The following is a 230,686-nucleotide window of genomic DNA, read 5'->3' on the forward strand; positions in this document are numbered from 1 at the left end:
CGCTGAACGAGGCCCTGAACGTTTCGTCCAGCAATTATATGACGCTGCGGCCGAACGGTACCGACCCTGCCGTGACGCTTTCCTCCGGGGCGCGTGATGTGGACGGGGCGCCGATTCAAAATAATCAGTCCTACGTGGGCTTCGTCCTGGCGGTAGGCAAAGGGAACGCCGGCAGCGCGCTTTCGGGCGAATCCGGCAGAATCACGTTGGGCACCGGCGAATCCGTCGATGCGGTTACCAATGTAAGCGCGACGGATATTAGCGATTACGGGGACGGCCGCGATTTAAGCGTAAGCTTCACCCGGCCGCAAAATGACGGCAATATTTCGAATTATCGGATTTATATCGTAAAAACCAAGGACGCGGGCAATTTCAGCCTGTCGACGGCAAACGGCCTGTCCAGCCAGTCTTATACGACGGTATATAAGCCTTCGAACAGCAACAGAACGCTGAGCGGCACGCTGTCTTCCTCGACGCGGGACAGCTCCGGCGACTTGATCCGCAACGGGGTCTCCTATACCGCGTTCGTCATGTCGGTCAGCAACACGTCCTCGGTTTCGAGCAAGCTGTCCTCCGGTTCGTCGTCGTTCGTATTGGGAACGGGGACCGTGGCGGCTCCCGTTATTACGAAAGTTGAGGATGTGAACGATCACGGGGATGGCCGCGATTTGCGGGTAAGCTTCACTAAAGTTTCGGATGAGTCGAGAATCTCGGGATACCGGATCTTCGTTGTCAAGAGCAACAGCTCCTGGAACTTTGACCTTGCACGTGCCAATGCGGTTTCCAGCTCGAACTACACCTCGGTAAGCAAGACGGGCTACAACCAGAACCCTAGCTTGTCGTCTTCCGCGCGGGATGTCGACGGGGATTTGATCCGCAACGGCGTGGATTACCGCGTCTTTGTGATGGCGGTCGGCAGCGGCACCAACGCAGGCAGCAACGCCTTGTCGTCGTCATCGAACACCGTGACGTTGCTGAACAACTACAGCGTGGGCACGGTGTCCAATCTGTCCGTTAGCGACGTCAATGACAACAACGACGGACGGGACCTGTTGGTTTCCTATACCCGTGCCTCCGACGAGTCGAATATCAGCCAATACCGCATCATGGTCGTGAAGTCGTCCAAGGCCGGAAGCTTTACGCTTGACAAGGCCAATGCGGTTTCCAGCAGCAATTATACGGTGGCTTACACGGGCTCGAACTTCAATTCGGTCCTGGCCTCCGGAGCGAGAGACGTCGACGGCGACCGCATTCAGAACGGGGTGAGCTACCGCGTGTACGTGCTGTCGGTAGGCCGAGGCAATTACTCCGGCACCAACTCGCTGTCCCGCGAATCTTCGGCGATCACGCTTGGAAGCAACTACAGTGTCGGTGCCGTATCCAGTATCGGCTTGAACGATGCCAGCGATTATAACGACGCACGGGATCTTCGCATCAATTTCTTCCGTCCGAACGATGAGTCGAATATCAGTCATTACCGGGTATTTGTGGTCAAGGCGGCGAACGCTTGGCGTTTCGACCTGGCTTACGCCAACAATGTGCCGAGCAGCCGTTATACGCAGGTGAACAAAGCGGGCAGAATTCTGGATGTGAATCTGCCGGCCTGGACCACCGATGTGGACGGTGACGCCATCCGCAACGGCGTTCCTTACCGTGTCTACGTTCTCTCGGTGAGCGACGGCAGAGGCAACAACAACGCGCTGTCCACCGTCTACGGGGAGCTCACGTTGTCCGACAGCTCGAACGCTCAAGCGGTGAGCGGCCTGTCCGCCGTGGCCGAAACGGCGAACAGCACCGGAACGGCCAGCGACATCAAGGTCAGCTTCAACAAGGCGGATAATGAAAAAAATATCGCCGAATACCGGATTTTGGTCGTTCCATCGGCCCAAGCCGGCAGCTTCGACCTACGGGCGGCCAACAATGTGACGGTACCGGGCAATTATACTTCGCTAACCCCGAACGGCCGAAACGTAACGGGCTATCCGGTACAGGGAGCGAATGATGTTTACGGTACACCGATCAACGCGTCCACCACTTACCAGGTGTTCGTCCTGTCGGTTGCCAAAACCCGGGAGGCCAACGCTTTGTCGTCCGCTTCCAACCAGATTAAATTGAACGCGCCGGCGCCTGTTCCGGTTCCGCAGGTAGCCAATGCCCTGTCCGTGGTGAGAGCGGCGAGCGACGTTGCCGTCAGCTTCACCGAGCCGGGGAATACGGCGAACATCGCTTATTATGTGGTCTTTGCCGTTCCGTCCGGCGCATCGCTCAATGCGAGCACGGCGATGACATCGAGCGGAGCTCGGGTGGAGAAGGGTAACTCGCAGGCTGTTTTAAACCAGGATATCTATGGCGCCGCCCTGGATACGACGAGAAACGCTTATGATATTTATGTGCTTTCCGTTCCTGCCGATGGGGCGAAGGGAACCCCGGTCTTGTCCGGAAATCTGGGTGCAACACGAGTTACTCCGGTGGCTCCTATAGCCCCTGTAACCCCGGCACCTTGAATCGAATAGCGTGGTAAATTAGCGGTCCCGGTTGCGGGGCCGCTTTTTTGTTAGTGGCTTTAGCCAGGTGGGCTTGCGAAGCAATAAACCACCTGATGGGTTTGTTATCATAGGAGTGTTCAAGCTGCTATGTATAGCGAAAGGGAAAGGTGGCTTAATGGATAATCGAAGTGAAATGTCACCTACAAAGAGGCGCCTAGCGTGCTTCCAAGCTTTCAACTCCAAAAAGATGCAAATCTGCAGGTATTTAAGGCGATCCCCGAGGGGATTGCGAAAAAAGATGCAAATCTGCAGGTATTTCCAGCGATTTTAGAGAAACGAGCCGATCTCGTCAAAAATTCCTGCAGATTTGCAGGAATATTGAAATGTTGGGCCCCGAACAAGAAAAAACATGCACATATGCAGGAATTTATATTATCAAGGTTGTCTGAAGGGGGACTATTAATAAAACGCACCCCTTCCACCCGTTGAACGGATGGTTATGATTCAGTCCGAAATGTCTAGACGCCCGATTTTTACATTCATTTGACAATCCCTGGGATCGTTTTGTACGCTTATACAAACTAATTTAAATTCGAGGTAAATCCATGTTGAAATGGAGCGATTATGTCCTGACGGACGGAACGCTGGATGAGGGCAAAATCTGGCGGAAAGAGCCGCTTTATCAAGGGATGAACGGAAGATTTGTGGAGCGGTTTTATCCGGAGGAGACGGGACCGGGATATATTTTCAAGCCTTTGACGAACGGGGAGCATCCGGAGCGGGAAGCCTTCGTTTACCGCTATGTGCTGCATGCGTTCCCGCCGATTTTTCCCCGGTTGCTGGCCTCCTCGGAGGAGGGGGCGGGGGAAGCCGGATGGTCGATTTTTGAGGACCTCGGCCCGCTGCGGCATGAGTTCCGGCTGGCGCACGCGATGGAAGTCATAAAGCGGATGGCCTGGTGGCACGCTTTTCCCGAGACGCAGTGGCGGGAGCTCGGCAGCCAGGGGCCGAAACCCCCGATCGAACGGATTGCGGCGGACTTAGGTGCGAGAAGGCAAGAGCTAAGCCTCCTCTTGGAGGAGGCCGGTTTAAGTCTGAAGCCCGCCGCCCTGGACGAAATCATCGGCGGCTTGACGGAAGGCGCCGCTCCTTTGCAGCTTCGGGTCTTATCGCACGGGGACTTGCATTTGGGCAACTACGCCAAGGGGGCGGACGGGCGGCTGTATATTTTGGACTGGGAGCATGCTCACTTAAATACGCCGTATTGGGACTTGTACCATCTCATCGACATGTCGCACCCGATGTTCCCGAAACGGATTCGAAAATCCGAGCGCGAGAAGCTTCTCGGTTACTACGTCAAGCAGTCCGTTTACCACGGACGAAAATGGGACCTGGAAGAGTTCATCCGGGGTTACTGCCGGTATGCCGCGTTGTTCTCCCTATGGATGCTGTTGTTGGTCAACGGGGATCTGGAGCGGGGCGATAGCGTGTGGCCGAGGGACCGCCTGCTCGCGCAGCGGGAAGAGACTTTGGTGAATTTATCCGGATGCCTGGATCGGCTTTCTCTTGTCGGGATGAAGGGTCAGTCCGTCCGGATGCGGGTTGTCGGCGAGGATATTTAAACGAGAAAGGGAAGATCGTTATATGAAAAAGGTCGGTTTGGTCATGCGGAAAATCCAGTTTTCCGAAGCCCAAGGCCCGCGCGTCTTCGCGGAGCGGCTTCGGGAAATCGCCAAGGAGCTCGGCGTCGAGATCGTCTTTATTTCACCCGAGCGGCATGTCAGCGGCCATGACTGGATACCGGGCTACGAACATGAAAAGGGCGACCTCGTCAACTACGATATCGTGCTGGATCAAATTTACGCCGAGGGGATCGAGCATGTGATCTATACGGTGTCAGGTTTTACGTTCCTTAATCTGTTTCTGCCCAAAAGCGTTTTGTTTCCCCACAGCTTCCCCGACCCGGCGCTGACCGGGTACGAAATGATGAAGCCGTTCTACAGCATTGTGGACAAGGCCGTCGTGCAGACGGAGTTTTTGAAGCGGCAGTTAGGTACGGTTTTCGGGGTAGGCGAGGTCGATGTCATTCCGATCGGATTCAGCGAGGAACTGGCGGTCAAGCACTACCGGCCCGACGCGGTGGTGGAGAATCGGATTCTCTGGATCGGCAGGGACGAGGAGAACCGGCGCCCGGATCTGGTGCTGGAATACGCGCGGCAAAATCCCGACAAGGAAGTATTCATGGTGTTCGGTGGGCTGCGCTATAAGGAAAGCATGAAAAAATACGACATCCCCGCCAACGTCCGGCTGCGCTTTGCGCTGTCCCAGGACGAGGTGTTTGAGCTGATGAATTCGGCCAAAGTGTACTGGAGCTGCTCGAAGTTCGACACGTTTGCGATGCCGCTTACCGAGGCGCTGGCGATGGGAAAAATCGTCGTGAAGCCCGAGCATCCCTGCTATGATCACATCAGTTCCCGACACGCCTTTGCGGGGAATGAGAAGAACTGGTTTGAACTGGTGAATATGGCGGCGGCCTCCCCTATGAAAACGTCGATGGACAACCGGGATTACGCGTTTTCCCGTTTTTCCGCTACGGTCATGAAACAAGGGTACCGGAATTTTTTTGACCGGTGGCTGCGCTAGTCAGGAAATAGGGGAAAGGATCGCACATATGATAAGTTATGCACTTATCGGCTTTCTTTTCCCGACTAATTATGTAAGCGTTTTATTATAACGCCGGTTATGGCGGAAAGCGGAGGGACGAGACATGACACTTGAGCAAAAATTGGGCTATGCGACCGGAACGAAGCTGCTGATCGTCAATGCCGACGATTTCGGAATGTGTCAGGCGGAGAATTCGGCGATCAAGCAGCTGTTGGAGGAAGGAGCGGTCACGTCCGCTACGCTGATGGTTCCGTGCGGCTGGGCGAAGGACGCGGCGCTGTGGTGTGCGCAGCACTCGGAGTCCCCCTTCTCGATCGGGGTGCATTTGACTTTCACCAGCGAGTGGCAGGGGTATAAATGGGGACCGGTAACCCGTACTGGAGAGGTGGGCAGTCTCGTCACGGAGGAAGGGTATTTTCCGGCGGATTGTGCCGCTTTTGAACGCCAGGCCGACCCGGAGCACATCCGCCGGGAAATCGTCAGTCAGATCGAGATGGCCCGCTCTCTGGGGGTGGAGCCTACGCATCTTGACAATCATATGGGAAGCTTGTACGGCCTCGCCGGGGGGAGGCATTTTCTGGATATCGTTTTTGAAGTATGCCGGGCGTACGGGCTGCCGTTTCGGCTGCCGCGTTCACTGCCGGGGATCGGGCGCGTGCCGGCGGAGGCGGCCGAGTTGGCGGAGCAGGCTGCCGCGATGGCCGACCGGATGGGCGTCGTCATTCTGGACCAGCTGATCGGCCTGCCGTTCGGCAAACAGCCCGGGGAGACTTACGAGACCTACAAAAAGTCGATGATTGGGGCACTACGCGGACTGCGGCCGGGCGTCTCCGAAATCATCCTCCATCCGGCCTTTGCAAACGAAGAATTGCGGGCCATCCACGGGGAATGGGAGAAAAGGCAGTGGGATTTCGAGTTGTTCCGGGACCCCGAGGTCAAAGAGACGCTGAGTCAGGAAGGGATTGGGCTTATCTCATGGAGGGAGCTGCAGGGGCTGCAGCGGCAAATACAATAACCGCAGGACGGGGGGAACCGGGGTGAAAAGGGAAACGGTCACCGGCACGAATTCAGACGCAGAGCTTGAGAGACAGCCTTTGTTCAGGAAGGCGGCTTACAGCTCGGGCAATTTATCGGTCAACCTGATTGCCCAGGCTTTTGCGACCTATCTGGTCTATTATTACGTCGATACGCTTGGCGTCCGCCCGGCCTGGATCAGTCTGGCAATGATCGGTCACGGCGTTCTGGGGGCGGTGTTGAACCCCCTGATCGGACATCTGTCCGATCGAACCCGGACCCGCTTCGGCCGGCGGATTCCGTACATTGCCTTCGGGCTGCTCCCGCTCTGTGCGGTATTCGCCCTGCTTTGGATGCCGCCGTCCGATCCGGAGTGGACGTTTCTTTATTTCATCGCCATGGTGTTTCTTTACGATGTGTTGTTCGTCACGGTGGTGCTGAACTATTCCGCGCTGTTTCCGGAAATGTATCAGAGCATCCGCGACCGGGCCTATGTTTCCTCCTGGAGGCAGATGCTGGGCATCGTCGGCATGATCGTCGGTGTGGCGATCCCGCCTTTGCTCTACCCGCTGCTGGGCTGGGGGGCCATGGGCATGATCTTCGGGGCCATCGCCGCCGTATTCCTTGCGCTGTCCCTTTGGGGCAGCCGGGAAAACCCCGGCGCCGTTCATAGCGCTTTCCGATTGACCGAGGCGATCAAACATACGTTGGGCAACCGGGCTTTCGTCATGTATGTATTGGGCAGCTTCCTGGTTCAGTTTACGTTTGCGCTGCTGCCGGCGGGGATTCCGTTTTTCACCAAATACGTGCTGGTCCGGGAAGAAAGCTTCAATACGCTGCTGCTTGGCGCGATTTTTGTGACGGCGATTCCCTTTGTATTCCTCTGGGGACGGATTACCGAGAAATTTGGCCCCCGGCGGGGGGCGCTCGCAGCGGTTCTCTGCTATCTGGCCGCTTTGCTGCCGTTCGGCTTCATCCAGGGCGGCATGGCGGCGATGATCACCGCGGCCGCGGTCGGTATCGGGCTTGCCGGTTTGATGGTGCTGCTCGATGTCATGCTGTCGGAAGTGATCGACGCGGATGAGCGGAAGACTGGTTTTCGCCGCGAAGGCATGTATTTCGGCATGAACGGATTCATTGTCCGGTGGGGCGTGTCGCTGCAGGCGGCCGTGCTGGGAATGGTGTTGGAAATGACGGGGTACCGGGCGGATTCGTCCGTGCAGCCCCCTTCCGCCGTGACGGGCATCCAGTGGATGCTCGGCGGTATTCCTATCGCCGCTCTGCTGCTGGCGTTTTGTTTTTTCTACGCGTACCCGATCGGTAAAAAGAAGACATAACGCCGGCCAATCCTACTCGTACTCGATTTTACGACCTTCATAACATTGAATTCCTGCAAATCTGCATTTTTTTTCTTGTACGGAGCAAAAAATTCAAAATGCCTGCAAATCTGCAGGTATTTTCGACGAAGCCGGCTCGTTTCTCTAAAATCGTTAGAAATACCTGCAGATTTGCATCTTTTTTCGATTTCCCGTGTGGATCGAACTAAAATACCTGCAGATTTGCATCTTTTTGGCGTTGGAAGTGTTGGAAGTGCACTTTTCAATTGAATCCCTCGCAAAAAACAGGCATCCGCGCTTGAATCGCCGCGGATGCCTGTTTGAATTTCGCATATGTAGGTTGTTCCGGCTTCATGAGCCTGAACGGGTTAAGAAGCCGAACTTGAGCTTGACTTCAGCATCTCTTCAACCGCCGCTTTGTCTACGGGGCGGCTGTAGTAGAACCCCTGAATCTGGTCGCATTCATTTTGACGAAGGAAGTCGAACTGCTCCTTTGTCTCCACCCCTTCAGCCAGCACGGTTAAACCGAGCGACTTTCCGAGCTGAATGATCGATTGCAGCAGGGAGTTGTCCCTTGGCGAGGACGGTGTGTTCTCTATAAAGGTACGGTCGATTTTGAGTACCTGAAGTGGCAGCTCCTTCAAATAATAGATGGAGGAATATCCGGTGCCAAAGTCATCGATGGATAGGGAGATTCCCCGGTTTTTCAAAGAGTCCAGCCGATCCTTGATCAATACCGGGTCATTAAGCAGCGACTCGGTAACCTCCAATTCGAGATACTCCGGAGCGAGCCCCGTTTGTTCCAGCACCGTCTCCACGGTTCGGACGAATTGGGGGTGCCTGAACTGGACGGCGGATACGTTGACGGAAACCGGCAGTTTCGGATATCCCGCATCCTGCCATTTCTTGTTGGTCCAGCACGCCTCCCAGAGCACCCACTCTCCGAGTTCGACGATAAAGCCGCTATCCTCGGCGATCGGGATAAACGAAGCGGGGGAGATGCGGCCTTCCGTCGGGTCATTCCACCGGATCAGAGCCTCCAGGCCGGTGAGCGCTCCGGTGGACAGATCGATCTTCGGCTGGTAATGCAGCTCGAATTCCGACTCCGCCAAGGCTTTCGGCAGTTTTTTCTCGATTTGCACGCGCTCCAGAAGTTTATCCATCAAGTAATAATCGAAATAATGCGGATCGCTGAGCGATTCGGTTTTGGCTTCCTTCATCGCCAATTCGGCATGCTTCAGCAGCTGCGGCACGTCCTTGCCGTCATCCGGAAAAATGCTGATGCCCATGCCGAAGCCCATGCTGATTTCCTCGCCGAACATAGCGTAAGGGTTCTTGAGCCGGCCGCTTAAATCCGTCGCCATTCTATGAATCTGCAGCGGGTCGGACAGCCTGGACAGCAAAATGATAAATTCGTCGGCGAAGCTGCGGCAGATCAGCGTCCCTTCGGGAAGACAGCCGCGAATCCGGTTGGCGACGCCGATCAGAAGCTCATTGCCCGCCGCCTCTCCGTAGCTTTCGTTAATGTAACGAAACCGGTTTAAATTGATGCGTAATATGGCCGCCGTTTTCTGTTCTTTCTCATTCAACGTCAATTCCGATTTGACGAACTCTTTAAAACGGTTCATGTTCCAGAGGCCTGTCACCGGGTCGAAATTGGAGAGCTGGTGAATCTTTTGGTCGGAGGCGTTCCGCGCCTCCATTTCCTCGGTAACATCGAATTGCAGCCCGATGAAATACAACGGCTGTCCGTCATCGCCGAGAATAGGGCTGACGATAAACTGATTCCAGAAGGTGGTGCCGTCCTTCTTGTAGTTTTTGATCGTGACCGTATCGGAACGTCCCTCCCGGATCGCTTGGCGGATGACGTTCAGATGCTCTTTGTCCGTTTCCTCGCCTTGGAGAAAACGGCTGTTGCGCATAAGGACCTCCTCCCGGGAGTATCCGGTGATCTGCTCGAAGCCCCGATTCACGTACACGAGCGGGTTGTCTTCCAAGTTCGGATCCGTAATGGCCAAGCCTACGCCCATCATATCGATGGAACGCAGCAGAGCGGAAGAATTGATAATCGACTCGATTCGGGAATGATTGACATCCTTGTCCACTGTATAGACCCCCTAGAAGTGAACCGTAAGAATTAGGTTTGAAACTGATGATGTCCGGCTTACGGGAGTACATCTTACTCCCATCATACATGCGGGCCAATCAGGAAATCAATGGATACTTTTTGGACAGCCGAAAAATAAACCCCCGATACGAAATCTGAAGCCTTATCCCCGTCGCCAAATCTCCGTACAATAGATGTCAAGGCATATGTAAGTGCTTACAAATACTAGCTTTTTACCGCTTGGAGGTCTTGAGAATGGAAATGCCGCAGTCTGCCCGGCCTTCCGCCGCCGCGCCGGAGGAAGCCCCCCCTTCCGCCAGCCGCAAATGGCTGAAGAAGCTGTTCCTGCAACGACATCTGCAAATCATGGCGCTGCTCGGGGTCGCCTGGATGATCGTCTTCAACTATGTGCCGATGTACGGCATCATCATCGCATTCAAGGAGTTCAATATCGTTAAATCCATCGCTTCCGCGCCATGGGTCGGATTCGAGCATTTTAAAGCGTTCTTTGAGGACGACAATTTCGTGAACGTCATGAGAAACACGCTGGGAATCAGCCTGATCAAGCTGGTTATCGGATTTCCGCTGCCGATCCTGTTCGCTCTGTTCCTGAACGAACTCCGCTCCGTCCGGTTCAAAAAGGCGGTACAGACGATCTCTTATCTTCCGCACTTTTTGTCCTGGGTCATTCTCGGCGGGATCCTAACAACCTGGCTGGCGGACGTGGGGATAATCAACGATATCCTAATGGCCTTGCACCTGATTCAAGAACCGATCTCCTACTTGGCGGAGCCTAAGTACTTTTGGGGCATCATCATCGCCTCGGATATCTGGAAGGAGCTCGGTTGGTCGGCCATCATTTACCTGGCCGCTATCTCCAGCGTTTCTCCGGATATGTACGAGGCTGCCACGATCGACGGGGCTGGACGCTTTCAGAAGATGTGGTACATCACTTTGCCCAGCATCAAAGCGACGATCTCGATCCTGTTCATTCTGGCCGTCAGCGGCGTGCTGAACTCCAACTTCGACCAGATCCTGGTGCTGCGCAACACGCTGAACGAGAGCGCCAGCAATGTGATCGACATCTACGTGTACCAAACGGGAATGCTGTCGGGACGCTATTCGTACTCCACGGCCATCGGCTTGTTCAAGTCGGTCATCGCATTAATTTTGCTGCTGCTGGCGAACCGGGTGACGAAGAAACTGAACAATACGTCCCTGTTCTGAACGTTCGGATGTGATCACTTTAATGAAGGAGCCCTGAGAACATGTTGACTTTAAAAAGAAAAACCAAGGGAGAAGCCTTCTTCGACCTGATAAATACGATGGGGATGCTAATCATCTGTTTCATTACCCTGTACCCGATCTGGTACGTGATCGTCAATTCCCTTAATGAGGGGATGGACGGGATGCGGGGCGGGATATACTGGTGGCCGCGCGTGTTCAGTTTCGAAAATTATACGGCGGTCGTGAAAAGCCCCGGGATTATGCTCGCCATGGGCATTACCGTGGCCAAGACGCTGCTCGGCACGCTGCTGCATGTTCTTTTTACGGCGATGGTGGCGTACGCCTTTTCCCGCCGGGACCTGATCGGAGGCAAGATCTATATTCTGATCGGGACGATCACGATGTTTTTCGGCGGGGGCCTGATTCCGACCTACCTGCTGATGAAGGACCTCCATCTACTGGACAATTTTCTCATCTACATCATTCCGGCGATGTTCAGTTTTTTCGACCTTATTATATTTATGACCTTTTTCCGGGACATTCCGGACGGTCTTGAAGAGGCGGCCAAAATCGACGGCGCCAATGATTGGGCCATCTTTCTCCGGGTCGTGCTGCCCGTATCCATGCCGGTTGTGGCCACGATCGCTTTATTCCATGGGGTTTATCAATGGAACGACTATTTTACCGGCGTGATCTATCTGAACAATATGGACCTGCAGCCGATCCAGACTTATTTGTACCGGGTCGTGGCCCAGTCGAGCTCCAATCAGATGGTGGCCGCCATTCCGGGAGGCATCAGCAAGACCGTCACCTCGCAGTCGATCAAGCTGGCGACGATGGTGGTCACCACCTTGCCGATCGTATTCGTCTATCCGTTTTTGCAGCGGTATTTCGTCAAAGGCATGATGATCGGATCGATCAAGGGTTGACGTTGGCCCGATTTTCTTTAGGTAACTCCTCTTGCCGAATCCGGCCGGGGTTGCATATAATTTATTTTTACTGAAAAGGGGTAAGTGCATGAATGCGAAGAGAAAGACGAAAAACGTCCTGATGCTGTTATGCGCACTGATACTGGTTCTATCCACGGCCTGCTCTTCGGGCGGTAAGGAGGGGGCAGCAGGCGGTGCCAAGGAAGGCGCCAAGACGGCGGAGGAAACCAAGCTGACGGAGAACGACCCGGGCTGGAAGGTGGACACCTCGCCGATTACTTTTGACTGGTACATTAACTTTGCCTGGTTCCCGCATAAGTGGGGAGACGATCTGACTTCCCAATACGTCACCAAGAAAACCGGGGTCAGCGTCAATTTTATCGTCCCCGCCGGCAATGAAGCCGAGAAGATGAACGCGATGATCGCCTCCGGCAGCCTTCCCGATTTCATTACGCTGGGCTGGACTGAAGACGCTGTCAAAAAGATGATCGAAGGCGATCTGGTGCTTCCGCTTAACGAGCTCGCGAAGCAATATGATCCGTATTTCTTTAAAGTGACCGATCCGGCGAAGGTATCCTGGTATACGCAGGAGGACGGCAACATTTACGGATACCCGAACGCCTCGTCATCGCCGGAGGATTACAAAAAGTTCGGCGACAATATCAACTCCACCCAGACGTTCCTGGTCCGCAAAGACATGTACGAAGCGCTCGGCAAACCCGATATGCGGACGCCGGAAGGTTTTCTGAATGCGCTTGCGGCGGCGAAGGAGAAATTCCCGGACGTGAACGGGCAGCCGCTCATTCCGCTGGGGATGTACGATTTTCATGAAAAAGGCAATGCCTCGCTGGAAGGGTATCTGCAAAACTTCCTGGCCGTTCCTTACGATAAGGACGGCAAGCTGTATGACCGGACGACCGACCCCGAGTACGTGGGATGGTTAAAAACGATGCGTCAGGCCAATGAAAAAGGTTTGCTCGCGAAGGACATCTTTATCGACAAGCGTCCGCAGATGGAAGAAAAAATCGCGCAGGGTCGGTATTTCGCGATGCTCTATGCCCGGACCGACCTGGCGGCCCAGCAAAACGTCCTCTATGCCAACGATCCGAACTCGGTGTATATCGCCGTGGACGGACCGGCCAACAGCAATTTGGATCAACCGACCCTGTCCGGCCCTTCGATCTCCGGCTGGACCGTGACGCTGATTTCCAAGGACGTCAAAGATAAGGCGCGGGCGATCCGCTTCCTGGATTATCTGATTTCCGAGGAGGGGCAGCGCGACACGTTCCTCGGCGAAAAAGGCGTGACTTGGGATACGATCGAGGGGAAAGACCAACTGCTGCCGGAGGTCGCCAAGCTGCGGGATACGGACCGCGACGCGTTCGACAAGAAATACGGGGCTTCCCACAAATTTTGGATGTTGATGGATACGAATATAACGCCGGCCTGGGAACCGCCTGCCGTGGAGCCGTTCAAACAGATGGTCGATTGGACGATCGGCAAGGCGAAGAGCTTCTCGCAGTTCGACCAGCTTGATCCGCAGGGCAATTCCGAGGAAGGCATCATCAACACGAAAGTCCTTCAGGAGTGGGGCAAAGTGCTGCCGAAACTGGTCCTCTCCAAGTCGGATCAAGAATTCGACCAAATCTGGGGCGATTATTTGAAGAAACGGGAGGAGCTCGGGTTCGCCAAGGTTCAGGAATACCGGCAGAAGAAGTATGAGGAGAACGTGGCGAAGCTGGCCGAATTCATAAAATAACGAAACAAGAGTTCCATCAATTCAGGACGAATACGGGGTTCCTTGCGCGGCTTGCCGGGCGGGGGGGCCCGTTTGTCCGTATCCGGGGGACATCGGGATGAAGCAAAGAATCAGATCGGGCCTGGCGCCCCTGCTGTATTGGCTTGGAAAAAGATCGATGCAGAGCCGTCTCGTCGCGGCTTATATCGCGGTTTTTCTCATTCCCAGCATCGGGGTGTCCAATATACTGTTCAATCAGATTCACGAGAATTACATCGAGGACGCGCTGCGCAAGAGCCAGTTTACCATCGAATTGGAAAAGACGCAGATTCAAAAGCAGATCGACGCGATGGAGCTGGCCGCGCAGGTCTCCATTTCCAATCCCAAGGTGATGGAATATCTGAATCTGGATCATGAGCCGGGCACGGGCGAATTGATCGCTTGGGACCGCGAAGTATTCGCGGGCTTCAGCCTGATTCAAATCAATACGCCGCAAATCGTTCACTGGCGGCTGTTTACCGACAACCCGCTCATTCACGAAATCTGGCCGACCGTGTTCCGTGAGAGCCGTATTCAGAACGAACACTGGTACAACACCGTAAACGGGTTGGATGGGGGGCTGTTGTGGGTCTTCCAGAAGACCGACAAGGATATTATGAAGAGGTTTACCTCGGAGCCGACAGAGAATGAGCCGAAAATCTCACTTTTCCGGGAAATCCGCGAGGAGAATCATATCGGCATCGTTGGGGTGGAGATGCTGCTGAAGGATTTTGCCCCCAGAGTGTACACGGACATTTCAAATTATGAATCCCAGATGCTGCTCGTGGACGGGAACGGAGAATTGTATCTGGACCCCGGTCAATATTTGGCCGGAAGCGATAAGCTGCTTCAGCAAAAAATCCGCGAGCTCCTTCAGGGAGAACTGGGCACCCGCGAGGGAGAGATCCGGTTCCAGTTGGACGGCAAATCGTATCTGATCACGGTATCCCCCGTGGAGCGAATCGATGCGAGCCTCGTGAACGTGGTTTCTCTGGAAGGGGCCCTGGACGGCATTTCCAAGTCCAAAAGACAGATTATCGCCGCGAATATAGGCCTGATCGCCCTGTTGTCGGTCATTACTTATTTTTTGAACTCCTTTATTCTCAAAAATTTGCGGCGCTTGACCGAGGCGATGAAGCGGGTGCGCAGAGGCGAATTTCATACCCCGATCCCGCAGATCAAAGGCAGCGGGGAGGTCGGCGAATTGGCGCATCATTTCAACAAGTTGATCCAGACGATCAACGAGCTGATCGCCCAGGGAATCCGCAAGCAGGCGCTCACCAAGGAAGCCGAGCTTCGGACGCTTCACAACCAGATCGATTCGCACTTTTTGTACAATACGCTGGAGAACATTAAAATGTTGGCCGAGATGGAGGGCCAGCGGGCGATATCGGACGCCTTGACCTCCCTCGGGGGGATGATGCGCTATAACTTTAAATGGTCGGGGGAGTATGTGAAGCTTCGGGATGAGCTTCGGCACATTGAAAACTATACCGAAGTCATGAACATTCGTTTTGATGAGCCGATCGTTTTGAAGGTGGAGGTGCCCGAATCGCTGCTGGAGCTTGAGGTGCTGAAAATGTCCCTGCAGCCGATCGTCGAAAACGCGGTCAAACACGCGTGGACGGGCGAGGAGCAGGAGGAGCGGGAGATCTCGATCCGGGCGACCGACTGGGGGGACGGGGATGTGCGGATTTGTGTGACCGATAACGGGCAGGGCCTGGAGCCCGAGGCTTTGGATAGGCTCAATGCGGTGCTGGGGCTGGCCGGCGTCCGGGCGAAGGTGCCCGGCAGCTTCGGTCCCGAACCGAAGGACAGGGGCATCGGACTCCGCAACGTCCAGGAACGGGTCCGGATGTTTTTCGGCCCCCGCTATGGACTGGAAGTGTTTAGCGAACGCGGCGTGAATACGAACGTAGTCATGATCATACCGAAGGTGCTTCTGACGGGAGGGGAAGGCAAACATGGCCAAATTGTTGATCGTCGATGATGAGAAGAATATCCGCTTCGGGCTGAAAGCGATGATCGAACGGGATTTTCCCGGCAAGCATCTCGTAATGACAGCCCGGCATGGGGCGGAGGCGTTTGAACTGTTTCGCGCCGAAGGGGCGGATATCGTCATTACGGATATCCGCATGCCCGTGATGGACGGCATCGCCCTGATCGAAAAGCTGGCGGCGGAAACGCCGCAGGGTCAGCCGGGCAGGCGTCCGATCGTCATCATCCTCAGCGGATACGAGGACTTCGAATACGCCAAAGCGGCCATCCGGTATCAGGTGATGGATTATCTGCTGAAGCCGATTCGCCGGGACGAGTTGTTCGCCGCGCTGCGTAAGAGCGAGGAGGAGCTGGGGAAAAGGGCCGAACTGGCGGAGCAGATCGCCGTTACCGAGGCGTACCGGGTGCAGCTGCAGTCCAAACGCCTGCAGGATTTGCTCCTCCTTGAAGAGACTCCGCCGGACACCGAAGCGCGGAAGCTCGGCGAGGAGATCGGCTTTGAGCGCTACGCCATTCCGTTTGCCGTATCGATCATCAATTATAAGTACGAGGATGGCCGGCAAATGAAACGCGAGGAGCTGCAGCGGTTGGCCGAGCACATGCTGAGCAGCGTAAACGGGCAGCTCAACGCTTCCTTTCAAGACCACGAGGGCCGGGTCGTGCTTATAGGAGGACCGCAGCGGAAATTTGCGGAGATGGCGAAGCTGGCCGAGGAGAAGGAACTGGACGGACTGCTGATGGGCATCAGCGAAGAGGGCAGCCGGCCGGAGGAGATTTGGACCTGCTACCGTGAAGCGCGGAAGTCTTTGGAGTACACGTTTATCTATCCCAAAACGCGGTTGATCTGGTACAGTGAGCTTTCGGAAGCCCGGCTAAGTTATCCCGTTCCGGAGGAGGAAATCCGGAAGCTTGGCAATATGCTGGGAACGAACCGGGAAAAAGAGATCGGGGAGCTGCTGCACAACATCTTCAAGCTGGACCGGTTGCCGGGCATCGATATCGCTTATCTGGAGGCCGTCGGCAAGCGCATCAACGAGCAGGTGCTGGATGAGGTGTTCCGGATTTACGGCGAGGCTTCCGTCGAAGTGCTGAAGCTGTACCGCAAAGTGGGCAATATGGCCAGTTTCCGCCATTTCCACGACTATTTCCGCTCCCTGAAGCAGCTCCTGCTGGACCTGGATAAGTATATCCAAGGGATTCGCTCCGCGCATGGCGGACACGAGGAAATGAGGGCCGCGGTCGCCTATATCGAGGACAATTACCATCGGGCTTTGAACATGGCGATGGTTAGCAACTATGTTTCCCTGAACTATACTTATTTCAGCGAGGCCTTTAAGGCGTACACCGGAGAGAGCTTCGTGGTTTATCTGAAAAAAGTCCGGATCCGTAAAGCCAAGGAGATGATCGGAACCGGTACGCTTAAACTGTCGGAGATCGGGGCCGCCGTAGGCTTTGAGAATACGAAGCAGTTCTCCAAGGTATTCAAGGAACTCGAGGGCATTTCCCCGTATGAGTACAGGGGGAAATTGTTCGCCGGTCAGGAAAAGCTGACCGGCTCGCCGGACGCGCGCGGTTAGGAAATTCACTGACAACCGCGCCGTATAGACGGGCCGACCCAAGTTGAGAGAAGCGGCTGGGTTGGCCTTTTTCGTCCGCAATCGCGGTTGGCGACCACGGTCCGTTACCGCGGTCCGTCACCGGGATCGGCGACCGTCGGGGACAGCGGATGCATCGCAGGCCGGGAGATGGAGTGATTTTCTTCATTCTGCGGGAAGGAGTTCGATGCTACCATAGTTATAATTAACGAGCTCGGTGAGTTTTTATACCCATTGATTTTACCGCTTTATAGCAGTGAAGAAAAATTTGCCGATAGTCCGCGGAAAGAGGAGGAGTAATGGAATGGGAAAGGCCACGGGGTTTTTGGAGTATGAGCGCGAAGTTCCGGGCGAGGTGCAGCCGCTGTCACGGATTCAAACCTGGGGTGAATTTACGGTTCCGCTTACGGAAGAGCGGATGAGAATGCAAGGGGCGCGGTGCATGGATTGCGGAACCCCTTTTTGCCATGCCGGACGGATGCTTTCGGGGATGACGTCGGGTTGTCCCGTCCACAACCTGATTCCGGAGTGGAATGACCTCATCTTTCGCGGCAATTGGAAAGAAGCGCTGAGACGTCTGCACAAGGCGAACAACTTCCCGGAATTCACCGGGCGGGTCTGTCCGGCGCCTTGTGAAGGGGCCTGCACCGCAGGGAAGCATGGCTCGCCCGTCACGGTCAAAGCCATCGAGCGGGCGATCGTCGACAGGGGCTTCGCCGAAGGCTGGATCCGGCCGGAGCCCCCGGCGGTCCGCAGCGGCAAGAAGGTGGCGGTCGTCGGCTCCGGCCCGGCGGGGCTCGCCTGCGCGGACCAGTTGAACCGGGCGGGTCACACGGTGACGGTGTTCGAGCGGGCCGATCGGATCGGCGGCCTGCTGATGTACGGGATCCCGAACATGAAGCTGGACAAGACGCTCGTGGAGCGGCGTGTAGACCTGCTGGCCGCGGAGGGGATCTCCTTCGTCACCGGATGCGAGGTCGGCACATCGGTGACCCGCGAAGAACTGACCGCGGCGTTCGACGCGGTCGTCCTGTGCTGCGGAGCTGCGCGGGCAAGGGACCTGGCGCTGGAGGGAAGAGCGCTGAACGGGATTCACCAGGCGATGGACTTCCTGACCTTGAATACGCGGAGCCTGCTGGACTCCGGCCTGAAGGACGGCCGGTACATCTCCGCCAAAGGGAAGGATGTCGTCGTCATCGGCGGAGGGGATACGGGGACGGATTGCGTGGCGACCGCGATCCGCCATGGCTGCCGTAGCGTCGTTCAGCTTGAGATTATGCCCCAGCCGCCTCTGCGCCGCCAGCCGGGGAATCCGTGGCCCGAGTGGCCGAAGGTGCTGAAGACCGATTACGCTCAACAGGAGGCAGCGGCCCTCTTCGGCGGCGATCCCCGGCGCTACCTCACTTCAACCCGGCGGTTTATCGGCGACGGCCAAGGCCGCGTCGCCGGCGTCTGCGCGGTTGAAGTCGAGTGGCAGCCGGCCGGGGACGGACGGCAGGTTCCCGTCGAAATCGCGGGAACCGAGCGGGTCCTGCCGGCCGATCTGGTGCTGCTCGCGCTCGGCTTCACCGGCCCCGAGGATGGCCTCCTCGGAGCCTGGGGCATTGAGCGCGACGCCCGCACCAACGTCAAAACCGCGGACGGCCGCTACAGCACCAACGTCCCCGGGATCTTCGCGGCCGGCGACATGCGGCGCGGCCAGAGCCTGGTCGTCTGGGCCATCCGGGAGGGACGCGAGGCCGCCCAGGAAGTATGCCGCTTTTTGCAGGGGTAACCGGCTGCTTGCGGCCCATTGCCCCGCTGTCACCGACCTGCCTGCTGCAAATCGGAGAGCGCTCTCCATGACCGGTCGGTGTCCGCAAATCGTAGCGTGCTATCCCCGGCCCGCAAAGTGAGTCCGTAGAAATTAACGGGAAAACCTCCCGTTAATTTCAGCCTCCAAGCCGGCGGCGAGCAAATAGCTGGAAAAAGTCCAGCTAATCTTGCCTCGGAAGGCTCTCCCGGCCCATTTATACCGAATTAGCGGTAGAAAATCCCGCTAATTCTCTCCGTGTGGGCGATTTGAGCCGAATTGACGGGAAAAAATCCCGTTAATTCCCGGCCATAGCGTTCGAGCTATAGCGTTCCAGCTATAGCGTTCCGTCCTCAATGTCCCGGCCTCAGCATCCGGGCCTCAACCCTGGCCCCAGCATCTCGGCCTGCCTAGATCCCACGAACAAGATGCATTGGCACGGATGATAAAGACTAGTTAGTTGGAGTAACATGATAAGTTTGAGTACTAGCGTCTGAAGGCGTACGAGTTACGTGAAGTATATGTGGGCGGAGGGAGGTGGAAAATTAACGGGAAAACCTCCCGTTAATTACAGCCTCCCGGCCGGCGGCGAGCAAATAGCTGGAAAAAGTCCAGCTAATCTTGCCTCGGAAGGCTCTCCCGGCCCATTTATACCGAATTAGCGGTAGAAAATCCCGCTAATTCTCTCCGTGTGGGCGATTTGAGTCGAATTAACGGGAAGAAATCCCGTTAATTCTCGACTACAGCGTCCCGGCCATAGCGTTCGAGCTATACCGTCCCTGCTATAGCGTCCCAGCCTCAGCGTCCCAGCCTTAGCCTCCCGGCCTCAGCTCTCGGCCTCAGCCTCCCAGCTCGGCATTCCGCTCCTTCTCACTCCCTGCGATCCCCCGCTCCGAGGCATAAAAAAACATCCGTAAACCGGGCGCTTTTATGCCCAGATATCGGATGCTCTCTAACGGAATATGAAATTTCATTCCTCTGGTTTCCATCTATTTTGGCTGCAGGTCGGCCTGCAGGTAGTTCAGCTTGCGGAGGATTTCCTTCTGCCATTTCACATCGCCCAAAGACGCTGCCAGGTTCAGCAGATCCAAGTAATCGTCGATTTGCAGCGAGGATTTGCGGGTAGTTATGTTCATGGGCTTCATGCTCCTTTAGGTGAAAGTAATCTGGATGAACTTTTATTAATAATGAGAATCATTATCACATTCTATATATTATTATGCACAAAAATGGGCAAAAAGTAAATATCCTTGTTTCGACCAGCCGAGGGCGGGTTGACAGACGGTCGGATATATGGAGAATGGGGAGAAATACCACATAGGGAGGCATTATGGAAACAGAATCGCTATTAAAAGTGGAGGAGCTTGCGCTTAAAAAGTACAAAATCTTCAAGCAGAGCCATCTCCGTTATATTGCCAGAGCGATGCTGGCAAGCATGTTCATCGGATTCGGGGTGATCGTCGCCTTCAAAACCGGAAACTTTTTCTACCTCGAGCACTCGCCGCTGACCTATCCGATGGCGGCCGTTACGTTCGGGGCGGCCATTATTTTGATCGCCTACGGGGGAGGGGATCTTTTCACCGGGAACACCTTCTATTACACCTACGCGGCTCTTCGCAAGAAACTGAAGTGGCTGCAGGTGGTGAAGCTTTGGGTGCTTAGTTACGCGGGAAATATCCTGGGGGCGTGCACCTTTGCGCTGCTCATTTATCTTACGGGTTTGTTTGCCGATACGTCGGTCAACAGTTTCTTGTTAAACGTGGTGGAGCACAAGATGAGCACCTCGACGGTCGAACTGTTCTTCCGCGCCATTTTGTGTAACTGGCTGGTGTGTCTGGCGTTCTTTATCCCGATGTCCCTGCAGGGGGACGGTGCGAAAATGTTTGCGATGATGCTGTTCGTATTCTGTTTCTTCATTTCGGGGTATGAACACAGCATCGCCAACATGTGTACTTTTGCCATCGCGTTGGTCCTGAATCATCCGGGAACGATCTCCTTCGAGGGGGTTTTGCACAATCTGGTTCCGGTGACCTTCGGCAATCTGATCGGCGGGGTGCTGCTGATGGGATTTATGTACTACTTTGTGAACAAGCCGTTTTTGGAAGCCCAGGAATCCTCGGAACCTGGAAAAAAGTAAGCGAAAATTCATGCCGTCCGTCAGCGAATAAGCGATGGGCGGTTTTTCTATGCGTGTCTTTAGACTGATGAGCCGGACGTTTATAAGTTTTAGGGATTAGGTAAAATATCCTATTTGTATATCCTTGAATATGTTAAAATTAAATGAAATAGGCGGATTATCCTGAAAAAATGCTTCCAGTTCCTGTTTTTTCGGCTTGCAATCTCCGCTCCCTGTTCATTTTGTTCGGCGGCCGGCTGCAAGATCTCTAATATAAAGGGTGCATAATGATGAAGCGGATTGTATGGATGCTTGTTTTTGCGGTCATAATCAGCTCTTCCCTTTCTCTTCCGGCCAAAGGTTCGGTAAGCCGACATAACGTTACCTATTACTCCGAGTTGGACTATCCTCCGTTTAAGTTTAATCAGCACGGCTACCCGTCGGGGTTTGATTTGGAGTTGACCCGCCTGATTTTTGAAGATGAGAAGTATTCGCTGTACTATACGTTCAGCGCTTGGAATTCGGCTTACGCCAAGCTTGTGAACGGGGAAGTCGATACCGTCGGGCTTATGGCCGTAACCGAGGAGCGGGAGCGGGACATCCTTTTTTCCAATCCCGTTATGCGTACATACACGGGCATTTACGCCAAACCATCCTTGGAACGGAACGAGCCTGTGACGCCGGAAGCACTATCCAACTTCAAAGTCGGAGTCGCGGCCGGGCAATACACCGAGCGGCAATTAAAGGAAGAGGCCGGGCTGAGCGAATTCCTTACGTTTCCGACCGTGGAGGAAGGAATCAAGGCTTTGCGCGCGGGTACGATCGATCTGCTGTTTGAGAATCAGCATGTCGTCAACTATTTGATTGTCAAAGAAGGTCTGACCGAGGAAATCCGGCAGGTTGCTCACGATCTCTACCCCGTGGATATCGCTTATGGCGTCAGCAAAGGGAATCCCGAACTGGTCGACTACTTGAATCGCAGAATCGGGGAATTGCGGGGAGAGAGCGGGTATGAGGCGTTGTATCAGCGCTATTTTTTTGTGAACTCGGAATTTTATGCCGACCGAATCCGCAATAACTATATGGCCCTGGCTATCCTTGCCGTACTATTGGTCGCGATCAGTTATATCCTGCTCAAGCTGTACATCAATCGCTTGCGGAGGACGATTCGCGGAGAACGGGAATTTTCGAGGGATGTGCTCGACCATGCGAATTTGTTTGTCTGGGCGGTGCAAGGGGATAAAACGACGGTTCGCATCAATGCCTACGCCGAGCAGTTAACCGGGATTCGGGAACAGGACGCGGTCGGCGTGAAATACGATGAACTGCCCGAGATCCGGGCAAGGTACGGAGATCTGGCGGTGTTGCTGGATGAGGCGCTATCGATGAAATTCGTCGAGAATCGGGAGATGACCCTGATCGGCCGGAACGGGGCGTTTCCGAGGGCTTTCTTGTTTCGAACCTCGGTGATCCACGGCTTGAGCGGAGTTGAGGACGTTTTTATCGTGGCCGGGATGGATATCCAAGAGCGTAAAATCTTCGAAAACAAATTGCAGAACAGCTACGAAGAGCTGGAGGCGATCTACGAGCAATTGGCGGCGGCCCAGGAAGAGCTTCGCTACAGCTATGAGCAGCTCTTGGATAATCAGGACAGGCTCCGTCGCAATGAAGAGCGTTACCGTCTGGTTACCGAAGCCTCCAACGGAGGGATTTGGGAGATCGATTTGGTCCGCAAGCGGCATTATTATTCCCCGCGTTGGTTCGAACTGCTGGGATATACGCGCGAGGATGAAGTGACCAGCGAGATGCTGGAGAATATCGTCCACCCCGATGATATTCATACCTATGAGCTGGAAATGACGAAAGCGAAAGGGAACGAGCGGTCCTTGTTTGAGTGCGAGTATCGGCTGCGGATGAAGAACGGCGAATACCGCTGGTTTCTGGCCAGGGGGAAAATCGTTTATAATGAAGCCGGGGAACCTTACCGTTTGACGGGTTCCATCTCGGACATTCATGAACTCAAGCTGTCCCAGGAGCGCTTGCTGCATTTGGCTTATCATGACGAGCTGAGCGATTTGCCGAACCGGTTGTATCTGCTCCAGGAATTGGAGTCTTTTTTTGCCGGGCCGCGGAGGAAGGCGGCGCTCTTTTTCGTGGACACGGACAATTTCAAATACATAAACGACACGCTGGGACATAAATTCGGGGACCGGGTGCTCCGGGAGGCAAGCTCCCGTCTGGCTTCGCTTATCGCAGCGGAAGAGGCCATGCTGTTCCGTTTGGGCGGCGATGAATTCGTTATTTTACAAAAAGACATCGACACGACGGGACGAGCCATCCTGCTGGCCGAACGCTTGCTGGAAGGGTTCAAGACCCCCTTCCACATCGACGGGAGCGATCTCTACATTTCGATCAGCATCGGCATCTCCTTTTATCCGCAGCATGGAACCACGCCCGAGGAGATCTTAAAGAACGCCGACGTCGCCATGTATGCCGCCAAGGAGGCGGGAAAAGGGAAATATATGATCTTTGACCCAGCTTTCCTGCAGGCGTTTAACGACCGGGTGCTGCTGGAGAAACATTTGCGGCAGGGGCTGAGCAATGAGGAATTCCTGCTGTATTATCAACCTCAAGTCAGTTTGAAGACCGGCAAGGTGATCGGTTTTGAAGCGCTGATTCGCTGGAACAGTCCGGAGCTCGGTTTCGTTTCGCCGCTGACCTTCATTAAAGTCGCCGAAGACAGCAGGCTGATCGTGTCCATCGGGGAGTGGGTCATTCTTCAGGCTTGCCGGTTCGCGAAGCGTTTGCAAAATGAGGGGCTGGGACATTATAAAATCGCCGTCAATATTTCGGTGGTTCAGCTCCAGCAGGAGGATTTTGTGGATAAAGTGATGGAGGCCTTGTCGACTACGGGGCTTGCGCCGCAGTATTTGGAGCTGGAGATCACGGAGTCCACCATTATCGAATCCTTCGACCGGCTGATTCCGAATTTGACCTACCTGCGCGCGCAGGGGATTCAAATCGCCCTGGATGATTTCGGTACCGGCTATTCCTCTTTGGGCTACTTGAAGCAGATGCCGATCACGACGCTGAAAATCGACAAAACCTTCATCGAACAAGTTCCGGCCGAGGATGACAAGCGGTCGTTGGCCCGGGCTATCGTGCTGATCGGACGAAAAATGGGGCTTCAGGTCATCGCCGAGGGAGTGGAGACCGACCGCCAGATTCGTCACGTGAAGCGTTCCAAATGCGATGTGATTCAGGGTTATTACATAAGCAAGCCGTTGCCGGAGGAAGAGGCGGTGGCGTTAATACGGAGCGATCCGGCCTATGATATAGGCGATAGCGTCTGACCTGCTTAAGCGGGCCCGCGGGCGGCCGGGTTGCGGTCCAAGGCCGCAGCCTTTATGATGACCGTAAAGGGTTTCTATCATCCGCAGGGAGGATCAGGGAATGAGTTCAGAGATTGTAGTCATCGGAAGTTTAAATATGGATATGGTGGTTCAGGTCACCCGCAGACCGGAGCGCGGGGAAACCCTCATGGGCAGCGGATTTTTTACGAGCCCCGGGGGGAAAGGGGCCAACCAGGCCTACGCCGCCGGAAAGCTGGGGGCTTCCGTGGCGATGATCGGCAGAGTAGGGAATGACGTATTTGCCGATCAACTGATCCAAAATTTGCGGCAGGCCGGCGTCGACACCTCCTGTATAGGGCGAGTGGAGGGCGAATCGACGGGCGTCGCCTTGATTAACGTCGATCAGGAAGGGGACAACAGCATCGTCGTCGCGCCGGGCGCGAATTACCGGGTCACGCCGGATTATGTCAGACAGCACGAAGCTGCCATTGCCGGAGCCAAGCTGGTTATGGTTCAATTGGAGATCCCGCAAGAATCGATTGTGGAGGCTGTCGCCATCGCCGGGGAGCATGGCGTTCCCGTCATGCTGGATCCGGCGCCGGCCAGACCGCTTCCGGACGACTTGCTCGCGAAGGTGCGGTATATCGTTCCGAATGAAAGCGAGATCGCGATGCTCACCGGCGTGGAGGTCTCCGACGAGCCGAGTGCGAGACGGGCCAGCGCGGTGCTTCGGGACAAAGGCATCGGAACCGTATTTTCCAAGCTGGGCGGCAAAGGGGTTGTGGTGACGGACGCGGACCAATCCTTCACGCTGCCGGGCTACAAGGTGGAAGCAGTGGATACGACGGCCGCCGGCGACGCTTTCGCCGGGGCTCTGGCTACGGCGCTGGTTGCGGGCAAGGACCTGCGGGAGGCGACGGCGTTTGCCAATGCGGTCGGGGCCTTGACCGTGACCCGGGCAGGGGCGCAATCGTCCATGCCCGACCTTGCGGAAGCCGAGGCGTTTATGAAAGTGGCCGAACATCATTAAGATCATCAGACAAACTGCATCATAGGAGGACTTGCATTGAAAAAAGTAATTTTGGACGTAGATACGGGCGTGGACGACGCGATGGCCATCGCTTACGCGGCGCATTCGCCGGAGCTGGAATTGATCGGCTTGACGACTTGCTTCGGCAATATTACCGCGCCCGAAGCGACGCGGAACACGCTGGCGGTCGTGGAGTCTCTGGGCAAAGATATCCCGGTGATCGAGGGGGCCAAAGAGACGCTCCGCCGGGGGGAGAAGAAGCAATACTCGCGGCATGTCCACGGGGAAGACGGGCTGGGGAACGCTTTGAAGGCGGAACCGGCCGGGCGGCCGCAACCGGGACACGCCGTGGATTTTATCATTGAGCAGGTGAAACGGTATCCGAATGAAGTGACGATTATTTCGGTCGGTCCGCTCACGAACTTGGCGCTGGCTCTGGAAAAGGCACCGGAACTGGTATCGTTGATTCCCGAGGTCATCGTCATGGGCGGAGCCGTGACGGTGCCGGGAAACGTAACGCCGTATGGGGAAGCCAATATTGTGGCCGATCCGGAGGCGGCTGCGGTCGTGTTTGGCTCAGGCTTGCCCCTGACTCTCGTCGGTCTCGATGTGACGATGCAGACCTTGCTGCCGCGTACGCTTCTGGACGATTGGCGCGCTTCCGGCCGGCGGGACGCGTTGTTCCTGGCGGAAATGACGGAGTTTTACATGGAGTTTTACGAATCCTGCTACCCGGGCATCGGCGGCTGCGGGCTGCATGATCCGCTGGCGGTCGGGGTAGCGATCGATCCGTCGCTGGTCAAGATCGAACCGATGCGGGTGACGGTCGTTACCGAAGGAGAAGAGGCCGGGCGCACGGTCGGCTCTCCCGAAGGCGCCCCGAAGATCGGCGTATGTACCGGCGTGGATGCCGAGCGGTTTCTCCGGCATTTTGCGGGGAGAATAGTGGGATAAAGTGTAAAAAGGGTAAAAAGGGTTGCCTCGTCGGAACGGGGTAACCCTTTTTTTCATGACAAGTTCCGCGAGTCAGGACAGCTCCCGAACACTGACATCCGGATCGGTCAGAAAAGCCGTAATCGGCATCGATGCGGCGCCTAGCGCGGTCGAACGTATGCCGAGCTTGGCAAAATCGACATGCGTCTTTTTGCGGTGATAGGATAAGCTGCGGTTTTTGATCGTCTGCAGCATCGCCTCTTCAAATAGCTCCCCGGCCAGCGAAAGACGGTTCCCGATGACGATGAGTTCGGGATTCAGAATGTTCACCAGGTTGGCCAGTCCGACCCCAAGCTGGGAGCCGATTTCGTTCAGCAGGTCCAGCGCCTGCTTGTCCCCTCGTTTGCCGGCGTCCAGAATCTGCTCCAGCCCGGGCGTATGGTCGCGCCATATGCCGGCGGCCCGATCGAGCAGCGCCTTCTCCGAGGCGAGCGTCTCCCAGCAGCCGCGATTGCCGCAACGGCAGAGCGGACCGTCCTCCGCGACGGTCATATGGCCGACCTCGCCGGAGAAGTTGGAGGTGCCGCGATACAGCGCACCCCCGACGATAATGCCCGAGCCGATCCCGACGCCGATGCTCAAATAGATCAGATTCTGCGAGTCCCGGCCGGCGCCGTACAGTTTTTCGCCGATGGCGCCGGCATTGGCCTCGTTATCGATATGCAGATTGCCGCCGAACTCCGCCGCGAGCGCTCCGGCCAGATCGACGTTGTCCCAGCCCAGGTTGGGCGCGGAAACGACGCGGCTGGTTTCGTCGACCAGTCCGGGAACCCCGATGCCGATGCCCACGATACCGTAGGGGGAGTCGGGAAGCCTGCGGCTGAGCAGCCGGATCGTTTTGCCGATTTGGTCCACCACGTTCTCCGGCGTGAAATCCGTAAGGGGAACGCTTTTTTCCCGGATGACGCTGCCTTCCAGATCGACCAGAACGGCCAACAGATCGCTGACCCGGATATCCACCCCGATGGCAAACCCAGCTTGTTTATTGAAAAGCAGGAGCGTCGGCTTGCGCCCGCCGCTGGATTCCCCCGGCCCGATTTCGGTGACGAGGCGGCTGTCGATCAGCTCGGATACGAGCGAGGAGACGGTGGCCTTGTTGAGGCCGATCCCGGCGGAAATATCCGCGCGCGACAAGGGCTGGCGCTGACGGATCGTGTCCAGCACGATGCTCTTGTTCATTTTTTTTATCAACTGCTGGTCGCCGGTAATTTTCATGAAAATCCTCCGTAATATAAGGCTGATATGTGCCATCATAACACAAAAAAGAAATGCTTACTGAATAACTTAGTTAGTTCGCTAGACAAACTAAGTATAACGTGATACGATCTAGTTGAAAAGGGCATGATCCCCGGGCAGCCGGGTATTCTACCTTTGACCAACATGAGGAAATTATTTTATAAGCAAGACATTGTAAGGGCTTACTAAAATTAAATTTTATGCAGGGAGGACTCTAAGGTGAGTTATTTCAAGAACATCGGCAAGATCCAGTATGAAGGTGCAGGCTCCAACAACCCTCTAGCATTCAAACACTATAACGAGAACGAAGTGGTACTCGGCAAATCGATGAAGGAGCATCTCCGTTTTGCGGTGGCCTACTGGCACACGCTGACGATGAACGGCAGCGATCCGTTCGGCCAAGGCAATATGATCCGTCCTTGGGAAACGGTATCCGGTCTGGATCTGGCCAAAGCCCGCGTGGAAGTGAACTTCGAGTTCCTGGAGAAACTGGGCGCGCCGTACTACTGCTTCCATGACGTTGACGTGGCACCGGAAGGCGCAACGCTGCGCGAATCCAATCAAAACCTCGACGTGATCGTCGCCAAACTGAAGGAAGGCATGCAATCGACCGGCATCAAGCTGTTGTGGAACACGGCGAACATGTTCTCCAACCCGCGTTATGTCCATGGTGCGGCTACAACGTCGAACGCCGACGTATTTGCTTATGCTGCGGCACAAGTCAAGAAAGGTCTGGAAACCGCGGTTGAACTCGGCGCGGAGAACTATGTATTCTGGGGCGGCCGCGAAGGTTACGAGTCCTTGCTGAACACCGACATGGGTCTGGAGCTCGACAACCTGGCGAGATTTTTCCAAATGGCGATCGACTACGCGAAGGAAATCGGCTTCAAAGGCCAATTCCTGATCGAGCCGAAACCGAAAGAGCCGACCAAGCACCAATATGATTTTGATGCGGCGACCACGATCGCGTTCCTGCAAAAATACGGCTTGCAAGATCACTTCAAACTCAACCTGGAAGCGAACCATGCCACATTGGCGGGTCATACGTTCGAGCACGAACTGCGCGTAGCCCGCATCAACAACATGCTCGGTTCCATCGACGCGAACCAAGGCGACATGCTGCTCGGCTGGGATACCGACGAGTTCCCGACCGATCTGTACGCGGTTACGCTTGCGATGTATGAAATCCTTGAAAACGGCGGCCTGGGTTCCGGCGGCGTAAACTTCGACGCGAAGGTAAGACGTTCTTCCTTCGAACCGGAAGATTTGTTCTACGCTCATATCGCCGGTATGGATACGTTTGCGAAAGGTTTGAAAGTAGCGGCCAAGCTGAAAGAAGACAAATTCATCGACGGCTTGATCGAAGAGCGCTACGCCAGCTTCAAATCCGGCATCGGCGCGGACATCGTGTCCGGCAAAGCCAACTTCAAGACGTTGGAAGCCTATGCCCTGGAGCACAGCGATATCCGCAACAAGTCCAATCACCTGGAGCTGGTGAAGGCTCGCCTGAACGAATACATTTTCGGAACAAAATAAAAAACCCCCGGGTGAATGGCCCGCTGGAAACGTAGATGACAAAAAGGGACGCCTGCCGTCCCTTTTTGTCGATATTAGAGGAAGAGGACCGAATAGAACGAAGGGAGAGCGGATTGCGATATGAAATATGTCATCGGGATCGACTTGGGCACAAGCTCGGTAAAAACGCTGCTGGTTAACAAGGAGGGGGAAATCAAAGGAGAAGCGACCGCTTCCTACCCGTTGATTCATGAGCGGCCGGGTTACAGCGAGCAGAACCCGGAGGAATGGGTGAACGGAACCGTGGCCTGCCTGAAGCAATTGCTTCAGGAGAGCGGCGTCGCGGCGGAGGAGATCGAGGGGATCTCCTTCTCCGGTCAAATGCACGGCCTGGTGCTGCTGGACGAACAGAACCAGGTGTTGCGTAACGCCATGCTCTGGAACGATACCCGCACGACGCAGGAGTGCCGGGAGATCGAGGCGAAGCTTGGCAATCAGCTGCTCGACATCACGCGCAACGCGGCGTTGGAAGGATTTACGCTGCCCAAGATCCTTTGGGTGCAGAAGCACGAGCCCGAGCTGTTCGCCAAGGCGGCGCGCTTTGTGCTGCCTAAAGATTACCTGCGCTACCGCATGACCGGGCGCGTGCAGATGGAAATCTCCGATGCCGCAGGCACACTGCTGCTGAACGTTCCGGAAGGGGCCTGGAGCGATGAGATCGTCCGGGCGTTCGGCCTTCCGGAAGGGTTCTGCCCGCCGCTGCTCGGCAGCACGGAGGAGGCCGGCACGCTGCTGCCGGAATTCGCGCAGCGGTGCGGGTTGTCGCCGAACACCCGGGTGTTCGGCGGCGGCGCGGACAATGCCTGCGGCGCGGTTGGCGCCGGCATTGTCCGCCAGGGCGATGCGCTGTGCAGCATCGGCACCTCGGGCGTTGTCCTCACGTATGAAGAGGACAAGAGCAAAGACTTCGGCGGCAAGGTGCATTTCTTCAACCACGCTCATTCGGGAGCCTTTTACGCCATGGGGGTCACCCTGGCGGCGGGCTATTCCCTGAGCTGGTTTAAGGATTCCCTTGCCCCCGGGCTCAGCTTCGATGAGCTGCTGGCGCCGGTCGGCTCGCTTCCTCCGGGAGCGGAAGGCCTGCTCTTCACGCCGTACCTGGTCGGCGAGCGCACGCCGCATGCGGACAGCGTGATCCGCGGCAGCTTCATCGGCCTGTCGGGCACGCACCGCCGCGAGCATCTCGCCCGTGCGGTGATGGAAGGCATCACCTTCTCGCTGGCCGAGTCCGTCGAGCTGTTCCGCGAGGCCGGCATTTCCGTCGAGCGCGTCATCTCGATCGGCGGCGGCGCGAAGAATCCGGTCTGGCTGCAAATGCAGGCCGACATTTTCGGCACGCCGGTCGTTTCGCTGAAGAACGAGCAAGGGCCCGCCATGGGCGCGGCCATGATGGCGGCCGTCGGCAGCGGCTGGTTCGGCAGCCTGAAGGACTGCGCCGACCGGTTTATCGGCTACGGGAAAACGTATGAGCCGATCCCGGCCAACGCAGCGGCCTATGCCCGCCTGTTCAAGGTGTACCAGCAAGTTTATGCGGCCACCCGTTCGCTGAACGAAGGGCTGCAGGAATTCCGCGGCTAGCCTCATCAGACATCGTAGTAGGAGAAGGGGCCGCGGCGATCAAGGTGCCTAGCGCACCTCCAAGCATCTCCAGGCATCTCCAAGCACCCTCCAACTCCAAAAAGATGCAAATCTGCAGGTATTTAGGCCGATTCCCGAGCGGATGCGAAAAAAGATGCAAATCTGCAGGCATTTCCAGCGATTTTGGAGAAACGAGCCGATTTCGTCGAAAATTCCTGCAGAATTGCAGGTATTTTGAAATTCTTGTTCCGCACAGGAAAAAAACATGCATTTATGCAGGAATTCTATGTCATTAAGGTTTCTGTCGGGGCATTTAGTTGCAATTGCATAAACAATAAGACGCGTACCCTTGGCTCGAACCGATGCCGGGAGTACGCTTTTTTTGAGGCCAGTTCATTAACGGGAAACCCCCCCGTTAATATTGCGCATTTCGTCCATATGGGTACAATTAGGCGGAATTTCTCCAGCTAATTCTGCTAAAGTGGCGCCGAGAGAAGGCCACAGTTCCAAATTACCTGGAGATTCTCCAGGTAAATGTGAATCGCGTGCCTCCCGGCTCGAATTAACGTGAGGATTCCCCGTTAAATCTCTACGCCCGCCCCGGAGGGGGCGGGACAAAGCTAACGACGGATGGTTCGGTCGGGTGGATAATAAGGACACACTCCGTCGCGCTGCGTTAGCTTAGTTGTCAATATTTCTCTTGCTATGAAAACGCAATCTATCCCTGCCAGGCGTGTTATAATGCTCATGAATCAGACCGGCGGAAAGGGGGCGACATGATCGTGGGCGGCATTTACCGTAAATATTTCAAAAACAATCTGTTCATGAAAATCATCCTGTTCTTTTCCATGATCATGATCCTGACGATTATAACCTTCTCCTATCTGATGTATCAGGTGATGTCGGAGGCGGCCGTCGAGCGGCAGATGGACGTTCAGAAAAGCGCAATAGAGAGCGTTTCCAATTATGTCGCCGGGAAGTACGAGTCGGTTCACCGTATGCTGCGGGACATGTTCCGCGACCGGGAGCTGGCTTACAATACGGCCTATTTTCTGGAGCACCCCTATCAGGATTACATCAGGTATCGATTGGACCGTTTTTTCAGCGACACGGGGACGGGCTCCACAACGGATACGGTCCAGTATTTCCGGAACCGGGTCGAGGACGACCATGATATCATGAGCCTTATGCTGTACAGCGCGGATTTGCAGCAGCTTTACGTCTACAACAGCTTCAAGCAATTCAAAATCGTACCCACGAACGCTTCCCGCTCCTATGTACCCGAAGTCATGTACCTGGATGAGGACGCCAAAGTCTCGCTGCCGAATGTTTGGATCCGCAAAACGATCGGCATGCCGGAAACGCCGATGTATTCGGTAAGGGTTCCCGTCAACAACAATCAGTCCCTGCGGAATATGGGGCAGCTGGTCGTCTATTTCGACACGGCCCGCGTGCAGGAGAGCCTGGCGCGATATAAGGATAACTTAAAGGGTCAGATTTTGGTCCTTTCGGGCAAAGGCGAGGTGCTGTTCGACAGCTCGGGGATGTATTACGGCCAGAAGTATCCGTATTTCGAGCAGGTGAATTCCGTTTACGACAACGGGACGATAGGGAACGGGCTGATCGTGACGAAGCTAACGCAAAGTCAGGGCGGGTTTACCGTCCTCAGCACGGTGCCGGAGGAAGAACTGGCCAAGACGTACCGGGGGCTACGGAACACGATCGTAACGATCAGCGCGATTTGCATTATGGTGGCAATCATCCTGCCGTCTCTGTTTATCAGTAATTTTGCCAAACGGACTTACGGCATCGTCCGCTTCACCCGGCAGGTGAGAAACGGTGATCTGACCGTCCGGATCAAGGATGACCGCGATGACGAACTCGGCCTGATCTCCAAAAGCTTTAACAGCGTGCTGGATAATCTCAACATCTACATTAACCGGGTGTACAAAGCGGAAATCAAGCAAAAGCAGGCGGAATTGAAAGCGCTCGAATCCCGGGTGAACCCCCACTTTCTGTACAATACGCTGGAAGTGATCCGCATGCGAGCCGTGTCCCAAGGGGCCAAGGATGTCGGCGAGATGATTTACAGCCTGTCCATGCTGTTCAAAAACTATGTGCAGCAAAAGCGCAACTACACGCTGAAGGATGAATTGGAGGCGTGCCGGCTTTATCTCGAGCTGTTCCGGATTCGTTATAAGGACAGGCTGTCCTATGAAGTTTATTGTGACAAAGAGCTGGAGACGAAGCCCGTATTAAAAATGTCCCTGCAGCCGATCATCGAGAATTACATCATTCACGGGCTGAGGACCGACCGGGCGGACAACGCCGTCTCGATTTCCGTCCTTCCTTCGGAAGGGAGAATGATTCGCGCGGAGGTGAAGGATAACGGGCGGGGCATTCCACCGGACAGGCTGGAGGAAATCCGTCTCGGGCTGCACAAGCCCGATGAGTACGCGGAGTCCTTCGGGCTGCGTAGCATCCATGAACGGTTGAAGCTGCTGTACGGGGAGACCTGCGGGGTGGAAGTAAGCAGCGTAGAGGGCGAAGGTACGACGGTGGTCGTGACTTTTCCCGAACTGGAGGAGGGTGACCTGAATGTATAAGGTATTTTTGGTGGACGACGAACCTTTTATCATCGAAGGCTTATACGATATCGTCGATTGGTCCCGGCTGGGGATGGAGATCGTAGGACACGCCGAGAATGGCAGCGACGCGCTACAAGCGCTCCATGAGAAGCCGGCCGACATTCTCATTACCGATATTTCGATGCCGCAGATGACCGGTCTGGATTTGATTCGCGCGTCGCGTGAATTCAAGCCGGATCTGAAAGTCATCGTGCTCAGCGGGTATGACGAATTCGCCTATCTGAAAGAAGGCATGGCGCTGGGCATCGAGAACTACTTGCTGAAGCCGATTAATCTGGAGGAATTCACGGCTACCCTGACCACGGTTCGGAACAAGCTGGACCTGACCCGGACCCATGAGGCCTTCAATGAATACAGCACCCGTATCCTGCGGGATAATGTGATGAACCGGTGGATGTATAACCAGATCGGTGTTCAGGAGTTCCGGGAAAGAGCCGATCTGTTGGGGCTTAACCTGGACAAGCCTTGGGTGCTCGTGTCCCTGCTCCGTGTCCGGGAGGCCCCTGCCGCCGACATCTATAGCCGGGTCGAACGGGAGCTGAAGGGCATACCGGAGGTCATTCCGTTCCGGGACAACGACGGGGATTTGGTGCTGCTTCACAATTTTGAGGAGCCCGGCCGGGGCGGGCGGGAAGCGAAAGAACTCATCAGCCTGCTGGCCGCAAAGCTGTCTCCCCATCGCCTGCAAATTTCGCTCGGCAGCGTGGAAGAGAAGGAGGAACGGGCTTTTATCAGCTATGAGAATGCGAAGAAAGCCCAGGAGTACTTCATGATTTCTCCCGAGCTTGGAGTGATCAGTCATGAAGAATTAAAGGACCGGACCGAGAGGGCCCGGGCGTCTTCGATCGACTGGAGCGAAAGCACGAGGCTGCTGCTTGCCCGGGACCAAGAGGGGCTGGACGCCCTGATCGGCCGGGAGCTTTCGAGGCTGGGGGAACAGGGCGCAGTAACGCCGGCCTACCTGCAGGAAATCGCCCTGGAATGGATGCTCCGGTTCAAGATGGAGCTGCAGGAGGTCCGCCACACGGAGGACCCGGGGCTATTTACGGGCGGAATTGAAAGGATAAGGTCGGCGGATACGTTGGAGGAACTGGCCGAGATTGTCAAAAGAACCGCCGCATCGGCCATCGAGGCTTTAAACCGGGACGTCAAGAGCCCGGTCGTTCAGCAAGTGCTGAACACCATTCATGAGGGGTACCATCAGGACCTTTCGCTCAAAACGCTGGGCAATACGTACAAAATCCATCCGGTGTACTTGGGGCAGCTTTTTCATAAGGAAGTCGGGGAGTCCTTTACCGAATACGTCAACCGTTATCGCATCGAGAAGGCGAAGGAAATGCTGAAGACGACGCACCAGAAAGTCCATGAAATCGCTCGTCAGGTCGGCTACTGGGAGACCGGATATTTCTATAAGCAATTTAAGAGATATGTGGGGATATCTCCAACGGAATTCAAAGGGCTTGGCTAGCGAACGTTTCGCTGGCAGGCTCTTTTCTTTATTTTGAACACGATTTATTTATTTTATCTTCTATTTGAAAATGCTTTCATGTCATAAAGTGAAACTAGATTAAGTGGTTCCACATCAAAAGGGAGGTTTACTAAGATGAGCAAAAAAAGAAAAAGCTTCTCCATGCTGCTGGCTTCGTTGGTTGCGCTTACGTTAATTGTTAGCGCTTGCGGGGGCGGAAGCAAATCGGAGGGCGACAAAACCGGCAATGCGGCGGGTTCGGGCAATTCGGCCAAAGCCGAGAAGCCGGTCGAACTGATCTGGTACACGATCGGTGCTCCTCAAAAAGATTTGGATCGCGTCGTGGAGGAAGTCAACAAGTACACCTTGGAAAAAATCAACGCAACCATCGATATGAAAATGATCGACTTCGGTGACTATACGCAAAAAATGCAGGTTATGGCCGCTTCCGGCGAGCCGATGGATATCATGTTTACCAGCTCGTGGGCTTTTGATTATGTGCAAAATGCCCGCAAAGGCGCTTTTATGGAACTGGATGAACTGCTTGAAAAGCATGGCCAGGGCATCAAAGAAGCGCTTGACCCGGCGTTCCTCGAAGGCTCCAAGGTCGACGGACACAACTATGCGATTCCGGCCAACAAGGAACTGCCCGCTCAGGAGGTTTGGCGCTTTAACAAAGAACTGCTCGATAAGTACAATTTGGATCTAAGCCAGGCCACTACGATGGAAAGTCTGGAGCCGATGCTCAAAACGATTAAGGAGAAAGAACCGGGCATTACCCCTTACGCGATGGTGAAAGACTTCATGCCGGTCATGCCTTTCGACTATGTCATCGAAAAGATGCCGATGGCCGTGTATCTCGATACGAAGGACTACAAAGTCGTCAACATGCTGGAAACGCCGGAAGCCAAATCGGCGCTTGAAACCGTTCGCAAATACTACAAGGCCGGTTACATTTCTCCGGAAGTAGCAACCACGACCTCGGTGGAAGATTTGTATAAATCCGGGAAGTGGTTTATGGACCGCGCGTCTACCCAGCCGCTCGCCGATAACCTCTGGTCCGCAAGTTACGGTTACCCTGTCGTTTCCACGCCGGCCGGTAAGCCTTACATCTTTAACTGGTCCGTAATGGGATCCATGCAGGCCATTTCCGCGAACTCCGAGCATCCGGAGAAAGCGATGGAATTCCTGAATCTGCTGAACACCGACCCTTACTTGCGTAATTTGATCGATTCCGGGATTGAAGGCGTTCACTATGAAAAAGTGAACGATACAATGATCAAAAATTTGCCGGAAGGCAAGAACTACGACATGCCGACGTTCTCGTTGGGAAACATCATGATCACTTATCTGAACGAAGGCGACTCGGACAACAAATGGGAAGAGTTCAAAAAATTCAACGCGTCCGGCATCAACGCTCCGCTGCTGGGCTTCAACTTTGATACTTCCGCAGTGACGAATGAAATCGCCGCCGTACAGAACGCGAAAGAAGAATTTTGGTCTTCCCTGATGACAGGAACGGTCGATCCGGACGAGTATCTGCCGAAAGCAAACGAAAAACTGAAAGCGGCCGGTCTCGACAAAATTATCGCCGAAGCGCAAAAACAAATCGACGAGTGGAGAGCCGCAAACAACAAGTAATCGGCATCAGGCACTTGGAGGCATAGAGAAGATCGGGCGGGTGATGAGCCTTACGCCCGGTCTTTTTCACACTCCGTGCGATAAAATTTTAGCGATCAGGAGGGATTCGCGTGAAAAGGGTAGGCGGTTTTTTTCGGGATATCAATACAAATAAAGTCATGCTGTTCATGGTTCTTCCGGGAGCGTTATGGTTCCTCTTCTTTTCGTATCTGCCGATGTTCGGCACGATTATCGCCTTCAAGCAATACCGCTTCAGCCGGGACGGATTCTGGGCCAGCATCGTCAACAGCAAATGGGTCGGTTGGGACAACTTCAAATTTTTGTTCAGCACGAACGATGCGTTCGTCATTACGAGAAACACGCTGCTTTACAACATTGCGTTCATTTTTCTGGGCCTGTTCCTTTCCGTGCTGATGGCCGTGGTATTGAGCGAAATCGCCAACAAGCGGCTGGCCAAGATTTATCAGACCGGGATGTTCCTACCTTACTTTCTGTCCTGGGTTATCGTCGGCTATTTCGCTTTCAGCTTCCTCAGCGCCGACCGCGGGCTGCTGAACCAAGTTTTTAAATCCTTCGGCGCCGAGTCGATGCAGTGGTATTCCGACCCTAAAGTATGGCCCTATATTCTGATTCTGGTCTATTTGTGGAAGGCTGTCGGCTACAACAGCGTCGTTTATCTGGCGGCGATCATGGGGATCGACAAATCGCTGTATGAAGCGGCGATGATCGACGGGGCCAGCAAATTTCAGCAAATCCGCAATATTACGATTCCACTGCTGAAGCCGATCATTACGATCATGACCTTACTGGCAATCGGAAAAATCTTCTACGCGGATTTCGGATTGTTCTTCCAGGTACCGCGAGACTCCGGCGCACTCTATTCGGTAACGAACGTAATCGATACTTACGTTTACCGCGGGCTGAAAACGACCGGGGAGATCGGCATGAGCACCGCCGCGGGTCTGTACCAGTCGGTCGTCGGCTTTGTGCTGGTGATGACGTCCAACTATATCGTGCGCAAATACGACAAGGATAGCGCCTTGTTCTAATACATCGAAAGGAGTGGGTAACGTGTCTGCGAGAACTGTCAAAGTACGCGATTTTCATCAGTTATCGACGCCATGGAATGTGGTGTTCAACCTTTTTGCCGGTATTTTCGCCTTTCTCTGCGTGTTTCCGTTTTTGTTCGTCGTCATTATTTCCTTCACCGACGAGGGCGTGCTGGCGCGCGACGGCTATAAGCTGATTCCGTCCCAATGGAGTCTGGAAGCTTACCGTTATGTGTTTCAAACGGGGGACACCCTGCTTCGTTCCTACGGCGTGACGATCTTCGTCACGGTAGTGGGGACGATGATCAGCTTGCTGTTCATCGCTTTTTACGCTTACGCGATCTCGCGCAAAAGCTTTAAATTCCGCAATTTCTTTGCTTTTTTCGCGTTCTTCACCATGTTGTTCAACGGCGGCCTGGTGCCGACGTACATCATCGTGACCCAATTGCTCCACCTGAAGGATACGATTTGGGCTTTGATTTTACCGTTGGCGGTGAACGCGTTTTACATCATGATCCTTCGTACGTTTTACAGTACCAGCGTACCCGACGCCATCATCGAATCGGGCAAAATCGACGGGGCCGGGGAATTCCGGATTTTTCTCAAGCTGGTCCTGCCGCTGTCCCTTCCGGGTCTCGCCACCATCGGTTTGTTCAGCACATTGGGCTACTGGAACGATTGGTTCAACGCCTTGCTTTATATCGATAATCCGAATCTGGTGCCGCTGCAATCCATGCTCATGCGGATCGAAACCAGTATGCAGTTCATTTTGCAAAATTCGCAAAACAGTTCGCTCAGCCTGGAGGCGCTGCGTTCGCTGCCTCAGGATACGTCGCGCATGGCGATGGTGGTGCTTGCGACGGGGCCGATTATTTTCGCATATCCGTTCTTCCAGCGTTACTTCATTCAGGGTCTGACGGTAGGTGCCGTTAAAGAATAAGATCATCCGGAGGAGAGAGTGGAAACCATGATCTACAAAGACAAAACCAAACCGATTGGGGAGCGGGTAGAGCACCTGCTCGGGCTGATGACTTTGGAAGAAAAGGTCGGTCAGCTGATCCAGCCGTTCGGCTGGCAGACCTATGAGCATATAGACGGAAAAATAAAGCTGGCCGAGTCGTTCAAACGGCAGGTCGAGAACGGCGGCGTGGGCTCGCTGTACGGCGTGCTGCGGGCCGACCCGTGGACGGGCGTCACGCTGGAAAGCGGGCTGTCGCCGCGCCTCGGCGCGGAGGCGGTCAACGAAATTCAGCGCTACGCGATCGAACACTCGCGCCTCGGGATTCCGATTCTGATCGGGGAGGAGTGCTCACACGGCCATATGGCCATCGGGGCGACGGTTTTCCCCGTCCCGCTGTCGCTCGGCAGCACCTGGAACGTCGATCTGTACCGGGAGATGTGCCGGGCAGTCGCCCGGGAAACCCGCAGCCAGGGCGGCGCGGTGACGTATTCCCCGGTGCTGGATGTCGTCCGGGACCCGCGCTGGGGGCGGACGGAAGAATGCTTCGGGGAGGACGCCTATCTGATCGGCCAAATGGCCGCGGCCTCGGTGGAAGGGCTGCAGGGAGAGCGGCTGGACAGCGAAGACAGCGTCGCCGCGACCCTGAAGCACTTCGTTGGCTACGGCAGCTCCGAAGGCGGCCGAAACGCGGGACCGGTGCATATGGGGCGGCGGGAGCTGCTTGAGGTCGACCTGCTGCCGTTCCGCAAAGCCGTGGAGGCCGGCGCGGCCTCGATCATGCCGGCTTACAACGAGATCGACGGCGTGCCCTGCACGACCAACAAGGAATTGTTGGACGGCGTGCTCCGCGGCGAGTGGGGCTTTGACGGCATGGTCATAACGGATTGCGGCGCGATCGATATGCTGGCGTCCGGCCACGATGTGGCCGGGGACGGAGAGGAGGCCGCAATTCAAGCGATTGAGGCGGGCATCGATATGGAGATGTCCGGCGAAATGTTCGGCAAGCACCTGGCGGAAGCGGTTCGTGCCGGCCGATTGGATACCGCGGTGGTGGACCAGGCGGTCCGCCGCGTGCTGGAGCTGAAGTTCCGGCTCGGCCTGTTCGAGGCGCCATATGCCGACCCGGCGCGGGCCGAGGCGATGATCGGAAGCCGCGAACATGTGGAGCTGGCCCGGAAAATCGCGGGCGAGGGCATTGTGCTGCTGAAAAACGAAGGCGGCGTGCTGCCGCTGTCGGCGGCGGCCGGCAAGATCGCTGTCATCGGCCCGAACGCCGACGCCCATTACAACCAGCTCGGCGACTACACCTCTCCGCAGCCGAGGTCGAAGGTCACGACCGTGCTGGGCGGAATCCGCGGCAAGCTGGCGGACACGCCGGAACGGGTGCTGTATGCGCCGGGCTGCCGGATTAAAGGCGACTCCCGCGAAGGTTTTGAGTTCGCCCTGTCCTGCGCGGAGCGGGCGGACACGGTCGTGATGGTCGTCGGGGGCTCCAGTGCCCGCGATTTCGGCGAAGGCAGCATCGATCTGAGAACCGGGGCTTCCAAGGTCACCGGTAACGCCGAGAGCGACATGGACTGCGGCGAGGGCATCGACCGGATGTCGCTGCGGCTGTCCGGGGTGCAGCTGGAATTGATCCAAGAAGTCCACAAACTGGGCAAGCCGCTGATCGTCGTATATATTAACGGCCGGCCGATCGCCGAGCCCTGGATCGACGAGCATGCCGATGCGATTCTGGAAGCCTGGTACCCCGGCCAGGAGGGCGGACACGCCGTCGCCGACGTGCTGTTCGGCGATGTCAATCCGTCCGGCCGGCTGACGGTCTCGATTCCGAAGCATGTCGGCCAGCTTCCGGTGTATTACAACGGCAAGCGTTCGCGCGGCAAAAGATACCTGGAAGACGATGCGCAGCCGCGCTACCCGTTTGGTTACGGGCTGAGCTATACGGAGTTCGGCTATGCGAATCTGACCGTACAGCCTGCCTCGATCCCGCCGGACGGAACGGCGAAGGTCGCGGTGGACGTGACGAATACGGGAAGCCGGGCCGGAGCGGAGGTTGTGCAGCTTTACGTGACCGATGTGGCCAGCGCCGTGACAAGGCCGGCCATGGAACTGAAGGGCTTCCGCAAAGTTTACCTGGGGCCCGGTGAGACCCGGCGGGTGGAATTTACCGTCGGTGTGGAGGAATTGCAGTATATCGGCCGCGATTACAAGCCGGTCGTGGAACCGGGGGAATTCCGGATTCATGTCGGCAGGCATGTGAACGAAACTTGGAGCGCCAAGCTCATCGTGCGGGAGGGTTAAGGGATGGAACGGATCAAACGGTTTATTCGGGAACTGGCGGACGTGCAGTGGTTGGAGGAGATCGCGCTGCAAGATTGGAGCATCACCACCTCTATCTACGAAGTTCCCGGCAGATACACCGCGGAAGCGGCGTATCCGGAAGGCGGGAATTTCGCAAGATTTCCGAGTACGCAGGGAACGACGTATTTCTTTCGGACCCGGCTGTCGGTTCCCGACGAATGGCGGGGCAGCCACACGGGTCTGGTCTTCGCCTCCGGTGGCGAAGGACTGCTGCGGATCAACGGCAAGTCGTTTCAGGGGCTGGACCGGAATCATACGTTCGTAACACTGCCGCAAACCGAAGCGGGGGAAGCGCTGGAGCTGGAGATCGAGCTGTTTGATCCGATTCCGGAGCCGGTCGATCCGCTCAACCGTCAGGCGGTCATCCATCCCCCGATCTCGGCGATCGACAGCCGGCTTGTGCGGGTGAACCGGCCGGTACAGAGCCTTATGTATACCGCGACCGTGGTACGCGATTCGGCCGTGCTGCTGCCCGAGCAGGATTTCCGGCGCACCCGGCTGTTCGAGGCGCTCCATACGGCCATGGACGAGTTTACCGGGCTGGATGAAGCGGCGATTCGCGAAGGCCGCGCCATCGCGGAAGTGGAAGAGCGGCTTGCGGCACGCGTCAAAGCGATCGGCGGTAACGCCGAGGGGCTGATCCATATGGTCGGGCAATCCCATATCGATATCGCCTGGTTGTGGCCGGCCCGGGAAACGGTGCGCAAAGCGAGCCGGACCTTCTCGACGGTCGACGCCTTAATGCGCGAATATCCGCAGTACCGGTACGCCCAAAGCCAGCCGCAGCTGTTCGCCTACTTGAAGGACAATGATCCCGATCTTTACGCGCGGGTGAAGGAGCGGATCCAGGAAGGGCGGATCGAACTGGTCGGCGGCATGTGGGTCGAACCGGACCTGAACCTGCCCAGCGGGGAATCGCTGATGCGCCAAATGCTGTACGGGCAGCGGTTTTATCTGGAGGAGTTCGGCCGGACCTCGGATATCGAGTGGCTGCCGGACACATTCGGTTACTGCGCCTCGCTACCGCAAATTTTACGTCACGGCGGCGTCCGCTATTTTATGACGACCAAGCTCGGATGGAACGACACGAACGTGTTCCCGTACGATTTGTTCCACTGGGTCGGCATCGACGGGACGCCGATGCTCTCCTATTTGAATCACGGCGTCAACGAGAACACGCTGCCCAAAGATGTTCATGATCATTGGCAGTCTTACCGGGAAAAAGCCGTTCATCCCGAGCAAATGCTGCTTTACGGGCATGGCGACGGCGGGGGCGGCGTGACCCGCGAGATGTTGGAATATATCGACCGCGCCGAGCTGATGGTCGGCCAGCCGTCCAGCGCGTACAGCACGGCCGCGGCGTTCTTTGCCGGGATGGAGGCGGTACGGCCGCAGCTACCGTCCTGGCACGGCGATCTGTATTTGGAGCTGCATCGGGGTACGTACACGACCCATGGCCGCAACAAACGGAATAACCGGAAGGCGGAAATCCTCTATCGCGAAGCGGAGGTCTGGAACACGCTGGCGGCTCCGGCGATGCCGGAGGAGCGGCGGCGCGAGGCGCGGTCCTTGCTGCAGGATGGATGGAAGCTCATCCTGTTGAACCAGTTTCATGATATCATCCCCGGATCGGCGATTACGGAAGCGTATGAGACGTCCGAGAAGGAGTATACGGAGATTTTCGAAAAAGGCCGCGCCGGATTGGCGCACGGGCTGAAGGTCTTGGCCGGACAGGTGGCCACGGCAGGCGAGGGTAAGCCCTATATCATATTTAACAGCCTCGGTTGGCCGCGCGAGGCGGTGGTCGAGATCCGCGATCATGGGTTTGTTGGAGACGTTGCCGCCTTCGACGAAAACGGGGGCCGGCTTGACCTGGAGTTGGACCGGTTGTCCGGAACGGTTGGCGAAGAAGGAGCCGCCTGGGTTCGCGTGCCGGAAATTCCGGCTTTCGGCTACAGGACGATCTGGCTGCGAAGCGGAGCGGCGCCGGCGGGAGCCGTAGATTCGGCCGCCGCGTCCCGGGAGCCGGGGGCAGGAGCGGAGGCTGAGATCGGGACGGAGGCTGAGACCGAATTTGAGAACCGGACGCAGACGCAGACTCAGACCGAGATCGAGACCGAGACCGGAGAGCATTCCTTCTCCGGTGCTTGGGAAACGATGCATTACCGGCTCAAGTTCAATGAACGCGGGGAAATCGTCAGCTTGTGGGACAAAGCGGCGGACCGGGAGATCGTGAAGCCGGGCGAAGCGGCCAACCGGTTTCATTTCTTCCATGACCGTCCGACCCTCTGGGACGCCTGGGATATCGACAGCCGTTACGAACAGCAGCCCGCCGGACGGGCGGAACTGCTGGAGAGCAGGCTGGTCTCCAGCGGACCGATCCGCGATGTGCTGCGCTTCCGCTGGAGCATCGGCCAATCGGAGATGACGCAGGACCTGATCCTGTATCATCACCATCGGCGGATCGACTTCCGCACCAAAGTCCGTTGGAACGAAGCCCATAAGCTGCTGAAGGTCGGTTTTCCGATCGATGTCGTGACCGATAAAGCGACCTACGAAATTCCGTTCGGCGCGCTGGAGCGGCCCACGCACCGCAATACGAGTTGGGAGCAGGCGCAGTATGAAGTGTGCGGCCACCGGTTCGCGGACGTTTCCGAGCGGGGATATGGAGTCAGCCTGCTGAACGATTGCAAATACGGCTACGACGTACAGGGGAGCACGATTCGCCTCTCCCTGCTGCGGGCGCCGAAATGGCCGGACGTGACCGCCGATTTGGGCGAGCACGAGTTCACTTACTCGCTGTATCCGCATGCCGGCGATTGGCAGACGGCGCACACGGTGCGCGCCGCGGCCGAACTGAACCACGAGCCGGCAGTAGCCGCCTGCGAAGCCCGGGCGGAAGGGGAAGGATCGCTGCCGCCGGTACAGTCGCTAATCGGCTTTACGGGCCGGCACGCGGTGCTCGATACGGTCAAGCTGGCCGAAGACGGCAGCGGCGTCGTGCTGCGCTTCTATGAATCCGCCGGCGGACGCGAGCGTGCGGAACTAACCTGGAACCTGCCGCACGGGCAAGTTTTCCGGTCCGACGCGCTGGAGCGGGAGCTGGAGCCGGTGGAGGAGAGCGAAGGGCGGATTTTGCTGGAGTTTGCTCCTTACGAAATCAAGACCCTGAAGATAAAAAGCTAGCCCGAAGGGGCAGGGAGAGGATAACGGCTTTAAGAGGCGCTATTTTGTCGAAATTGGCTCTTTGGTGTGAAATAGCGGTCATTTGGGGCCTTATTTTAGAGAAAGTCGGGCAAAAACCGGATTTTTGGGCTCGCACCAGAGAAATAGGGCCCTTTTTAGCCGCTATTCTTTCCGAAAAAGCAAATCTGGGCGAAATAGCGGTCAAAAACGCCGCTAATATCGGCGAGTGACAAGAGAAATTTACGGGTGGGTGTCAGATCCAATGTGTCAGGTTGGATTAACGGGATTTTCTCTCGATAATTACTAGCCTTTGTGGCTGCAGGGATGAATTAGGTGGAAAAGCTCCAGTTAATTTCCCGAAATAGGGGGATTTTGCGTCTGGGAGCGTGGAATAAATGGAGGTTTTCCCGTTAAACCCGAGCCAAAGGCCCATCGTATCTGAAATAACGGGAGGAATTCCCGTTAAAGAGATCATTTCAATTTTAATTTCATTTTTAATTTCATTAAAAGGAGCGGAACTGCCCCATGGAACAATTCAGACTCCCCAAAATATCGATGCCGCCGCTTACGCTTCCCGCCGCCGTGCAGGACGTTTTGCGCGAAGCGGAGGAGAAGCTGGCCCATCGGCCCAAGCTGTTGCAGCTATTCAAAAATTGTTTTCCGAATACGCTGGAAACGACGACCAAGCTGCTGGACGACGGCACGACCTTCGTCATTACCGGGGACATCCCGGCCTGCTGGCTCCGCGATTCCGTGGAACAGGTCATTCACTACGTGCCGCTGGCGAAGGAGGATCCCGATTTACAGCGGATCATCGCGGGGCTGATCAAAAGGCATATCCAATACATTCACATTGATCCGTACGCTAACGCCTTTAACGAATCGGCCAACGATTGGCATTGGAATACGACCGATGAGACCGAGTTGTCGCCGTGGGTCTGGGAACGCAAATTCGAGATCGATTCGTTATGCTTTGTCGTCCGCCTGGCTTACACGTATTGGAAAGAGACGGGGCGCGCGGACATTTTCGACGCCGGGTTCAAAGCGGCCATGCGGCGGATTTACGAGCTGTTCAAAACCGAGCAGCGCCATTTCGAACAGTCCCCGTACCGGTTCACCCGGAACAACGGGATTCCCGAGGACTCGCTGCGCAACGGCGGCTTGGGCATGCCGGTCAATTACACCGGGATGATCTGGTCGGGCTTCCGATCCAGCGACGATGCCTGCGATTTCCATTACAACATTCCGGGCAATATGTTCGCGGTCGTCGCCCTGCGCCAAATGCAGGAGTTTGCCGAGTGGGTGTTCCGCGATTTGGCTTTCCTGGCCGAATTGAAAGAACTGGAATTCGAAGTGGACCACGGCATTAAGCTTTACGGCATTTACCGTCATCCGGAATTCGGACCGATCTATGCTTACGAAACCGACGGGTTCGGCAATTATTGTCTGATGGACGACGCGGGCACGCCGGGGTTAATGTCCATTCCGTACCTCGGTTATGTGGACGCGGACGATCCGGTTTATCAGAATACGAGACGCTTTGCGCTGAGCAAGGAGAATCCGTTCTATTTTGAGGGCAAGGCGGCCCGGGGCATCGGAAGCCCGCACACGCCGAAGGATTATATCTGGCATATGGCTTTGTCCATGCAGGGCATTACAGCGCAGACGAAGGAAGAGAAGCTGGAGATGATCGCGATGCTGGAAGCGACCGACGCGGACACCGGGTACATGCACGAAGGCTTCCACGCCGACGATCCCCATAAGTTTACGCGCAAATGGTTCGCCTGGTCGAACAGCCTGTTCTCGCAGCTGGTGTACCGGGCGATGAAGGAAGGCATTTTGTAAGAATTGCAATATCTAGGTTATCTACAATATCTACAATTAACAATATTCCGGAAAAAGGAGACTTGATCATGAGCAAAATTATCGGCGAATCCTTGAAAAACATCCCTTGGCAGGATAAACCCGAGGGCCTGAACGCCCCGGTTTGGCGCTACTCGCAAAACCCGATTATCGAGCGGCACGCGATCCCGAACTCGAACAGCGTGTTCAACTCGGCCGTCGTTCCTTTCGGTGACGGATTTGCCGGGGTGTTCCGCTGCGATTCCAGATCGGTGAGCATGGACATTTTTGCCGGCTTCAGCGACGATGGCGTAAATTGGACCATCAACCACGACCCGATCGTTTTTGAAGGGGACGAGGAAGTGATCAAGCGGGAGTACCGCTACGACCCGCGGGTCTGCAAAATCGGCGACCGCTACTATATCACCTGGTGCAACGGTTATCACGGCCCGACGATCGGCATCGCTTATACGACCGATTTCAAAACGTTCCACCAACTGGAAAACGCCTTTTTGCCGTATAACCGCAACGGGGTGCTGTTCCCGCGGAAAATCGGGGAGCGCTACGCCATGCTGAGCCGTCCGAGCGATACGGGCCACACGCCGTTCGGGGATATTTTTTACAGCGAGAGTCCCGACCTGACCTTCTGGGGCAAGCATCGCTATGTGATGGGTACGGTAGGCGGGGATGCTTCCGCCTGGCAGTCCAAAAAAATCGGCCCCGGACCGGTTCCGATCGAAACCGACCAAGGGTGGCTCCTGATCTACCACGGCGTCATCAATACCTGCAACGGGTTCGTGTACCGCATGGGCTGCGCGCTGCTGGACCTCGACAAGCCGTGGATCGTCAAAGCCCGGTCGCGCAATTACATCCTCGGTCCGGAAACGCTGTACGAATGCGTCGGGGACGTGCCGAACGTAACTTTCCCATGCGCCGCCTTGACGGACGCCGACACCGGCCGGATCGCCATTTACTATGGCTGCGCCGATACCGTGACGGGATTGGCCTTCACGACCGTGGATGAGCTGCTGAGCTACATGGAGCAATATCCGCTGGAAGAAGCGTAATTCTTAGTCCGCGGCAATAAGATGCAAAAGTGCAGCAATTGAGCCATACACAAACAACACAAACCAATTCGCGAGAAAGCGAGGGGACTCCATCGACATGGACAAAAAAAGAACGGCCCATCTTATTTCCCACACCCACTGGGACCGGGAATGGTACCTGCCTTACGAGAAGCACCATGTGCGGCTGGTCGCGTTGGTCGATGCTCTTTTGGACAAATTGGATCAAAGCGAGGCTTTCAGGAGCTTCTATCTGGACGGGCAGACGATCATACTGGAGGATTATCTCCAGGTGCGGCCTGAAAACAGGGAACGGCTGGAGAAGCATATTCGGGACGGCCGGATTCTAATCGGGCCGTGGTATATTTTGCAGGATGCGTTTTTGACGAGCGGCGAGGCCAACGTGCGCAACATGCAGATCGGCCACCGGGACGCCAAAGCGTACGGGGAACCGGCCAAAATCGGTTATTTCCCCGATACGTTCGGCCTGGTCGGGCAGACGCCGCAGCTGATGAAGCAGTCGGGCATCGACAACGTCTTTTTCGGACGGGGCGTGAAGCCGACGGGCTTCAACAACACGGTTTCGGACGGAGGTTACGAATCCTCTTTCTCCGAGCTGCTCTGGGAAGGTCCGGACGGTTCGAAGGTGCTCGGCATCCTGTTTGCAAACTGGTACTCCAACGGCAACGAGGTGCCCGTGGATGAGGCGGAAGCCAAACTGTACTGGGAGCGCAAGCTGGCGGACGCGGAGAAATACGCCTCCACGAACGAGCTGCTGTTTATGAACGGCTGCGACCACCAGCCGGTTCAGCTCGACCTGCCGGAGGCGCTGGAAACGGCGGCACGGCTTTATCCGGACACCGAGTTCGTGCACTCCAGCCTGCCGCAGTATTTGCAGTCGCTGAAAGGCGCGATGGACCGGGAGCTGTCCACGGTCAAGGGCGAGCTGCGCAGCCAGCGGACGGACGGCTGGGGTACGCTGGTCAACACGGCCTCGGCGCGGGTGTATCTGAAGCAGATGAACCAGGAAGGGCAGGCGCTGCTGGAAAAAGTGGCCGAGCCGCTGGCTTCCTTCGCGCATCTGCTGGGTAAGGATTATCCGCACCATCTGTTTACGTATGCGTGGAAAACGTTGATGCAAAACCACCCTCACGACAGCATTTGCGGCTGCAGTGTGGACGAAGTGCATCGCGAGATGGTCACGCGCTTTGCCAAGAGCCGCCATGTGGCGGAGGCGATTATCGACGACAGCAAGATGGCGGTCGCCGAGGCGGTCGAAACGACGGGATTCGCCGCCTATGGCGAAGACCCGCTTCCGCTGATCGCCATGAACACGACCGGTTGGACCCGGTCGGGCGTGATCGCGGTGGAGATCGATGCCGCCCGCCTGTACCTGCGGGACGGGCATGGCCTGGAGGAAACCGCCCGCCGGATGAGGGCGGTGGATTTGTCCGGCCGCGTTCTGGTGGACGACCGCGGCCGGGAGGTCGCCTGCACCGTGGAGGACCTGGGCCTGCTGTTTGGCTATGACCTGCCGGATGACCGGTTCCGCCAGCCGTACATGTGCCGCAAGGTGCGGATCACGTTCCGCGCCGAGGCGGTTCCGGCGCTCGGGCTCCGCGCGTATGCCTGGGTGCGGCGGGCGCAGCGGCATGAGGCGGCTCAGGCCAAGGCCAAGTCGCTGCTGACGGGCCACCGCGTCATGGAGAACGAGGCCTTGCGGATCGAGATTGCCGAGGACGGTTCGTTCTCCCTGAACGATAAGCTATCGGGGCGCGTCTACCGGGATCTGGGCATTTACGAGAACACGGGAGACATCGGCAATGAGTATATGTACCGGCAGCCTGAAGGCGAAAAGCCGCTGACCACCCAAGGGATCGCCGCGCAAATTCGCGTACTGGAAGACAAGCCGTATCGCGCCGCTCTGGAAATCGTGCATGCCTGGGAAATTCCGGCTTCCGCCAACGAGCTGCTGGACCAGGAACAGCGGGAGCTGGTGTATTACCCTGAGCGTAAAGCCCAGCGCGCCAAGCGTCTCGTACCGCTGGAGATCCGCACCGTGCTCTCCCTGGAGGCCGGCAGCAAAGGGGTACGGATCGAGACGAAGCTGAACAATCAGGCGAAGGACCATCGGCTCAGAATGCTGTTCCCGACCGATTTGTCCGCGGCCAAACACCGGGCCGACTCGATGTTTGAAATAGCCGAGCGCGATAACGAGCCGGCTCCCGAGTGGGAAAACCCCAGCAATACCCAGCATCAGCAGGCTTTCGTAGAGCTGGGCGACGGTGAAGCGGGATTGGTCGTAGCCAATCTCGGCCTGAATGAATACGAGGTGCTGCGGGACGGCCGCAATACGATCGCCGTAACGCTGCTGCGAGCCGTCGGCGAATTGGGCGACTGGGGCCTGTTCCCGACGCCGGAGGCGCAGTGCCTCGGCGAGCATACCTTCCATTTGGAACTGATTCCTTATGGCGGCGGGGAGCAAGGGGCGTTCGCCGCTTACGCCGAAGCCTATCAGTTCCAGGTTCCATGGACGGCGGCCCAGACGGGAATTCATGCCGGAAGCATCGCGCCGTTGGCGGCGCCGCTGCGCTGGGAGAGCGCGGAGCTGGCCTTCTCCTCGCTTAAAATCAACGAGGAGACGGGGGACATGATGCTTCGCTGGTTCAACATGAGCCGCCGCGGCTCCGAACTCACGTTCAGCCCGGAGATTCCGGTCAAGCAGCTATACAAAACGACCATTTTGGAGGAGGCGCATTTCCCGTTGACCGGCAATCCGGCAGGCGGCCTTTCCCTCCCGGTCGGGCCATGCGAGATCGTCACGATCGGCGTAAGGGGATAAGTGTAGAAGCCGAAATTGAAAAGCACGGGATGTCGGAGGAGAAAGCCTTCGGCAGCCCGCGCTTTTTTGGTGTTTTGATGCAGGGTTTGACAAATAAGAACGGGCAAGGTAGGATGGAAAACGAAGAAACACTAATGTTTTCCGTGTTTTTCGAGGAGGGAGAAATGATGCGAAGGAGTTTATCCTGGCTGATGCTATTTACCGACATCGGCTTTCTTGCTTATTGGGCGGCCACTTTTTTACAGTGGATTCCCAAGTCTTATGTGTATCAGGACTACAGCAATCCGCTGCTGGTGGCCTGGAACTTGTCTTTTTTGCCGCTGGATTTGTTCATATCGGGGACGGGGCTGGCGTCGGTGGCGCTTTGGCGCAAACAGCGGTCCGCTTGGCAGCCTCTGGCCTTGATCTCCATGGTGCTGACCTTTTGCTCGGGATTGCAAGCGATCGCCTTTTGGAGCTTCCGGGCTGACTTTGATCCCGTTTGGTGGATTCCCAACTTGTTTTTACTGCTGTATCCTTGGTTTTACATTCCGGGTCTGATTCGCTCTGAACAGGCTCTCGAGCCGACGAAAGGGAGAGGGGCGGCGTAATCCGATGAGGGAACGAATTTTGAGCGCGGCCAGGGAAGAGCTGGCGTACCGGGGGCTGAAATTCTCCATCCGCGAGCTCATTGCCCGGCTTGGCATCAGCTCCAAGACGCTGTATCAGTATTTTGCTTCGAAGGAAGAATTGGTCACGGCCCTCACTTTGGCGGAAATCGAAGAAATGAAGCGAAGGGAGCTGGCGATCCGGGAGGACCCTTCCTTGTCGGTTGCGGAAAAACTGCGCGAGGCCTTGCTTGTGCTTCCCGGCAGCCTGGCGGCGAAAGACTTCCGTCTGCTGGATGATCTGCGGCGCAGCTATCCGGAAGCCTGGGGACATGCCGAACGGTATCTCATCGAGGGCTGGAGGGGCGTTGAGCAGCTTGTCGAGGAAGGTGTGAGAGAAGGGACGATTCGCCGTTTTGATCTGGATTTGCTGATTCAGATGTACGTGGGGTCGATGTACCGGCTGCTGGAGACGCGGTCCGAACACATGACCTCCGGCGAAGCGCTAAGAAACATGGTCGATATTCTGCTGGACGGGATCCGCTTGAAGAACTAAGCCCGGCTCCCAACCGGGAGGAAAAGAACGGGGAACCCCCGTCACCCGTCCGTTAGGGGCAACATTTATATAGAGGTGAAGGAACTCATGGCTTATATGTGGTTAGCTTTGGCTATTTTATTCGAGGTTTGCGGGACGACGTTTATGAAGCTGTCCGAAGGGTACACCCGGCTTGGACCGACCATCGCGGTCGCCGTCTTCTATATTCTGTCTTTCGGGTCGCTGGGCATTTCGCTGAAAAATCTGCAGGTAAGTATCGCCTATGCCATCTGGTCGGGGGTGGGCATGGTCCTGATCGCGGTCATCGGAATCCTCTTCTTTAAGGAGGACTTGAATTGGATGAAGGCCGTGTGCTTGATGCTGATCATCGCCGGCGTCATGGGGCTCCAGTTCTCGGGAAATACGCACGGGTAAGCCATAACCGACCGACGCCCCGACTCCCGATTTCATACGGGACCGAGGCGGGACCGTGCACTGGAGGGTTGCGCCGAAGCTAACCGGTGCCACGGGACTCGCAGATATCATTTAAAAAGGTACAGTCCCTTGTATGCCAAGGAGACTGTACCTTTTTTCTATGCTTTCAAATCGATTTCGAAGGTTTTGATTTCATACGGGTTAAGCACGAATGAAACGGCTTCGGACGAAATCCATTCCTGATCGGCCCGTTCCATCAGGTCGCACTCTCTCCAGGCCGCGATCGTCAGATCGCTTTCCAGACAAAGCGGCTTGCGGCTGCCGGAGTAGTCGTGCACGCGAACGATCACGGTGTCCCGGTCCTCGGCCTTCTTAATCGCCGAGATCATGGCCGTATCGCCGGACAACCGGAACATGGAGCGTGCCGGGGCCGGGGCGTTCCCGGGAGATATGCGCGGCGGATTGTTCAGCATCCAGGCCTCCCGGGCCGTATCACCCTGCAGCCAGTCGCCGCGGTGCGGGAACAGGGAGTAAGTGAAGCGGTGGTACCCTTGATCCGCTTCGATATCCGGATGCGTCGCGCATTTGATCAGCGAGAGCCGCAGGACATTGTCCTTGATGTCATAGCCGTATTTGCAATCGTTCAGCAGGCTGACGCCGTACCCCTTGTCGGACAGATCGGCCCATTGATGGCCGACGGTTTCGAAGCGGGCCGCATCCCAGCTCGTATTCCAATGGGTCGGCCGCTTCACGTTGCCGAACTGCACGTCGTACGTGGCTTCCGTAGCCCGGACGTCGACGGGGAAGGCGACCTTCAGCAGCTGCTGGCGTTCATGCCAGTCCGCTTCGGTCACGAAATCGATGCGGCGGCTGCCGGCATACAGGATCATATCCTGTTCAAGCCTGGATTCGCCATAAGTCCAAACGAAATGAACCACGGTGCGGATCGGGCCGGACTCCGTCACCTCCCATGCTTGAAGGTCGCCGATTTCCCGCGATTTTTGCTGGTAAAAAATATCGATATCCCAAGCTTCATGGGCGAGAGGCTTGTCTTCAAACAGCTGAAACAGGTTGCCTCTTTGGCCGTTGGCAAGAATTTCCCTTTGCTCCTCGCGGTCGTAAAGCCGGGTCAACTGGCCCTGTTCGTTCCACTCCAGTTCAAAGAACGGCGTGGTCAGCCCGCGCTCCCGGTGAATGAACGGGGACGCCTGCTCCGCAGCCGCCTGCGCGGCGGGCTCGAACCGGATGACGGCGCAGCCGAGCGAAGGCACGTCGGGAACCTCCACGGTCCAGATGGTATCGCCCCGTTGGACGGCCAGGCGGTTGCCGGACGCGTCGGTCCAAACGCCGTTTTCCAATCCGGCCTCCATCGGAATCTCGGCCAGCCGGGTTTCCGTCCACGGGGATGAATTCCAAACCGTGAAGAAAAATCCCCCGGCTTGCTCTACGGTCCCCACCGCTTGAGCCGCGTTGTCCCAAGCCTGAAGCCCAAGCCGCTCGGCCTCTTCGTACTCGATCCTGCTGTCCTCGTAAACCTCACGGATCGAAGATCCCGGGATGATGTCGTGAAATTGGTTGCGCAGTATGATTTTCCAGCCTTCGTCAAGCGCCGAGGACGGGTACGTCGACCAATCGCTTTCCAGCACGCTCCGGAAGGCGCTCAGCCATTCCGCTTCCCGGTACAGCAGCTCCAGCTTGCGGTTCATCCGCTTGTTGTGGGCCTGGCTCGTATACGTGCCCCGGTGATATTCGAGATATAACTCCCCGTCCCAGGTATGCACGTAGCTGTCGCTGTTGTTGACGGTGTCGCCAAGCTTGCGGAAATAATCTCCGGCTTGGCCGGTTCCGAGATTCGGAAGCCCCGGCAGCTTGTCGAGCCTGCGGCGCATCTCCAGCATATCGCGGTTGACGCCGCCGCCGCCGTCCCCGTAGCCGTAGGAAAGCAGAAGCTCCTGGTTCAGCTCCTTGTCGCGGTAAGCGTCCCAACTGCCTTTCACCGTCTTGGGAACGATCTGCCCGTTATACGTATAGAACCAGGACCCCGGCTGGGACCACGGTTCCGTGGTGGTGATGAAATGCGTCAAAATCTCGGTCCCGTCGATGCCGCGCCATTTGAACGTATCGTGGGGCATCCGGTTGTATTGGTTCCAGCTGATTTTCGTGGTCATGAACGTATGAATCCCGGATTTTTTCAAAATCTGCGGGAGGGACCAGCTGTAGCCGAAGACGTCCGGCAGCCATAAATAATCGCAGTCCGCGCCGAACTCCCGCTTGAAGAACTGGGTCCCGACCAGCAATTGGCGGACGAGCGACTCGCCGGAGGTCAGATTGCAGTCGGCTTCCAGCCACATCCCGCCGCCGGCTTCCCAGCGGCCTTCCGCGACCCGGTCTTTGATGGCCGCATACAATTCCGGATAATCTTCTTTCACGTAATCGTAAAGCTGAGGCTGGGTTTGCAAAAACGTATACTCCGGATACATCTCCATCAGTCTCATGACGGTGGAGAAGGAGCGGGCGCATTTTTCCCGGGTATGCTTCAGTCTCCAAAGCCAGGCCACATCGATATGGGTGTGCCCGATGCAAGTGATGTTGACCAGGGACGACTTGTCCATGCCGTCGATGCGGTCGTTCAGGAACTCTCTCGCCTCATGAACGGACCGGTAGAAACCCTCCGATCCGGGCGCCCGCCAATCGATCAAGCTCAGGGATTGGTCGGCAAATTGCAGCAGTTTCGCCCGCTCGGGCAAGTTTTCGTCCAGGACGGCGACCGTCTCCGAGATCGCCAAGGCGGTGTAATAATAATCGTCGACGGCTTCATCCAGCCAGCACAGCTCGGCAAGCTTGATGCCGTGAGTCTGGTTTCTCGGCTGGCCGCCGCCTTCGAGACCGGACCAAAGCCGGAACAGGAGCCGCTGCGTCGTGCCGGCCGCCTCCTCCGGAAGAAATACCTCTTTATGATTCGAATCCACGCCTTGATAAGGTTTCCCCTGCCAATAAAACAGGGACTCAAAGCCGGAGTTGTTGCCTGCCCCGGTTTCGCCGAAATCGAAGCGTCCCAGTATTTTTTTTCCGGACCACTCCTTCGGGATAGGGACCTCGGATGACAGCCATAAATACAGATCGCGCCCGCTCCAAGTATCGCCCGTTCGCATCGTGTCCCAGGAGTCCGAAACCTCGGGAAGCGGCGGGTTAATTTCAGGGCGTTTATCCTCCAGACTGTAAAAGAAAGGGATTTGTTTCCGGTCACGGTACCGGTAAGACGACAATTCGTGAATACGCGCTTGCAGCTTCTGCTGAGTGAGAAACATCAGGAAAGAACCCCCTTTGGAATCTAAGGGGCAAACGTGGGGAACCTCGGAAGGCGAAGCCTGAGAATAGGCCTCGGTAATAGGTGCTTTCATACGATCTTAGGGGATCATGGTCTATTATAATCAGGCCCGGATCGGAATTCAATGTTTAAAATTCGGACGGCTTGTTCTTAGAAAAAACGGATTGCACGGGGAAGCGGGACGGTGATACACTGGAACGCGTACCCAAAAATGAGAGGACAGGACGTGTCCGGCATGAACAAACTTCGCCGTTTTTATCTTAATCATTTGAAACGGAAAATGTTTAACAAGATCATTTTGATCTACTCCGCGGTGATGATGGTTTTGTTCCTGATCGCAGCCGTCATGGTATATCAGTATCAGGTGCAGCGGATTATCCGGGAGGAATCGGACGCCAATTTGAAAACCGCGCAAGTGCTGAGCATTTATTTAAACCGGCAGTATGAAAATATTCAAACCCTGGTCCAGCAAATTTACGGCGACGCCGCGCTGAGCGACGATTTGATTTATTTTCTGAACCACCGGTACGAAGATTATTTGGGCCACCGCCTCCATTTGTTCAGCAGGCCCGGAGAGCAGAGGGTCCAGTCGTTCAGCTCCGTGCTGAAATCGTATCTGGAACAGAATCCGGGGGCCTCGGGAGTCACGATTTTTAGTTATCCGAAGGATTTCTACATGCAAATCCGGCCGCAAAGCCAGCAGCTTAAATATGAAAACGGTTCCAAGCCGGATTGGGAGTCCTGGTTTAGCGAGCGGAAACATTACGGGTGGGATACGATGAACCGGTATGGTCCTTTTTTGGATGCGGCGGTTAACGCTTCATCGGGGACGTACTCGTATTTCCGGGAGCTTCAGGACCCGTGGACGCTCGAAAAGGTCGGCATGATGATGGCTGAATTCGATGCGGGGCAGTTGTCCGCCTGGCTGAAAACGAGGGCTCCCGATGTCCGGGGCCGCATTCTGGTCATGAGCTCCAGGGGCACCGTCATTTACGATTCCGAAGAGACGGGCGGCTATGCCGGCCAGACCTATCCGTACCTGCATCAGCTGGACAACACGGAAAAATGGATTCCGCTCGACGAAATGTCCAAGGTAAATGTGCTGAGCGTCGGGAATGCGGAGCTTTCGGTGGTCGGGATCGTATCCAAATCCTCGATTCACGACAGCACGGTACGGTTGAGGAATACGCTGATCGTCGTTACGCTGCTGTTCGTGACGGCGAGCTTTCTCGTTACGTTTACGGTTATGAGGAAGCATTCGAAGAAGATTCAACGGATCATCCGCTCCATGAGCCGGATCGGCGAGGGGGACCTATCGGTCCGGATTCAAATGCCCGGGGAAGACGAGCTCCAGCAAATTTCCGTGCGCGTCAACGATATGTGCGAGCGGCTGGAGCTGTATATCGACAAAATGTATACGTCCGAGATCCGCCAGAAGCATGCCGAATTGGTCGCCCTGCAGTCGCAAATTCAGCCTCACTTTTTATATAACACGCTGGAGTCTATCCGCATGAGAGCGCATACCTCCGGGGCCAAGGAAGTGGGGCAAATGATTTACAACTTGTCCGTCATGTTCAGGAGCATGGTGAAAAAAGATACGATCGTGACGGTTCAGGAAGAAATCGAGCTGTGTTCCATCTATCTGGATTTATTCCGGATCCGCTACGAGGGAAGGCTGGCGGTCGGGATCGAGTTGGACCGGGAGATCGGGGGCTGCCGGATTACCAAGCTGCTGATCCAGCCGATCGTGGAAAATTATATCGTTCACGGCTTCCGCTCCCTGGAGAGCGATAATGAAATATCGCTTTCCGCCGTAAGGGAAGAAGAGCGGATCGTGATTACGGTGGCGGATAACGGGAAGGGAATTCCGGCGGGGCGTCTGGAGGAAATCCGCCGCATGCTGTCGGCCCCTTCCCAGCCGTCCGGGGTCGGCGGTTCGTCGATCGGATTGATCAATGTCCATGAGAGAATACGAATGAACTATGGGGAAGATTACGGAGTCACCGTATGCAGCGAAGAAGGAAAAGGCACGGTGGTCCGGGTACGGATACCGATTCTCAGGGAGGGGTTTATGTGATGACGAAAAAAGTGTTGTTTGTGGATGACGAGCCTTTCATCGCCCAGGGACTGAGTTCGATTTTGGACTGGAACCGCTACGGCATCGAGATCGCCGGAACGGCCAACGACGGTTCGAGCGCCCTCGATATCATCCGGGACAATCCCGTGGATTTGCTGGTCACCGATATTATGATGCCTCGCATGGACGGGCTTGAATTAATCCGCAAAGTCAAAGAGTCCGGCTCGCGAACCAAATTCGTCGTGCTTAGCGGCTATGAGGAATTTAACTATGTGAAAACCGGAATTCGGCTGGGCATCGAAAATTATATTTTGAAGCCGATCAACCTGGAGGAATTGGAGTCGACCATCCGGCATATCCGCGGGGATTGGGACCGGGAAGAGATGGAGCAGGTCCAGCTTCAGGAAGATTGGGAAATTCTGCGGAACAACGTTCTGCAGCGCTGGGTGGGCGGTGAGATCGAGAGCCAAGAATTCAAGCAGCGCGCCCAGTTGCTGGGTCTGCCGTTAAACTGCGAGGCGTACCGGCTGTTTGCGGTGAGACTGGTACCGGACGAATCGCAAGGGGACGATGATTTTGGCGCGAATAAGGCGACTTTGAAGTACCGGGAGCTGGCCGAGGCACTGGAACGGTTTAAGCCGAAGGAGGCCGAGGTCATCAGCTTTTTGGATTCGGACGGCGATTTGGTGGTCCTGTACGCTCTCCGGGCGCAAGCGGATGATTCCGCAGCCGGGCGGCAGCTTCGAGCGGCGGCGCAGGACGCGGCAAACGGGCTGGAAGGCGTCATTTGGATCGCGGACGGCGGGTCCGGAGGCGATTTTGGAGGCGTGCAAAGCAGCTACGGGAAAGCTAAGGCGGTGTTCCGCCGGTATTTGGTATCCGGGGAAGGGGGCTCGAAGCTTACGGTTTGCGTGGAACCCGCAGCCGTCGTGATCGGCGAAAGCGCCTCGATCGAATGGGACGAGGAGAGTTATGCCGAATTGTTGATTCAGGGCCGGAACGAAGAGGTCGGGCGGTTTGTTGAAAAGGTGTTTGCAAGCTCCTCCCGGGGAGATCTGATCCCGCGCCAAGCCTGCGTCAATACGGCCCTCCGGCTTATGCTGGCCGCAAAGGAGCAGGAGGAGAGCCCCGACTACAGCGAAGTGTTCGCTTCTTTGGGGCGGGTCAATTCCTTGCCCGGACTCGTGCGGCATGTCGCTGGGGTCGTGCAGCGAAGCCTTGAAAAGCAAGAGAACGTCCGCGAGGAGTACACTCCCCATGTCGCCTTTTTGATCGAGCAGGTGCATCGCCATTATCACGAAGAGCTATCCTTGAAGACGTTAAGCCAGAAGGCCGGACTGCATCCGAATTACTTGGGACAATTGTTTCAACAGGAGGTCGGAAACAGCTTCTCCGATTACGTGAACCAATACCGGATCGAAAAGGCGACCCGGCTGCTGATGCATACGGACCGCAAGACGACGGAAATCGCCCTGAGCGTCGGCTACCTGGACACCTCTTACTTTTATCGCCAATTTAAAAAATACGCCGGAGTTTCGCCGACGGAGCTTCGCCAAATGTACATGAAATGAACGTCGCATGAAGCCGGAAAAACGGCGTTGAACAGGTCCGCCCTTGGAGGGTGGGCCTGTTGTTTTTTCGCGTTCTTTGATTTATCCATGGAATTCTAAGGTTTTTCAACTTGTTGAAGATAGCGCTTACTTGGCACAATGAAAGTAGTCAAGGGCAAGCGTGTAAAGGGCGGTTACCCGCCGGTGCTTTGGTGGATCTTAGGGGATCTTTGGCATGGCAAGCTTTCTTGACCACAGGCATAGGAGGAATGATCATGGCAGCATTTTTGAAAAAAATCGTCAGAAACCGGGCGCTGCTGTTGTTTGTTTTGCCCGGGACCCTCTGGTTCCTCATTTTTGCCTACTTGCCGATGTTCGGTACAATTCTTGCGTTCAAAGATTTCCGAATCAGCCGCGACGGATTTTTCGCCAGCGTGTTCAACAGCAAGTGGGTGGGATTCAAAAATTTCGAATATTTGTTCACGACGAACGATGCGTTCGTCATCACGAGAAACACGATTCTGTACAATCTGGCCCTCATTTTTCTCGGACTGGTCATTTCCGTCGGGTTTGCGATTATGCTGAGCGAACTGGTCAACAAGAGGATGGCGAAGGTGTATCAAACCGGCATGTTTCTCCCGCACTTCCTGTCTTGGGTCATTATCAGTTATTTTGCGTTCACGTTTCTGAGCATGGATAAAGGGACGCTGAACCAAATCATCGCTTTCTTCGGCGGGGAACGGATCAACTGGTATTCGGAACCGAAATATTGGCCGTTTATCATCGTGTTCGTCGGAATATGGAAGAGCGTGGGGTACAACAGCGTCATCTACCTGGCCGCCATTACCGGCATCGACAAATCTTACTACGAGGCGGCCGTCATCGACGGAGCCACCAAGTGGAAGCAGATCCGTTTCATTACGATCCCGCTGCTCAAGCCGCTCATGATTATTTTGACGATCCTCGCCATCGGCGGTATCTTCCGTTCCGACTTCGGACTGTTCTACCAACTGCCGAAAGACTCGGGCGCGCTGTACCCTGTAACCAACGTCATCGATACTTTCGTGTATCGCGGCCTGATCAACATGGGGGATATCGGGATGAGTACCGCTGCGGGGCTGTATCAATCGCTGGTCGGTCTGGTGCTGATTCTGGCTGCCAATGCAATCGTCAGAAAAATAGAAAAAGATCATGCGATCTTTTGAAGCGCGGAGGTCTAAACGATGACAACAACTCAACCTGTCCAGTCCGGAACGCCGATCAAGCCGGGGCGGAAGAAACCGCGGGATTTCAATGCATTAACACCGGCTTGGAACGTGTTTTTCAATATCATCATCGGCCTGTTTTCCTTTTCTTGCGTATTCCCGTTTCTGTTCGTGATCATGATTTCCTTAACCGACGAGCAGACGCTGGTGCTTGAAGGCTTCAGCCTCTGGCCCGGCAAGTTCAGCACCGCGGCGTACAGCTATATTTTCGAAACCGGCCACGAGCTGCTTCTTTCATTCGGCGTCACGCTGCTCGTTACGGTAACGGGCACGTTGTTTACCTTGATTCTGGTCACAACCTACGCTTATGCGGTATCGAGAAAAAGCTTTGGATTTCGCGGATTTTTTAGCTTCCTGGCGTTCTTCACGATGCTGTTTTCCGGAGGCATGGTGCCCGGATACATTGTGATGACCCAGTTCCTGCATTTGCAGAACACGATTTGGTCCTTGATTCTTCCGCTGTCGCTCAGCGCGTTTTCCATCATTGTCATGCGGACGTTTTTCCAGACCACGGTTCCCGACGAAATTATCGAGTCCGCCAAAATCGACGGAGCGGGGGAATTCCTCACCTTTGCGAGAATCGTGCTCCCCGTGTCGCTGCCGGGCATCGCCACCATCGGGCTGTTCAGCTGCCTGGCGTATTGGAACGACTGGTTTAACGCCCTGCTTTATTTCAACAAGCCGGAGCTGACGCCGCCGCTGCAATTTTTGCTGATGAGGATCGAGAAAAATATGGACTTTCTGACCCAGAACGCCCAGAATCTCGGGTCCTTCAACGCCGCGGCAGGCCTGCCCACGGAAACGGTTCGCATGGCGATGGTCGTGCTGGCCACCCTTCCGATCGTACTCGCGTATCCGTTCTTTCAGCGATATTTTGTCCAGGGCTTGACGGTCGGTTCGGTGAAGGGGTAACCTCCACGGGCCGGTGACACCTGATTTCGGTTGTTTCCGCAAAAGCTTTGCCGGAGATTTAAAGTAGCTAGGCGGCAGGGAATGAATGCGGTTTCAAATATACAAATTTTCTTTATCCATCTTATGCGTAGGGGGAAAGAACATGAAAAAGAAGAAGTCCTTTGGTTTCGTGCTGGCTTTGGTTCTTGCGCTATCCACGGTTCTTGCGGGATGCGGCGGAAACGGGAAAAGCAGCAACGGACCATCCAAAGAACAAAATGCGGTTCAAAGCGACGGGACGGTCGACGTGTCAAAACTGGACCCGGTCACTTTGAAGCTATACCTGATAGGCCCGAACCAAAAGGACCTGCCCAAGGTTCAGGAAGAAATCAATAAATACGTGACCGAAAAAATCAACGCCACGGTGGATATCACGATGATCGACTGGGGCGATTACAGCCAGCGCATGCAGGTCATCACCAGCTCCGGTGAAGATTACGATATCGCCTTCACCAGCTCCTGGGCGTTCGACTATCTTCCGAATGCCGCCAAAGGCGCGTTTATGCCGCTGAACGATTTGCTGGACCAATACGGCCAAGGGATCAAGGAAGTGCTGGATCCGCGGTTTTTGGAGGGCACGAAAGTCAACGGCGTCAATTACGGAATTCCCGCCAACAAAGAACTGGCCCAGCAATTCGTATGGCGCTTCAACAAAAAGTATCTCGATAAATACAATCTCGACATTTCCAACGTAACGACGCTTGAAGACCTGGAGCCGCTGCTTAAGACGATCAAAGACAACGAACCGGCGGACATCACGCCGCTGGCGGTTCCTAAAAACTTTAAGCCGTACCTGCCGTTCGACTTCGTCCTGGGCGATGAAATCCCGATCGGCATGTACATCGACACCAAGGATCACAAATACGTGAATATTCTGGAATCTCCGGAGCTGAAAGCAGCCCTGCAAACGATGCGGAAGTATTACAAGGCGGGTTATGTCCGCGAGGATATCGCGACCTTGGAAGGCATCGACAACATGAAGACCGGAAAATGGCTCGTAGACCGCGAAATCACGCAGCCTTACGCTGAGCTTGGATGGTCGAGAAGCGCGGGGTACGATATCGTTACGAAACCGATGCATCAGCCGATCATCTATACCAGCTCGGCCGCAGGCTCCATGCTCGCCATTTCTTCCTACTCCAAAAACCCGGAGCGGGCGATGATGTTCCTGAACCTGCTGAATACGGACGTTTATCTGCGCAATCTGATCCAATACGGCATCGAAGACGTCCACTACAAGAAAATGGAAGAGCCGTACATCGAGGACCTTCCGGCCATGCAGGAAAGCTACGCGATGCCGGGCTTCGCGCTGGGCAACATGTTCCTGACCTACCTGCATGAAGGAGAGCCGAAAGACAAATGGAATGCTTTCGAGGAGTTCAACTCGTCGGCCATCGTGGCGCCTACCTTTGGATTTAACTTCGACACGGCTCCGGTGAAAACGGAAGTCGCGGCGGTAACGAACGTGGCCAAAGAATTTATCCCGGCGCTGTATACGGGATCGGTGGATCCGGACGAATACTTGCCGAGGGCGCTTCAGAAATTCAAGGACGCGGGGATCGACAAAGTGATTGCGGAAGCTCAAAAGCAGTTTGACGCCTGGAAAGCCGAGCAAAAATAGAAATTCGGAGAAACGGGCGGCGCGTACGGCCGTTTCTCGCTTTTTCATATTCCGAAAACGGGAGGTTGGATGGATGAAAAGACGGAAGCCGGACTATTTTACGAAAACGAAATGGAGCAAAGGGGCGGCAAAGGCCGCCGGCATCGCGATGCTCGCCGGAATTCTTCTCGGAACGCCGGGAAATGCGGAAGCGGCGCAGCCTCATTCTTCTTATTGGTACCCGGATACGCTGCTGGAATGGTCACCTGCGACCGATAAGGACGCGGCGTTTAACCGGGGAACGGTGAAGCTGCGGCAGGGCCGGTTTCTCGGAGAAACGGTGAACCCGAACGCCAAAGCGGAGGCTAACGTGATTGCGCTATCCGCGATGTACCCGAGCACCAGCGGAGCGCCGTCCCAAGGCAGCGAGAAGTTTCACACCTACGCATTCAGCTTCTGGCAGTATATCGACAAGCTCGTCATGTGGGGGGGATCGGCCGGCGAAGGCTTGATCGTGCCGCCGAGCGCGGATGTGATCGATGCGGCGCATAAAAACGGCGTACCGGTTTTTGGAACCGTTTTCTTTCCGCAAACGGAGCATGGCGGCAAACTGGAGTGGCTGCGGGATTTCCTGCAGCAGCGCGAGGACGGCACGTTTCCGGTTGCGGATAAGCTGATCGAGGCCGCGCGCTATTACGGGTTCGACGGCTGGTTCATCAATCAGGAAACCCAGGGCGCGACCAAAGATGACGCGGATAAGATGCGGCTCTTCCTGAAGTACATGCAGCAAATCAAAGATCCGGGCATGGACATTATTTGGTACGACTCCATGATCGATGAAGGCAAGATTCAATGGCAGGGCGCGTTGACCGATAAGAACAAGGCGTTTTTCCAGGACGGACCGGATCGGGTTTCCGACGCGATGTTTCTCGACTTCCGCTGGCAGTATAAAGATGAAGTCAACGGAAAATACGATTACGTGACCCCCTACCTGAAGTCGCCGGAAATCGCGAAAGGGCTTGGACGCAGTCCTTACGAGCTGTTCGCGGGGATCGATGTCGAAGCGAACGGCTACAACGGAGAGTACAATTGGCCCGTGTTGTTCCCGGAAGGAAAAACGGCCACGACCTCGCTCGGCATCTACCGCCCGGATTGGGCGTTCAACAGTTCGGAGACGCAGGAGGAATATTTGGAGAAGGAGCAGGTCTTTTGGGTTGGAGCGGATCACGATCCGTCGAAATCGGAAGAGACCGCCCCTTATTCTTGGCGCGGCATCTCCCATGATATCGCCGATAAAAGCGTCGTGACCGGACCTGAATTCATTACGCACTTCAACACCGGCAACGGGCGTCTGTTTGCGGTCGACGGAAAGGTGATGCGGGAGAAGGATTGGAGCAACCGGAGTCTGCAGGATATTTTGCCGACCTGGCGGTGGATTGCCGAATCGGGCGGACCGGGAAAGGCCCTGACGCCGAGCTTCGATTTCTCCCGACCCTATTACGGCGGCAGCTCGCTCAAGGTGGCGGGGGACTTGTCTTCAGACAATCCGACCCATTTGAAGCTGTACAAGACGAACATCCCGGTGTCGGCGACGACGGAGCTGTCGCTCATTTATCGGGATAATGGCGCCGCGGGAACCGTACAAATCGGAGTCGCGTTCTCGGACGCGCCGGAGGAGTATATTTTCGTCGAACCTAAAAAATGGACCTCCGCCGGGGAAGGCGGGGCATGGAGAGAGGGCAGCGTTCAGCTGAACAAGTATAAAGGCCGTACGATCAGCGGTCTATCGTTGAAATTTGTTTCGTCCGCGCCTGTTGAGGGATATGAAGCGTATATCGGTGAACTCGCGGTTACACAAAAACAGAATAAGGCCAAGCCGCCGAAAGCGGTAACCGGGCTGAAAGTGCTGGAGAACGACTTCCGGGACGGCATTTACGGCGATGCACGCTTGGCGTGGGAAGCTCCGAAGGACGGCGAAGACGTGCCGTATTATCAAATTTACCGCGTCAAGCCGGATGGAGCTTACGAATTGGCGGGCATGACCGGAAACACGGTTTATTACGTGCCTGAAATGAAGCGGCTGGACAAGGAAGCCGCAACGAAATTGGTCGTTATTCCCGTGAATCGGCAGTATGAGCCGGGGAAACCGGCTTCCGTCACCTTCGAATGGCCGGCCTATCCGAAGCCGATGGCCGGTTTTGAAGCGAACCGTACGCTAATCGCCCCCGGCGAAAGCGTGCAATTTACCGACAAATCGTCGGAGGTTACGGAAGGCTGGGAGTGGATCTTCCCGGGCGGCCAGCCGTCAAGCAGCACGGAGCGGAACCCGAAGGTGACCTATCTTCAGGAGGGGACGTTCGAAGTGACATTGAAGGCGACCAACCAGGTCGGCGAGGATGTCGTGAAGCGGCAAATGATCACCGTGACCAAGGAGGCGGCCGGCGGCGTGTCCGACCTGGCCCTGGGTAAGCAGGCGACGGCGTCCAGCTATGTGAACGAGAAAGAAGCTCCGCCGTTTGCCCTGGACGGTGACGACAAAACGAAGTGGTGCGCGGTAGGCGATGGGCCGCATACACTGACGGTCGATCTTGGGGCCGAGCATAAAATCAGCGAGTTCGTCGTCAAGCATGCCGAAGCCGGCGGGGAGGCCGCGGCCTTCAACACAAGGGGCTTCCGGATTCAGCTTAGCTCGGACGGCGAGAACTGGACCGATGCCGTACAGGTCGGCGACAACACCAAGGGGATCAGCAAGCATGCCATCGCCTTGACATCGGCACGTTATGCGCGGCTTGTCGTCGAGAAGCCGACGCAAGGCGGAGACACGGCGGCCCGGATTTATGGTTTTGAGGTTTTCGGATTGAATCGAGATTGATGCAATAAAAGGAAAAGGAGGTCCAAGCCGTTGGCTTGACCTCCTTTTTCGGTGTCGCCCAGCAGCCCGGCATAGGCGTCATTTTTACTTTAGGGTGAGAGCCCCGAACGGGGGCTGGCTGCTTCGATGAGAATAAGCTGCTTTTTAGACTTCATCCCAAATTCGCCGCACATTATCGAAGGCGATTTTTGTACCGGTCAGACAATCTTCCATGCCTTCATATTCAATCGACAGGAACCCGTCGTAACCGGAGCTTTTGATGGTGCGAAGAATCTCCCACAAGTCGAGGTCGCCGTGTCCGGCGATCGCGCCGCGGAGGTAATTGCCCCCGGCGCTGCGGAACCAGCCCTCTCCCGGGTTACGGTAGGAAGGACGAATGTAAAAATCCTTAATATGCACCATGGAGGCATAGGGCAAGTTGCGCTTCACCGCGGTGACCGGATTCTCGTCCACGCAAGCGAAGTTGCCGACATCCAGCGTCGTTTTGAAGTTCGGACGGTCTACCGCATGGATCAGCGCCTGGACTCTGTCGCTGGCTTGAACGTAATAGCCGTGGTTCTCCACGCTGGTGGTGATGCCATACCCGGCCGCGTGGTCGGCGATGATCCGGCAGGCCGCGGCGGCCTTCTCCAGGTCCTCGTTAAAGCGGACGATGGAGGTGTCTTCACGGGAAGCGACGTCATGCCGCATCAGCTTGATGCCGAGCCGGTTGGCGCGGTCAACCTCGGCGAGGACCTTGGCGATTTCCGCCTCGTATTCCGCCTCCGGCTTCATGACGAAATTGGCCCCGATGCAGTAGCCTGACATCTCCAGGCCCAAGGCACGGGTTTTCTCCTTCAACTGCTCTTCCAGTTCCGGCGTACTGTCGAAATCAAAACCGAGATTAGGCACAATTTCAATGTGCTCCGCGCCGATTTCGGCGATCCATTCGGCGGCTTCCAGAATGTTCATCCGACCCTGGTGCATGGCTTGATATAAGCTGTACGAACTGATGCCCAGCTTCATAACGGGTTCATCTCCCTGTTCTTAAGGATATTAGGATAGCGGTTGAGAATTCCTGCAAATCTGCAGGCTTTTTCGTACGTATGGAGTCGTAAAATCAAAATTCCTGCAAATCTGCATCCTTTTTTGATGAAAAGGTCCCTTGCCGCAGAAATGGCCGAAAATCCCTGCACATTTGCATCTTTTTCGCCTGGTGGTCCATGGTTCGGCGGAAATTCCTGCAGATTTGCATCTTTTTCGCTTGCCGGGGGAGGCCGTGTCCCCCGCCTAGCGGAACGAGCGGATAAAAGATACCGCCTTGGCGATATCTTCCGCCGGGTTGTCGCCGACCTCGCGCTCGATCGTCAGGTAGCCGGTATAGCCGATTTCCTGCAACGCCGCGAAATAGGCCGGGAAGTCGACTTTGCCCGCGCCGAGCGGCACCTCTTCGAAGGCGGCCCCGGAGGCGGCCATCTCGGCGATTTTCTCGTGGCTCATCGCGTCGTAGCCGAGGAAGCCGTACACGTCCCGCGGATCAACCGGGCGGCGGCGGATGCCGTCTTTGACATGCGTATGGACGATATAATCGCGCAGCGTTTTGACGCCTTGAACCGGATCGTCCCCCGTGACCATGACCATGTTGGCGGGGTCAAAGTTGACGGAGACGCCGTTGGTGGTGAGCGTGTCCAGGAAGCTTTTGAGATGGGCGGCGGGTTCAGGTCCGGTTTCGATGGCAAAATAAGCGTTCATGCTTTTGGCATACACGCCGAGTTCCTCGCAGGCCCGCTGCATCGCCTCGTATATGCGGCTGTTCGGGTCTTCCGGAACGATGCCGATATGTGTGGTAACGATGTTGGTGCCCAGCTCGACCGCCAGGTCGAGAATCCGCTTGGACTTTTCCACCTTGACCGGATTGGCCTCCGCGTCCTGAAAGCCGTGGCCGGCGAGATCGCCGCACAGGGCGGAAATCTCCAGTCCCAGGCTGGCGATATAATCGCGCAGTTCCTTGCGTTTGCCGGCGGTCAGCGCCGCGGGGTCCATTTCGCCGGAGACGGCATAAATCTGCACCCCTTCCGCGCCGACCGCTTTGGCCTGCTTCAATCCTTCTCTAACGCCAACGCCGAAGCTGTCCACAATTACGCCGATTTTATTTGGCAATTTCATTTTCGGATCGCCTCCTTACCCGTCTTTAAAATTGAATTTCCCGGCCCGTTGCCGCGGATTCGTAAATAGCGTTCAAAATTTTGATCATCTCTACGCCGTCCTCCACTGGACAATTTGTCTCGTGCAGGCCGAGGCAGCTGTCGACGAAATGGTTGATCTCCCTGTCGAAGCTCCCCTGGAACTCGAAGCCCGGACTGCTGATCTGCGGGTCGATATTAATGATGGTATTGTGCCGCTCGGTCACGATCGCTAACGCCGGCTCGATTTCGGCGCCCCCCTTGTCGCCGTAGATGTTGATCTGCGCCGAGTTCTGTCGGGCATGGAGGGAAAAGCTGACGTCCACCAGGAGCGATGCGCCGTTCTCGAAGCGGATCAACGCGTTGGCCATATCCTCCACCGTATTGAAGGAAGCGTCATAATCGGCCGCTTTATAGAAATCATAATTTTCGATATGAGAGCGGTTGCCGAGCTTGTTGTACGTATTGCCGCTAACGGATTTCACCTTCGGCTTGCCCATCAGATACCAGCACAAATCGATCACGTGCACGCCGATATCGATCAGCGGACCGCCGCCGGACCGTTCCTTGTCCGCAAACCAGCCGCCGGGGTTGCCCAGCCGCCGGACGAGGCTCGCCTTGGCAAAGTAAATCTCCCCGAGATCCCCGGCATCGATAAACTTCTTCAGCACGGCGATGTTGGAGGCGTGGCGGCGCACATAGCCGACCTGGAGCAGCTTTCCCGTTTCGCGGACGGCTTGCTCGATCCGGAGGGCTTCCTCCACCGTCTTGCACAACGGTTTTTCGCAAAGCACGTCCTTACCAGCCTGGAGCGCCGCAATGCTGATTTCCGCGTGCGAATTGTTCCAGGTGCAGATGCTTACGGCCTGGACTTCCGGGTTGGCGAGCAGTTCCCGGTAATCGGTGTATACATGCGGGATGTTGTATTTAGCGGCGGTTTCCCGCGCCCGGTCCTCCTTCAGGTCGCAGACGGCGACAAGCTCCGCCTTGGGGTTGGACAAATAAGCTTGCAGATGGGATTCCGAAATCGATCCGTTGCCGATCAGGCCTACTTTCAGTTCGCTCATTGCGATCGCTTACATCCTTTCTTTACTTATGCAAGTCTGCTACAATGATACCGGCTGGCTTGCATAAATTTGTTTTATTTGTTCAATTAATCATAATCTATCACAGTCATATCAAAGGGAGAATGTGCAGGATGACAAAATATATGGATTATATGATCAGTCCTCATCCGATACGCGTCTTCGATCCGGCCGTCGATCCGAAGCGTTTGAAGCTCCAATCGCTGTCGATCGTCTCCGCCGGGCATTTGCCGGGAAGAACGTCGCAGCGCAGGGATTCCGACTTCCGGCACTGGGCGTTCGTCGTCATCACCGCGGGGAGCGGGTATTACCAGATTGACGGCGGTGAAATAAAACGGGTGGAGGCCGGCTCCTGGTTCTGTCTCTACCCTGGGGCGATATTCAATTACGGGCCGGATACCGGAGGCTTTTGGGATGAGTACTATTTCACGGTCAAAGGGGATAGGGTGGACGAGTGGCTCCGGGACTGGCTGTTTGAGGTCGATGCGGTCAAAAGCGTCTCCGTCGACGAAACGCTGCTGCACAAAATGGAGATGATGTTTATGCTGATCGACAGCGGCATGCCGAGCAACCTGGACCGGGCGGCCCTGCTTCTGGAGTCGCTGCTGTACGAACTCGTCTCCCAGGGAGACCGGGCGGAAGCGGGGAATCGGGGCAGGTTCGCCCTGAAAATCATCGAGGACCTGGGCCGCTCCCTATATGAGACCCCGAGCGCCTCCGAGCTTGCCGCCAGGCATCATATTTCCGTGTCCACGCTCCGCCGGGTCGTTCACGAATACACCGGTTACCCTTTGAATGAGTTTATCCATCGGCTGAAAACCGCCGAAGCGAGGAATATTCTGCTCAACACGGACATGAGCGTGAAGGAGATCGGCGAGGCGCTGGGGTATAAGGATATGTTTTATTTTTCCCGCGTATTCAAGCGGATCACCGGCGTATCGCCCCGCAGCTACCGCAGCCGGGTCGGAACGTGACCGCCCGGGCTAGCGGTATTTGGCCGTTAACTCGGCCAGCTTCCGCTTGATTTCCTCTATCAGCTCAGGCGGTTCAAGGACGGTGGCTTCACGGCCCAATCCGATAAAAAAACTCGCCAAAAAAGGCACCTCCCCGAGCGGTATCGAGCCTTGCAGGCAGCCGGAACCGTCTTCCCGGAGATGTAGCGGGATGTGACGGCTCAGCTCGGCCTCGCACAGCTCCGCTCCCGTAGGGCTTAGTTCCACGCGGATGTTGGTGTTGTGGACTTTGGAACGTTTTCGGGCTTCCCAATTGTCGAGGTGAACTTCGCTTAAATCCAGGGGCGGGATTTCCGATGAAGGGGCGGCGGACAGAATCCTGTCGCAGCGGAAAAGCCGAAAATCTCCGCGTTGATAGCAGTATGCCGGGCAGTACCACAGGCCGTTTTTGGCATAGATGCCGACGGGTTGAATATCCCGGCATTCCGGCTGGCCGTCGCCCGCCGGGGCGTACTCCATCCGGATCACCTGTCCGCGGACGGCGCTATCCAGCAGCAGCGGGAGGTAAGGGAAGCGGGAATTTCTCTCCGGCGTGACGAAATCGACGCGGTTCTTCATCTCATCGATCCGGTCGCGAACGTCGCCCGGCATGAAATGATAAAACTTGCCGAGCGCGGAGGCCGCCTCCGTCTCAAAGGGAAGGTAATGATAGTGGCGCAGCGCGTGGCTGGCGAAAAAAATCGCGACGGCTTCTCCTTCAGTAAAGGCGATCGGCGGCAGCACGCGCTCGTTTAACACTCGGTAGCCGCCGTGCGGTCCCACTTCGGAGTAGAGGGGGACGCCAAGCTCGCTCAGCTCCTGCAAATCCCGCAAAATGGTGCGGGAGGAGACGCCGAACTCCTCGGCCAGCTCCCGGACCGTGAACTTGCGCTTCCGGTTTACGGTCATCATCAGTTCCATCAATCGTTTCGATTTGGGCATGTCGGTTCTCCTCCGCTATAGTTGGAGTATTGTTAATGTGCATTGGGGCGGCGTGTGAAATTATTCCTCCAGCCAACTCCCAAAAGATGCAGATCTGCAGGAATTTAATCTTCAATGCTATGATCAGCAAGGTTTTGATGGGGTATGGGCACCCAATGGGGCAACAACTGCTTTTTTAATCCAACCTGATTGGTTTTGTTTTACGGCGACAATCTTTGCCGTTATTATGGCGGTTATCGGATCGTTTTGTAAAGGGAGGAGGGAAGAGCGTGAACATTCCGGAAAAGTCGGAAAACGAACTGCTGGCTCAACTCCGGCAGGAAGGGAGAAACGATCCCGAAGCGATATATTTCCATACACCCCTTTGCGGGACGTGCGCGTTGGCGGAGCGGATGCTCGGAATCGTTCTGGAGACGGGGACGGCGATGCCGGTCACCAAAGTCAACATCAACTTTGCCCCCGTATTGCGGGAAACATGGCGGATTTCCAGCGTACCCTGCCTGGTGATTCTCGAAAACGGCCGCCCGGCCCGCATCGAGTACGCACTCCATTCCGTGGTCGACCTGCACCGTTGGCTTAAGCGCTGACCCGGCCCGGCCAAAGCGCCGGGCTTCCCCCGCAAGAGCTTATCCGTGAAAAACGGTGCGAGCTGGGCGAACACACAGGGCCGCTATCTCGCATAGGGTGTAAGGTATGAAACACCAGGTTGAGAGAGGAGTTGGGTTCCGAATGACAAAGCGGGAACTTCATTATTTTGCGCGGGGGAATACGGCGGCCGGTCTGCATAGTCTGGTCGAGTCGGCGTTTCAGGGACTTTCGGCGATTTATGTATTGAAAGGCGTTCCGGGGGCGGCGGCCGGCCTGCTGGAGCATCTGGCTTCAACCGGCGAAGGGCGGGGATGGGGGCTGCAGCTCATTCATCAGCCGCTCGACGGGGATCTGCTCGAGGGTCTTATCATCGAGGAGTTGTCCGCGGGCTTTGTGGACGGCGAAGCTTGGCCCCAAGACTTCGAGCCGGCAGGAACGAAGCTGACCTTTATCGACCTTCGGACGGCGTATCGGGAAGAGAAGCTCGCATCCGCCCGCCAGGAACTGCAGCGTCTGGAGGAAGAAATCGCGGCCCTCTACGAGGAGGCGTATGCGGCCTTTTTGCAGACGCTACGCATTCATGATGAATGGGAGAAGTACTATATCGACGAACTGGATCGGGAGAAGATGGACGGCTTGGCTTCCGAACTTGCCGACAAGCATTTGCCCGTCCTCGAGAATGCCGGCCCGGCGCGAATAACGCATCGTTTCCTCGGCGCGGCAACCTGGCGGGGAGCGGTCGATTTCGTGCCGAATTTGACGGATCGGCTGCGTATGCGGATCTATGTTAAAGGCCGGCCGGGTTCGGGAAAATCGACGCTGTTCCGGAAACTCGCCGCCCTGGCCGAAGAGCGGGGGATCGACACGGAGGTGTACCATTGCGGCTTTGACCCGAACAGCCTGGATATGCTCGTCTTTCCGGAGCTGAGTCTGGCGATCTTCGACAGTACCGCGCCGCACGAGCATTTCCCGGTCCGCGAAGGCGACGGTATTCTCGATGTTTACGAGCTGGCCATTACGCCGGGAACGGACGAGAAATTCGCAGAGCCCCTGCGTTCGATCAAGGCGCGTTATTCCGCGTCCATGAAGCGGTCGATCTCTTTGCTGGCCGAGGTCAAGGCCCGCCGGGAGCGGCTTGAGCAAATTTACGGTGAAGCCGCGGACGAGGAGCGGGTTGCCGGCTTGCGGGAGGAGCTGAACCGCGTTTTGAACGCTCTCACCGAGACTGTCCCCAATCCGGCGGGCAAGTAAAGCTCGAAACCCTACTTATGACAACGCAGCCGCGCAGCCGTTGAGCGTATGAAGAGCCCGCTATAAACCAGGCGGGCTTTTTGCTATAGTTAAGGGGTAAACAGGCATAATCATTTGCGTACATAATAACTAACTTCATAACTTGATGAATAAGGGCGGTGGTTTTATCCATGAATATGCAAGATGCGATGAACGCGGCTGACCGGCTGCGGCAAAATATCGGCAAGGTCGTGGTAGGGAAGGAAGAGGTTGTCGAGCTGCTGCTCGCCGGTCTTTTCGGCAACGGGCATGTGCTGCTGGAAGACGTGCCGGGGACCGGAAAAACGCTGCTTGCGAAAGCGCTTTCCGTCTCGCTTGGCGGTGAATTCCGCCGGGTGCAGTTTACCCCGGACCTTTTGCCTTCGGACCTCTCCGGGATCAACTTTTACAACCAGAAGACCGGCGAATTCGAGTTCCGCGCCGGCCCGCTGTTCACGCATGTGCTGCTGGCCGACGAGATTAACCGGGCGACGCCGCGGACACAGTCCAGCCTTCTGGAGTGCATGGAGGAGCGGCAGGTTACGATCGACGGCGTGACGCGGAAGCTGGAGTCGCCTTTCTTCGTCATGGCGACCCAGAATCCCGTCGACAACCAGGGGACTTTTCCGCTGCCGGAAGCCCAACTTGACCGCTTCCTCATGAGGATCTCCATGGGATATCCCTCCCTGGAGGAGGGGGTGGACATCCTGCTGCGGTTCCGTGAACGCAACCCGTTGGAGGAACTGGCCCCGGTGGTGACCGCCGCGGAAATCGCGGAGGCCCAGCGCCTCACCGCCGAGATCCACGTCTCCCGGGATCTGCTCGCCTATATCGTCCGGCTGGCCGAAGCGACCCGGCGGAATCCCGGCGTGCGGCTCGGCGCCAGCCCGCGGGCCGCCATGGCTTTGCTCCGGGCCGCTCAAGGATTGGCGCTCCTGAGCGGGAGGGATTTTGTCACGCCGGACGATATCAAGCTGGTGGCTATCCCGGTCCTGGCACACCGGTTGTTGCTGCACCATGCGCTTCATGTTGGCGTTGGAGAAGCTCCGGAGTCCGCCGTGATCCGGCAGGTGCTCGGCGAGGTGGAGGTACCGGCGGAAGAGACGGGGGCTGGGACAGGAAAGCGGGGCGGTTGACCGATGCTGCCTTGGGCGGTTGTCTGCGCGTTGGGAATCGCGCTCCTTTTGGCCGTGGTGTACGGAAGATGGGCCTTAAAAGGGGTGAGTTATACCCGCTTCTTTTCGAAGGAAGCCGTTTTTGAAGGACAGTCTCTCGAAATGGTGGAGGTCATCTCCAACGAAAAGCCGCTGCCCCTGCCGTGGCTTAGGCTGGAATCCAGTATCGCGGCGGGAATAAACTTCGGCCGACAGGCCAACCTCGATGTCTATAAAGGCGACCTCTACCAAAACCATATCAGCCTGTTTTTTCTTCGTCCGTATCGGCAAATCACCCGGCGCCACGAGGTCACTTGTTCTAGGCGCGGCCTGTACCGCCTGGAATCGGCGACGCTGACCACCGGCGATCCGCTCGGTATGGTGACGAAGGTCAAAAAATTTGATCTGAACCTGGAGCTGCTTGTGTATCCGCGGATCCGCACTGTACCGGAGCTGCCGCTTCCGAACCATAGCTGGCTTGGCGAGCTGGCGGTCCGCCGCTGGATCGTGGAGGATCCCTTTTTGACCGCGGGGACGCGGGAATACCGGCCGGGGGACCCGCTGCGCAGCGTCAACTGGAAGGCGACGGCACGAACCGGCACGGTGCAGGTGCACCGGCGCGATTATACGGCGGATCATCGCCTTCTGCTCTGTTTGAATGTGGAGAGCAGCGAGACGATGTGGAGGAATATCCTGGACGCGGACCGGATCGAACTCGGGATATCCTTCGCCGCTTCGGTGGCGGCCTACGCGCTGAAGAACGGACTGGAAACCGGGCTGATCTGTAACGGAAGGCTGGCCGACGGCCCGAGGGAGCCGGTGAGGATTGAACCTTCCGGCGAGGCCGGCCAGCTGGAATGGTTGCTGAACCATCTGGCCCGGATCGTGCTCGACCGTACGGTCACCATGTCCAGACTGCTTGAGGAAGCCGTGGAGACCGGAGTCAGGGATACCGATTTCCTGATCATTTCCTGCCACCGGGGCGACAAGCTGGAAACGCTCGCCCAGCAGCTTCGCCGGAACGGAAACGGAGTCGAGTGGATGGATATCCCGGAGGAAGAGAAGAAGACCAAAGACTGACCGTGAGGAGGAGCAAGCGTGGAAGAGATTCGATACTGCCGAGGTACGGAGTGCGAAATACCGGTTTTGTTCGGCGCGTTTCAGGCGGGATTTTCCGATTATATGATCCGGTTTCAATTGACGATGGAGCAGTTTGCGGACCGTTTCTTCGGTCCGGAAGGGAACGCGAGGGAGCACTCCTTCGTCGCGCTTCGGGGCAATGAGCCGGTCGGCCTTATCCTTGGGGGAATCCGGGAATACGAAGGGGTCCCCACCATGCGATGCGGCGCGCTGGCCGTGATTCCGGAAGAACGGGGCCGAGGGGTCAGCCGGCGTCTGATGGAACTGCATGATCAGGAAGCGGTAAGCCGGGGTTGCCGCCAACTGTATCTGGAGGTCATCGCGGGGAATGAGCGGGCGATATCTTTTTACGATAAACTCGGTTACCGAAAGGTTTACGAGCTTTCCTACTTTCATTTAAAGGATACGGGCCATTTGCGGCCGGTCGCCGGTAAGGAGATGGCGGTGCGGAGGACGGAATGGGCTTCTTTTGAAGCCTGGGTGGCGCAGAGGCGTTATTTTCACCTTAATTGGCAGAATGACCTGAACTCGATCCGGGAAAGTTCCGCTTTTTCTTTCTTCCGTGCTGCGATAAATGATGAGACCGTAGGGATGCTGGCGATAACCGGGGACGGCCGGATTTCGGTGCTTCTGGTGGACCGGCGTTTCCGCGGGCGCGGAGCGGCCACCATGCTGCTCGGCACGGCCGCCCGCGAACTGAATTTGTCCAGGATGAGCGTTTCTTTGGCCAATAACGCCGAGATGGAGGGCTTTTTGCTGGGGCGGGGTTTTCAGCGGGACTCCCTTTTCCAGTATGAGATGTACTTGTCGCTGCCGCGGGCGAACAGCGCGGAAATGCTTTAAATTTGAGGAATATGCCCATTGTCCCTTGGCTTCCCGCATTATTAAATAAGGATAGAGGATGTACAAAAAAATCGTTCTCAAGGGGGCCAGCAAGCCACATCCATGATGTTGGGGGGGAAGGGCCATGATTGATGTAACGATGCTGGGAGCCCGGGGCGATGGCCGAACCGACGATTCGGCCGCCATCCAAAAAGCGCTGGATCAGGCGATGCGGAGCGGCGACACCGTATATTTTCCCAGCGGGGTCTATATGATCCGTCCGGGCAAGGCGCTTCGGGTCTGCGGAAGGACAACGGTTCAGGGAGACGGACCCACCTCTGTTCTAAGGGCTTCCGGCGGCGGGTTCGGCTGGGAACTGATGCGGGCGGCGGGCGACCAAATGGAGATCCGCGATATCGTGCTCGACGGGAATAACCGGGTAAATCGCGTGCTGGTGATCGGCGGGGGAAGCCATGATGTGACGGTGGAAAACGTTCAGGTAACCCGCGCTACGCACAGCACCGATCCCGGCAGCGAGTTCTTCACCGGAATTGTCGCCGGCATTGTGATTTACGGCAACTCGGAAGCCATTCGAATTTCCGGGTGCGAGATATCCCATGTCCAAGCCGTAAATCTTACGAGCGGCAGTCTGATCGCCAGGGGCATTTACGTAACGACCGCTTGGGGGAGTGCGGAGCGGGTCGCGAGGGATGTGACGATCAGCAACAGCCATATCCATCATATCGGACCCGCCGACGACGGCGACGGCATCTATTATGAGGATCCCGCACTGGACGGCGGACAGGGGAGCGAAGTGGGCAGCGTCATTTCGGGCAATCAGTTCGATCACTGCGCCAAGCGTGCGATAAAGATCTATGCCGACGGAATCACCACCCGGGACAACCGGATTACGAACTCGTATTTGAACAACAATTACTACATGGGTACGAACAAAGGCAAACTTGCGCCGGACATGTACTCGGCCATCAGCTTATACGGCAACCATCAACTTGTCGAAAGAAATTCGATCAACGGCAGCGGCAGCTTTTATGCGGCGATCGAGGTCGCCTCGGGCCAGGAAGTCCATGACATTACGATTCAGAACAATCAAATCGGCATGGGAGAGCGAAGCTCGATATCCGGAACAACGGGAATCCGCCTCGGAAATATCCGGGATTTTAAAATTTTGAACAACACGGTCAACAACGGGGAGCGGGGAATCTGGACCTGGCAGAACGCGAGTGGAGGAGAGATCCGGGGCAATATTCTCGTCCAAAAAAGAGGCGGAGGCATCGACCTCAGCACCTATCTTCGGGGTTATGTTCAGAGAAACATCATCTGTGCGAACAACCGGATCCGGGCCGCCAAATTTACCGTTTTGACCTCTCCCACGAACCAGAACGTGGTTGTCAGACAATAGAAAATAATGCCTAATCCTGCTGGGGCGCATCCCGGGGATTAGGCTTTTTTGCGTTTCCTTACGTCCGTTTTTCCCCGTTATACCATTCCGATTTGTGCCCCTCGTCCGTCCACTGTCCGGCTTCATGTTTTCCCGTTCTTGTTTTCCCTACCGTGCCGTATAGATAGAAAGAAAGCACCGATCGGGTAAATGGAGGGGAAAAGATTGATCAAGTCAATGCGCACCAAAGGGCCGGGGGCGGGCCTTATTTTTCTGGACGGCCTATGGATTTACGCAAGCTGGGCGGCGGCATTTCGGCTGGCTCCCGGGGGGGAGGCAGCTTCCAGGGAGGAAGTCCTGCTGCTGATATCTTGGACAGGGCTGGTTACGCTGCTGGTCTTCTACCTGTTCAACTTGTACGACGCAACGGGCCGGCAGAAACCCGCGCATGTGCTGTGGAATCTGTTTCTGTCCCATATCGCGGTAGCCGCCGGAGCGGTACTGCTTCATGGAATGCTGCGGCCGGAGGCGGTTTTGCACCCGGTGATCACGGTGTCCTTGAGCCTGCAGCTGCTTCTTTCATTCGGGTTCCGGATGTCCCGGTTCTTGTTGGGCTGGAGAAGATCGCGCGGTAAAAAGACAGCCCTCCTCACGGGAATCCGCGAAGAGGATCTGGAATGCGCCCGGAAGCTTGTGCGGAGCGGGCGGCCCTGGCTGGAGATCCGCAGCGTCATGCGGACAGGCGGGGAAGGGGGGGCCGGCGGACGCCCGCCATCGCTGAACCGCCGCCTGGAAGCCCTGCTGCTCGACGGCATCGAGGTGCTCCTGATCGGTCCGGGCGTTCCCCCGGCCCTGCGCCAGGAAGCGGTGCGATTGGCGGGCGTCCTGGGCGTGGAGGTGCTGATGGTGCCGGAGTTTTTGGATTTGTCCGTCCGAGGGGCGGAACTGCAGCAATTGGATGACCAATTGCTGTATTCGCTGCGGCCGCCCGGGCTGACCCGGACGGAGCGTTTCATCAAGCGGGGCGCGGACCTGGGGCTTGCCGCGCTCCTGCTTATCGCGGCTTCCCCGCTCATGCTGCTGCTGTTCGCTGCCGTGCCGCTGACCTCCAAAGGGCGGGCGCTGTATGTGCAGGAACGGCTGGGCCTTCGGGGCAGGCCGTTTCCGCTGTTAAAATTCCGCAGCATGGTGGACCGTGCGGAGGCGAGTACCGGGCCGGTCCTCGCCGGCGACGGCGACGAGCGCATAACCCGGCTGGGCCGCCTGTTGCGGGCGACCCGGCTGGACGAACTGCCGCAGTTGATCAACGTGCTGCTCGGCCATATGAGCCTCGTCGGTCCGAGGCCCGAGCGGGAGCATTTCGTCTCCCGGTTCAGCGCCGAACTGCCGCATTATAACGACCGTATGGCCGTGAAGCCCGGGTTGACGGGTTACGCTCAGGTGATGGCTTGTTACGCGACTACGGCGGCCGATAAACTGCGGTACGACCTCGCCTATATCCATAATTACTCGCTGCTGCTGGACCTGAAAATCCTCGCCCAGACGATCCGCGTCGTCTTGCAGCGGGAACAGGCCAAGGGAGTGAGCGGGGCTTCGCCGGTCTCCCCGGCCGCCGCGGCCTACGATCCCGCGGGCGTTTCCGCCGAAATCGGCGCGGCGGCTTTCAGGGATTCCCGCGGGACCGTGCGGATTCCGCCGGATAACGTATATCCGTTTCCGCACCGGTAACCGCGTTGTCGCGGAATTGTCCCGCCCTGCCGGCGAGATCGCTAGGGAGGAATAAACCCGTAGGCACGCCGCTAATCCGGTTTCCCGTCACGCTTGCGCCGTTGGTGGGGCCGAGGCGGATACCGATGCCGTCGGCGGGAGTTTTGGAAGAGGCGTCCGGATGGCTCATCCGGATGTCGTTATTTTCGATGATGATCCGGCTAAGGCTTCTTGTCCCGGCATCCGCTTCGATGGCCGCGTAGAATGTACCGACTCCGTCGATGATATTATCCGAGACGGTCACATCGCTGGCATACACGGAGATGGCCGCATACATATCCTGAGGGATCCGGTCGGATGCCGGGAACCGGTAGCGATTATTTCCGCTATACGGGTTCGTGATCCGGTTATGGCGGACCAGTACGCCGGGGGCGGCAATTTTGATGCCGCGTTTGGCGCTGTACGAAATCCGGTTGTGCTCGACGATGGAGTCCGATAGCGGAGCCCCTGGGGCCGTTTGGTCAAAATGAATGGCGTCCGCGTCCTCGCGGGGGGTAATGTCAAAAATGCGGTTGCCCGCGATCCGTACCTGTTTTGCCGGAGGGGCTCCCGGATTGTTCCACACCATGATGCCTCGCGCCACGGGTGAAGGATGAATGGCCTGGATCCGGGAGATGACCGAGTTCTCCACCGTGACTTCCCGCGTGCCGCCATAGATCATGACTCCGCTGACCACGGCGGAATATAAAGGGTTCCCGGGATCATCGGGCTGGCTCATTTGCCGGATGACGGTGTTCCGTATCCGGATCTCCCGCGATCCGGTATGCACGCCTATGCCGCGTATTAGACGGTAATTGCCGTCAATGGTGATGCCCTCGATACTTATCCGCCGGCCCATGACCGAGAGAGCTTCGTAGCCGGATCGGTCGGTTCCGGGTAAGCCGAAGCGAAGAACCGGTCCTCCTTGACCGGCCATGCGGACATCACTGCGAAGGGGCAGGGGATGCTCGGGATCGAGAAGGTAAGTACCGGCCGGTATCAAAATGTCCGCCCCGTATTTGTGATTGGCGGCTTTTTGCAGAACGAGGCGGAAGGCGGCGGTATCGTCCGTCACCCCATCCCCACGGGCTCCCTCATCCTTCACATTCAGAACCAGCGGAGCCTGAAGGTGCCTGATGACCGCCGGAACCGCCAAGGCCAACACCGCCAACACCGCCAGCAGCGCCAAGCGGATCAGAGCGGGCCGCCTCTTTGAAATCGGGCTTCGGTTCATATACTCTACCTCCCTCTTTGTACTATCCCTATGAACCCAACGCATAAATTAGCCCTTCGGCACATAAAGTAGGAAGCGGAAATACGTCAAAGGGGGCTTGTAGGCCACCTATTTTAGAATGGAGAGTAGAACATGATGAAGGTGCTTGTTACGGGAGGGGCAGGTTTTATCGGCAGCCATACGGTAAAACTATTACGCGAGCAAGGCTATCAAGTGGTTGTTGTCGACCGGTTGGCGGAGGCGGCCATGCCGGGAAGGGACGAGTCCGTATCCTTCTATCAATTGGACCTCGTATCCGAGCAACTGGAGGGAGTCTTTGAGACGGAGCGGCCGGACTGCGTGATTCATCTGGCCGCCCAGATCAGCGTTCAACGATCCTTGAAGGATCCTTGTCAGGACGCCGAAAACAATATCATGGGGACGATCCATTTGCTGATGCAGTGCGTTCGTTTCGGCGTGAAAAAGCTGGTGTTCGCTTCCTCGGCCGCCGTATACGGGACGCCGGAATCCATCCCGATTCAAGAGACGGACAACACGGATCCCCAGTCCTTCTACGGCGTGTCGAAGCTGGTGGCCGAAAGGTATATTCACTCGTTCGCCGTCCAATATGGACTGGATTACGTCATTTTAAGGTACGCGAATGTCTATGGATTCAAAACAACCCGCTCCGGGGAAGACGGCGTTATAACGGCGTTCGTGGAACGGATTTTAAGCGGACAGCCGCTGGAGATCTTCGGCAGCGGGGAGCAGACGCGCGATTTCGTTCACGTGCAGGATGTGGCCCACGCCAACGTTCTGGCCATTCGAAACGGGAGCCGGGACATCATCAACATCAGCGGCGGAGGAGGAATTTCCCTGTTGGAAATCGTCGGGCTGCTGCGGGAGTTGTCCGGAGTGGAACCGGCTCTGCATTTCCTTCCGCCGCAATCGGGGGATATCGATCACAGCGTGATGTGCAACCGAAAAGCGGCGGAGCAGCTGAACTGGATGCCTTATTATACCCTGCGCGACGGGTTGCATACGCTGCTCCGGCATGAGGCCCAATACAAAACGGGTCTGCACTTGCAGCCTCCCGGCACCTGCCAGCCAAAGCTAACGGGAATTTCGAGCATGTAAGCCCTTGGAGCCGTCCGGTTTTCCGGACGGTTCCGCTATGTTATGATGGGAGAAAAGGCGCGGAAGCGGGTGGTGAATTGAAAACGGTTACCAGGGGGTGGATCGCGAAATCGTTTCGACTGTGGGGGCTGGGGCTCGTTGAGGCCATTTTCCTTCTTCCTGCATATATTCTGGTTCTGGCCTATCTCGCACCTGAACTCGTACAGCCCTCCATATCCTCATGGGGAGTGCTTTTGCTCGGCGGGGCGATGCTGTTTGCCGGGGCCCTGCTTCGCGGGCTTGTTCCGCTGTTTTGGAAACGGATTGCGGCTTCGGTGTTGCTGGGCGCGGTTTATGGGATAGCGGTGCTCGCCGCAACCGGCTCGGAGCAGGCCGGGCTCTTGTTCGGGCTGCCTGCAGGAGCGGTATTGACGTGGGAGGGGATGACCGTGGCGGGGCGGAGCAGACCTCAGAAATTGTATTGGTGGGGAATCGCACTTTATACATTGTCGGGGGTGGCGTTTGCACGGATCCCCAACCTTGCCGCGTACATGCCGCTGATTACGGCTGCGGGGGTGTTCTGCCTGGCGTGGACCCTGTTTCACGTGAACCGAACCTATCTGCGGTACAGCACGTTCTCCCAAGAAAAAGCGGCCGGTTCCCGAACGCTGCCTCGCGGGCTGGAACGGTATAACGTAACCTGGATCGGCCTGATCGTTGCGGCGGCCGTTCTGTTGGCGGCCGGGGCGGGACGTTGGCTCGGGGAGGGGCTGCTGCAACTTCTGCGGGTAGTAGTCGGCTGGCTGAACCGGCCTTCCCCGGCGGAAAGTCCGCCGCAGACCGAAGGCGGGCCCGCCCCTACGCCGTTTATGCCGGCCGCCGAAGAGGCGGCGGAGCCCGGGTGGCTTTCACAGGTTCTCGACATCGCCTTTTACGTACTCGGTACAGGTGTTTTGCTGCTCCTGCTGGCCCTGGGGGTGTATTGGTTGTCCAGGCATGCCGGAGACTTTTGGCGGCGGGTGGTGAGGCGTCTGGCCGCCTTGCTCGGACGGCGCGGTCTACCGGAGCGGCAGACAGGTTACGTGGATGAGGAAATCCGCCTGAACGCCTCCAAGCGGGCCGGGGGCAAGCTCAGAGAAAGGCGGGGCGCTTCGTTCCTGGGCTTGCGTTTCGGCAGGGGAGAGCGCTGGGAAGAGCTCCGCGATAATCGGGAGCGCGTCCGTTACCTTTACCGCCGTTGGCTTCGTCATGCGCAGTCCTCCGGGTATAAGCCAAGGGCTCATCTTACGCCCATGGAGCAGGCGGCGGAGGCACGGCATCTTTTCGGCCGGAAGGCGGCCTCGGGACGGTTCGGACCGGAGGCTGGGAAACGCGATCCCGAGCCCGATCGTGAGAGCCGGCAAGCCGCGACGGCCAAGCTTCTCGCCCTGTACTATCGGGCTCGCTACGGAGAAGCGGAGCCTTCCGACGAGGAAGTTTCCAGCGCCAAGCTGGAGCTGGATTTGTTGAGAGGCTCAGGCAAAAGATAGGGCACAAGCGGTGACGGCCGGCTGAGGCTGGCTGCCTTGCCCCGGATTGCCTGACAGCCGGGCCGATGGTCCACGGACCCTGGCGCGGTCTCGCGGGCAAGTGATAAGGGCTTTAATCGGCGCTATTTTGTCGAATTCGTCCCTTCGATGAGAAATAGCGGTCTTTTTGGGCCTTATTTTTGGGAAAAGCGGGCAAAAACCTGATTTTGGGACCCGCATCAGAAAAATAAGGCCCCTTTTGACCGCTATTCTTCCCGTGAACCTGAATCGAGGCCGAAATAACGGCCCAAAACGCCGCTAAGACCGACGTCAGCCAGGAAGTATGGTCCGTTCCAGCGATCCCTTGCGTCACGCCGCTTCTTATGTTGCTTATAAGTCGACGATTAGTACCATGTCAACCAAGAGGGAAAATTAGCAGTTTTTTTCCCGTTATTGCGGGCGACCAAATGGGCTGAGGCTTCTCCACTTGCCAACAGTTCTTTAAACCTCTTAATAACTAATTACTCCAAGTAACTAATTTATCTCATACGAGTCTATCTCAAACGAACGGGCAGCAATCAGCAATGTTGATGCGAGACCAAGAGTCCATAACATAACGGGATTTTCTCCCGTTAATTCAGTCCGTTTCGTCCTCCGGCACCGAAATAGCTGGAAATTCTCCAGCTAATTCCTCGAAAGGGGGAGAATTAGCGAGGAAAGCCGACGATTAGCTGTAATATTTCCAGTTAATCTTCTTCAACGACCGCGAAGAGCCGAAATAACGGGAGTTTTTCCCGTTATTTCGGCGCTCCCTCTCGCACCAAAAAAAGTTGCCCCGCAGCAGCTTGACGCCGCTGACGGGGCAACCTTTATTTATTTTATGATTCCTCAAGTTGTGGTTCGAGCTTGATAATCTCCAGCTTCCGGAATCGGTGCGGTTCTTTCTCAAGCAGTTTAAAGCGCAGGCTTTGGTGCTCCAACGTTTCTCCGATTTTCATTTCGGGGTGTCTGCCGTACAGCCAGCCGCCGATCGTGTCGACATCCTCCGTGTCCAGGTTGGCCAACAGCAGGTCATTGATCTGATTGATCGTAACCTTCCCATCGACTACCAGATGGGTTTCGCTGAGCTGAACCAGCGGCTGTTCCTCTTCTTTGTCGAATTCGTCGCGGATTTCGCCGACGATTTCTTCCAGGATGTCCTCGATGGTGACGAGACCGGCGGTGCCGCCATACTCATCAATGAGGATGGCGATATGCGTGCCTTCCCGCTGCATCCGCTGCAGCAATTCGTTGACCGGCGTCACTTCCGAAACGGCCATGACCGGCTGCAAGATCGAAGCGACTTCTAGGTTGGGATTATCCTCGTAAGCCAGGAAGAATTGTTTAGTGTTGATAATGCCGATGACATTGTCCTTGCTTTGTTCCACGACGGGGAATCTGGTATATTGCTGTTCTTTGATGATTTCCAGGTTCTCTTCCCGCGTTTTATCTGTATACAAGCACACCATGTCGGTGCGCGGAACCATAATTTCCTTGGCGAGCAGATTGTCAAACGCGAAGATCCGGTTGACGTAGCCATATTCGCTTTGATTGATTTTACCGCTCTCGAAGCTTTCGTTAATAATAATTTGCAGTTCCTCTTCCGAATGAGCTTCTTCATGCTCGGAAGCGGGTTTAATGCCGATCATCCTCACCAGTTGATTGGCCGAGCCGTTCAAGGTCCAGATGAAGGGGCGCATCACTTTGGTAAACAAAATGAGCGGCTTTGCGGTAAACATGGCCACGGCTTCCGCTTTGCGGATCGCCACGGTCTTCGGCGCCAATTCACCGACCACCACGTGAAGATAAGTAATCACCACAAATGCGATGATGAAGGAAAGCACACCGCCTAATGCTTCAGGTATGTGAAGGCTGTGAAACAACGGTTCAAGGATTCGCTCCACCGTCGGTTCGCCCAGCCAACCGAGTCCAAGCGCCGTGATCGTAATCCCCAACTGGCAGGCGGATAAATATCCGTCAAGATTGGAGGTGACCTGCTTAACGGCCAACGCCTTCTTGTGCCCTTCGGCAATCAACTGATCCACGCGGCTGCCCCGTACCCGGACGATCGCAAATTCCACCGCAACGAAAAATGCCGTCATTGCTATGAGAATAACGACCAAAACCAAATTCAATACCAAAAGCCTGTCACTGTCCATTCGCTACATCTACTCCTTTTTAATTAAAAGTATGAATAAAAGCATAATTATATTATAAAGCATGTGAATTGTTAATGCGAATGAGTAAGTATAGAATCATAACATAATTTATGGATTAATGTTCGTGTTTTAATTGATAATATGGTTGTTTTGTTTAAAATAACTCTTTCTATTTTGCTAATATACGAATAATGACTAATTTATCTATTGACTTATTCGGTAATTTAAAGCTATTATTAGTACCGTAACAAACGAAATCATAGATGGGCTTTAAACGATTCGTATATCCTCAAAAATACGGTTTGAGGGTCTCTACAAGGAACCACAAATTCCTGGCTACGAACGGGTGCTTGCGCATACCTATTCGAAGTCGGGGATTTTTTTGCGTTTTCTGCAGACCATAACTAACCTCAGGAGGAATTTGAACTGATGAATAAATACGATGTAATCGTTGTCGGGGCCGGACCGGCGGGGATTTTTGCCTGCTATGAGCTGACGCGGAAAGCGCCGCATTGGAAAGTGCTGCTGGTGGATAAAGGACATGATATATACCGTCGCCGTTGTCCGATTTTGGAGGAGAAGATTACGCTTTGTCCTCCCGCTGCCGGGAAAAAGGAGTTTGCCGGCTGCCTTCCCGCCTGCTCCATTACGGCGGGGTTTGGAGGAGCCGGAGCTTACAGTGACGGAAAGTTTAACATCACGACCGAGTTCGGCGGCTGGTTGACGGATTACATCGCTCCGTCCAAAGTGCTGGAGCTGATCCGCTATGTGGACGCAATCAACCTTGAGCACGGCGCTACGCCGGTCATTACCGATCCGCTGACGGACGCGGTCAAGGGGATCGAGCAGCGCGGCTACGCCGCGGGTTTGAAGCTGCTTCGGGCTCAAGTCCGCCATCTCGGCACGGAACAAAATCTGGAGATCCTGAAATCGATCTATGAATATTTGAAAACCCGAATCGATATGATTTACAAGGCGGAGGTGGAGGACCTCATTACGGTCAAGGAAGATGGAGGGCATCGGGTTCAAGGCATCCTATTGAAAAACGGGGATACGTACGAGGCGAACAAGGTAATGGTAGCTCCGGGACGGGACGGTTCGGCCTGGCTGACCGAAATTTTGAAGAAGCGCCGCCTGAAAATGTCGAACAATCAGGTCGATGTCGGCGTTCGCGTGGAAACGTCCGATGTGGTAATGAGGGAGATCAACGAGCATTTGTATGAAGGAAAGTTTATTTTCAACACCTCGGTCGGAACCAGAGTCCGGACGTTTTGCAGCAATCCGTCGGGGCATGTTGTCGTCGAGAACCACAGCGGTGTGATGGCCGCCAACGGGCACTCTTACAAAGATCCCGCCCTCGGCTCGCAGAATACCAATTTCGCGCTGCTCGTATCGCATAAATTCACGGAGCCGTTCGACAAGCCGAACGAATATGCCAGAGAGATTTGCGAGCGGGCGAATGATCTTTCGAACGGCGGCGTGATCATCCAGAAGTATGGCGATATTTTACGCGGGCGGCGCTCGACGGCGGCCCGGATCGCCGAGGGATTTTTGGAGCCGACCTTGAAGGAGGCGGTACCGGGGGATCTTGGACTGGTTCTGCCTTACAATACGATGAAGAGTTTGATCGAAATGGTCGAAGCGCTCGATAAGGTTACCCCGGGAATCGCTTCCGAGCACACGCTGTTCTACGGAGTCGAGGCCAAATTCTATTCGGCCCGTCCGAAACTGACGGAATCGCTGGAGACGGAAATCGCCGGCCTATATTGCGGCGGGGACGGGGCCGGTATTACCCGCGGCTTGGCCCAAGCCGGAGCGGCCGGAGTTTGGATCGCCAGGGGAATGATGGAGAAGACAGGGGGATAGCGCACGACAAGATCATCGGATAATGGGAGTTAAAGCGGAGGCGAGTAAGCGGCCTTCGTTTTTTTTTGTTTCTTTGGGGCTTTAGTCAGGTGAGCTCGCGAAGTGTGCAAAACAAAAAACACCTGCTATGTGGGTGGTGTAGTGATGCTTATAGCAAAAAGCTATCTGATGTTGGGGTCGTTATCATAGGAGTGTTCAAGCTACGATGTATAACGAAAGGAAAAGGTTACTTGATGGCTAATCGAAGTGAACTGTCACATACAAAGAGGCGCCTAGTGTGCTTCCAAACTTTCAACTCCAAAAAGATGCAAATCTGCAGGTATTTTAGGACGATCTCCGAGGGGATGCGAAAAAAGATGCAAATCTGTAGGAATTTCCAGCGATTTTAGAGAAACGAGCCGGTTTCGTCGAAAATTCCTGCAGATTTGCAGGAATTTTGAAATTTTGGGCCCCAACCAAAAAAAACATGCACATATGCAGGAATTCTATGTTATCAAGGTTATCTGAGGGGGGACCAGTAATAATCACCCCCCTTCAGGGGGAGGCAAAAGCGGCAACGGCCTAGTAGCTTGAACGTAGTAAAAGCTAGCGCCTTTAGACGCGAGCCGATAATAAAGGCTTATAGCCTTAGAGTAACCACCCGTTGGACGGGTGGTGGTTATTTAACATGATTTTTACAAGTAGGAAATAGTGGGCAATTGTTAGAATTTTATGATTGTAAGGGAATTTATCCAACAATTGTTAAGGGAGGAATCGATCACGTATGAAGCGCGCAAGGAAAAGAAGGCGGTTAAACTGGTTGCTGGTCATCGCCATGCTCGTCACCAGTCTGGCCGGCGCACTGCCGGCCGCTGCTGAGGAAGCGGGCCAGGGAGGCGCGATACCGGCGGCCGCGGCCTCGGATACGCTGTCTCAGACAGCGCCGGTGCCGGAGCAAGGCGGCACGGATTTGGCCGAGCCCGCCGGGTCGAGCGGCGCTTCCATCAGTGTGGGGGCGGCGATTGCCAAAGGTAACTGCGGGGAGCAGACCGTCGTTACCGGGTACACCGTGGGACATGCCACAGGATCGCTGACAGCGAATTTCAACGCGCCGTTCGGCAATGATTATAATTTTTTGTTGGCGGATACCCCGGATGAACGGGATCTCGGCAAGCTTGTTAACGTTCAAGTCCCCTCCGGCCTGCGGGGCGACTTCGGATTGCAGGGCCATCCCGAGCTGATCGGCCGTCAAGTGACCGTCTCCGGCTCCCTGAATGCCTATAATAACTTCCCCGGATTGAAATCGGTGAACAAAATTGAGCTGGCCGGAGGGGAGCAGCCAGGTGGAGAGCAGCCTGGTGGAGAACAACCGGGGGGCGAGCAGCCTGGGGGAGAACAACCAGGGGACGAACAGCCAGGTGGAGAGCAGCCCGAAACGCCCGCGCTACCGGACGGAACGGGCAAAAAGGTTCTGTTCGACCATGCGCACGCCCAAACCGCGGGCGCAGCGGATTGGGTCATCGACGGCGCCTTCTCCGATTTCGCCGACGGTCTCCGGGCAGCCGGATTCCAGGTGGACGCTCTGGACCGCCCCGTTCCATTTACGTTCGGGGAAGCGGCCATCATTTATGATACCCTGAAGAACTATGATGTTTTTATTTTGCCGGAAGCGAACATTCCGTTCAAAGCATCCGAGCAGGCGGCGATCGTTCAATATGTGGAAAACGGCGGGGCCGTATTTTTCATCTCGGACCATTACAATGCCGACCGCAACAAAAACCGTTGGGACGCTTCGGAGGTGTTTAACGGCTACCGCCGCGGCGCTTACGAAAACCCGGCCAAAGGGATGAGCGCGGAGGAAGCGAACTCGCCCGCCATGCAGGATGTCATCAGCTCCGACTGGCTGGCCGATCACTTTGGGGTGCGCTTCCGATATAACGCCATTGGGGATGTTAACGCCAATGATATCGTGAATCCGTCCCAATCGTTCGGCATCACGTCAGGCGTGGAAGAGGTTGCCATGCATGCCGGCTCGACGGTGGCGATTCTGGACCCCGAAAAAGCGAAGGGCGTCGTTTATGTGCCGACGGGTGTCCCGGCCTGGGGCAACGCGGTAGACAGCGGCGTTTACAACGGAGGAGGCCGCGCCGAGGGGCCTTATGCCGCGATCGGCAAGCTGGGCCTCGGTAAAGCCGCGTTTATCGGAGATTCGTCTCCGGTAGAGGACGCCACGCCGAAATATGTAAGAGAAGAAAACGGGCAAAAGAAGAAAACGTATGACGGGTTCAAAGAAGTCGACGACGGAATCTTCCTGGTGAATACGGTCAGATGGTTGGCCCATGACGAGAATTACACCTCTTTTGCCGAAGTCCCGGGTATCGAACTGGACCAACCTACCGTGCTCGGACCGGAAGAGGAGCCGGCGGCGTCCGTGGAGCCGAAACCGGAGCCTTGGTCGGCACCGGCGGCGGGGTATAAATGGTACGACCCGACCACTTTCAAGCCGGGGTCCTACGGATCCAGCGAGACTCCGCAGCCGCAGCCGGTCTTTGGCTTTGTTCATCAGTCCCGGCTGCCGGCCAACGAGGAATTTCAAATCCGGGTAACGGCGGACAATCTTTTGCCAGGACTAACGATAAACGATCTGAAAGTGGGAATTTATCTGGCCGGTGGTGCGCAAATCGCCCGTTTCAAACATGCGGACGGTACGTGGTCGGATTACAACTATAGCCCGGCGTTTTCGCTGACGGGTGATGCGCTGGGCCACGCGGCCAAAGAGCTGACCGTGCAGTTAAAGCCGGGCCAGGCGGGAAGCGCCAATCTGCGCCTGAAACAAGGAAGCGACAATGCGCTGACGAAGGCCGTCACGATCGCCGATGTGAGCGCGGAGCCGCTGCCGGACGACAAGCCGCCGGTGCCGGAGCTGGCTTCCATTGCGGAGGTCCGCCAGAAACCGGACGGAACGAAGGTTACCGTCGAGGGCGTGATTACCTCCGAACCGGGCGTGTTTGGCGGACAGGGATTCTACGTGCAGGATGAAACCGCCGGCATTTACGTGTTCCAAACGGCTTCCGGGTACCATGCGGGCGACCGGGTCCGCATCAGTGCCGAAAAAACGGTATACAACGGCGAGGTGGAACTGGAAAACCCGATTTTGATCGAGAAAAAGGGAATGGCTCCTCTGCCGAATCCGATCATCCAAAGCGGCGTGGACGAGACGAACCAGGGACGTCTGATTACTTTGGAGAACGTCGCAATCCAAAACCTGGTGTCGGCTTCACCGGCGGGATCCTTTGAGTTCGATGCCGTCAAAGCGGACGGTTCCAGCGCCAAGGTGCGGATCGACGGGAGAACGGGGATTAGCCAGTCGGCGTTCAGCGAAGCTTACCCGACGGGAACCCGCGTCAATGTTACCGGGATCGCCGCGATTTTTAAAGGGGTATATCAACTCAAGCCGCTCAGCCTGGATCATGTGGTCCATTTTGACAACGCGGCACCGGTTACCCGTGCGGAGCATAACGGAAAAGCCGGACAAAACGTCTACAATAAAGCCCAGGTAACCGTAGAGTGGGTCGCCGAGGACGAAGGCGGAAGCGGCCTGGATTACACGGAGTACCGGATGAACGAGGGAGCATGGGAGCGGGTCGCCGCTCCCCTCCAGCTTAAAAATGACGGCAAGTATGTCATCGAGTATCGCTCGGTGGACAAGGCCGGAAACGTAGAAGAGAGTAAGACGCTTTATATCAATGTGGACCGCCTGGGCCCTAAAGTAAGTCTGAACGGAGAGAAAATCGTGATGCAGACGGCGGACAACGTACCTTTTACGGTGACGGTTGAGGATCGCGCGAGCGGTGTCAAGAAGTCCACTTATTATTTGGACGGCAAAAAGATCGCGGATCCGAATCGGTTCCAGCCGTATTACCTCTCGGCAGGGAAGCATACGCTAAGCGTGACGGCCGCGGATGAACTGGGCCATAAGTCTTTTGTAAAGTTCACTTTTGAAGTGACGATGGATATCGACCATCTCGATGAACTGATTGACCTCGGGATGGAGCAGAAACGGATCAAAAAGAAGGAAGTGGCCAGTCTGCTTCAGGCTAAAGTAGCCGCGCTCCAGAAGGCGAAGACCAAGAAAGAACAACAAATCCGCTTAAATGAATTAAAGCTGATCGTTCTGGCCCAATCCGGCAGAGGCATGAAATCCGAATTCGCGCTTCTGGTTTACGAGGATTTGAGGTACATCGGCAAACAAGCGAGTTAATCATCGACTTTTTTAAGCAAAAAGACCGCAGCCCGGCTCCACCGTGCTGTGGTCTTTTTTTGGCTAAGCAGGCCTAATCGCTCCGTCGGTAGTCTCCAAAGACCTTCTCAAACTGGTCTCCTGCTCCATAATCCGGATTTCTTGGTTGATCTCTTTATAAATATGGGCCGTATAAAGGAGGAAGCTGACGATTCCGATCAGAATCGGGAGAACGGCGAGGGCGATAGGGATGTAGAGGCTGGTTTCGCCGGCGCTTTCGATTTTCTCCTTCCGCAGATCCGGATACCTGTCAAAGCGAACGTTCAGTGAACGGATTTTTCGCTGCGCATGATGGAAATAAATCTGATTGGCGAAGGCGGCGAACACAACCTGCAGCACGAAATGAGCCGCGATGACCGTCCAGACCACCCCATTCGATAAATAGTAGGCGGGAAAGGTCAGGTAACGGATCACATTCACGAGTAAGGATAAACAGATCAAGTAAAGCAAAAAGTACAAATACATTCCTCGGTACAACAGCCAGTATCCCCCGAACAGAAAAGCGGGCCAGTTCCAGTGGCGATCTTCTTTCCAGAGGAGCAAGTACTCCTCGGCGCGTTTTCCGATAAAAAGGCTATAGTCCTCTTCGAAGGGCTCCGCCGTATTCCTTCGGGCTTGTTCTGGGTGAGGGTTGGGGGCCGCCGAGTTCAGAAAAGGAGCCAAGCCGTCGCTCTCCCTTTCAAGTTCGCGCGTTTTTACCGGAGCACCGCAATTTACGCAAAATTTATCGTCTTCATATAAGCCCTTGCCGCAATTTGAACAGTACATGGCATCCTCCGTCGGTCTAGATGTAGTGAACGATATAGTCCTAAAGTACTATTAATTGTTATCGGAGATAGGGAAGAAAAAATGAAGATTCCGGATAAAAAATTTGGTTAATGATCATTGTGCAAACGATTGACCCAAAGGAAATAGCAATGGTATAATGCACCACATACAAGTTGAAGTAAACGTTTTAGTAATCATTTGGGCGGAGGCGGATGAAAGGGACCCTTAAGTGGCTTGTTGCCATATGATGCAGTAGGTAGGGGACGCGGGTGTTTTAAGCGGCAACCGTTTTCATAGTTTGATGAGTCGATATCGTCCATTACCGGGAATACCTCCGCTAATTACATTAATCGGATTTCTTTTACATGAAATGAGTCGTTTCGTGCGACAATTTATACGATTGGAGTGAATCCCATGTCCGTACAGAAGGAAATTGACATTGCGATCGATTACGGCGATCCGGAAGTGACCGGAGGCGTTTCCGTGTTCGACCCCGCGTTTGATGAAAAATATAATTACGACGGTGACGACTTGGGGGCTGCCTATACCCCGGAAATGACGGTTTTCCGCCTCTGGGCACCGACGGCCTCGGAAGCCTTGGTGGTGCTTTACGCCTCCTGGAACAGCGAGCCGGAGCAAGAGGTGAAGATGACCCGCGGCCGGAAAGGTACATGGGTAGCGGAGAAACCGGGGGACCTTCATGGCGTTTACTACACGTTCAAGGTAAGGATCGGGTCGGATGTTAACGAGGCCGTCGATCCCTATGCCAAGGCCGTCGGCGTAAACGGGGACCGGGGCGTTGTGGTCGACCTCCGCCGGACCGATCCCGAGCATTGGACCGCTGCGAAGCCGGCGTTTACTTCTCCGGTGGATGCGGTGATCTATGAAGTGCATATCCGGGACCTGTCCATCCACCCGGAAAGCGGGATCCGGCATAAGGGACTATATTTGGGACTGGCCGAGGCCGGCACGAAAGGTCCCGATGGGATTCCGACCGGGCTGGATCACATCGCCGGGCTCGGTGTGACCCATGTGCAGCTTTTGCCGGTGTTTGACTATTCCACCGAGAGCGTGGATGAGACCCGGCTCGATCAGCCCCACTACAATTGGGGGTATGATCCGAAGAACTATAACGCCCCTGAGGGATCGTACGCCACGGACCCGTACTCGCCGACAGCCCGGATTACGGAGCTGAAGCAGTGCATCCAGGCGCTGCATGACAAGGGGCTGCGGGTGATCATGGACGTTGTCTACAACCATGTATACGACGGGTATCTGGTCAACTTCACCAAGCTGGTGCCGGGTTACTATCTCCGCTACAAACCGGACGGCAAGTTTTCGAACGGTTCCTTCTGCGGAAATGAATGCGCGAGCGAGCGGCCGATGATGCGCAAATTTATCATCGACTCGCTCCTGCACTGGATTCGGGAGTACCGCATCGACGGGTTCCGGTTCGACCTGATGGGGCTCCTTGATGTCGATACGATGAAGGAGATCCGCCGCCGCATGGATGAGATCGATCCGTCGATTCTGCTGATTGGCGAAGGGTGGAACATGGAGGGGAGCGTACTCCCGAACGAGCGCCGCGCCCATCAGGGGAACGCGTGGCGGTTTCCCGGAGTCGGGCACTTCAACGACGGGATTCGCGATGCGGTCAAGGGCAGCAACTTTGAGGAGAAGTCGAGAGGATTTGTCAGTCAGGGGAGCGGGCTGGAGGACGGCATCAAGCGCGGAATCGTCGGGGGTATCCGCTACGGCGAAGGCATCGAGCAGTTCGCGCGGGAACCGGTGCAAAGCGTCAACTATGTGGAATGCCATGACAATCATACGCTTTGGGATAAGCTTGCCCTGTCGGCGGAAGGGGCGTCCGCGGAGCAGCGCCGGCATATGCACAGGCTGGCCTCCGCCATTGTGCTGACGAGCCAGGGGATCCCGTTTATTCACGCCGGTCAGGAATTTATGCGTACCAAGAACGGAGTGGAGAACAGCTACAAATCGCCGGTGGAAATCAACCGGCTGGATTGGGCGCGTTGTGCGGAGCGCCAAAACGATGTGCTCTATGTGGCGAGTCTGATCCGCCTGCGCAAATCCCATCCGGCCTTCCGGCTGCGTACGGCCGAAGAGATCCGGAAACACCTGCGTTTCGAACCGGCACCGCCGCTGGCGGTCGCCTACACCTTGCGGGATCACGCCGGCGGCGATCCGGATCGGCATCTGTATGTATTGTACAATGCCAATCCGGAACCGGTGACCTTGGAATTGCCGGACCTCGGCGCATGGGAGGTTCACTATGGCGGCGAGTTCGTCCAGGGATTGGCGCAGCGCAGCCTGAACGTTCGCGGCGTCGGCATGGTCGTGCTGCATGTGACCGATTGAACCGAAAAGGCCTTCCCCGGATTTCAGGGGGGAGCCTTTTCACTGCTTTTTACGTAAACGTTTAAGTCATAAGGAATTGGGGAGGAGAAGTTTGTGGGGATGGAAAGGGCTTATGTATTGGGCAGACATGCCTGGCGCACGATCGAGGAAGGCAACGAACGGGAATGGTTGATCGGAAACGGGATCGGGGGCTATGCCAGCCACTCCGTTCCGGGCGGCGGTTTCCGGATGTCCCACGGTTATCTGGTGGCGTCGGCCAAAGCGCCGGTAAACCGGATGCTCGTATTTACGAGAACCCAGGAGCAGGTGACGATCGGCGGCAAGACCTATGATTTAACCTCGCAGCAGTATGTGAACTGGCAAAAAGACGGGCAGCATTATTTAAGACGCTTCGTCCTTAACACCGTACCGGAATACGATTATCAGGTGGAAGACATCTCGATCCGAAAGACGATCGCTATGGAATACGGGCGCAATACGGCGGTCGTATGTTATGAAATTACCGGTGGACGGGAGTCCGCGCTGCTGAACATCGTTCCGCTGTTCAATTTTCGTTCTCCCGGGGAGGTTTCGGAGAAAGGGAGTCTTTCGTTTGAAACGGAGCTGGCGAATCAGACGTTGAAGCTGATCCCCTCCAGGCAGCCGGAAACGACGATCTCTTTTATGGCATCCGAAGGGGATTATGTGGACAGATCGACATACCCGGTGACGATGGCAACTCCACCTTATTTGTATGAAGAGGCTCACTATTACAAGTTCGAGAACCGGAACGGATTCATGGGGGTGGACAACCACTACACTCCCTATGAAATTCATGTTTCACTGAAACCCTATGAACGCAAAGCCATTTACTTGAAGTGTTCCATAGATCCGCTCGATGACAAGGACGGATTCGAGATCGTCCGTGAATACAGGCAGAGGATGGACGGTTTGGTGGAGCGGGCCGGATACGGAAACCGGTTTGCCGACCGCTTGGTGGAGGCTGCGGATCATTTTATAGTGCAGCGGGAGTCGACGGGCCTTAAAACGGTGCTGGCTGGCTACCCTTGGTTTACCGACTGGGGACGGGACACGATGATCGCATTGCAGGGATTGACCCTGTCCACCAAACGGTTCGAGGACGCGAGAGAAATTCTGGAATCCTTCTCACGCTACCTCCGGAACGGTTTAATTCCCAACATGTTCCCCGATGACGGCCAGGAACCGCTTTACAATACGGCCGATGCCTCGCTCTGGTATTTCCACGCCGTTCACGAGTATTTGCGGTATACCGGAGGACCGGAGGATTACGCCTTTATCGAGAAGAAGATTTACCCGACGCTTAAGGAAATCCTGGCTGCCCATAAAGCGGGAACCGACTTTTCGATCGGCATGGATGACGATGGCCTGATCCATGCGGGCAGCGGCTTGGATCAAGTGACCTGGATGGATGTGAGGGTCGGCGATTGGGTCGTCACGCCGCGTCACGGGAAACCGGTGGAAATCAACGCCTTATGGTACAACGCCCTCCGGGTTATGGCGCAGTTGGCGGAGCGTTTTGGCGACACGGAGCCCTACGATATACTTGCGCAACAGGTACAAGACTCCTTCAGCCGCCGATTCTGGAATGAACAGGCAGGGTGTCTGTATGATGTTATCGATGTGAACGGGAACGAGAATGACGGCAAAATCAGGCCGAACCAAATTTGGGCGGTCTCGCTTCCCTATTCGGCGCTTCCTCCCGAGAAGCAAAAGGCGGTCGTGGACACCGTTTATAAACATTTGTATACGCCTTACGGCTTACGGTCGCTCTCTTTTGAAGACGAGGAATACAAGCCTCGATATATCGGCAAGCTCATTGACCGGGATGGGGCTTATCACATGGGAACCGTATGGGCTTTCCCGCTTGGCGCATTTATATCCGCCTACTGCAAGGTGAACGGGCACAGCCGGGAAGCCGTGCTTACGGCCAAAGGGATGTGCGAGGTGTTCGAGGACCATCTTCAGGACGGAGCCATCGGGGGAATTGCGGAAATTTTCGACGGAGAGTTTGCCTGCACGGGCCGGGGATGCTGCACTCAAGCCTGGAGTGTAGGAGAGATTTTGCGGGCATACACCGAAGATATTCTGCCCTATTTACCCGAAATAAACAGCAAGTAATTACCATACTATAGTCATGCCGCAAAATAAGCTCTTTGTGAGGAGTGAAAGTTTTGCGGCTTTTTTATCATTGTAAACAAAATAAAAACGTTTTCTGATAATTTCTGAAAAACGCCCGCAAAATTCGACACCTTTCACCTTACTTTTACAGAAATTAGTGATAATATGTGGTCGTAACAAATTGTGCAAACGTTTGAACTAATCTCCTAACAAAGTAGAGGTGATTTCAATTGCAGGCATTGATATGGACGGAACGTGGACGATTGGAACTCATCGAACAGGAGTCCCCATCGTGCCGTACTTCCGGGGAGGTGAAAGTAAAAATCGAACTGGCGGGAATTTGCGGTACGGATCTCGCCGTCATCGCCGGGAAGGAGCCGGGGGTGCCCGGCATCATCCGCGGCCATGAAGCCGTAGGAACCGTCGTGGAGACCGGTGCGGACGTAAGCCGGGTTCGGGTGGGAGACCGCGTCGTTATCGACCCGAACCAGAGCTGCGGGGAATGCCGGTTTTGCCGAAAAGGGCAGCTGCACCTGTGCATAGGTCGCTCCGGACAAGGGATGCCGATCGCCGGGTTAAACCTTCCGGGTACGTTCGCTCCCTATTTTGTTACGGATGAGAGCTTTGTGCATAGGCTCCCCGACGGGATGAGCTGGGAGGCGGCCGTTTTGGTGGAACCGCTCGCTTGTGTTCTGCACAATTTCAAGGTGGCGGGAGTTACCCGGGAAGATCGCGTGCTGGTTCTTGGCTCGGGCCCGATGGGCTTGCTGTGCCAAATCGTCGGCGGAGCGCTCGGCTGCTTTACGGTCGGGACGGAGGTTAACCCGTATCGCCTGTCAGTGGCCCGCCGGTTCTCGGAGCGGGTTGTCCTGCCGGAGGAATTGGGCGGGAAGACCGATCCCCCTGCTCCGGAATCCGGAAAGTATGATGTGGTTATCGATACTGTAGGGACGCAAATGGCCCTGGCCGAGCAATGGGTGGAGCGGGGCGGAAGAATCGTTCCCTTCGGGATTAACGGCGGCTATCAATATATTTTGACTCCCACCCATTATGTGCAGCATGCCGTGAAAATCATCGGGGCCGGCGAATACCTGGGTACTTTTGAGCCGGCGCTGAAGTTTGCGGCAGATCACCCCGAACTCGCGTCGCTGGTTACAAGACGCTATCCGCTGACCGAATACGAGCCGGCGATTCAGGAGCTTTTGGGGTACGACTTCTCAACCGGTGCGCGTTTGCCGGCGGAAACGATGAAAACGGTATTTGTGTTCTAGCCGCCATTTTTGAAAGAACGCTGAAAGGGGATGGGGGGTTATGGCCCGCCAAGAACGCTTGAAATATATTTACCGATTTCTGGCCTCACACCGACCCAAAGAAATCGGGCCGATCTGGATACCCGAAATATGGAACGAATGCGGGTATACCGATATTCTCGACACGAAGCATCGGGAAATAAAAGTGGATCCGGTGCCGTTTCTGCTGCATCATCTTAACTTTTTGTTTCAACTGTCCGAATCGTACGCTTTTGAAGAGCAAAGTCTCGACCGGAGTATCATCTACTCGTCGCTGGTCCGATACACCGCGGCATGGGACTATAACCATGACGGCCGCATTCAATCCGGAACTTTTCTTAGATTGATGATCCTGCTTCCGCTGTTGAAGAAAATGGGCGTCAATATACTGTATTTGCTGCCGGTTACAAGATACAGCCAAATGCACTGGAAAGGGGACATCGGCTCGCCTTACGCGGTTCATAGTTTGTTCGAGCTGGACCCCGATCTGCACGATCCCTTATTGGACGGCATCTCGGAGTTTACGCTCCACGACGAAATGGCCGCGCTCGTCGAAGCCTGTCATCTGGTGGGCGTAAAAGTCGTGGTGGATTTTATCCCCAGGGTAACGGCGAGAGACAGTGAAGTTATTGAAGATCATCCCGATTGGGTGTACTGGATCGGCAAGGAACATTTGGAAGGCTTTCGTCCTCCTTATATTCCAGAGCTGGGCTTCTTCGAAGAATGCAGCCCGGACAAGCTCGAAACCATTTATCGCAGCAAGGAAACGGCGGCTTTTTTATCCAAATTTTCGCCGCCGCCGAACGAATTGAATCCTTTGCTGTGGCAGTGTCTGAAGCAGCGCGCCCGGCAATCCGGCGAGCCGCTGTTGTCGCTCGTCGAGGAAAACATGGGGATTACGACGGCGCCGGCTCACTCCGACTGGGTTAACGATGTCCAACCGATCTGGACGGATATTACGTTTTACAGGCTGTTCAAGGATCATGCGCCGCAAGTCCGGGATTTTGTCCCTCCGAATCAACCGCCGTATGTGTTGTTCGACACGATCAAATGCAACATGTACCCCGGAACGGAACCGAACCGGGAATTGTGGGACATGCTGGTGGAGGCCGTTAAGTTCAACTTGCATGCTTATGGCGTCGACGGGTTCCGGATCGATATCGGCCATGTCCTGCCGGTGCCTTTGCTGGAGGAGATGTTCCGGACGATCAAGGAGATCCGGCCCCACGCCATCCTCATCAGCGAGGACTTGTTCAATCGCAACCATCTCAAGGCCGCGAGCACCGGGTATAATGTCATGCTCGGCAGCGGGTGGAAGATTATGACGGATATTTCGGTGGAAACGCTGCAGGCGTACCTCCAGGAGCTCCCCGAGTTGGCCATACATGTATTCGCCTGTTCCGAAACGGCGGACACCCCCCGAATTGCCAGTCGTGGAGGGATTCGTCTGGCGCGGATGATGAGCGTATTCAACAGCTTTTTGCCGAACGCCATTCCTTTTTTGACTACGGGAATCGAGATGAACGAAGAACAGCCTTTGAACTGCGGACTTGCCGATAATACGGGCGGCGCGGAGATTCCGCGGGCTTTTTTCAACCGTCTGGTCATTAACTGGACACACCCGCAGCCCATGATTCCTTTACTGAGCCGTTTGCATGCCGGAAAGAGGCAATTGGAGCATCTGGTCCGGCCCCAGAACTTTTTTGTACCTGACGCCCAGGGAGAGGTATTGATGTACGCCTATCTGAAAGGGAGTGAGATGCTGGTGTGCTGCTTCAATTTAAGCGCCGACGCTCCGCAGGAAATTCGTCTGAATGCGATCTATCCCGTATCGGACGGTTGGACGGTGTGGATCGATAGTCTGGCCGACCCGGAATTCGCTCTGGTCTCTGCGGCCCAAGGCGGCCGGGATTGGCGAATGCTTCAGCCCCACCAGGGAATCGTCTTCTATCATCCTCAAATCAAACCGTAAAGGCAAAGGAGAACTCAAAAATATGGGCTCGTATCTGAAAGAAATGGTCATTTGGCATGAATTTGACGGTCCGGGAGACACCTCCATTGAATTGTTGGAAGGTTTATGTCATGAATATTCCCGCAAAACCGGCGTTCGGGTCATCCCCGAAGTGATGAATATCGTAGAGTTGTCGGCACGGTTGAACCGGATCGGCGAGGGGGGACCAGCGCCGCAGATGGCTATGGTTCCGGCAGATATGGCCGGATTCGGAGCGAATGCGAACTATTCCCCGGTGCCGGAGGAGTTGCTTGCGCTGGCAGCATCCGACGGTTCGGACTTATCGGATTCCATGCGTTCCGAAGGAATCGCCTACGGCCTGCCGGTGCTGACGGGGAATCATCTGGTGCTGTATTACAACCGGGACATCTATCCCGCTCCCCCGGGCTCGTGGGAAGAGATCGAAGCCGGGGGAAACGGCTTGATAGATCAAGGGCTGATCCCTATTGCCGCCGATCTCCTGGAACCGTATTCGTTTATTCCGTTTTTGACGGCATTTGGGGGTTGGCCGATGCGGGGGAACACGCCCTGTTTTCCAAAGAACGAAATGAGACGGGCGCTGCATTTTGTCCGCGCGCAGGGGGAGCGTGGAGTTCTGGCCAGCATGAACGGTTCGACGGAACTGTTGGACAGGTTCATAGGCGGCCAAATCGGCGCGATCATCTGCGGCGAGTGGATCTATAACTATTTGGATCGGCAGATGCAGCACAAGCTGGGCGTTGCTCCGCTCCCTTCCGTGTTGGGGATACCCTCGCTCTCCATGTCCTCGTCGATCGGACTCGTATTCCCGGGGCATTCGCTGGAATCGGAACTCCGGGAGGAAATCCTCTCGTTTGCCGCCTTCATGCTCAGTGAAGAGAACCAGACGAGATGGGGCACCGAGGTGCAGCGGATTCCCGTTCGCAAGGGGGCTCGGGAGAAGGTGATACGTCAAGCCGGCGCCGATCGGGCGACTCTGATCCAGTTGCTGGAGAAGAGCCGTCCCATGCCGATCGAACCGGCCATGGCTTCCGTTTGGGAAGCGATTCGCCCGGGTTTGCGGTGCTTGATGAATGAAGGGGCGGACTCCGCCTATACCGTGGTCGACCGTTATTTTCGGCATATCGCCGATGTCGCTCAGCCCAATAACTATTAAATCAAAGTGAGGGAAAATCCATGAAGACGAGTGTATTTAGCCAAGTTTCGATCGATGGCAAACTGACGTTGGGGCCGGGCCAGTCCAGTAAGCCTTTGTTCAGTCTGTTTGATGGCGGGGATATGGAGTACATTCATAAATTTCGCGGAATCGTGGACGGGATTATGGTCGGGAAGAACACGATCACAACGGACAACCCCTTTTTGACGAACCGGTATGAAGAGAATAAGAATCCGGTGCGTATCGTTCCCACAAGAACGATGGACATTCCGCTGGACAGCCACGTGTTGGCGGACGAGGGACAAACCATTCTCGTGACCACAGAGCTGGGGAAGGATGAACGCAAGATCGAGCTGCTGCGGGAGCGGGGAAAAGAATGCCTGATTTGCGGAGAAGACAAGGTCGATTTCGCCAAGTTGTTTTCCATACTGGAACAAAACTACGGCATTCACCGCCTGATGGTGGAGGGAGGCGGGTTTCTGAATTGGCACGTGTTCAACGAGGATCTCGTCGACGAGATCATTCTGATGCAGCTTCCGATTATTATCGGCGGGGCGTCGAATATTACACTGGTGGATGGCGAGGGCTACACGCGGCTGGATTTTACCAAAAAATTTAAGGTGGTCGAAGTACAGCCGAAGGATCATTACACCTTGCTGCGTTATATGAAGGCGGTATAAAACGGGAGGACAGGCCAGATGAGCGATGAGCTAAAAAAGGATTTTTATAAAAACGTATATAAAATTGCTCTTCCAGTAACTTTACAAAGCTTGATCATGTCTTTGCTCACGCTCACGGACCAGTTGATGGTCGGACAGCTGGGCGATGTGGCTATCGCTTCCGTCGGAATGGCCACGAAAATTTACGGAGTGATCTCCGTCGTACTGGCCGGTCTTGCGGCGGGCGTTTCGATCTACGCGGCCCAGTTCTGGGGAAAACAGGACCGCAAGAGTATCTCCCAATTGCTCGGGATCGGATTGATAGCCGGGTTTGCGCTGTCGTTCCTGTTTACGCTGCTCGTGTTCTTTGAGCCCCAGCTTTGCCTGGGATTATTCACAACGGATGAGCGGATCTTGGGGGAGGGGTACATTTTTCTGCAAATTATCTCGCTTAGTTATGTACCGACGATGTTTACGATGATGTACTCCGCCATTCTCAGAAGCACCACCCATGTCAAACTGCCGATGTTTGTCAGTTTGTTTACGGTAATGCTTAACATTGTATTGAATTATATGCTGATTTTCGGGAACTGGGGGTTTCCGGAACTGGGATTAAAGGGAGCGGCTATCGCGACGCTAACCGCCAGAATCGTGGAGTGTGCGTTGATCATTGGGGCCGTCTACAAGTTCAGGCTTCCCGGTTCGGTCGATTTCGGCAGCCTGTTCGAGGTCCCCAAGCCGCTCCTGCAAAAGTTCATTCGCACGACCTATCCGATCATCTTGACCGAGTTTATCTGGGTGATGGGCGAGACGGCTTATGCCATGATCTACAGCCGGATGGGAACGTCGGAAATGACGGCCATGACGATCACTTTCCCGCTGCAGGGAATCTGTATCGGATTGCTGTCGGGCCTGGCCAGCGCGGGCGGGGTGATGGTCGGCAACAAGCTGGGTGCCGGGGAGGAAGAGCCCGCCTTGCAGTATGCCAAACGTTTTATCGCGTTGGGGATTTCCGTTTCCCTTGCCGTTGGCCTGGTAATTGCCGCAGCTTCCCCTTGGTATGTTTCCTTCTTTAATATTTCGGGAGAGGTCCACCGCCTGGGGATTTATCTGGTTTGGGTGTTTGCTGCTTTCCTATGGGTAAAAGTGGGGAATATGATCATGGCCGGAGGGATTTTAAACAGCGGCGGGGACAGCAAGTTCGTATTCGCCATGGAATCGGCGGCGACATGGCTGATCGGAGTTCCGTCGGGACTGTTGCTGTCGTTTGTCTTTAAACAACCGGTCTATCTGGTCTATCTGGTGCTTTCCTTGGAAGAGGTGGTCCGTTTCGGGATCGGCATGTGGCGTATCCACTCCCGCAAATGGATCAAGAATTTGGTAAACGATATTGCCGCGTAAGTAACCGTTGGTTTGCTCTACCGAATGGGTGATATCGAACAGCCGCAGGATGAACGTAGGCAAGGCCTACATCCTGCGGCTTTTGGCGTGGGGAAGGATGTGAAATGGTTTCGGAGATACCGGAGATACGTTACGTTGCCGACGTCCACAATTGTAGATATATCGGAGTTTACATCATTAAGGGGAAAATCTCCCGTTAATGTACCGCTTTTGGCTCTTCCATCGGATTTAGCTGGAAAAACTCCATCTATTTCGCGGCCCAATTGCCTGTATACACCATTTCAGGCGAATTAGCGGGAGATTCTCCAGCTAATTCGCCTATGCAGCCGCATATTCACCAAATTAACGGGAAGAATTCCATTTAATTTAAATGAGCCGCAGGTGAAGAGTGTGAAAAGAACCCGCTACACCGCCGCCTATTGTCTAAAAAAGGACAGATCCCGAATCAAACGGGAATCTGTCCTTATTTTGCTTATACCGTAACCGTCGCTCTTTGCGCCCGGATTTCGCCATGGGCCCCGACGGTGTAGCTGTTGTCATATATTCGGATCGCGGCCGGTACATCGGTTTCGTTCGTCACGATAATGCTCTCTTCGGTCACGTTGACATTCAGCGTGGCGCCGCGGAACATAACGTTGAACGAGAACGACTTCCAATGCGAAGGAATGAACGGCTTGAGTACCAGTTCGTCGTTTCGCACGCGCAGGCCGGCAAAGCCTTGGATGACGGACATCCACGTCCCGGCCATGCTGGTCGTATGGCAGCCGTCTTCGGTGTCGTTGTTGTAGTTATCCAGGTCCAGACGGGCGGTGCGCAAATACATTTCGTAAGCCTTCTCCTGGTAGCCGAGCTCGCAGGCGATAATCGCATGCAGGCAAGGGGAGAGGGAGGACTCGTGGACGGTGAGCGGTTCGTAGAAATCGAAATTGCGCTTTTTCGTCTCCAGATCGTACCGGTCGCCCAGGAAGTACAATCCTTGCAGTACGTCGGCCTGCTTGATGTAACAGGAGCGCAGAATCCGGTCCCACGACCAGTTCTGATTCAGCGGTAGGTTCTCCGGCGGCAGATCCTTGACCGGTACGATCTCCTTGTCGAGGAAGCCGTCCTGCTGAAGGAAAACGCCGCGCTCTTCATCCACAGGGTAGTACATATTGTCGATAATATGGCGCCACTTGGCCGTTTCCTCATCCGTCAGCTTGAGCTTGTCGACCAGCTCCAGGTAGCGGGCGTTTTCGTTGGCCTTGAGGTAATCCAGCACCTCCAAAGTATATTCCAGCGTCCAGACCGCAATCCGGTTCGTGTACCAGTTGTTGTTGACGTTGTTTTCATACTCGTTCGGCCCGGTCACCCCAAGGATGACATATTTGCCTTTCAGGTTGGAGAAGTTCACGCGCTCTTCCCAGAAGCGGGAAATTTCCGCGAGCACCTCCAGGCCGTATTGGCTTAAATAAGATTTATCCCCTGTATAATTCACATAGTTATAAATAGCATAGGCGATCGCCCCGTTGCGGTGAATCTCCTCAAAAGTAATCTCCCATTCGTTGTGGCATTCTTCCCCGTTCATCGTCACCATCGGATAGAGCGCGCCTTTGGTGAAGCCGAGCTTGCGGGCGTTTTCCTTGGCTTTTTCGAGATGCTTGTAGCGGTAGATCAACAGGTTGCGGGCAATGGTGGAATCCGCGGTGCTGAGATAGAACGGGACGCAGTAAGCCTCGGTGTCCCAGTAAGTACTGCCGCCGTATTTTTCCCCGGTAAAGCCTTTCGGCCCGATGTTCAGACGGTCGTCTTCCCCGGTATAGGTTTGATTCAATTGGAAAATATTAAACCGGATGCCCTGCTGCGCCGATGCATCGCCTTCAATGATGATGTCGCTGCCCTTCCATTTTTCGGCCCAGGCCTCCGCCTGTTCGCGAAGGAGGGTATCGAATCCGGCGGCATGCGCCTCGAGCAGCGCTTTTTTTCCGGCGTCGACGAGCTGCCCCAGCCCATGGTTGCGGGAGGTGACGTTCGCGACGTATTTGTAGAGCGTAAGGGTTTCGCCTTGTTCGATGTCAAAAACGGCTTCCGCGGACACGAATTTCTCGCGTTCGGACAAGGACGGGACAAATTCGAGCTTCTGCCCATTTTTGAACACATCGAAAGCCATGACCGACGTAACATGAAAATCGAGTTTTTTGGTCTTCAGCGTCAAGTAGGAGAGGTCGGCCGCGGCCGCTTTTTCCACCTCGAGCCAAAACTTCTCGTCATAGTTGGAATCCTTGTTCTGCACATCCCCGTCCAGATAAGGCACAAAGCGGATACTGCCGGAGAAGTTCAGCGGAGTCACCGCATAGCGGATCGCCCCGATTTCCTGACGCTTCATGCTGACGAAGCGGACGGCTTCGATCTGAACTTCTTTGCCGCCTTCCATGACGGCCACAAAGCGCCGGGAGAGGTAGCCCTCCTTCATATTCAGTTGACGGACGAAGTCCTTTACCTCGCATTGGGCAAGGTCGAGCGGCGTGCCGTTGATCAGAACGTCGATGCCGATCCAGTTCGTGCTGTTGAGCACCTTGGCGAAATACTCGGGATAGCCGTTCTTCCACCAGCCGACCCGGGTTTTGTCGGGATAGTACACACCGGCCATGTAGCTTCCTTGCAGGGAAGGTCCGCTGTAGCGCTCCTCAAAATTCGCCCGTTGTCCCATATAACCGTTGCCGATGCTGAAAATGCTCTCGGAAATTTCATGCAGGGCGGGATCAAACGATTCTTCAATAATCGACCATTCATCCAGTTTAAGATATTGTTTCATGCGTACCGGCTCCTTTTTTATTCATCTAAGTAATTAAGATATGAAAAAAGCGGGCATTTCTTGCCGCAGACGGGTCACCGTCATCCCTTCCAGCGAAGGGATCACAAGATCGGCCTCGCCCAGCGTGGCCGGCGAGCCGATGCCGACGCTGCGCATGCCGGCTCTCCGGGCCGCTTCAATCCCGGCTTCGGCATCTTCGAAGACGACGCAGTGCTCCGGCTCCACCTCCAGCCCGGAAGCCCCGAGCAAGAACACTTCGGGATCCGGCTTGGCGCTGGATGTCTTGGTCCCGTCGATGATGACGTCGAAGTAAGGGGTGAGCCCCGTGTTGTTCAAAATGGTCATCGCGTTTTTGCTGGCGGAGCCGAGGGCCACTTTTAAACCGCTTTCCCGGCAATCCTTAAGAAAAGAAAGGGCTCCCGGCAAAATCTCCTCCGGGCCCATTTTCGAGATGGCCTCCACATACCAACGGTTTTTGCGCGCCGCCAATTCTTGTTTCTCTGCTTCACTTTTGTGCAATTGGCCTACCGAAAGCAAAATATCGAGCGAGGCCATCCGGCTGACGCCTTTTAGTCTCTCATTGTCGGTCTGCGTAAATTCAAAGCCCAGGTCTGCCGCCAGACGCTTCCAGGCTTCGTAATGGTATCTGGCGGTATCGACAAGAACGCCGTCCAGATCAAAAAGACAAGCCTTAATTGTACTCATTAGCTCTTTCCTTTCGTCAAAATATAGCGCAAACGTTTGAACAAGCTGCAAAAAATAAAAGAAGCAAGTCTGCTTCAATTATTTTTTCAAAGTGATGATGCCTGTCATTTCTGCTTTGGCATATTGTACATGGACGATTCCCTGATCATTAGGCGATGGGGAATGATATGCCGCTTGCGGTAGCTGCTGTCATCGCTGTTCTTGATCGCCTGAATCAAAACCTGCGAGGCTGTATACCCCAAGTTGTATATGCCGATGTCTATGCTGCTGAGCGGCGGTGTCGACAGCTCCGATAACGGGATATTGTTAAAGCTGACCAGACACAAATCATTCGGTACACTGTAACCCAATTCATGCAGACCGCGCAGGACGCCAAACGATACCACGTCGTCGATCAATACGATCGCCGTCGGACGGTCCGGCAGGTTCATGAAGAAAGACATCGCCCGATAACCGCTGTCCTGCAAGAAGTCTCCTTCAACAATCCACTCCGCCCGAGATTCCAGTCCCGAGTCATGGAGGGCATCCAGATAGCCCTTCAGCCGATCTTGGGAAACGATAAGCTCAGGGGGGCCGCTGACGAATCCGATTCGCTCATGCCCTAAGGAGATCAAGTGTTTGGTGGCATCGTAAGAAGCCTGTACGTTATCGTTATCTACGGATAAAATATCGGGATACTGTTCGCTGCGGCCGATCAATACAAAGGGGTGGCCGCCCTCATACAGAAAGTCGATAACGGGGTCGTCTTTTCTCGAATAGAGAAGAATCACTCCGTCTACACGGCGTCCATTCAGCAGCCTGGATACACCCTCGACCTCTTCCTTTTCGTTCGCTCCGGAACTGATCAGGACATCATAACCGAGACGGCTCGCCTGGGTCACGATCCCCCGGATCAATTCCATAAAAAAGAAGTTGGAGAACAATTCTTCAGCCGACTTCGGAAGCATGATGCATATGCTGTTAGTCGTTTTGGATACGAGGCTTTTCGCCATAATGTTCGGATGGTATCCAAGCTGATCCATGATGCTTTTTACTTTTCGCGAAGTTTCAGCACTGATTCTCGGATGATTGGACAGCACGCGGGACACTGTGGAGGGCGATACTCCGGCCTTTTTGGCAACGTCTTTTATAGTTACAGCCATAAAGAACCTCCTTGTGGAACCGTTTGCCTTACATTGTAATATTAATCGATACCTTGCGGAAAGTAAATAGACCCGGGGCAGCAAGGCCGATAGAAAGAAGGCCTGACCCCACCCGGAACAGGGAAGAGACAGGCCGTGTTCATTATGGTGCGCTATTTCGCTTCGGTTAATACGGCATACCCGTAAGCCGGAAGCCGGACGCTCAGTTTGCCGTTAACCGCCTCCCGGGTTTTCCCGCTTAACGCATCCCGCCATATCGGCGTATCCGTGGTCAGTTCCAGGGTTTGGCCGGCATCATAATTATTCAGCAGCACCAGAACGCGCTCATCGTCCAATCTGCGTTCATAGGCCAGCCGGGACCCGTTTTTCTCCGCGAGGAGAAAATGGATGGAGCCTGTCCGAAGAGGAGCGAGTTCTTTGCGCATGGCGATCAGATTTTGATAGAACGCAAACAAATCACGGTCCTGCTTCTGCGGGTCCCACTCCATGCATTTACGGCAATCGGGATCGGGTCCTCCGTCCAGCCCTACTTCGTCGCCGTAGTAAATGCAAGGCGTGCCGTTGTAGGTGAACAGGAAGGTGGCGGCCAGCTTCATTTTATTCTTGTTGCCTTCGCACAGCGTCAAAAGGCGGGGAGTATCGTGGCTGTCCAGCAGGTTGAACGCCACCTCGCTCGCTTGAAGCGGATAACGGGAAATTTGCTGGCCGATGGCATTGGCGAATCCCAAGGCATCCAATTTGCCGCGAACTACAAAATCGAGAACGGCCTCCGTAAACGGATAGTTCATGACCGCATCAAACTTGTCGCCTTGCAGCCAAGGGGAGGATTCGTGCCAGATTTCACCCAGGATATAGGCTTCCGGATTGGCGTTTTTGACGACTTTGCGGAAATCCCGCCAGAAATCATGATCCACCTCGTTGGCCACATCGAGTCTCCAGCCGTCGATTCCCACTTCCTTGATCCAGAACTCCGCTACCTTGATCAAATATTCCTTTACTTCCGGGTTTCTCGTATTCAGCTTCGGCATAAGCGGCTCAAAACCAAAGGTGTCGTAGCTTGGGATTCCGTCTTTCACCTCGAGCGGGAACTCGCGGATATGGAACCAGTCCTTATAACGGGACTGCTCCCCTTTTTCCAACGCATCGACAAAGGGGGCGAAGGTTTTGCCGGAATGATTGAACACGGCGTCGAACAGAACGCGAATGCCTTTTTCATGGCAGGCTTTGACCAACTTTTTGATCGTTTCGATGTCGCCGAAATGCGGATCGATGCGCATATAGTCGGCCGTATCGTATTTATGGTTCGTCGTCGCTTCGAATAGCGGCGTGAAGTAGATGGCCGTAATTCCAAGCTCGCTTAGATGGTCGAGGTGATCGATAACCCCTTGCAAGTCGCCGCCAAAAAAGTTATCGCGTTCCGGTTTGCCGCCCCAGGGCAACACGCCTTCCGGATCATTGCTCGGGTCCCCGTTGGCGAAACGCTCAGGGAAGATTTGATAAAAGACCGCATCCTTGACCCAATCCGGCACGGTGAACACATCCCCCGGGTTAATGTACGGTAATTCAAACAACCGATCCGGAATGACGGGGCGTTCCTTAGTAAATTCGCTTTCCGTCATCCAAATTTGGTCTTCGCCGGATTTCAGCAAAAAGCCGTACTTCAAGCGGCGAAACGGGGGCTTAACCTCACAAGTCCAGTAATCGAACAACGCGTCGGAAATGAATTTTGTCATCGGGACAAGTTCTTTGGTGGAATCCCAGGCATATTTATCCCCGGCAAACGCATATACCTCGCTGAGATCGTTCTTTTTGGCCCGCAGGCGGAGATGAACCGTTTCATGGTCGTACGCGTAACACCAGTTCAATTGGGGACGATGGTAAACCGCTTCCAGAAGCATAGATAATTCCTCCTCATTCTCAGTTCATGAAATTTGTTCGGCAACCCGAATACACTGTTACGAAGCTTGGCCTTTATCCCGTTTTTACCGTTAGAATGTACGAACCTCGATTATTATATAAAGGGATTAAACGAAACCGAGCACCGCGAATAAGAAAAGGCACATCCGGGCTATTAATGCGGAGCCGAGGATGTACCTTAGGGATAACAGTGCCTTCAAGTTTGGATTCGGTCAAGATTATAGCATTGTTCAAACCATTGCACAAGCTTGGAAACGAGGCTGTAATCAAAGCGAAATTGCGATACAGGGAGCAAACGGGAGCATTATCAAGCTATGTAAGCAAAAGATATTAAAAATGATCTGTGCAAACGTTTTTACAAACTTCGCGTTATGTTGTATGATAGGTGTAGTTGTAAAGCGCTTTCTAGTCGAGGGAATCGATAAATCCCGCGAAATTACGTCAAAAACTGCATTTTTTCTCGACATTATGTGAAATCGTTTGCGCTTTTTTGAAAAGAAAAGATTCTATACAAAACAGGAAGGGGTTCGCTTTATGAAAATGAAGAAAATGTTAGCGCTCATCGCATCTTTGTCCATGGTCGTATCTTTTACAGCGGCTTGCGGCTCGGGCGGTAAAGGCAACAACAGTGAGGGTGCGCCGGCTCCCGCTAATCAGACGTCTGAGAATGCGGGAAACGACGCGAAAGCCGCCGGCGGCGAAATCGTGCCGGAAGAGGGCGCGGAACTGCTCATTTGGGAGAGCCGGGAGGAACGGGTATTCGCGGACGAATTGATCAAGCAATTTGAAGCCAAGTATGGCGTCAAGGTGAAGATCGAAGAAGTGGCGCCGACCGACCAGATCGGCCGACTGACGCAGGACGGATCGGCAGGACTTGCCGCCGACGTGTTGATCGTACCGCATGACCATATCGGGAACGCAGCGACTTCCGGGCTGTTGCTGGCCAACGATGTCTTTGAAGAAGAAACCAAGAAGAACAATACGGAGCTCTCCGTTTTGGGCTCGACTTTTGACGGTGTCCTGTACGGATATCCCAGAGCCGCCGAAACGCCAGCTTTGTACTATAATAAGTCGCTTGTGAAGGAAGCGCCTAAGTCTTTTGAAGATGTAATCGCCTTCAGCAAAACATTTAACGACGTTAAAAAGAAAAAGTACGGGATTATGTGGGAAACGGGCAATATGTACTTCAACTATCCGTTTATCGCTTCCGGCGGAGGTTACCTGTATGGGGACAACGGAACCAACAAGGATGATATCGGGGTGAATAATGCGGGAGCCCTGGAAAGTTTGAAAGTATACCAAAGCTTGAGAGAAATTCTCCCCGTCAACAGCGGTGACATTAATCCGGACGTAAAGCGCGGGTTGTTTACCGCAGGAGATATCGCCATGGATATCAACGGACCGTGGGAACTTGCCGGGTATAAAGCGGCTCTCGGCGATAATTTGGGGGTAGCCCCTGTTCCGACCGTAGCCGGCAAGAAAGCTGTGACGTTCTCGGGCATCAAAATTTACGTGGTTAACTCGTTTACGAAGTATCCGAACGCGGCCAAACTGTTTGCCCATTTCGCCTCTACCAAGGAGGCACAGCTCCTGTTGAACGAGAAGGTCGGTTCCGTTCCGACAAATCTTGAAGCGCTTGAAACCGATCAAGTCAAAAATGACCCAACCGTCTCCGCTTTTGCGGAACAGATCGCATCTTCCCAGCCAATGCCGAGCATTCCGGAAATGTCCAATGCATGGGCACCGTTAAACGCCGCATTCCCTGAAATTTGGGACAGCGGAAAAGACCCTAAAGAAGCAATGGATAAAGCCGCTACACAAATCAAGGATCTGAATAACGGGGTTTCCGCTGAATAACGGCAGATGTTGCTCCGCGAGAAATGCAGATTACCCGCCGCGGTTTAGCGGCGGGTAATTTCCTCGGTTTCCCAAGGAGAGGAGAAGGTGAGAGACTATGAACAAACATCGTAATAACGCTACTATTTTATCGATATTGGCTATGGGATTGGGGCAGCTTTATAACCGGCAGTTTATTAAAGGTATCATTTTTTTACTATTTGAAGCCGTCAGCGGTTACTATTTCATCAATAATTTGGGCAGAACGTTCTGGGGAATCTTCACATTGGGCGAAGTCCCCAGACGATTGATTAAAGGGAAATGGGTCGACGGGGACGACTCTATCGTTATTTTGGTGACAAGTTTGATCACCTTGATTTTTCTGGCTATTTTTATCATCGCTTATGTCATGAACGTGAAGGATGCCAGAAACGTGGGAGCAGACAGGGATCAGGGCAAAAAGGTGAAGAACTTCAGGGAATCGGTTCGCTATGTCCTGGATTACAAGTTTGCCCAAGCGTTTTTGACGATTCCGGCTATCGGGATATTGTTCTTTACCGTTATGCCGATCATCTTCATGGTGATGCTGGCGTTCACGAACTATTCCGCGCCCAAACACATTCCTCCGGCGATGCTGGTTGACTGGGTAGGTTTTGATACTTTCAAGAATCTGGTCGCCCTAAAAACCTGGAGTCATACGTTTTACGGGGTTTTGACCTGGACGATCATTTGGGCCGTATTGTCTACGGTCACAACTTATTTCGGCGGGATGCTTGTCGCCTTGCTGATCAATCAAAAAGGGATCAAGTTCAAAGGCCTTTGGAGAACGATTTTGATTTTGCCGTATGCGATCCCGCAAATGATCTCGCTGCTTGTCATGAGAAATATGTTTAACGGCCAATTCGGGCCGATCAACCAGTATCTTGAATACTTCGGACTGGACGGGTTGCCGTGGTTAACTGATCCGTTCTGGGCAAAAGTGACGGTCATCGTTGTAAATATGTGGGTGGGGATACCGGTATCCATGCTGCTGATCATGGGGGTATTGACCACGATTCCCAAAGACTTGTACGAGGCGGCCGAGGTGGACGGGGCTACCGGATTCCAGAAATTCAGAATCATCACCCTGCCGATGATCCTGTTTACCACGGCGCCGATTTTGATCACGCAGTTCGCCGGCAACATCAACAACTTTAATGCGATTTTCCTGCTGACCAACGGGAACCCGGTAAACGGGGACTATCAGTATGCCGGTTCCACCGACTTGCTTGTGACCTGGCTCTATAAGTTGACGCTGGATCAAAGGAAATACAATATGGCGTCCGCCGTGGGCATCATTATCTTTTTGATCATCGCCTCCCTCTCGATCTATAGCTATCGCCGAACGAAATCATTCAAAGAGGAGGACATGATCCAATGAGCGCACGGAAAATAGGGAATGCCGTACGGTTGACGTCGAGCTATATTGTTTTGGTTATTTTAGCGATATGCGCACTATATCCGGCCCTTTGGGTTATCCTGGGTTCGCTGCGGCCGGGGAGGGCGCTGTACAGCAAATCACTGTTCCCCGAAGCTCTTACATTCGAGCATTACAGGGAATTGTTCACATCGCATACGATTCTGTTCGGGCAATGGTATATGAACACGCTGAAGGTGTCTATTTTTTCCACGATCCTGGGCGTATTCCTTACCTTGCTCACGAGTTACGCTTTCTCGCGTTTCCGGTTTCGCGGACGGAAGAACGGGCTGTCCGTTCTGCTGGTACTGGGCATGTTTCCGGGATTTATGAGTATGGTTGCCATCTTCTTATTGTTGCTTTCGATGAACATGCTGGACTCTCACTGGGCTCTGGTTATCGTTTACGCGGCCGGAGCGCCGATTGGAGGCACATTCATTGCCAAGGGCTTTCTGGATACGATCCCGAGGTCGCTGGATGAAGCCGCCAGAATCGACGGCGCCAGCAACTTTACCGTATTCTGGAAGATTATTTTACCATTGTCCAAACCGATGCTAACCTACATTGGATTGACCCAGTTCGTCGGCCCTTGGGTTGATTTTATCTTTGCCCGCCTGGTGCTGCGTTCCAAGGAAAACTGGACGGTCGCCGTCGGGATGTGGGACTTGGTCAATACGAATACAAACTCGAACTTTACGCTGTTTGCCGCGGGGGCGGTGCTGATCGCCGTACCGATCACCATCCTGTTTATGTTCCTGCAGCGGCTGCTCGTGGATGGTTTGACTTCCGGGGCAAGTAAAGGATAATCGAAAATTAATATCTCCGTACAAATCAGTCATGAGGATATAGCTTCAGCCAAGCTGAGCAGCTATATCCTTTCTTTACATAAGAGTGCTATTCAAAAGGGGGCAGGGACATATGAAGTTTGGCCAAGCCGTACAATTTAGGTCGGTCGGAATGAAGCTGTTTGTCATGGTGTTTGGAGTCATTGTCGTCTTATCAGCCATACTCGGATTAAGTTCGTATGTCAAATCGAAGGAGATTATCCGGGCCGAGGTAGGGACGGCGGCTTCCCAGGCGATCGAACAAGCTGCGGACAAGTTGGACTTTCTGTTTTCCGGCTACGAATCCATATCCAGACAGATGGCGGTAGATCAAATCCTGAAGGAGGATCTGGAGACGGTCACGCGGCCGGATGTCGATATTGTCCGGAAAACGGAGGCGGAAACGAGAATAAAAAACAAGCTCAACGCCATGAAAGGTTCGGATGAGCGCTTAATCGGCATCCGGTTGGTCAACAAGGACTTCTCCAACAATTACGCGACCTCCGGGGCTAGCGGTACGCAGAGAAACGACGGGGTGAAGAGCAGGCTCGACACGATTGCCCAGGCTTCCGGAAAGCCGGTCTGGATTCCGGGTCTCAGGAAAGGTTTTTTTGGAACTGCGAATGAACCGACCGTTACGATGGGAAGGGTTTTGAAGAACCTGAACCATCCGGAAGCGGAGTTTACCCTGCTGATTGAGATCAAGAGTGCGGCATTGACAGAGACCCTGGCCAATTTGAAGCTCGGGGATTCGGGTCAGATCAACGTCCTTACGCCCGATAATACGATTGTACATGCGGCCCGTCCGGAATTGATCGAGACCCCGTCCGCCCTCGGGTTAACGGAAACGCAATTCTCCGGAACCCCAACTTCGCTCGCCGCAACAGACGAGCAGGGGATTAGACAGCTGGTGGTATACAAACCGTTGCGGACCGCCCCCTGGCGGCTGATCGGATACGCTCCGGAGAGCGATTTTCTGAGTGCGGCCGACAAGCTTGTGCATGTGACCGTAATTGTGATGGGCGTAGCCATCGCGGTTGCTTTGGGAATCGGGTACTACTTGTTCCGGAACGTCGGAAAACCGCTGCAGAAACTGTCCCGCTTAATGGAGGAAGGAGAGCGGGGCAATCTGAAAGTGCGCGCGAGTTTTAAAGGCCGCGACGAGATCGGGCGGCTGGGACAAAGTTTTAATAAAATGATGGAACAAATCGCAGGGTTAGTGGACGGGATACAGCGGTCGACGCAGGAGCTGTGGCAGACCGCGGACACCCTGGCCCAAGCTTCGAGGGAGACGGCGACGACGGCGGGAGAGATTGCGGCCGCCACCGAAGAAATCGCCCAGGGGTCCTCCAGCTTGGCGGAGGAGGCGGAGAAAGGAAACGCCCTGACGGACGAGATCAGCACGCGAATGGATCGGGTCATCCATTTAACCAAAGCGATGGACACGTCTGCCGGGCGGATCGTGGAAGTGAGTGAACAAGGGCAGAGGCACATGGAACGATTGGTGGAAAAGACGGAGGACGTGTCGAGGATGACCGGGATGATTGAGGAGAACTCCGGCCAATTAAGTCAAAGCACCCTTTCGATCCGAAGTATTTTGCAGCCGATGATTGAAATGACCCGTCGGACGAATATTTTGTCGCTGAATGCCACCATTGAAGCGTCGCGTGCCGGAGCGGCGGGTAAAGGCTTCGCGGTTATCGCGGAGGAAATCCGCAAGCTGTCGGCGCAATCGAACGATTCGATCCGGAACGTCTCCGCCATGACCGAAGAAATTCAGGCCGCCATCGAAAATACGGTAAACGTTCTTCAGGAAATAACGCCGAAATTTCGGGAACAGCTGGAATCCGTCACATCGGCTTCTTCCATCTTTCGGAGCGTGGGGCGGGAAATGGATGGTTTTGCCGGAGAACTGCAAAGCGCCTCCGCTTCCGTCAGCGAGTTGATGAGCGCCCAGTTGGCTTTACGGGATTTCGTCTCGAACGTCGGCTCCGTCGTACAGCAGAGCGGGGCTTCCACCGAAGAGGTGGCTTCCATGGCTTCGGGGCAATACCGTGTCAGTGAGGACCTGGTCGGCCTGTCCCGCCGTTTGAAAGAGCTGTCGGAATCGCTTAAGCAATCCTTAAGCGTGTTTGAATTGCACACAGCCGAGCAAGTTGACTAATGGACGACCGATTAGGGATGAATGAGTTGAATAATGGATTTTGTACAAACGTTTTATCAAAAGCGTCTTGATCATAGAATGGATTTAGATTGCATTTTGGGGGAAAGTCGCGGGTGAAGATCATTTGGAGAAACAACAGGGGAACAAGAAGCTAACGTTATTTGCTTTGACCTGGCCGATTTTTGTTGAAATGTTGCTCGGCATGCTGATGGGGAATATCGATACTTTGATGCTCAGCCACTTTTCGGAAGAAGCGATGGCCGCCGTCGGCGTAGCGAATCAAATTTTGTTCTTTGTGAATTTGATGTTCAATGTGGTATCCGCGGGTACGAGCGTGCTGATTTCCCAAAACCTCGGCGCCGGGCGGAACAAGTCGGCATTGGAGGTCGCTTCGGTGGCCATCGTGCTCAATTTGCTGTTCGGTCTGTTGACCAGTCTACTGCTGCTGGGTGCGGGACGCACCATCTTTGGGTGGATGAATCTTCCGCAGGAGCTGGCTCCCTCCGCCTGGACTTACTTAATGATCACGGGTGGATTTGTGTTTGCCGAAGCGGTCAGGCTGACGCTGGCAACCATTATGCGAAGCTATGGATTTACCCGCGTTACCATGTATGTCGCTTTTGGAATAAACGCTTTGCACCTCTTGGGGAATTATATCGCCCTGTACGGCTCCTTGAGTGCCCCTTTTTCGGGGGTTTCGGGCGTTGCCATCTCCACCGTGCTGTCGCGGTTGGTCGGCTTGGCGTTTTTGTTCGTCCTGATCAAACTCAAGACGGACTTCAGGTTTCGGATGCGGGGAATCCATGCGAAAGACCTGCGGGAACATGCAAGGGGATTGTTCCAGATCGGCATACCGACGGCGGGAGAGAGCTTTTTTTCCACCATGGCGCAGATTTGCATTACCTCTTTTATCGCGCTACTGGGGACCCAGGCGCTCTCGGCCAAAATATACGCCCAAAATCTCGGAATGTTCAACAACCTGTTTACCTTGTCCTTGGCTCTGGCCACGGAGATCATGATCGGCAGGTACATTGGAGCCAAGCTATTTGACGAGACCTATAAGCGGGGAAAAAATTACGCCTGGTTCGCATCGTTGATCTCCGCGGGCTCCGCTTTGTTGATCGCTTCGTGTTCGGGTTTACTGGTCGGGTTGTTCACCAACGATCCGGACACGATCCGGCAAACCGTTCATTTATTGTGGCTTGCCGTTCTGCTGGAGGCCGGGCGCGCGGGGAACCTCATCCTCATCAACGCGCTGCGTGCGGCGGGCGACGTCAAAGTTCCGGTGTATATCAGCGTCTCATCGGTTTGGATCATTAGCGTCTCCCTTTCCTACGTTCTAGGGGTGCATTTAGGCTGGGGCATGATTGGCGTGTATATCGCGTTTATCGCGGATGAGTGGGTGAAGACCTGTTTGTTCCGGCTCAGATGGAAATCGCGCCGCTGGGAGAGCATGAGCCTCATCGAACGGGAGAAAACTGCGGGGTACTCGCCTTTTTAGAGTCCAGTGGCCATACAACAGCGGCGGACCAAGACTTGAAATAGAGTCTTAGACCGCCGCTGTTTTCTAATTCAAAATCCAATCGTTGAACCTGCCAACTCCAAAAAGATGCAAATCTGCAGGGATTTAAGCCGATCCCCGAGGGAATGCGAAAATAGATGCAAATCTGCAGGTATTTCTAGCCATTTTTGAGAAACGAGCCTACTTCGACGTGAATTCCTGCAGAATTGCAGGAATTTTCAAATTTTTGGCTCCAAACAGGAAAAAAACATGCAGATTTGCAGGAATTCTATATTATCAAGGTTGTCTGATGGGGCACTAGCTTTGCGTTCATGGCTCCTGCGTACGTAAATAACTGGAAAATCCCCAGCATTCCGCGGTCTAACCGCCGATCCACGCGTTTTCAGCCGAATCTTAGCGGGAGCTTTTCCCGCTAATTCCCTTTTGCAGCCGTAAAGGTTTTAGTTAACGGGAAGAATTCCCGGTAAGTGGCCGCCTCGCCTCTCGCCCCCTCACCCCCTCAGGGAATGGGGTGCCCGCTTTCTGCACCCAAACATGCCACTCTTTTATACTCGTTGGGCGTTAATCCGACCTCCTGTTTGAACAGCTTGGAGAAATACGAGTCATTGGCATAGCCCACCCGGTTGGCAATGGTGTATACGGACAGCTCGGTGGTCTCCAGCAGCCCCTTGGCTACTTGGATGCGGACCTGGATAACATAGCTTCCCAAGGAAACGCCGGTTTCCCGCTTGAACACTCTGGCCAGGTAGTCGGGATGGAGATAGACGATTTCCGCCAAATCGTTCCTCGACAGATCCTCGCCGTAATGGGCATGAATGTATTGCTTGATTTCCTCGACAACAGACTTGGGCTGGGCGGCAAAATCCCGGTAATCGAGCGCCGTATGCACCAAATACTTCAGGTACTCCTCAAAATCCTCGATAGACGATAGCGAGTGCATGAGCAGCGAATCGTTCGTTTTCCCGGTGTACAGCTTGTGGGCTTGAATTCCTTTTAATTTAAGGAAGGAATAGACCAACTGGACGATATCCAGCCGGAACAGGCTCAGTTCCGAAATGTTCAGCACGCGCCGCCCGCCCAGCCGTAACCTTAGCTCTTTCTCAACTTCCCCGAGGAAAGCGACCGGATCGTTCCGGTGCAGCAGGTCCTCCAGCAGAGTCAAGTCGGGGGGGCGGTACTCCCGGGGTACGGCAGGAGGGGGATAATCCTCCATCAGATAAGTCTCGTTCCGAACCGGAGTCATTTCTCCGTGAATAGAGAGCAGTCGGTGCAGAAGCTGGCCAATGCTTTCGAGAGGAGCGGAAAAGCCGATGCTGCAGCAGGCGTCGCATTTTAAGTACGACCGGCCCCGTTCGATGAACAAGGAACAGAGCTCCCGAAGGAGCGGAACCTCTACCGGGTGGTGCCATTTGAGAATAACGATCCAGTTGCAGTCCCGGTACTCCAAAATCGTTTCCACGGAAAAGCAAGGGCTTTGGATCAGCTCATAAAGCACATTCAGCAGCGCGAAATCGAACAGATTCTTCTCCTCTTTGCCCATGCTGCCGTTATAGGGAAACAGCTGAATCAGCAAAGGCTGAATCCGGTCGGACATGCCGTAGGCAAGATGCTGCTCCTGTACCGAACGGGCGACATCGGACGGCTTGACCGGAACGGAAACACTGTCCACGACCAGCCGCCGCCAAAAATACTCGATGATTTTCGCCTGATTTTTTTGCCAAAACCGCCCATCCTGGATGGCCTTTTCGTTCTTTTGCTGCTCTTTGGACCTCGCCACGGCTTTTTGAATAATCAGCATCAGCTTGTCGAACTCGATCGGCTTGAGAAAATATTCAAAGCTCTGCAGTTCGATGGCTTTCTGCGCGTAGTTAAAATCGGCGTAGTTGGTCAGAAAAATCGTTTGGACCTCGTATTTCTCTTCCCGAATCCAGGCCAGAAGCTCAAGACCGCTTCCCTGCGGCATTTCGATATCCGATATAAGAATCTGTACCGGCCGGGTCTTCAGGATTTCCCGGGCTTGAGCGACATTGTGGGCCGTATAGACGGCATCGACCTGCAAGGAAGCCCAGTCGATTTTTTTCTCCAGCGCGGTTACGACGAAGTAATCGTCATCCACCAGCAATACATGCATCGTTCTATCCCCCCGTCTTCTCCGGCACGACAACCGGAAGGTATAAGGTGACGCAGGCTCCTCCATGCTCGCGGTTGGCGAACAGGACCTTCGCCTCGTTCCGATAGAGGAATTCCAGCCGCCGTAGCGTGTTCATGATCCCGATATGGGTTCCGCCGGATTGATCCAGCGGCCGCCCCTGCTGCAGCGCCTCGAGAATTTCCGACGGATATCCGGGACCGGTATCGGCGATGCGGAAAACGAGCCGTTCCGCGTCCCCGTCCGCTTCGCGGCGGACCGCCAGCTCGATGACCGCCTCGGAGGTCCGGGACACCGCGTATTTCACCGCGTTTTCCACGAACGTCTGAAGGACGAGCGGAGGGATCCGTGCGTTTCGGGTGTCCTCCCCCTCCCGTTGAATGGAGTACGACAGCGCATCCCGATACCGGTGCTTCTGAATGTCCAGATAAGTCCGGACATGATCCAGCTCCTCCTCCAAACCTACAAAGTTCTCACCGCTTTGGAAAATATAACGGAAGTATTTGGAGGTGGACAACGCCATACTCTCGATTTCTTGATGCATCTGCATCTGCGCCATACTGTAGATGCTGGTCAGGCAATTCAGGAAGAAATGCGGCTTAATTTGCAGCTTCATATAATCCAGCTGAATCCGCTGTTTTTCCAGTTCACGTTCATAAAGATCGATTTTGAATTTCCGGATTTGCCCGACGAGATGCATAAACTGCTTGCTGGCCTTTTCCAACTCAATAATCTTGCTGCTGCCGATGTCGAGCGGATCTCCGTCTTCCGTCCAAAAAGCGAGGTTGTAGGAGAAGCTCTTGATCGGCTTAAGCACTTTATTCTTAAAATACAGCATAATGAAGCAGACATTGCAGGTAATAATGACGGCCAGCAGGATGATGAGCAGTTGGGCCACCATAATCCGCTCGAATGCTCCAAACTGAATGACGAGCTTGACGTAAAAGGAAGCGTTGTTGAACTCGCCGTGAACGGTCGTCCGGGTCCGGAACAGATCCGGCAGCAGCGTTCTCCCGGATTCCGCAGCAATCCGCTCTCCGTTGTTGGAGACCGGACTGGTCAGTCCGCGGCCTTCACCGCTAACCAGAGAGACATACCCGTTCTCCCCCAGATTGATCCCGCGTAAGGGGCGGATCAGATCGTCGGCCGATACCAGGCTGATCATGTAGCTGTCGTGGTAGGGCACGATATTCGTAACGTAATGCTTGCCGCCCACCTCGATCGGCGTCCACTGGGAGTAGAACCTTTCGTAAATGTTCTTTTCCTCGACATAAGACATCACCTGCTTCTTCAGAGCCTGGTAATCCGAATAGCCGATGTTGAGCGGCGCACAGTTGAGGAAGAAGCCGGGCTTCTTTAAATACACGAAAAATTGATATTCCTTTCCGTAATTTTTCTGGAGTTCGCTGTATTGTTTATGCAAATTTTCGTTTGCTTTGATAAAGGCATAGCTGTTCACGGGGTTCGCGTTCATGGTTTCGAGGCTCTCATCGTTAGCGAGCGTCCAACCCATATAATGGGTCATGTAAGCGAAATCGTGATTGATCCGGTGAATATAAAGATCCGCCGTATCCTGCAGGGAACGGGTGGATTGCTGCTTCACGATCGAGATGGCGGCAAGGCTGATGACGAAATCCAGGACAAGCGCCAGAAATGAAACGAGGAACATGATTTTTACATAATGCCTGATCGGGTACGCTTTGTCTTTCGTTGGTTTGAACATGGCTCCCAAGCACCGCGTCCTTTCGTTCGCGCTCTGTGATGAATGCGCTTCAATGAAGTATGAACACATTATAAAACCTCCGCCCGGCAAAAAGATACGGCGCCCGCTCCGAAATCGGCGGAAAGTCCGGAAACCGCAAAGAAAAGTCCGAATCGCGTCATTGCTATGGTAATAAAAAAGCTGGAGGGGGTTAAGCGGAAACCGCAGTCCCGAGGGATAGGTCCGGATTACGCTTGCACAGGTCCGGTAAAAGCGCCGGCAAAGCCGTTATACTGAAGGTGCTCAGGCGGTGGACGGCCCGGAAGAGCGGAAGGCCCGAATCCAATCAAGTTACAACGGCTGCCCCACATGCGAGATCAATTAGGTCAACTTATATAAAGGAGGGGGATATCTTGAGATCCGGTCAGACTTACGCGGCGCGAAAGCTCGGACAGATCCGAAGGAACGGCGGGTTATACCTGCTGCTGCTTCCCGCCGCGGTGCTTACGCTTTTGTTCGCCTACAAACCGATGTACGGCGTCTTGATCGCCTTTAAGGATTACAGTCCGGCGCTCGGCATTACGGACAGCCCTTGGGCGGGGTTCAAATATTTCGAAAAGTTTTTTCATTCCTATCAGTTTTCGGCCACGATCAAGAACACGGTGGTTCTCAGTCTTTACAGCCTGGTTACCTTCCCGATTCCAATCCTGCTGGCGTTGATGGTCAATCAGATGCGGCCCAACCGGTTCAAGCGGTTTTTCCAGACGGTTTCGTACATGCCGCATTTCATTTCGACGGTCGTCATGGTTGGTCTGATGCTCATCCTGTTGTCCCCCAGCACCGGGCTGGTCGGGCATCTGTACCGGCTGTTCGGCGCGGAGGCTCCCGATCTCATCGGATCGGCCAGCCTGTTCAGCAGCTTGTACGTCTGGTCCGACGTGTGGCAGCATGTCGGCTGGGACAGCATCATTTATATCGCCGCGCTCTCCACGATCGACCCGAGCCTCTATGAAGCCGCCACAGTGGACGGGGCCAGCCGGTGGCACAAAATCCGCTATATCGATATCCCGATGCTGATGCCGACGGCGATCACGCTGCTGATTCTACGGGTAGGGGGGCTGCTCGGCGTCGGGTTTGAGAAAGTATATCTGATGCAGAACGATCTGAACATTACGTCAAGCGAGATCCTTTCCACTTACGTGTATAAAATCGGGCTGCTCAGCAGCCAGTACAGTTTTTCCTCGGCGATCAACCTGTTTAATACCGTCATTAATTTCATCCTGCTGATTCTCGTCAACCAGCTCTCCAAGAAGTACAGCGAGAACAGCCTTTGGTAAAGGAGGGGGAAGAAAGATGGAGGCGATGAATACCGCGGCGGGCCCGGCGCCAAAGCCGGTTAACAACCGGTCTTCCGACGTCCTGTTGGAAGTGGCCCTGTATGTGTTTGCGGTTTTGTTTTTGATCGTTCTGATGTACCCGCTGTATTTTATTGTCATCGCTTCGTTCAGCGATCCGTCGGCGGTGGCGAACGGACGGGTCTGGTTGTATCCGCAGGGCTTCACCCTGGACGGGTACAAGGAGCTGTTCAAGCACGACAATATATGGACCGGCTACGGAAATACGATTTTGTACACGGTGGTGGGCACGGCCATCGGTTTGATCGTCAATATATCGGCGGCCTACGCCTTGTCGAGGAAGGACCTGGTCGGCAGGAAATTTCTGTCCTTGTTCTTTATTTTTACGATGTTCTTCAGCGGGGGGCTGATCCCGACATTCCTGACCATCCGCGATTTTCACCTGTACGATACGTTCTTGGTCATGGTGCTCCCCTTCTCGGTCGTGGTGTACGATATCATCGTCGCGCGAACCTTCTTCCAATCGAGTATTCCGGGAGATTTATGGGAGGCGGCGCAGATCGACGGCTGCGGCAATATCCGCTATTTCATCAGCGTCGTGCTGCCGCTGTCCAAAGCGATCATTTCGGTGCTCGGTTTATGGATTGCCGTCGGATACTGGAATTCGTACTTCAATGCTTTGATTTATCTGAAAAATCCGGACCTTCATCCGCTCCAACTGATCCTGCGCAATATCCTGATCACGAATCAGATGCAGACCGCCTTGGGGAGCGGGGAAGCCGCCCAAATCGCCATGCGCCTGGCCAATATGATGAGGTACTCCGTCATTATCATCGCTACGGTTCCGATTATGTGCGTGTACCCGTTCGTTCAGAAGTACTTTAATCAGGGGGTGATGATCGGCGCCGTGAAGGAGTAAAGCAGCTTTGATCAAAGAGAATGGGGGATAAATCAAATGACGAGAAAAACGGGGAAGACCACCCTTGCGACAGCGAAAGGATGGATTGCCGCCCTTTTGGCGGCGGCGCTCGTGTTCGGCCTTGCCGGATGCGGGGGAGGAAAAGCGGAAACGGCGTCGCAAACCCCAACCGGTGAGTTTAACAAAGAGGGTCTGCCGATCGTAAACGAGCCCGTCACACTCAAGGTGCTGACCATGCGTTGGGGAAATATGGGCGACACCTTTACTCAAAATCAGTGGCTTCAAGACTTGGAGAAGAACACGAATGTCAAAATCGAGTGGGAGGTCGTCTCCTCGAACGACTGGAGCGAGCAGAAATCGATCATGCTGGCCAGCGGAACGCTCCCGGACATTATTTTGGGCAATCAGACTTTTTCCGATTCCGATATCGTCAATAACCTGAGCTATTTCCGTCCGTTGGATGAGCTGATTGAACAATATATGCCGAATCTGAAAGCCGCGATGGAGGAGACCCCGGAACTGAGGCAGATCAGCACGTTTCCCGACGGCAAAATTTACTCTCTGCCCGCCCGCCTACCGGCCAGACCAAAGAGCAAAAACCAGCCTGTGATCAACAAGGCTTGGCTCGACAAGCTGGGGCTGCAAGCTCCCCAAAACCTCGACGAGCTCCGTAATGTACTGAAAGCTTTTAAGGAGCAGGATCCGAACGGCAACGGGAAAAAGGACGAGATCCCCTATACGGAGAACGGACTCGGTGCCCTCCTGGATCCCTTCGGGATTACGGACCCGAACGGCAACAGCATGACGGTCAAGGACGGCAAACCCGTGTTCATCCCGGTGTCGGAGGAATACAAAGCGGGGCTGCAATGGGCTCATGAATTGTATGCGGAGGGCTTGATCGATCAGGAGCTGTACACCCAGGATGCGACGATGACGTCGGCCAAGCAGCAGAATGCGGACGCTCCGATTGTCGGCTTCACGTATCAATGGACGCCGGATGCGGTGTTCGGCAAATGGAGCGGCGAGTACGAGGCGATTGCGCCGATTGCCGGCCCCGACGGGAAGAAGTATCAGGCCGGCGATCCCAGCGGTTTGAGCTTTAACCGCAATGAAATGCTGATTACCACTTCCTGCAAATACCCGGAGATTGCCGCCCGCTGGGCCGACCAGTTCTACACGAATGAGGCCAGCATTCAGAATTTCTGGGGAGCGATCGATACGGTCATCAAGAAGAACGAAGACGGCACGTATACCTTGATGGACCCGCCGAGCGGCACCAGCGCGGACGCCTGGTACTGGGAGCAGTCGCTTCGGGATTTCGGGCCGAAGTACGTGAGCCCTGCCTTCGAGAAAAATATTGTGCTGAACCCGAAGACCGGCGACGGTTTGAAGCTGGAAATCGATAAAATGGGCAGCGAATACGTTACCGTTCCTTTTCCGAATGTCATGTACACCGCGGAGGAATTCCAGGAGCTTCCGACCCTGACCACCGACATCGACAGTTATGTGTCGGCCATGCGGGCGCAGTGGGTGACCAAAGGCGGTATCGACGAAGAATGGGACGCCTATGTGAAAAAGCTGCAGGACATGGGGCTTGATAAGCTGATGAAAATCAGAACGGATGCGTACAACCGCTATATGAGCGTGAAATAACCAGTCAATGCAAAGCCATGCCGCTTGTGGCGCACCTCGCCGCGAAGCGGCATGATCTTTAAGGAATCGGGTCAAAATGGAGAGAAAGGTGCTGAGGTTATGAAGGAAACCTTGCAAATCGGGCAGGAGATGCCGGAACGTTTCAGAATTCCCGCCGAGCCGCGGGCCCGTCCGGCAGCGGTGATCCAGGGGGAAAACTACCGGTTTACGATCTTGACCGCGGCGTTGATTCGCATGGAATACAGCGAGGGTGGCCGCTTTGAGGACCGGGCAAGCCAGATCGTGTTGAACCGGGCATTTCCGGTACCGGATTTTCGCGTAAACGAGCGGGAGGATCGGCTGGAAATCGTCACGGAGCGGCTACGCTTGATCTATGACAAGCGGCCGTTTTCGCGATACGGCCTCAGGGTTCAGGTGAGAAACGGGGTGGGTCATCTTCTGGGGACCTGGCATTTCGGGGATCGCCCCGAACAGCTGGGCGGTACCGCAAGAACTTTGGACAATGCCGATGGAGCGATTCCGCTTGAAGAGGGGCTTCTTTCCCGCGCCGGTTATACCGTCGTCGACGACAGCCGTTCCCTACTGTTGGAGGAGAATGGCCGGGTGGAGCCGCGTACGGAAGAAGGCACGGATTTGTACTTCTTCGGGTATGGCCGCGACTATCTGAAATGCCTGCGGGATTTCTACCGGCTGGCCGGAGCGACGCCGCTGCTTCCCCGGTACGCCCTCGGAAACTGGTGGAGCCGGTATTACAAATATACGGAAGCGGAGTACAAGGCGCTGATGGAAAGGTTCCAAGCGGAGCAAATCCCGTTCTCCGTGGCTGTACTGGACATGGATTGGCATTTGGTCGAGATCGACCCGAAATACGGCAGCGGCTGGACCGGATATACCTGGAACCGGGAGCTGTTTCCCGACCCTCCGGGGTTCTTGGCTTGGCTGCATCGGAAGGGGCTGCGCGTGACGCTTAACGTCCATCCGGCCGACGGCGTGCGGGCGTTTGAGGCCTCCTATCCGGCGATGGCCGAGGAGTTGGGCTTAAACGTCGCCGAGGAAGAGGCGGTGGAATTCGACCCGACCGATCCGGCATTTTTGCGGGCCTATTTCAAAGATCTGCACCATCCCCTGGAAGACGAGGGGGTGGACTTTTGGTGGATCGACTGGCAGCAGGAGGGCGTGACCCGGGTTCCGGGGCTCGATCCGCTTTGGATGCTGAATCATTATCACTACCTGGACAGCGGGCGCCGCGGGAAACGGCGGCTCACCTTCTCCAGGTATGCCGGCCTGGGAAGCCACCGTTATCCCGTCGGTTTCTCCGGGGACACGATCGTCACCTGGGCCTCGCTCGATTTCCAGCCGTATTTTACGGCCACCGCTTCCAATGCGGGAAACGGCTGGTGGAGCCATGATATCGGCGGGCATATGAACGGCTATCTGGATGACGAACTGGCGACGCGGTGGGTGCAGTTCGGCGTGTTCTCGCCGATCCTCAGGCTGCACAGCTCGGCGAGCCCCTTCAACAGCAAGGAGCCTTGGCGGTTTAACGAAACGGCGGCGGGAATCATGAAGGATTATTTGCGGCTGCGCCATCGGCTGGTTCCGTATTTGTATACGATGAACCGCAATGCCAGCCGGAACGGGCTGCCGCTCGTCCGCCCGCTGTATTACCACGAGCCCGAGCAGCCTGAAGCCTACGAAGCGCCGAACCAGTATTACTTCGGAACGGAGCTGCTGGTTTGTCCGATCACCGGGCCCGTTCACCGGCAGACCGGCGTTGCGGGTTTCAAGGCATGGCTGCCCGCGGGCGTCTGGCTGGACTTTTTCAGCGGGAGAAGGTATGACGGCGGCCGGAGGCTCACCCTGTACCGGGACTTGAAGCAAATCCCCGTGTTGGCCAAAGCCGGAGCGATCGTCCCAATGGCCGATCTAACGGCGTATACATCCTCCACGGATAATCCGCACTGCCTGGAAATCAAAGTGTTCGCGGGAGCTGACGGCCGCTTTGTCCTCTGGGAGGACGAGGGGGACAGCGCCGAAGACCGTGACGAAAACTGGTGCGGTACGGAGATGCTTTTTCAATGGGGAGAGGAAATCAGCTTTACGATCCGCCCGGTCGCAGGCAACACGGCTGTTGTTCCGAAGATCCGGCGCTGGAAGTTGTCCTTTGTCGGCTTTGCCGAAACGACGGTGCGGGCCAGCGCTTCGGGCGAGGAAGTGGCGGTCGAGACCGACTACGACCGGGAGAGCGGCGCGATCGTCGTGACCTTGCCGGGGACGCCGGTCAGTGAAGAGATCCGCATTACATTTGCAGCTGCCGGCGTCGCGGGGAATGAGGTGGAGAGAGAGGCCTTCGTCCTCCTGGATCGGGCGCAAATCGCTTTTCAACTGAAAGAACGCATTTTCCGGGTTGTGAAGGAAGCCTCTGCGCCAGCGGCCGCATTGGCCTCGCTAGCCTCGATGGAACTGGACGAGTCCTTATACGGAGCTCTTTGCGAACTACTGACGGCGAGGCTGTAAACTTGGAAGGAAATGGGAGGTCAGACAGCGGCATGGAGAAAGCTAAACGAGGAGTGGAACCAAAACCGGAACAAGGCGGTCAAGTCTGGTGGAAGGAGGCGGTGGCCTACCAGATCTATCCCCGCAGCTTCAAAGACAGCGACGGAGACGGCATCGGAGATTTGCGCGGGGTGATTTCCAGGCTGGACTATTTGGCCGACCTCGGCATCGATGTAATCTGGATCTGTCCGGTCTACAAATCCCCCAATGACGATAACGGCTACGATGTATCGGATTACCAGGACATCCTGCCCGAATTCGGGACAATGGCGGATTTCGACGAATTGCTGGCCGAGGTTCACCGCCGGGGGATGAAGCTCATTATGGACCTGGTCATCAACCATACCTCGGACGAACATCCCTGGTTTATCGAATCCCGCGCCTCGCTGGACAATCCGAAACGGGATTATTATATTTGGGCCGATCCCAAGAACGGAAGGAGCCCAACAATTGGGCCAGCCTGTTCGGCGGTTCGATTTGGGAATATGACGAGCGGACCGGGCAGTACTATATGCATGTTTTTTCGAAAAAGCAGCCCGACCTCAACTGGGAAAATCCCCGGATGCGCCGGGACATCTACGCCATGATTCGCTGGTGGCTGGATAAAGGGATAGACGGGTTCCGCGTCGACGCGATCTCCCATATCAAGAAAACCGCGGGCTTTCAGGATATGCCGAACCCGGACGGTCTGCGGTATGTGCCGTCACAGGCGGGGCATATGAATCGGGAGGGAATTCACGACCTGCTCTCGGAGCTTAAGCGGGAGACGTTCGAGCGTTACGATATCGTGACCGTCGGCGAAGCCAGCGGGGTCAGCGCCCGGGAGGCGGATCTCTGGGTTGGCGAAGAGAACGGGAAGTTCGATATGGTGTTTCAGTTCGAGCATATGGGTTTATGGCAAAAAAGCCTGGATCACGGGTTGGACCTGCTTCAGTTGAAAAAGGTGATGACGGATTGGCAAAAAGGCTTGGAAGGCCGGGGGTGGAACGCGCTTTTCCTGGAAAATCACGATCAGCCCCGCTCCGTTTCCACATGGGGCGACGATGGGAAGTACCGCGAACTCTCGGCTAAAGCGCTGGCGACGCTGTATTTTTTGATGCAGGGAACGCCGTTTATTTATCAAGGACAGGAAATCGGCATGACCAATGTACGGTTTTCTTCAATCGAGGAGTACAACGATATTTCCATGATTAACTGGTATAACCAGGAGAGGGCCAAGGGAAGGAGCCACGAGGAAGTGATGCCCGTCGTCTGGAGAAACGGTCGGGACAACTCCAGAACGCCGATGCAGTGGGACGGCTCGCAGCACGGCGGGTTCACGACGGGAACGCCTTGGCTGCAGGTCAATCCGAACTACCGCTCCATAAACGTTGAGGCGGCCGTGCGAAATCCGGACTCCATTTATCATTATTACAGGCGGCTGATTGCGCTGCGCAAAAGTTATTCCGTTGCCGTGTACGGAAGCTACGATCTGATTATGCCGGAGCATCCCCGAATCTACGCTTACACCCGGACACTGGAGGAGGAACGGCTCTTGGTTATCGCCCATCTGTTCGGGGGAGAGTCGCGCTTTGAGCTTCCGGATTATCTCCGAAATAAGGAGTTTTCCGTGGATCTGCTGCTTGCCGACGAGGAGGCCCCTCCCGTTAAAGGAGTGGAGGATATAACGGACATTTTGCTCCAGCCGTATGAAAGCCGGGTTTACCTTATGAGAGGATAACCCAAATCCGAGGCTGGCGGATGCTTCTTTTATGGAGAAGCATCCGCCAGCCTCGGTTGCGTTAAAGGATTATTCCAATGCGGCTGCGGCTGAGGTATATCCCGGAATAACAAGCTTGCCATTGTCGCATTTCGTTATAAGAAGGACTATTTTTCTTCCGTCCTTTGGGTAATAATAGATAAGTATTCTAGCCCCAAAGGTCGGAAAAACGGCGTCCCATCAAGGGGTTAGCAGTATACTAAAATTAATCCTATAAATTTACTTGCTTATGTGTTATGATACGTTCTGTAATCCGGGCGAACGCCCGGGAAACCCTTTTATAGACTTATGGGAGGAATCGAACGATGGAAACTTTGCAAATCATTATCAACGTCGCAGTCATGCTCGTATTGCTCGGCGTTCTCATTTGGATGCAGAAGAAGCATATCTCTTTTACGAAACGGGTATTTACCGGCCTCGGCCTGGGGCTCGTATTCGGCGTCATCCTTCAATTGCTTTACCCGGGCGACTCCGAAGTGCTCGCTAAATCGACGGACTGGTTCAATCTGGTCGGACGCGGGTATGTCGGCTTGCTGCAAATGGTGGTCGTTCCGCTGATCATGGTCTCGATCATTTCGGCGATTACCAAGCTGAAAGGCAAGCAGAATCTCGGGAAGATGAGCGCGCTGATCATCGCCGTCCTGCTGATTACGACCGCGATTGCGGCGACGGTCAGCATTGTCACCAGCCTTAGCTTCGACCTGAAGGCGATCGAAATTCAAGCGGGCGAAGCGGAACAAGCGCGGGGGGCGAAACTGGAGGAGCGCGTTGGCGAGGTGGCCGACAAGACGATTCCTCAACAGGTGCTCGATTTCATCCCTACGAATCCGTTTGCCGACATGACGGGCGCGCGCAGCACGTCTACGCTGGCCGTCGTTATTTTCTCCGCTTTTATCGGAGTAGCCGTTCTTGGCTTGGATAAAAAGAAACCGGAACAAGCGGATATGTTCCGCAAAATGGTCGAAGCCGTCTATGCGGTCGTCATGCGCATCGTCACGCTGGTCTTGCGCCTAACCCCGTACGGCATCCTGGCGCTGATCACGAATACGGTCGCGACGACGAATCCCGAGGAAATTCTCAAGCTGATCAAATTCGTAGGGGCCTCCTACGTGGCTTTGATCGTTATGTTTATCATTCACCTGATTTTGCTGGCCCTGTTCGGCTACAATCCGGTGCAATATGTTAGAAAAGTGCTGCCTACGCTCGTATTTGCGTTTACTTCCCGTTCCAGTGCGGCTACGATTCCGCTGAACGTGGAGACACAAACCAAACGCTTGGGCGTGCCTGAAGGCATCGCCAACCTGTCGGCCTCGTTCGGGGCGACGATCGGCCAGAACGGCTGCGCCGGCATTTATCCGGCCATGCTGGCCGTGATGATCGCGCCGACGGTCGGGATCAACCCGCTCAGCTGGGATTTCATCCTCACGCTGATCCTGGTTGTCACCGTCAGCTCCTTCGGCGTAGCCGGGGTTGGCGGCGGTGCGACTTTCGCCTCGCTGATCGTCCTGTCCACGATGAACCTGCCGGTAGCACTCGCCGGCCTGCTGATTTCCGTGGAGCCGTTGATCGACATGGGCCGTACCGCCCTGAACGTCAACGACTCGATTACGGCCGGCGTCATCACGGGCAAGGTGCTGGGCGAGAACGACACCGAAGTGTTCAAGCGCAATGTCGATCTGGACGTGGTTCAAGCGTAAGTTTGAGCCTGCCATAAAGCTTTAAATAGGAGAACCTCCCGGGTAACCGGGGGGTTCTTTTCTGTATAGTGCCGCGCTGGGGGCGCTCGCCCCACCTTCTAATGGCCCTTACTCGCCCGGTGTTAGCGGCCGTTTGAGGCGCTATTTCGGTCCGAACGGGCTCCGCCGGAAAAATAGCGGTCAAAAAAGCACTGACGTTGCATTAAACCTCTGCAATCTTCCTTGCCGCCCGTCATAATAGCGGCGTTTTGGGCCGTTATTTCGGCCCGATTCGCTTTCGCGGGTAAAATAGCGGTCAAAAACGGCCTTATTTTTCTGGCGTGAGCTCAAAAATCCGGTTTTTGCCCGACTTTCTCTAAAATAAGGCCCCAAATGACCTCTATTTCACACCGAAAAGCCAAATTCGACAAAATAGCGCCTCAAATGACCGTTATTTACCCGTCCGGCTCAAAGGGAGGCTGTTACAGCCGCTAGTCCTCTCAGGTTAATGCAACGCTAGCGGTCAAAAAGGGCCTTATTCTCCGCCCCGGGCCGCGAAATCGGGTTTTGGTCCACTTTGGCTCAAATAAGACCCCAAAAGTCCGCGATTCCATGCCAGCGAGCCCAATTCGACAAATAACGCCGCAAAAGACCCTTATTCATCTTCCTGACTTCAAAAGACACCCCATTTACTTTTTTAACGGCAATTTGTCCGAATTAGGTTATAATTGAATTTAATACATAAATGAAATCGAGATGAAAGTGATAAATCGCCATGATGCTACTGACATCTATTATCGTAATGCTCGCCGGGTATGCGCTTGGCGCATGCTGGAGAGCGGTCGGCCTTCGTCCGCCCCGGGCCGCGGAGCCGCCCGTACAGCCCCTCGCTCGCCCTTCTTCGGATTCGCCCCAAGGCGATTCACCGGATCGCAAGCGCCGGCAGGACGGGCCGCGAAAAATCCGGTTTTTCCGCGGCTTCCCCGCAGTTGAACTGGCGACGGCGCTGTTGTTCCTGTGGGCGTATGTCCGGTTCGGGCTGACGGGCGAAGCGCTGATCGGGGCGGCGCTGGTCAGCCTCAGCGTCATCGTGACGGTGAGCGACCTGCGGTTCAGACGGATACCGAACAAGGTATTGCTGGCCTTTTTGCCGGTGCTGGTTGTGCTTCGACTGATGTTTCCGCTGGGGCCGATCTGGAACCATCTGCTCGGTGCCTTCCTCGGCCTCGGCGCGCTTATGACGATCGCCTGGCTGACGCGGGGGATCGGGATGGGGGATGTCAAGCTGTTCGCCCTGTTGGGTTGGACTGTAGGTTTACCATACGTTATAGCGGCCTTTGTGCTGGCTTTTGTTATGGGAAGCCTGGCTGGCGGCATACTATGGGCGACAGGCCGGCTGTCCGCTCAACCATCGATCCCTTTTGCGCCATGCCTGGCGGCCGGAACGCTTGCGGCTTTCGGATACGGAGCGCCGATCATCCAGGGCGCCTTGACGCTTTTCCACTAAATGGGCTCGCGCATCGGGGACGATTTTGATACTTTTTTCGACCAGTCCCGTATATATAACTATAATGCGGAAAGGTGGTGCATCTGACGGTATGGATGCATGGGTACTTTGGTTGATAGCCGCAGGCATTTTATTGGTTTTGGAAATGGTTACGCTGACATTTTATCTGCTCTGGCTTTGTGTGGGTACAGTTGTTGCCGCAGCGGTTTCCTGGTTCGCCCCGGAAGCGTACCTGGCGCAGGTCGTCGCGGGGTGTCTGGTGGCTTTGGTGCTTACGGTTTTTACGAAGCCGATTTCGCGAAAGTTTCGGGCCGCCAAAGGGTATGAGGATACCGGCATCGAACTGGTAGGTAGAGAGGGGATTGTGGTCGAACCGATCGAACAAGGACAGTATGGAATCGTCAAAGTGGGAGGAGACACCTGGAGCGCCACCTCGACCCAAACCTTGGGGAGAGACGAGCGGGTCCGAGTGCTCAGACGAAGCAGTACCATTATCGAAGTAGAACGATGGGAGGAATTTATTTAATGCAATGGGCCATTATTGCCGTTATTGTCGTAGTCGTAGTCGTATTTATTTCGTTGACCGTCAAAATCGTGCCGCAGCAGCGGGTGGGAGTCGTTGAGCGGCTCGGGAAGTTCAACCGGCTGTTGACGCCGGGGCTTAACATCTTGATCCCGGTCATCGACCAGGTCCGCTTGTACCATGATTTGCGGATCCAGCAGGCGAACGTTCCGCCGCAAACCGTAATCACCAAGGATAATGTGCAGGTGCAGATCGATACGATTATCTTCTATCAAGTGGTCGGACCGGAGCAAGCCACTTACGGTATTTCCGATTACGTGTACGGGGTCCGCAATATCACGACGGCGACCCTGCGTCAAATTATCGGTAAGATGGAGCTGGACGAAACCTTGTCCGGACGCGAGAAAATTTCGACCGATATCCGGATTGCCCTGGACGAAGCCACCGAAAAATGGGGCGTGCGGATCGAACGCGTCGAAGTCATCGACATCAAGCCGCCGCTGGATATTCAGGAAGCGATGGATAAACAAATGAAAGCCGAACGGAACAAGCGGGCGATGATCCTGGAGGCCGAGGCGGCCAAGCAGGATATGATTTTGCGGGCCGAAGGGGATAAGCAGAGTAAAATCCTGAAGGCCGAAGGGGACAAGGAAGCGCGCATCCGCGAGGCGGAAGGTTTGCGCCAGGCGCAGGAGCTGGAAGCGCTCGGTGAAGCCAAAGCGATTCAGGCCGTGGCCGAAGCCGAGCAGGCGCGGATCGAGATGCTGCGTAACGCGGCGCTCAATGAGCAGGTCCTGGCGTACCAATCCTTTGAAGCATTGAAGGAAGTAGCCAAAGGTCCGGCGAACAAAGTGTTCCTTCCTTCCAATGCGATCGAAACGCTGGGCAGCATCGGGGCGATCGGCGAACTTTTCAAAGGCAAGGACGGAAAATAAGGTGTTGTTTGTCCCCCCTCCAACCACTCTATAGGTGGTTGGAGGGGGGATTTTTAGACATCCTAGTAGGAGAAAAAAGAGAAGACACTTCGTCAAATCGCCTAGCGCATCTCCAATATTTCCAACTTTCGAACACTTCCAACCTTCCGGCTCCAAAAAGGTGCAAATCTGCAGGCATTTCGGCCGATTATCGAGGGGATGCGAAAAAAGATGCAAATCTGCAGGTATTTCTAGCGATTTTAGAGAAATGAGCCAGTTTCATCTAAAACTCCTGCAGAATTGCAGGAATTTTCATTTTTTTGCTCCGAACAAGAAAAAAACATGCACATTTGCAGGAATTCTTAACAAGGTTGTCTGATGGGCTTCATCATAGATCTTAACCTTGAAAAAAGCCAGAAACTAACAAAGCCCTTTCGACTTCCTCATGAGAAGCGAAAGGGCTTTGTTGGTTTTGCTATATGCGGTACCGGTCAGGAAGGGGGGGAGTTAGAGTCCCGGCCTCGCTTCCTATTCGCTCTTGCGGGAATCCAGTTGCTCCTTCATCCGCCGCAGTTCCTCGTTCACGGCTGCATCTTCGGACGATCCCACCGCTTGCGGGGACTTTCCGGCAGGAAAGGTGCGGCCGGAGAGCTGTGAGCCGGCTTCCCACTCGAGGATTTTCTCCTCCATCCGCTCGAAGCCCCGGGCCGCCGCGCCGTAATCCAGGCCGTGGCTGATATTCGGACGGGCTATTTGCTCCCGTTCCTCGACTTTACGGGCCCGTGCGGCCAACTCGTTGCGTTTCTCTTTCAGCCGGGCATATTCCTCTTTGCCTTCTTGCAGACGGAACTCCAGCTCGGTCACTCGCTCTCTGGCGTCCGCGGCTTCGGCGGCGTATTGCTGCGCTTGCTCTTCATAGCGGATTTTAGCCGCCGTCGCCGCTCTTGCCGCGGCTTCGTCCCCGGCTTCCAGCGCGGACAAGGCCCGCACCTCGCTTTGCTTGGCATTTGCCGCAGCATCCTCGCTTTGGCGCTCGCGGACGCTTGCGTTCATCCGCTGCTCTCTCAGCATATTTTCCGCGATGTGGAGGTCTTCCTCCAGGTTCCGCAAATACTGGCCGGTCATCAACACCGGATCCTCAAGTTTATTTAGTGCTTCATGCAGGGACGCTTTTGTAATATTGGCGATACGGTTGAACAGACTCATTTGGGATTCTCTCCTTTGAATTTGGAATGGAAAATGCAAGTTTTATGCTTAGTAATGGGTAAACGGTTCGTCGTAACCGAATCCGCCGATCGGCTCTTTCGGAACGATCAAGCTGGCGACCAGATACAAGGCAATGGTGGTACCTAAACTGCACAGGGCTACTACGACCGCAATCAGCCGGACGATGGTCGGGTCGGTCCCGAAGAACCGCGCAATCCCTCCGCACAGGCCGCTGATCTGCTTATCGGTGACTGAACGATACAATTTTCTCATGATTTAAAAACTCCCTTTCTTTGTATGTGATGGTGAATTTGTTTTCATATCCGTCGTTGATGTCTTTATTGTAGCTGGATTCCGGGTGCGGGATAACGGGCCTGAGGCGGTTTGTGAACTGGACCTTGGTCGGGTCCCCGTCTCGGTCAGGGGGCTGGGAGGTCATATTTCAGGGAGGTTTTCGCGTAGTATAACCATAAGTTAAAATCCTTTGCTGCTGCGAGGTATTCACGAAAGGAAGTGCGGGGAATGAGCATTTTGGTATTGCAAGGAAGCACGCGGGAAAACGGAAACACGGAGCAATTGGTCCGCCTGGCGCTGGAGGGGATTTCTTACCGGGAAATTGCGCTTCGGGACAAGTGGATCTTGCCCATTCGGGATCAGAGGCACGAGGAAGGCGGATTTGACGCCGTGGATGACGATTACGACGATGTGATTTTGGAGGTCCTTCGGCATGAAACGCTCGTCTTTGCCACCCCGGTTTATTGGTACGGCGTTTCGGGCGTGATGAAAAACTTCATCGACCGATGGTCGCAAAGCTTGCGTGATCCCCGTTTCGATTTTAAGCAGGTGATGTCCCAGAAGAAGGCTTATGTCATCGTTACCGGCGGGGATAACCCCCGGATTAAGGCGCTGCCGCTCATTCAACAGCTGAAGTATACGTTCGACTTTGTCGGTATGCCGTTGGAAGGGTATTTGATCGGCAAGGCGAGCAAGCCGGCGGAGATTCTGAAGGATACCAGGGCGGTCCGTGAGGCCGGCTGGTTGAACGCCAGTTTGCAGTCCCAGGTAATCCCCAGTTAAATGCATTCCTGAAAGTATCTTGCCCTACGTCATCAGAAATTCATGGGGGACGATCCGTGCGGTTTGGGCGGGTGTCTCCCGTATTTTTTTAGCGAATATACGTCAGGGACGTTTTTCTTATATTGCTTTAACATAGGAGGATTATAGTTAAGGGATGGATAATATCTAGGGGAGCAAAAAATAACCTACTAAGGGGAGAACAATCCATTGCCTAAACTCATTAATTTTGCGCACCGCGGAGCCGCGGGGCATCGGCCGGAAAACACGATGGCTTCCTTTACTTACGCCCTGGAGCTTGGAGCTACCGGGATCGAGACGGATGTACAGATGACGAAGGACGGGCACCTGGTCCTGATTCACGATGAAACCTTGAAGCGGACGGCAGGTACGCCGGAGTGGGTCAAGGATTTGACGCTGGACGAAATTCGCACCCGAGACGCGGGAGCTTGGTATCATGAGGATTTTAAAGGGGAGAAAATTCCTACGCTCGAAGAGCTGCTGGAGCTAACCCAAGGGACCGATACGGTGGTCAACCTGGAATTGAAGAACGGGGCGGTGCTCTATCCCGAGATCGAGCGGAAACTCATCGAGACCGTAAGAAAATACAAGATGTCGGAACAGGTCGTCATCTCCAGTTTCAATCACTATTCCTTGTTCGAGTGCAAAAAGATCGCTCCGGAAATTCGCACGGGAATTCTGTACGGGGAAGGCTTGTACGAGCCCTGGGCTTACGCCAAGACCGTAAAGGCCGACGCGCTTCACGCTTTCCATATGGCCGTCCGCCCGGAATTCGTCTCCGCGGCGGCGGCGGCGGGCATCGTTTATCATCCGTTCACGGTCAACGACAAAGAGCTGATGTCCAAGATGATCGAAGCGGGCGTAGCCGGGATTATCACGGACTATCCGGACCGGTTAAACGAACTGTTGAACGCCGAAAGGAAGTGAACGGATGAGGAAAACATGGCTGCTGGGACTTGGCTTTTTCAGCATCAGCCTGACTTGGGCGCTTTACAACGCCTTCGTGCCGCTCTTTCTCGATCACTATTTGACAAGCGCGGCCCTGATTGGGTTTATGATGACGATCGACAATTACTTTGCGATGTTTCTGCAGCCATGGATTGGGCACCGGAGCGACAAAACCCGGACGCGGTTCGGCCGTCGGATGCCGTATCTTCTGATCGGGATGCCGCTCGGCGCCGTCTTCGCGGCACTGATTCCTTTACACACCGGATTCGTGACCCTGGTGCTGTTTATGATGCTTATGAACCTGTCCATGAGCCTGTTCCGGGCCCCGACGGTGGCGCTTATGCCGGACATCACGCCGGAGAAGAACCGGACGCGGGCGAACGGCATCATTAACTTTATGGGCGGCATCGGTTCGGTTCTGGCCTTTGGCGTAGGTTCGAAGCTGTACGGGATCGGCTCGTACGTACCGTTCCTGTTCGCGGGGATCACCATGCTGGTGTGTATGCTCGTCCTGAAAGCCGTGATCAAGGAGCCGGTGCTGCTGGAGTCTCCCGAGGCTTCCGCCAAATCGGCTCCAACGGTGCGGATCAAGGATCAGTTGGATAAGACGACGCTGTTTATCCTGGGCGCGATATTTTTCTGGTTTGTGGCGTACCAAGGCGTCGAGGCGCTGTTTACGCTATACGGAACCAAGCATGCCGGAATGAGCGACAGCGAGGCTTCCTTCTCGCTGACCTTTTTCTCCTTGGCCTTCCTGCTGTTTGCGTTGCCCAGCGGCTGGCTGGGGGCCAGATTCGGCAAGAAAAAAATCATCATGATCGGCGTCGGCGGGCTTTTTCTCGTTTTCGGTTCGGTCGTCTTCGTGGAATCGGTGCTGCTGCTTAGAGTGCTGCTGATCATAGGCGGTATATTCTGGGCATGCATCAATATCAACTCGTACCCGTGGGTCATTTCGACCGGGAAGGAAGAGAGCATCGGAACGCGTACGGGGATTTATTATTTAGTCTCTTCCCTGGCGGCCATCACGTCGCCGCCGCTGCTCGGCTGGGTGATCGATGCGTTCGGCTATCCCGCGCTGTTCGTCAGCGCTTCGGCCGGGCTGCTGCTGGCGTTTCTCTGCCTGCTCGGGGCGGGCGCCGGCGAGAGAGTGGGCGGTCATGATCCGTTGGACCAGGCGTCCGTCACAGCGGGAAAATAGAAAAAATAGCTGGAGCCTGTCCAGCTATTTTTTGTTTTGTTTGAGTTTTGGTTAAGATACTTTTTTGCGCGAGCGAAGCGCCGCAACCAAGGCGGCCAGAGAAAGGATCAGCGCTGCAATCGACAGGATCAGCGTGACGACTTCGGTGGAGGAGGAACCGGCATTTTGGCCGTCTCGGCCATCGGCCGTTGGAGCGGACTCGGTCCCGTCACCTGTACCAGCGCCGGTATTTCCGGCTTCTGCGCCGGTTGCTCCGGCCTCGTGGTCATGCCCATGGGCGGCCGCGTTTTCTTCGGCCGCTCCGGTCGCGTCCGCCGTCACCTTGGTGATCGAGTGCGGATTGTCGGAGCCTTCCTCCCCGTTCCATTCCACGATGCTGCCGTCGCTGTAGTACTGGAACGCGTCCCAGGCCAGGGCTGCATCGTTGTCCGGGTTTTTGCCGACGAATTCAAACTGCTGGAATTCGCCCGGCCCAATTCCTTCTCCTTCGGCCGTCCAAGTCACCACGGTGACCCGGCCGTCCTCGCCTTTCGTCAGTTCCACCTTCCATTCCGGAACGGGCCGATACTGTTTGAAATCGAGATCCTCGGGGATTTTCAGGGCCACTTTGACGGTGGGGATGTCTTTTTCCACCGGCACTTTGATGCTGTAGGTTTCCCAGGCGCCCGGGGCCGAGGTTCCGGGTTTTACGGTGACGTGCGCGCTGGCCCACCCGGCAAACAATACACAGCCGAACAACATGACTGCAAAACTGAATGAAAAACGGGATATAAATGTTTTCATGGAAACGAACTCCTTCTGTTTATGATGAAAAGTCAATGTATCCGAAGTCTATATTGAATCCACATTAAGCGTAAACTCATGGTCAATCGTGTCCAGGTTTTTGAGCAGAATATGAACACGCACGTTCCAGCTTCCGCCCATCGTAATTAATCCCTGACCCTCCGGCTGAGCTCCGGGAAGGACGACCTCGATGGTCCCCATGTCCATTTCGTTGGAGGTGAGCCGCAAAGTGATCTGCTCGATTTCCTCCACGGGGTGACCTTGAAGGTTCTTTAAGCTCACTTTGAATTGATTTTTGCCGACGGCAGCGGGGGCGACATCAAGGGCAATCCGGTAGCCGGACACGCTGGCTTCCAAACGCCCCGGCTGCTGAATCTCCGCCGAGGAGGCGGGCGGCTGGCTTGTCAGCAGGGCGGCCAGCAGCAGAACGACGGCCCCGAGACCCAACTCGGCCCATAGGGCAGCCTTCGGCCGGCGTGTCCGCCGGCGGCTCCGGAGAAGTCCGGAGAGAGCGAGGAGGAGCATCGGCAGAAGCAGACCGATTTTGGCCAGCAAGGTCAGCCCGTAGCTTGTGCTCCACAGCGCATGGAACTCCGGAATATGGAGGAAGGCGCCGTAGAGGCCGGAGGCGAGCAGGACGGCGACGCAAACCGCGGCCGCGGTGGAGAAGCGTTGGAGCGTCTCCCAGTAAAGCGCGGCCGGTTGTCCGGTGCCCGTAGCCGACGCATCTTCTTTTGCCGCCAAGGGAAGCAGCAAGGCGATCGCGAGCAGCCCCCCGAGCCAGAGGGAGGAGGCGGACAAGTGCAGGTAGTCGGCAAAAATCGCCAGCCCTTTGTTCCCCGCAACCGCCGCGTGACCAAGAAACGCTTTGGACAAAAGAAGCGCTTGGCTGACAACGGTCGCTGTCACCACGAAGAACCGGTACCCTCCTTTTGAGCCGGAGTTTTGCTTGTTCCAACTCCTTATGCCGATCCAGGTTATTGCCGCAAGTACGAGAAATAGCAAAATCTGAACTTTCCAGACGGTGCCAAAGGCGGTTTGATTCAGCGTTTGCCGGAGCGCTCCGCCATACAGCAATCCCTGCAAATCGCCTTTATAAGAAGAGGCCTGGAGCGGTAAAGTCATAACAAGGCCGACACCGGCTGCCGCCAGGCCGGCAATCAGCAAGGTTCGGCTTCGCCGAACGAGCCCCGACCCGAAATTTCCCGGCGAACCGGGGGAAAGCAGCACCGAGTGGAACAGCAGCGTGCCCGTATAAAGCGTCATCCCTGCATACCAAATCCAACGCACCAATAGGGACACCGTTCCCGGCGCGTCTTTGGATACATCCGAATTGGACGGCGTTTGGACGGCAGCGCCCGATTCGTCCCCGACTTGAAACGGAATCGTTCCTTCCACAGGGTGCCCGTCGCTGGATACGACCCGCCACTTTAGGGTATAGGCACCCTCGGGCAGTCCCGGTTTCAGAACGGCCGCCAGCTTGTCCGGCTGCGCTTGGTCGTGAGCGGCCCCGGGGCTGCCTTGAACGGCCTGCTCTCCATTCGGTCCCAGCACTTCCAGGGACGAAAAGACGGGTTCGATCGGCTCGTTAAACCGGACATAGACGGAATCGGGAGGGGTTTTCAGGATCGATCCGGAGACCGGATACGATTCCACGACGGAGGCGTGGGCCGCCGCGGAAAGCGGGAAGGCGCTAACCCCAAGTCCGCAGATCCAAATCACCATGAGCGTATATTTCCAAAGTTTTGAGAAGTTCAAACGTTCACCGCCTAACATTGTCAGTGATTTATATCACACCGAACTATTTTACTTTTGATTCCCGATGTTTTATATGGCTCTAGTTTACGTAAATTAACCGGAAATCTTCGCTGATATGTCTAATTTGTGACACTTTATCCCGCCTAAGCCGCCCGGATTCATGTTTATTTCTTTACTTTGCATGTTAGTTATTTTAAATTTCACTGGAGTGCGTTAAAATGGTAAACATATTTGAATTTGGAGGAGGAAACGTTTAGTGGCAGCGAACATCAAGGTGGGTATCGTAGGATACGGTAATTTGGGTCGCGGAGTAGAGAAAGCGATCAAGCAAAACCCGGACATCGAATTGAAAGCGATCTTTTCCAGAAGACAACCGGATGAAGTGGCGGCGGCAAACGGCGCTGTACACATCTCCGAGATTGAGAAATACAAGGGCGATATCGACGTTATGATTCTTTGCGGAGGCTCGGCTACGGACTTGCCGGAACAAGGACCGGAATTGGCGGCGTTGTTCAACACGGTGGACAGCTTTGATACGCATGCCAAAATTCCGGAGTATTTTGAAAAAGTGAACGCGGCGGCCGTCAAAGGCGGCAATGTCAGCGTAATTTCTACAGGCTGGGATCCGGGGTTGTTCTCGCTGAACCGTCTTCTGGCGGAAGCGGTGCTTCCTGAAGGCAAAGAATACACCTTCTGGGGCAAAGGGGTCAGCCAAGGTCATTCCGATGCGATCCGGCGGGTTAAGGGCGTGAAGAACGGCGTCCAGTACACGATTCCTGTCGAGTCGGCCGTAGAGCGTGTCCGCAACGGGGAAAATCCCGAGTTGAGCACGAGAGAGAAGCATTTGCGCGATTGCTACGTGGTGGCGGAAGAAGGCGCCGATCTGGCGGCCATCGAACGCGAAATCAAAGAAATGCCTAACTATTTCGCCGATTATGATACTACGGTTCATTTTATCAGCGAAGATGAACTTAAGAAGAACCACTCGACGATGCCGCATGGGGGAACGGTGCTGCGCAGCGGCCTGACGGGCGAAAACAGCAAGCAAATCATTGAATTCGGCCTCAAGCTCGACAGCAACCCCGAATTTACGGCAAGCGTACTGGTGGCTTACGCCCGTGCCGTGTACAAGCTGTCCCAGGCGGGACAAGCCGGTGCTAAAACGGTGTTCGACATTCCGTTCGGGCTGCTGTCTCCGAAATCGCCGGAACAACTGCGCAAAGAACTGCTGTAATCGAAAGCGGCATAGGCAGTTGGAATCTCCATATTTTGTATTTAGCCAGCCGGTCAAACCGGTTGGCTTTTTTTGTCTTTTTACGTAAAAGCGACCTATATAAGTTGAATTAAAGAATTAGCAATAGGCAAGAGTGTGAAATGATTCTGGAGAAGCGTAGCGCTCGCCTTTGTGACCGGATTTCTACCTTAATAAATTTAAATAAAGAAATCTGGGAGCAACAGCGATCGGAAGAACATTTCACACGGCTGCCTTACATGCAAATCAATAGTTCAACTTATATAGCAACCATAAATAAGAAAATTAAGTAAGTGATTATTCTCACAAACTATTGATTTTGTATGACAATTTTGCGAACTATGACTTGTTTCGTTAGCATTGTGAACAATTATCAAAATCGCCGATTTTGCCGGAATTTGAACTTAAATCGTCCTAAATCGGGATTGTAACACCAAAACACAAGCATTGGACCAGTCTTAACTGTAAAAATATTGAAAATATGTATAACTCTATGAATTGTTTAACTTTCCGGACTTTCCTAACATGATTCTTAAAGGTTACTTTACAAAAATCATCCCGCCTGCTCGTGATGAGCTTTACCAATTAGAAAGGGGTATCGGTATTCTATGAAAAGGAAAGGATTGCTGCTTGCTGTTTTTACAGCTCTTCTTGTCCTCTTGACCGGGTGTAATTCTCTGACTGTGTTGGACCCGAAAGGTCCGGTGGCCAAGACACAATCTAATGTCATTATCTTTTCCATGCTCGTCATGGCCCTGGTCTTGCTGGTTGTTTATGTGCTCTACATCTATATGCTTACCAAATACCGCGCTTCCAAAGCGGCTCCGGATTACGAACCGCCTCACGTCGAGGGAAGCAAATGGCTGGAGATCACCTGGATCGCCATTCCGGTCATCATTGTTACGGTCTTGTCCGTAGTTACGGTGAGGAGCACGGCCGCGGTCGAGACGGTGCCGGAAGGCTATGAAGATCAAAAACCGCTTGTGATCTATGCGGCATCTTCAAACTGGAAATGGCATTTCAGTTACCCGGAAGAGGGGATTGAGACCGTAAACTATGTCAACATCCCGACGCATCGTCCGGTCGAATTTAGATTGTATTCTTATGGCCCGATCACAAGTTTCTGGGTTCCGCAACTCGGCGGACAGAAGTATGCGATGAGCGATATGGTCAATAAGCTGAATCTGGTTGCCGAGCACCCGGGTTCCTATATGGGTAAAAACTCAAACTTCTCGGGCGAAGGCTTCGCCCATATGGAGTTCGAAGCGCTGGCCATGTCCCAGGGCGAATACGACAAATGGGTGAAGGAAGTCAAAGAGACGGCTCCGAAGCTGACGGAACAGGAATTTGATTCGCTCCTTAAAGAAAGCCATGTCGGAAGAAAGACTTACACCTCCACGCATTTGGAATTCAGACCGGCTCCCGAGGGCGAAAATGCCGGCCATAACCATGGCGGCAGCGAAGAGGCGGACCATTCCGGACACTCGGAAACGGATCATTCCGAAATGAACATGGATCATTCTGAAATGAACATGGATCACTCCGAAATGAATATGGACCATACGGAAACAGAAGACGCCGGGCATGAAACGCACGGCAACTAACTAACGGAAGGGAGCTAGCTACAGATGAAATGGGACGAATTTTTCGTCACTGGAGAACCGATGATCTACGGGGCCATGGTCAGTATCGTTGTTGCCACGTTAGCGATCATCATCGGACTCACCTATTTTAAAAAATGGGGCTACTTGTGGCGCGAGTGGTTGACGACCGTCGACCATAAGCGTATCGGCATAATGTACATTATCTCCGCATTACTGATGCTGTTCCGCGGCGGTGTCGACGGGCTCCTGATGCGGGCTCAACTGGCGGTTCCGGAAAACGGGCTTCTGGACGGACAGCACTACAATGAGATTTTCACGACCCACGGGGTCATTATGATTCTGTTTATGGCGATGCCTTTCGTCATCGGGCTTATGAACGTCGTCGTACCGCTCCAAATCGGAGCTCGCGACGTGGCGTTCCCGCGGTTGAACGCGGTCAGCTTCTGGCTCTTCTTCGCCGGAGCGATGCTGTTTAACATTTCCTTCGTTATCGGGGGCTCCCCGGACGCGGGCTGGACGGCATACTTCCCGCTGGCGAGCATCGAATTTAGCCCGACCGTCGGCAACAACTACTATTCCATCGCGCTTCAGATCGCGGGGATCGGTACGCTGATGACCGGCGTCAACTTTATCGCTACGATTCTCAAAATGCGTGCGCCGGGCATGACCTTGATGCGCATGCCGATGTTCACCTGGTCGGTGCTCATCACCTGCGTCATCATCCTGTTCGCCTTCCCGGTTCTGACCGTGGCGCTGGCGCTCATGATGTTCGACCGCATGTTCGGCTCGCAGTTCTTTACGATGGCGAACGGCGGGATGGATATGCTCTGGGCCAACCTGTTCTGGGTTTGGGGACACCCTGAGGTTTATATTGTTATCCTCCCAGCGTTCGGGATATACAGTGAGATTATCTCCACTTTCTCGCGCAAAAATCTGTACGGCTACAAGTCCATGGTTTGGAGTATGATCGTTATTTCCCTGCTGTCCTTCGTCGTATGGGCGCATCACTTTTATACGATGGGTCACGGGGTCATGGTCAACGGGATCTTCTCGATCACGACGATGGCGATCGCCATACCGACAGGGGTCAAAATATTCAACTGGCTGTTTACGCTGCATAAGGGCCGAATCGAGTTTACGACACCGATGCTGTACTCGCTCGCCTTTATTCCGATCTTTACCATCGGCGGCGTTACCGGCGTAATGCTCGCGATGGCGAGCGCCGATTATCAATACCACAACACGATGTTCCTGGTGGCCCATTTCCACTACGTGCTGATTCCAGGTACGGTGTTTGCGGTAATCGCCGGTTTCTATTACTGGTTCCCGAAACTGTTCGGATTCCGGCTTAACGAGCGTCAAGGCAAGCTGGCCTTCTGGACCATTGCCATCAGCTTTAACGTGACCTTCCTGCCGCTGTTCTTCCTCGGTCTCAAGGGGATGACGCGCCGGATGTACACGTACTCGGAAAGCACGGGCTTCGGTCCGCTGAACCTGATCGCCTCGATCGGCTCGGTAGGTCTGGCCATCGGTTTCATTCTGTTGGTCTACAATATTTACTGGAGCTTCCGTTACGCGCCAAGAGATACGACGGGCGATCCGTGGAATGCCCGGACCTTGGAATGGAGTACGCACAGCCCGGTACCGGAGTACAACTTTGCGGTAGTACCGAAGGTAAATGGACTGGATCCGTTCTGGGAAGCCAAAAAAGGCGGCCCTGCGCTCTACGAAGACAAAATTGAAGAGATTCATATGCCGAATAACAGCGGTCAGCCGGTTATTCTGGGGATTATATTCTTCTTCTTCGGATTTTTCATGGTATTCAGCTGGTGGGTACCGGCCATCGTCGCCGGCATCGGCGTTCTGGTCATGCTGGCGGTACGTTCGTTTGAACGCGACCACGGCCGCCATATCCCGGTGAAGGAAATTCTGGAGACGGAGTCTAGATTGCGGGGTGAACAGGTATGAAATTAGATAATACGCTGCCGTTGGAGTACCGTTCGGAAGAGAACAGCAACCGTATTTTCGGCTTCTGGCTGTTCCTCGGCGCGGAAATCGTATTGTTCTCGACGCTGTTTGCCGTGTACCTTACGCTCTGGAACCGTACCGGCAACGGCCCGTCGGGGCACGAAATTTTTGAAATCGGACCGGTGCTGATCGAAACGTTCCTGCTGCTCACAAGCAGCTTCACCATCGGTCTGGCGATCAACAGCATGCGGCAGGGCTTCAAAAAGGCCACCTTGGTGTTCTTCCTGATTACTTTGCTGCTCGGCCTCGGGTTCCTCGGGGTGGAAATCATGGAGTTTGTAACCTACGTGCATGAAGGTGCAACCCTCCAGACGAGCGCATTTTTGTCCAGCTTGTTCGTCTTGCTCGGGACGCACGGGGCCCACGTTACGCTGGGTCTCTTGTGGGGCGGCGGATTGATGCTGCAAATTAAGCGCGAAGGGTTCACGCTCGATACGGCGAACAAATCGTTTATTTTCTCGCTGTATTGGCACTTCCTCGACGTGGTCTGGATTTTCATCTTCAGCTTTGTCTACTTGAAAGGACTGATGTGACATGAAAAAACTGTTCCCGCTTCACCACGTCATGGGATATCTGTTCTCGCTGGTCCTGTCCGTGGTCGCGCTGTCCGTCGTTTTCTGGGATATGTCCCCCGCGGTAGGCATGACCATCCTGCTGGTTTCCGCCACGATTCAAATGGGCGTGCAGCTCTTCCTGTTCATGCACATTAACGAGGGCGGATCCAAGAAGGCGTTGTATACGAATATCGCTTATGCCTTGTTCGTAGGCCTGGTAACGGTTTTCGGCACCCTGCTTACGATGATTTGGGGATACAAATAAGAAACAAGTTCATAGCCGAGCCTTAAATGATATGAAACGCCGCACCTCATGGCCGAAGAGGGTGCGGTTTTTTTTTGCGAATCCGTCGAGCGGGCAACTAACCGGAATTCCTCCTGTTAAAATAGCAGCCGGCAGGTGTCCCTTTTCCGGGAGTAGAAGTGTTACATAACCGTATAGGAAAAAAGCGGGGAGGTCTCGAAAGCTTGGATTCCATCGAGGAACATATCAGGGGCGTGCAGGCCGGGGAAGCGGATCGCTTCGAGCCGATTGTCGAGGCGTATCAGAGGCAGATTTACATTTACGCCTGCCGAATGCTCGGCTGCAAACAAGATGCCCAGGACGCGGTTCAGGACATATTCATCAAAGCGTTTACGAAGATCGGGTCGTTCGAGGCAAAGTCGGCTTTCTCATCCTGGTTGTATAAAATAGCCTATCATCACTGCCTCAATATGCTGCGCAAAAGAACCGTCCGTCTGCGGGTGGGACGCTTGATCCGCGGGGCGGGCGTCGCCGATAGTCCGGAGCAGACCTTGGAACGGGGCTGGTTCAGCGAACCGTTGGAATACGCCGTAAGCAAGCTGTCGGGCGAAGAACGGAATCTGCTGGTCTTAAGGGTGTTTGAGGAGAAGCCTTTTGCCGAAATCGCGGAGATTTTGGACAAAAGCGAGGGAGCGGTCAAGAAAAAATACATGCGGATGAGGGGTAAACTCGTAAGGCTTATGGAGGAAAAGGGGGGTGCTGAGGGATGCGGGACGACGAACAATTCAACGAAGATCGAATGTTAAGAAGCATGGAAATTCAAACGGTATATGAAAATGAAGGGAACGCGGCCCCCGCCGTTATGGACAAAGTCCGCCAACTCCGGCGGAGAAGGAAAGGATCGATCAGACATAGCCCCCGCAGGACCGCCTTGATTGCGATGGCTGCGGCCGTTCTGATCCTCACATCCATTACGGCATACGCGGGCGGCTACTTTGTGCATATCAAAAACAAAGAGGGGGAAATTATTCTGTCCGTTATGGAGCCGCAGAATTACCCGGTTTCCGCCTATGAGCAAAAACGAAGGGAAGAGGCTGAAGCGGAGCTGAAAAAAATACTAAAACCGGGTCAGCAAGCGGTTTATTATATCAAGGATAAGCGACTGCCGACGAGCGCGGATAGCCGCGTCTTATATTATTATTACGAGCCGATCCGACACCGGAGTTATGCCGATTTGGCTAAGGATATAGAAGCGACGGGGGCGCCGCTTTTGCCTGAACCATCCTACGTTCCCGAAGGGTATGTTTTGGACCATGGGCTTATCCAGATCCAGAACACGCCTCTGCCGAATACCCCGGAGTACGAGAAATTGTGGGGCGAACTTAAGGAGAGATCCTTAAAATCGGACGAGGAGGCGGGATTGTTTTACAAAATTGTTCCCTGGTCCGAACCCGCTTCAACGGTTCTCGAATACCGCAAAGGGGAGCGTCTTCTGAGGATGATCGCTTTTGCCCGGACCAAGGGATCCGCGGTTCAGGTTCCCTCCAAACAGGCGGTAAAGCTGACCGTGAAGGGGAAAGAGATGATCTTGTCATCGACCTCCGCCGAAGATAGCCGTAAATTGTCGTGGCTGAGCGAAAGCGAGACGGTATTTTATATGATAAGCGATGATCCGCAGGACCCGCTGTCCGAAGAGGAATTTATCCAGATCGCCGAAGGGATGATCCGGGAAGAAGTAAAATGAAGGCCCCCTGAAAAATAAACGGGGTGGAATGCGGATATCCCGGCACCACAGGCACCTGTGGTGCTTTTTTGCGCTATTTTTGCAGGAATAGAAACGATCGTGAAGGGGAGAATGAAAGGCGGAAGCAAAAAAACCTTTACATACCCCTGTGGGGTATATTATAATAGGTCCAGGAAGAGAGAGTGTTAAAGCGATTAAGTTATGGCGGAAGGGAGAGGATCGAATGGCTGCTGAAATGATGCCCGAGGAAAGCAAACACGAAGCGACTGAGGAGGCTTCCTGCAGTCATGAAGGGACGGCACGGCAAAGTCATCATTCGGCTGCTATGAAGAACAATCTGACGAGCCGGCTCAACCGGATTGAGGGCCAGATTCGCGGAATCAAAGGCATGATCGAGAAGGATACCTATTGTGATGATGTGCTGAACCAGATTGCGGCCGTGCAATCCGCATTGAACAGTGTCGGAAAGCTGCTGCTGGAAGGGCATATGAAGAGCTGCATCATCGAGCGCATTCAGGCCGGTGAGACGGAAGTGGTGGATGAACTGTTAATTACGGTCAACAAATTGATGAAATAAATAAATCAAATCATGATGAGGAGGAAGTTAAAATGACGAACATTACTCTGCAAGTTGAAGGCATGTCTTGCAACCACTGCGTAAATTCCATCGAAGGAGCCGTGAAAGGGCTTGGGGCATCGGCCAAAGTGGACCTTTCGGCGAAGAGCGTGACCGTTTCTTACGACGAGAGCAAAATCAGCTTGGAAGCCATTAAAGAAACGATCGAAGACCAAGGGTACGACGTGGTCTAAGAGTAACTTTGTTCTTTTTGTCTTAAATATACCCCTATCAGGTATTGCTGGCGAGACATAAGCAAGGCGCCCTTGAATCCATTCGATTCAAGGGCGCTTTTTTCATTCGCTGCACTACGCTTTCTCCCGGACAAATCCGTGTTCATGCAACGCGTCGATAAAATGCACGGCCACTTTGACACCTGCTTCGAGAAAGCCCAAATCGGGCTTCTTGCTGCGCGCGGATATGGTCAAGACCCCCCGGTTCCCCTTGAGCCCCAGCTTTACGTAAGCACCGGGAAGAAGCTCCAAAGCTTCGTAGAGCCCTTCCTGTTTCAGAATCAGGCGAAGCAATCCCGGATGGGTGGCCTTCGCATGGTACGCCTTGTTCATCGCGGAGTGGGGCAGCGATGCGGGGCGCAGTTCCGGATGAAAAGGGAGGGCCAGCGGGTGCCGGGAACGCTTCAGATAAAATTCCAGTTTCCGCCGTGGCACAAAACTGAATTTTACGGCGGCCGACCATTGTTTCGAGGAATCGGAACCCGAATCGACCAAAGTCACATGAAGGGCCCCGATTCCCTGGTTCAACTCTTTGCGGACATACTGACCGGAGTATTTCCAGCCTTTGAACGAGGCGGGGACATAGATGCCGCCGTGCGTCTCCGCATATTGCTGCAGCAAAGCCTTGGATTTCGACACCCACCAAGGTTTGCGTAGTCTTTTGACCGTATGCATCGCTTAATCCTCCTTACGGGAAGCCCCCTTTGGAGAAGGAAGACGTCCCTCTTTCCGCAATGCCTCCCGGAGCAAATATTCGATATGACCGTTCACGCTTCGGAATTCGTCTGCCGCCCAGCGCTCCAAAGCTTCATAAAGAGTCGGGTCCAGGCGCAGCGGAAAGCTTTTTTTAGCTGCCATTCGTGAATCGCACCGGCATTAATACAATGTGCTCGTGTTGATGACCGGCTGGGCGGAACGGTCGGATACGACGGCAACGAGAAGATTGTTGATCATAGCGGCTTTCCGTTCGTCGTCCAGGTCGACGACATTGTCCTTTTGCAGCCGCTCGATCGCCATTTGGACCATCGTAACGGCGCCGTCGACGATTTTCTCGCGGGCGGCGATGATGGCTTCGGCTTGCTGACGCTGCAGCATCGCGCTGGCGATCTCCGTCGAGTAGGCCAGGTGGGTGAGGCGCGACTCAATGACCTTTACCCCGGCGATAGACAATCTGTTCTGGAGTTCAGCCGTAAGCTCGACGGCAATCTCCTCCGTATTGGCGCGCAGGGAAAACCCGGTACCGTCGGGCTGATCGTAAGGATATTTGCTGGCGACGTGGCGCAGCGCGGTTTCACTTTGAATTTCCACGAAGGTTTCGTACTCATCCACTTCAAAGAGCGCCTTGGCGGAATCGACCACCGAGAACACGACGACCGCGGCGATCTCGATCGGATTCCCGTTCACGTCATTCACTTTCAGCTTGGCGCTGTTAAAATTGCGAACGCGCAGGGAGACCCTTTTGCGGGTGGAGAAAGGCACGGCCAGATAAAACCCGCTCTTCCGGATGACGCCAAGATAGCGTCCGAAAAAAGTGACGACATTCGCCTGGTTCGGCTGGACAATCGTTAGCCCGGTCAGCAGCGCGAAGCCGATCACGCAGGCCAGAATGCCGGCAATCATGGGCAGGGCGAGCTCCAGCGAGATCAGGTAAGCGCCCGAGCCCAGCAGGGCGAGGATGACTAACACGGCGAAGAACCCGTTCACGCATGATAATTCCTTTTCCTTCATAAAAAACACTCCTCTACGACACATATTATTTTGATATTTATATGATATCACTTTTAGAATATATTGTAAATTGGTAAATCAAAAAACGGGCACCCCGCCTATTCCGGCAGGGTACCCGTTTATGGAGCGGCATCCGTTCAGCTGATCCACGTCATTTCGGATTTGGCAACGCTCCAAGCCTCGTCTTTAAGCTCCAGCGTAATTTTTGCCCCGATGGCTCCCGTACCCGACCGGTACTTGGAGCCTTCGATCACGGCGTAATCCTCGCCGAGCTCCACTTTTTCAATCTTCAGCAGAACGCCTTGCAGCACCATCGTCTCTTTGAATTCGGGCTCTTCTTTTTTCAGTTCCTCCATCGTGGTATCGCGGACTTCAACCTCCCGAAAAGCAAAGGATTCGAGGATATGCCGCCGATCCGCATCGGTTAATTGCTGAAGGTCGCTGAGATCGAGGGCGATGTACTTGATGTCCGAATTGAGCGCTTCATCCATGGGAAACATCGCTTCAAAAGCAAGCCGATACAGTTCGCCGGCCGATCCGCGCATTTCCTGTTTACCGTCAGAAGGAGTCGTCTCCGCGTCCTCACCGGCGGCTTCTTCCGTATTCGGCTGCGGCGGACTCTCCGATTGACCGGGGGGCGCCGCCGCCTCGGCTGCGGGTTCGGCGGTCTTTCCGGCTCCGCAGCCGGCGATGACAAGCCCTAACCCCAACAGGCAGACCACCGCTTGAACACGCTTTAGGGTCACTGTCAGATCCCTCCTTTTTAGGATAGACGCTCGGGGAGTGTGTAAAGTTGCTTTTGGCTGCGGCCGCCGGGCCTACAAGCCGGCCACGATGCCGGCAAGACGGGCGATCCCGTCCTCCAGCTCTTCCAGAGAAGCGTACGAGTAAGACAGTCTGAGGCAGTTGCCGGCTTCCCGGTCATACAAATGTCCGGGGTTAATGAGAATGCCCTGCTTCAAGGCGGTATCGAACAGCTTGCGCGGGGCCGCCGCCCGCCTTAAGCGTAGCCATACGTAGAAGCCTCCGGCGGGCACGTTCCAGTCGGCCAGCCCGGTAAAATGCCGCTCCAGCGCATCGAGCGCGATGCGTCTGCGATGCCGCAAAGCGCCGCGCAGGCGGTCGAGATGTTCGTCGTAGAGGCCGCTGGACAGCCACTCCGCCGCCAGCCACTGCGAAATGGCGCTGGAGCCGTAGTCGCTCTGCATTTTGATGTCGGCGAGGCGCTCAATGACCGGCTGGGGGCCGGTGATCCAGCCGATGCGCAGACCGGGGCTGAGCGTTTTGGACAGGCTGCCGAGGTAGAGGACGCTGCCGCCGGAATCCCCGGCTTTCAGCGGAGCCGGGGGCGGCTCGTCCAGCCACAGATCGCGGTAGACGTCGTCCTCCAGCACCGGCAGGCCCGCCGCCTGGCAGGCTTCCAGCAGCCGGGCGCGGCGGGGCTCGCTCATCACGGTCCCCGTCGGGTTATGGAACGTGGGGATCGTATACAGCAGCGAGCCGCCGTACTGCCGGGCGTAAGGAGCGACCAGTTCGGGGCGTAGCCCCTGGTCGTCCATCGGCACGCCCTGCAGCCGCATTCCGGCCGATTGGAACACGGGCACGGAGTACAAATAGGACGGCCGTTCGAGCAGGATCACGGATCCGCGCCGCAGCAGGCCGACCGAAATCAGCTGCAGGGCCTGGAGCGCGCCGGAAACGATCAGGATCGATTCCGGGGAGACGGCCAGGCCCTGGCTCTTTAAGCGGGCTGCGACAATCCGGCGCAGCCCGGGGTCGCCCTTCGGCTCGCCGTAGCCGAGCTCGGGGACGCGGTCCGCCATCCGCTCCAGGAGGCGGCCCATCTCCGGCCTCGGCAGCAGCTCGGGCGACAGCTCGCCGGTGCCGAGGCGGAGGATGCCGGGGCGGAACTCCGCCCGGTTGATCTCCTGCACGGCCGGCAGGTTGGGACGGTGAATTCCGGCGTTGACGTAGGAATTCCAGTCCGGCGGCGGGGCGGAGGTAAGCACGCCCCACGTCCGGTTCGCGACGCGCGTCCCGCCGCCGCGTCCCGTCTCGATCATGCCGGCGGCGGCGAGCTCGTCCATCGCGGTCACCACGGTGCTGCGGTTGACGCCGAAGCTCTCGGCCAGTGCGCGCTGGGACGGAATCCGCGTCCCGACCGGCCATTCGCCGCCGGCGATTTTATCGCGGAGATATTCGACGATTTGCGTGTGCAACGGAACCCCGGAACGGCGGTTCGGCTGCCATGGGGCAGGTTCCACGAAGATCAGCTCCTTTTTTGATAAAGAGGGTGAAAATGGGGGCAGGGGCACAACGGCAGAATGAAGTTCCTTACATTATACAGTTTGGTTGGTTTAATATCCATCCAAATGGATGGAGCCAGATCGCCGCCAAGCGGTTACAATAGCTAGGGGTCCATGATCCCGGGAGGATACCCAAGAAAGAGTTAGGGGGAGTACAGAGATGTCGACGGCGTTTATTCACGGTTTTGTCCTTGCCTTTGGCCTGATTTTGCCGCTGGGAGTTCAAAACGTCTTCATATTTAACCAGGGGGCATCGGGGAAAAGATGGACGCGGGCCCTTCCCGCGGTCATCACCGCTTCCGTGTGCGATACCCTGCTGATTCTGTTGGCCGTCCTGGGGGTATCCCTGATTGTGCTCACGCTGGAATGGCTAAAAGTGATCCTTTTTATCGGCGGGGCCTGCTTTATGGTTTACATGGGCTGGTCAATCTGGAAAAGCGCCCCTTCGGGCCGGACCGAAGAGAGTTCGGGCCTGCCCGCCAAAAAGCAGGTGCTGTTCGCCCTGTCGGTGTCCCTGCTTAATCCGCACGCGATTCTGGATACGGTCGGCGTGATCGGAACCAGCTCTTTGAGCTATGAAGGAGGAGGGAAGGCCGTTTTTGCCTTGGCGGCTATTCTTGTTTCCTGGCTTTGGTTCGCCGGTCTGGCACTGGCGGGACGGCTCGTCGGCGGATTGAACGGAAACGGTACGCTGCTTAAGCGGATCAACCGGATTTCGGCCTTGGTGGTGTGGGGCATGGCGGCATACTTACTGTTCGGGCTCCTTGGGACTAGTACGTTTTAAAAGGAATAGAGGGCCTGGGCCTGTCTCCATGCGGGGGCAGGTTTCTTATTCTTGCTGGGATGGCAAATAGCTTCATTGACATACATCAGGGGGAATAATAATATAAGACCAGATGTATTATACCCCCTTGGGGTATTATATAACTTTTGGGGAGGTCATGAACATGAGAATATTGCTGATTGGTGCCAGCGGGACGATCGGAAGCGCCGTTTGCGAGGAGCTCGGGGCGCGTCACGAGGTAATTACAGCGGGGAGGAACGGGGCTGATGTCATCGTTGACATCACATCGCCGGATAGCATAACCGCTATGTACCAAGAGGTTGGGAAGGTGGACGCAGTGGTCAGCACGGCGGGAAGTACTTATTTCGGGCCGCTGACCGAACTTACGCCGGAGAATAATGAGCTTTCCATTGAGAGCAAGTTAAAGGGACAAGTCAATTTGGTACTGCTCGGTCATCCTTATGTCAACGATCGCGGCAGTTTTACTTTGACAACGGGGATTATTATGGACGATCCGATCGTTGGCGGCGTGTCCTCGGCCATGGCGGGGGGAGCGATCAAAGCATTCGTTACGGCCGCGGCGATTGAGATGCCGAGAGGAATCCGGATTAACAACGTAAGCCCTAATGTGGTTGCTGAATCCATCGGGACCTATGGCCCGTACTTTCCCGGCTTTGATCCCGTTCCCGCAAGCAAGGTCGCTTTGGCTTTCCGAAAAAGTGTCGAGGGCGGACAAACGGGGCAAACTTACACGGTTTACTAGTGGCGATTTAGTCCGAATTTGCTCCTTTATGGAGGAATAGCGGCTTGGCTCAGAGCCTCATTCTTGCGTAAAACCGGCCAAAACTTGATTATTGGGCAGTCCGGCGGCGCTATGACCCCCTTGGTGCCGAAATCGGGCCGAAAAGCGGCCCCAGAGGCAGCCTTAAGCCGCTATCTCAACAAGCGGCTAGTGCCCCAACTATCAGACAACCTGGGTAACATCGAAATTCCTGCAAATCTACATGTTTTTTTGTAGTTGGGAACAGAAATTTCAAAATTCCTGCAAATCTGCAGGAATTTTCGACGAAACCGGCTCGTTTCTCGAAAAACACTAAAAATGCCTGCAGATTTGCATCTTTTTTCGCATCTCCTCGTGAATTGGCTTAAAATACCTGCAGATTTGCATCTTTTTGAGTCGGAAGGGTTGAAGGTTGAGAGATTGTAAGGGCGGAAGGTGGGAGTTTGGGCTGAAGTGCAGGTAATGCGGGATAGTTTTTGGATATTTCTAGTAGTTCTGGTAGTGCAGATAGTGCCGGAAGTGCCGGAAGTGCTGGTAGTGCTGGTAGTGCTGGTAGTGCTGGTAGTGCCCATAGTGCCGATAGTTCTAGTGGTTCTGGAAGTACTCAAAGTACTGAAAGTGCTGAAAGTGCTGAAAGTGCTGAAAGTGCTGAAAGTGCTGAAAGTGCTGAAAGTGCTGAAAGTGCTGAAAGTGCTGAAAGTGCTCTAGGCACCTGGATCGCCGTGGGCTAACAAAAACAATGCGGATGTCCGTGGCGAGAGACTGCGTACTTATCGAGAACCTAATTGTGGGCAACCGATTTAGCCTGCTCAACCGGGGCGAAAGTCATCATGACAAATGGCCACAAGGGAATTTATACGCTTAGTCCTAATCGTTTCCCTCCTTGCTTACTTTAATCATGATGGTCGTGATTCTTCCTGCGGGATTGACCGGGTCTTAACGAAACTCTTTACATACCCAGGGGGAGTATGGTATATTGATGATATCGAAATAAATTAATGATCGTAATCCGTTCTTTAAAGCATAATAGCACAAATATGTTTTCTATTTACCCCCTGGGGGTATATGAGGAAGGGGAGTTTGATAATGGGTAACGGCGAGGGTTTAAAACAACAACAAACCACCTTACAGATTACAGGAATGACATGCGCGGCGTGCGCCAATCGGATCGAAAAGGGGTTAAGCAAGCTGGAGGGAGTTTCTCAAGCCACCGTGAATTTTGCGCTCGAACAGGCCGCGGTGACGTTTGATCCGACGAAGACCGATCCGTCGCAAATGGAACAGAAGATACAGGCGTTAGGCTACGGCACGGTTGGAGAGTCCGCGGATTTTCAAATCATGGGCATGACTTGTGCCGCCTGCGCAGCGCGAATTGAAAAGGGCTTGAACAAAATGCCGGGGGTTTCGAAGGCGACCGTGAATCTGGCTTTGGAGACGGCGCATGTCGAATATAATCCGGCAGAGGTTACCCCGGCCGATATGATTCAGAAGGTTGAAAAAATCGGCTACAAGGCGGCGCTTAAAGGCGAGAAAAAAGAATCCGGGGATCATCGGCAACAAGAGATCAAACGCCAGAAACTTAAACTGCTGGTTTCGGCGCTGCTGTCTTTTCCGCTGCTCTGGGCGATGGTCAGTCACTTTTCATTCACTTCGTTCATTTGGCTTCCCGACCTGTTTATGAATCCGTGGTTCCAATTCGCGCTTGCCACGCCGGTCCAGTTTATTATCGGCCGACAATTCTATATCGGGGCCTACAAGGCGCTCCGGAACGGCAGCGCAAATATGGATGTCCTGGTTGCGCTCGGCACTTCGGCCGCCTATTTCTATAGTCTCTATCAAACGATAGAAACGATAAATGCCCATGGGCATCATCAAGTCGACCTTTATTATGAAACCAGCGCCGTATTGATTACCTTGATTTTGCTGGGCAAGCTTTTTGAAGCACTTGCCAAGGGCAGATCTTCGGAAGCCATCAAGACTCTGATGGGCTTGCAAGCCAAAACCGCCACCGTGATCAGAGCGGGGCAAGAGATGACCGTGCCGGTCGAACAGGTTTTGGTTGGTGACGTTGTTGTCGTGAAGCCGGGGGAGAAGATTCCCGTGGACGGCGAGGTCGTAAGCGGTACTTCCTCCGTGGATGAGTCGATGTTGACCGGGGAGAGCATTCCGGTGGAGAAACGCGCGGGGGATAAGGTGATCGGTGCAACGATCAATAAAAACGGGATGCTGCAGATTAAGGCGACCAAAGTGGGCAGAGAAACAGCGCTTGCGCAAATCATCAAAGTGGTTGAAGAGGCGCAAGGCTCGAAAGCTCCGATCCAGCGGGTGGCCGACGTCATTTCGGGGATATTCGTCCCGATCGTCGTAGGCATCGCCGTCGTGACTTTTTTAGTATGGTATATTGCGGTGGAACCGGGAAGCTTCGCGAGTGCGCTTGAGAAGGCTATCGCCGTCCTGGTTATCGCCTGCCCGTGCGCCCTTGGTCTGGCAACCCCAACCTCGATCATGGCCGGTTCGGGCCGTGCCGCCGAACTCGGGATTCTCTTCAAAGGCGGCGAGCATTTGGAGGCCACGCATCGGATCGATGCGATCGTCCTGGATAAAACAGGAACCGTGACCAAAGGAAAACCGGAACTGACCGATGTCATCATTGAAAACGGAATGGAGGAACTGACATTTTTAAGGCTCGTCGGTGCGGCGGAGAAAAACTCCGAGCATCCGTTAGCTGAAGCCATTGTCGCGGGTATTCAGGAAAAAGGGGTCGAGCTGCCGCAAACGGAGCAATTCGAGGCGATTCCCGGTTATGGAATCCGCGCGATTATCGGCGGGCTTGAGCTGCACATCGGCACCAGAAAGCTGATGCGGAAGTTTGGTATCCAGGCCGAGAGCGCATTTGATAAGATGAATCGATTGGAGGAGTCGGGAAAAACGGCCATGCTCGTCGCCGTAGAGGGTCGGTACGCCGGCATGGTAGCCGTAGCGGATACGATCAAAGAGACGTCCAAAGAAGCGGTGAAACGCCTGAAAAATCTCGGCATCGAAGTCATTATGATTACCGGCGACAACGAACGGACCGCGAAGGCCATTGCGGCACAGGCGGGAATCGGCAAGGTATTGGCGGAGGTTCTGCCTGAGGGCAAGGCCGCCGAGGTCAAGAAGCTTCAGGAATCCGGGAAGAAAGTGGCGATGGTCGGAGACGGCATAAATGATGCCCCCGCTCTAGCTACGGCCGACATCGGCATGGCGATCGGAACCGGTACGGATGTGGCGATGGAGGCGGCGGACGTCACGCTCATGAGAGGGGACTTGAACAGTATTCCGGACGCTATTTTTATGAGTAAAAAGACGATGTCGAACATTAAACAGAACCTGTTCTGGGCCTTGGCCTATAACGTCATCGGAATCCCCGTCGCGGCGCTTGGATTCCTGGCCCCATGGTTAGCCGGGGCAGCCATGGCACTGAGTTCGGTATCCGTCGTGCTAAATGCCTTAAGGCTGCAAAGAGTGAAGTTGTGAGCGAGGGGCGGGAAAAGCGGCACTATCAGGAACAGTAGGTAAAGCAGGAACAGCAGGAAAAGCGGCCTTTTGGGGCCGTTTTTCCTGCTTTTTTGGCCCGATTCGGCTCTATGGCAATAATAGCGGTCAAAAAACGCCATGGTCTTATTTCCTGTGGCGGGTTCCAATAATCAGGTTTTGAATCCGAACTGGGCGCGATTTTTGCCGGAGTTCCCTGTGAAATAAGTTTGTTTGATGGAGCGATAGATGGGCGAAAGCGGAGGTGCTTTCATCTACAGCATCATAAATTTTAAATATAAAAAATAAGATTGACATTCATCCAGGAACTCTTTATGATTTAAACAAACGTTTTAAACGATTGTTTAAGGAGCTGGAAGAGAAAATGAAAAAAAGTCTTCAGGCGTATCTCAAAGCGCCGCAAACCAAAATCGGAATCATCACGGCGTTGATGTTTCAAGTTATTTTCAGTTTAATCTGGATGACCGCTTACGACGGGGTCAACGAACGGGTGAGTTCGTTTCAAATCGCCGTGGTCAACGAGGATGGGGCGTTTGGCGAAAAGCTGGTCGGCGGGCTGCGGCAATCCGTCCCGTTTGCCTGGGAGACGGGCTTGACGGCTGACGAGGCGAAGCGAGCCTTGGAGGACCGGGAAGTCCAGATGATCATGACGATCCCCGAAAAATTCGGTCAAACGCTGCAAACCCCGGGGCAAGCGGGTACGCTCCAATATACGATCAACGGTTCCAACGCCTCCATGGTCAAGTCCGTGATGGAGAACGCGGCGGCAAGAATCACGGAGTCGTTGAACCGGCTCGTATCCACTCAAGCGATCCAGACGGCGTTTCAGGAGATGGCCTTACCGGAGGCTCAGGCCGGGCAGCTCGCACAAGGCTTGTCGACCAAAGTGGCCTCGCAAGTTGACGTCGTTCATCCCATCGACGGTATGAACAACCAAATGGTCCCGATGATGTTGGTATTGGCTTCTTTTGTCGGCTCGATGATTATGGGCATGAACCTGCAGCAGGCGGCGGCCGGAATGAATCCGGGCATCTCGGGCGGAAGCCGGTTTGCGGCGCGTGTCGTCCTCAACGTGGGTGCGTCCTTGCTTGTTTCGCTGGTGGGGACATCGCTGGTCTTCGCTTTGGGCGGGCAAGCGGAGCAGGGATTCTTTGTATTTTGGATGTTCCAATCGCTGCTGGTGCTGACGTTTCTGTTCTTTACGCAGATGTTCCTGCTGCTGTTCGGTATGGCCGGGATGCTGTTCAATATCGCGGGGCTGTCGCTTCAACTGGTCTCCTCCGGCGCCATGGTGCCGCGTCAGCTTCTGAGCGGTTTCTATCAAGCCGTAGGGGATTACCTTCCGGCTACCTACGCCGTTGAAGGGTTGATGAATGTGCAATTTACCGGGGCCGGCGGAGCGGTCGCTTCAGACATGCTTCGTCTGGCCGTCATCATGGGGGTCAGCCTGGCCATCGGGTTGACGGCGGAGATGGTAAAAGGGCGCAAACGCGGCCCGGCGAAGGAATCGCAGGTTCTCGTCAAGCCTGGAACGGTTGTTCAAGACTAGCCAACTATAACTTGCCGCGCGCCCGTCCTTGCGAACCGGTGATGAAAGTTCCATAATGGGTCTAGAATAGTTAAGGGGTCGAGGGTATGGAACAGGCTGAAACAGACGTGAAAATCCGAATTTTGAAGTCGGCCAAGCGCTTGTTCGCCAAGCAGGGATTTGAAGGGACGAGCGTCCGGCAAATTTGCGAGGAAGCCGGAGCGAATGTGGCGCTGGTATCTTATCATTTCGGAGGCAAGGAGAAGGTGTTCCGGGCGATCTTCGAGCACTTTTTTCCCGGCACTCCGGAAGCTTTCAAAGAGAATGAGGCCGTCCTGGCCGATCCCGTCGAAGGGCTGCGGCTCATCGCCTGGGAAATCGTAAAATTCACGATGCAGGAAAAGGAGCTGAGCGACATCGTGCAGCAGGAACTGACGCTCCAGTCTCCGCGGCTCGGCGTCGTGTTCTCGTTCCTGAATCCGGTCTGGTTGACGGTGAAGGATCTGTTGGTCCGCGGCAAGGCGCGGGGAGATTTTCGGTATGAATCACTGACCTCCGCGCTGCTGATGGTGTTTGGCGTGGCTTTATCGCATAAAAGATTTGGCAATCTGGAACATCTGGCCGATCTCCGTGAGGAGGATTTCGCGGAGAACTACCCGGAGCAGGCCGTCCGGTTTATTATGTTGGGATTGGGAGTGAAAGCGAATGAATGAGGTCATGTCTCTGCTGAAAAATCATCGTTCGATCCGAAAATACAGCGACCGCCCGGTTGGCCGGGAACAAGTGGAGGAAATCGTCGCAGCCGCCCAGATGGCGTCCAGCTCCAGCAATGTTCAGGCCTACAGCGTTATCGCCGTCACCGAACAAGCCGGGAAGGACAAGCTGGCGGAATTATGCGGGAATCAGGGTTATATTTCGGAATGCCCGGTATTTTTGGTTTGGTGCGCGGATCTGTCCCGGCTGAAAGCGGCGGCGGAACGCCATCTGCCGGCGGGAGCCGAAACCTATGAGTCCTCGGTGGAGAATTTTATCGTAGCGACGGTCGATGCGGCCTTGGCGGCCCAGAACGGCGCGGTCGCCGCGGAATCGATGGGGCTCGGCATCGTGTATATCGGCGGCATCCGCAACCGGAGCCAGGAGGTGGCCGAGCTGTTAAGCTTACCGCAGCTGGTCTACCCCGTCTTCGGCATGTGCGTCGGCTATCCGGACCAGGAGCCCGGGCTGCGGCCCCGTTTGCCTTTGGAGGCGGTTTTACATTGGGAAGGCTATGACGCAGAACGTTCGGAATCAGGTGTAAAAGCCTACGATGAAACGATGGTGAAGTATTTGCGGGAACGGACCGGCGGCATGAAGGACACCCCTTGGTCCGTTTTGATGGCGGAGAAGCTCGCGCAGCCGGCCCGGCTTCATATGCGGGAATTTTTGCAGCGGCGCGGATTCGGACTGAAGTGAGCGGGAAACCTCCTGTGATTTCAACCTGCTTCAAGGCATACTTGCCTTTGAGTCTCGCGGTTGAAAGACACGGGAGGTTTTTTCGTAATTAGCGGGAGCGCATCCCGCAATCTGAAGCTTATTACTCCCCGGCCTATCCCGATATGTCGCCGGAGACGGGGGCTGCGCGGAGCGTACGGGAGGCGCAATAAAGGATGGCAAATACGGCTCCGCTGAGCGTAAGCAGCCCCCCTCCAATCAGACCCAGCATCCGGGGGGACAGGACTTCCAGCAGTAGCCCGCCGAGAAACATCGCCGCCCCCATAATCGTATTTTGCAGCGCAGCCAGCGTACCCATAAATCTGCCCCGAATTTTTTCGGGGACGATCATCATCAGGATCGTCTGGTTGCAGGCGTTCCCGATGCCCGAACATATCGCCGTTCCCGCCAGCAGGAGCACCAGCAGACCAAACGATCCGCTTTGGCTGATCAGAATATGGCATATCCCCTCCAGCAGTAAGGTCAGCACCGCGGCGGCCTTGATTTGCCGGGCGAACCGCCCCGTCAGCGCGGAACCGGCGACGAGCCCGGCGCCAAGCGCTCCATACAGCAGCCCGATCCCGAGATCGCCCATGTGAAACACTTCCACCGCATAGACGCTGAGCAATATATTGAAGATGCCGTCCCCGATCGGCCAGACCGCAAAAATGAGCAGCATGAGCCGGAGGAAGGGGGAGCGGGCGAGAAGCCGGAAGGCGGCTGCGGCCGGCGTGCCGGCGGGGGCCGAAGCCTGTGCGCCGGCGGGGGCCGAAGCCTGCAGGGCGGCGCCGTCAGCGCTCTCGGCCGGGGCGGCCTGACCCGGGCCGTGGGCGCTGGTACCGTCGGGCGCAGCGCCGCGGAGCTGCGGCAGCCGGGCGAGCAGCAGGGCGGTGGCCAGAAAGGACAAGGCGTTGAGGAGGAATGAGACCTCGACGCCCAACAAGGCGGCCACGAACCCGCCGCTGATCGAACCCCCGATCAGCACGAGCCCGGTCATGACCTCCTCAAGGCTGTTGACTTGAAGCAGATGCTCTTTTCGGACCAGGCGGGGGATCGCCGACATGCGGGCGGGGGCATAGATGGCTTCTCCCGCGGACAGCAGAAAGGAGCTTACATAGATCAGCCATATGTCCGCAGGCTCGCGGACCAGCAGCGGAGTCAGGGCGAAAACGGCCCGGATCAAGTCCGTGGCGATCATTACCCGTTTTTTGGACAACCGGTCGGCGAGCATGCCGCCGAGCGGCCCAAAAATCAGGTAAGGAATGAGCCGGATGGCAAAGGTGATCCCGACCGCAAGGCCGGAACCGGTCAGCGACAGCACGAGGCCAAGCACGGCGACTTGGCTGAATCGGTCCCCCATGCCGTTCACGATCCCGGCCGCAAACAGTCTCGCGTAGTCTTTTTCTTTTCGCAGAACGGCCCAGGGGTTCATCATGATAGTTATCCTCCATAATCCAATGATTTTATTAATGTCTAATTTTATAAATATCTAATTAGTTGATGAAAAAAGAGACCAGGCAGGCTCCTGGCCGCATTATCCCGCATGATCTATATCTATCCTCGCGCCGGATGGCACGGCTCAAGGCTTCTCCCACAGTTCCGGCGGATTCAGCTCATAAATGCCGTCTTCCCGGTACATATACTGGTGCATAATAAATTCCCGGCGTATCGTGGCAAAATCCTCGTGGAATTTGAGAATGTATTCGTTGATCTCCTTCTCGGCGTATTTTCGGTGCGGCTCCAAGCCCTGAATCAAATGCTCCAGCACGATACGCTTCTTCTTTTGCTGAGCGGGCAAGTGCTTTAACCGGCCGTCTTTGGTAAAAAAGTTACGGAGTACCGCCATGCGGTCCAATGTTTTCTCACCCCCCGGATCCCCGCTTGCGTCGGCGCCTCCGTCTCCGACGGTTAAGATGGCCCGAGCCTGCAAAGCGAGGCTTTTTTCGTTGAGATAAAAATAAATCGTGTTCTTATCCCGGCGTTCGTAGATCAGGTCGGCTTCCCGCAATTTGGTCATATGGTGGGTTACCGTGGGCGGCGAGACCCCCAACTTGCCCGCCAAAGCTTGCCCGTGAAGCGGGCCGTTCTTAAGAAGCGCGATGATCCGGATTCGCGTCACGTCGCCTACCGTTTTATGAAATTGAACGATGCGGTCGAGCTGCATTCGTTGGCCTCCTTTTTTGATATTCAACTAATTAGATATATGTCGAATTATTTCACGCGGAGCAGCGATTGTCAATAGACATCGCATGCTCAAGTTTTACTTCTATATCCGGTAAAAAGCCCGGGTGTTCTCCGTCAACCTGTCCGCGGCTTCTCCATAGGAGAGACCATGCAGCCGGCCCCAGGCCTGCGCTACCTCGCGGATCATGTCCGGCCGTGTAGGCTGTCCGGCAAAAGGCCCTTCAAAAGGCCAGGGGCCGTCGGTTTCCGCCATCACGAGGTCCTGCGGATAGTAGCGGGCCAGCGCGGAGATTTCGGTTTCATACAACAGATCGGGGGTAAAAGATATGAGGTATCCCCGCTCGGCCATCCGGCGAATCGTGGGCTTGGCGCCCTTGAACCAGTGGAAATGCGCCTTCGCGATGCCGTGCCGTTCCAGAAGATCGCAGGCCAATTCGGCGTCCTCGTAAACGGCGTGGAGCACGACCGGCTTATCGAGGCGCTTCGCGAGATCCAGCATACGGTCGAGGAAGGAGAGATACGACTCCAGGGGAAAAGCCTCCTTGGGCTCCCCGCGCTTTTTCATTTCCTGCCGGATGTAATAAGGCAACCCGATTTCACCTACCGCGACCATTCGGGAGGCATGGGCTTCCATCCATTGGAACAGCTTCCTTTCGGCTTCGGGCGAAGGAAGGGGCTGCTCCGGATGAAAGCCGAAGGCCGGGTGGATGAGTCCGGGGTACTGGTCCGCCAGAGCCAGGTTGCTCCGGCAGGAATCCAGGTGCATGGAGACGCCGATCAATCCTTCGATCCCTCGTTGTTGCGCTTCCCGCAGCAGATGGGTTCGTTCGGGCTCCTCATATAAATCCAGGTGGATATGGGCGTCAATCATCACGAATTTCTCCTTATCTGCGAAAAAGGATTTAAAAACTTCATTTTTAAGGGTATTATCACTTTATTCCTAGTCAGTTCGCAACTTTTGACCTATAATGTTAATGATGCATGACAGGACTTCCAAGTTTTAGGAGGCGTAAGCCGGTGAACGATTCCGACCTACATATTGAACGCTTAAATCTAAACCAAGACCCGGATGCCGCGATGTGGCTGCGCATACTGCTTCATAAGCACCCCGAAGTCTATTATCATTCTTCGCGGGTCGCCATGCTGGCCGAGAAAATCGCGGAGCCTCTTGAACTGAGTGATGAAGAAACGAGACAGCTGGTGAGAGGCTGTTTTTTACACGATATCGGAAAGTCGGTCATTCCCCGGGAGACTTTGACGCAAAGGGAGCCCTTCACCAGCAGCCAGTGGGATTTGATTAAGCAGCATCCGATCGTCGGTGCCAGGATGGCGGAGAGCAATCCGGGATTCTCCAAGGAAATCGTGCAGATCATTCGGCATCACCACGAAAGATGGGATGGCAGAGGATATCCGGACGGATTAAGCGGCGAGGAAATCCCTTTGGGCGCCCGCATCTGCGCGGTGATTGACGCGTTTGATTCCATGACCTCCAATAAGGTGTACCGTCGGAGCATTCAGGTGAGCGAAGCCAGGCTGGAGTTAATCCGATACGCCAATGTTCAGTTTGATCCGGACGTCGTGCATGCCATGGTCAAGCTGCCGATCGAGACATTAAGCATATTTTCACTCTGAATCCATTTATACATAATAGCTTAAAGGCCAAACGGACCGGGGAAACCGCGGTCAGTTTGGCCTCTTACGTTGTTCTTCTCTCATTTGCATGCCGATCTCTTTCTTGAGCCTCAAAAAAGCGGAATCCTCCGTCAGTTCCTCCCGGCGGGGCCGCGGAAAAGGGACCTCGATCCGGTGAATCACCCGGGTCGGTCGGTTGGAGAGCAAATAAATCGTATCCGACATCATCAGCGCCTCCTCGATGCTGTGCGTGATCAAGATGACCGAGCGGCGCCGGGCCTCCCATAAATCCAGCAGCCAGTGCTGCATCTCCGTACGGGTCAGTTCGTCCAGCGAGCTGAAGGGCTCGTCCAGGCACATTACTTCCTGGGGGGCCAGCAGCCCGCGGAGAAAAGCGGCCCGCTGCTGCATGCCGCCCGACAGCATGTGGGGATAGGCTTTCTCAAAGCCGCCGAGTCCCGCCTTGACCAGCCATTCCTTGGCTTCGGCGAGAGCTTCCTTGCCTGCGCCGCCCGAAATTTCCCGGGCCAGCAGCACGTTGTCGAGCGTAGTCCGCCAAGGGAAGAGGGCCGGCTTTTGCGGCACATAGCTGATTAGGCCCCGCTGCCCGGTGACTTCGGCTCCGCCCGCTATTACGCTTCCCGCATCGGGTTTCAACAGGCCGCCGATGACATGAAACAGCGTGCTTTTGCCGCAGCCCGACGGACCGATGATCGAAACGAATTCCCCCTTGGCCACGGCGAGGGAGACGCCGTCAAGGACGGGGAGGGTATTCCGCCGCTCGCGAAAAGAGAGGCGAAGCTCCCTGACCTCAAGAGCCGGCGACTGGGCCGGCGGCGGTTGGGTGAGCGGGGATTGGACTATATGCATCATTGCTTGGCACCTCCTTCTAGTTGTCGTCATTAGCCGGTTTATAGCGGACCAGCCATTTTTCCAGCAGAGCGATAATGGCGAACATAGCCAGGCTGACGGCCACGATGATGGCGATGGCCACGAAAATCCGGTCGGTGCGGAAGGAAGCCTTCTGCAGCATCATATAGTAGCCTATGCCTTTCTCGGCGCCGACCCATTCGGCGATGACCGCGCCCATGACGCTGTAGGTGGCGGCTATTTTGACGCCGGACAGCATGGAAGGGATCGCATGGGGGATCTCCAGCTTGCGGAAAATCTCGCTCCGGCTAGCCCCCGTCATCCGCATATAGTCGAGCATCACGCGGTCGGTTCGGGTCAATCCGTCCATCGCCGCCACGGCGACCGGGAAGAAGCAGACCAGCGTAATGACGATAATTTTGGGCAGTATGCCGAAACCGAACCAGATCATGAGCAACGGAGCCAGCGCGATGGTAGGCACATTCTGGCTGAGAATGATCAGAGGGTACAGCGATGATTTCAAAAACGGGACATAATGGAGCAAACAGGCCACAAGCAGGCCGAATCCCGTTCCGATCGCAAAACCGAGGATCATGAGTTCCAAGGTGGCCTGTGTATGCTCCCACAGTCCGGACGGGTTGGCGGCGGCTTCCCTGGCGATATCAGACGGGCTTGGGAGAATCCACTTTTCAATGTGAAACAGGGAGGTCGCCGTTTGCCACAGGAATAAAAACAGGATGACCGCCACTAAGGGCGGCCATGCATGGTTCCAGAGCCGGCGGAGCTTCATGGACGGTATTTCTCGGTCAGCTTGTCCATGCTGACGCCTTTCGGATTGAAAGAGATTTTAATCTGGGAAATAACGCCCGTACTCCCGAAATCGACAACGGCTTCATTCATTTGTTTCACGATAGAGAGCAGTTCGTCCAAATCGCCTTCCATGGTCGTTTCGAGCGGGTTGACCTGATATTTGACGCCGGAGGCCTGAATGACTTCGATGGCGCGGTCCACGTACGGAATGACATCTTCTCCGTTCGGGGTTTTGGGAATGATTTGAATGCTGAGCAGTGCGTTTGGCATACGGTTTCATCCTCTCCATGATCCAAATTGGTGGTTATGGGTTTCTTACTGATTATGATTCCGGCAAAAATTCGTTCGTAAACGCTTTGTCCGTGTCGAGCGGTTTTTCCAGCAATCCGCGTTCATGCATCCAGTCGGAGTAATTCTGCCAAACCTCACGCTTTTGTTCCCCCCAGCGGGCGGCATCCTCCTGGTACTTCGGGCTCAACCATTTTTGGCTGGCCACAACGAGATCTTTGTCCAGGTCAGGAACGGCTTTCAGCAGCATTTCCGCGGATTCCTCCGGATGCTCGATCGCATAGCGGTAACCTTTGGAGGTGGCGCGCATGAAGGCTTTGACCAGCTCGGGATCGTCCGCGATCGTCTTCTCGTTCGTCACGATGACCGGGGTGTAGTAATCCAGTTGTTTCGAATAGTCCTTCACATACTGCATATCCAGCGGTTCGCCGCGCAGTTCGGCTTCAATGCCGGTCCAGGCGTAGAAGATCCAGGCGAAATCGATGTCCCGTTTGACCGCGGTAAAATAATCGGCCTCTCCGATATTGACGAATTTAACTTTGCCGACGTCGGCCCCGCTTTGGTCCATAATCGATTTCATGACGGCTTCCTCGACCGGGGAGCCCCAGCCGCCGTAGGTTTTGCCTTCAAAGTCCTTCGGGGTCTTGATCCCCTTGTCGGCAGGCGCGGCAAAGCCCGAGGTGTTATGCTGGATGACCGCGGCGATGGAGACCAGCGGAACGCCCTGAATGCGCCCTTGAGTGACGTTCTCCTGCACGCTCACCCCGAAAGGCACCTCCCCCGACGCGACCATGGCGTCAGCGCCTCCGGCCCCTGGCAGAACGATATCCACGTTCAGCCCTTCTTCTTCGTAGTAGCCTTGTTCTTTGGCTACGTAAAGGCCTGTATGGTTGGTGTTCGGGCTCCAATCGAGCACGATTTTGACATCGCGCGGCTTTTCGGCCGTTTTCGCGCCGGATGCGGCTGAGCCGGTCTCCGCGGTTTTGCCGGCGTTCTGCCCGCAAGCCGTTAAAGTGAGCAGCAGGGCGCACAAGGCGAGCAGCGGCCAGGTTTTTTGCTTCACAGAAATTCTCTCCTTTGATATGGAATATGAATTTCCGCAGTCACGTTCATGTGAAGTTCCGAATAATCTGATATGGTGGCGTCCCCGTTCTTCTCCTGTCGGCACAAAAAAAGCGCCCCGGATCGGGACGCGTAGGTTCATGGAAAATGACAATAAGCCCATGCTAAAGCTTTCTTCCTACGCTGGCATTACCCAGATCAGGTTTAAGGGTCAGTATCTTGCGGGATACAATCTCAGCCGGCCTTTTCCAGCTCCCCTGAACTATAAACTGCGGATTACAATAGTCATTATAGACGCGGCCCCGGTTTATGTCCAGTTTTGGTAAAGGCTTTCTTTGGGATTTGCATTTTGGTTCGGAGGGGAGTATAATGAGATCAACTGAAGAATTAAGAAGTGATATTCACGTATTGAAAAGAGTGTCAATTTCTAAAATGAACTTTTTTCAATGTGTGAATTTTTTTATGTAAAAAAGGAGCATGTTAATCTTTAAACAGGAGGTAATTCACTATGGAAACTGGAACAGTAAAATGGTTCAACGCAGAAAAAGGCTTCGGCTTTATCGAAGTTGAAGGCGGAAACGATGTTTTCGTTCATTTCAGCGCGATCACAGGCGAAGGCTTCAAAACGCTTGACGAAGGCCAACGTGTACAATTTAACGTTGTTCAAGGCAACCGCGGACCGCAAGCCGAGAACGTCGTAAAACTGTAATGCAGGCATGGGCTGCTCTTAACGCGTGCGTTAAGAGCAGTTTTTATTTTTACCCAAACGGCATATAGTTTAAAGGTTGGGGATCTCGCCAAAGCCAAACTATAATCTAGGAGGTAACCATGAACTACCGTAAAAAAACGATTGAAGAAATTCCTGAGGAGAACACGCCGGTATGGTCTTGCATGAGTGAGGATTGCAACGGATGGATGAGGGATAACTTTGCGTTTAATTATGTTCCGGTATGTCCGTTGTGCTCCTCGGAAATGGCGAAAGGGATGAAGATGCTCCCGCAGCTGGTTAACACCAATGCCGTCAAAGTGGACCGGTAATTACGCTCCAACCTGATATAGCATGCGATCTAAAAGCCGCCTCCCGTGTAAATTCGGGGGGCGGCTTTTATGTTTTGGGGCGCGGGAGCTGGACGCAGCCTTGACCGGGGCGGCCAGCCTCCCTTTGGAGGCCGGGCAGGTGGATCAGGAAGGGCCTGTTTGGCCCGGCCGAAAAATTCTAACGGAAGCCATAGCGGCTATTTCGTCCTTTTAGGGCGCTTTCAGATTTTAACGGACGCAGTAGCCGCTATTTCGGAGAAACCGAGTCATTTCGGTGGGAAGTGGGGCAAATAGGCGCTATTATTTCCGTTAGAATTCCGAAAGTGCGGATTATTGCGAAATAGCGCCTATTATGTCCGTTAGATACCGTGACCGTTAGCGCCGCCGAGTGACGTACACGTTCATGCTTCGTCCGGCCCTAGGCCAAGAACCGGGAGGGTCGGGGAAGATCCGGAAAGGGTCCAGTCGGGCAGGTGAATCAGGTCAGGCAGGTGAATAAGGCCGGGCAGGTGAGTGAGGCTGGGCAGGTGAATAAGCGGGCAGGTGAATAAGGTCAGGCAGGTGAGTGAGGCCGGACAGGTGAATAGGCAGGGCAGGTGAATTAGCCAGGCAGGTGAATAAGACCGGACCCTCTTGGGCCCGGCCGAAAAAATCTAACGGAAGCCATAGCGGCTATTTCGTCCAAATGGGCCGTTTTCAGATTCTAACGGACGCAGTAGCCGCTATTTCGGAAAAAGTGAGTCATTTCGATGGGAAGTGGGGCAAATAGGCGCTATTATTTCCGTTAGAATTCCGAAAGTGCGGATTATTGCGAAATAGCGCCTATTATGTCCGTTAGAGACTGTGACAGTTAGCGCCGCCGAGTGACGTGCGTTCATGCTTGCGGTCGGCCCAAGGCCAAGAACCGGGAGGGTCCGGGAAGATCCGAAAAGGGTTCGGTCGGGTAGGTGAATTAGGCCAGGCAGGTGAGTGAGGCCGGACAGGTGAATAAGCGGGCAGGTGAATAAGGTCAGGCAGGTGAGTTAGGCCGGACAGGTGAATAATCGGGCAGGTGAATTAGGCCAGGCAGGTGAGTGAGGCCGGACAGGTGAATAAGCGGGCAGGTGAATAAGGTCAGGCAGGTGAGTGAGGCCGGACAGGTGAATAATCGGGCAGGTGAATAAGGTCAGGCAGGTGAGTGAGGCCGGACAGGTGAATAAGCGGGCAGGTGAATAAGGCCAGGCAGGTGAATAAGGCCGGACAGGTGAATCAGGCCGGGCAGGTGACCTGCGTTCATGCTTCGCGGCCGGCCGGGGAAGCGCGCGCCCGCCCAATCCAGCACGCTAAGCCCCGCTTCGCCCCTTCCAGTACAGGATCGCGAGTTGCGTGCGATCCCGGACTTCGAGCTTGCCGAGAATGTCGGTCACATAATTTTTGACCGTTCCCTCGCTCAAAAACAGCTGGGCGGCGATCTCCCTGTTGGACAAACCGTCGGCGATCAGGCGGAGCACATTGTGCTCGGTCGCCGTCAAGCCGGCGCGTTGGAGCCAGTCGTCGGCGGGAGGGGCGGGAGCGGGGCGCAGCAGACCGGTCAGCTTCCGCGCGATATCCGGGTGAATCAACATGTTCCCGCCGTGAACGGTTTTGATGCCCTGAATGATCCGGTCGGGCGGAATGTTTTTGAGCAGATAGCCGCTCGCCCCGTTGCGAAGCGCCTCCAGGATGAATTCATCGTCGTCGAAGGTCGTCAGCATGAGCACCGCGACGTCCGGAAAGAGCGACTTGATTCTTTTTGTTCCTTCTACTCCATTGCATTCCGGCATGCGGATATCCATAAGGACTACATCCGGCACCGTTCCGCCGGTCTGTAACCGCTCGGCGGCTTCGGCTCCGTTCCCCGCCGAACCGATCACTTCGATGTCCGGATCCATGCCGATGAGCAGGGTTAAGCTCTCCCGGATAAAAGGATCGTCATCCACAATAAATAAAGTTAAATTTGGCATATCGGGTCCTCCCCTATCGATGTCTTTTCTCTGATGATCCTGATCTATGTACCTTACCTGTATTCAACTCTGTTATCCTACTCCGGAACTTAAATGATCTCCGAGCGCTGCGTCACCGGTAGTTTTGTAATTACGGTAAACATCGGTTCAAGCACGACATCCAGGCTTCCGCCGGCCAAGGCGCAGCGCTCTTTCATCCCCTGCATGCCCATGCCGCCGGTTTGCGATGGTGGCACCTGGCCGGGAAGGGCGCCGTCGTTGCTTACGGCCATGGTGATTTCCCGGGTATCGTAGGCGATCACAATGTCGACCGTTTCGGGCCGGCCGTGTTTCAGCGCATTGGTGATGGCCTCCCGGGCATTTTTGTACAGAATCAGTTCCTGGCTCGGATACAGGGAACAGGGATCGCCTTCAAGCGTCAGCCGGGTGCGGACCCCGGTCTCCCTGCCGACCTCCTCCAGCATTTGTCGCAAAGAAAGGAGGCCTGCCGCTTCGCCGGCCGGTCTGATCCGACGAACGGCCGCCCGCATTTCATCGAGTCCGGAGGACAGCTGGTCACGGATTTGCAGCAGCAGGCCCATGCCTTTGTCCGGATCGCCGGGAATGACCTGCAGGGCGGCTTCCATCATCATTTTGGCCCGGATCAGACGGTGGCCGACCTCGTCATGCAGCTCCCGGGAAATCCGGTTGCGTTCCTCGGCCTGTGCGGCGCCTTCGACCTGTTTGGTGAAGACCAGCAGGCGGTTTCTCGCTTCGTCCAGTTCATAGTGTTTTTTACGCAAGGCATCGAATTGATGATCCGCATGCATTCTGGTCAAGGCGGACTCCCGCAGGAGGGACAGAAGGACGGCGAAGGCAAGCATCATCAAATTGCCCGTGACGATCCATTCCAAGGGTTGGTCCCGCACGGCGTAGTTGAAGGCCAGCAGGTGAAAGCCGGCCAGCGTAAATCGCAGCCCTGGACGCGGGAGTTGGAAGTACAGCAGCACCGGACTCGCGGCGACAATGTTGATCATACCGCCATAGACATGGGCGAGCCATGACGCGTACAAGATTAATACGGCGGAGAACCCCGTCAGCGGTGCTTCCCTGGAGACGAACCGGGATGCCGCAAAAAGGTTAAGCAAGATCAGAACCTGCAACAGGTACCTACCGTAGCCCTCCTTATCGGGCAGTACATAAATATGAAAGAAGCATGGAATCAAGGTAAAGCCGAGGATGAAGATGAACAGGGTTTTTTTGGGCATATCATTCCAGTCCTTATATTCGGGATTCCTTCGGATTTCGCTGGCTCAATTATAGCACGAACCTGCTTGGGGGATAGGCGGGCCGGCGCGAATTTGGATAGGAGGTGACTTTTGTCACCCTCAGGTCATGACGATCCGTACCTTCACCGGGAAGACGGGGCTGATACAATTAAAGTCAAGAAAAGGCAACGACACAGGAAGGTAGGGAGACGCATGGCATTGGTTGAAGTGAAGGACGCGATAAAGCGTTATGGAGATAAGGTGTCTGTTGATCACCTAAGCTTAACGATTGAAGAGGGGGAAATTTTCGGGCTTCTCGGTCCCAACGGCGCGGGAAAAAGCACGACGATCAATATGATGGTCGGTTTGCTGCGGATGGAACAGGGAGATATCCGTATCGACGGCCTTTCGGTCAAGGAAAGACCGCTTGAGGTCAAACGGAGAATCGGGCTGGTGCCGCAGGATCTGGCGCTTTACGAGTCGATGCCCGCCGCCGACAATGTGGCTTTCTTCGGCAGATTGTACGGGCTGCGCGGGCGGGAATTAAAAGCGCGGGTAGCGGAGGCGCTGGCCTTCGTCGGTCTGGAGGACCGGGCCAAGGAACTGCCGAAGACTTTTTCCGGCGGTATGAAGCGGCGGCTAAACATCGCATGCGCGATTATGCATCACCCCAAACTGATTATCATGGATGAGCCGACGGTAGGGATCGACCCGCAGTCGCGTAATCATATTTTGGAATCGGTCAGAGAGTTGAACCGGATGGGCTCCACCGTCATTTACACGAGTCATTACATGGAGGAAGTCTCGGCGATATGCGACCGGGTAGCCATTGTGGATCAGGGGCATGTCATTGCTTGCGGAACGCAGGAGGAGCTGCGTGAACGGGTTTCCGGCGAGGAGAAGATCAAGATGAGAGCGACGGGAATCCGGGAAGAGGTTCTCGCGGAGCTGCGGATGCATCCCAGAATCACACGAGTGCTTCATCAGGAGCAGGAACTTGAGCTGTATACCCCTTCTTCGCAGAACGATCTCCAGGATATTTTGTACATCTGTGCCAAGCATGACGCCGTCATCCATTCCGTGGTTTGCGAACAACCGACGCTGGAGACGCTGTTCCTGAACCTGACCGGGCGCAAGCTGCGGGACTAGGGGGGATTAGCATGAGATTAACGACGATCATCGCGTTTGAAGTTCGAAAACTGATTCGGGCAAGGGTTGTGCTGTTCAACTTGTTTCTTCTTCCCTTGCTGCTGATCTTCATCTTGGGAAACGCCCTGTCGCCGATGTTCAATTCGGGCGGGGATCAGACTCTGGAGCAAGTCAGCGTCCATCTGGTGAAATCCACGGCGGAAGGGGGGCCGGATCTGGGGCTGGAAGCCTTTCTGAGCAATCCCGAAATCAAGGAGACGCTGCGTGTCGACCCAGCGGCGAACCGAGCCGAGGCCGAGGCGTCGCTTCGTTCGGGCAAAAGCGATTTTGCCGTTGTGATTCCGGAGGATTTCGAAGCAAGGGTAACCCGGGGGGAAACTGCCGAATGGGAGTATATTTTGGGCAAGGATCAGACCAAAAATCACGTGGCGGAAATGATTTTCGACGCCTATCTGGATGAAGTGAACCGGATGCAGGCCTCAGCGATCGTACTCGGACCGGATGCCGTTACCGCGGCGATGAAACAGGTCCAGCAGGCGGAGAACTCCGGGTTTGTGGAGATGGCGCCGCTCAGTGAACACGGGGCATCCTTTTCCGCTTTTCAATACTACGCCGTCTCGATGCTGATCATGTTTCTTCTCTACTCCGGGCTCATGGTCAACGAGAGCCTGCGGAGCGAAATCAACAACCGGACTTTGTACCGTTTGGGGTCCATGCCGATCGGCGGGCTGTCGATTTTCGCGGGGAAAATCATAGGGAACGGGCTGGTCACATCGCTGCAGGCGGCCGTGATTATATTCGGCACCTCCTGGCTCTACGGTGTGGAATGGGGAAATCATCCGTTCTATCTGGCGGCGATTTGCGGATTGGTTATTCTCTGCTCCATGATGATCGCCGTGATCGCTTCCCTTTGGTGCAAGTCGGGGGCGACCGCCGGAACGCTGGTCCAAATCATCGCGGTGATCATGACCTTTTTAAGCGGAGGTTTTCAGCCGATTCCGGTGGATCTGATTCAGCGGCTCGGAGACTTTACGATCAACCATTGGGCGATGCAGGGGTTGCTCCGCATCATGCTGGGGGCCGACCCGGCGTTGATAGGCCATCATATTCTGATACTCGGCATATTCGGCGGCGTCCTGATGCTGATCGGCATAATTACGTACCGGAAGGTGGGCTACCATGAATAGTTTGACCATAGCCTGGAATATGATCAGGCAGACCGTCGGGACCAAAAAGGGAATTATCATGCATATCCTTCTGCCCTGCATCGTGATTTCCCTGGCCGTTTCCTTGTTCGGACAAGAGCGGACCTTCGGCGTTCAAATTGTGTATGTCAATGAAGACAACGGTAAGGCCGGCGCCTATTTGCTGGAGGAGCTGGCCGCGAAACCGGATTATTCGCTGAAGGAAGCGGAGAGCGAAGAAGCATTGCGGGAAGAGGTTACCGAGAATCGGGCGGCGGCCGGCTTTATTATCCCCTCCGGCTTTACGGACTCCCTTTTGGCCGGGCAAAAACCGAAGCTGTCCATGTTTGAATTAAAGGTGAGCGAGGGCACGTACACGCTTAAGCTGACTTTGGAAGAGCTGGTGCGGGGAGCGGCGTCCACGGCAGGACTGGTGTCATCGGCACAGGCTCAAGACATTCGGGAAGCTTTCGGCGCGGTTCTGAACCAGACGAAGAAACACGCCGTCAGCCCCTCCAAGACCGACCTTCAGCTGTATCCGAAGCCGGGGTTGAATGTAGTGACCGGCTTTACCCTGATGTTTCTGATGAATCTGGTAGGGAGCACCGTCAGCAAAATCTTGGAGGAGCGCCGTCGCCGGACGATGGCCAGGATGTTCAGCGCGCCGGTTAGAGCCTGGGAAATTACGCTGGGCCATTTTCTGGGCAGCTTTACCGTCGGGAGTTCCCAAATTGCCCTTGTGCTGATCTTCAGCGGCTATGTACTGAAATACGACTATGATGTACCGCCGCTGCTTCATTTTATCGTGCTTGCCGCCTTTATGCTCGTAGCGATGGGCATCGCCAGCGCGGTGGCGGGAATCATGCGGAATCCGCAAAATGTCGGGATGCTGAACAGTCTGATCATCACGCCGACCTGCATGCTCGGGGGCTGCTTTTGGCCGATCACCTATATGCCCGATTTCATGCAAAAGGCCGCGAATTTCGTGCCGCAAAAATGGGCGATTGAAGCTATCGAGAAACTGTCGGTGGGAGGGGGGCTTCACTCCATTACCTTACCGCTCCTGATTTTGGGTTTGATGGCTTTAATCCTGCTGGCCATCGGCTCTTCGGTTCTTCGGCCCGCCGAGACGAATGCCGCCGGTTAATCCGCCGCTTACGCAAGGCTGTTCGCGCGTTGTAATTTCGCGCGGACAGCCTGTTTTTGGGTTTTACCGCTCCAATTGCGGCGATTTAAAGAAAAAAGATTGCAAGTGTTCACAAAATCTACTATCTTGGAACTATTATGGGCAACAAAGAACTTGCATCCAAGAGGAGGGAGTCTTCCCATGCATAGCGATTTTAAAGTGGGATCCCAAATCACGGACATTCCCTCTAACCGGAACCAACGGAGGCTCGCGGTGCTGCTGGCCTTGTTTATTTCCGCGCTGTCTGTGGCAGCGCTTCCGTTCGGTACGAAGATCCTTCCCTCTTTCGAGCCTTTTTTGCCGATCCTGATTTCCTGGTTTATCTTTGGAGATTTGTTGACCGCTTTTATTCTATTCAGTCAATTTCGGGCCTCCGGCGTACCGTCCCTTCTCGTTATTTCATGCACCTATCTATATATCGGAATCATTACCGCACTACATATTCTGACCTTCCCCGGCGTGTTTTCCGAGGAGGGGATGCTTGGCGCGAATAACCAATCGGCCGGGTGGCTATGGATATTTTGGCATGGGGGCTTTCCGGCCGGAATTTTGATATATTTATATGTAGGGATTCGATATCCTCAGCCGCTGGAGTCGAAAAAGGATATTTCCTTTTATACGGCGATAGGGCTGTTTTTGACGTTTCTGTCGGCCTTCCTATCGTTCGAATTCGCCACCGATGGGGCCGATCATATGCCCCGAATTATCGATGTCGGGAGTTACAGAAGTATTTTGGACTTAGGGATCGGTCCCGTATTAGGAGGGCTGAATCTGCTGGTTATGGCGCTGGTGCTTCTGCGTTTTCGAACGAGAAGCGTACTGCATCTCTGGATTGCCATAGCCTTGCTGGCGTTGTTCCTCGATACGCTCCTCACCGTATTTGCCGGAACCCGTTACTCCTTGGGGTGGTACCTGGCCCGGGTCAATTCGGTAATTTCGGCGACGGTTGTGCTTTGCTCGGCTGTAAGCGAGGTCAATCGGTTGTTCATTCGCCTTTCCGATCAGCATAAACAGCTGCTTGAGTCGGGGAGAAAGCTGGAAAAGGCGAATGAGGAACTGCTCCGGCTGTCGAGTCTTGACGGTTTAACGGAGATTCCCAACCGCCGGAGACTGGACGAAATCATTTCATGGGAGCTGGTGTTTCCCGAAGAGCGGCAGACCCCGCTTTCACTGCTCATTCTTGATGTGGACTGCTTCAAGGCTTATAACGATCATTACGGACATTTGGGCGGGGATCACGTGCTCAAGAAGATCGCCCGGACGATTTCGGCGGAGGTAAAACCTTATTTCGGGTTTGCCGCGAGGTACGGCGGCGAGGAATTTGCGGTGCTGCTGTCCGGCCTCGATGTCCAGGGGACATTTGCAGTGGCGGAGCGGATCAGGACGGCTGTGGAACGATTGGAGATCATGCATGCCGGATCCGCTTCCGGCGGGAAGGTGACCATCAGTATCGGCGGCCACTGTCTTGCCCCGTTTCAAGGCGTCGATCAGGACGAACTGATTTATTTAGCCGACCAGTGCCTCTATGAAGCGAAGGACGCAGGGCGTAACTGCTGCATCATCAAAGGGTGGTCCCGGGAAAGCGGCGGCATGCGAAGCGTGGGAAGCTAAGTTTGCCGGGGAACGCCGGTGATTTCCCGATATTTCTTCAGCATGAACCAACGCCAACGCAGAATCATTCCGTAAGCGAGAATGAAGAAGACGGAGCCGGTCTGCAGGACCGAGATATACTGCTCGACCACTTCGTGCAGGGCGAGCCGCAGCACCAGCAGGCCGATGAGGATATACGCGAACCCCGGGGAGCGCTGGGCATAAACCTCGCCGTCGATAACTTCGAACCGGGTCGTCCGGTTCAGCGGATAGGAGAACACAAACCATCCCACGGCGAAGGCGATAATCGCCCACGAAAGAGGGATGCGCATCTCCGGGGCGACGAACATGGCGAACCCCGTGGTCATGCCGAGCGGCGGGATAATGATCTTTTTGACGGTTACGGGTTTTCGGCTGGCTTTTAGGCGAATGATCAGGACGGAGACCGCCATAAGGACGGCGCCGAACGTTACGACCAGATGCATATAAGCAGGGCTGAGAAGGTTCATCATATGAAATTCCTTTCCGTTCTAGTTAAGCTAGAACATTATACCATACTCCCGCCGTGCAACAAATCCGCAGCCCCTTACTCACCAGTCGTGTTTCAAATTTGCCTAAGGAGGGGGAAAAAGAATGAACAGCGAATTTACCATCGCCGTCCACTGCCTTCTGTTTCTTTACACCAAGGAAGACAAGATGGCCAACAGTGAACAGATTGCCTGCAGTGTATCCACCCATCCCGCAAGGGTTCGGAAAGTGTTGAGCTTGCTGCGCAAGCAAGGCCTCGTAGCTACCAAAGAGGGGGCTCGCGGCGGCTACCAGCTGAACAGGGCGCTGGAGGAGATTACGCTTGGCGATTTATACCGGCTGTTTGCGCGCGGTTCGCTGCAGCCCGGCTGGTGTTCGGGCAATGAGCAGTCGCCTTGCCGGATCTCCTCCAACATTCATTCCGCAATGGAGCTTATTTTTAACCGCGGGGAAGATCGGTTGGAAGCCTATTTTAACGAGATCGCGTTGTCCGAGGTGCATCGGCTCTTGAACCGGTGTGGCGCGGAGGACGTTGACGATGGAATCGAGAGAGGAGCGAATGGGGAACATGGATGTTATGAGCTCAAAGAAAGCTAAGCTGCTTTTTTACGTGGGGTCTTACGCCGCGGAATCCAAGCCGGGGATTCATCTTATCGAATTGAACGCGGAGACGGAAGAGCTGCGCTTGCTCGAGGGGGCCTCGACCTCGGGGATTCAAAACCCGTCCTTTCTCGTATTGAATCCGGAAGGGACGCGGCTGTACGCGGTAAGCGAGCAGGCGCAAGGAGCCGTGGTCAGCTATGCCGTCCGGCCGGACGGCGCACTGGAACGTTTGAGTTCCGTCCCGACGCAGGGAGCGGACCCGTGCCATCTGTCTTTGACGGCGGACGGCGGGCTGCTGGCGGCCAACTATTCCAGCGGGCATGTGAACCGTTTCGCGCTGGATGAACATGGGGCCGCGGGAGAGTTGACCGCGCTCGTGCAGCATGTGGGCCAGGGATTCCGTCAGGACCGGCAGGAAGCGGCGCATGCGCATAGCGCGGTCCCCAGCGCGGCAGGCGACTATGTTTATGTTTCCGATCTCGGCCTCGATCAGGTGGTGTACTACCGTGTGGATAACGGTAAGCTGTCCACCGAAGGGGAGATCAAGCTGCCGCCGGGTTCCGGACCGCGCCACTTTACGTTCCATCCGAACGGAGTACACGCGTACGGCATTAATGAATTGAACAATACGCTCACGGTGTATGCGTATAATCCGGTCCAGGGGCACCTCCAAATTTTACAGCATGTCTCCACAATTCCCGAAGGGTATGGCGGTGAGAATTATCCCGCCGATGTGCACCTCTCCCCGGACGGCCGCTATTTGTACGGCTCCAACCGCGGCCATAACAGCGTCGTCAAATTTGCGGTTCATCCGGACACGGGGATGCTGGAGGCGCCGGAATGGACGGGGACCTGGGGCAAGTGGCCGCGTAATTTTGCCGTTCTGGAAAACTATGCGCTGGTGGCTAATCAACACTCGGACAACGTGGTCCTGTTTCGCAGAAATCCCGATACCGGAAGCCTTGAGGCGGCGGGACGGGAATTGGAAATCAAGCAGCCGTCTTGCATCGAGCCGGTTCGCTCGTAAGGGGCGGTACCGCGGGAAAGAATCGGCGTAAGGACGAAATTGGATAAACAGACACAAAAACCTGGGGCATTGCCCCAGGTTTTTCGCATTTGGACAGGGACAGAATTTTCTCTTGTGAGTACATTATGGTATGGGCGATCTTCAAAAAAAGGTTTGACAACCAAACCTCCGGGCATTTAAAATAGCACCATAACATACTAAACAGGTAGGAATAATTAAAAATGGTTCTCGCCGTACGGACGGAGGAACGCTCTACTTGCCAAGGCAGACACGGGTAGCGGCTCGGTCGGACCAAAACGGGCGGGAGCGTTTCTCCGCTTTTTTTGCCGACAAAAGGGGTTTGCCCGTCAGACGAAAGATGGAAATGAAGGGGAGGAGTGATCCGATGAGTAAGGCGAAGACAAAGGGGATTTTGTTGAGTTTGGTTTTGGCGATGTCGGTAGTTCTAGGGGCCTGCGGTTCGGATTCCGGGGAGAAAACGAGCGGTGGAGCGGGGGAAACGTTGGAACTTTTGAACGTGTCCTACGACCCTACGCGGGAGCTGTATGAGAGCTATAATAAAGCTTTTGCCGCCTACTGGGAGAAAGAGAAAGGACAGAAGGTCGAAATCAAGCAATCCCACGGCGGGTCAGGCAAGCAAAGCCGCGCGGTCATCGACGGGCTGGAGGCCGATGTGGTCACTTTGGCCCTCGGGTACGATATCGACGCCATTCAGAAGAGCGGCTTAATCGATGAAGGCTGGCAGCAGGAGTACGAGAAGAACAGCGCGCCTTATACGTCCACGATCGTGTTCCTCGTCCGCAAAGGCAACCCGAAGGGGATTCAGGATTGGAACGACTTGATCAAGGAAGGCGTGGAGGTCGTTACTCCCAACCCGCAGACTTCCGGCGGGGCAAGGTGGAATTATCTGGCAGCCTGGGGCTATGCGCTGCACCAGAACAACAACGACGAGGCGAAAGCCCAGGATTTCGTGAAACAGCTGTATGAACATGTAAAAGTATTGGATAGCGGTGCACGCGGTTCAACGACGACCTTCGTCGAACGTGGGCTCGGCGACGTTCTGCTGGCCTGGGAGAATGAGGCCTGGTTATCCGTAAAAGAACTCGGCCCCGACAAATTCGATATCGTTTATCCTTCCGAGAGCATTTTGGCGGAGCCGCCGGTGGCGGTCGTGGACAAAAACGTCGACAAGCGCGGAAAGCGCGAGGTGGCCGAAGCTTACTTGAAGTATCTGTATTCGGAGGAAGGACAGACGATTGCGGCGGAGAACTATTACCGCCCTACCCTGGACAGCGTAAAGGCGAAATATGCCGACCAGTTCCCGGATATCAAGTTGTTCACGATCGACGAAGTTTTCGGAGGCTGGGCGCAAGCGCAAGAGAAGCACTTCAGTGACGGGGGAATATTCTCCCAAATCTACTTAGCCAAATAACCGACCGTTGATGACGGAGGTGCGTTCCGGAAGGGAACGGGCGACCCGAGAACGCGAGAAGAAAGGATGAACATTCATGCAAACTGGCGCCACCAAGCGCGGCGTGCTGCCCGGCTTCGGACTTACGATGGGCTACAGCGTGCTCTACCTGAGTCTTGTGGTCCTGATTCCGTTGTCGGCACTGCTGTTGAACTCTACGGGACTGACCTGGGGGAAATTTTGGGAGGTGGCCACGGATCCGCGCGTGTTGGCATCTTACAAGGTCAGTTTGTTGACCGCCGCGGCGGCCGGACTGATCGATACTGTATTGGGATTGCTGCTAGCCTGGGTTTTGGTCAGATACGATTTTCCCGGAAAAAAGATTTTCGACGCGATGATCGATCTGCCGTTTGCGCTCCCCACCGCGGTAGCGGGGGTTTCGCTTACGGCGATCTATTCGCAGAACGGCTGGATCGGCTCGCTGTTTGAACCGCTGGGGATCCGGCTGGCCTTTTCGCCGATCGGCATTACGCTCGCTTTGATGTTTATCGGCATCCCGTTCGTCGTGCGCACCGTTCAACCGGTGCTGCAGGATCTCGATGCCGAGGTGGAGGAAGCGGCGGCCACGCTGGGCGCCAGCCGGCTGCGCACCTTCCGCTCCGTCGTCCTGCCGGAGCTGCTGCCGCCGCTGCTGACCGGATTCGCGCTTGCTTTTTCACGAGGCATCGGGGAGTACGGTTCCGTTGTTTTTATATCCGGTAACATGCCGATGAAGACGGAGATAGCGCCGCTCCTGATCATGTCCAAGCTGGAGCAGTTCGATTACGCGGGGGCTACGGCCGTCGCCCTGCTGTTGCTGCTCATCTCGTTTGTACTGATGCTGCTCATCAATACCCTCCAGCGCAGAGTGCGCAAAACCGTCCGCTAGGACTGAAGCCGGTGGACGGATGGGGAGAAAATAGCGGTCAAAAAAGGTCTTATTTCCTGCCGAGGGGTCCAATAACCAGGTGTTGGCCTATATAGAGCGCATTTAAGATTAAAACCTAACTAATAAGCGATCAATGGTTTCCATCGGATGCTTATTGACTCGCTTCATAAACTGGCTGACATGAAGCTTAATCTTATAGAACTTCTCAAAAAAGACGTTATTGACCACATCTGATTTGAGCCACAGCCAAAGTCCTTCGACTGGATTCAGGTTTGGACTATACGGCGGAAGAAAGACCAAATGCAAGCGCGGATGTTCCTTCAGAAAAGGCTGCAACTCGGTGGCATGATGAATCCGGCTGTTATCTAAAATCATAGCAATTTTCCCGTTCGGGTACGCCAACAGAAGGTCTTCGAGAAACCGAATAAAGGCGGCCACATCGGCCTTTTCTTCTTCACGATGATGCACCTGTTCCGGTTTCATAATTGATTGCGCCGAACAGCTTCGCCCCTTCGTGCTTCCCATATGTCGGGACTTTACGTTGCTTGCCTCGCGGAAACCAGTTGTATTGCAGTGCTTGATAGGAACGAATCATCGATTCGTCTTCAAACAGCAGATGATCGATTTCTTCAGCTTCCACCTGTTTTTTAAGCTGGGCAAAGGTATGCTTGCGGAAAAACGCCTGGGCCTCCTCATCGGCGTTGGCCAGCGTATAGGTTGCTTTGGTGAAGCTGAAGTTCATGCGTCTGAGCATGGCGCTGATTCCGCGCACACTCATCGTGACCCCATACTCTCGCTTGATCCATTCCGCGATGAGCGGTAGGGTCCAGGTGTAGCGAGCTTCAAACCCTACATCGACTGGCTGTTTCTGCTCCAGCATAGCGGCTAATTGGATGCGCTGCTCTTCCGTGAGCTTAGGCGGTTGTCCAGGGGAGTGGCCCATTTCTAGTCCGGAAAGACCTTGGTTTTGATAACTTTGCCAATAGTTACTGATGGTTTGACGAAGGCGACCGAGTAAATTACCGATCTCTGCAAACGAATGTCCCTCTAATCGCAGTCGTACGGCCAGGTACCTTTCATAAAGCCGTTTATCTGATGTTTCTTTCATGGCTAAGTTCAAGCGCTCGATTTCTTTGTTTTTCATTTTTATCGCCACCTTGGGTTGATCTTACTGTAATTACCCGATTTGGTGGTTGAAGTATAAAAGTTCATTTTTTAATTGCGTTCTATATAGAATTGCAGATATGCAGAAATTTTATGCAAAACAAGGTTTTGTGATGGGGCACTAGTTCATCTTTTTCAACTGTTTTCATTACAAAGGAGGTTAACCGCATGGCCGGTTCCGTACCGCTGGCAAAAACAAAGACGTCTGCCGGGAGAAGCCCGGTGACTCGATCGTCCGGACCTATGAAATGGGTTCTGATCGGCTTGGCTGTCCTTGTTCTGCTCTGGCTGATCGTGCTTCCCCTGGCCGTGGTGTTGATTGAATCCTTGAAAAAGGGCTTCGGGGTTTACATGGAGGCCATCACCGATCCGGCCGCTCTTTCGGCCCTACGGCTGACTCTGTTGGTGGCGGTTATCACCGTTCCTTTGAACACGATCTTCGGCGTAGCCGCGGCTTGGGCGATCACCAAATTTCATTTTCGCGGGAAACAGCTGCTGGTGACGCTGATCGATTTGCCCTTTGCCGTGTCCCCGGTCATCGGGGGACTCATCTATGTCCTCGTTTACGGGACTCACGGCTGGTTCGGCCCTTGGCTGCAGGAGCATGATCTGAAGGTGATCTTTGCTCTGCCGGGAATTATTCTGGCCACGTTGTTCGTGACGTTTCCGTTTGTGGCCCGGGAATTGATTCCGCTGATGGAGGACCAGGGCCTTCAGGAAGAGGAAGCCGCCGTTACGCTGGGGGCCCGGGGCTTTCGCATCTTCTGGAAGGTCACGCTTCCGAATATCAAATGGGGGCTCTTGTACGGGATTATATTGTGCAACGCCCGGGCGATGGGGGAGTTCGGCGCGGTTTCGGTCGTTTCGGGCCATATCCGCGGCGAGACCAACACGCTGCCCCTCCATGTGGAGATTTTGTACAACGAATATCAGTTTTCCGCGTCCTTTGCCGTAGCGTCCCTGCTGCTTTTACTGGCGCTCGTTACGCTGCTGCTCAAGAGCTGGTTTACGCGAAAAAGCCGGCACGAAAGTTAAATCCATTTATGCACGTACACGTTTAGGACTTTAATCGGGAATAGGAGGGCTGCATCATGGCAAAGCCGTTAAAAGTAGATCAGATTTGGCTGGAACGCATCGCGGGACTGCTCAATGAAATGGAATTCGGATCGCTGAATATCGTAGTTCATGAGGGGCAGATCGTCCAAGTCGAGCGGACCGAACGCAAACGGTATGAGCTGGGGAATGGGGGACAGGGCAAATCCGCCCCGGTGCCCCGTCATGCAGCCAAGTCTTTGCGCAAATCCTGATTCGGACCCGAATGAAAAAAGCCTCTTCCCGCGTTTTTCGTGGGAGGAGGCTTTTGCTTTTGGGACTATTTGGATTATTCCTCCTTGGCACTGCCCTCCGGGTTCGCCTCGGAGAGACTCTTGACCGCCGTCCCCGATTCCGTTTCGGTAGTCGACGGCGGCAGCGGCTGCCCTTCCGGAACCGCCCGGTAATGCCCGGCAAACGGACGTGATTTGCGTGGCTTGGTGCCCGTCAGGCGAAAACCCGCGAGAAACAGCAGCAGTTGGAGGATCAGGATGAACGGAGCGAACGACGGATCCAAAAGATGAAGCAGAAACAGCGCCGCGATCAAAACCGACCAGATCCGGAGCAGAACCGCCCCCGCGCCCGGCCGATAGCCTCCCATGATCGCGGGGTACAGCAGCGCCAGGGAGAACAGGGCGGATACGAACAGCGACCATGCGGCCGCCATTTCCTCCAACCCGTTCCCTAAAACGATTTCTCCGTTCAGCGTGCGCAGCAGCCAACTGAGCAGGTAGAGCAGCGCCGCCGCGAACAAAAAAGGGATGCCCGGGCGAAGCTGTCTCCAAAACGCCTGTCCCCACCCCGGGCTTTCGGTACGTCTCAACAGCTTGTCCCGCTCCGCGCACATCCGGTCGTTCTCTCGTTCCAGCGTCTTGAGCAGCAGAGGAAGGCGGGCTCTGTCCCGTTCCCCGGCATAAGCGGAGATTTGCGACAGCGCATCCTCCGAAAGGTAGGGCGCGGCGCGACAGGCGAGAAGCCGGTCCAGCAGCAGCTGTTCCTCCGCCCGCGAAAGCTCCGTTCGAGCGTGCAGGTGGAGCAGGGCGCTTTCCGCGGCGGCATAGAGCGTTAGGCTCGCCTCAAGCCGGCGCAACCGGGCCTGCTCTTTACGCCTTAAGCGGAGTGCGGAGCCCCCGTACAGGCCAAGAAAGAGCGCGAGCGCCAAAAATGCGGTTAATGCGGCGGGCTGTGGGGCCAGCAGCCAGGTTAACCAGTCCGACAGTGACAAAAGATATCACCCTTTCGATATTCCTATCCTCCACTATTGCATAGGATCGGGACGAATTTCAAGCGTCACGGGGGAAAACGGAGTCCCTTTTTTACCCGCCCGGGAAAATGGGTAAATAGATGGCATTACGGGGCAGGGGGGATCACGGATGGAACTGGGTCAAATCGCTTTGAAATTGGTCGTCGGGTTTATCGGATTATGGCTGCTGACACGTCTCTTGGGCAAGAAGGAAATTTCCCAGCTCACCCCGTTCGACTTCGTTTCTTCATTGATGTTAAGCGAACTGGTGGGTAATACGGTCTACCAGGAAGACGTGAAGTTTGTGCATCTGTTGTTCGCCTTGTTTTTATGGGGAACCTTGTCCTACTTATTCGAGAAACTCACCCAGCATGCCAAGCGGGCGCGCGGCCATTTGGACGGCAAGCCCTCGATTCTGATCCGCGACGGGGAAGTGGATTTAAAGGAGCTGCGCAAAAACAGCCTGGATTTCGACCAACTCCGGATGCTGCTGAGGCAGCACGGCGTATTCTTCATCGGCGAGGTCGCTTATGCTATATTTGAACCAAACGGAACGCTTAGCGTAATGAAAAAGCCGGAAGAAGAAACGGTGAAACGGAGGGACCTCGGTTTGGAAGCGGAGCAGCCCCGCCTTTCATATGCTCTGGTCGAAGAGGGTGAGATCGACCGGGATACCTTGCGGCTGATCGGCAAGACGGAGGAGTGGCTCTACGAGCAGCTCCGGCGTCAAGGCGCAAGCGATGCGAAGCAGGTGGCCTACGCCGAGTGGAAGGATGGCGAAGGCTTGTATATTTTGCGGCATAAACAGAGCTCGTTTCGGAATCCGGTCAAAGAGTAGGAGAGGACAATAAGAATGGAACACGAAAAAAAACTGCAAATCGTTCATGAGGCCCCTTCCCTGGAGGATTATTTGGCATTAAGGCGGCAGGCCGGACTAAGCGAAAGAAGCCGGGAAGGAGCCGCGATCGGTCTCCGCAATTCCTTTTTCGCCGTTTCGGTGTACCGGGAAGCGGAGCTGGTCGGCATGGGCCGGGTCATCGGGGACGGAGGATGCTTCATGCAGGTCGTCGATATTGCCGTAAGGCCGGATTTCCAGGGTCAAGGGTTGGGGAAATGGGTCATGGGCGAAATTATGGAATATCTCGAAAGGGAAGCGCCGCCTAAAACGTACGTGAGCCTTATCGCCGACGTTCCTGCCGACCGATTGTACTCGCAATTCGGCTTCCAATATACCCAGCCCCGTTCGCAAGGCATGTATTTATGGTTGAAGTCTTGAGGGTTCGGAGCATACTATTGGAGAATTTTTCATCAAAAAGAGAATAGGATGGTGATCACCATGAAAATAGCCATTTTCGGAAGCACGGGAACGATCGGGAAGGCGATATTGGAAGAAGCGCTGCGGCGCGGGCATGAGGTTACCGCGGTGGTGCGAGATCCGGGCAAGCTTACGGCTGGCCGGGAAGGACTGCAGGTACGGACGGGGGACATTCTGATGCCCGATTCCATTTCGGCGGCGGTGAAGGACTGCGATGTGGTAATCAGCGCCTACGGGCCGCGTTTCGGCGAGGAAAGCCAGCTGTCGGAGGCGACGCGCTCCCTGATTGAAGGCGTCCGAAACGGCGGGGTCCGCCGGCTTATCGCCGTCGGCGGCGCCGGCGGCTTGGAGGCCGCTCCGGGCATGAAGCTGATGGAAACGCCGGAATTTCCGGAGGAGATCCTTCCGCTTGCCCGCGCTCACGAGGACGCCTACCACATTTATCGGGACTCCGACATCGTCTGGACGGTGCTCAGCCCCGCCGCCATCATCGAGCCGGGGAAACGGACGGGTCAGTTCCGGATCGGCATGAACCAGCTCGTCGTGGACGAACGCGACCAAAGCCGGATCTCGGTCGAGGATTACGCGGTGGCAATGCTGGACGAAGCCGAGGACCCGCAGTTTGTCCAGGCCCGGTTTACGGTCGCTTATTAGCCGCTCAGACTCTGGCTCAGACTCTGGCTTTGGTGCAGAAGGGCTAAAAGGCAAAAAGATGAAAATCGGAAGGGATTTATGGCCTGGCCGGAGGTTGGAGGGGCGGAAAGATGCTAATCTGCGGGAAGGACCGAAAGCCGAAGAAAAATCGGAAGGGATTTTGGCCTGGCCGGAGGCTGGAGGGGCGGAAAGATGCTAATCTGTGGGAAGGACCGAAAGCCGAAGAAAAATCGGAAGGGATTTATGGCCCGACCAGAGGTTCGAGGATTAAAAAGATGCAAATCTGCAGGAATTTTGATCTGGTCGGAGGCCCGAGGCTCGAAAAGATGCAAATCTGCAGGAATTTTTGGCGGATGGGGAGTTTTAAGCGCGCTTTGAGTTAAAAACCTGCAGATACGCAGGAATTTGCGAAAAGTTGGCCGAAATCGGAAAAATAGTTGCAGTTTTGCAGGAATTTCGTTGCGGAGTCCATCAGAGTGAGCGATGCAGCGACCGTAATATAGGGAAGAGGGGAATCGAGGATGAAATTCGTCACATCCGGGCAAATGAGGGAAGCGGACCGGTACGCGATTGAAGTGCTGGGCCTTCCGGCTATGGTGCTCATGGAAAATGCCGGACGAGCCATCGCGGAGGAGGTGCTGCGATTTTGCGCGGAGCGCAGCGGTGCTTTCCGCGGGACCGGCGGCGAGGCTCATAACCGGGAAGCATTGCACTTCCGGGAAGCCGCCGAGTCCATACGGGAGGAAGATCCCGGAACGGGCCTGGATTTGTCCCGGGAGCACTGGCTGATCCTCGTCGGAAAAGGCAATAACGGCGGGGACGGGCTCGTCTGCGCGCGGCATTTGGCGGACGCCGGGATGGCGGTCAGCCTTCTGTATGCCGAGCCGCCCGAGCGGCTGCGTGGGGAAGCCGCGGCCCAATACCGCATCGTCCGGGCTTTGGGACTGCCCGGCACGGTGTATGATCCGGAGCGCGGCGGAGCGGAGCTGCAGGGGTGGAAGCAAGGCGGGAGTGGCCAAGGCAAGAGTGCCCAAAGCGGGAGCGTCCAGGGCGAGGGCGTCCAAGGCGGGAGTGGCCAAGGCGGGAGCGTCCAGGGCGGGAGTGGCCAGGTCGGGAGTGGCCAAGGCGAGAGTGACCAGGGCGGGAGCGTCCAGGGTGGGAACGTCCAAGGCGGGAGCATCCAGGGCGGGAGCGTCCAGGGTGGGAACGTCCAAGGCGGGAGTGGCCAAGGCGGGAGCGTCCAGGGCGAAAGCGTCCAGGGCGGGAGCGCCCAAGGCGAGGGCAGCCAAGGCCGGCAAATGCCGGTCACCGGCCTCGTGGACGCCCTGCTCGGCACCGGCACGACGGGAGCGCCGCGCGGGGTTTACGCTTCCCTGATCCGGGAAGCGAACGCCAGCGGTCTGCCGATCGTCGCGGCAGACCTGCCGAGCGGGCTGGACGCCGATACGGGCGCGGTCCACGATCCGTGCATCCGGGCCCGGGTCACGGTCAGCCTCGCCTTTTTGAAGGCGGGGCTGACGCAGTATCCGGGGGCCCGGGCTGCCGGGGACGTGGTGGTCCGCTATATCGGCATCCCCCGCACCCTGCCGCCGGGGATGAAACCGGCGGGCACGGTTTTGACGGAGGCGGCGCTGAGCGAGCTCGGCGCCGATCCGGGCCGCCGGCGCGAGCCCGACGGCCACAAGGGCACCTACGGGCACGTGCTGCTGGCCGCGGGCAGCCTGCCGATGAGCGGCGCCGGCCTGCTGGCCGCCAAGGCCGCGCTGCGCGCCGGGTGCGGCCTCGCCACGTGGGCGCTGCCGGCGGCGCTGCTGCCGCCGCTGCTCGGGGCCGTGCCCGAGCTGATGCTGGCGCCGGTCGCCGACGGTGGCTCCGGCGCCTGGAACCCGGCCGCAGCGAACGAAGTGCTGCGGCTGCTGGAGGCGCGCGATGTGCTCGCCGTCGGCCCGGGGCTCGGCCGCTTCCCGGGCGAAGGCGCCTATTTGCGCGCCTTGTGGGAGGGCGCGGCGCGTCCCCTGGTCGTGGACGCGGACGCCCTGAACATCCTCGCCGCTTCCGGCTTCGCGGCGTGGCCCCGCCGGGAAGCGGCGACGGTGCTTACGCCGCATCCCGGCGAGATGGCCCGCTTGACCGGCCTGACGACGGCCGAGGTCCAGCGGGACCGGCTCGGCGTCGCCCGCGGGTTCGCCGCCGAGCATGGCGTGACGCTCGTCCTGAAGGGCGCGCGTACGATCGTCGCGGCTCCGGACGGCCGCGTGTTCGTCAACGTCACCGGCCACCCCGGGATGGCGACGGGCGGAACCGGCGATTGCCTGACCGGCATCATCGCCGGCCTGCTGGCCCAAGGGCTGGACGCGGTCCAGGCCGCCGCGCTCGGCGTGTATCTGCACGGCCGGGCCGGCGAGCGGGCCGCCGCCCTGCGTGCCAACCCCGCCTCTATGCTGACGGGAGATATTTTGGACGCGCTGTAGGCGTGTTGACGGCGAGCGAACCGGGGCCGCCGCCGCTCTCCCTACGCCGTCACCATCGCTCCGCCGTTGACGTGCAGCGTTTCGCCGATGGTAAAGGACGAATCGTCGCTCGCCAGGTAAACATACGCGGGGGCCAGTTCGAACGGCTGGGCCGCGCGTTTGATCGGAGCATCGGTGCCGAACACGGACACCTCGCGGGCCGAGAAAGAAGCCGGAATCAGCGGCGTCCAAACGGATCCCGGGGCCACGGCATTGACGCGGATGCCGCAATCGATCAGAGAGAGGGCGAGGGAACGCGTGAAGGTGACGATGGCCCCCTTGGTGGCGGAATAGTCGATCAACTCTTTATGGCCCTGATAGGCCGTAATCGACGCCGTATTGATGATCGTGCTTCCCGGCTTCAGATGGGGCAGCGCCGCCTGGACCATGAAAAAGAACGGAAAAATATTGGTTTGGAACGTCTGGTACAACTGGGCTTCGGAAATAGCGGCGATGCTTTTTTGCGGATACTGGACCGCATGGTTGTTCACAAGGACGTCAAGCCGTCCGAAACAGCGCAGGGTTTCGCGGACAACGGCTTCACAATTCTGTTTCAGGCGGAGATCGATTTGCAGGGGCAGACAGCGCTGCCCGAGTTCTTCGATTCTCCGCTTGGTCTCGAGTGCGTCCGAGGTCTCCCAGAGGTACGGAATGACGAGGTCGGCCCCTTCCTTGGCGAAGGCGATCGCTACGGCGCGGCCGATCCCGCTGTCTCCGCCGGTCACGATGGCCACCTTGCCTTGCAGCTTGCCGCTGCCGCGATACTCGGGGTTTTCGGATATCGGTCTGGGGCGCATCAGACTTTCCAATCCCGGCTGAACGGGCTGGTGCTGGGGCGGGAAAGCGATCGGCTGCGGAGTACACATCGTTTCTTGGCCGACATAAGGATATACGGGGATCATCTTTTTTCAGGCTCCTCCCTGGATAGGCGTTGGAAATTAAGTTACACTTATGCTTATCAGTATGCGTTAGCCCAGAAAAGGGTGTGCCGCCGAAAGTATGCCGGCCGGGGTGGTGCTTCTTTTTGAAACGGTGCAGGACCCGGTTTGATTGACTTTTGGCTAAAATATTGATAGCATTTTTTAAAATTATAGTAAATTTATCGGAATTAAAATTAACGGAACCTTGGCGATTAGAGAAGGAGGGTATTTACATGGCTAAAATCACGGTGATTAACGGAACGCCTACGCCGGGCTCGAGATTGACGGCGATCGTTTCTCTGGCGGAGGAACTGCTGGTAAAGGAAGGCTTTGAGGTGGAGCATGTGAACGTATCGGAGCTGCCGCCCGAGGATCTAATACATACCAAATTCGAGAGCGAGGCGATCGTGAAGGCGAACGCGCTCGTGGCCGGAGCGGATGCCGTCATCGTGGCCAGCCCCGTTTATAAGGCCTCCTATACGGGCGTGTTGAAGACGTTCCTGGATTTGATTCCGCAAAAAGGACTGGCCGGGAAAATCATTCTCCCGCTCTTTATCGGAGGTAGTCTGGCTCATTTGCTGTCGATCGATTATTCCCTGAAGCCGGTGCTGTCGGCGCTTGGAGCCCGGCATATTTTGGGCGGGGTGTACACGGTTGATTCCCAGGTGGCTCGGACGGAGCAAGGCGGGTTTGAAATCGCGGAAGAATTGAAGGAACGGCTGGAGGACAATATCAAGGAATTGGTGGAAGAGACCCGTCGGCGAATCGCGTCGGCCGATCTTAAATAGTGTCCATGTCTAAGGTGGGCAACACGGTACAGGGGGATATCGAGGAGATGCAAAATTCAAAGCAAAAACTGGTGTTTTTTGTGGGCGTGGCCGGAACGGGCAAAACGACGGTGGCGAGAAAGCTGGCGGAACGGATGCAGGCGGCCTTTCTGGATCGGGATACGGTTGGAGGGCGCTTTGTCGAAAAAATCCTGGAGATGAACGGCCTGGACGTCAACGACCGGGACTCCGATTTTTACAAGAAGCATCTGCGCGATCTGGAATATGATACGACCAAGGACATTTGTATTGAAAATCTCGCCGCGGGCCAGAGCGTGTTTATGATTTCGCCTTTTACGGCGGAATTGAAAAACCGGGCCTGGATCGATGAGGTGTTGGCCGCCGCGGGGAAATCGCGGGAAACCGTGGACGTCAAAGTGATCGTCGTGGCTTTGAAGGATATGGAGACGCAAAAAGAACGGATCATCGAGCGCCAAACCGAGCGGGACACCTGGAAACTGGATCATTGGGACGACTTTAAGCACCGCGTGCAGTTCGTGCCGGAAATCAACTGGGATATCCCGGCCTCGTCGATTCTCGTATTCGACAACAGCGGGGATTTGACCGAAGAAAAAGTGGACAGCGTATACCGCTTCGTCGCCGGGGAGTAGTCCGCGGAAGAGGCTGTCCTAAAAGTACACTTTAGAAACCAAGGAGCTAAGCGGGGAATTTGCTATAGCTCCTTGGTTTTTTGGCGTTTACGGACCCGGCCGAAGTCCGGTGTCTGGAGTCCGGTATCCTTTTTCCAGTCGGGCAGGTATTAAGGGCCTTTTGAGGCGCTATTTTGTCGAATTTGGCCCGGCAGTGTGAAATAGCGGCTTTTTGGGAGCTTATTTTGGGAAAAAGCGGGCCAAATCCTGATTTCGGTGCCCACTAGAGGAAAATAAGGCCTTTCTTGACCGTTATTATGCTCATGAAGCCGAATTGGGCCGAAATAGCGGCCCGAAATGCCACTATTGCTGCGGACGGCCAGGGAATTCGCGGAGCGTCGCACTTACACATTCGCGTTTATATGATCTATAATAGAACACATATTTAGAAATCGGTTTCAGTCAAGAGTGCTTTTCGGGCTGGTGCAGCAGGGAGGGACGTTCATGACATCTGTATTTGCCTACATAAAGAAGTACCGCGTGGCCGCGATTTCGGCGATTTGCATGATGTTGATCGAACTGGCGGTGGAATTGATCCAGCCGATGATCATTTCCAAAATTATCGATGACGGGATTCGTCAAAGCGACCTTTCCGTCGCCTGGACTTGGGGCGGCATCCTTCTCGGGAGCGCCGTGCTCGCTTTTGCGGCCGGGATATCCAGCTCGTTTTTTGCTTCCCATGCCAGCCAGGGCTTCGGCTACGATCTTCGGGACAGGCTGTACGAGAAAGTGCAGCGTTTATCCTATCCGGTCTTCGGCAAGTTTGCCGCTTCCTCGCTCATTACCCGGTTAACCGGGGATATTACTCAACTGCAGGAAATGGTCTTTATGAGCTTGAGGTTTGCGACCCGGGTACCGTTGGTGGTGCTCGGGAGCATGATCATGGCCCTGGTCGTTCACGCCCGGCTCGGGTTGTTTCTGACGGTGCTGGTGCCTTTGGCGCTGGGGTTTGTCATCTGGATGATCCGGCGAACCTCGGTTCTGTTCCGGATCGTGCAGAAGCGGATGGATGCCCTGAACGGCGTCATCCAGGAGAATATGACGGGGATGCGGCTCATCCGGGTTTTCGTGCGGCGGGATCAGGAGACGGACCGCTTTCGCCGGCGCAGCTCCGAGCTGATGGAAGGGACGGTTTCGGCGCTGCGCCTGGCCGAAACGACCATGCCGTTCCTGCTGTTCTTCATGAACGCGGGAATTCTGGCCGTGCTGTGGTTCGGCAAGATCGATATCGCCGCCGGCAGCGCGACGGTCGGCGAGGTGGTCGCCGTCGCGAACTATTCGCTGCGCACGATCGGTGCGTTATCCGCGCTGTCGTGGATCATGACGGTGTATTCGCGGGCTTCGGCATCGGCCCAGCGGACCGAGGAGGTGTTGAACACGGCGGATCCGGAGGCGGAAGTGAAGGTGGAAGCCCGTCGCCCGTTCGGCAACGGTGATAACCGGCCGGACTCCGCTCCAGCGCCGCTGCGGGGCGAGCTGGAATTTGAGCGCGTCGGCTTCCGGTACCCGGACGGCGATCTCCAGGTGCTGGAGGGGATTTCTTTTCGCCTGCGGCCGGGACAGCGCGCCGCGATTCTTGGCGCGACCGGTTCCGGCAAATCGTCGCTGGTCCAGTTGATCCCGCGGCTGTATGAACCGGATGAAGGCGTCATCCGGATCGACGGGGAAGACATCCGCCGGATCGGCGGTTCCCGCCTGCGCGGCGGCATCGGGTATGTGCCGCAGGAAGTGATTTTGTTCTCCGGCACGGTGCGGGAGAACATCGCCTGGGGCCGCGAGGACGCCACGCCGGAGCAAATCCGGGAAGCCGCGCGGCAGGCGCAGATTCACGAAACGATCGAGTCGCTGCCGCACGGCTACGACACGATGCTGGGACAGCGGGGCGTCAATTTGTCCGGGGGCCAGAAGCAGCGCCTTTCGATCGCCCGGGCGCTGGTCCGCCGGCCGTCCATTCTGATTCTGGACGACAGCACCAGCGCGCTCGATACGCGGACGGAGGCGGCCCTGCTGCAGGAATTGGAGCGCTTGTCGTGCACGACGCTTCTAATCACCCAGAAGGTCAGCACCACGGCGTCGGCCGATCTGATCCTGCTGTTGGACGAAGGCCGGCTGATCGCCAGCGGCACGCACGCGGAGCTGCTGGAGAAGTCCCCTTTATACCGTCGTATCGTGGAATCTCAGCGCGGAAGGGGGGATGCGCATGTTCAAGGCATTTCTTGAGCCGTTTCGCCACCCTTATCCCAAAGAGATAATCCAGCGGGGAGGTGAAGGGCAACCGCGCGGAAAACCGAAAGCCAAAGCCAAGGACTGGTCGGGCACGCTGGGCCGGATCTGGCGGTATCTTGCCCGGCGCAAAGGCAAGCTCTCGCTGGTTTTGCTGATGGTCGTCTTCAGCTCCGGTCTCGCGCTGCTCGGTCCTTACCTGCTCGGCGTAGCCGTCGACCATTACCTCGAAGGGAGCGGCGGGCGGCCCTGGATTATTTTTCTGACCGGCCTTGCGCTGGTGTATGCGGGTTCGTCCCTGACCAGCTGGCTGCAAAATATCTGGATGATCGAGATCGCCCAAGAGACGGTCTATCGTTTGCGGACCGATCTGTTCGCGAAGCTGCATCGGCTGCCGATTCCTTATTACGGCAAAAGACAGCAAGGCGAAATCATGAGCCGGGTTACCAACGATATCGATAATGTCAGCTCCACGTTGAACAGCTCGGCGATCCAGATCTTTTCCAGTGTGCTGACCCTGGTGGGGACGATTACGGTGATGCTGCTGCTAAGCCCGATCCTAACGCTGCTCACGTTCCTGGTCGTGCCGCTGATGGCGCTCGGCATGCGCTGGATCACTCGGAGGACGGGGCCGCTGTACAAACAGCGTCAGCGGGATCTCGGCAATCTGAACGGCTATATCGAGGAGACGTTGTCCGGACAGCGGATCATCAAGGCGTTCTCCCAGGAGGAGCGCGTGATTCGGGATTTCCGGGAACGCAACGACTCGATCCGGCGCTCGGGATTTTGGGCTCAGACGATCTCCGGCTTCATTCCGAAGCTGATGAACGGGCTCAACAATCTGAGCTTCGCCCTGGTGGCCGGCATCGGCGGCGTGCTGGCGATCCGCGGGGCGGTGACCGTCGGCGTGATCATCGTGTTCGTCGAGTATGCCCGGCAGTTTACCCGGCCGCTGAACGATCTGGCGAATCAGTGGAACACGCTGCTGTCGGCGATTGCCGGAGCAGAGCGGGTGTTCGAGGTGCTGGACGAAGAGGAGGAGTCCCGGGATGAGGGGCAGACGGCCGAGCTCGAAGAGGTGAAGGGAGCCGTTGTCTTCAAGAACGTAACGTTTTCCTATGAAAAGGAAGGGGCAGCCGCGACTTTGAAGGATATCAGCTTCACGGCCGAGCCGGGCGAAACGGTTGCGCTCGTCGGGCCGACCGGGGCCGGCAAAACAACGCTTATTCAACTGCTCTCCCGCTTCTACGACCCCGATTCGGGAACGATTACGCTCGACGGGCGCGATTTGACCTCGGTGACCCGCGACAGCCTGCGCCGCCGCATGGCTTTTGTATTGCAGGATTCATTCCTGTTTCAAGGGACGATTCGGGAAAATATCCGCTTCGGCCGGCTTAACGCGACCGACGCCGAAGTCGAAGAAGCCGCGAAGCTGGCGAACGCGCACTCTTTTATTACCCGCCTGGCCGACGGCTATGACAAGGTGCTCGGCATCGGCGGGGAAGGGATCAGCCAGGGGCAGAAGCAACTGCTGGCCATCGCCCGTGCGTTATTGGCGGATCCGTCGATCCTGGTGCTTGACGAGGCGACGAGCAGCATCGACACGGTGACGGAGATCAAAATCCAGGAGGGGCTGCAGCGCCTGATGCGGGGGCGCACGAGTTTCGTGATCGCCCACCGGCTGAATACGATCCGACAGGCCGATAAAATCCTGGTGCTTCAGGGCGGCAGGCTGATCGAGCAGGGGGACCACGAAACGCTGATGGCCGAAGGCGGATTTTACAGCCGATTGGTTCAGGCCTATTTGGAAGACCGGACGAGGGATACGGAGGAACCGACGGGAGGGAAGCCGAGTGGACATTTTTGAAGCGCAGGCTTATTTGAGAAGCATGGTGCTGCTGAGGGAGGAGGTCCCTTCCTTTGCGCGGTATCCGTTTGAGTTGCCTGCGGTCGCTTCGCTGGAGAAGCTCGATTTTCACCCGAAGGTCACATATATCGTCGGAGAGAACGGGATGGGCAAATCCACGCTGCTGGAGGCGGTCGCGGTGGCGCTCGGGTTCAACCCGGAAGGGGGGACGCTGAACTTTACGTTCTCCACGGCGCCCACCCATTCGGAGCTTTACCGCTATCTCCGCCCGATCCGGGGGGCCCGCAAGCCACGGGACGGCTTCTTTTTCCGGGCGGAGAGCTATTACAATCTCGCGACGGCCATCGATGAGCTGGACCGTGAGCCGGCATTCGGACGGCCCATTATCCACGCTTACGGCGGGAAATCGCTGCACATGATGTCGCATGGGGAGTCGTTCTTCGCCGCCTTTCTGAACCGGTTCGGCGGGAACGGTCTGTATATTATGGACGAGCCGGAGGCCGCGTTGTCCCCGTTCCGCCAGATGGCCATGCTGGCGCGGATCCATGAGCTTGTCGGCAAGCGTTCCCAGTTTATTATCTCGACCCATTCGCCGATTCTGATGGCCTACCCCGACAGTTTGATTTATCAACTGACCGGGGAGGGAATCCGCCGGGTGGAGTTGGAGGAGACCGATCACTATGTGATCATGAAGGAATTTTTGAACAACCGGGAAAAAATGCTGCGCGAACTCTTGGAGGGGGAATGAAGGAGGCGTTAAGTTTGGAAAAACTAAAGTCCTCCTGGAGGTTGGAGGAGGAAAAAGGGGTTGAAGGCTGGGATTTCTCGGGGCTCGACGGACGGATGGTGGAGGAGCCGCTGCCTTGGGATTACAAGCAGGCGGTGCTCGCGTTGATCCAGGAAGAAACCGTGATGCTTGACATGGGTACGGGCGGAGGCGAGTTTCTCCTGTCGCTGAACCCTCTGCAAGGCCGGACGTATGTCACGGAAGCTTATCTTCCCAACTTTGAACTTTGCCGCAAAAAACTGCCGCAATACGGCATCGATGTGCGCCTGGTTCACGACGATAACGATCTGCCGTTTGAGGACGGCATGTTTGATCTGATTATCAACCGGCATGAGTCGTTCAGCGCCGGGGAGGTGCTCCGCCTTTTGAAGCCGGGCGGCGTGTTCGTCACCCAGCAGGTCGGTGGCCAAAATAACCGGGAGTTGTCCCGCTTTCTATTGGGGGACGATCGGATGGTCACCGACGCGGCGTTCGATTTGCAACGGACGGCGGAGCTGCTGGAGGATGCCGGGTTTATTGTAACGGAACGGCGGGAGTATTACCCGGAGCTCCGCTTTCACGATATCGGCGCACTGGTGCGTTTCGCCAAGATTATCGAGTGGGAGTTTCCGGATTTCTCGGTGGACTGCTGTTTCGAGCCGCTTTGCCGGCTGCAGGAACAATTGGCGGAACAGGGATATGTCGCCAGCCGGGAGCATCGTTTTTTTATCTCAGCGCATAAAGGCGTATAAATAAGGAGGACTCATTTTGGCTTACTTTACGATTTTTGCTTCCCGCAATCATAACCATGACCTGGACGGCCTTATTCAGGAGGTTTTCCGGGACAAATTTAAAATTTCCGGTTCCGCGGAAGGAACCCGTCAGGTGGAGATTCAGCCCAAAGGATGGTTTAACCGGGGCCGGATTACGATCCGGATCGCCGACGAGGATTCGGATCCCGCCTATTTCGAGAACAACATTCCGGGGATGATGGGATTTTATCAAGCGATTCCGTTTGAGGACGGTGATTTGCAGCACCGCGTGATGATGCAGATTTCCGTCATTAACACGATGCTGGCGATTGAAACGGAAAAAGAACTCCGCGAGGAGGAACAACGGTTGTTCGTCCAATTGGCAGGGAAAGTGGATGGCATCTGTTTCCTGCCCGACGGGACGCTGCTCGACCGGGACGGCCGGGCCATCGTCACGCCGGACGGCAAGTCGGGACCGGCGGAATTCCGCCCTCGCGCCTGCACCAAAAAGGTCAGAGGGGAAGATCGTTCAACGCCGGAGGGCTTGGCGAGAAAGCAAAGATCGCTAGCCTATATTAAGGAAAAGGGGATTCCGCTTCTTGAGACGCTGCCGGAGCTTCCGCCTTTGGAGGAACTGCGTGTCAAATCCCGGGAAGAGATCGCGCGCAGAGCCGTCGCCCTGCTTATCGTCATCCAATACGCCTGCGATATCGCCCAGGACGGCGATTTGCGGGAGTCGAGGGAATTCGTCGAGGAGATGCTGGACAAATTCGGCGTCAAGGACGAACTGACCGCGGCCGAGCGGGATTTGCTGGAGCAGGCGGAGCCCGCCTCGCGGGATGCGATTAACATCACCTGGCAGTACGAAGCCTATTGGGCCTTGCTCTGGGCGCTGGGCGTACTGGATGAGCTGGGGCTTCCCGTCGAGACCTGCGACTGCGATTTTGCCATCAACGTAGTGGCGAGCTGTGAATCGTTTGACGAGTTTCTGGAGAAAACGGCGCTGCGCCGTCCTGAGGAAATTGCGGACGAGGCGGATAAAATGTACCGCCTGCATTGGGCCTGCGTGAACGAGCGCATTAAAGGACAGCCGGCTCCGGCTGGCATGAACGAGAGCATCGTTGTGGAACGCCGCCGCGCGCTGTTCTGGATGATCGGCTACCGCGACGAGGCGTGGGATGATATCAGCATGGATACATAACAGCATGAGAAAGGACCTGCCCTCCCGGGCAGGTCCCTTTTTGGTGTAGGCCTAGTATGGCCATGATCTTTAGGGTGAGGGTTTCTTAAAAACTAAAAAAGGTGTGAACCATGAACTATAAAAAACCGACTTTTGTAATTGCCCTGTTTCTTATCATCACTTTTTTATTTCTCTTTTTCAGTGCTATACTTACAAAAATGAATGTATACTTGTCATTCTCTATATGTCTATTGATTGGAGTAATTTGTCTCTTTCTGGGCGTTTATTCATTAGCTAAAAGACAATCAACACCGATCTCTATTTTTATTGTATCCATGTCAATCATCATCTTGCTTTTCACCTTATTTGCTTATTTACTTCCTGAAGCGGGCTATCCCCCTCTTATCGAACTTTAGTAAATGAACGGGCTCGCAGCATCGCGTTTAGATCGCTCAAACAGGTTGTAAGTGAGAAGGATGAATTTTGTTTTTTACGGAGGGATAATCGGATGATGATCATTAAATCTCCTGGGGGTTCAATTTTTCCGTATTACTACAAGGGCGGAGAAATACACTGTTTAAAATATGGCAGCTTCCATGCAAATAGCGAATCTTTATTCAGCTTGATGAAAGCGGAGGAAACTTTTATTCTCGGACAGCCGAGGAGATTGGCCATATGGGTGGATTTTTATGAAACAGAGCTTACGAGGGAAGTAATGCTTGAATTTGCAGGGAATCTGGCCAGGTTGCAGTCGCATATCAGAAAGCTGGCAATTGTCGGAGGTTATGGCAGCATATATCGGCTCCGTAGGTATTTGCGTAAGCAGGCTCCTCAATTTACGATTCCTATTCAATATTATGGCGACCCGGAGGATGCCAAGACGTGGCTGGTTATGGGGTGATCTGATCATAAATATCATTACAATTATTAATTATATAGATTGAACTATTGATGTCCATATTAGACAGCGGTGTAAAGGGTTCTTCTCACATCCTTGACCCTACAACAAATGGTTCGGTACGAGTTAAAGGGAATTCTTCCCGTTAATCAAACATGGCCTAGCGGCCACCGCCAGTAATGAAAATGGTACGGTCATTCACCTACTTTTCTGTTACATTTAAAGTGTGAGTCATAGGTCGGCCAAAGATTGGGGATCTACCCCGTCCGTTAATCGGACCAACTGCAGCCACGAGGATCGCCGAGTGTTGCCTTGAGCACGTGTATAAATTTTCTCCTCAAAAGGTTGCATGATTCACACCCATACTGCAACTGGAGGGATAATATGGACGCCATACGCGAGTGTTGTGCTGGACTGGATGTCCACCAGGAAACTGTAGTAGCTTGCCTGCTGAGCGGGCCGCTTCATAAGAAGCCCAAGTCTGTTATTGAAACATTCGGTACCACTACACGAGAGCTCTTGCGGTTACAAGACTGGCTCGTAAAGCACGAATGCACAGAGGTTGCCATGGAAAGCACAGGAGTTTATTGGAAGCCGGTGTGGAACATACTTGAGGGCACCTGTACTTTAACCTTGGCTAATCCGCAACATATCAAAAACGTCCCTGGCAAGAAGACGGATGTAAACGATGCGGAGTGGATTGCGGGATTACACCGTTGTGGACTCATCGATGGTAGCTTCGTCCCGGATGAATCCATACGAGATTTGCGGGATCTTACTCGCTACCGTCGAAAGCTCATTCAAAACCTCACTCAGGAGAAAAATCGAATCCACAAAATTCTTCAGGATGCAAATATCAAACTAACCACGTTCATCTCGGACCTGTTCGGTGTTTCTGGACGTGCCTTACTGGGATCCATCGTCAACGGGGAAGTCCTTGACGTACATGAGGTACGCAAAATGGTACACACCCGGCTGAAGATGAAGGTCCCGTTGCTGGTTGAAGCACTGAATGGTCGCCTGCGCTTGCATCACCGAAACATGATCAAGCGGCACTTGGAACATATACATTATTTAGAAAAGCAGATTCAGGAACTCGAGGCTGAGATTGAATCGGCAGTAGAGCCTCACATGAGGGAAATACAGTTGCTCGATACGATTCCGGGAATTGACTTCGATGCTGCGGCGAGCATCGTAGCGGAAATAGGTACCGATATGGCGCATTTCCCAAGTGAAGCTCACTTAGCCTCTTGGGCAGGTGTTTGTCCAGCCAACCATGAGAGTGCCGGTAAAAAAAAAGAAAAAAGAACAACCGCGGAAACAAGCATATAAAGTCCGTGTTATGCCAAGCGGCATGGGCAGCGATAAAAAAGAAGGATAGCCGGTTTACAGCAGTGTACTCCCGAATTGCAAAGAGGGCAGGCACACAGAAGGCTAACATGGCGATCGCCCATTTGATGATACGAATCATTTATGTAATGCTTCGTGATAAAGTGCCTTATGAAGAATTAGGGCGCGAGTATTTAGGTTCCGACAAAAAAGTAGCAGAGTCCCTTGTGAAGAAGCTACAAAAGCTAGGTTACCACGTCGAACTAACCGAGATTGCTTAAATATTAGTTTTTAAAAAAAGACAAAAATCATTTAAGGGATGCTTTAAAGTCAATTTTAATTTCGCGCTGTGAAGCAACAAATTCATTTTCGTATAAATTTGGTGTGTAAGCGGCTGCAGAGGCGAATTAGCTGGAAAACCTCCCGCTAATTCGCCTGAAATGGTGTATACCGGCAATAGAAGCGTGAAATAGATGGAGCTTTTCCAGCTAAATCCGCTCGAAGAGCCAAGAGCGGTACATTAACAGGATATTTTCCCGTTAATGATGTAGACTCCGACGGTGGGGATCTCCGAAATCCTATCACATCCTTGAACGCCAATTTTTTAGTTCACCTATATAACTCCACTAACTTAATGTTGGTGGAGTTTTTCCTAGTACGCCAACATGGGCGTCATCTCTAGGGTGAAAGCCCCGAACGGGGCTGATTATGTGCTGAAGGAGCAGGCAAGGTAAATTAGGGCCTTTTGCGCCGCTATTTTGTCGAATTCGGCTCATTTGTGTGAAATAGCGGTCTTTAGAGGCCTTATTTTTGGGAAAAACGGTTTAAATCGTGATTTCGGAGCCTGTTCAACAACAATAAGGCCTTTTTTGACCGTTATTTTTCCCGTGGATCCGATTTCAGCCGTAATAGCGGCTCAAAACGCCGTTATTTTCGCTCGGCACAAAGAAGTGAAGATGCCGCGAACCCGAAAGCCGATCGAATCCAATCCCGTGCTTCCTCCTCCCCCATCCGAAATTTTTCACCCCTTATGCCGCGAATCGTCACCTTACCTGTTGACAGCGCTGCCATTACAATGGGGTTAACCATAAATCGAGGGGGGACCAAGGGGATATGAGAAATAAAAATAAAATGGCTCAAAAATGGATCGCTTTGCTTTGCAGTGCGGCTATGCTCGCGCTCTTGCTCGCCGGATGCGGCGGTGGAAGCAACGCTGCAGGCGGCGCCGGGGAATCGGGGGACAAGGTCAGCATCACGATCTGGCATAACTGGACCGGACAGGACGCCAAAGCCGTGGCGATGCGGAAGATCATCGAGGATTTCCGGGCGGAACATCCGGACATCGACGTGATCGACGAAGGTCTGCCGACGGACGGCCTGCGGACCCGCCTGCGCACGGTTGCGGCGGCGAACGAGATGCCGGACTTGTTCGTGATGTGGCCCGATGCGATGACCAAGGAGTTCGTTAAAGGGGATCTGCTCCAACCGATCGATGAGGAGTTGAACGCCAATCCCGAGTGGAAGGACAATTTTATCCCCAATGCGCTGGACGGTTACACGGTAGACGGCAAAATCTACTCCGTCCCCATGAATCTGGCGCCAAGTTCATTCATTTATTATAACGAAGCGATATTTAAGGAGCACGGAGTGAAAGTGCCGGAAACTTGGAGCGAGCTGGAGACCGCGATCAAGACGTTCAATGAAAAAGGCGTCATTCCGATCGTGCTCGGCAACAAAACCAACTGGGTGGCGCAATCCACATTGTTCAGTACTTTGGCCGATCGCATAACGGGAACGGACTGGTTCCTGAAGGCGGTGTCTCAGGACGGAGCGAAGTTCACGGACCCGGAATTCGTGCAAGCCTTGTCGACACTTCAGGATCTCGGCAAACAGGGCGCGTTCCAGGAAGGCTTCAACAGCATCGATGAAACGCAGATGATGCAGCTTTATTTCCAAGGGAAAGCGGCGATGGTGATCAACGGCGGCTGGGCCCTGGCCAACCTGGTCAACAACGCGCCGCCGGAAGTGCTGGACAACACTCACATTACGATCCTGCCGGCGATCGAAGGCGGGAAGGGAGATCCGCAGACGACGGCTGGCGTTGTGGGAACGGGTCTCGGGGTCAGCAAGAAGCTGACCGGCAGCAAGAAAGAGGCGGCGATGAAGCTGTTCTACGAACTGGCGGGGCCCGACGGCCAGAAGGCGACGCTGAACAGCAGCACGCTGGTAAGCTACAAGATCGAGCTGGACAAGAGCCAGGCTCACCCGCTGTTCGTAGAGCTTTACGAGCTGATGCAAAAAGTGAAGATCACGCCGGTTTACGATTCCAAGCTGGGATCGGCCGCCGTCGAAGTCGTGAACAACGGGCTGCAGGAGCTGCTTTCGGGCGGAAATCCGCAGGATATCGCCCAAAAAATCCAGGACGCGCAGGCTGCGGCCGCGGCTAACTGAAGTTCGTCCCCTTCCCCTTGAGGGGGAGGGGGTTATTTTTTCGGAGAGGAAGTGAGCGTTGATGCATGCTTTGCGCAGCCGTCGTTTTATATGGATGGGCCTCGGCCCCACCCTTATCCTTTATGCGTTGTTTGTTTTTGTGCCGGTCATCTGGTCCGCTTACTACGGTTTCTTCAACTGGTCGGGCATCGGGGAAGCGAAGTTTATCGGGTTGGACAATTACGCGGAAATTTTACGCGATCCCGTCTTTTGGCGGGCGCTTAAAAACAACGTCATTTTCGTGCTGGCCTCGGTGTTCGGTCAGGTTCCGCTGGCGCTGATGCTGGCGGTGCTGCTTCATAAGAGCAACCTGCTGCAGCGCTTTTTGCGGTCGGCCGTTTTTCTCCCGATGGTGCTTTCGACCGTCGTTATCGGCATGATCTGGCAGTACATTTACCACCCGCAGATCGGGATTCTCAATTTTCTGCTGGATGCGCTCGGCCTGGAGAACTGGAAGCTCGAATGGCTGTCGGACCGGAACATCGCCATCTATTCGTTGATTCCGCCGCTGATTTGGAGCTATGTGGGGCTGTATCTCATTATTTTCATGTCGGCGCTCCAGAACATTCCGGGCGAGATTCACGATGCGGCCAAAATCGACGGGGTATCGGGGGCCAGAAAACTGGTCACCATCACCCTGCCGATGATCAAAAATACGGTACAGGTCGCGGTCATCCTCTGCATTTCGGGCAGCCTGAAGTCGTTCGACCTGGTGTATATCATGACCAAGGGCGGACCCGCACACGCCAGCGAATTGCTCGCGACATACATGTACAACTCCACGTTTACGACTTATCGTTACGGATTCGGAAGCGCCATTTCAACGACGATTATGGTGATCAGCTTGCTGCTGATCGGCACGAGTCAGTGGCTGACTTCACGCAAAAAAGGCCGTGCCTGACAACGCGGCAGGGTAAAAAGGAGGAGACGCGCACATGAATACCCCAACACCGGCCATTGGGCGAACGGCGGACCCAAGCCCCCGGATTTCGCTAAGAAAGGCGGGGACCGCTATTTTTTGGACGGTTCTTGCGCTCTATGGTATTTTAACGTTATACCCGTTTTTGTGGCTGTTGATCAGCGCTTTCAAAACGAATACGGATTTCTATAACCGGCCGTTCGGACTGCCCGAAAGTTGGCAGTGGGACAATTTCTCCCGGGCTTGGGAGAGCTCGCGGCTGGGCTCGGCGTTCGGCAATTCACTGATCGTGACGATCGGTTCGCTGGTCCTGACGCTGTTTGTGGCCGCGTTGTCTTCGTTTATTCTCGCCCGGTTTCAATTCAAGGGGAAGGGCGGGGTGCTGGCCTTCTTCGTGGTCGGCATGCTGATCCCGATTCACAGCACGCTCGTTCCGCTCTTCATTCTGATGAAGCAGATGTCGCTGCTGAATACGTACTGGGCTTTGGTTTTGCCCTATACGGCCTTTGCGCTGCCCACGGCGATTTTCGTGCTGACCGCCTATCTCACCAGCATCCCCCGGGAACTGGAGGAGGCCTCTTTTATCGACGGTACGGGGCTGTGGGGGCTGTTCTTCCGGATCATGCTGCCGATCTCGCTGCCGGCGCTGTCCACGGTGACGATTCTCAGCTTTTTGCACGCCTGGAACGACTTTTCGTTCGCTTTGGTGTTTATTAACAAGACCGCTTTGAAAACGCTGCCGCTGGCGATCGCCAATTTTGCCGACGGGTATCAAACGGACTATGGGCTCACGCTGGCGGCCATGACGTTGTCCGTCATTCCGACGATCGTGCTGTATTTGCTGTTTCAGGAGCAGATGATGAAGGGAATGACGGCCGGCGCGGTGAAAGGCTAGGAACCAAGGAGGGGGAGTTGTGGTGTACGGATGGCGGGGCTGGTTGGCAACTTCCCTTCAGCGTAAATTGTCCGTCGTTATCGCCGGTTCGATGATCGTGCCCTTGTTGGCTTTGGGGCTGTTTGCCTTTCTGATCTCCTCGCGGGTGACCGAAGAGAAGACGAAGCTGACCGGGAGCGATATGCTCGAGCAGATGGACGCGAATCTGCGCTTTATGCTGGAGGACGCCGAGACGCTGTCCGTCTTTCTGATCGGGGAGCGCGATATCCAGAATTATCTGGCCCGGCAGGAGGATGACGAGGCCGTGCGGTCGGAAATCGTCGGCCGGATGACGAACCTGGCCGCTTCCAAGTCGTATATCGCCAACATTGCGATTTATCCGGATCGCTTCGGCCCCGCGCTGTCGACGGCGGCCTGGCGGGACGAAGAGGTGTCGGCGGCGGTGCAAGCGGCCTCGGGCACGGAGAAAGCCTGGTCCGGCGTCTACCGGGTGCAGAATTACGACGGGATGCAGAACGTCATCACGCTGATTCGGCCGATCCGCAGCGTATACAACTTCCGGCACCTGGGCTGGCTGGCGATCAGCCTGGACGAGGAGGCGATGTCCCGGAATTGGCGGCATCCCGATTTCGGACAAGGCTCGGGGAAGGTGGAGCTTATCGGAGCCCAAGGCATGATCCTCTCCTCGCCTGACAAATCGCGGCTGGGCCAATCGCTGGAGCCGCATGCACCGGGGCTGTTCGCCCGCATTCCCGACGGCTTGGCGGGCAGCATCCTCTACGGCGAGGGGGACAGGAAGGTGACCGTCCTGTACCGCCGGGAGCCGTTGACGAATTGGATGCTGGTCGGCACGGTGCCGTACGAACGGTACCGGGATCAGAACCGGTACATTCTGACCCTCACGGCCGCGGCCGTCGCGTTGTCCGTGGCGGTCAGCGCGTCTTTGGTCTGGTTTATGGTACGCCGTGTCACCCGGCCGCTCGCGGTGCTCACCCGGCATTTGTCGCGCATCGATCCCGAACGGCCGCTGCCCCGTTTCCCGGTTGTCCGCGACGACGAGATCGGCAGGCTCGGCCAAAGCTACAACTTGCTCGGGGCCCATATCGAGCGGCTCAAGCAGGAGGTGATCCGGGGCGAAGCGCGGAAAAAGGAAGCCGATCTTCGCGCGCTTCAAGCGCAGATCAACCCCCATTTCCTGTATAACACGCTCTCGTCGATTCACTGGATCGCCCTGATGGCCGAAGAGAAGCGGATCGCCGATATGGTGGAGGGGCTTAGCGATTTTTTGCGCATCAGTTTGAACCAGGGGAAGGATTACTGCCCCGTCGCGCAGGAATTGGAGCATATCCGGAACTACGTGCGGGTGCAGTCGATCCGGTTCCCCGAGGAATTTACCGTGGATTACATCGTCGACCCGGCAGTGGAGGATAAATTTATGCTGAAGCTGCTGCTGCAGCCGCTGGTGGAAAATGCGTTGATCCACGGTATCCAGCCCAACGGCAGCCCCGGCACGATTACGATTCTTATCCAATCCGGGCGGGAGGATATCAAATTCACCGTCCTGGACGACGGCGCCGGGATGCCCGGGCGGCGGCTGGACGAGATTCGCCGCGCTCTGGCCGCGGTCCGTGGCGGAAGTAAGGGCGCCGATGTCGGCGGGGATGTGACCATCAAGCAAGACGATGGGTTAGGAAAGCGATCCCCGAGTATAGCTTCGGAGGCTTCCGGTTATGGGCTGTGCAATGTCCATGAGCGGCTGCTGCTTCACTACGGGCCGGATTCGGGGCTGGACATCGACAGCCGTGAAGGCGGCGGAACCCGGGTTGCCTTTTCTATTCCGCGATGGGAGGAAGCGCCATGAAAATCATGATTGTGGACGATGAAGTGATCATCCGGACGGGGCTGGCCAGCGTGATCGCCTGGAAAGAGCTGGGCCTGACGCTGCTGCCGCCGGCCGCCTCCGCGGAGGAGGCGCTGGCCCGGATTCCGGAGGAGAAGCCGCAGATTCTGATGACGGATATCCGCATGAAAGGGAAAAGCGGGTTGCAGTTGGCGGAGGAAGCCAGGGAACTGGCTCCCGGTCTGGAAGTGATCATTCTGTCGGGCTATGGGGATTTCTCTTATGCCCAGCAGGCGCTGCGGCAGGGAGTTTGCGATTACCTGCTGAAGACGAGTAAGCCCGAAGACATTATCCGGACGGTGATGCAGGCGAAGCGCCGGCTGCTGGAGCGCTGGGCGGAGGAGTCCCGGGCCGGGCAGCGGCTGCGGGAAGAACAGAAGCAGCGCTTCCACCAATGGGTTATCGAAGGGAACGCGCCTTTTGAAACGATTCCCGATTTTTTGCGGGCGAGGCCCTTGCGGAACGGGGAATACGGCGAATACGGCGAATACGGCGAACACGGCGAAGTTTGGCAGGCGATGATCCTTACGGCGGAAGGCTGGGGCGGCGCCGAATCTTCTTTGTCTCTGCTGCTGTTCGCGGTGCAGAATATGCTGGAGGACCTGGTGCCGGGGGCGGGTTTTTACGCCCAGCGCGGGCGGATGGTCTGCGTGGCTCCGATGAGCGCGAACCGCGGGCGGCGGATGAAGCAGCTGGCCGGCTGGACCGATTGGGTGGAGCGGCAGTTGAAGTGCACGCTGCGCCTGGCCACGGGGGAGCCGGCCGACCTGCCGGAGCGGGTGCACCACAGTTATGCAACCGCCTCCATCGCCTTCCGGTATCATACGCTGATCCCGGAGCGGATCTGGGATTATGGGGACATCGTGCATCGCCGGGGCGGGAAAACGGTTTTAACCCCGGAAGAAGAAACCGAACTGGGCGCCCTGCTGCTCGATCAGGATGCCGTCGGCCTGAAGGCCTGGACGCATTGTGTCGTCGAAGAGCTTATCCGCGATCCCGATTGCACGCTGGAATCGCTGCGGGCCTGCGTGCAATCCGCAGCGCTGGCGGCTCACCGCTGGCTTGCGCGCACGCTCCGGGCCATCGGCCGGGAGGACGAATTCCGGCCGGATCCCTGGACCCCGGGCGAGGAGACCGGGCCTTGGACCGGGATTCGGGATGAGCTGTTCCGGCATCTCCACGGAGTGATGCAGGGCTACCATGGCCGGGCGGGCGAAGGCCAGCGGTCTCACGTGGAGCGGGCGAAGGCATTTATCGAGTCCTGCCCGGCCCAAGAGATCAGCCTGCAGCAAGTGGCGAATCATGTGCACCTGCACCCGGGCCACTTAAGCGAGCTGTTCAAAAAGGAGACCGGCAGCACGTTCAGCGATTTCGTCACCGCCGTGCGGATCCGGAAAGCGGAGCAACTGCTGGCCGTGACCCCTGCCAAAGTCAGCGAGGTCGCCTGGATGATCGGGTACGAGGACGTGAAGTATTTTAGCCGTCTTTTTAAGAAATACACGGGAAAAACGCCAAGCGAATATCGCGAATGGGGCGATTCCCAATATGCGCAAGCGGAACGGCGCATTTAGAGCCGGAAATCCGGAACGGGTGCTGCCGTCGTCCGGCATGGGAAGGTCGTGTTGATTTGAAGGAAGGGGAGATGGGAATGGAACGGGAATGGAGTATAGAACTGGGCGGTCCATGGAAGATCCAGCATTTCGAACCGGGAGAGAAACCGGCGCTGGAGCTGGCCGCCCCGGGATTGGACGATCGCTACTGGATCGGCGCCGACGTCCCTGGGGACGTCCACTCGGCATTGATCAGGCGGGGCGTTATCGATTCGCCCTACTACGGGCATAACGACGCGAAATGCCGGTGGATCGAACGCAAGGAATGGTGGTACAGAACTACGTTTACGTTGGATGCTGGACCGGACCCCGCCGCTGGGGAACGCGCCGAGCTGGTCTTCGAAGGCTTGGATACCTTCGCGACCGTGTACGTCAACGGCCACGAAGTCGGGAAGACCGCCAACATGCTGATGTCCCATACGTTTGATGTGACGCGCCTCGTGCGCGGCGGATGGAATTCGCTGGCCGTCAAGTTCGATCCGCTGCACCTCCATCACCGGGACAAAGAGCAGTTCGAATGGTCCTCCTATACCAAAGAACGGCCCTGGCTGCGCAAGGCGGCGATGAACTTCGGCTGGGATTGGGGACCGCGGCTGGTCACGGCGGGCGTCTGGGGCAAGGTTCGCCTGAACCTGCGGCAGCTGGCCAAGCTGGAAGGCTTCTACGCTTATACCGCTTCACTGGCGGAGGATCGCAGCGAGGCGGTTCTCGTCGTCGAAGCGGAGACGAGGGCCTTGGCGAGCGGCGTCCGCGCGGAAGTCGAGCTGAGGCTGCTCGACGCGGAAGGACACGCGGTCGCCGAGGCCGTACGGCCGGTAGAGGAGAGCCGGAAATCGCTCTACACGGGCAGGCGGGCCAAAACGGCCGCGGAGCTCCGGGTTCCCGCTCCGCGCCTGTGGTGGACGCATGACCTCGGCGAACCGTATCTCTACCGCCTTGAGGTTGTACTCCGGGCGGAAGGCCGCGAGGTGGACCGGTACGTTCAGCCCTTCGGCATCCGGACGGTCGAGCTGGCTCTACGCGATGAAGCGGACAACCGCTCGTTCACTTTTGTGCTGAACGGCGTCAAAATATACGCCAAAGGGGCCAATTGGATTCCGGCGGATCATATGATCGGCGCGATTCCGGAGGAGAGATACCGCGAATTGGTGGAGCTGTCCGTGCTGGGGCATATGAATATGCTGCGTGTCTGGGCGGGGGGCATTTACGAGAAGGATGTTTTTTACGAGGAATGCGACCGTCAGGGCGTGCTGGTGTGGCAGGATTTTGCCTTCGCCAACGCGCTTTTCCCGGATTTTAACCGGGATTTCATGGAGAATGTCCGGCAGGAGGTAGCCGACAATGTACGCCGTTTGCGGAACCGGGCTTCCCTGGCGCTCTGGTGCGGGAACAATGAGATCGACTGGTTGGTTGACATGAAATCGGCCGCCGGAGATATTACCGGTCCGTTTTACGGCGAGAGCATTTACCATGAACTGATCCCCGAGCTGTTGGAGGAGCTGGACCCGGCGCGGCCGTATTGGCCTTCCTCGCCCTATGGGGCGGAGGACGGTTTTGACGCCAACGACCCGGGGACGGGGGACCGCCACAATTGGCAGGTCTGGCACGGCTCCGTTTACCCCCGGATGTACGGGGAGCCACCGCGGCTCGACTACAGCATGAAGGGCGTGACGTTCAAAAATTACAAGCGGGACCTCGCGCTGTTCAGCAGCGAATTCGGGATGCATGCCTCGGCCAACCGTTATACTCTGGAGCGGAACATTCCGGCGGGCGAATTTTATTGGGGCAGTCCGGAGATGGCTTACCGGAACAAAGACACGAACCACCAGAAGGGGATCCTGCTGATGGAAAGCTTCACGGGCATTCCCCGCGACATCGAGGAGTACATGAACTTCTCGATGCTCACGCAGGCCGAGGGGCTGAAATACGGCATCGAGCATTACCGCCGCCTGAAGCCGCGCAACAGCGGGGCGCTGGTTTGGCAGCTGAACGACAGCTGGCCGGGAACCAGTTGGTCCATGATCGACTACGAGCTGCTGCCGAAGGCTTCTTATTATTATGGCCGGACCTTTTTTCATCCGCTGCTGCTGTCGCTGGAGCATGAGCCGGGCGAGCCGCTGAAAGTGTGGGTGGTCAACGATACGGCGGATTCGTTGAAAGGGACGGTATCCCTTAAGATTTACCGTCTGGATGACGGCAGCCTCGTGTCCGAGAAGCGGTTTGACTTCGAGGCTGCGGGATTCGCCCCGGCCCAGCGGGTGGGCGAGCTGTCCGAACCGGAGGCGCTGGCGGGCGCCGCGTCCGCGGAGGAAGTGATGGTCGAGCTCACCGCCCAAGGGTTCGGCGCTCCGGCGAACCGCTATTACCTGCGGGACCCGAAGGATCTCCGGTTGCCGCAGGCTTCGCTTGCGGCGGAGATCGACCGGGAGGCCGGCACGGTAACGGTGACGGCGGCGGCCGGCCGGGGCGCGGCCCGGCTGGTGAAGCTGGAGCTGCCGCTGGGGCGGGTCCGCTACAGCGACAACTACTTCGATCTGCTGCCGGGCGAGAGCCGGATCGTGGAGGTGCGGCATCCGGAGGGTCTGCCGCTGCCTTGGGACCGGCTGCGGGTGAGCGCGCTGAACGAATAAAAAAGGTTGACCGAATGCGGGGCGTAATGCCCCGTCGGTCAACCTTTTTTTGAGCTTGAGGGATTAACGGGAGAACCTCCCGTTAATTCAGAACATTTCGCCCTCCGGTAGGGAATTAGCGGGAATTCCTCCCGCTAATCCGCCCAGAAAGGGCCAAAAGTTCAGCAGAGCTCCCGATTAGCGGGAGTTTGTCCCGCTAATCGTTCCGTGTGAGCTTCCAGGCCGGAATTAACGGGAGTTTCTCCCGCTAATTCTTCGCAGGGCCCCGCGAAGTTCCAGCGCCGGCGCACCGGGCCCGGCAGCCCCGGCACCCGGCAGCCCGGGCACCCGGCAGCCCGGGCGCTCTCTTTTACCGGCCCAGGCCCAAGTCCAGTCCGCTTCGCATTACCCTTGGCTGGACGCACCAACGAACCATCTTGGCCGTCCGGGGTACTCCCGCTTACAGGTCGTCAAACCCGTTGTCGTCGCCGACCTTCCCGTAGTTGCGGGACTTGGCTTCGAAGAAGTCCGTCTTGGTCGCGTTCAGCGCTTCATCCGAGAACGGCTTGATCCAAGGCATGCAGTTGACGTCGACGCCTTGGTAGCCTTTTTCCAGGCCCATCAGGGTGAGGCGCTTGTTGGCGATGTATTTGATGTAGTCGGACAGCTCGTTCAGGTCGATGCCGCGCACTTCCTTCAGGGTATAATGCGCCCAGTTGGTTTCGAGCTGTACGGCACGGTCGATCGTGCGGTATACGTAATCCATGTTTTCCTTGGTGTTCAGCTCCGGATAGTCGATCAGCAGTTGCTTGAACACTTCGGCGAAGAAATAGCAGTGCTGGTTCTCGTCGCGCTGAATGTACGAGATCATTTGGCTTGTGCCCATCATCTTCTGGTCGCGGGCCAGATTGTAGAAGAAGGCGAAGGTGCTGTAGAAGAAAATGCCCTCGAGAATCAGGTCCGCCACCAGCGCTTCAAAGAACGACTGCGGCGTCGGTTCGTCGCGGAAGTTTTGATAGATGTCGGAAATGAACTTGTTCCGCTCCAGCAGAACCGGGTCGTGCTTCCAGTATTCGAAGATTTCCTTCTGCTCCTGCTCGGACACGATGGAGGAGAGCACGTAGGAGTACGACTGGTTGTGAACGACTTCCTGCTGACCGATAATCGCCGAGATCGCCTCCAGCGAGGAGTCGGTAAAATACCGTTTCACATCGCCGACGAACATCGTCTGCATCGAATCCAGCACGGCGAGCAGCGAAATGTTGATTTTAAACGTGCGCTGCTCTTCCGGATCAAGCCCCACGAATTGCTGGGCGTCCTTGTTCATCGGAATTTCGTCCGCGATCCAGTGGTTCAGGAGCAGGACTTTGTACAGCTTATACATATGCGGCATGCGGATATCGTTCCAGTTGAGTATTCCCGAGCATTCCCCGCCGATGATGCGCGTGGATTTGTTCGGCGCCTCCGTGTTAAAAATCGTTTGCAGTTGCATGGATTTTCATCTCCTTGATTATATTGAAAGCCTTCGGGCCGGGTTCACCTCCCGCGCTTCTTATGAAGCGCAGGATTCGCATTCCTCGATCGTCAGGGCGCGGCTGCGCACATAGTACGTCGATTTCAGGCCGGCCTTCCAGGCGTGCAGATGCAGGTCCAGGAATTCGCTCGCCTTGATGTCCGGGCGAACGTAGAAGTTGAAGCTCTGCCCTTGGTCCACGTGACGTTGACGGGCGGCGGCCATGTTGATCGACGCGTGCTGGTCGACCATGAACGCCGTCTTGTAGTACCAGATCGTTTTTTCGGACAGATCCGGCGCCGGGTTGGCGATTTTGTACGTCGTTTTCTCTTCGTACGAGAGCAGCTCATACAGCGGATCGATGCTGGCCGTGGAACCGGCGATGATCGACGTCGAACCGTTCGGCGCGATCGCGAACATCCAGGCGTTGCGGACGCCGTTTTCGCGGACCAGCTCGGCCAGTTCTTTCCATTGCTCGGTCGTTACGAACTTGCCCTCACGGGAGCCGTCCGTGTAACCGCGGTATGAGAAGTACTTGCCGTTTTCCCAGTCGGAGCCGGCGAATTTCGGATAGCGTCCTTTTTCTTTGGCGAGCTCCATGCTGGATTTAATCAGCAGGTAGTTGATTTTTTCGTAAAGCGCATCGTTGTAAGCTACGGCTTCGTCGGACTCCCAGCGGATGCCTTCGAGGGCCAGCAGGTGGTGAAGCCCGAACGTACCGAGGCCGATCGCGCGGTATTGGCTGTTGGTGTACTGCGCCTGCAGCACCTCGATGTTGTTGATGTCGATGACGTTGTCGAGCATCCGCGTCTGGATCGGCACGAGGCGGTCCAGAACGCCAGCCGGTACGGCACGGGCCAGGTGGATCGAATTCAAGTTACATACGACGAAATCGCCCGGGATTTTGGAGACGATGATCCGCGTTTGTCCGTCTTTCGTGATCAGTTCTTCTTTTTCCACCACGGTCGGGGTCTGATTCTGCATAATCTCCGTGCACAGGTTGGACGAATAGATCATGCCGTGCGCCCGGTTCGGGTTGGCGCGGTTGACGGTGTCGCGATAGAACATATACGGTGTACCCGTCTCGAGCTGGGACTTCATAATGCGCTTCATGATGTCGATCGCCGGCATCGTGATCCGCGGAAGCGTCGGATGGTTGACGGCCTCTTCGTATTTTTCACGGAAGGAGCCTTTGCCGAACTCCTCATCGTAGAAATCCTCGAGGCCGAGCGGACGGCCGTTCTCGTCTTTCCAGCCCATCGTTTTCTTCACTTCATGCGGACAGAACAGATTCCATTCGCCGCGCTCTTCGACCTTCTCCATAAACAGGTCGGGCAGGCAGACGCCGTGGAACACGTCATGGGCGCGCATCCGCTCGTCCCCGTTGTTCAGCTTAAGATCGAGGAAGGCGAGAATATCTTTATGGAATACGTCGAGGTAAACGGCGATCGCGCCCTTGCGCGTACCGAGCTGATCGACGCTGACAGCGGTGTTGTTCAGCTGGCGAATCCAAGGGATGACGCCGGAGCTGGTGTTTTTGTGACCGCGGATGTCGGAGCCGCGGGCCCGCACCTTGCCCAGGTAGACGCCGATACCGCCGCCCATTTTGCTGAGCCGGGCCACGTCGGTGTTGGAATCGAAGATGCCTTCCAGGGAATCGTCCACCGTGTCGATAAAGCAGCTGGACAGCTGGCCGGCCACTTTTTTGCCCGCATTGGACATCGTCGGCGTCGCCGCCGTCATATAAATGTTGCTCATGGCCCAGTAAGCTTCCTTAACGAGTTCCATGCGCTTCTCCGCGGGCTCTTGGTGCATCAGGTACATGGCGATGACCATATAACGCTCTTGTGGGAGCTCCATGGTGCGGCCTTCGAAATCGGTAGCCAGGTAACGCTCGGCCAGCGTCAGAAGTCCGATATAGTCGAACAGCAGGTCGCGGGACGGGTCGATCGTTTCGCCCAATTCTTCAATTTGCTCTTTGGTGTAGCATTCCAGCAGTTCCTCGCGGTAGATGCCGGCTTTGCACAATTCTACGATCAGATGGTGGAACGATCCGTAAGGTTCTTCCGGGTATGCTTTATAGCGGCGGTTGACGGCCGCTTTTTTGTAGAGCGAGGTCAGCAGCGCGCGTGCGGCCGCGAATTTCCATTCCGGTTCTTCCTTCGTCACCAGCTCAAGCGCCGACATGGTGAACGCATTGCTGATTTCCTCCCCCGTGACTTCGTCGCGTCTCAGCTTCGCGTTGACGCCGCGCAAAAGACGTTCCTTGTCCAAGGTATGTAGTCCGTCCAGAATGCGATCGGCATAGACGCCAAGACGTTCGCTGTCAAACGCGAGCTGGCGGTTGTTGGGTTTATTTACGAGCAGTGGCATGAGTAAATTCCTCGCTTTCTGAGCATGGGGTGATGCCTGGATCGAATCTCTCCGTCAGGCTTAAATCTACAAATCTTAATTCTCAAATTGAGAATATTCAGGGAAAAAGGGGCGTCCGCTGAGGACGCCGTCGGTACTATTTTCGAGCAAGTCTATAAAAAGCATCACAGACCATAAATTATACTAGAAACTTCATAAGCTAGAAAGAGAAAGTTGGCTCCCAAAGCACCGCTTCTCCGGAAGAGAGGCTCTTCGGAATGTCGATCAGCCTCTGGTTGGAGCTGCCCCGGTAGAGCAGGGAGGGGTCGCGCAGTTCCTCGACAAAGCGCCCGTCTACCAACACTTGGCACCGTTCGAGCAGGCGGTATTCGGGCGACCCGGTCTCCGCGTGCTCCGGCGCGGTCAATTCTTCATAGGTATAGCCGCTGTAAATCCAAATCGGCACGGTTCCGGCCGCGGCGCGGAGCCGGTCGATAAACGCCCCGACTTCCGCCGCGGAGAAGAACGGATCGCCGCCCAGCAGGCTTACTCCGCTCAGCAGCGGGTTGTTCGCAATATCGGCGATGATCTCCGCCTCCCGTTCGGGCGTCAGCGGCTCGCCGTAATTGAAATTCCAGGTGGCCGCGCTGAAGCAGCCTTTGCAGTAATGGCGGCACCCGCTGATAAAGATGGCGGCGCGCAGGCCTTCGCCCTCATTGATGGATTCCGGGTAGTAGCCGCAAATATTCATGCGTCGTGCTTGACCCGGTCCCGGACCTCCGCCTGTTTGGCCGCGTTGAAGCGGGTTTGAAAATCGCCGGTCAGATATCCTGTGACGCGGCGCAGGCGGCGGATGTGGACATCGTTCTCGTGACTGCCGCAGGAAGGGCAGTTCGCGCCGATAATCCCCTCGAACCCGCAAGCCGAGCAGCGGTCGATCGGATGGTTGATGCTGAAGTAGCTGACCTGCTGCGAGAGCGCGTATTGCACGATCTTCAGGAACGCCGCCGGATTGCTGCGGGCGTTGCCGTTCAATTCGATATAAGAGATCGCCCCGGCGTTGCAGAGGCCGTGGAACGGCGCTTCGAGCTCTATTTTTTTGGCGGCGCTCAGTTTGTAGTACACCGGAATGTGGAACGAGTTCGTATAGTATTCGCGCTCCACGACGCCCGGTACGGTGCCGTAAAAAGCGCGGTCGCGCTTCGTGAACTTCCCGGACAGCCCCTCCGCCGGCGTGGCGAACAGGGTGATGTTCAAGTTGTGGACTTCGCTCATCCGGTCGCAGTAGTCGCGCATATAGGCGATCAAATCGTAAGCTTTTTTGTAGACCGCTTCATCCTCGCCATGGTGCTTGCCGTACATCGCCTTCATGCATTCCGCAAGTCCGATGAAACCGATGGAAAGGCTGCCGTGCTTCAGCAGGTCGCCGACCGCGTCATCCGGGCCGAGCTGTTCGCCGCCTTCCCATACGCCTTCGCGCATCATGAAATCCGAGGCTTTGGCCTTCTGGGCCGACTGGATTTGGAAGCGGTGCAGCAGGCCCTCGAGGGCGATATCCATATAGTGGTCCAGTTCCCGGTAGAACCCGCGCTCATCGGCTTCCTTCCGCCGGCCCAGCGCGATGCCGTGCTCCAGTCCGAGCTTGACGAGATTGAGCGTATTAAAGGAAAGATTGCCTTTGCCGGACAGGCGGTTCCGGCCGAACCGGTCGCTCAGCACGCGCGTGCGGCAGCCCATGGTGGCGAATTCGGTATCCGGATTCTGCGGATCGTAATGTACCAGGTTCAGCGGCGCGTCCAGATTGGCGAAGTTCGGATAGAGCCGCTTGGCCGAGCATTCGGCCGCCATCAGGAACAGCTCGTAATTCGGTTCGCCCGGATTCTGGTTGACACCCTGTTTGCACTTGAAGATTTGAATCGGAAAAATCGGAGTCTCCCCGCTGCCGAGTCCCCGCATCGTCGCGGTCAGCAGCGAGCGGATAACGAGTTGGCCTTCCGGCGATGTGCAGGTCCCGTAGTTGATGCTGGTGAACGGGATTTGTCCGCCCGCGCGGCTCGACATCGTGTTGAGATTGTGAATCAGGCTTTCCGCGCCCTGGAGCGTTTCGCTTTCGGTTTCTTTTAAGGCGTATTTGAAAGCTCTCGGAAACCGCTCCCGGAGATCGTCGCGGCTCATGGTCACTTCACCGCCGAGATCGGCGGCCGGATCGCCTTCCTCCATATATTCCAGCCCTTTGCGGAAGTATTTGGCGAAGGACTTGGCCACGTAAGGGGCCAGGTCAAAGTCGAGCATGTTGGCGGAGACGCCGCCGTATTGGCTGTTTTGCTGCGACTGGAAAATAATCGCGACGAGCGCCATCGCGGTCATGATCGAGTTCGGCGGTCTGACGCTGCCGTTGCCGGTATTGAAGCCTTCACGGAGCAGTTTGGCGAACGGGATAAAAATGCAGTTCGTCGTTCCGATGGCGTATTGGTCGAGGTCATGCACATAGACCACATTATCTTGAATCGCTTGAACGAGCCGCGGAGGCATAACGAAGTGGTTGGCGTACCATTTGGCGTACTCGCTGCCGAATTTGCTCATTTTGCCCGAGAAGCTTTCCCCGTTCAAATTGGCGTTTTCGCGCAGGACTTCCAAATTGGAGCTGGCCACGATTTCTTCGCCCAGCTTGATGACTTCCTCGAGCATGCCTTCCTTGGCGTTATCGGTATTTGTAGTGAAATGGTTGAGCAGTGCCATGATATGATCTCCTTCCGATTCACAACTGGAAATAAAAAAGCATTCCCAACCCCAGGAGGTCGAAAATGCCCGGATGCGCTCTGAAAACAGCACGTCGCCTATGCGGCGCGCCGGAATGACTTCTATGTATGGCGGCAAGCGGACACCTTGGCCTGTACCTCGCAGGGTTATCGGGTGCCATCCAGACGGGCAGGTCTCCTGGCTTCCGGACCTTCCGGCGCCTTCCCGCGGACGATAGCGTTCGCAGTGGCCTAATGCCGGAGGTTGCTGGCTTATGGGGAGCGAGATCCGGTGGGATCTCACTCTATAAAAGCTTCCGGTTACAGTGGCGGGACCGCAGCGGATTTGCACCGCACTTCCCTATTAAGCCCCGGCATCGTTCTTGTGCCGGTTCACCCGTCTGTACACTATATTTGGTTGTTGTTGTAACATCATAACCCAATATATTGTGTTTGTAAACGGGCGGATAACTAGATTCAAGGTTGAAAAACAGCTGAAAAACAGTCGAAAGCAAACAGGATGCGGGGACTCGGCGACGAAAAAAATATAGTAGATTTTGAGGCAAGATTGTGGCGGACTAGAGGTAAGCGTTTGCTAGGTTGAGAGGGGAAACTGAGCGTAACGTGCGTAACGGAAATAATAGCCGCTATTTTGCATAATATCGCTCGCTCAGAGATTTAACGGAAATGATAGCTGCTATTTTCGAAAATATAGCCTCGGAGGCCCCGGATTTAACGAAATAGCTGCTATTGCGTCCGTTAAAAATATAAATGGGCTGTTTTGGCCGAAATAGCCGCTATAGTTTCCGTTAGAATCCGTTGACGTTCTATGAGCCGGCCAAACTGCTCATTTACGCCCGGCAAACGTAACCTTTTGTCCTTGGCGGATTGAATTCCACGCCCCGAACTTGCTACAATGAATGAAAATCCGGTTAGCGGAAAAACAGGAGGAGATCACATGGCGATCGCGGAAGTGACGGTTATTCCGATCGGTACAGGTTCCACCAGTCTGAGTTCTTATGTTGCCGAACTGCAACAGGTTCTAGCGAAGCAGGAAGGAATCCAATACACCCTGACTTCGATGAGCACGATCATCGAGGGGCCGCTGGATCGAATTTTTGCGGCGATTCGCGCAATCCATGAGGCTCCGTTTCAATCCGGAGCACAGCGCGTCTCCACCTCGGTCAAAATCGACGACCGCCGGGACAAAGAGAGCTCCTCCGAGCAGAAGCTCCGGTCCGTGCAGGATAAACTCGGCCCATCCTGACCCGCGGCGACCGGGCTGCAATTGGAGGCGCGTATTTGCCGAAAATTGACCCTTGCAATATTTTGAAAACCGAGTATAATAATTTTTGTTTCACTTCATAAAAGTGATTCCGCTGGTGTAGCTCAGGGGTAGAGCAACGCACTCGTAATGCGTAGGTCGGGGGTTCAATTCCCTTCACCAGCATCTTTCATAACACAAACACAGCGCGTCTTCCGAGGTTTTCGGGGGGCGCGTTTTTTTGCGCGGGAAATTATTTTGATGCCTTCCGTCGGAGTTCGTCCTCCTTGAGGGTAATGCCGGTATCCAGTATAGTGTTCTCGAAATTGGACAACATACCTTCTACGCGGGTATAGCCTGGGAAGCGGGAAATAACCGCAGGTACAACCCCAATTATTAGTACTTGGCGACGAACAGTGGAATTATAGTGGGGATCGTTAAACCAAATATGTACTTATTCACATTAGGGACTAGGCTCCACGCTTGTCAGCATAACTTAATTTGAAAAGTAATAAGAATGAGGTATGACGTTTTTATTCCGGGGGGAACATGGAAAAGCCTCATTTATTGATGCAATCTGCAATAAGAGCTGGCGCGATGGCTTTCGTAAAATTACTCGGTTTAGTCGGACGAGTCATTTTAGCCAGGATGGTTGGTGCGGAAGGAATCGGCCTGTATCAAATGGCCTACTCGTTTTATGGGTTTGTAATTATGCTTTTTGGGGGAGTGCCTACCGCTCTGGCGATCATTACCGCAAAAAAGCCGGGCCAGGGGTGGCAGCTCCTAAAAATTTTATTATTTGGTTTTATCGTTCTAGGCAGTGTGGTCAGTCTGATTGTTTTTATGGAATCGACATGGCTCGCCAAGCTGCTTGGGAATTCGGATTTAAGCGGTTTATTGAAAAGCATGGCTTTGGCCATTGTGATCGCACCATTGCTGGGGTTGCTGCGGGGATATCTGCAGGGACTCGAACAGTTTGGCATTATAGCCGCCTCGGAAGTCATTGAGCAGGCTGTTCGAATTTTTTTCATGCTGCTGATTGTGTATTATTGTCTGCCATCCGGAATAGGGAATGCCCTGGGAAAGGGTTTGTACGCTACTTTTTTGAGCATGATTTTCTCCTTACTAGTTGTAACGATTTATATCGCTCAAAATAACTTGAACTCTTCAAGCGAGCACCCAAAAAAAGATTCTTTTCCTGTAAAGTGGTTAGTTCAGACATCGTTCTTGATATCCATTACCCGGTTGTTAATCCCTGCCTCTGAATTTTTGGATGCAATCATCATCCCTAACAGATTAATGGCTTCGGGATACAGTTCTGCAGAAGCTACATCCATTTTTGGCATTATCACGGGCATGGCCCTCACCATCGTATACACCCCAACGCTTATTACCGAAGCGCTTAGCTATACATTAACCATGAGAATCGCTTCCGTGTGGCAGCGAAAGGAAGGTAACAAATTTAAAGAACTGCTGCGTATAACCATGAAATTAAGCTGGCTATGGGGTTTAATTTCAACTTCGTTTTTATTCGTTTATGCCGAAGAATTATCCGTGTACATATTTGATACAGATAAACCTAGTGAATTAATCAAATATTTATCCGTTGTTCCTATTATTGTCGGTTTTCGAGAAGTATCCACCAGTATACTTTGGGCTCAGGATATTAAAAAGACTCCATTTACTGGACTGGCCATAGGCATATCCATTTCAACAATTATTCATTATTTTGTCATTGCCATACCGGGGTATGCCTACATTGGAGCGGCTGCGGGCGTATTGACTATGGAAGTGGTTTCGTTGCTTTGGAACTTAGCGGTGTTTAGAAACAAAATGAATATCATCAAGACGATCCCTTCGGCGTTTCTGGATCTCCTGGTCATTGGCGGAATCGGTACTTTTTTGGCTGAAACGAAGTCCAGTACATTATCCAGTTTAATGGATTTTGTTATGAATGGTATTTTCTTCTTCTCTTTAACCGGGATTTATTTTGTTTTGCGGTGTAAGGAAGTGAGTAAAATGAGCTACATGTTCTAAACAGAAAAAATCTAGAAGGTGACCCTATGAAAAATCGTTTAATCTTGTTGTTCTTCAGTGCCTCTTTGTTTATTGGTTCAGGGGCGGTTTCCAGTGAGCCGATCAAGAAAAATCGTCAATATTATGAGGAGAGAAAGGATATTATATGGGAAGTCAAGACGGATCAAAAATTGATCGCTTTAACTTTTGATGATGGACCCGACCCTGAAGAGACCATTGAAATTTTGGATGAGTTAAAAAAATATAATGCAAAATGCACATTTTTTGTGATTGGAAAAAGGGTGGTCGAGTATCCCGACGTTGCCAAAAGGGTTGTGGCTGAAGGTCATGAATTGGCAAATCATACGTATAACCATGTTTACTTTAAAAAATCAAGCTTATTAAGCGAGGTAATACAAGAGCTTCATCAAACTGAAACTGAAATCATGAAAATAACCGGATTTAAAAGCACTTTGTTTCGGCCACCCGGAGGAATTTACAATGATAATGTCATTTTAGCGGCCAAAAAATTAGGATTAATGCCTGTATTATGGTCATGGCATCAAGATACGCGTGATTGGAGCAAACCGGGCGTAAATGCAATTGCCAACAAAGTACTAAAGAATGCAAGAAACGGCGATATTGTGTTAATGCATGATCAAGTTCACGGACATTCGCATACGGTTCAAGCATTAAAAAAGATTTTACCCGAATTAACCAAAAGGGGTTTCAGAGTAGTTACCGTAACAGAACTGATTAATTCGGATGGAGCACGGCAGGTTGGCAAATAAGTTCGTACGAGGCAGGAGATGAGCGCTTTGCTCATCTCTTTTTCTTTGATGGGATTTCTAAGGTGTTTTAACTTATAAAACAGAGTATGACAGTGGGATTGAAAGGAAATTATCCATTGACATATCCCTACTAAACCTATAAGATATGAAACGAACTGACTGACCAGTCAATCTGGAGGGGATGATTTCCATCGCTAACTTAAACCAGTCTAGACTACGGGACGCGAGAAAATCTCAATTGATGGAAATCGCAGTTGAGAGATTTGCAAAATACGGTTATCAGAATACGAAAATTTCTGACATCGTCAATGACGCGGGCGTTGCGCAGGGCACATTTTACTGGTATTTCAAGAGCAAAGAAGCTATAGCTCTCGAAATTATTGAGTCCGGCAGAGAAGCTTTACTTACCGTCATCCAGAGAGGTTATCGTACGGAAGCCGGCTCTGTGCAGGAAATGGTTCAGGGGTCCGGGCGCTTGCTGGCCGATATTTTTAGATTCGCTCAGGAGCACCGGTATTTCATGGAACTACTGCTCACGGGCAATGGAGAAGAGGAAGCCATCCGAAATGCGTTTCGAGAAACCCGCATTGAAATGGAGAAGTCCTTCAGGCGAAATATTGAACGCGCCGTTGAACTGGGGATGCTGCCGAAGTCAACGGATATACATATACGGGCGGCGCTGCTGATGAGCCTGATTGAGGGCATTATTGCGAGATGGCTGTTTGGTCCTAGTCCCGCAGAATCCAATCTGGCTGAACTTACCGTGGATGAATTGGCGGCGGAAGCCGTTCATTTCGAATTTTTCGGATTGCTTGGGATATGACAGGTTCAGACAGCATGAGAAGGAGGATGATGTGAGTTGCTGAAATACGCGCTTAGACGTATAGCCATGATGATTCCAAGTATTGCGGGAATCGTCATGATCACGTTCATCTTGACAAGAATTTTACCGGGGGATCCGGCCCTGATGATTACAGGGGAACAAGCGCTGCCGGAGTTTGTGGACAAAGTTAGGGAAGAGTATGGCTTCAATCAACCGCTGTATATCCAGCTGTGGGATTATATCAAGCAGTTGCTCCGGGGAGATTTGGGGTTTGCCTGGCATACCGGACACTCGGTTGCATCCGATTTTGTCTCACGGTTTCCGGCCACCTTGGAGCTTACCCTGGCGAGCATGTTTGTAGCTTTGATCGTAGCGATTCCTCTCGGCATTGCGGCGGCTTCCCGGCAAAATTCGATTTTTGATCATATAGCCCGGGTGCTTTCCTTTATCGGCTCATCGGTTCCTATTTTTTGGCTGGGATTGCTGCTTATTACGCTATTCTACTCCAAACTTGGATGGCTGCCCGCCCCGATGGGACGTATTAGCGGCGGGATTAATCCGCCGACCCATATCACGGGCTTGTATGTGCTGGATAGCCTACTAAGCTGGGACATGATCGCACTCAAAAGTTCGCTGCATCATTTAATTCTGCCCGCGATCTGCTTGAGCATGGGGACGATGGCGATCGTTACAAAAATGGTGCGGGCGAGCATGCTGGAGGTCATACGGCAGGATTTCATGAGGACGGCCAAAGCAAAGGGATTATCCCATGGAGCGGTTATCTATAAACATGGGCTGATAAATTCGCTAATCCCTTCGCTGACGGTAATCGGATTGCAATTTGGCGCACTGCTTGGCGGAGCCGTAATTACGGAGACGATCTTTGTATGGCCGGGGATCGGGAACTATGTGACGGAGTCGATTCTTTCGGCCGACTATGCCCCCATTCAGGCGATGACACTGATCAGCGCCATATTGTACGGATTCATTAATCTTATTGTCGAATTGCTATATGGGGTGCTTGATCCCCGGGTGAGATATGAATAGATCAACAAAATCAACAAGACCATCATGGGCAAGTTTCATGGGGAGAATCGCGGCAAAAAAACTGTTATTAGTCGGTTTAATCCTGGTTCTCGCATGGGTGATATTGGCGATATTAGCTCCGTGGATTGCGCCGTTTGGCCCCGACGAAATACGGACGGAGGACAAACTGCAAACCCCGAATATGGTGCATTGGTTCGGGACGGATAATTTCGGCAGAGATATTTTCAGCCGGATTTTGTACGGAGCGAGAGTCACGCTTTGGACAGGGATGGTAGCGATCGGAATCGCTTGTATCGTCGGGATTCCGCTTGGTGCGATCGCAGGTTATTTTGGTGGAAAAATCGGAAATTTCATCATGAGGTTGATGGATATTCTGCTCGCTTTTCCATCGCTGATATTGGCTATGGCGCTCGCGGCGTCGATCGGTCCCGGTTTGTTCGGCGCGCTGCTGGCGGTGGGGATCGTGGCGATCCCGGAATTCGCCCGCTTGATGTACGGCCAGACTGTAGTGATTAAAGAGAAGGAATTTATTGAAGCCAGCCGGGCGCTCGGCGTTCGACATTCCTCGATTATTTTTCAGCATATTTTACCGAACGCATTGGCTCCGGTTGTTGTGCAGATTACGCTGGGCTTGGGATCGGCCGTTTTGATCACCTCAAGCCTCAGCTTTCTCGGTCTGGGGGTGAAGCCTCCGACGGCAGAATGGGGGGCTATGATCTCCTATGGCCGCGATTATATTATTTCGGGCGAGTGGTGGATGACGGTGTTCCCGGGCGCTGCTATTGCTACAACCATTTTCGGATTCATATTGCTTGGAGATGGATTGCGTGACGTTCTTGATCCGCATGGCCAGTCCTCTAAACAAAATTCATAACTATAGACCAGGGGTGGAAGACATGAAAAAAAGCAACTTGTTTATCCTTATTTCGGCTTTGCTGGTATTGGCGCTCGCATCGGGCTGCGCGCAAAGCTCCAATCCCAAGGGAGCTGCGGGGAATAATACGGCGACAAAGGCCGAGAACTCCACGGGGGCTGATTCCGCGGCCGGGAAAACCATTACGATCGCTTATTCGCAAGGAGCCGGTCAAACGATGGACCCGCATGAAGCGGCCGACTTGACTTCAGCTTCCTATGCCTTCGCTCTGTATGACACGCTTGTGACCAGCGCAACGGAAGAAGTCGATGGCAAAACCGTGGGACGGACCGATAAAGTCGTTCCTTCGCTGGCTGAATCCTGGAAAGTTTCCGATGATTTGACGACGTATACGTTCACCCTCCGGGACGGTGCCAAGTTCCAAAGCGGCAACCCCGTCAATGCCGATGCCGTCGTGTACTCGTTTGAGCGGGTAAAAACCAAAGGTGAAGGCGGAAGCCTTTATAAGCTGTCGAATATTCAGTCGGTTACGAAAATCGACGACAAAACTGTAGAATTCAAGCTGGGCGCTCCCAACCATTTGTTCCTGAAGTATCTGGCAACCTTTACGTTCTCCATCGTCGATCCATCCGTGGCCAAAGACCAGCCGGAGGATTACTTAACGCAGCATTCCGCGGGTTCCGGAGCTTTTAAACTTGAAAAATGGGATCCCGCCACAGAAGCCGTATTTGTAGCCAACAAAGACTACTGGAATGGTGCCCCTAAGGTTGACAAAGTTATCGTTAAATATGTAGCGGAAGCATCGAACCGCGAAATGTTCCTTGAAAAAGGAGAGGTCGATGTGGCGCTCGATATCCCGGCAAAAGACGTAGAGAGCCTGTCGAAGAAAGACAACATCACGATCAGCTCGGAATCGTCCAACCGGATCGTGTATCTTGGCATGAACGCGAATTTCAAGCCGTTCGATCAGTTGAAGGTGAGACAAGCCATCAACTATGTTATCGATCAAAACAAGTTGATCCAGGATGTTGCCTTCGGGCAAGCATCTCCACTGAAAAGCTCGATTTCCAGCAAATCTCCGGATTTTACCGCCGAGGGAAATGAATATGAATACAACCCGGAAAAAGCTAAAGCGTTGATGAAAGAAGCGGGCTATGAGAACGGATTTACCTTTGATCTGACGGTAAACTCCTCCACCCAGGATTATGAAGATATCGCGGTCTTGCTTAAAGCCGAGCTTGAGAAAATCGGAGTAACCCTGAACATTAACAAAGTAGCTCCGGCGCAATACCGCGAACTGATCAACAATAAAAAAGCGGCGGCTTTTCTCGGCAAATATACTTCACTGGTAAATGACCCATCCTATCATTATGGATTCCTGCTGGATAGTAAAGGTGCTTCCAACTACACGGGTTACAATAGCAAAATCGTTGATGACCTGTTGGCGCAGGCGAATGTCGAGCCGGATGATGCGAAGCGGTCGGAGCTGTACAAACAAGTACAGAAACAGGTGACGGCGGATTCCCCTTGGGCTTATCTCTATGAAAGCAATCTGATTGTCGGAATCAGCAAGGGCGTAAACGGGTACATCTTCTACCCGGATGAAATTATCCGTTTCAGCTCATTGTACAAATAAGAAGAAGGGACCCCCGAGCCGAAGGGCAGGGGGTCTTACCTACTTTAATTCATCGGGGGAGGCCGCTATGACAAAGCTCTTGGAAATAGATCAGCTGTCTATCGATTTCGCCAATGGTTCGTGCCCGATTCGGGTAGTGGGCGGTGTTAGCCTGGAGCTTGAGGCCGGGGAAACGCTTGGCATTGTCGGAGAGTCCGGCAGCGGAAAGAGCGTGACCTCGTTATCCATTATGCGACTTCTTCCCGAGGGTTTGGCCAAGGTAGCCGAGGGAGATATTCGTTACCGTGGAAAGAGTCTGCTGAACATGTCGGAGTCCGAAATGCAAAAGGTGCGCGGCAATCACATCTCCACGATCTTTCAAGAGCCGATGACGGCCTTGAACCCGGTCTTTAAGATCGGCCGTCAAGTTCGAGAATCGATCCGACAGCACTCGAAGAAGAGTAAAAGAGAGGCGCATCGGGAAGCGATCGCTCTGCTCGGCGAAGTCGGCATTTCCGCGCCGGAGCAAATTATGGAGGCCTATCCGCACCAGCTATCGGGAGGGATGCGGCAGCGCGTACTGATTGCGATGGCGATGGCGTCCAACCCGGATATTCTGATTGCGGATGAACCTACGACGGCCTTGGACGTGACGATTCAGGCGCAAATTCTCGAGCTGATGAAGAAGCTGCAGAAGGAGCGGGGAACCGCGATTATTTTTATTACCCATGACCTGGGAGTCGTGGCTGAAATGTGTGACCGGGTGGCGGTGATGTATGCCGGTCAAATCGTGGAACAGGGGGACGTGCGGACGATATTTAAGGAGCCCAAGCATCCTTATACGGTCGGCCTCTTGAATTCAATGCCGCAATTTTCGGGAGAAAAAACACGCCTGGAAGCGATAGCCGGACAGGTTCCTCATCCTTCGGAATTTTTGCCGGGGTGCCGGTTTGCCCAGCGCTGCCCTTCCAGAATGGATTTGTGCGAGAGCGTGGAGCCGGCTCTGTACGATTTTGGCGGCAAGCATAAATGCAAGTGCCATCTCTATAGGAGGGATACGGATGCTGCCCATTCTTGAAATCAAAGAGTTAAAGAAGCATTATCCCGTAAAAACGGGGCTGTTCGGCCGGGTCACCGGCGTTGCCAAATCCCTCGACGGCGTCTCGTTTTCGGTTAAGAAAGGGGAAACATTCGCGGTCGTGGGGGAATCGGGTTCGGGGAAAACCACCTTGGGCAAAACCGTACTTCGATTAATCGAACCTACTTCCGGGAGCATCCTGTTCGACGGGACGGACATTACGGAACTGGGAACGGAGCCGATGAGAAAGCTAAAGACCGACATGCAAATGGTATTTCAGGACCCGTTCGGTTCCCTTGATCCGAAGTGGACCGTTCGCCGGATTTTGGAAGAGCCGCTGCGTACCCATTACAAACTGCCGCAAGAAGAACTTCTAAAGAAAGTGAATGATATTCTCGAAGTGGTAGGGCTGACGGCAAAACATGCCTCGCGATATCCGCATGAACTGTCGGGCGGGCAGCGGCAAAGAGTAGGGATCGCCCGGGCGCTGATTCTCGAGCCTAAATTTATCGTGTTTGATGAGCCGGTGTCGGCGTTGGATGTGTCTATCCAAGCTCAGGTTCTGACCCTGCTGGAGGATCTGCAAAGCCGCCTGTCCCTTACCTATCTGTTCATTTCCCATGACTTGTCGGTTGTGCGCTATATTAGCGATCAAGTCGGGGTTATGTATTTGGGGAAAATGATGGAGATTGGCCCCTCGGAGGAACTGTTCACGAACCCGCTCCATCCCTATACGAAGGCGCTCATTTCGGCTATTCCGGAGCCGGATATGGACAAGCGAAGAGAGCGGATCGTTCTGTCCGGGGAGGTGCCGAGTCCGCGTAAACCGCCTTCAGGCTGCGTATTCCATACCCGTTGTCCCCATGCCATGCCGGAGTGCGGGAGCGTTCAGCCGGAATGGCTGGAAGTATCGGCCAATCGGTATACGGCTTGTCATTTATATCATAAATAAAACAAAGAAAGTGGGCTAAAAACATGCAAGTAACGACAACATGGCAAGGTAAGAAGTTTTTTCAAGCAGCGGGTCCTTCCGGCTACGTAGTAAACATGGATGCAACTCCGCAATGGGGAGGAGAAGGCAACGGCGCTTCGCCCGTGGAGGTGTTATTGGCAAGCTTGGCGGGTTGTATCGGTATGGACGTAACCATGATTCTGGAGAACTTTTTGTCCTCGATCAATAAAATAGAGATTGTAACGAACGGAGTGCGCAAGGAAGAGCCGCCCAAAGGATTTACCGCGATCGAGCTCATTTTTAAAGTGGATGGCGATATTCCCGATTACCGAATTTGGAAGGCCATCGAACTTGGGACGGCGAAATATTGTTCCGTATCGGATTCACTGAGTGCGACCATCACGCATAGACTCATTCTGAACGGCGTGGAAGTGTTTAAATAACGATATGCCGCTGTCGCACCGGCGGCCGCAAACACATTACGCTCGGGCAGGACAAAGCACAGCGCGGTTTCCGAAATTAGGAAATCGCGCTTTTTTGCTGCGTTCCGTCAGGCTCTCCGGCCCATATATTTGTCATACAACATGATGGTTAGAATCAACCAGCAACCGCTGACGAAATAACCGCCGATGACGTCACTCGGGTAATGCACTCCCAAATAAATGCGGCTGGTTCCGATAGCGAATATAAACAGCGAACTTAGTATTATGACCGACGAACGGCCTAATAAAGAGGGGATATGGCTCCAAATCAGATAAGCAAGGGCTCCGTAGAAACTGAATGCGGCCATGGAATGCCCGCTCGGAAAACTGTAGCCCGCAACTTCGATCAACCGGTGAATGTCGGGCCGCACACGGTGGAACAGCGTTTTGAGGCCCCAATTGATCAGGGTTGAACCGAGCATCACAACGGCCAGAAAAATCAGCTCCTTCCGGTGCCCCAAGAACGTATGCAAAATGACCATGACCGTGATCATCAAGAGAATCAGCGGCAGCCCTCCGCCGATGGTTGTAAATAGCTTCATAACGATGGTCAATGACGGCGTTTCCCATCCCTGAACCGAAGCGGTTATGATTCTATCAAAATCGCGAATTTGATCCCCTCGGATATTTAGGGCTGTCCAACCAAAGCCGAGAATGCAGACGATGAGTACAGCTATGGGGAAGAAAGGTTTTATTTTGAGCATATGATGGCCGGTCCTTATGGTTTCTGTTTATCGTCGATGTAATTCCAGTTAGCCTTAGATACGGTATCCATGCCTAAGGATTCCATGTTGGCGATGGCTTCAGTAAGCTTCTCGCTATATTTACCCTCTTTGAGATCGGTACTTGCCTCGATCACGGTTCGATCTTTATTTTTATAAGCCAGATCCAAATAAGTAATATTTCCGTCTTCGTTGTTCAATTCCATCCTTAAGTTTTCTTTCCCGTTGTTCACGATCTTATAACTAAATGTGGTCTCGACCCCATTAAAGACTTGCGTGAAGGAATCCCCAGTAAGGTAGATATCATAGCTAGTGTTCATCTTCGTGTCCGTTACTTTCCAATGTCCTGAAAGATCGTCCTTAGAAGTCCCGCAACCGGAAAAAATAACAAATAAAGAGATACAAATAAGGAAAGTCAGGCTGTGCTTACACTTGTTTTGTGACATGCCGGTTAGCCCCCAAAAATAAAATTAATGATTTTAATAGTTTAGCACAATCGTCAGCGGGATGCAGGGGAAGGCACTGGCGCTGGTCGGATTAAGTTTCTTAACTGGAAAATTATATAATTCAGGAGAAAGTAAGTTTGATATAATGAAATGACTGAAGAACTATTTTATGGGGGAAGAATATGGCCTATTGTCCTAACTGTGGAACCCGAAATAATGCGGGAGCAAGATTTTGTACCAACTGTGGAAACTCCTTAGGTGTTAGCTCACATAATGAACAATTCGAGAAAGTGACTCACACCCCGGTAAGCACCGATTCTCAGCCGAGAAGAGACAATCTATTCAAACCCGGTCCTATATTGTTTTCGGGACTGCTCTTCTCGCCCCTTTTGCCGGCGATATTCACAAGCATAAACCTTAAAAGGCGGGGCTTGACGAAAGTATGGGGTTGGACGTTATTGTCCGGTATTATAGGCTTAGTTGCTTTGATCTGTGCATACGGAATATTTGAAATCCCGTTCAAAGTATGCATCGTAGTCAACTTCGTTATTTCATATTTATTTTATTCTTTTGAGAAGCGCCTTATTGCGAATGAGAAATCAAATGAGAATGTCCTTAATAAAGGAGAGTACTATCGGAAAGTATCGA

The 230,686-nt window shown here is 55.1% G+C and carries 178 protein-coding genes, 1 tRNA gene, 4 pseudogenes and 3 riboswitches (2 of these 186 only partly in view); of the genes and pseudogenes, 136 read left to right on the forward strand and 47 right to left on the reverse strand.

What is annotated here, in order from left to right:
* From FRY98_RS19980 to FRY98_RS19995, 4 genes are all read left to right on the forward strand, one after another.
* Positions 1-2,504, forward strand: partial view of a copper amine oxidase N-terminal domain-containing protein gene (locus tag FRY98_RS19980; protein ID WP_148455251.1) — the 3' portion only. Its footprint begins 607 nt before the window's first position; the window shows 2,504 of its 3,111 coding nt (coding positions 608-3,111); the start codon falls outside the window, past its left edge; the stop codon is at positions 2,502-2,504.
* Between the two features lie 201 nt (positions 2,505-2,705).
* Complete coding sequence (locus FRY98_RS19985) at positions 2,706-2,975, forward strand: hypothetical protein (protein ID WP_148455253.1); 270 nt, start codon at positions 2,706-2,708, stop codon at positions 2,973-2,975.
* A 116-nt stretch (positions 2,976-3,091) separates the two neighbouring features.
* Positions 3,092-4,108 carry a phosphotransferase gene (locus FRY98_RS19990; protein WP_148455255.1) on the forward strand — a complete coding sequence of 339 codons (1,017 nt, stop codon included), beginning with the start codon at positions 3,092-3,094 and terminating at the stop codon, positions 4,106-4,108.
* Positions 4,109-4,130: 22 nt separating this feature from the next.
* Entirely contained in the window at positions 4,131-5,129 is a 999-nt protein-coding gene (locus FRY98_RS19995; RefSeq protein WP_148455257.1) for a glycosyltransferase, read from the forward strand.
* A gap of 65 nt (positions 5,130-5,194) precedes the next feature.
* Here the strand turns inward: FRY98_RS19995 and FRY98_RS29500 are convergent, their stop codons facing one another.
* Positions 5,195-5,272 (reverse strand): hypothetical protein, encoded by a 78-nt coding sequence (locus tag FRY98_RS29500; protein ID WP_148455908.1) that lies wholly within the window; start codon positions 5,270-5,272, stop codon positions 5,195-5,197.
* Here FRY98_RS29500 and FRY98_RS20005 point away from each other — a divergent pair.
* Together FRY98_RS20005 and FRY98_RS20010 are read left to right on the forward strand one after the other, a co-directional pair.
* Positions 5,254-6,165 (forward strand): polysaccharide deacetylase family protein, encoded by a 912-nt coding sequence (locus FRY98_RS20005; RefSeq protein WP_148455259.1) that lies wholly within the window; start codon positions 5,254-5,256, stop codon positions 6,163-6,165. The two genes, FRY98_RS29500 and FRY98_RS20005, sit on opposite strands and share 19 nt — an antisense overlap.
* A gap of 22 nt (positions 6,166-6,187) precedes the next feature.
* Positions 6,188-7,501, forward strand: coding sequence for an MFS transporter (locus tag FRY98_RS20010; protein ID WP_249043475.1), 1,314 nt, complete (start codon positions 6,188-6,190; stop codon positions 7,499-7,501).
* A gap of 368 nt (positions 7,502-7,869) precedes the next feature.
* On the opposite strand, the gene FRY98_RS20015 is transcribed toward FRY98_RS20010, so the two are convergent.
* Positions 7,870-9,606 (reverse strand): putative bifunctional diguanylate cyclase/phosphodiesterase, encoded by a 1,737-nt coding sequence (locus tag FRY98_RS20015; protein ID WP_249043476.1) that lies wholly within the window; start codon positions 9,604-9,606, stop codon positions 7,870-7,872.
* A gap of 263 nt (positions 9,607-9,869) precedes the next feature.
* On the opposite strand from FRY98_RS20015, the gene FRY98_RS20020 reads away from it, so the two are divergent.
* The 6 genes from FRY98_RS20020 (at position 9,870) to FRY98_RS20045 (ending at position 18,908) form a co-directional block, all read left to right on the forward strand.
* Positions 9,870-10,835 carry an ABC transporter permease gene (locus tag FRY98_RS20020; RefSeq protein ID WP_225039766.1) on the forward strand — a complete coding sequence of 322 codons (966 nt, stop codon included), beginning with the start codon at positions 9,870-9,872 and terminating at the stop codon, positions 10,833-10,835.
* A 41-nt stretch (positions 10,836-10,876) separates the two neighbouring features.
* Positions 10,877-11,764 carry a carbohydrate ABC transporter permease gene (locus FRY98_RS20025; RefSeq protein WP_148455263.1) on the forward strand — a complete coding sequence of 296 codons (888 nt, stop codon included), beginning with the start codon at positions 10,877-10,879 and terminating at the stop codon, positions 11,762-11,764.
* Between the two features lie 121 nt (positions 11,765-11,885).
* Positions 11,886-13,523, forward strand: coding sequence for a type 2 periplasmic-binding domain-containing protein (locus FRY98_RS20030; protein ID WP_412067009.1), 1,638 nt, complete (start codon positions 11,886-11,888; stop codon positions 13,521-13,523).
* 97 nt (positions 13,524-13,620) lie between these two features.
* Positions 13,621-15,531, forward strand: a complete 1,911-nt coding sequence (locus FRY98_RS20035) for a sensor histidine kinase (RefSeq protein ID WP_148455267.1) — start codon at positions 13,621-13,623, stop codon at positions 15,529-15,531.
* On the forward strand, positions 15,506-17,116 hold the full coding sequence (locus FRY98_RS20040; RefSeq protein ID WP_148455269.1) for a response regulator: 1,611 nt from the start codon (positions 15,506-15,508) through the stop codon (positions 17,114-17,116). Before FRY98_RS20035 ends, FRY98_RS20040 begins: the two co-directional genes overlap by 26 nt.
* Positions 17,117-17,438: 322 nt before the next feature.
* Positions 17,439-18,908, forward strand: coding sequence for a glutamate synthase subunit beta (locus FRY98_RS20045; RefSeq protein ID WP_148455271.1), 1,470 nt, complete (start codon positions 17,439-17,441; stop codon positions 18,906-18,908).
* Between the two features lie 1,007 nt (positions 18,909-19,915).
* Here FRY98_RS20045 and FRY98_RS28505 read toward each other — a convergent pair.
* Complete coding sequence (locus tag FRY98_RS28505) at positions 19,916-20,062, reverse strand: hypothetical protein (protein WP_170287143.1); 147 nt, start codon at positions 20,060-20,062, stop codon at positions 19,916-19,918.
* A gap of 194 nt (positions 20,063-20,256) precedes the next feature.
* Here FRY98_RS28505 and FRY98_RS20050 point away from each other — a divergent pair, with 194 nt between their 5' ends.
* The 4 genes from FRY98_RS20050 (at position 20,257) to FRY98_RS20065 (ending at position 26,379) form a co-directional block, all read left to right on the forward strand.
* A complete protein-coding gene (locus FRY98_RS20050; protein WP_148455273.1) occupies positions 20,257-21,063 on the forward strand; it encodes a formate/nitrite transporter family protein in 807 nt (268 codons plus the stop codon).
* A 269-nt stretch (positions 21,064-21,332) separates the two neighbouring features.
* Entirely contained in the window at positions 21,333-24,395 is a 3,063-nt protein-coding gene (locus tag FRY98_RS20055; RefSeq protein ID WP_170287144.1) for an EAL domain-containing protein, read from the forward strand.
* A gap of 100 nt (positions 24,396-24,495) precedes the next feature.
* Positions 24,496-25,425, forward strand: a complete 930-nt coding sequence (gene rbsK, locus FRY98_RS20060) for a ribokinase (protein WP_148455277.1) — start codon at positions 24,496-24,498, stop codon at positions 25,423-25,425.
* 36 nt (positions 25,426-25,461) lie between these two features.
* Positions 25,462-26,379 (forward strand): nucleoside hydrolase, encoded by a 918-nt coding sequence (locus FRY98_RS20065; RefSeq protein WP_148455279.1) that lies wholly within the window; start codon positions 25,462-25,464, stop codon positions 26,377-26,379.
* Between the two features lie 72 nt (positions 26,380-26,451).
* Here FRY98_RS20065 and FRY98_RS20070 read toward each other — a convergent pair whose 3' ends face one another.
* Positions 26,452-27,633, reverse strand: a complete 1,182-nt coding sequence (locus tag FRY98_RS20070) for an ROK family transcriptional regulator (RefSeq protein WP_148455281.1) — start codon at positions 27,631-27,633, stop codon at positions 26,452-26,454.
* 240 nt (positions 27,634-27,873) lie between these two features.
* On the opposite strand from FRY98_RS20070, the gene xylA reads away from it, so the two are divergent.
* The 16 genes from xylA (at position 27,874) to FRY98_RS20150 (ending at position 51,429) form a co-directional block, all read left to right on the forward strand.
* A complete protein-coding gene (gene xylA, locus FRY98_RS20075; RefSeq protein WP_148455283.1) occupies positions 27,874-29,190 on the forward strand; it encodes a xylose isomerase in 1,317 nt (438 codons plus the stop codon).
* 120 nt (positions 29,191-29,310) lie between these two features.
* Positions 29,311-30,807, forward strand: coding sequence for a xylulokinase (gene xylB, locus FRY98_RS20080; RefSeq protein ID WP_148455285.1), 1,497 nt, complete (start codon positions 29,311-29,313; stop codon positions 30,805-30,807).
* A 776-nt stretch (positions 30,808-31,583) separates the two neighbouring features.
* The gene (locus FRY98_RS20085; RefSeq protein WP_148455287.1) at positions 31,584-33,413 is read left to right on the forward strand and encodes a sensor histidine kinase; all 1,830 of its coding nucleotides are present in this window, start codon (positions 31,584-31,586) and stop codon (positions 33,411-33,413) included.
* On the forward strand, positions 33,406-34,923 hold the full coding sequence (locus tag FRY98_RS20090) for a response regulator transcription factor (protein ID WP_148455289.1): 1,518 nt from the start codon (positions 33,406-33,408) through the stop codon (positions 34,921-34,923). The genes FRY98_RS20085 and FRY98_RS20090 overlap by 8 nt, the downstream gene beginning before the upstream one ends.
* A gap of 135 nt (positions 34,924-35,058) precedes the next feature.
* Positions 35,059-36,564 (forward strand): ABC transporter substrate-binding protein, encoded by a 1,506-nt coding sequence (locus FRY98_RS20095; protein ID WP_148455291.1) that lies wholly within the window; start codon positions 35,059-35,061, stop codon positions 36,562-36,564.
* Positions 36,565-36,722: 158 nt separating this feature from the next.
* A complete protein-coding gene (locus tag FRY98_RS20100; protein WP_211373340.1) occupies positions 36,723-37,613 on the forward strand; it encodes an ABC transporter permease in 891 nt (296 codons plus the stop codon).
* 22 nt (positions 37,614-37,635) lie between these two features.
* Positions 37,636-38,553, forward strand: a complete 918-nt coding sequence (locus FRY98_RS20105; protein ID WP_148455295.1) for a carbohydrate ABC transporter permease — start codon at positions 37,636-37,638, stop codon at positions 38,551-38,553.
* Between the two features lie 27 nt (positions 38,554-38,580).
* Positions 38,581-40,878, forward strand: a complete 2,298-nt coding sequence (locus FRY98_RS20110; protein WP_148455297.1) for a glycoside hydrolase family 3 N-terminal domain-containing protein — start codon at positions 38,581-38,583, stop codon at positions 40,876-40,878.
* Between the two features lie 3 nt (positions 40,879-40,881).
* Positions 40,882-44,124: an alpha-mannosidase gene (locus tag FRY98_RS20115; protein WP_148455299.1), complete on the forward strand. Its 3,243-nt coding sequence runs from the start codon at positions 40,882-40,884 to the stop codon at positions 44,122-44,124.
* A gap of 44 nt (positions 44,125-44,168) precedes the next feature.
* The gene (locus FRY98_RS20120) at positions 44,169-44,354 is read left to right on the forward strand and encodes a hypothetical protein (protein ID WP_148455301.1); all 186 of its coding nucleotides are present in this window, start codon (positions 44,169-44,171) and stop codon (positions 44,352-44,354) included.
* Between the two features lie 295 nt (positions 44,355-44,649).
* Positions 44,650-45,969 carry a glycoside hydrolase family 125 protein gene (locus FRY98_RS20125; protein WP_148455303.1) on the forward strand — a complete coding sequence of 440 codons (1,320 nt, stop codon included), beginning with the start codon at positions 44,650-44,652 and terminating at the stop codon, positions 45,967-45,969.
* 68 nt (positions 45,970-46,037) lie between these two features.
* Positions 46,038-47,033, forward strand: coding sequence for a glycoside hydrolase family 130 protein (locus tag FRY98_RS20130; RefSeq protein ID WP_148455305.1), 996 nt, complete (start codon positions 46,038-46,040; stop codon positions 47,031-47,033).
* Positions 47,034-47,130: 97 nt separating this feature from the next.
* Positions 47,131-49,872, forward strand: a complete 2,742-nt coding sequence (locus tag FRY98_RS20135) for an alpha-mannosidase (protein WP_148455307.1) — start codon at positions 47,131-47,133, stop codon at positions 49,870-49,872.
* Positions 49,873-50,039: 167 nt separating this feature from the next.
* The gene (locus FRY98_RS20140; protein WP_211373341.1) at positions 50,040-50,462 is read left to right on the forward strand and encodes a DUF5360 family protein; all 423 of its coding nucleotides are present in this window, start codon (positions 50,040-50,042) and stop codon (positions 50,460-50,462) included.
* Between the two features lie 4 nt (positions 50,463-50,466).
* Complete coding sequence (locus tag FRY98_RS20145; RefSeq protein ID WP_148455311.1) at positions 50,467-51,015, forward strand: TetR/AcrR family transcriptional regulator; 549 nt, start codon at positions 50,467-50,469, stop codon at positions 51,013-51,015.
* An 87-nt stretch (positions 51,016-51,102) separates the two neighbouring features.
* Positions 51,103-51,429: a DMT family transporter gene (locus FRY98_RS20150; protein ID WP_148455313.1), complete on the forward strand. Its 327-nt coding sequence runs from the start codon at positions 51,103-51,105 to the stop codon at positions 51,427-51,429.
* Between the two features lie 158 nt (positions 51,430-51,587).
* Here FRY98_RS20150 and FRY98_RS20155 read toward each other — a convergent pair whose 3' ends face one another.
* The gene (locus FRY98_RS20155) at positions 51,588-54,737 is read right to left on the reverse strand and encodes an alpha-mannosidase (protein ID WP_148455315.1); all 3,150 of its coding nucleotides are present in this window, start codon (positions 54,735-54,737) and stop codon (positions 51,588-51,590) included.
* A gap of 255 nt (positions 54,738-54,992) precedes the next feature.
* Between FRY98_RS20155 and FRY98_RS20160 the strand changes: the two genes are divergently transcribed.
* The 6 genes from FRY98_RS20160 (at position 54,993) to FRY98_RS20185 (ending at position 65,072) form a co-directional block, all read left to right on the forward strand.
* A complete protein-coding gene (locus FRY98_RS20160; RefSeq protein WP_148455317.1) occupies positions 54,993-56,834 on the forward strand; it encodes a cache domain-containing sensor histidine kinase in 1,842 nt (613 codons plus the stop codon).
* The gene (locus FRY98_RS20165) at positions 56,834-58,405 is read left to right on the forward strand and encodes a response regulator transcription factor (protein WP_148455319.1); all 1,572 of its coding nucleotides are present in this window, start codon (positions 56,834-56,836) and stop codon (positions 58,403-58,405) included. Before FRY98_RS20160 ends, FRY98_RS20165 begins: the two co-directional genes overlap by 1 nt.
* A 254-nt stretch (positions 58,406-58,659) precedes the next feature.
* Entirely contained in the window at positions 58,660-59,589 is a 930-nt protein-coding gene (locus FRY98_RS20170; protein ID WP_148455321.1) for an ABC transporter permease, read from the forward strand.
* An 18-nt stretch (positions 59,590-59,607) separates the two neighbouring features.
* Complete coding sequence (locus FRY98_RS20175; RefSeq protein WP_148455323.1) at positions 59,608-60,561, forward strand: carbohydrate ABC transporter permease; 954 nt, start codon at positions 59,608-59,610, stop codon at positions 60,559-60,561.
* 142 nt (positions 60,562-60,703) lie between these two features.
* Positions 60,704-62,221, forward strand: a complete 1,518-nt coding sequence (locus tag FRY98_RS20180; RefSeq protein ID WP_148455325.1) for an ABC transporter substrate-binding protein — start codon at positions 60,704-60,706, stop codon at positions 62,219-62,221.
* Positions 62,222-62,294: 73 nt separating this feature from the next.
* The gene (locus FRY98_RS20185) at positions 62,295-65,072 is read left to right on the forward strand and encodes an endo-beta-N-acetylglucosaminidase (protein ID WP_148455327.1); all 2,778 of its coding nucleotides are present in this window, start codon (positions 62,295-62,297) and stop codon (positions 65,070-65,072) included.
* Positions 65,073-65,216: 144 nt separating this feature from the next.
* On the opposite strand, the gene FRY98_RS20190 is transcribed toward FRY98_RS20185, so the two are convergent.
* The 3 genes from FRY98_RS20190 to FRY98_RS20200 form a co-directional block, all read right to left on the reverse strand.
* Positions 65,217-66,077: a sugar phosphate isomerase/epimerase family protein gene (locus FRY98_RS20190; RefSeq protein WP_148455329.1), complete on the reverse strand. Its 861-nt coding sequence runs from the start codon at positions 66,075-66,077 to the stop codon at positions 65,217-65,219.
* Positions 66,078-66,341: 264 nt separating this feature from the next.
* Positions 66,342-67,217 (reverse strand): sugar phosphate isomerase/epimerase family protein, encoded by an 876-nt coding sequence (locus FRY98_RS20195; protein WP_148455331.1) that lies wholly within the window; start codon positions 67,215-67,217, stop codon positions 66,342-66,344.
* Between the two features lie 25 nt (positions 67,218-67,242).
* Positions 67,243-68,301, reverse strand: a complete 1,059-nt coding sequence (locus FRY98_RS20200; protein WP_148455333.1) for a Gfo/Idh/MocA family protein — start codon at positions 68,299-68,301, stop codon at positions 67,243-67,245.
* Between the two features lie 131 nt (positions 68,302-68,432).
* On the opposite strand from FRY98_RS20200, the gene FRY98_RS20205 reads away from it, so the two are divergent.
* On the forward strand, positions 68,433-69,293 hold the full coding sequence (locus FRY98_RS20205; RefSeq protein ID WP_148455335.1) for a helix-turn-helix domain-containing protein: 861 nt from the start codon (positions 68,433-68,435) through the stop codon (positions 69,291-69,293).
* Between the two features lie 9 nt (positions 69,294-69,302).
* On the opposite strand, the gene FRY98_RS20210 is transcribed toward FRY98_RS20205, so the two are convergent.
* Positions 69,303-70,253, reverse strand: a complete 951-nt coding sequence (locus FRY98_RS20210; RefSeq protein ID WP_148455337.1) for a helix-turn-helix transcriptional regulator — start codon at positions 70,251-70,253, stop codon at positions 69,303-69,305.
* Positions 70,254-70,522: 269 nt separating this feature from the next.
* Here FRY98_RS20210 and FRY98_RS20215 point away from each other — a divergent pair, with 269 nt between their 5' ends.
* The 7 genes from FRY98_RS20215 to FRY98_RS20245 all read left to right on the forward strand — a co-directional run bounded on the left by FRY98_RS20215 (position 70,523) and on the right by FRY98_RS20245 (position 78,353).
* Positions 70,523-70,840 carry a thioredoxin family protein gene (locus FRY98_RS20215; RefSeq protein WP_148455339.1) on the forward strand — a complete coding sequence of 106 codons (318 nt, stop codon included), beginning with the start codon at positions 70,523-70,525 and terminating at the stop codon, positions 70,838-70,840.
* A gap of 142 nt (positions 70,841-70,982) precedes the next feature.
* Positions 70,983-72,092 (forward strand): hypothetical protein, encoded by a 1,110-nt coding sequence (locus FRY98_RS20220; RefSeq protein ID WP_148455341.1) that lies wholly within the window; start codon positions 70,983-70,985, stop codon positions 72,090-72,092.
* 170 nt (positions 72,093-72,262) lie between these two features.
* Positions 72,263-73,246, forward strand: a complete 984-nt coding sequence (locus tag FRY98_RS20225; protein WP_148455344.1) for an AAA family ATPase — start codon at positions 72,263-72,265, stop codon at positions 73,244-73,246.
* Between the two features lie 3 nt (positions 73,247-73,249).
* Positions 73,250-74,344: a DUF58 domain-containing protein gene (locus tag FRY98_RS20230; RefSeq protein ID WP_148455346.1), complete on the forward strand. Its 1,095-nt coding sequence runs from the start codon at positions 73,250-73,252 to the stop codon at positions 74,342-74,344.
* Positions 74,345-74,362: 18 nt separating this feature from the next.
* Positions 74,363-75,247, forward strand: a complete 885-nt coding sequence (locus tag FRY98_RS20235; protein ID WP_249043477.1) for a GNAT family N-acetyltransferase — start codon at positions 74,363-74,365, stop codon at positions 75,245-75,247.
* A gap of 124 nt (positions 75,248-75,371) precedes the next feature.
* Positions 75,372-76,646, forward strand: a complete 1,275-nt coding sequence (locus tag FRY98_RS20240) for a glycosyl hydrolase family 28-related protein (RefSeq protein ID WP_148455348.1) — start codon at positions 75,372-75,374, stop codon at positions 76,644-76,646.
* A 204-nt stretch (positions 76,647-76,850) separates the two neighbouring features.
* Positions 76,851-78,353, forward strand: a complete 1,503-nt coding sequence (locus tag FRY98_RS20245; RefSeq protein WP_170287145.1) for a sugar transferase — start codon at positions 76,851-76,853, stop codon at positions 78,351-78,353.
* Here the strand turns inward: FRY98_RS20245 and FRY98_RS20250 are convergent.
* Positions 78,289-79,605 carry a glycosyl hydrolase family 28-related protein gene (locus tag FRY98_RS20250; RefSeq protein WP_170287146.1) on the reverse strand — a complete coding sequence of 439 codons (1,317 nt, stop codon included), beginning with the start codon at positions 79,603-79,605 and terminating at the stop codon, positions 78,289-78,291. The two genes, FRY98_RS20245 and FRY98_RS20250, sit on opposite strands and share 65 nt — an antisense overlap.
* Before the next feature lie 132 nt (positions 79,606-79,737).
* On the opposite strand from FRY98_RS20250, the gene FRY98_RS20255 reads away from it, so the two are divergent.
* Together FRY98_RS20255 and FRY98_RS20260 are read left to right on the forward strand one after the other, a co-directional pair.
* Positions 79,738-80,721, forward strand: a complete 984-nt coding sequence (locus FRY98_RS20255) for an NAD-dependent epimerase/dehydratase family protein (RefSeq protein ID WP_148455354.1) — start codon at positions 79,738-79,740, stop codon at positions 80,719-80,721.
* A gap of 77 nt (positions 80,722-80,798) precedes the next feature.
* Positions 80,799-82,229 carry a DUF4129 domain-containing protein gene (locus tag FRY98_RS20260; protein ID WP_148455356.1) on the forward strand — a complete coding sequence of 477 codons (1,431 nt, stop codon included), beginning with the start codon at positions 80,799-80,801 and terminating at the stop codon, positions 82,227-82,229.
* A gap of 857 nt (positions 82,230-83,086) precedes the next feature.
* On the opposite strand, the gene FRY98_RS20265 is transcribed toward FRY98_RS20260, so the two are convergent.
* Positions 83,087-84,406, reverse strand: a complete 1,320-nt coding sequence (locus tag FRY98_RS20265; protein ID WP_148455358.1) for a hemolysin family protein — start codon at positions 84,404-84,406, stop codon at positions 83,087-83,089.
* 259 nt (positions 84,407-84,665) lie between these two features.
* Positions 84,666-84,765: riboswitch (purine riboswitch) on the forward strand.
* A 70-nt stretch (positions 84,766-84,835) separates the two neighbouring features.
* Here FRY98_RS20265 and FRY98_RS20270 point away from each other — a divergent pair.
* Together FRY98_RS20270 and FRY98_RS20275 are read left to right on the forward strand one after the other, a co-directional pair.
* Positions 84,836-86,272 (forward strand): NAD(P)/FAD-dependent oxidoreductase, encoded by a 1,437-nt coding sequence (locus FRY98_RS20270; RefSeq protein WP_148455362.1) that lies wholly within the window; start codon positions 84,836-84,838, stop codon positions 86,270-86,272.
* Positions 86,273-87,035: 763 nt separating this feature from the next.
* On the forward strand, positions 87,036-90,512 hold the full coding sequence (locus tag FRY98_RS20275; protein WP_148455364.1) for a DUF6359 domain-containing protein: 3,477 nt from the start codon (positions 87,036-87,038) through the stop codon (positions 90,510-90,512).
* A 63-nt stretch (positions 90,513-90,575) separates the two neighbouring features.
* Here the strand turns inward: FRY98_RS20275 and FRY98_RS20280 are convergent, their stop codons facing one another.
* Together FRY98_RS20280 and FRY98_RS29505 are read right to left on the reverse strand one after the other, a co-directional pair.
* Entirely contained in the window at positions 90,576-91,214 is a 639-nt protein-coding gene (locus FRY98_RS20280; protein ID WP_170287121.1) for a DUF2628 domain-containing protein, read from the reverse strand.
* 39 nt (positions 91,215-91,253) lie between these two features.
* Positions 91,254-91,319 (reverse strand): annotated as a pseudogene (locus FRY98_RS29505) (zinc-ribbon domain-containing protein); the annotation flags it as partial.
* A 414-nt stretch (positions 91,320-91,733) separates the two neighbouring features.
* Between FRY98_RS29505 and pulA the strand changes: the two are divergent.
* From pulA to FRY98_RS20315, 7 genes are all read left to right on the forward strand, one after another.
* The gene (gene pulA, locus FRY98_RS20285) at positions 91,734-93,695 is read left to right on the forward strand and encodes a type I pullulanase (protein ID WP_148455368.1); all 1,962 of its coding nucleotides are present in this window, start codon (positions 91,734-91,736) and stop codon (positions 93,693-93,695) included.
* Between the two features lie 99 nt (positions 93,696-93,794).
* Entirely contained in the window at positions 93,795-95,834 is a 2,040-nt protein-coding gene (locus FRY98_RS20290) for an amylo-alpha-1,6-glucosidase (RefSeq protein ID WP_148455915.1), read from the forward strand.
* 230 nt (positions 95,835-96,064) lie between these two features.
* Positions 96,065-97,105, forward strand: coding sequence for a zinc-dependent alcohol dehydrogenase (locus tag FRY98_RS20295; protein ID WP_148455370.1), 1,041 nt, complete (start codon positions 96,065-96,067; stop codon positions 97,103-97,105).
* A gap of 40 nt (positions 97,106-97,145) precedes the next feature.
* On the forward strand, positions 97,146-99,095 hold the full coding sequence (locus FRY98_RS20300; protein ID WP_148455372.1) for an alpha-amylase family protein: 1,950 nt from the start codon (positions 97,146-97,148) through the stop codon (positions 99,093-99,095).
* A gap of 22 nt (positions 99,096-99,117) precedes the next feature.
* A complete protein-coding gene (locus FRY98_RS20305) occupies positions 99,118-100,269 on the forward strand; it encodes a sugar ABC transporter substrate-binding protein (RefSeq protein ID WP_148455374.1) in 1,152 nt (383 codons plus the stop codon).
* Positions 100,270-100,289: 20 nt separating this feature from the next.
* A complete protein-coding gene (locus FRY98_RS20310) occupies positions 100,290-100,949 on the forward strand; it encodes a dihydrofolate reductase family protein (protein ID WP_148455377.1) in 660 nt (219 codons plus the stop codon).
* Positions 100,950-100,967: 18 nt separating this feature from the next.
* The gene (locus FRY98_RS20315) at positions 100,968-102,329 is read left to right on the forward strand and encodes an MATE family efflux transporter (RefSeq protein WP_148455379.1); all 1,362 of its coding nucleotides are present in this window, start codon (positions 100,968-100,970) and stop codon (positions 102,327-102,329) included.
* A gap of 472 nt (positions 102,330-102,801) precedes the next feature.
* Here FRY98_RS20315 and FRY98_RS20320 read toward each other — a convergent pair whose 3' ends face one another.
* The 4 genes from FRY98_RS20320 to FRY98_RS20335 all read right to left on the reverse strand — a co-directional run bounded on the left by FRY98_RS20320 (position 102,802) and on the right by FRY98_RS20335 (position 108,865).
* On the reverse strand, positions 102,802-105,120 hold the full coding sequence (locus FRY98_RS20320; protein WP_148455381.1) for a glycoside hydrolase family 65 protein: 2,319 nt from the start codon (positions 105,118-105,120) through the stop codon (positions 102,802-102,804).
* A 33-nt stretch (positions 105,121-105,153) separates the two neighbouring features.
* Positions 105,154-105,825: a beta-phosphoglucomutase gene (gene pgmB / locus FRY98_RS20325; RefSeq protein ID WP_148455383.1), complete on the reverse strand. Its 672-nt coding sequence runs from the start codon at positions 105,823-105,825 to the stop codon at positions 105,154-105,156.
* 104 nt (positions 105,826-105,929) lie between these two features.
* Positions 105,930-106,967 carry a LacI family DNA-binding transcriptional regulator gene (locus tag FRY98_RS20330; protein ID WP_148455385.1) on the reverse strand — a complete coding sequence of 346 codons (1,038 nt, stop codon included), beginning with the start codon at positions 106,965-106,967 and terminating at the stop codon, positions 105,930-105,932.
* Positions 106,968-107,119: 152 nt separating this feature from the next.
* Positions 107,120-108,865: an alpha-glycosidase gene (locus FRY98_RS20335; RefSeq protein ID WP_148455387.1), complete on the reverse strand. Its 1,746-nt coding sequence runs from the start codon at positions 108,863-108,865 to the stop codon at positions 107,120-107,122.
* A gap of 553 nt (positions 108,866-109,418) precedes the next feature.
* On the opposite strand from FRY98_RS20335, the gene FRY98_RS20340 reads away from it, so the two are divergent.
* The 5 genes from FRY98_RS20340 (at position 109,419) to FRY98_RS20360 (ending at position 116,665) form a co-directional block, all read left to right on the forward strand.
* A complete protein-coding gene (locus FRY98_RS20340) occupies positions 109,419-110,741 on the forward strand; it encodes a sugar ABC transporter substrate-binding protein (RefSeq protein ID WP_148455389.1) in 1,323 nt (440 codons plus the stop codon).
* A gap of 97 nt (positions 110,742-110,838) precedes the next feature.
* On the forward strand, positions 110,839-112,140 hold the full coding sequence (locus FRY98_RS20345) for a carbohydrate ABC transporter permease (protein WP_148455392.1): 1,302 nt from the start codon (positions 110,839-110,841) through the stop codon (positions 112,138-112,140).
* Positions 112,137-112,982, forward strand: a complete 846-nt coding sequence (locus tag FRY98_RS20350) for a sugar ABC transporter permease (RefSeq protein ID WP_148455394.1) — start codon at positions 112,137-112,139, stop codon at positions 112,980-112,982. The genes FRY98_RS20345 and FRY98_RS20350 overlap by 4 nt, the downstream gene beginning before the upstream one ends.
* Positions 112,983-113,094: 112 nt before the next feature.
* Positions 113,095-115,164, forward strand: coding sequence for a methyl-accepting chemotaxis protein (locus tag FRY98_RS20355; protein WP_148455396.1), 2,070 nt, complete (start codon positions 113,095-113,097; stop codon positions 115,162-115,164).
* A gap of 124 nt (positions 115,165-115,288) precedes the next feature.
* On the forward strand, positions 115,289-116,665 hold the full coding sequence (locus tag FRY98_RS20360) for an MATE family efflux transporter (protein ID WP_148455398.1): 1,377 nt from the start codon (positions 115,289-115,291) through the stop codon (positions 116,663-116,665).
* A gap of 520 nt (positions 116,666-117,185) precedes the next feature.
* Here FRY98_RS20360 and FRY98_RS20365 read toward each other — a convergent pair.
* Together FRY98_RS20365 and FRY98_RS20370 are read right to left on the reverse strand one after the other, a co-directional pair.
* Positions 117,186-118,817 (reverse strand): response regulator, encoded by a 1,632-nt coding sequence (locus FRY98_RS20365; protein ID WP_148455400.1) that lies wholly within the window; start codon positions 118,815-118,817, stop codon positions 117,186-117,188.
* 4 nt (positions 118,818-118,821) lie between these two features.
* Positions 118,822-120,558 (reverse strand): cache domain-containing sensor histidine kinase, encoded by a 1,737-nt coding sequence (locus tag FRY98_RS20370; protein ID WP_225038704.1) that lies wholly within the window; start codon positions 120,556-120,558, stop codon positions 118,822-118,824.
* A 392-nt stretch (positions 120,559-120,950) separates the two neighbouring features.
* Here FRY98_RS20370 and FRY98_RS20375 point away from each other — a divergent pair, with 392 nt between their 5' ends.
* The 9 genes and pseudogenes from FRY98_RS20375 (at position 120,951) to FRY98_RS20415 (ending at position 133,420) form a co-directional block, all read left to right on the forward strand.
* On the forward strand, positions 120,951-121,874 hold the full coding sequence (locus FRY98_RS20375) for an ABC transporter permease (protein ID WP_148455402.1): 924 nt from the start codon (positions 120,951-120,953) through the stop codon (positions 121,872-121,874).
* A 25-nt stretch (positions 121,875-121,899) separates the two neighbouring features.
* On the forward strand, positions 121,900-122,811 hold the full coding sequence (locus FRY98_RS20380; protein ID WP_148455919.1) for a carbohydrate ABC transporter permease: 912 nt from the start codon (positions 121,900-121,902) through the stop codon (positions 122,809-122,811).
* A gap of 36 nt (positions 122,812-122,847) precedes the next feature.
* Positions 122,848-124,464 carry an extracellular solute-binding protein gene (locus FRY98_RS20385; protein WP_148455404.1) on the forward strand — a complete coding sequence of 539 codons (1,617 nt, stop codon included), beginning with the start codon at positions 122,848-122,850 and terminating at the stop codon, positions 124,462-124,464.
* Positions 124,465-124,563: 99 nt separating this feature from the next.
* Positions 124,564-126,981 carry a glycoside hydrolase family 31 protein gene (locus FRY98_RS20390; protein ID WP_225038706.1) on the forward strand — a complete coding sequence of 806 codons (2,418 nt, stop codon included), beginning with the start codon at positions 124,564-124,566 and terminating at the stop codon, positions 126,979-126,981.
* Positions 126,982-127,013: 32 nt separating this feature from the next.
* Positions 127,014-128,740: pseudogene (locus tag FRY98_RS20395) on the forward strand (glycoside hydrolase family 13 protein).
* Positions 128,741-129,084: 344 nt separating this feature from the next.
* A complete protein-coding gene (locus tag FRY98_RS20400) occupies positions 129,085-130,476 on the forward strand; it encodes an L-cystine transporter (RefSeq protein ID WP_148455406.1) in 1,392 nt (463 codons plus the stop codon).
* A 754-nt stretch (positions 130,477-131,230) separates the two neighbouring features.
* Positions 131,231-131,962: a prepilin peptidase gene (locus tag FRY98_RS20405; protein WP_148455408.1), complete on the forward strand. Its 732-nt coding sequence runs from the start codon at positions 131,231-131,233 to the stop codon at positions 131,960-131,962.
* Positions 131,963-132,053: 91 nt separating this feature from the next.
* On the forward strand, positions 132,054-132,488 hold the full coding sequence (locus FRY98_RS20410; protein ID WP_148455411.1) for an NfeD family protein: 435 nt from the start codon (positions 132,054-132,056) through the stop codon (positions 132,486-132,488).
* Positions 132,488-133,420 (forward strand): SPFH domain-containing protein, encoded by a 933-nt coding sequence (locus FRY98_RS20415; RefSeq protein WP_148455413.1) that lies wholly within the window; start codon positions 132,488-132,490, stop codon positions 133,418-133,420. The genes FRY98_RS20410 and FRY98_RS20415 overlap by 1 nt, the downstream gene beginning before the upstream one ends.
* Before the next feature lie 507 nt (positions 133,421-133,927).
* On the opposite strand, the gene FRY98_RS20420 is transcribed toward FRY98_RS20415, so the two are convergent.
* On the reverse strand, positions 133,928-134,605 hold the full coding sequence (locus tag FRY98_RS20420; RefSeq protein WP_148455415.1) for a PspA/IM30 family protein: 678 nt from the start codon (positions 134,603-134,605) through the stop codon (positions 133,928-133,930).
* Positions 134,606-134,653: 48 nt separating this feature from the next.
* Positions 134,654-134,878, reverse strand: coding sequence for a PspC domain-containing protein (locus tag FRY98_RS20425; RefSeq protein WP_148455417.1), 225 nt, complete (start codon positions 134,876-134,878; stop codon positions 134,654-134,656).
* Between the two features lie 249 nt (positions 134,879-135,127).
* Between FRY98_RS20425 and FRY98_RS20430 the strand changes: the two genes are divergently transcribed.
* From FRY98_RS20430 to FRY98_RS20440, 3 genes are all read left to right on the forward strand, one after another.
* Positions 135,128-135,682 (forward strand): flavodoxin family protein, encoded by a 555-nt coding sequence (locus tag FRY98_RS20430; protein WP_148455419.1) that lies wholly within the window; start codon positions 135,128-135,130, stop codon positions 135,680-135,682.
* Between the two features lie 207 nt (positions 135,683-135,889).
* Positions 135,890-136,627, forward strand: coding sequence for a glycerophosphodiester phosphodiesterase (locus FRY98_RS20435; RefSeq protein WP_148455421.1), 738 nt, complete (start codon positions 135,890-135,892; stop codon positions 136,625-136,627).
* Positions 136,628-136,631: 4 nt separating this feature from the next.
* Positions 136,632-137,846, forward strand: a complete 1,215-nt coding sequence (locus FRY98_RS20440; protein ID WP_148455423.1) for an SLC45 family MFS transporter — start codon at positions 136,632-136,634, stop codon at positions 137,844-137,846.
* Positions 137,847-137,897: 51 nt separating this feature from the next.
* On the opposite strand, the gene FRY98_RS20445 is transcribed toward FRY98_RS20440, so the two are convergent.
* Positions 137,898-138,629 carry a YcnI family copper-binding membrane protein gene (locus tag FRY98_RS20445; protein ID WP_148455425.1) on the reverse strand — a complete coding sequence of 244 codons (732 nt, stop codon included), beginning with the start codon at positions 138,627-138,629 and terminating at the stop codon, positions 137,898-137,900.
* A 48-nt stretch (positions 138,630-138,677) separates the two neighbouring features.
* Positions 138,678-140,387, reverse strand: a complete 1,710-nt coding sequence (locus tag FRY98_RS20450) for a copper resistance CopC/CopD family protein (RefSeq protein ID WP_170287147.1) — start codon at positions 140,385-140,387, stop codon at positions 138,678-138,680.
* Between the two features lie 256 nt (positions 140,388-140,643).
* Between FRY98_RS20450 and FRY98_RS20455 the strand changes: the two genes are divergently transcribed.
* The 9 genes from FRY98_RS20455 to copZ all read left to right on the forward strand — a co-directional run bounded on the left by FRY98_RS20455 (position 140,644) and on the right by copZ (position 148,623).
* A complete protein-coding gene (locus FRY98_RS20455; RefSeq protein ID WP_148455429.1) occupies positions 140,644-141,621 on the forward strand; it encodes a diaminopimelate dehydrogenase in 978 nt (325 codons plus the stop codon).
* A 626-nt stretch (positions 141,622-142,247) separates the two neighbouring features.
* Positions 142,248-143,243 (forward strand): cytochrome aa3 quinol oxidase subunit II, encoded by a 996-nt coding sequence (gene qoxA / locus FRY98_RS20460; RefSeq protein ID WP_148455431.1) that lies wholly within the window; start codon positions 142,248-142,250, stop codon positions 143,241-143,243.
* A gap of 24 nt (positions 143,244-143,267) precedes the next feature.
* A complete protein-coding gene (gene qoxB / locus FRY98_RS20465; protein ID WP_148455433.1) occupies positions 143,268-145,211 on the forward strand; it encodes a cytochrome aa3 quinol oxidase subunit I in 1,944 nt (647 codons plus the stop codon).
* Positions 145,208-145,804: a cytochrome aa3 quinol oxidase subunit III gene (gene qoxC / locus FRY98_RS20470; RefSeq protein WP_148455435.1), complete on the forward strand. Its 597-nt coding sequence runs from the start codon at positions 145,208-145,210 to the stop codon at positions 145,802-145,804. The genes qoxB and qoxC overlap by 4 nt, the downstream gene beginning before the upstream one ends.
* A 1-nt stretch (position 145,805) precedes the next feature.
* A complete protein-coding gene (gene qoxD / locus FRY98_RS20475; RefSeq protein WP_148455437.1) occupies positions 145,806-146,090 on the forward strand; it encodes a cytochrome aa3 quinol oxidase subunit IV in 285 nt (94 codons plus the stop codon).
* Positions 146,091-146,293: 203 nt separating this feature from the next.
* Positions 146,294-146,875 (forward strand): RNA polymerase sigma factor, encoded by a 582-nt coding sequence (locus FRY98_RS20480; RefSeq protein ID WP_148455439.1) that lies wholly within the window; start codon positions 146,294-146,296, stop codon positions 146,873-146,875.
* Positions 146,836-147,813, forward strand: coding sequence for a hypothetical protein (locus FRY98_RS20485; RefSeq protein WP_225038708.1), 978 nt, complete (start codon positions 146,836-146,838; stop codon positions 147,811-147,813). The genes FRY98_RS20480 and FRY98_RS20485 overlap by 40 nt, the downstream gene beginning before the upstream one ends.
* Positions 147,814-148,051: 238 nt before the next feature.
* Complete coding sequence (locus FRY98_RS20490) at positions 148,052-148,390, forward strand: metal-sensitive transcriptional regulator (RefSeq protein WP_148455925.1); 339 nt, start codon at positions 148,052-148,054, stop codon at positions 148,388-148,390.
* 32 nt (positions 148,391-148,422) lie between these two features.
* A complete protein-coding gene (gene copZ / locus FRY98_RS20495) occupies positions 148,423-148,623 on the forward strand; it encodes a copper chaperone CopZ (protein WP_148455441.1) in 201 nt (66 codons plus the stop codon).
* Between the two features lie 114 nt (positions 148,624-148,737).
* Here copZ and FRY98_RS20500 read toward each other — a convergent pair whose 3' ends face one another.
* The 5 genes from FRY98_RS20500 to FRY98_RS20520 all read right to left on the reverse strand — a co-directional run bounded on the left by FRY98_RS20500 (position 148,738) and on the right by FRY98_RS20520 (position 152,654).
* Positions 148,738-149,337 carry a hypothetical protein gene (locus FRY98_RS20500; RefSeq protein WP_148455443.1) on the reverse strand — a complete coding sequence of 200 codons (600 nt, stop codon included), beginning with the start codon at positions 149,335-149,337 and terminating at the stop codon, positions 148,738-148,740.
* 3 nt (positions 149,338-149,340) lie between these two features.
* Entirely contained in the window at positions 149,341-149,520 is a 180-nt protein-coding gene (locus FRY98_RS20505) for a type II toxin-antitoxin system antitoxin (RefSeq protein WP_148455445.1), read from the reverse strand.
* An 18-nt stretch (positions 149,521-149,538) separates the two neighbouring features.
* Positions 149,539-150,390 (reverse strand): SPFH domain-containing protein, encoded by an 852-nt coding sequence (locus tag FRY98_RS20510; RefSeq protein WP_148455447.1) that lies wholly within the window; start codon positions 150,388-150,390, stop codon positions 149,539-149,541.
* 137 nt (positions 150,391-150,527) lie between these two features.
* Positions 150,528-151,136 (reverse strand): hypothetical protein, encoded by a 609-nt coding sequence (locus tag FRY98_RS20515; protein WP_148455449.1) that lies wholly within the window; start codon positions 151,134-151,136, stop codon positions 150,528-150,530.
* Positions 151,137-151,208: 72 nt separating this feature from the next.
* Positions 151,209-152,654: an aminotransferase-like domain-containing protein gene (locus FRY98_RS20520; protein ID WP_148455451.1), complete on the reverse strand. Its 1,446-nt coding sequence runs from the start codon at positions 152,652-152,654 to the stop codon at positions 151,209-151,211.
* A gap of 202 nt (positions 152,655-152,856) precedes the next feature.
* Here FRY98_RS20520 and FRY98_RS20525 point away from each other — a divergent pair, with 202 nt between their 5' ends.
* The 7 genes from FRY98_RS20525 to nfsA all read left to right on the forward strand — a co-directional run bounded on the left by FRY98_RS20525 (position 152,857) and on the right by nfsA (position 160,775).
* Positions 152,857-153,480, forward strand: a complete 624-nt coding sequence (locus tag FRY98_RS20525) for a LysE/ArgO family amino acid transporter (protein ID WP_148455453.1) — start codon at positions 152,857-152,859, stop codon at positions 153,478-153,480.
* A 163-nt stretch (positions 153,481-153,643) separates the two neighbouring features.
* Entirely contained in the window at positions 153,644-154,243 is a 600-nt protein-coding gene (locus FRY98_RS20530; RefSeq protein WP_148455455.1) for a short chain dehydrogenase, read from the forward strand.
* A 591-nt stretch (positions 154,244-154,834) separates the two neighbouring features.
* A complete protein-coding gene (locus tag FRY98_RS29215) occupies positions 154,835-154,969 on the forward strand; it encodes a hypothetical protein (RefSeq protein ID WP_276508718.1) in 135 nt (44 codons plus the stop codon).
* A gap of 378 nt (positions 154,970-155,347) precedes the next feature.
* Positions 155,348-157,777 carry a heavy metal translocating P-type ATPase gene (locus FRY98_RS20540; protein ID WP_148455457.1) on the forward strand — a complete coding sequence of 810 codons (2,430 nt, stop codon included), beginning with the start codon at positions 155,348-155,350 and terminating at the stop codon, positions 157,775-157,777.
* Between the two features lie 382 nt (positions 157,778-158,159).
* Positions 158,160-159,344, forward strand: coding sequence for a YhgE/Pip domain-containing protein (locus FRY98_RS20545; RefSeq protein ID WP_148455459.1), 1,185 nt, complete (start codon positions 158,160-158,162; stop codon positions 159,342-159,344).
* An 86-nt stretch (positions 159,345-159,430) separates the two neighbouring features.
* Positions 159,431-160,036 (forward strand): TetR family transcriptional regulator, encoded by a 606-nt coding sequence (locus tag FRY98_RS20550; RefSeq protein WP_148455461.1) that lies wholly within the window; start codon positions 159,431-159,433, stop codon positions 160,034-160,036.
* Entirely contained in the window at positions 160,029-160,775 is a 747-nt protein-coding gene (gene nfsA / locus FRY98_RS20555; protein ID WP_148455463.1) for an oxygen-insensitive NADPH nitroreductase, read from the forward strand. Before FRY98_RS20550 ends, nfsA begins: the two co-directional genes overlap by 8 nt.
* Positions 160,776-160,908: 133 nt before the next feature.
* On the opposite strand, the gene FRY98_RS20560 is transcribed toward nfsA, so the two are convergent.
* From FRY98_RS20560 to FRY98_RS20570, 3 genes are all read right to left on the reverse strand, one after another.
* A complete protein-coding gene (locus tag FRY98_RS20560; RefSeq protein ID WP_249043478.1) occupies positions 160,909-162,228 on the reverse strand; it encodes an MFS transporter in 1,320 nt (439 codons plus the stop codon).
* A gap of 144 nt (positions 162,229-162,372) precedes the next feature.
* Complete coding sequence (locus tag FRY98_RS20565; protein ID WP_148455465.1) at positions 162,373-162,957, reverse strand: DUF2087 domain-containing protein; 585 nt, start codon at positions 162,955-162,957, stop codon at positions 162,373-162,375.
* Positions 162,958-163,059: 102 nt separating this feature from the next.
* Entirely contained in the window at positions 163,060-163,848 is a 789-nt protein-coding gene (locus tag FRY98_RS20570) for a TatD family hydrolase (protein ID WP_148455467.1), read from the reverse strand.
* Positions 163,849-163,994: 146 nt separating this feature from the next.
* On the opposite strand from FRY98_RS20570, the gene FRY98_RS20575 reads away from it, so the two are divergent.
* Positions 163,995-164,609 carry an HD-GYP domain-containing protein gene (locus tag FRY98_RS20575; RefSeq protein WP_225038718.1) on the forward strand — a complete coding sequence of 205 codons (615 nt, stop codon included), beginning with the start codon at positions 163,995-163,997 and terminating at the stop codon, positions 164,607-164,609.
* Between the two features lie 51 nt (positions 164,610-164,660).
* Here the strand turns inward: FRY98_RS20575 and FRY98_RS20580 are convergent, their stop codons facing one another.
* Genes FRY98_RS20580 through FRY98_RS20595 form a run of 4 tightly spaced genes read right to left on the reverse strand, consistent with a single transcriptional unit; the run spans position 164,661 to position 167,640 of the window.
* Positions 164,661-165,479 (reverse strand): ABC transporter ATP-binding protein, encoded by an 819-nt coding sequence (locus tag FRY98_RS20580; RefSeq protein ID WP_148455929.1) that lies wholly within the window; start codon positions 165,477-165,479, stop codon positions 164,661-164,663.
* Positions 165,480-165,498: 19 nt separating this feature from the next.
* Complete coding sequence (locus tag FRY98_RS20585; RefSeq protein WP_148455471.1) at positions 165,499-166,269, reverse strand: ABC transporter permease; 771 nt, start codon at positions 166,267-166,269, stop codon at positions 165,499-165,501.
* A complete protein-coding gene (locus FRY98_RS20590) occupies positions 166,266-166,559 on the reverse strand; it encodes an MTH1187 family thiamine-binding protein (protein ID WP_148455474.1) in 294 nt (97 codons plus the stop codon). Before FRY98_RS20590 ends, FRY98_RS20585 begins: the two co-directional genes overlap by 4 nt.
* A 52-nt stretch (positions 166,560-166,611) precedes the next feature.
* The gene (locus FRY98_RS20595; protein WP_249043479.1) at positions 166,612-167,640 is read right to left on the reverse strand and encodes an ABC transporter substrate-binding protein; all 1,029 of its coding nucleotides are present in this window, start codon (positions 167,638-167,640) and stop codon (positions 166,612-166,614) included.
* Positions 167,641-167,797: 157 nt separating this feature from the next.
* Positions 167,798-167,908, reverse strand: a riboswitch (TPP riboswitch).
* A 239-nt stretch (positions 167,909-168,147) separates the two neighbouring features.
* Between FRY98_RS20595 and FRY98_RS20600 the strand changes: the two genes are divergently transcribed.
* Positions 168,148-168,348 carry a cold-shock protein gene (locus FRY98_RS20600; protein WP_009223993.1) on the forward strand — a complete coding sequence of 67 codons (201 nt, stop codon included), beginning with the start codon at positions 168,148-168,150 and terminating at the stop codon, positions 168,346-168,348.
* Positions 168,349-168,467: 119 nt separating this feature from the next.
* Positions 168,468-168,677, forward strand: coding sequence for a cold-shock protein (locus tag FRY98_RS20605; protein ID WP_148455476.1), 210 nt, complete (start codon positions 168,468-168,470; stop codon positions 168,675-168,677).
* 1,322 nt (positions 168,678-169,999) lie between these two features.
* Here the strand turns inward: FRY98_RS20605 and FRY98_RS20610 are convergent.
* Both FRY98_RS20610 and FRY98_RS20615 read right to left on the reverse strand, forming a co-directional pair.
* Positions 170,000-170,659: a response regulator gene (locus tag FRY98_RS20610; RefSeq protein WP_148455478.1), complete on the reverse strand. Its 660-nt coding sequence runs from the start codon at positions 170,657-170,659 to the stop codon at positions 170,000-170,002.
* An 89-nt stretch (positions 170,660-170,748) separates the two neighbouring features.
* Positions 170,749-171,906: a sensor histidine kinase gene (locus FRY98_RS20615; RefSeq protein ID WP_148455480.1), complete on the reverse strand. Its 1,158-nt coding sequence runs from the start codon at positions 171,904-171,906 to the stop codon at positions 170,749-170,751.
* 213 nt (positions 171,907-172,119) lie between these two features.
* Here FRY98_RS20615 and FRY98_RS20620 point away from each other — a divergent pair, with 213 nt between their 5' ends.
* The 4 genes from FRY98_RS20620 (at position 172,120) to FRY98_RS20635 (ending at position 177,036) form a co-directional block, all read left to right on the forward strand.
* A complete protein-coding gene (locus FRY98_RS20620) occupies positions 172,120-173,055 on the forward strand; it encodes an ABC transporter ATP-binding protein (RefSeq protein WP_148455482.1) in 936 nt (311 codons plus the stop codon).
* Positions 173,056-173,066: 11 nt separating this feature from the next.
* Entirely contained in the window at positions 173,067-174,242 is a 1,176-nt protein-coding gene (locus FRY98_RS20625; RefSeq protein ID WP_148455484.1) for an ABC transporter permease, read from the forward strand.
* Positions 174,235-175,386: an ABC transporter permease gene (locus tag FRY98_RS20630; protein WP_148455486.1), complete on the forward strand. Its 1,152-nt coding sequence runs from the start codon at positions 174,235-174,237 to the stop codon at positions 175,384-175,386. Before FRY98_RS20625 ends, FRY98_RS20630 begins: the two co-directional genes overlap by 8 nt.
* Positions 175,387-175,566: 180 nt before the next feature.
* Positions 175,567-177,036 (forward strand): sensor domain-containing diguanylate cyclase, encoded by a 1,470-nt coding sequence (locus FRY98_RS20635; protein WP_148455488.1) that lies wholly within the window; start codon positions 175,567-175,569, stop codon positions 177,034-177,036.
* Here FRY98_RS20635 and FRY98_RS20640 read toward each other — a convergent pair.
* On the reverse strand, positions 177,033-177,524 hold the full coding sequence (locus tag FRY98_RS20640) for a CcdC family protein (protein WP_211373342.1): 492 nt from the start codon (positions 177,522-177,524) through the stop codon (positions 177,033-177,035). The two genes, FRY98_RS20635 and FRY98_RS20640, sit on opposite strands and share 4 nt — an antisense overlap.
* A gap of 124 nt (positions 177,525-177,648) precedes the next feature.
* On the opposite strand from FRY98_RS20640, the gene FRY98_RS20645 reads away from it, so the two are divergent.
* From FRY98_RS20645 to cysT, 4 genes are all read left to right on the forward strand, one after another.
* The gene (locus FRY98_RS20645) at positions 177,649-178,140 is read left to right on the forward strand and encodes an Rrf2 family transcriptional regulator (RefSeq protein WP_148455492.1); all 492 of its coding nucleotides are present in this window, start codon (positions 177,649-177,651) and stop codon (positions 178,138-178,140) included.
* Entirely contained in the window at positions 178,121-179,173 is a 1,053-nt protein-coding gene (locus tag FRY98_RS20650) for a lactonase family protein (protein WP_148455494.1), read from the forward strand. Before FRY98_RS20645 ends, FRY98_RS20650 begins: the two co-directional genes overlap by 20 nt.
* 385 nt (positions 179,174-179,558) lie before the next feature.
* A complete protein-coding gene (locus FRY98_RS20655; RefSeq protein ID WP_148455496.1) occupies positions 179,559-180,605 on the forward strand; it encodes a sulfate ABC transporter substrate-binding protein in 1,047 nt (348 codons plus the stop codon).
* Between the two features lie 76 nt (positions 180,606-180,681).
* Complete coding sequence (gene cysT / locus FRY98_RS20660; protein WP_148455498.1) at positions 180,682-181,512, forward strand: sulfate ABC transporter permease subunit CysT; 831 nt, start codon at positions 180,682-180,684, stop codon at positions 181,510-181,512.
* Between the two features lie 108 nt (positions 181,513-181,620).
* Here the strand turns inward: cysT and FRY98_RS20665 are convergent.
* Positions 181,621-182,656 (reverse strand): IS630 family transposase gene (locus FRY98_RS20665; protein ID WP_249043480.1). Its coding sequence is split into 2 segments (ribosomal slippage): positions 181,621-181,983 and positions 181,985-182,656, totalling 1,035 coding nucleotides; the frame shifts between segments, so codons are not numbered across the junction.
* Between the two features lie 188 nt (positions 182,657-182,844).
* Here FRY98_RS20665 and cysW point away from each other — a divergent pair.
* The gene (cysW, locus tag FRY98_RS20670; RefSeq protein WP_148455500.1) at positions 182,845-183,711 is read left to right on the forward strand and encodes a sulfate ABC transporter permease subunit CysW; all 867 of its coding nucleotides are present in this window, start codon (positions 182,845-182,847) and stop codon (positions 183,709-183,711) included.
* 56 nt (positions 183,712-183,767) lie between these two features.
* A complete protein-coding gene (locus tag FRY98_RS20675; protein ID WP_148455502.1) occupies positions 183,768-183,983 on the forward strand; it encodes a YezD family protein in 216 nt (71 codons plus the stop codon).
* Between the two features lie 74 nt (positions 183,984-184,057).
* Here FRY98_RS20675 and FRY98_RS20680 read toward each other — a convergent pair whose 3' ends face one another.
* On the reverse strand, positions 184,058-184,993 hold the full coding sequence (locus tag FRY98_RS20680) for a hypothetical protein (RefSeq protein ID WP_148455505.1): 936 nt from the start codon (positions 184,991-184,993) through the stop codon (positions 184,058-184,060).
* 148 nt (positions 184,994-185,141) lie between these two features.
* On the opposite strand from FRY98_RS20680, the gene FRY98_RS20685 reads away from it, so the two are divergent.
* From FRY98_RS20685 to FRY98_RS20705, 4 genes are all read left to right on the forward strand, one after another.
* Entirely contained in the window at positions 185,142-185,849 is a 708-nt protein-coding gene (locus tag FRY98_RS20685) for a DUF421 domain-containing protein (RefSeq protein ID WP_148455507.1), read from the forward strand.
* Positions 185,850-185,864: 15 nt separating this feature from the next.
* Positions 185,865-186,287: a GNAT family N-acetyltransferase gene (locus FRY98_RS20690; protein ID WP_148455510.1), complete on the forward strand. Its 423-nt coding sequence runs from the start codon at positions 185,865-185,867 to the stop codon at positions 186,285-186,287.
* Positions 186,288-186,347: 60 nt separating this feature from the next.
* Positions 186,348-186,980 carry an NAD(P)-dependent oxidoreductase gene (locus FRY98_RS20695; protein ID WP_148455512.1) on the forward strand — a complete coding sequence of 211 codons (633 nt, stop codon included), beginning with the start codon at positions 186,348-186,350 and terminating at the stop codon, positions 186,978-186,980.
* A gap of 521 nt (positions 186,981-187,501) precedes the next feature.
* On the forward strand, positions 187,502-189,451 hold the full coding sequence (locus FRY98_RS20705; protein WP_249043481.1) for an NAD(P)H-hydrate dehydratase: 1,950 nt from the start codon (positions 187,502-187,504) through the stop codon (positions 189,449-189,451).
* 41 nt (positions 189,452-189,492) lie between these two features.
* Here FRY98_RS20705 and FRY98_RS20710 read toward each other — a convergent pair whose 3' ends face one another.
* Positions 189,493-190,392, reverse strand: coding sequence for an SDR family oxidoreductase (locus tag FRY98_RS20710; RefSeq protein ID WP_148455514.1), 900 nt, complete (start codon positions 190,390-190,392; stop codon positions 189,493-189,495).
* A 251-nt stretch (positions 190,393-190,643) separates the two neighbouring features.
* Between FRY98_RS20710 and ssuE the strand changes: the two genes are divergently transcribed.
* The 16 genes and pseudogenes from ssuE to FRY98_RS20785 all read left to right on the forward strand — a co-directional run bounded on the left by ssuE (position 190,644) and on the right by FRY98_RS20785 (position 211,346).
* Positions 190,644-191,198, forward strand: coding sequence for an NADPH-dependent FMN reductase (gene ssuE, locus FRY98_RS20715; RefSeq protein ID WP_148455516.1), 555 nt, complete (start codon positions 190,644-190,646; stop codon positions 191,196-191,198).
* Between the two features lie 47 nt (positions 191,199-191,245).
* Positions 191,246-191,848, forward strand: a complete 603-nt coding sequence (locus tag FRY98_RS20720; RefSeq protein ID WP_148455518.1) for a P-loop nucleotide/nucleoside kinase family protein — start codon at positions 191,246-191,248, stop codon at positions 191,846-191,848.
* A 483-nt stretch (positions 191,849-192,331) separates the two neighbouring features.
* Complete coding sequence (locus FRY98_RS20725; RefSeq protein ID WP_148455520.1) at positions 192,332-194,107, forward strand: ABC transporter ATP-binding protein; 1,776 nt, start codon at positions 192,332-192,334, stop codon at positions 194,105-194,107.
* Positions 194,088-195,977 (forward strand): ABC transporter ATP-binding protein, encoded by a 1,890-nt coding sequence (locus FRY98_RS20730; RefSeq protein WP_148455522.1) that lies wholly within the window; start codon positions 194,088-194,090, stop codon positions 195,975-195,977. The genes FRY98_RS20725 and FRY98_RS20730 overlap by 20 nt, the downstream gene beginning before the upstream one ends.
* A gap of 22 nt (positions 195,978-195,999) precedes the next feature.
* Positions 196,000-196,725, forward strand: a complete 726-nt coding sequence (locus FRY98_RS20735) for an AAA family ATPase (RefSeq protein WP_148455935.1) — start codon at positions 196,000-196,002, stop codon at positions 196,723-196,725.
* Between the two features lie 14 nt (positions 196,726-196,739).
* Positions 196,740-197,495, forward strand: a complete 756-nt coding sequence (locus FRY98_RS20740; protein ID WP_225038735.1) for a class I SAM-dependent methyltransferase — start codon at positions 196,740-196,742, stop codon at positions 197,493-197,495.
* A 16-nt stretch (positions 197,496-197,511) separates the two neighbouring features.
* The gene (locus FRY98_RS20745; protein WP_148455527.1) at positions 197,512-198,696 is read left to right on the forward strand and encodes a DUF4272 domain-containing protein; all 1,185 of its coding nucleotides are present in this window, start codon (positions 197,512-197,514) and stop codon (positions 198,694-198,696) included.
* Positions 198,697-199,183: 487 nt separating this feature from the next.
* Positions 199,184-199,576, forward strand: a complete 393-nt coding sequence (locus FRY98_RS20750) for a hypothetical protein (RefSeq protein WP_148455529.1) — start codon at positions 199,184-199,186, stop codon at positions 199,574-199,576.
* A gap of 381 nt (positions 199,577-199,957) precedes the next feature.
* Positions 199,958-200,913, forward strand: a pseudogene (locus FRY98_RS20755) (IS110 family RNA-guided transposase); the annotation flags it as partial.
* Between the two features lie 99 nt (positions 200,914-201,012).
* Positions 201,013-201,183, forward strand: coding sequence for a hypothetical protein (locus FRY98_RS29050; protein ID WP_249043496.1), 171 nt, complete (start codon positions 201,013-201,015; stop codon positions 201,181-201,183).
* Positions 201,184-202,015: 832 nt separating this feature from the next.
* Complete coding sequence (locus FRY98_RS20760) at positions 202,016-203,353, forward strand: extracellular solute-binding protein (RefSeq protein ID WP_249043482.1); 1,338 nt, start codon at positions 202,016-202,018, stop codon at positions 203,351-203,353.
* 61 nt (positions 203,354-203,414) lie between these two features.
* Positions 203,415-204,293 (forward strand): carbohydrate ABC transporter permease, encoded by an 879-nt coding sequence (locus tag FRY98_RS20765; protein ID WP_148455531.1) that lies wholly within the window; start codon positions 203,415-203,417, stop codon positions 204,291-204,293.
* A gap of 34 nt (positions 204,294-204,327) precedes the next feature.
* On the forward strand, positions 204,328-205,206 hold the full coding sequence (locus tag FRY98_RS20770; RefSeq protein WP_148455533.1) for a carbohydrate ABC transporter permease: 879 nt from the start codon (positions 204,328-204,330) through the stop codon (positions 205,204-205,206).
* A 19-nt stretch (positions 205,207-205,225) separates the two neighbouring features.
* Positions 205,226-207,067, forward strand: coding sequence for a cache domain-containing sensor histidine kinase (locus FRY98_RS20775; RefSeq protein ID WP_249043483.1), 1,842 nt, complete (start codon positions 205,226-205,228; stop codon positions 207,065-207,067).
* Positions 207,064-208,677, forward strand: a complete 1,614-nt coding sequence (locus FRY98_RS20780; protein WP_148455535.1) for a response regulator transcription factor — start codon at positions 207,064-207,066, stop codon at positions 208,675-208,677. Before FRY98_RS20775 ends, FRY98_RS20780 begins: the two co-directional genes overlap by 4 nt.
* Positions 208,678-208,754: 77 nt before the next feature.
* On the forward strand, positions 208,755-211,346 hold the full coding sequence (locus tag FRY98_RS20785; protein ID WP_211373337.1) for a beta-mannosidase: 2,592 nt from the start codon (positions 208,755-208,757) through the stop codon (positions 211,344-211,346).
* A gap of 439 nt (positions 211,347-211,785) precedes the next feature.
* Here FRY98_RS20785 and FRY98_RS20790 read toward each other — a convergent pair whose 3' ends face one another.
* From FRY98_RS20790 to FRY98_RS20805, 4 genes are all read right to left on the reverse strand, one after another.
* Positions 211,786-212,817 (reverse strand): ribonucleotide-diphosphate reductase subunit beta, encoded by a 1,032-nt coding sequence (locus tag FRY98_RS20790; RefSeq protein ID WP_148455537.1) that lies wholly within the window; start codon positions 212,815-212,817, stop codon positions 211,786-211,788.
* A 60-nt stretch (positions 212,818-212,877) separates the two neighbouring features.
* A complete protein-coding gene (locus FRY98_RS20795) occupies positions 212,878-215,211 on the reverse strand; it encodes a ribonucleoside-diphosphate reductase subunit alpha (protein ID WP_148455539.1) in 2,334 nt (777 codons plus the stop codon).
* A gap of 199 nt (positions 215,212-215,410) precedes the next feature.
* Positions 215,411-215,941, reverse strand: a complete 531-nt coding sequence (nrdG, locus tag FRY98_RS20800; protein WP_148455541.1) for an anaerobic ribonucleoside-triphosphate reductase activating protein — start codon at positions 215,939-215,941, stop codon at positions 215,411-215,413.
* Positions 215,938-217,929, reverse strand: a complete 1,992-nt coding sequence (locus FRY98_RS20805; protein WP_148455543.1) for an anaerobic ribonucleoside triphosphate reductase — start codon at positions 217,927-217,929, stop codon at positions 215,938-215,940. Before FRY98_RS20805 ends, nrdG begins: the two co-directional genes overlap by 4 nt.
* A gap of 171 nt (positions 217,930-218,100) precedes the next feature.
* A riboswitch (cobalamin riboswitch) is annotated at positions 218,101-218,344 on the reverse strand.
* A 542-nt stretch (positions 218,345-218,886) separates the two neighbouring features.
* Here FRY98_RS20805 and FRY98_RS20810 point away from each other — a divergent pair.
* The 11 genes from FRY98_RS20810 to FRY98_RS20860 all read left to right on the forward strand — a co-directional run bounded on the left by FRY98_RS20810 (position 218,887) and on the right by FRY98_RS20860 (position 228,831).
* Positions 218,887-219,195, forward strand: coding sequence for an MTH1187 family thiamine-binding protein (locus tag FRY98_RS20810; RefSeq protein ID WP_148455545.1), 309 nt, complete (start codon positions 218,887-218,889; stop codon positions 219,193-219,195).
* Positions 219,196-219,306: 111 nt separating this feature from the next.
* Positions 219,307-219,378, forward strand: a tRNA-Thr gene (locus FRY98_RS20815).
* Between the two features lie 363 nt (positions 219,379-219,741).
* Positions 219,742-221,229, forward strand: a complete 1,488-nt coding sequence (locus tag FRY98_RS20820; protein ID WP_148455547.1) for an oligosaccharide flippase family protein — start codon at positions 219,742-219,744, stop codon at positions 221,227-221,229.
* A 26-nt stretch (positions 221,230-221,255) separates the two neighbouring features.
* Entirely contained in the window at positions 221,256-221,999 is a 744-nt protein-coding gene (locus FRY98_RS20825) for a polysaccharide deacetylase family protein (protein ID WP_148455549.1), read from the forward strand.
* 241 nt (positions 222,000-222,240) lie between these two features.
* Positions 222,241-222,822, forward strand: a complete 582-nt coding sequence (locus FRY98_RS20830) for a TetR/AcrR family transcriptional regulator (RefSeq protein WP_148455943.1) — start codon at positions 222,241-222,243, stop codon at positions 222,820-222,822.
* A gap of 36 nt (positions 222,823-222,858) precedes the next feature.
* On the forward strand, positions 222,859-223,869 hold the full coding sequence (locus tag FRY98_RS20835; protein ID WP_148455551.1) for an ABC transporter permease: 1,011 nt from the start codon (positions 222,859-222,861) through the stop codon (positions 223,867-223,869).
* 37 nt (positions 223,870-223,906) lie between these two features.
* Positions 223,907-224,743 (forward strand): ABC transporter permease, encoded by an 837-nt coding sequence (locus FRY98_RS20840; RefSeq protein ID WP_249043484.1) that lies wholly within the window; start codon positions 223,907-223,909, stop codon positions 224,741-224,743.
* 22 nt (positions 224,744-224,765) lie between these two features.
* Positions 224,766-226,379, forward strand: coding sequence for an ABC transporter substrate-binding protein (locus tag FRY98_RS20845; protein ID WP_148455555.1), 1,614 nt, complete (start codon positions 224,766-224,768; stop codon positions 226,377-226,379).
* A gap of 67 nt (positions 226,380-226,446) precedes the next feature.
* Complete coding sequence (locus tag FRY98_RS20850) at positions 226,447-227,436, forward strand: ABC transporter ATP-binding protein (RefSeq protein WP_148455557.1); 990 nt, start codon at positions 226,447-226,449, stop codon at positions 227,434-227,436.
* A complete protein-coding gene (locus FRY98_RS20855) occupies positions 227,420-228,388 on the forward strand; it encodes an ABC transporter ATP-binding protein (protein WP_148455560.1) in 969 nt (322 codons plus the stop codon). The genes FRY98_RS20850 and FRY98_RS20855 overlap by 17 nt, the downstream gene beginning before the upstream one ends.
* A 23-nt stretch (positions 228,389-228,411) precedes the next feature.
* The gene (locus FRY98_RS20860) at positions 228,412-228,831 is read left to right on the forward strand and encodes an OsmC family protein (protein WP_148455562.1); all 420 of its coding nucleotides are present in this window, start codon (positions 228,412-228,414) and stop codon (positions 228,829-228,831) included.
* A gap of 107 nt (positions 228,832-228,938) precedes the next feature.
* Here the strand turns inward: FRY98_RS20860 and FRY98_RS20865 are convergent, their stop codons facing one another.
* On the reverse strand, positions 228,939-229,424 hold the full coding sequence (locus FRY98_RS20865; RefSeq protein WP_246565575.1) for a phosphatase PAP2 family protein: 486 nt from the start codon (positions 229,422-229,424) through the stop codon (positions 228,939-228,941).
* Between the two features lie 164 nt (positions 229,425-229,588).
* Entirely contained in the window at positions 229,589-230,038 is a 450-nt protein-coding gene (locus FRY98_RS20870; protein ID WP_148455566.1) for a hypothetical protein, read from the reverse strand.
* A gap of 182 nt (positions 230,039-230,220) precedes the next feature.
* Between FRY98_RS20870 and FRY98_RS29510 the strand changes: the two are divergent.
* Both FRY98_RS29510 and FRY98_RS20875 read left to right on the forward strand, forming a co-directional pair.
* Positions 230,221-230,289, forward strand: a pseudogene (locus FRY98_RS29510) (zinc-ribbon domain-containing protein); the annotation flags it as partial.
* Between the two features lie 180 nt (positions 230,290-230,469).
* Positions 230,470-230,686 carry the beginning of a hypothetical protein gene (locus tag FRY98_RS20875; protein WP_249043485.1) on the forward strand. The gene runs 392 nt beyond the window's last position, so the window shows 217 of its 609 coding nt (coding positions 1-217); it begins with the start codon at positions 230,470-230,472; its stop codon lies off the right edge, out of view.

This window comes from Paenibacillus faecis (assembly GCF_008084145.1).
Taxonomy (GTDB): Bacteria; Bacillota; Bacilli; order Paenibacillales; family Paenibacillaceae; genus Fontibacillus; species Fontibacillus faecis.

Bases quoted from the DNA above. Each gene is read 5' to 3' on its own strand.
- FRY98_RS19990 (WP_148455255.1), top strand. From the start codon at position 3,092: ATGTTGAAATGGAGCGATTATGTCCTGACGGACGGAACGCTGGATGAG.
- FRY98_RS19995 (WP_148455257.1), top strand. From the start codon at position 4,131: ATGAAAAAGGTCGGTTTGGTCATGCGGAAAATCCAGTTTTCCGAAGCC.
- FRY98_RS20005 (WP_148455259.1), top strand. From the start codon at position 5,254: ATGACACTTGAGCAAAAATTGGGCTATGCGACCGGAACGAAGCTGCTG.
- FRY98_RS20020 (WP_225039766.1), top strand. From the start codon at position 9,870: ATGCCGCAGTCTGCCCGGCCTTCCGCCGCCGCGCCGGAGGAAGCCCCC.
- FRY98_RS20025 (WP_148455263.1), top strand. From the start codon at position 10,877: ATGTTGACTTTAAAAAGAAAAACCAAGGGAGAAGCCTTCTTCGACCTG.
- FRY98_RS20030 (WP_412067009.1), top strand. From the start codon at position 11,886: ATGCTGTTATGCGCACTGATACTGGTTCTATCCACGGCCTGCTCTTCG.
- FRY98_RS20035 (WP_148455267.1), top strand. From the start codon at position 13,621: ATGAAGCAAAGAATCAGATCGGGCCTGGCGCCCCTGCTGTATTGGCTT.
- FRY98_RS20040 (WP_148455269.1), top strand. From the start codon at position 15,506: ATGGCCAAATTGTTGATCGTCGATGATGAGAAGAATATCCGCTTCGGG.
- FRY98_RS20045 (WP_148455271.1), top strand. From the start codon at position 17,439: ATGGGAAAGGCCACGGGGTTTTTGGAGTATGAGCGCGAAGTTCCGGGC.
- FRY98_RS28505 (WP_170287143.1), bottom strand. From the start codon at position 20,062: ATGAACATAACTACCCGCAAATCCTCGCTGCAAATCGACGATTACTTG.
- FRY98_RS20050 (WP_148455273.1), top strand. From the start codon at position 20,257: ATGGAAACAGAATCGCTATTAAAAGTGGAGGAGCTTGCGCTTAAAAAG.
- FRY98_RS20055 (WP_170287144.1), top strand. From the start codon at position 21,333: ATGAAGCGGATTGTATGGATGCTTGTTTTTGCGGTCATAATCAGCTCT.
- rbsK (WP_148455277.1), top strand. From the start codon at position 24,496: ATGAGTTCAGAGATTGTAGTCATCGGAAGTTTAAATATGGATATGGTG.
- FRY98_RS20070 (WP_148455281.1), bottom strand. From the start codon at position 27,633: ATGAAAATTACCGGCGACCAGCAGTTGATAAAAAAAATGAACAAGAGC.
- xylB (WP_148455285.1), top strand. From the start codon at position 29,311: ATGAAATATGTCATCGGGATCGACTTGGGCACAAGCTCGGTAAAAACG.
- FRY98_RS20085 (WP_148455287.1), top strand. From the start codon at position 31,584: ATGATCGTGGGCGGCATTTACCGTAAATATTTCAAAAACAATCTGTTC.
- FRY98_RS20090 (WP_148455289.1), top strand. From the start codon at position 33,406: ATGTATAAGGTATTTTTGGTGGACGACGAACCTTTTATCATCGAAGGC.
- FRY98_RS20095 (WP_148455291.1), top strand. From the start codon at position 35,059: ATGAGCAAAAAAAGAAAAAGCTTCTCCATGCTGCTGGCTTCGTTGGTT.
- FRY98_RS20100 (WP_211373340.1), top strand. From the start codon at position 36,723: ATGCTGTTCATGGTTCTTCCGGGAGCGTTATGGTTCCTCTTCTTTTCG.
- FRY98_RS20110 (WP_148455297.1), top strand. From the start codon at position 38,581: ATGATCTACAAAGACAAAACCAAACCGATTGGGGAGCGGGTAGAGCAC.
- FRY98_RS20115 (WP_148455299.1), top strand. From the start codon at position 40,882: ATGGAACGGATCAAACGGTTTATTCGGGAACTGGCGGACGTGCAGTGG.
- FRY98_RS20125 (WP_148455303.1), top strand. From the start codon at position 44,650: ATGGAACAATTCAGACTCCCCAAAATATCGATGCCGCCGCTTACGCTT.
- FRY98_RS20130 (WP_148455305.1), top strand. From the start codon at position 46,038: ATGAGCAAAATTATCGGCGAATCCTTGAAAAACATCCCTTGGCAGGAT.
- FRY98_RS20135 (WP_148455307.1), top strand. From the start codon at position 47,131: ATGGACAAAAAAAGAACGGCCCATCTTATTTCCCACACCCACTGGGAC.
- FRY98_RS20140 (WP_211373341.1), top strand. From the start codon at position 50,040: ATGCGAAGGAGTTTATCCTGGCTGATGCTATTTACCGACATCGGCTTT.
- FRY98_RS20145 (WP_148455311.1), top strand. From the start codon at position 50,467: ATGAGGGAACGAATTTTGAGCGCGGCCAGGGAAGAGCTGGCGTACCGG.
- FRY98_RS20150 (WP_148455313.1), top strand. From the start codon at position 51,103: ATGGCTTATATGTGGTTAGCTTTGGCTATTTTATTCGAGGTTTGCGGG.
- FRY98_RS20155 (WP_148455315.1), bottom strand. From the start codon at position 54,737: ATGTTTCTCACTCAGCAGAAGCTGCAAGCGCGTATTCACGAATTGTCG.
- FRY98_RS20160 (WP_148455317.1), top strand. From the start codon at position 54,993: ATGAACAAACTTCGCCGTTTTTATCTTAATCATTTGAAACGGAAAATG.
- FRY98_RS20165 (WP_148455319.1), top strand. From the start codon at position 56,834: ATGACGAAAAAAGTGTTGTTTGTGGATGACGAGCCTTTCATCGCCCAG.
- FRY98_RS20170 (WP_148455321.1), top strand. From the start codon at position 58,660: ATGGCAGCATTTTTGAAAAAAATCGTCAGAAACCGGGCGCTGCTGTTG.
- FRY98_RS20175 (WP_148455323.1), top strand. From the start codon at position 59,608: ATGACAACAACTCAACCTGTCCAGTCCGGAACGCCGATCAAGCCGGGG.
- FRY98_RS20180 (WP_148455325.1), top strand. From the start codon at position 60,704: ATGAAAAAGAAGAAGTCCTTTGGTTTCGTGCTGGCTTTGGTTCTTGCG.
- FRY98_RS20185 (WP_148455327.1), top strand. From the start codon at position 62,295: ATGAAAAGACGGAAGCCGGACTATTTTACGAAAACGAAATGGAGCAAA.
- FRY98_RS20190 (WP_148455329.1), bottom strand. From the start codon at position 66,077: ATGAAGCTGGGCATCAGTTCGTACAGCTTATATCAAGCCATGCACCAG.
- FRY98_RS20195 (WP_148455331.1), bottom strand. From the start codon at position 67,217: ATGAAATTGCCAAATAAAATCGGCGTAATTGTGGACAGCTTCGGCGTT.
- FRY98_RS20200 (WP_148455333.1), bottom strand. From the start codon at position 68,301: ATGAGCGAACTGAAAGTAGGCCTGATCGGCAACGGATCGATTTCGGAA.
- FRY98_RS20205 (WP_148455335.1), top strand. From the start codon at position 68,433: ATGACAAAATATATGGATTATATGATCAGTCCTCATCCGATACGCGTC.
- FRY98_RS20210 (WP_148455337.1), bottom strand. From the start codon at position 70,253: ATGCCCAAATCGAAACGATTGATGGAACTGATGATGACCGTAAACCGG.
- FRY98_RS20220 (WP_148455341.1), top strand. From the start codon at position 70,983: ATGACAAAGCGGGAACTTCATTATTTTGCGCGGGGGAATACGGCGGCC.
- FRY98_RS20225 (WP_148455344.1), top strand. From the start codon at position 72,263: ATGAATATGCAAGATGCGATGAACGCGGCTGACCGGCTGCGGCAAAAT.
- FRY98_RS20230 (WP_148455346.1), top strand. From the start codon at position 73,250: ATGCTGCCTTGGGCGGTTGTCTGCGCGTTGGGAATCGCGCTCCTTTTG.
- FRY98_RS20240 (WP_148455348.1), top strand. From the start codon at position 75,372: ATGATTGATGTAACGATGCTGGGAGCCCGGGGCGATGGCCGAACCGAC.
- FRY98_RS20250 (WP_170287146.1), bottom strand. From the start codon at position 79,605: ATGAACCGAAGCCCGATTTCAAAGAGGCGGCCCGCTCTGATCCGCTTG.
- FRY98_RS20255 (WP_148455354.1), top strand. From the start codon at position 79,738: ATGATGAAGGTGCTTGTTACGGGAGGGGCAGGTTTTATCGGCAGCCAT.
- FRY98_RS20265 (WP_148455358.1), bottom strand. From the start codon at position 84,406: ATGGACAGTGACAGGCTTTTGGTATTGAATTTGGTTTTGGTCGTTATT.
- FRY98_RS20270 (WP_148455362.1), top strand. From the start codon at position 84,836: ATGAATAAATACGATGTAATCGTTGTCGGGGCCGGACCGGCGGGGATT.
- FRY98_RS20275 (WP_148455364.1), top strand. From the start codon at position 87,036: ATGAAGCGCGCAAGGAAAAGAAGGCGGTTAAACTGGTTGCTGGTCATC.
- pulA (WP_148455368.1), top strand. From the start codon at position 91,734: ATGTCCGTACAGAAGGAAATTGACATTGCGATCGATTACGGCGATCCG.
- FRY98_RS20290 (WP_148455915.1), top strand. From the start codon at position 93,795: ATGGAAAGGGCTTATGTATTGGGCAGACATGCCTGGCGCACGATCGAG.
- FRY98_RS20300 (WP_148455372.1), top strand. From the start codon at position 97,146: ATGGCCCGCCAAGAACGCTTGAAATATATTTACCGATTTCTGGCCTCA.
- FRY98_RS20305 (WP_148455374.1), top strand. From the start codon at position 99,118: ATGGGCTCGTATCTGAAAGAAATGGTCATTTGGCATGAATTTGACGGT.
- FRY98_RS20310 (WP_148455377.1), top strand. From the start codon at position 100,290: ATGAAGACGAGTGTATTTAGCCAAGTTTCGATCGATGGCAAACTGACG.
- FRY98_RS20315 (WP_148455379.1), top strand. From the start codon at position 100,968: ATGAGCGATGAGCTAAAAAAGGATTTTTATAAAAACGTATATAAAATT.
- FRY98_RS20320 (WP_148455381.1), bottom strand. From the start codon at position 105,120: ATGAAACAATATCTTAAACTGGATGAATGGTCGATTATTGAAGAATCG.
- pgmB (WP_148455383.1), bottom strand. From the start codon at position 105,825: ATGAGTACAATTAAGGCTTGTCTTTTTGATCTGGACGGCGTTCTTGTC.
- FRY98_RS20330 (WP_148455385.1), bottom strand. From the start codon at position 106,967: ATGGCTGTAACTATAAAAGACGTTGCCAAAAAGGCCGGAGTATCGCCC.
- FRY98_RS20335 (WP_148455387.1), bottom strand. From the start codon at position 108,865: ATGCTTCTGGAAGCGGTTTACCATCGTCCCCAATTGAACTGGTGTTAC.
- FRY98_RS20340 (WP_148455389.1), top strand. From the start codon at position 109,419: ATGAAAATGAAGAAAATGTTAGCGCTCATCGCATCTTTGTCCATGGTC.
- FRY98_RS20345 (WP_148455392.1), top strand. From the start codon at position 110,839: ATGAACAAACATCGTAATAACGCTACTATTTTATCGATATTGGCTATG.
- FRY98_RS20350 (WP_148455394.1), top strand. From the start codon at position 112,137: ATGAGCGCACGGAAAATAGGGAATGCCGTACGGTTGACGTCGAGCTAT.
- FRY98_RS20355 (WP_148455396.1), top strand. From the start codon at position 113,095: ATGAAGTTTGGCCAAGCCGTACAATTTAGGTCGGTCGGAATGAAGCTG.
- FRY98_RS20365 (WP_148455400.1), bottom strand. From the start codon at position 118,817: ATGCATGTATTGCTGGTGGATGACGATTACTTCGTCGTAACCGCGCTG.
- FRY98_RS20370 (WP_225038704.1), bottom strand. From the start codon at position 120,558: ATGTTCAAACCAACGAAAGACAAAGCGTACCCGATCAGGCATTATGTA.
- FRY98_RS20380 (WP_148455919.1), top strand. From the start codon at position 121,900: ATGAATACCGCGGCGGGCCCGGCGCCAAAGCCGGTTAACAACCGGTCT.
- FRY98_RS20385 (WP_148455404.1), top strand. From the start codon at position 122,848: ATGACGAGAAAAACGGGGAAGACCACCCTTGCGACAGCGAAAGGATGG.
- FRY98_RS20390 (WP_225038706.1), top strand. From the start codon at position 124,564: ATGAAGGAAACCTTGCAAATCGGGCAGGAGATGCCGGAACGTTTCAGA.
- FRY98_RS20400 (WP_148455406.1), top strand. From the start codon at position 129,085: ATGGAAACTTTGCAAATCATTATCAACGTCGCAGTCATGCTCGTATTG.
- FRY98_RS20405 (WP_148455408.1), top strand. From the start codon at position 131,231: ATGATGCTACTGACATCTATTATCGTAATGCTCGCCGGGTATGCGCTT.
- FRY98_RS20410 (WP_148455411.1), top strand. From the start codon at position 132,054: ATGGATGCATGGGTACTTTGGTTGATAGCCGCAGGCATTTTATTGGTT.
- FRY98_RS20415 (WP_148455413.1), top strand. From the start codon at position 132,488: ATGCAATGGGCCATTATTGCCGTTATTGTCGTAGTCGTAGTCGTATTT.
- FRY98_RS20420 (WP_148455415.1), bottom strand. From the start codon at position 134,605: ATGAGTCTGTTCAACCGTATCGCCAATATTACAAAAGCGTCCCTGCAT.
- FRY98_RS20425 (WP_148455417.1), bottom strand. From the start codon at position 134,878: ATGAGAAAATTGTATCGTTCAGTCACCGATAAGCAGATCAGCGGCCTG.
- FRY98_RS20430 (WP_148455419.1), top strand. From the start codon at position 135,128: ATGAGCATTTTGGTATTGCAAGGAAGCACGCGGGAAAACGGAAACACG.
- FRY98_RS20440 (WP_148455423.1), top strand. From the start codon at position 136,632: ATGAGGAAAACATGGCTGCTGGGACTTGGCTTTTTCAGCATCAGCCTG.
- FRY98_RS20445 (WP_148455425.1), bottom strand. From the start codon at position 138,629: ATGAAAACATTTATATCCCGTTTTTCATTCAGTTTTGCAGTCATGTTG.
- qoxA (WP_148455431.1), top strand. From the start codon at position 142,248: ATGAAAAGGAAAGGATTGCTGCTTGCTGTTTTTACAGCTCTTCTTGTC.
- qoxB (WP_148455433.1), top strand. From the start codon at position 143,268: ATGAAATGGGACGAATTTTTCGTCACTGGAGAACCGATGATCTACGGG.
- qoxC (WP_148455435.1), top strand. From the start codon at position 145,208: ATGAAATTAGATAATACGCTGCCGTTGGAGTACCGTTCGGAAGAGAAC.
- qoxD (WP_148455437.1), top strand. From the start codon at position 145,806: ATGAAAAAACTGTTCCCGCTTCACCACGTCATGGGATATCTGTTCTCG.
- FRY98_RS20485 (WP_225038708.1), top strand. From the start codon at position 146,836: ATGCGGGACGACGAACAATTCAACGAAGATCGAATGTTAAGAAGCATG.
- FRY98_RS20490 (WP_148455925.1), top strand. From the start codon at position 148,052: ATGCCCGAGGAAAGCAAACACGAAGCGACTGAGGAGGCTTCCTGCAGT.
- copZ (WP_148455441.1), top strand. From the start codon at position 148,423: ATGACGAACATTACTCTGCAAGTTGAAGGCATGTCTTGCAACCACTGC.
- FRY98_RS20500 (WP_148455443.1), bottom strand. From the start codon at position 149,337: ATGCATACGGTCAAAAGACTACGCAAACCTTGGTGGGTGTCGAAATCC.
- FRY98_RS20505 (WP_148455445.1), bottom strand. From the start codon at position 149,520: ATGGCAGCTAAAAAAAGCTTTCCGCTGCGCCTGGACCCGACTCTTTAT.
- FRY98_RS20510 (WP_148455447.1), bottom strand. From the start codon at position 150,390: ATGAAGGAAAAGGAATTATCATGCGTGAACGGGTTCTTCGCCGTGTTA.
- FRY98_RS20525 (WP_148455453.1), top strand. From the start codon at position 152,857: ATGTCGACGGCGTTTATTCACGGTTTTGTCCTTGCCTTTGGCCTGATT.
- FRY98_RS20530 (WP_148455455.1), top strand. From the start codon at position 153,644: ATGAGAATATTGCTGATTGGTGCCAGCGGGACGATCGGAAGCGCCGTT.
- FRY98_RS20540 (WP_148455457.1), top strand. From the start codon at position 155,348: ATGGGTAACGGCGAGGGTTTAAAACAACAACAAACCACCTTACAGATT.
- FRY98_RS20545 (WP_148455459.1), top strand. From the start codon at position 158,160: ATGAAAAAAAGTCTTCAGGCGTATCTCAAAGCGCCGCAAACCAAAATC.
- FRY98_RS20550 (WP_148455461.1), top strand. From the start codon at position 159,431: ATGGAACAGGCTGAAACAGACGTGAAAATCCGAATTTTGAAGTCGGCC.
- nfsA (WP_148455463.1), top strand. From the start codon at position 160,029: ATGAATGAGGTCATGTCTCTGCTGAAAAATCATCGTTCGATCCGAAAA.
- FRY98_RS20560 (WP_249043478.1), bottom strand. From the start codon at position 162,228: ATGATGAACCCCTGGGCCGTTCTGCGAAAAGAAAAAGACTACGCGAGA.
- FRY98_RS20565 (WP_148455465.1), bottom strand. From the start codon at position 162,957: ATGCAGCTCGACCGCATCGTTCAATTTCATAAAACGGTAGGCGACGTG.
- FRY98_RS20570 (WP_148455467.1), bottom strand. From the start codon at position 163,848: ATGATTGACGCCCATATCCACCTGGATTTATATGAGGAGCCCGAACGA.
- FRY98_RS20580 (WP_148455929.1), bottom strand. From the start codon at position 165,479: ATGCATATAGTCCAATCCCCGCTCACCCAACCGCCGCCGGCCCAGTCG.
- FRY98_RS20585 (WP_148455471.1), bottom strand. From the start codon at position 166,269: ATGAAGCTCCGCCGGCTCTGGAACCATGCATGGCCGCCCTTAGTGGCG.
- FRY98_RS20590 (WP_148455474.1), bottom strand. From the start codon at position 166,559: ATGCCAAACGCACTGCTCAGCATTCAAATCATTCCCAAAACCCCGAAC.
- FRY98_RS20600 (WP_009223993.1), top strand. From the start codon at position 168,148: ATGGAAACTGGAACAGTAAAATGGTTCAACGCAGAAAAAGGCTTCGGC.
- FRY98_RS20605 (WP_148455476.1), top strand. From the start codon at position 168,468: ATGAACTACCGTAAAAAAACGATTGAAGAAATTCCTGAGGAGAACACG.
- FRY98_RS20610 (WP_148455478.1), bottom strand. From the start codon at position 170,659: ATGCCAAATTTAACTTTATTTATTGTGGATGACGATCCTTTTATCCGG.
- FRY98_RS20615 (WP_148455480.1), bottom strand. From the start codon at position 171,906: ATGCCCAAAAAAACCCTGTTCATCTTCATCCTCGGCTTTACCTTGATT.
- FRY98_RS20620 (WP_148455482.1), top strand. From the start codon at position 172,120: ATGGCATTGGTTGAAGTGAAGGACGCGATAAAGCGTTATGGAGATAAG.
- FRY98_RS20625 (WP_148455484.1), top strand. From the start codon at position 173,067: ATGAGATTAACGACGATCATCGCGTTTGAAGTTCGAAAACTGATTCGG.
- FRY98_RS20630 (WP_148455486.1), top strand. From the start codon at position 174,235: ATGAATAGTTTGACCATAGCCTGGAATATGATCAGGCAGACCGTCGGG.
- FRY98_RS20635 (WP_148455488.1), top strand. From the start codon at position 175,567: ATGCATAGCGATTTTAAAGTGGGATCCCAAATCACGGACATTCCCTCT.
- FRY98_RS20640 (WP_211373342.1), bottom strand. From the start codon at position 177,524: ATGAACCTTCTCAGCCCTGCTTATATGCATCTGGTCGTAACGTTCGGC.
- FRY98_RS20645 (WP_148455492.1), top strand. From the start codon at position 177,649: ATGAACAGCGAATTTACCATCGCCGTCCACTGCCTTCTGTTTCTTTAC.
- FRY98_RS20650 (WP_148455494.1), top strand. From the start codon at position 178,121: ATGAGCTCAAAGAAAGCTAAGCTGCTTTTTTACGTGGGGTCTTACGCC.
- FRY98_RS20655 (WP_148455496.1), top strand. From the start codon at position 179,559: ATGAGTAAGGCGAAGACAAAGGGGATTTTGTTGAGTTTGGTTTTGGCG.
- cysT (WP_148455498.1), top strand. From the start codon at position 180,682: ATGCAAACTGGCGCCACCAAGCGCGGCGTGCTGCCCGGCTTCGGACTT.
- cysW (WP_148455500.1), top strand. From the start codon at position 182,845: ATGGCCGGTTCCGTACCGCTGGCAAAAACAAAGACGTCTGCCGGGAGA.
- FRY98_RS20675 (WP_148455502.1), top strand. From the start codon at position 183,768: ATGGCAAAGCCGTTAAAAGTAGATCAGATTTGGCTGGAACGCATCGCG.
- FRY98_RS20685 (WP_148455507.1), top strand. From the start codon at position 185,142: ATGGAACTGGGTCAAATCGCTTTGAAATTGGTCGTCGGGTTTATCGGA.
- FRY98_RS20690 (WP_148455510.1), top strand. From the start codon at position 185,865: ATGGAACACGAAAAAAAACTGCAAATCGTTCATGAGGCCCCTTCCCTG.
- FRY98_RS20695 (WP_148455512.1), top strand. From the start codon at position 186,348: ATGAAAATAGCCATTTTCGGAAGCACGGGAACGATCGGGAAGGCGATA.
- FRY98_RS20705 (WP_249043481.1), top strand. From the start codon at position 187,502: ATGAAATTCGTCACATCCGGGCAAATGAGGGAAGCGGACCGGTACGCG.
- FRY98_RS20710 (WP_148455514.1), bottom strand. From the start codon at position 190,392: ATGATCCCCGTATATCCTTATGTCGGCCAAGAAACGATGTGTACTCCG.
- ssuE (WP_148455516.1), top strand. From the start codon at position 190,644: ATGGCTAAAATCACGGTGATTAACGGAACGCCTACGCCGGGCTCGAGA.
- FRY98_RS20720 (WP_148455518.1), top strand. From the start codon at position 191,246: ATGCAAAATTCAAAGCAAAAACTGGTGTTTTTTGTGGGCGTGGCCGGA.
- FRY98_RS20725 (WP_148455520.1), top strand. From the start codon at position 192,332: ATGACATCTGTATTTGCCTACATAAAGAAGTACCGCGTGGCCGCGATT.
- FRY98_RS20730 (WP_148455522.1), top strand. From the start codon at position 194,088: ATGTTCAAGGCATTTCTTGAGCCGTTTCGCCACCCTTATCCCAAAGAG.
- FRY98_RS20735 (WP_148455935.1), top strand. From the start codon at position 196,000: ATGGTGCTGCTGAGGGAGGAGGTCCCTTCCTTTGCGCGGTATCCGTTT.
- FRY98_RS20750 (WP_148455529.1), top strand. From the start codon at position 199,184: ATGATGATCATTAAATCTCCTGGGGGTTCAATTTTTCCGTATTACTAC.
- FRY98_RS29050 (WP_249043496.1), top strand. From the start codon at position 201,013: ATGGCGATCGCCCATTTGATGATACGAATCATTTATGTAATGCTTCGT.
- FRY98_RS20760 (WP_249043482.1), top strand. From the start codon at position 202,016: ATGAGAAATAAAAATAAAATGGCTCAAAAATGGATCGCTTTGCTTTGC.
- FRY98_RS20765 (WP_148455531.1), top strand. From the start codon at position 203,415: ATGCATGCTTTGCGCAGCCGTCGTTTTATATGGATGGGCCTCGGCCCC.
- FRY98_RS20770 (WP_148455533.1), top strand. From the start codon at position 204,328: ATGAATACCCCAACACCGGCCATTGGGCGAACGGCGGACCCAAGCCCC.
- FRY98_RS20780 (WP_148455535.1), top strand. From the start codon at position 207,064: ATGAAAATCATGATTGTGGACGATGAAGTGATCATCCGGACGGGGCTG.
- FRY98_RS20785 (WP_211373337.1), top strand. From the start codon at position 208,755: ATGGAACGGGAATGGAGTATAGAACTGGGCGGTCCATGGAAGATCCAG.
- FRY98_RS20790 (WP_148455537.1), bottom strand. From the start codon at position 212,817: ATGCAACTGCAAACGATTTTTAACACGGAGGCGCCGAACAAATCCACG.
- FRY98_RS20795 (WP_148455539.1), bottom strand. From the start codon at position 215,211: ATGCCACTGCTCGTAAATAAACCCAACAACCGCCAGCTCGCGTTTGAC.
- nrdG (WP_148455541.1), bottom strand. From the start codon at position 215,941: ATGAATATTTGCGGCTACTACCCGGAATCCATCAATGAGGGCGAAGGC.
- FRY98_RS20805 (WP_148455543.1), bottom strand. From the start codon at position 217,929: ATGGCACTGCTCAACCATTTCACTACAAATACCGATAACGCCAAGGAA.
- FRY98_RS20810 (WP_148455545.1), top strand. From the start codon at position 218,887: ATGGCGATCGCGGAAGTGACGGTTATTCCGATCGGTACAGGTTCCACC.
- FRY98_RS20820 (WP_148455547.1), top strand. From the start codon at position 219,742: ATGGAAAAGCCTCATTTATTGATGCAATCTGCAATAAGAGCTGGCGCG.
- FRY98_RS20825 (WP_148455549.1), top strand. From the start codon at position 221,256: ATGAAAAATCGTTTAATCTTGTTGTTCTTCAGTGCCTCTTTGTTTATT.
- FRY98_RS20830 (WP_148455943.1), top strand. From the start codon at position 222,241: ATGGAAATCGCAGTTGAGAGATTTGCAAAATACGGTTATCAGAATACG.
- FRY98_RS20840 (WP_249043484.1), top strand. From the start codon at position 223,907: ATGGGGAGAATCGCGGCAAAAAAACTGTTATTAGTCGGTTTAATCCTG.
- FRY98_RS20845 (WP_148455555.1), top strand. From the start codon at position 224,766: ATGAAAAAAAGCAACTTGTTTATCCTTATTTCGGCTTTGCTGGTATTG.
- FRY98_RS20850 (WP_148455557.1), top strand. From the start codon at position 226,447: ATGACAAAGCTCTTGGAAATAGATCAGCTGTCTATCGATTTCGCCAAT.
- FRY98_RS20855 (WP_148455560.1), top strand. From the start codon at position 227,420: ATGCTGCCCATTCTTGAAATCAAAGAGTTAAAGAAGCATTATCCCGTA.
- FRY98_RS20860 (WP_148455562.1), top strand. From the start codon at position 228,412: ATGCAAGTAACGACAACATGGCAAGGTAAGAAGTTTTTTCAAGCAGCG.
- FRY98_RS20870 (WP_148455566.1), bottom strand. From the start codon at position 230,038: ATGTCACAAAACAAGTGTAAGCACAGCCTGACTTTCCTTATTTGTATC.